The following is a 228,659-nucleotide window of genomic DNA, read 5'->3' as shown; positions in this document are numbered from 1 at the left end:
TGTATTTCTGTCATCTCTTGCCTTTGTAGTGTCTGCGATATTCAGATGCGATCGCCCTATTTTAAAAGGGGATATCTTGTGAAGAAAGTAACAGATTAACCACAATTTAGCATAACAGTTACATTTAAGATCACAGCGTTTTGATAATCCTGGCGGGATTGCCCCCAACCACGCAGTTTGCCGGAACGCTTTTCGTGACCACCGCGCCTGAGGCCACAACCACGTTATCACCCAACGTTACGCCAGGGTTTATCACTGCGCGTCCACCTATCCAGACGTTGTTGCCAATAGTCACGGGTTTGCCGAGCTCCATGCCACTGTTTCGCTCGGTGGCATCCAGCGGGTGGGTGGCGGTATAAATATGGACTCCTGGGGCTAACATGCAGTTGTCGCCAATATGGATCGGGCAGACGTCGAGCATAACGCAGTCGAAGTTGGCGTAAAATTCTTTACCGAGATAAATGTTATAGCCGTAATCACAACGAAAAGAGGGTTCAATGTAAGCCCCTTCGCTCTGGCCCAACAGCTCATGCAGGATAGCTTGTCGCGCATTTTTTTCATCGGGAGCGGTGAGATTGTAGCGATGGGTCAACTGACGAGCGCGTAGTCGGTCGTGGCGCAATGTTTCATCCGCCGGGCGATAAAGTTCACCGGCGATCATTTTTTGCTTTTCATTACTCATTACGAATTTCCTGTGTACTGGAGGTCATTTCAACACAGTAAAACGCAATGCAAACAAGGGGAACGTTCCCATTTCTTCGTTGTGATCGTAGTCACGTGATTTGATTTAAATAACCATTGTAAATACGAAAATGGTCAGCCAGACAAATGTACCGCTATACCTGACTTAACCCGTGAGCAATTAGCGAATGAATTTCCAAACAGAAGTTGGAATCTTGTCGTAGAGCTTATTCATGGTCAATTCAGCAAGGCGGTGATCTGCTGCTGAGTAAAATACAGCCAGTTCGTTGTCGGACAATTCATATTTATTTTTTTCAATAACGCGCTCAAGTGTGTCAATTGTCTGACAACGTCGCAGGCGCATCAAATAATCAGTTTTAGTTAATGGTTTATCGGACATAAATCTTACCTATGATTGTAATAATTTTTAACAAGACAAACTAACAGGATTAGCCCTGGTGGCATTGACAAAACAGCGAAACAGTCGATTACCTGACTTCCGCCATTTCTGCAGATCCTGCGTATTAATACCATAACTGCTGAACAACATAAAAGTGTCATCCAGGTATTCATCTATCTGCGCGACCAGCTTATTGTCCTCATTGTACTTAATTTTATAATTAAGTGCGAAGGTTGCAATATGCTCTATCAGTTCATTGAGCTGCAAGCTGGTGGCAGAGGTAGGGTCATTAACCCAGCCATGGTTACTTTGTTCAAGGTTTGCAAGACAGTCATGATACAGGGTTTCGCAGAGAAATTTAAGCTGCGCGATATCATGTCTTTTGGGTGAGTATTCATCCATAACGCATCCCCTTCTTCGTGGCTTAAACTAACCGAACACCTTCGGGATGGATACAACAGACTACCTGGAACTTGCCCGCGACTCCTGATGATTTAACTATAATCTAGTCTAAAAAAGATTTCATCGTCATATCACGAAAAATTACAATTATGCAAACTTATGATGTCAGGTCATTTTTACATTTTAACAGATAAATGCGGTTATTCGGAATCGGACAATTTCTTTATTCTTCGGGCAATCATCGAGTTATCTTGATTAGGTTTAGCAACGAAAGGTAACAATCGACAATGTGAACCGCTTACCAAGAATAATCTTAATATTTATTAAAGTAAATAAGAACTCTCAATGATTTTTAAGAATAGCCTTTAAGGCTACAGGGATTATATCGCTTATTTACCCTGGAGAAAATAAACGAAATAGCAATAAGTGATTTTTATGATTTTTCCAGAAAAAAGGCCGCTTGCGCGGCCTTATCTTTAGAGATCTATCAATGATGGTCTACTGAGTGGCTATGCTCAAGATCTTCACTTTTGCGGCTAAAGCGGCGGCGTACCACCACAAAGAACACCGGAACAAAGAAGATAGCCAACACGGTTGCCGTCACCATCCCGCCCATTACGCCAGTACCAACGGCGTTCTGCGCGCCGGAGCCTGCGCCGGAGCTGATAACCAGCGGCATTACGCCCAGAATAAAGGCCAGCGATGTCATCAGGATCGGACGTAAACGCATGCGGACCGCATCCAGCGTCGCCTCTATCAGACCTTTACCCTCTTTATCCATCAAGTCTTTGGCGAATTCGACGATAAGTATCGCGTTCTTCGCCGACAACCCAATGGTTGTGAGCAGGCCTACCTGGAAGTAAACGTCGTTGGTCAGGCCGCGGAACGTTGCCGCCAGCAATGCACCGATAACACCTAACGGTACCACCAGCATGACGGAGAACGGAATTGACCAGCTCTCGTACAATGCCGCCAGACACAGGAATACGACAATCAGTGAAATGGCATACAGAGCAGGGGCCTGGTTGCCGGACAGTCGTTCCTGGTAGGACATACCGGTCCAGTCATAGCCGATACCGGATGGCAGTTTGCTGGCCAGTTCCTCCATCATTGCCATGGCTTCACCGGTACTTTTACCCGGTGCGGCCTGGCCTAAGATTTCCATGGAAGGCAGACCGTTATAGCGTTCCAGACGTGGTGAACCATATTCCCAACGTGAGGTAGAGAAGGCGGAGAACGGTACCATCTGTCCATCGCTGCCGCGGACATACCAGTTTCCAATATCTTCCGGCAACATACGGTATTTCGCTTCAGACATGATGTAAACTTTCTTCACACGACCACGGTCGATGAAGTCATTTACGTAGCTTCCGCCCCATGCTGCACCCAGCGTTGTATTAATATCACTAATGGATACACCCAGAGCCTGCGCTTTTTCCTGATCGATATCGATCTTGAACTGCGGCGTGTCTTCCAGACCGTTAGGACGTACGCCGACTAACAGATCAGGATGTTTCGCAACTTCACCAAACAGCTGGTTACGCGCCTGAGTTAGCTTCTCATGACCTAAACCTGCCTGGTCAATCAGCTGGAAGTCGAAACCGGTCGCGGTCCCTAACTCCACAATCGCTGGCAGGTTAAAAGCAAAGACCATCGCGTCTTTAATCTGCGAGAATGCGCCCATCGCACGTTGAGTAATTGCCTCAACCTTGTTCTCCTCGCCTGGACGTTCACTCCAGTCTTTCAGAGACACGAATGCGATACCGGTGTTCTGACCACGTCCTGCAAAACCGAAGCCGTTAACGGCAAACACCGATTCAACGTTCGCTTTTTCTTTGGTCAGATAGTAATCCGTCATTTCGTCCAGCACCTTCTGGGTACGCTCTTGCGTTGCACCCGCTGGCAACTGAGCCATTGACAGGAATACCCCCTGGTCTTCATCCGGCAGGAACGAGCTTGGCAGACGAACGAACAGATAGGCCATACCCACGACGATGATCAGATACAGCGCCAGATAACGACCGGTGCTGCGCAGAATTCCGCCCACGCTGTCGGTGTAATGGTGCGTGCTCTTATCGAACATGCGGTTAAACCAGCCGAAGAAACCTTTTTTGCCTTCTCCGTGATCGCCTTTAGCAACCGGTTTGAGCATGGTCGCACACAGGGCAGGGGTCAGAATCAATGCCACCAGGACTGATAACGCCATCGCCGAAACAATGGTGATGGAGAACTGACGGTAAATTGCACCGGTAGACCCCCCGAAGAAGGCCATCGGAATAAATACCGCTGACAGCACCATGGCGATACCAACCAGTGCGCCCTGAATCTGGCCCATCGATTTACGCGTTGCTTCCTTCGGTGGTAGCCCTTCCTCAGCCATTACACGTTCAACGTTCTCGACCACAACGATGGCGTCATCCACCAACAGGCCGATGGCGAGCACCATCCCGAACATCGTCAGCGTGTTTATTGAGAAGCCGAAAATCGCAAGGACGGCAAACGTACCCAATAGCACCACCGGCACGGCGATAGTCGGAATCAGCGTCGCGCGGAAGTTCTGCAGGAACAGATACATTACCAGGAACACGAGGATGATGGCTTCCGCCAGCGTTTTCACTACTTCGTGAATAGAGATTTTCACGAACGGCGTGGTGTCATACGGGTAAACGATCTTCAGACCTGACGGGAAGAACGGTTCCATCTTCTTCAGTTCATCGCGGATAGCGTTTGCAGTGTCCAGGGCGTTAGCGCCTGTCGCCAGCTTGATACCCAGACCGGATGCCGGTTTACCGTTGAACTTCGCAATGATGTCGTAGTTCTCGCCACCCAGTTCGACTTTCGCTACGTCACGCAGACGCACCTGGGAACCGTCCTGATTCACTTTCAGCAGAATTTTGCTGAACTCATCGGCGGAGGTTAGACGGGTTTGCGCGATGATCGAAGCGTTAAGCTGCTGGCCTTTCACCGGCGGCGTACCGCCTAACTGACCGGCTGCAACCTGGGCGTTCTGCGCTTTGATGGCGCTGATCACATCAACCGGCGTCAGCTGGAAGTTATTCAGTTTGTTCGGATCCATCCAGATGCGCATCGCGTACTGGGAACCGAACAGCTGAACATCACCCACACCTGAAGTACGGCTGATGGCGTCCTTCATGTTGGCGCCCACGTAGTCGGAAATATCCTCCTGCGTCATGGTGCCGTTGGTGTTGATAACGCCGACAACCATCAGGAAGCTACTGGATGATTTCTCAACGCTCACACCCTGTTGTTGTACTTCCTGAGGCAGAAGCGGCATTGCCAGCTGCAGTTTGTTCTGCACCTGTACCTGCGCGATATCCGCATCAGTACCAGACTGAAAGGTAAGCGTGATCTGCACGGTACCCGTGGAGTCACTGTTTGAGGACATGTACATCAGGTTATCGATACCGTTCATATTCTGTTCGATAACCTGCGTAACAGTATCCTGTACTGTTTTGGCATCAGCGCCAGGGTAGGTCGCGGAGATCGTCACTGCTGGCGGTGCAATAGTCGGATATTGCGCTACCGGCAATTTGAGGATCGCGAGCCCCCCTGCCAACATGATGATAATGGCGATCACCCACGCAAATATTGGGCGATCGATAAAGAAATTAGGCATGTCTTAACGGCTCCTGTTTAAGTTAAGACTTGGACTGTTCAGGCTGGCTACCGCTTGCAGCTTGCTGGTTGTTTTCAGCGGTGATTTCCTGCGCTTTTACCTGCGCGCCAGGACGTACTTTTTGCAGCCCAGTGACAATCACGCGGTCGCCCGGTTTAAGTCCATCAGTGACTAACCATTTGTCGCCAATCGCTTGTGCGGCGACAATTTGACGGGTTTCAACTTTGTTGTCTGCACCGATAACCAATGCACTGGCATCGCCACGCGGTGTGCGGGTAACGCCTTGCTGTGGAACCAGTAATGCAGTTGGGTTAGTCCCTTCTTCCAGACGAGCACGGACGAACATACCCGGCAGTAAGGTGTGATCCGGGTTAGGGAAGATTGCGCGTAACGTAATCGACCCGGTGGTTTGATCTACCGTGACATCAGAAAATTCCAGCGTACCGGACTGCGGGAATTTAATGCCGTCATTGGTCACCAGTTCGACTTTCGCTTTACCGTTTTCTTGCTTCAGCGTGCCGTTGACCAACTCTTGTTTCAGGCGCAGGAAATCGTTGCTTGACTGCGTCACGTCCACATAGATGGGATCCAACTGCTGAACGGTTGCCAGTGCGGTTGCCTGACCGTTTTGCACCAGAGCGCCTTCAGTAACGGATGATTTACCAATGCGGCCGCTGATCGGCGACGTCACTTTGGTATAAGCCAGATTGATGCGTGCAGTTTCTACCGCGGCTTTCGCGGCGACAACGGAGGCGTTCGCCTGCTGTGCGTCTGCCAGTGCACTATCGTAATCCTGTTGACTGATGTACTTAGTACCCAACAGTTTCTGATAACGTTTGACCGTCAGTTGAGCGATATTTGCTGCGGCTTGTGCTTTTGCCAGATCGCCTTTTGCGCTTTCATAAGCGGCCTGGTAAGTAGCAGGATCAATCTGATAGAGAGATACACCCGCTTCGATGTCACCACCTTCCGTGAAATTACGCTTCAGGATAATACCGCTAACCTGAGGACGAACTTCTGCAATGCGATACGCACTGGTGCGACCCGGGAGTTCGGTTGTTATCTGTAGAGGTTCAGTTTTGAGCGTAACAACTCCAACCTCTGGCATCTGCTGGCCCCCTTGTTGGGCCTGTTTGTCGTCACATCCTGTTAGCGCTAAGCTGCCTGAGAGCATCAGAACGACTGCCAGAGGCGTTAACCCTCTGTTTTTGTTCATATGTAAACCTCGAGTGTCCGATTTCAAATTGATCAATGGCTGAAAGCCCATAAACCCATTGCTGCGTTTATATTATCGTCGTGCTATGGTACATACATTCACAAATGTATGTAAATCTAACGCCTGTAAATTCACTGACCTATGGCACGAAAAACCAAACAACAAGCACAGGAAACTCGACAGCACATTCTCGATGTCGCTCTGCGTTTGTTTTCGCAACAAGGGGTATCATCCACCTCGCTTGCGGAGATCGCAGCAGCCGCTGGTGTCACGCGCGGCGCGATCTATTGGCATTTCAAAAACAAATCGGATTTATTCAGTGAAATCTGGGAGCTAGCAAAACCTAACATTGATGAGTTAGAGACTGAGTATCAGGCAAAATTCCCCGACGATCCACTATCAGTATTAAGAGAAATTTTAATTTACGTTCTTGAAGCTACCGTGACAGAAGAACGCCGACGTTTATTGTTGGAAATTATATTCCACAAATGCGAATTTGTCGGGGAAATGGCCTCAGTTCAGCTAGCTCAACGCAGTCTGTGTATTGAAAATTACGACCGTATCGAACAAACATTGCGGCACTGCATGAACGCCAACATGCTGCCGGAAAATCTGAACACGCGTCGCGTGGCGGTGCTGCTGCGTAGTTATGTTACCGGAATTATCGAGAACTGGTTATTTGCCCCTGAATCTTTTGATCTGAAAAAAGAGGCTCGGGAATACGTCGCCGTGCTGCTTGAGATGTGTCTTCTCTGCCCAACCTTGCGGGTTAATGTAACGGAAACCTGTTAACTCTCTGGGTCTGTCCCAGGAATTCTCCAGGTCATTTTGCCTCCTGCTATTCTGCCGGTCACAGCCGTGATATTCTTGCCGCTTGACTATTTTCGGTCACTTTTCCGGTTCAGAAACCTTCATTCTCATGACTATGTTGCAGCTCTATAAACGTTCACAGCATCTTATTGCTATTACCATTCTTTTCTTCATTCTTTTGCTATCCTGCCAGTCATCTGCATTTGCGCGGGCGCAACAGAGTGGTGAACTGCCGACGAAAGCGGATATTCAGAGCCAGTTAGACACGCTGAATAAACAAAAAGATCTCTCCGCACAGGATAAGCTGGTTCAACAGGATCTCATCGATACCATTGCCACGCTGGATAAAATCGATCGTGTGAAGGATGAAACCGTACAGCTTCGGCAAAAAGTTGCCCAGGCGCCGGAGAAAATGCGTCAGGCGACGGATGCGCTAAATTCGCTTAGCGATGTCGATAATGACGATGAAACGCGAAAAACGCTGAGTACGCTCTCCTTACGACAGCTTGAGTCGCGCGTGTCGCAGGTCCTGGATGACCTGCAAAGCTCGCAAAACGATCTGGCCGCTTACAACAGCCAATTGGTATCGCTGCAGACACAGCCAGAGCGTGTACAAAATGCGATGTACACCGCGTCGCAACAGATGCAGCAAATCCGCAATCGACTCGATGGCACCACTGTGGGAGAGGCGGCTTTACGCCCCAGCCAGCAGGTGCTGCTGCAGGCGCAGCAAGCATTGCTGAACGCGCAGATCGACCAGCAGCGTAAGAGCCTCGAAGGGAATACCGTTTTGCAGGATACCCTGCAAAAACAACGCGATTATGTGACGGCGCACAGTAACCGCCTTGAACACCAGCTCCAGCTCCTGCAAGAGGCGGTGAACAGCAAACGACTGACGTTAACCGAAAAGACGGCACAGGAAGCGGTAACGCCGGACGAAGCCGAGCGTATTCAGTCCAATCCGTTAGTGAAGCAGGAACTTGATGTTAACCATCAGCTCAGCCAGCGCCTGATTGCCGCGACTGAAAACGGCAACAGCCTGATGCAGCAAAATATCAAGGTCAAAAACTGGCTTGACCGCGCGCTGCAATCCGAACGCAACATTAAAGAGCAGATCGCCGTTCTGAAAGGCAGTCTGCTGCTGTCGCGCATTTTATATCAGCAACAACAAACGCTGCCGTCGGCGGATGAGCTTGCCGATATGACCAACCGGATCGCCGATTTGCGTCTGGAGCAGTTCGAAGTTAACCAGCAGCGCGATACGTTGTTCCAGAATGATGCGTTTGTCGCCAAACTGGAAGAAGGGCACAGCAACGACGTTAACCCTGAAGTCCATGATGCCCTGCTGCAGGTCGTGGATATGCGTCGTGAACTGTTGGATCAGCTAAATAAGCAGCTGGGCAACCAGTTGATGATGGCGATTAATCTGCAAATCAACCAGCAGCAGTTAATGAGCGTGTCGAAAAACCTGAAAGAGATCCTCACGCAGCAAATCTTCTGGGTTAACAGTAACCGTCCGATGGACTGGGACTGGATCAAAGCCTTCCCGCAAACCCTAAAAGACCAGTTTAAGTCGATGAAAATCACGGTGAACTGGGAAAAAGCCTGGCCCGCCGTATTTATTGCGTTCCTGGCAGGGCTGCCGCTGCTGCTTATCGCCGGGTTAATCCGTTGGCGTTTGAAGTGGCTGAAGGATTATCAGGCAAAATTAGCCGCCGCGGTGGGGAACCTGCGCAATGACAGTCAGCTTAATACGCCAAAAGCGATTCTGATCGATCTCATCAGAGCCTTGCCGGCGTGTCTGATTATCCTCGCGGTGGGTCTGATTCTGCTGACTATGCAACTGAATATTAGCGACCTGCTGTGGGCGTTCAGTAAGAAGATGACCATCTTCTGGCTGGTGTTTGGTCTGTGCTGGAAGGTGCTGGAAAAAGATGGCGTGGCGATACGTCATTTTGGCATGCCAGCGAAGCAGACCAGCCACTGGCGTCGCCAGATTGTGCGTATTAGCCTTGCGCTGTTGCCGCTTAACTTCTGGTCGGTCATTGCTGAGCTGTCGCCGCTTAATTTGATGGACGATGTGCTTGGCCAGGTGGTCATTTTCCTCAACCTGCTGCTGATCGCCTTCCTGGTATGGCCAATGTGCCGCGAAAGCTGGCGTGACAAAGAGTCGCATGGTCTGCGTCTGGTCACTATTACCGTGCTGTCTATTATTCCGATTGCATTAATGGTGCTGACGGCGACAGGGTATTTCTACACCACGCTGCGCCTGGCGGGCCGCTGGATTGAAACGGTCTATCTGGTTATCCTCTGGAATCTGCTGTACCAGACGGTACTGCGAGGGTTGAGCGTAGCGGCTCGCCGTATCGCCTGGCGTCGTGCGTTAGCGCGTCGTCAGAACCTGGTGAAAGAAGGGGCCGAAGGCGCAGAGCCGCAGGAAGAACCGACTATTGCGCTGGAGCAGGTTAACCAGCAAACGCTGCGTATAACCATGCTGGTGATGGTTGCCCTGTTTGGTGTTCTGTTCTGGGCCATTTGGTCTGATTTGATCACCGTGTTCAGCTATCTCGACAGCATAACGCTCTGGCATTACAACGGCACCGAAGCGGGTGCGGCAGTGGTGAAAGACGTCACCATGGGCAGCCTGTTGTTTGCGATTATTGCGTCAATGGTCGCGTGGGCGCTGATCCGCAACTTACCCGGCCTGCTGGAAGTGCTGGTGCTCTCGCGACTGAAGATGCGCCAGGGGGCTTCTTATGCGATCACCACGATCCTGAATTATGCCATCATCGCCATCGGTGCGATGACGGTCTTCGGATCGCTCGGCGTCTCGTGGGATAAGCTACAGTGGCTGGCCGCTGCTCTCTCGGTTGGTCTTGGTTTCGGCTTACAGGAGATTTTCGGGAACTTTGTTTCCGGTCTGATTATTCTGTTTGAACGCCCGGTACGCATCGGCGATACCGTGACCATCGGTACGTTCTCCGGAACGGTCAGCAAGATCCGTATCCGTGCCACCACCATTACTGACTTCGATCGTAAAGAGGTGATTATCCCGAACAAAGCATTCGTGACGGAGCGTTTGATCAACTGGTCGCTCTCCGATACCACCACGCGTCTGGTGATCCGCATTGGCGTGGCCTATGGTTCGGATCTGGACAAAGTGAAGAAGGTGCTGTTGCAGGCGGCGACAGAACACCCGAAAGTGATGCACGATCCGGAGCCTGCAGTGTTCTTTACCGCCTTCGGCGCCAGCACGCTGGATCATGAGCTGCGTTTATACGTGCGTGAATTGCGCGATCGTAGCCACACGGTTGATGAACTTAACCGGGCGGTCGATCGTTTGTGTCGTGAAAATGACATTGATATCGCCTTTAACCAGCTCGAAGTTCATCTGCATAACGCGAAAGGTGACACCGTGACCGAGGTTAAGCGTGACATCATTAAAGGTGACGATCCGACGCCTTCGGTAGGTTAACAGAAATAATCATCAGGCCTGCGAGCTTCGATTCATTCGTAGGCCTGATAAGTGCAACGCCATCAGGTTTTCAGTTACCGCTCTTTTTTAGATAAAGAGAGCAGTTTCTTCTCGTAATCCTGCTTCACAATCTCCAGTGCTTTCAGAACTGTTTCAGGCTCCATCTGATTCTCTTCAAGCAGGACAATCAAATCGACGGCCAGTTTGACTTCATCTGGGGCGTTCTCTAATGACATAAATTCTCCGGGGATTAGCGGGTTAAACGCGCCAGCACATTATCTATTCTTGCCAGTGCATGACGACAGCGTGCCAGTCGTGCCTCGAATGCCTCTACTTCGCGATGCAGTTTTTGCTGTTCTTCAAAGCCCGTAACCTGTGCCAGGCGTTCTTTACGTTCACGCGTCATTTCAACCAGGCGGCGCTCAAACTCCTGGTGTTGAACTCGCTTACGCTGCCAGCGCGCCAGGCCAGGAGAGGCGCTGTCCCACTCCCGGAGCGACCAACTGGCGGTTTCACGTGAAATCGCCTCTAACTGTGAGGCAAGGTGTTCCGTAAGCCAGGTAATTTGTGGTAGTTGTTGCTGTTCAACTGCGCGACGTAGAGCAGTGAGATTATCATCAGCTTCATCCAGACAGGCCTGTAGCAACGTGCTGCGGGTGTGAAACAGATGCCTGTCAAAGCGGGCGCTAAGCGTGGCATGGTGTGCCAGTGGGGCACAACGCTGCCGCAAGCGGTTAAGCTGGTTTTCGAGCGTCTGAAGCAGCATGACGGTTTTTACGACAACACTCCGATGAAAATGAGAACTGTTATGATAAAGTAGCGATTCTCTGTGTTAAGTATTCATATTATGCAACGCATTATTCTAATCGTCATAGGCTGGATAGCGGTAGTGTTAGGAACGCTGGGCGTTGTATTGCCTCTGTTGCCGACAACGCCGTTTATCTTGCTGGCCGCCTGGTGTTTTGCTCGCTCGTCGCCGCGTTTTCACGACTGGTTGCTGTACCGTTCGTGGTTCGGCGGGTATCTGCGCCACTGGCAAAAACACCGCGCGATGCCGCCGGGAGCAAAGCCGCGCGCTATTTTGTTGATCCTGGTAACGTTTAGTATTTCACTGTGGCTGGTCAATATGATGTGGGTACGCGGCCTGCTGCTGGTTATTCTCGCCTGTTTACTGATTTTTATGTGGCGGATCCCGGTGATTGATGAAAAACAACAAAAGCAGTAAAGCGCAATAAACGCTGTTGCAATTGTCTCTCACAGCCAGTAAATTCGACCGTTTTCGAGCACAGGCGCAGGTGGTCAAAGGTTAAGCAAATATAACCTTGGCTCTTATACAGACACAAAATCATTCAAGATACGTCGAGGATGAAGTGTATAGTGCGCCGTGAAGTAATACTGTATTAATCAGGCACAAACTTATGACCGCGACTGCACAGCAGCTTGAGTTTCTCAAAAATAGCATCAAAAGCATCCACGATTACCCAAAACCGGGCATTCTTTTTCGTGATGTCACCAGTTTACTGGAAGACCCGAAAGCCTACGCCCTCAGTATTGAATTGCTGGTTGAACGCTACAAAAATGCGGGTATCACTAAAGTGGTTGGTACCGAAGCGCGTGGCTTCCTGTTTGGCGCGCCGGTAGCGTTGGGTCTGGGCGTTGGTTTTGTTCCGGTACGTAAACCCCGTAAGCTTCCGCGTGAAGTTATTGCTGAGAGCTATGAGCTGGAATACGGCACCGATCAACTGGAAATCCACGTTGATGCCATCAAACCAGGCGATAAAGTCCTGGTTGTGGACGACCTGCTGGCAACCGGCGGCACGATTGAAGCGACCGTGAAACTGATCCGCCGTCTGGGTGGTGAAGTGACCGATGCTGCATTTATCATTAACCTGTTTGATCTGGGCGGCGAGCAGCGTCTGGAAAAGCAGGGGCTGACCTGTTATAGCCTGGTTCCATTCCCGGGCCACTAATTTCGGGCTATCTTATCTCGGCAGATTAATACCGAGACACACAACCTCGCCGTCGCTGCGAGGTTGTGTTAGCATTATCTCCCTGTGAATCCACCCTCCAGCCTTTCAGAGCCTGCCAATGAGTTATCAGGTCTTAGCCCGAAAATGGCGCCCACAAACCTTTGCTGACGTCGTCGGCCAGGAACATGTGCTGACGGCACTGGCGAACGGCTTGTCGTTAGGGCGTATTCATCATGCTTATTTATTTTCCGGCACCCGTGGCGTCGGGAAAACGTCAATCGCCCGTTTGCTGGCGAAGGGATTAAACTGTGAAACCGGCATCACCGCTACGCCGTGCGGCGTGTGCGATAACTGCCGTGAAATCGAGCAGGGGCGCTTTGTCGATCTGATTGAAATCGACGCCGCCTCACGCACCAAAGTCGAAGACACCCGTGACCTGCTGGATAACGTCCAGTACGCGCCAGCGCGAGGTCGCTTTAAGGTCTATTTGATCGACGAAGTGCACATGCTGTCGCGCCACAGTTTTAACGCCTTGCTGAAAACGCTCGAAGAGCCGCCCGCGCACGTTAAGTTCCTGCTGGCGACTACCGATCCGCAGAAGCTGCCGGTGACTATCCTGTCGCGCTGTCTGCAATTCCATCTTAAAGCGTTGGATGTCGAACAGATTCGCCATCAGCTTGAGCATATCCTCAAAGAAGAGCATATCGCCCATGAGCCACGTGCGTTGCAACTGCTGGCTCGCGCCGCGGACGGCAGCCTGCGCGATGCGCTGAGCCTGACCGATCAAGCGATCGCCAGCGGCGATGGTCAGGTCTCGACCGACGCGGTCAGCACCATGCTTGGTACGCTGGACGACGACCAGGCGCTTTCGCTGGTTGAAGCGGTTGTGGCTGCGGACGGCGAACGCGTTATGACGCTGGTGAACGATGCCGCCGCGCGCGGTATTGAATGGGAAGCGCTACTGGTTGAAATGTCGGCTCTGCTGCATCGTATTGCCATGGTTCAGCTTTCACCTGCCGCACTCGGCAGCGATATGGCCGCTATTGAACAGCGTATGCGCGAACTGGCGCGAATCGTCCCGCCAACCGATGTGCAGCTTTACTACCAGACCCTGTTAATCGGGCGCAAAGAACTGCCGTATGCGCCGGACAGGCGAATGGGCGTTGAAATGACGCTGCTACGTGCGCTGGCTTTTCATCCGCGCATGCCGCTCCCGGAGCCTGAAGCCCCACGACACTCGTTTGCCCCGGTCGCACCCACTGCGGTGATGAACCCGACGCAGGTGCCGCAGCAGCCTGCGGCAGCGCAACAGCAACAGAATGTGCCGCTCTCCGATGCTACCAGCCAGGTGCTGGCGGCACGCAGCCAGCTGCAACGCGCTCAGGGAGCAACCAAACCAAAAAAGAGTGAACCGGCAGCCGCTTCCCGCGCGCGGCCGGTGAATAATGCTGCGCTGGAAAGACTGGCTTCGGTGTCGGAACGTGTTCAGGCGCGTCCAGCGGTCTCTGCACTGGAAAAAGCGCCAGCGAAGAAAGAAGCGTATCGCTGGAAAGCGACCAATCCTGTTGCAGAAGTCAAAGAAGTCGTCGCTACGCCGAAAGCGCTGAAAAAAGCGCTTGAGCATGAAAAAACGCCAGAACTGGCGGCAAAGCTGGCGGCTGAGGCCATCGAACGCGACCCGTGGGCCGCACAGGTAAGCCAGCTCTCGCTGCCTAAACTGGTGGAGCAGGTGGCGCTTAATGCCTGGAAAGAAGAGAATGGCAACGTGGTTTGCCTGCACCTGCGTTCCACGCAGCGACACCTTAACTCCAGCGGCGCGCAGCAAAAACTGGCCGAAGCATTGAGTTCCTTAACAGGGTCAACGGTTGAATTGACCATCGTTGAAGATGATAATCCAGCGGTGCGCACGCCGCTGGAGTGGCGTCAGGCAATTTATGAAGAGAAACTCGCGCAGGCGCGTGAGTCGATTATTGCGGATAATAACATTCAGACGCTGCGTCGTTTTTTCGATGCGGACCTGGACGAAGAGAGTATTCGCCCCATTTGATCGTCAGCCATTACGGTTTGACGGTCGTCATCCCTTAACGTGATTGAGAGAGAAGCCTATGTTTGGTAAAGGCGGTCTGGGTAACCTGATGAAACAGGCCCAGCAGATGCAAGAAAAAATGCAGCAGATGCAGGAAGAAGTCGCCAAGCTGGAAGTGACCGGCGAATCTGGCGCGGGTCTGGTAAAAGTAACCATCAACGGCGCGCATAACTGCCGTCGTGTGGAGATCGATCCAAGCCTGCTGGAAGACGACAAAGAGATGCTGGAAGACTTGGTTGCTGCGGCATTCAACGACGCCGCGCGCCGTATTGAAGAGACGCAGAAAGAGAAGATGGCCTCTGTTTCCTCCGGAATGCAGCTGCCGCCTGGCTTTAAGATGCCGTTCTGATGCAAACCAGCCCGCTGTTAACTCAGCTTATGGAAGCGCTGCGCTGTCTGCCGGGCGTTGGCCCGAAGTCTGCGCAGCGCATGGCGTTCACGCTGCTTCAGCGCGATCGCAGCGGCGGGATGCGTCTGGCGCAGGCGTTAACGAAGGCGATGTCGGAAATCGGCCACTGTGCCGATTGCCGCACATTCACAGAACAGGACGTCTGCAACATCTGCTCGAACCCGCGTCGCCAGGAAAATGGTCAGATTTGCGTGGTGGAGAGTCCGGCGGACATCTACGCCATTGAGCAAACCGGGCAATTTTCCGGACGTTACTTCGTGCTGATGGGACACCTGTCACCGCTGGACGGTATTGGCCCTGATGATATCGGGCTGGATCGTCTTGAGCAGCGGCTGGCATCTGAGCAAATCAGCGAACTGATCCTGGCGACCAATCCCACGGTCGAAGGAGAGGCGACCGCCAACTATATTGCTGAGCTTTGCATGCAATATGACGTTGAAGCCAGCCGTATCGCCCATGGCGTTCCGGTTGGTGGCGAGCTGGAAATGGTTGATGGCACCACGCTGTCGCACTCTCTGGCAGGACGACACAAGATTAAATTCTGAACAAACGGAGGCCGCGACGGCGGCTTCCGCTTGAAATCCTTCCCGCTTGTCCCCATTTCACCCTCAACCTGTTTTTACCATTGAAAATGGCATTGTTGAGGTAGACCTACATGAAAGGACAAGAAACTCGTGGTTTTCAGTCAGAAGTAAAACAGCTTCTGCACCTGATGATCCATTCTCTGTATTCCAATAAAGAAATCTTCCTGCGTGAGCTTATCTCTAACGCCTCGGATGCGGCAGACAAGCTGCGTTTTCGCGCACTGTCTAACCCGGACCTGTATGAAGGTGACGGTGAGCTGCGTGTGCGTGTTTCCTTCGATAAAGATAAGCGTACGTTGACCATTGCCGATAACGGCGTGGGGATGAACCGCGATGACGTTATCGATCATCTGGGGACCATTGCGAAATCCGGTACTAAATCTTTCCTTGAATCCATGGGATCCGATCAGGCGAAAGACAGCCAGTTGATCGGCCAGTTCGGGGTTGGCTTCTACTCTGCGTTCATCGTGGCGGATAAAGTCACCGTGCGTACCCGCGCAGCGGGCGATAAACCGGAAAATGGTGTGTTCTGGGAATCTGCGGGTGAAGGTGAGTACACCGTTGCCGACATCACCAAAGACGATCGCGGCACCGAAATCACGCTGCATCTGCGCGAAGGCGAAGACGAGTTCCTTGATGACTGGCGCGTACGTTCCATCATCAGCAAATATTCCGACCATATCGCGCTGCCGGTAGAGATCGAAAAATCCGAAGAGAAAGACGGCGAGACCGTGGTTTCCTGGGAAAAGATCAACAAGGCGCAGGCGCTGTGGACCCGTAACAAGTCGGAAATCAAAGACGACGAGTACAACGAATTCTACAAACATATCGCGCACGACTTCACTGATCCGCTGACCTGGAGTCATAACCGTGTGGAAGGTAAGCAGGAGTACACCAGCCTGCTGTACATCCCGTCTCAGGCTCCGTGGGATATGTGGAACCGCGATCACAAGCATGGTCTGAAACTGTACGTTCAGCGCGTGTTCATTATGGACGACGCCGAGCAGTTTATGCCGAATTACCTGCGCTTTGTGCGTGGCCTGATAGATTCTAACGATCTGCCGCTGAACGTTTCTCGTGAGATCCTGCAGGACAGCACCGTCACCCGTAACCTGCGTAGCGCGCTGACCAAACGCGTACTGCAGATGCTGGAAAAACTGGCGAAAGACGACGCAGAAAAATACCAGACCTTCTGGAAACAGTTCGGCCTGGTGCTGAAAGAAGGCCCGGCGGAAGACAACGCTAACCAGGAAACGATCGCTAAGCTGATGCGCTTCGCGTCCACGCACACTGACTCCTCCGCACAAACCGTGTCGCTGGAAGACTACGTGTCGCGTATGAAAGAAGGGCAGGAGAAAATCTACTACATCACCGCAGACAGCTATGCGGCGGCGAAGAGCAGCCCGCACCTGGAACTGTTGCGTAAGAAAGGCATCGAAGTGCTGCTGCTTTCTGACCGTATCGATGAGTGGATGATGAACTACCTGACCGAGTTCGACGGTAAGGCATTCCAGTCCGTAGCCAAAGCTGACGAGTCCATCGACAAGCTGGCGGATGACGTTGACGAATCGGCAAAAGAAGCGGAAAAAGCGCTGACGCCGTTCGTTGAGCGCGTGAAAACCCTGCTGGGCGATCGCGTAAAAGAAGTGCGTCTGACTCACCGTCTGACCGACACGCCGGCCATCGTTACCACCGATGCGGACGAAATGAGCACCCAGATGGCGAAACTGTTCGCTGCTGCCGGCCAGGCCGTACCGGAAGTGAAATATATCTTTGAACTCAACCCGGACCACGTGCTGGTCAAACGCACGGCGGATACCCAGGACGAAGCACAGTTCAAAGAGTGGGTTGAACTGCTGCTGGATCAGGCGCTGTTTGCTGAACGCGGCACGCTGGAAGATCCAAACCAGTTCATTCGTCGTATGAACCAGTTGCTGGTGTCCTGATAGCCGTAAGGTAATGCCGGATGATGCTAACGCGTGTCCGGCTTACACCATCTCGTCGATCCCTGGCCGGATACGGTGTTTACACCGCGATCCGGCATTTTCTCTCCTCATTTTTAATTTTCCCACCGTTAACCGTTTCAGCGTCGGGCGTCTTCCTTGAGCCAATTGCGTGATGGTGGTATCGTTTAGCGCTTTTTAAAAAATATCGACAACCTTTAAGGGGATTTTCGTAATGCGTATCATTCTGCTTGGCGCTCCGGGCGCGGGTAAAGGAACTCAGGCTCAGTTCATCATGGAGAAGTATGGTATTCCGCAAATCTCCACCGGTGATATGCTGCGTGCTGCCGTGAAATCTGGCTCCGAGCTGGGCAAACAAGCGAAAGACATCATGGACGCCGGTAAGCTGGTGACTGATGAGCTGGTGATCGCGCTGGTAAAAGAGCGTATTGCTCAGGAAGACTGCCGTAATGGTTTCCTGCTTGATGGCTTCCCGCGTACTATTCCGCAGGCTGATGCCATGAAAGAAGCAGGCATCAACGTGGACTACGTTCTTGAATTCGACGTTCCGGACGAGCTGATCGTTGACCGTATCGTGGGTCGTCGCGTACACGCTGCTTCTGGCCGCGTTTACCACATCAAATTCAACCCGCCTAAGGTTGAAGGCAAAGACGACGTGACCGGCGAAGAGCTGACCACCCGTAAAGACGATCAGGAAGAGACCGTACGTAAGCGCCTGGTGGAATACCATCAGATGACCGCTCCGCTGATCGGCTACTACTCTAAAGAAGCGCAGGCGGGTAACACCAAATACGCGAAAGTTGACGGCACCCAGGCTGTGGCTGACGTTCGCGCAGCGCTGGAAAAAATCCTCGGTTAAGTTTTAGCGCAGTCAATGCCGGATGGCGGTGTCAACACCTTATCCGGCCTACGATTTTATGTAGGCCTGATAAGCACAGCGCCATCAGGCAAATTCTCGTCTTACCTTTCACAGCAATTAGTTCTTCTTTATCGCTTTTCCGCTACAATTATCAACAATTTGAATCGATAAGAGGCGGTAATGCGTCAGACGAAAACCGGTATCCTGCTGGCAAACCTCGGCACTCCCGATGCCCCAACCCCCGAAGCCGTTAAGCGCTACTTGCGCCAGTTTTTAAGCGATCAACGCGTAGTCGATACGTCACCTGCGCTGTGGTGGCCGCTGCTGCGTGGTGTGATTTTGCCGCTGCGTGCACCACGCGTGGCAAAGCTGTACCAGTCAATCTGGATGGAAGACGGTTCCCCGCTGATGGTCTACAGCAAGGCGCAACAGCAGGCGCTGGCACAACGTCTGCCACATACGCCTGTCGCGCTGGGGATGAGCTACGGTTCACCGTCGCTTGAAAGCGCGGTCGATGAACTGCTGGCAAGCGGAGTTGAACACATGGTGGTGTTACCGCTGTACCCGCAATATTCCTGTTCTACCGTGGCGGCAGTCTGGGATGAACTGGCGCGAATCTTAGCGCGTAAACGCAGTATTCCTGGTATCTCATTTATTCGTGATTACGCCGATGACAGCAGCTACATTGATGCGCTGGCCAAGAGCGCCCGTGATTCATTTGCTCAACATGGTGAACCCGATTTGCTGCTGCTTTCCTACCACGGCATTCCGCAGCGCTACGCCGATGAAGGCGATGACTACCCGCAGCGTTGTCGCGATACGACTCGTGAGCTGGTTTCAGCGCTTGGCTTGCCGCCGGAAAAAGTGATGATGACCTTCCAGTCTCGCTTTGGCCGTGAACCGTGGTTGACGCCATATACCGATGAAACGTTAAAAATGCTGGCGGAGAAAGGGACCCGACATATCCAGGTCATGTGTCCGGGCTTCGCGGCTGATTGTCTCGAAACGCTGGAAGAGATAGCGGTGCAAAACCGGGAGATTTTCCTTGAGGCAGGCGGTAAGCAATATGAGTATATTCCGGCGCTGAATGCCACACCGGAACATATCGAAATGATGGTTAAACTGACCGCAGCCTACCGTTAAAGCTGCGCTCTGAAGTAACGTGCGCCCTCCCGCAACGCATCGTCGGCGGTTTTCATCATCCGCGAATAGTGCAGGAAGGCGTGCAACGTGCCGGGGTACATTTTGTACTGGCAGGGCTGCTGATGCGCCTGTAGCGTCTGGAACAATAAGCGGCTATCGTCAATCAGCGGATCAAACTCCGCACCGGCGATAAAGCACGGCGGTACGTCGCGCGTCAGGTCGTTATTAAACAGGCAATAGTACGGTGATTCACGATCGTCGGCGCTACGCAGGTACGCGTTTTCGTACATCTGCAGATCCTCGCGGGTTAAACCATCCCAGGCGCCGCCCATTAGCCGTCGGCTCAGTGAATCCTGCAGGCCGTAAAGCCCATACCACAACAGCACGCCAGCCACTTTGCCGCAGGCAATTTGTTTATCCCGCAACCACAACGCGCTGGCAAGCGCCAGCATGGCCCCGGCGGAATCGCCCGCAAAACCAATATGATTCACATTAAGGGAATAATCGCCAGCGTGCTGATAAAAGTACTGACACACGGCGACAATCTCTTCGATGGCTTGCGGGTAGCGGGCCTCTGGCGCAAGCGAATAGTCGATGCCAATTATCGTGCACTGCGTATAGCGCGCCAGTAAACGCATAATGCGATCGTGGGTATCCAGATTACCGAGAATAAAACCGCCGCCGTGCAGGTAATATAGCGTCGCCTGGCTATGGGGCTGCGGAGCGTAAATTCGTGTGGCAACGGGGCCGCATGCGGTGGAAATAACACATTCTCGGGTATTCATCTGTGGGGCATCGGCATTCCACAACTGCCGTTCATGAATGTAGTGTTTACGCTGGGCCACGAAGTCATCGGCAGCGGGCCACGGCGGCAAATCTTCGCGATGAAAATTCACTACACTTTTCATTTCATCCGAAATGTTGTCGAGTACGGGGATCTTGTTTTCCGGCTTCATAAAGCGCTCCTTGTGAAGGTGAGTTATTGTAGAAATTCATCCCGGATAAACTGCGATCTCACCGTCCGATATTGAAACTCAGCGCCGCATCGCATGCGCAGCGGGGAATGTGCTACCATGCATCGCTCAGCTAACCACCCGTAAAATCGACCATGAAATTTCCCGGTAAACGTAAATCCAAACACTATTTTCCCGTCAGCGCGCGCGATCCGTTGCTGCAACAAATTCAGCCAGAAAATGAAACCAGCGCAGCCTGGGTGGTGGGTATTGACCAGACGCTGGTGGATATTGAAGCCAAAGTTGATGATAACTTTGTAAAACGTTATGGATTAAGCGCCGGGCACTCTCTGGTGATTGCAGATGATGTCGCTGAAGCGCTCTACCAGGAACTGGTACGTGAAAATTTGATCACCCATCAGTTTGCGGGCGGTACTATCGGTAATACGATGCACAACTACTCCGTGCTGGCGGATGACCGCTCGGTGCTGCTGGGTGTGATGTGCAGCAATATCGAGATTGGCAGCTATGCGTATCGCTATTTATGCAATACCTCCAGTCGTACCGATCTGAACTACCTGCAGGGCGTAGATGGACCGATTGGTCGCTGCTTTACGCTGATTGGCGAGTCCGGTGAGCGTACCTTTGCAATCAGCCCTGGGCATATGAACAAGCTGCGGGCGGATAGCATCCCTGAATCGGTGATTGCCGGCGCGTCCGCGCTGGTGCTGACGTCCTATCTGGTGCGCTGCGAGCCGGGCGAGCCAATGCCGGAAGCGACCATGAAGGCGATCGAATTTGCTAAAAAACACAATGTACCGGTGGTACTGACGCTGGGCACTAAATTTGTCATTGCCGATAATCCGCAGTGGTGGCAGGCATTCCTGAAAGAGCATGTCTCAATTCTGGCGATGAATGAAGAAGAGGCCGAAGCGCTGACCGGCGAAAACGATCCGCTGCTGGCGTCCGACAAGGCGCTGGATTGGGTGGATCTGGTGCTGTGCACAGCGGGTCCGGCGGGTCTTTATATGGCGGGCTTTACGGAAGAAGAAGTCAAACGTAAAACCCAGCATCCGCTGCTGCCTGGGGCCATTGCCGAATTCAACCAGTACGAGTTTAGCCGCGCCATGCGCCATAAAGATTGTACTAATCCGCTGCGTGTGTATTCGCACATCGCGCCGTATATGGGCGGCCCAGAGAAGATCATGAATACCAACGGCGCTGGCGACGGCGCGCTGGCGGCATTACTGCATGATATTACCGCTAACAGCTATCACCGCAGCAACGTGCCTAACTCCAGCAAGCACAAGTTCACCTGGCTGACCTATTCGTCGTTAGCCCAGGTGTGTAAATATGCGAATCGCGTGAGTTATCAGGTGCTGAACCAGCATTCCCCGCGCCTGACGCGCGGTTTGCCGGAACGCGAAGATAGCCTCGAAGAGTCGTACTGGGATCGTTAAATCATGCACATGCCGGATAAGCGATAGCGTCATCCGGCAACGACATCAGCCAGTAACGACCACCTCACCTGCAGGCGGCGTTTCAATCAGCTCCAGCATGGTACGGGCGATTTCACGCTCACCCATGACGACCTGATTGGCGCCGCGTTCGGTAATGTATTCCACCTCGTCGTCATAATGCGCGCGGGCGATAATCTCAATCGACGGGCTCTTCTCGCGTGCTGAAGCGACAATTTCACCTGCTTCATAGCCATTGGGAATAGTCAGCAGCAGCCAGCGTGCGCAATCCAGATGCGCCAGATTCATAATTTCTTCGTTGGCGGCATTTCCCAGCACCGCGCGGATCCCGCGCTCGCGCAGTTCATCCACTCGGGTGCGTGAGGTTTCGATAACTACCAGCGGGATCCCCGCAGCCATCAATTTCTCGCCCAGCAGGCTACCGACGCGCCCAAAGCCAACCAGCAGGGCGTGATTGCAGATATCCACCGGAATTTGCTTCTCTTCTTCAATAGCCTCTTCCAGCGTCTGTTCTTCCAGCGTTTCTGTTTTGGCGAGATATTTTTCTAACACCGCGAACAGCACCGGGTTAAGCATGATGGACAGGATCGCCCCCGCCAGCACCAGATTCTGTCCGGCCTGCGGCAGCAGATTTAACGCCATGCCCAGACCCGCCAGGATAAAAGCAAATTCACCAATCTGCGCCAGGCTGGTGGCAATGGTGAGCGCTGTGCGTTGGGAGTGACCAAACAGGCGCACCAGGAAATAGGCGGCAAGGGATTTACCAAAGATGATAATCGCCAGCGTGCCCAGCACCGCCAGCGGCTGCTGAATCAGAATCATGGGATCAAAGAGCATCCCGACGGAAACAAAGAACAGTACGGCGAACGCATCGCGCAGCGGCAGGGTGTCATGCGCCGCACGGTGACTCAGTTCAGATTCGTTCAGCACCATGCCGGCGAAGAATGCCCCCAGTGCAAAGGAGACATCGAACAGCTCCACTGCGCCAAATGCGATACCTAATGCGAGGGCGAGGACTGATAGGGTAAACAGTTCGCGTGAGCCGGTTGCGGCGCTGCGGGCCATAATCCACGGTACCAGGCGGCGACCGACCAGCATCATAATTGCGATAAACGCCACTACCTTACCGATGGTAATGCCCATATCTACGGCCAGCGAGGCAAAGCCGACATCTTCTTTTTCCAGCATTCCAGCGACGGCTGGCAGGAGAACCAGCGTCAGCACCATCATCAGGTCTTCGACAATCAGCCAGCCAATGGCGATTTGCCCGCGCTGACTGTCAATGAGCTGCCTTTCTTCAAGCGCACGCAATAGCACCACGGTACTGGCGGTTGAAAGACACAGACCAAACACGATCCCTACCATCAGCGACCAGCCCATCACCGCTGAAAGCGCCATGCCCAGCAGCGTTGCCACCGCTATCTGGGCAATCGCGCCGGGAATGGCGATAGACTTTACCGCCATCAAATCCTTCAGCGAAAAGTGCAGCCCCACGCCGAACATCAGCAGGATTACGCCAAGCTCGGCCAGTTCAGGCGCTAGCTTGGTATCAGCAACAAAACCAGGTGTAAATGGACCGGCCAGAACGCCCGCTAACAGATATCCCACCAGAGGAGAAATACGTAGTTTATTGGCAATCATGCCTAATATAAAAGCGAGCACAAGGCCGCCGACAATGGTGGTGATAAGCGGGGTGGCGTGATGCATTCCGTCTCCTTTGGTTGCTGTGATAATCCTGAAAACTCAAACGACGAGTAATAGTTTATGACAATTTTGATGTTTTTGTTTGTGAATAATTATTGAATTTTGATGAAAATAGGATTTTAGACGTAAAAAAGCACGGATCGGAAAAGTACAGCGGTATGTGAGAGGCAAAGGCTGATGGCTACTGTAAGTCTGACGGCCAAAATTTACTTTTGGCCGTCAGGAAATCACGCTTTATGTCGGTTATCAGGTAAGAATATGGTCAGTATCCCCAGTAGTGGCAGGAAAGCACATATTTTGTAGACCAAATCGATGCTGGTATGGTCGGCAATCAGCCCTAACACCGCGGCTCCCAAGCCGCCCATGCCGAAGGCAAAACCGAAAAATAGCCCAGAAACCATGCCGATACGGCCAGGAAGCAGCTCCTGCGCGTAGACCAGAATGGCAGAAAACGCCGATGCGAGGATAAAACCAATGATCACGGTTAAAATCCCGGTCCATTCCAGCGTTGCGTAGGGTAAAAAGAGGGTAAAGGGTGCTACACCGAGGATAGAGCCCCAAATAACATATTTTCTGCCAATTTTATCGCCCAATGGTCCACCAATCACCGTCCCGGCTGCGACGGCAAACAGGAAGGCAAACAGGTGAAACTGGGCATTTTGTACCGATAATCCGAATTTTTGCATCAGATAAAAGGTGTAATAGCTGCTGATGCTCGCCATATAGAAGTATTTGGAGAAAATCAGCACCAACAGGATGCTTACCGCCAACACCACTTTATTCCGTGGTAACGGATTCACGATGGCGACTTTCGGTTTTCCTTTACTCATCCGGTGCTGCGCGGCATACCAACGGCTGATTTGCGCCAGAACGACAATCGCTAATAACGCAGCCAGCACAAACCAGGCCACATTACCCTTACCATATGGCGCGATGATGACAGCCGCCAGTAACGGTCCCAGAGAGCTACCGAAGTTGCCGCCAACCTGGAAAATTGACTGGGCAAGACCGTGACGACCGCCGGAGGCCATTCGCGCCACGCGGGATGATTCCGGGTGAAATACCGAAGAGCCGGTACCAACCAGCGCTGCGGCGAGCAGGACCATATGGAAACTGCCGGCCATGGCCAGCAAAACAAGCCCACTCAGCGTGAAGCACATCCCAATGGGCAGCGACCACGGCATTGGGTATTTATCCGTCCAGTAACCCACAACCGGTTGCAGCAGTGAGGAAGCAAGCTGGAAGGTCAGGGTAATCATCCCTATCTGCATAAACGTCAGCGAGAACTCTGACTGCAATAGCGGATAAATCGCCAGGATCAGCGACTGGATCATATCGTTTAGCAGATGGGAGAGGCTGATTGCCCCTAAAATGCCAAATGAGGTGCGTGCTTTAGCAACCGACGCTGACGCGCCAGCCACTGGCTGGGTTGGTTCACTTATTGCCATAGAAAGTCACTTCTGTTTGGGTTGCGATTATGAGGGTAATCTAATTTGTTATTATTACCTGACTAACATACCTGCGGAAGGTGTTTGAAGGAAGTCTCATTTCTGAAAACATTTTCGGCTATTATTTTCAGTAGCTGTAATTTTATGCCCGAACTAATTCGACTTACAGGCAGGCGGCAAACGCGAGAGTCCCAGGAGCTTATTGCATAAGCGACAGGGGGAAGTGAGCGCAGCCAACGCACATGTAATTTGAAGGATAACGGGTATGGCGGTTGATATTGAGTCAGGGAGTGAAATATGAAGTTTTTAAAACGGGGCGTGGCGCTGGCGTTATTAGCCGCATTTGCGCTGGCAGGTCAACCTGCACAGGCGTACGAAAAAGATAAAACCTACAAAATTACCATTCTGCATACCAACGATCATCACGGTCACTTCTGGCGCAGCGAATACGGTGAATACGGGCTGGCGGCACAAAAAACGCTGGTGGACGGTATTCGTAAAGAGGTGGCTGAGGAAGGAGGCAGTGTACTGCTGCTTTCCGGTGGCGACATTAATACCGGCGTACCGGAGTCTGATCTGCAGGATGCGGAACCTGATTTTCGCGGAATGAACCTGATTGGCTATGATGCGATGGCGGTCGGAAACCACGAGTTTGATAATCCGCTTAGCGTATTGCGCCAGCAGGAAAAATGGTCCAAATTCCCGTTTCTCTCGGCCAATATCTATCAGAAAAGCACCGGCGAGCGTTTGTTTAAGCCGTGGGCCATCTTTAAGCGTCAGGATTTAAAAATTGCCGTACTCGGTTTGACCACTGACGATACGGCGAAAATTGGCAACCCAGAGTTCTTTACCGATATTGAGTTCCGTAAACCTGCTGATGAAGCCAAACTGGTTATCCAGGAACTGAATATGGGGGAAAAGCCGGACATCATTATTGCGACCACCCATATGGGACATTATGACAATGGCAATCACGGCTCGAACGCGCCTGGCGACGTAGAAATGGCGCGCAGCCTGCCGGCGGGATCGCTGGCAATGATTGTGGGTGGTCACTCGCAGGATCCGGTATGTATGGCCGCGGAAAACAAGAAGCAGTTTGATTACGTACCGGGTACGCCGTGTGCGCCAGACAAGCAAAACGGGATCTGGATTGTGCAGGCGCATGAGTGGGGGAAATACGTGGGGCGGGCGGACTTTGAGTTCCGCAATGGCGAAATGAAAATGGTTAACTACCAGCTCATCCCCGTCAACCTGAAGAAAAAAGTGACCTGGGACAACGGTAAAAGTGAGCGCGTACTCTACACCCCGGAAATTGCAGAAAATCAGCAAATGCTTTCTCTGCTGACGCCGTTCCAGAATAAAGGTAAAGCGCAGCTCGACGTGAAAATTGGTAGCGTCAATGCGCGCCTCGAAGGCGACCGTAGCAAAGTCCGTTTCGTACAGACCAACATGGGGCATTTACTGCTGGCTGCGCAAATGGCGCGAACCAGCGCTGATTTTGGCGTGATGAGCGGCGGCGGTATCCGTGACTCCATCGAAGGCGGTGATATCACCTATAAGAGCGTGCTGAAGGTGCAGCCGTTCGGTAACATCGTGGTGTACGCCGACATGAGTGGGAAAGAGGTGATTGACTATCTGACCGCCGTGGCACAAATGAAGCCGGATTCCGGGGCCTATCCGCAGTTTGCCAACGTCAGCTTCGTGGCGAAAGACGGCAAACTTAACGATTTGAAAATTAAAGGCGAACCCGTTGATCCAGCCAAAACCTATCGCATGGCAACGCTGAGCTTCAATGCCACCGGCGGCGATGGCTATCCGCGAATTGATAACAAGCCTGGCTATGTGAATACCGGGTTTATTGATGCGGAGGTGCTGAAAGAGTACGTACAGAAGAACTCACCGCTCGATGCTGGTGCGTATGAGCCGAAGGGCGAGGTAAGCTGGCAGTAACAGGGCAATTTAGGGCATCATTTTATCCGCTCCTCCGGGCCGCCCTTCATGGCGGCCCAATAATCCTACTTATTACCTCTATGCTCCGGTTCTTGCGCGCTGGCCGAGTCCAAACTGTCTTCACCAATCACGCCCTGTAATCGCAGTAGGCGCAATCGCCGTATCACCGGGCAAAAGACAATTAATCACGGCGTGCGATATCGGCGAATTTCGCATCCAGAATTTTCGCCAAATCGCCTGCTGCCAGTTCAATATCCAGCCCGCGTTTGCCGCCGGACACATAAATGGTGTCAAACGTCTGGGCGGGAGCGTCGATGAGCGTCGGCAATCTTTTTTTCTGTCCCAGCGGGCTGATGCCGCCAATCAGATACCCGGTGGTTCGCTGCGCGATCATCGGATCGGCCATATCGACCTTTTTGGCTCCCAACGCCCTGGCGACTTTTTTGAGATCCAGTTGACCGGCTACCGGCGTAACGGCAACCGCCAGGTGCTTCATATCGCCATTCACGGCAACCAGTAGCGTTTTGTAGACCTGGTCCGCATTCAGACCTAACTTGCGTACCACTTCGTCACCAAAGTTCGTCTCGGACGGATCGTGATCGTAGGTGTGGATCTGGAAAGAAATTTTGTTTTTTTCGAGTAATTTAACGGCGGGTGTCATAGCAATTTTCCTGGCCCAGACAAAATACGACACAAGCATACGCCTGATGTCTGTCTAAAAAATAGTACCATCTTGCGCAATAGTGTTGGCAGGATGATGACTTTGAGCGACAATCGAACTACACCGATGCTTTAAGCGTCGGGATCATAATAATGATGAAATTCCTCTTTGACGGGCCAATAGCAATATTGGCCATTTTTTTACCGTAACATCTCCGGCAAATTTCCTTCTCCATACAAATGCAGCGCGCCAACGGCTACAACATAGTGACCGGCAGGCATCGCCCTGAGTCGATCGCGCCAGGCCGCATTACGCTGATGCATTAAAACGTCATACAGCGACTGGCTAAAAGTATTGGGTAGAGTGAGTTCGCTATTGCGTGGCGGCGTTTTAAGCCACCAGCCCATCATCTGTTGTAGCAGTCTGGCATTGGTATGCCAGTGCGTCAGGGTATCGTCCAGCAGAGCCAGTCCGTTATCGGGTAACTGACATAACAGCTCGATTTGGCTGGATGCGCCTTCCAGCTCGATTATGGGTTTATGCACCTGTTTTGCCGCATTCAGAAGTTGGTAATCAATGCCGTATTCTGCCCGCAACCCCAACTGCTGCGCCTGCGTTGCCTGCAAGACCATGGCGATTTGCCACAGCGGCTGGGTAGACAGCAGGGAAGAGGAAATACCCAGCTCGTCGGAGACTTTGTGCAGATTATCTAGCAGCTCTGGGCTGATGCGCTCTTCCAGTGCGGCAAAGGTCGGAAGGTTGGCAAACGGCGCGTCGTCGCCGGAAACATTGGCTTCGACAATGAGCGCATCGGCACGCTGGAGCTTTTTGAGTAATTTGGCAGGCAGAGGCGCCATATCGCGGCTGCCCATGTGAATACTGCCAATCAGATGAAAATGGCGGTTTCCGGGCAAGGAGATGTCGATGGCAGGCCAGGTATAGTGGTTGCCGCGTAGCGCGGTGAAAAATGATTTTACCCGGTACAACAGATCCATACGGCCTCCCTAAGTAGACTTCCATGCTAGCGCGTGGTCCTGGAAGGTGCAAATACACTTCATCATTCGCTCAGCCTCTTTATTGGCAGCGTGCAAAAACCCCAGTCACATAGTTGGCTATGCTCCTGGGGTTTTTATACTTGCCGCCTTGAGGCAACGCGAATGATTTGGGGCCCCGTTCAGAGCGACATCCGGTAAAGGCTTACTCTTTAGGTTTGAAGCGCAGCAGTCGGTTAGCGTTGCTCACCACGGTAATGGAGGAGAGCGCCATCGCCGCCCCGGCAACGACCGGGTTGAGCAGTGTTCCGGTGAACGGCCACAAAATCCCGGCGGCAACGGGGATACCGATGCTGTTATAGATAAACGCGCCGAGCAGGTTCTGCTTCATATTGCGCAGCGTTGCCCGGGAGATAGACAGCGCATCTGCAACGCCCATCAGGCTATGGCGCATCAGCGTAATCGCGGCGGTATCAATCGCCACATCGCTGCCGCCACCCATGGCAATCCCTACGTCAGCCTGAGCCAGCGCAGGCGCATCGTTGATACCGTCACCGACCATGGCAACCTGACGCCCCTGGCTCTGCAGACGTTTAATCGCCTCGGCTTTACCGTCCGGCAGAACGCCAGCAATCACCTCATCAATACCCGCCTCTTTGGCAATGGCGTTGGCGGTCGTTGGGTTGTCGCCGGTGAGCATCACCAGACGATACCCGGCGCGGTGCAGACGCTGGAGTGCTGCCACGCTGTCGCTACGCAGAGGATCACGTACCGCTAACAGCGCTGCCGCTTTACCGTCAATCGCTAACAGTACCGGGGTTGAGCCTTGGGAAGCCTGAGCGGTGATTTCAGCCTCCATTTCAGTGGTATCTACCTGCTGTTCATTGAGCAGCGCCTGGTTTCCCAGCAGCAGCGAATGACCTTCCGTTTCGCCACTGACGCCTAAACCGCGCAGCGTACGGAAACCGTTGACCTGCGGCAGCGTGACATCACCTGCTTTGTCCAGAATCGCCCTGGCTAACGGGTGGCTGGAACCCTGTTCAAGGGCCGCTGCCAGACGAATTGCCAGCGCTTCGTCGGTATTGGCAAACGTTTTGATGGCGACAACCTGTGGTTTGCCTTCAGTTAGCGTCCCGGTTTTATCAAACACGATGGTATCGAGCGTGCTGGCGCGCTGCAGCGCATCGGCATCACGTACCAGCACCCCAAATTCAGCGGCACGCCCAACGCCGGAAATAATCGACATCGGCGTTGCCAGACCCAGCGCACAAGGGCAGGCAATAATCAGGACGGTGGTGGCGATTACCAGCGTATAGACAATCTGCGGCGCCGGTCCAAAGAAATACCAGATAGCCGCACTGACCAGCGCAATGGCGACCACGACCGGAACGAACACCGAGGAGATGCGGTCGGCCAGTTTGCCAATTTCCGGTTTGCTGCTTTGCGCCTGGCGCACCATACGAATAATGCGCGACAGCGTGGTGTGACTGCCAACAGCGCTGGCGCGGAACAGCACGCTACCGTCCTGTACGACCGTACCGGCGTGGACGCTATCGCCTGCACCTTTTTGCTGTGGAATCGGCTCACCGGTCAGCATGGCCTCATCCAGCCAGGCTTCACCCTGAGTGATTTCGCCATCAACCGGAACGCGGTCGCCGGTGGTCAGGCGCAGTAACATTCCAGCCTGCACCTCTGCCAGCGGCACGTTCTTTTCACCTTCGTCAGTGACGACCCGCGCGGTCGGCGGCGTCAGATCGAGCAGTTTTTCCAGTGCTTTAGACGAGCGTTGGCGAGCCCGCGCTTCCAGCATGTGTCCGAGGTTAATCAGACCGATAATCATTGCACTGGCCTCATAATAGAGGTGTCGTGCCTCCATCGGGAACCATTGTGGCCAGAGGTTGACGCTCATGGAATAGAGCCATGCCACCCCCGTACCCAGCGCCACCAGCGTATCCATGGTCGCGGTGCCGTTCATCAGGCTTTTCCACGCATTGCGGTAAAAGTGACCGCCCGCGAAAACCATCACGGCAAGCGTTGCCAGACCAATCATCAGCCACAGGCTGCGGTTGTCGTCGCTCACCATCATGTTGTCGCCAATCATGCCCCATACCATGACCGGGATACCCAGGAGCAGCGCGACGGCTGCCTGCCAGCGAAAACGTTTCATGGTTGCCACGGCGGTTTCTTGCTGACGCTCGCGACGCTTAGCATCATCTTCAATCGCTTCTGCGCCGTAGCCCGCTTTTTCAACCGCCTGTACTAAATCTGCGGCGGAGGCACTGCCCATTACCAGCGCAGTGCGTTCCGCCAGGTTTACCCGTGCCTGCGTGACGCCCGGTACACTTTGCAATGCATTTTGTACGCGGGTCACACAACTGGCGCAGCTCATGCCGTTTAACAGCAACTGTTGGCTGTCATCATCAGCCGTAGCTGCCGGAAGCTCGGAAGGGACCGCTGCCAGTGCTTCCGACGGGATTGATGACTCCGTCAGCGGTTTAGCCTTTGGGTGGCTTAACTCCGCGCCGTAACCGGCTTGTTTAATGGTTTCAATCAGCGCTTCTACGCTGGCGCTCCCGGTAACATGCGCTTCTGTCACGGTGACATCCGCTTGCTCAACGTCCGGACGTTGTTCCAGACTTTCTTTAACGCGTTTTACGCAGTGACCACAGGACAGGCCGTCCAGGGTTAGATCGATTGTTTGAGACATAACCAACTCCTTTTTTGCAGGATTAACTGACTGTGATAAAGGTTAAACCTTACAGCAAGGGGAAGGTCAAGGGCGTTTTTAGAAAAGGTGAAAAAAGGGTGTAAAGGGAGAAAAACGGGAACGCCACGTCAGGGGTTCCCGGTCTGTTATTGATTGAGGACGATAATCGGCGTTCGATGCTCCGGTTCATTTATGACCGTGAGATCGGCACCGTACAGCGCGTTCAGCGACCGTTGCTTCAGAACATCCTGCGGATATCCGTTATCAACTATCCTGCCGCGTTCCATCAATACCACACGGTCGGCATAGCGCGCCGCGAGGTTGAGATCGTGCAGGACGCAGCAGACGTTAAACTGTCGTTCACGCACCAGACGACGTAGCAGACGAAAAAGGTGCTGCTGGTGGTGAATATCCAGCGCGGAGGTGGGTTCATCCAGAAACAACCATTTCGGCCCAGGCTCGGGCTCCCAAAGCTGAACCAGCAGGCGCGCCAGCTGTACCCGTTGTTGTTCTCCTCCCGAGAGATGCCGGTAATCGCGTGCGGCCAGCGTCTGGCAATCACACAATGCCATGATGTACTCCGTTTCATCGCCCGTGTTGCGCGTACGATACGGATGTCTGCCCATGCGAATGACCTCCTGAACGCTAAACGGGAAGGCCATATGACTATTCTGACGCATCACGGCACGGGTTTTTGCCAGCTCGGTGATTGACCACTTGTCCAGCGGCTTGCCAAACATGCTACAACGCCCACTGTGGGGCTGCAGATATCCCGTAAGCTGGCGTAGCAGCGTCGACTTCCCGGCTCCGTTCGGGCCAAGAATCGCGATGATCTCTCCATCAGGTAGCGTCAGGGAAACGTCGTCGGTCAGTCGTCTTCCCTGAATGTGGTAGACCAGATTTTCAGCGACGATCATGACACCCTCCGGCTACGCAGTATTAACCACAGGAAATACGGTCCACCGATCAGGCTGGTTAACAGGCCAACGGGCATTTCGGCTGGCTGAACAAGTGTGCGGGCCAACGTGTCGGCAATCAGAAGTAAACAGGCACCGGCCAGCGTAGAGCAGGGAATCAACCAGCGATGATCGGCGCCGGTCGTCATTCTGATCAGATGTGGGATCACCAGGCCAATAAAACCAATTACGCCGCTGACGGAAACCGCAGCGCCAACCAGGAGCGAACTGAGCAACAGTAACTGCTGCCGCTTACGTTTGACGTTTACGCCGAGGTAATGCGCCTCTTCATCACCCAACTGCAGTAAATTAAGCGTTCCCGCCATGCAGACGGTGACAACAATGGCTGGAAGAATAAACGTGCTGGCAACCAACAGCGTTGGCCACTGGGCCTGGCCGAGATTTCCCATCATCCACAATGTAAGTTGACGTAGCTGCTGCTCGTCGCCCACATAGCTCAGTACGCCAATAGCCGAACCGCACAGGGCATTGATAGCGATACCGGCTAACAGCAGTTGCATCATTCCACCGTGGTTATGACGCTGGCTTATCAGGAAAATAATCGTGCAGACCACCATGCTGCCAGCGACGGCAAAAATCATCTGCTCATACAGCACCAGCACTACGGGGAACGAAAATGGGATAACTATCGCGATGCCGACCATCAGCGCGGAGCCGCTGCTGACGCCAAGCAGGCCAGGATCGGCCATCGGATTGCGAAAAAGTCCCTGCATGATGACCCCTGCCGTCGCCAGCGCAGCACCGACCAGAACGGCCAGCAGCACGCGAGGCAGGCGGATGTTTAACCAGATATCACGATATTCGTCGTTGAACAGAGCGCTGAAGCTAATGTTCAGCGCCCCCTGGCTGGCACCGAAGAGCATCAGAGCAACCAGCAAAAGAGAAAGACCCGTCAGGATGCTGACGGAAGAAAGCGAGTCCTTAAGCACGTAACGCTCCATAACGTCTTTGCGGCGCGGAGTTCCCGCGCCGTGAGGGGTTTACGCGGGTTTCAGTCCCGGCTCAACCAAACTGTAAATCTGGTTATTAAGTGCTGGCGCAGTGGCCAGTTCGTGAATATGCTTCGCAACATCTGCACGCATTACAAAGCCGTGACACTCCTGAGCCTGTATTCGTTGCGCCTGGCCGGTGGCTGCACCGTTCAGCAAACCGCCGGGGCGGAGAATGGCGTAGTCCAGTCGACTGGTTTGTAGCCAGCTTTCAGCCAACGATTTTTCCCGTACAGCCTGACCAAATGCGGCCTTTGCGCGTGAAGAAAGAAAAGGCCAACTGTCACCGCAGCCGAGTGAGGTCACCAGAATCATGCGCTTGATCTCCGCTTTTTCTGCTTCATCAATGACGGTTCTGTGCGCCAGATAATCCTGGGCGCCGCCCATGGAGGAGATCACCGTGGCATGTTGACCCGCTGCGCGACAGGCACAGGCGGTGACCTGACTATCGCAGGCGTCGCCGATGAAGACCTGCACACCTTTTTCCTGCAACCCAGCAGCGACCTGTGCGTTGCGAACGACGGCAATCACCGGACGTTGTTCCGCCAGTGCGAGTTCAAGCGTTTTCGCTCCGACGCCGCTACCACCCGCACCAAAAATGAGCCATGGAGCCATCAGGCATGTTCCTTTAAAGATGAAGACAACGCGTGAAAGGCGCTGACCTGTTCGGCCAGTAGCTGTCGATGTTCATCCCGACCGAGGAAAATTTTGAACATCGCGCTACCCGCCTGGTTAAAGAAGAGAATGGACGCGGTGTCCATTCCCATAAATTTGCGTTCAATCAGGGCAATATGCGTACAGTTTTCTGCCTTGATATGACCGGTCATGCCTTTTTTGCCGCGCAGGTTGAAGTAGCCATGACGGTGGAATCCGGAAGGTAATTCACCGGTGAATTCCAGAATGACATCAGCAGTATGGACCAGGGTGGTGACTTTGCCCCATTCGCTGACGGTTTCCCAGACAGTATCAAATTGATCGCCGGAAACCAGCGTCGGGGAGGGGAGGTTTTTCACCACCTCCAGCAGCGTGGTGTTGTACTGGGCAGCGATAGCTTCCAGCGTACCGTCCGGTTCAGTTTTCAAAAAATCCTGTAAAGAGACATGGCTCATAATTCACTCCTGGTATGGTTGTTCTACCGCAATGCGCGGCGCGTTAAGTGCCTGAATAAGTTCATCAAGAGACTGCAAAATATTGCTTGCCCAAAAACGCCCTTCATTGGTCAGGCGCACGCAGGTGCTGGCATCTCGCGTCAGTCCTGCGTGATGCCATTGGGTCAGTAGCGGGGTTAGTTTTTGTGCATGAGGCGTCAGTTCATCCAGCGGAACGCGGGCAGTTTCAATGCCCGCCTGGAGAGTGTGTCGCCACTGGAAACCACGCTCGGCGGTACGCATCATCATCATTAGCGGTTTTTTCCCGGCGGCGATAGATTCATGCCATGTTGTCAGATTGCGCTCGACCATCCAGGAATAGCCATTGACTGATCCCCCGGCGCCTGAGCCGAATGCCAGACAGTCCGCTCCCTGTTTAATCAGCAGGTTGTACAGATTGCGTTCACGCGTGGTACGCGCCCAGTGGCTGTTGCTGATGCAGCGCCAGCCTGCGCTGTCCATGAAATCGCAACCCTGAAGATAGAGATCGCGACGTTCGGCGGGAGAGGGAACGGTTGTGCGCCCGGTTTCAACTGCTTTGCCAAGCGGTGTATTGGGGATCAGGTTCAGCGCATAAAGATCTACGCCGTCGAGGCCGATGTCACGGGCAATCGCCAGATCGTCGCCCCACAGTTTTGCATCTTGTCCTGGCAGACCAAACAACAGATCGCATACCACGGCGGCACGATCCCGTTTTACCAGCCCCTGCATAAAGGCAATTGCGGTCGGGCCGTCTGAGGTGCGCGCCATTTTCTTGCGGATCCGGCTGTTAAAAGATTGAATACCGATCGAAAACCGATTGGCGCCAGCGTCAAGGCAGGCATCAATTCGCGCATCGTCAAAATTGAGCACTCGTCCCTCAATGGTAATTTCGCAGTCCGGTGCCAGCGGTAACTTTTCACGCAGCGCGGTGATGATTCTGCCCAGATCCCGTGCTGACAGCGCGGAAGGCGTACCGCCGCCAAAATAGACGGCGTGAATTGGGGCTGACTGATGTAATGCGCTATCGGCTTCCATCTCGATTTCGCGCAACAGCGCGTTGGTGTAGCGGGCGCAGTGATCTTCTTCGAACCGGTTTTGATAAAAACCACAGAAAGTACAATGCGTTGCACAAAAAGGGATATGCAAGTACACCAGCCGTTTACGCGGCGGGGTAGGCTGGCTGATAACATCCTGCCAGGTTTGTGACAATAGCTCTTTGGCAATCGGGATCGCCCCGCGCCATGGCATTGTGGCGCGGCGATCCTTAAAGGGCTGACTTCCCTCAAGCGCAAAATGCGCGGTGAGATCCAGCGAGTGTTCAGTTTTCATTCTTTTTTATAAATCCAGTTAGTGAGGCCAGAATTGCTGGTGCAGGGCTTCAACCGCATCGGCGACGCGAGGCCCCATTCCCAGAATCAGCGCCTGGTCTACCGCCACAATGCGCTGATTTTTCCAGGCCGCAGTGTGGGTAATACCGGCAATCGCGCTCAGACGAGCCAGATCGCCATCCACCATTTGCGACGTCACCACGATCACCTCCGGGTTGGCGGCGATCAGCGACTCTGCGCTGTAACTTTTATACTGCGCGTGGGTGGCGACATTTTGTGCGCCCGCAAGGGTCATAATGGCATCGGCAACGCTGCCCTTGCCGGCGACCTGCGGCGCGCTGCCGCCAGCGGAGAGAATGAACATGGCTTTGACCGGCGCATTTTTCGCCGCCACGCTGTGCTGAACACGATCCAGACGTTGATGCAGGCGATTGACCAGCGCTTCACCTTGTTCAGGAATGCGCAGCGTTTGAGCCAGCTCCCGAATGTTGGCGTACATCTGCTCGACGGTGGCCGGTACGCGCGGCAATGTAACGACGTTAACTTTCTGCGCCCGGAGCTGATCCAAAACGATTTGAGGGCCTGCATCCTGCCAGGTGATAAAGCTGTCCGGGTGCAGCGATAAAATGCCCTCGCTGCTTAACTGCTTCCAGTAGCCGATATGCGGGAGCGCGGCAGTTTCAGGTGGGTACGAGGTGGTTTCATCGACGCCAACCACCCGGTTGCCGACGCCCATGGCGTAAATCAGTTCGCTAAGCGAACCGCCCGCCACCACCAGGCGGTCAGCGGACTGGGCGCTGAAAACACAGGCGAGGCTCAGTAAGCCAATCATGAGTTTTTTCATCGTCAGAAATTCCACGCAAAGCCAACAGCGGCATTGAAACCAGCGTCTGGGATAGATTCATGCGCGGTTCTGTAACGCTTGTCGGTCAGGTTGTTGAGCGCGAGGTTGACCTGATACTGGTCCTGCGGACCAAACTCGGTGTTGAATGCGAGGTTAAGCGTGGCCCAGCCTGGATAGTTTATTTCCGTGGTGCCGGTATTATCTTTGGCGCGGGACGCCGCGCGAATAAAGACATCGGACGTCACGTTAGCGACATTCATCAACCAGGTATGTTTCAGGCCAACGCGCCCGGTCAGCGTGGGTTCGCCGGTATCCCAGGTTTTTATGGTGTTGCCTTCGTATTGACGGCGAATGAGATTACCGCTCAGGTAGGGGGAAACCGCCCAGCCGTTGTATTCTGCGGTTAATTCCATGCCCCAGGTTTTGGCACGATCGATGTTGTCGTAGTAGTAATAGCCGCCGCGGGAAGAGGTGGTGTTGCCGTTGCAAACGGGTTGGCCTGAACAGGCCAGACTGGCGATATAGTCTTTGGCTTCGGAGTAATAAATGGCGCCGTCAATCAGCCACATATTCCCTTTATACCGCGCGCCCAACTCATAGTTATTTGAGTGTTCCGCCTTCAGGTTTGGGTTGCCGTAGGTAACGCTGCCGCCGGCGGATGTCTGCATGAACAATTGAGTAAGCGTGGGGAAGACATAGCCCTGGGCGTATGCAGCCCGAAGTTCAAGATCTTCAAAGCCGGAATAGCGCAGGCTGGTCGAGGTCACCAGTTCATCATCGTGAACGGAATTTCCCCCGGTGGATTGCCAGGTGGTGCCGCTGCTTTGGATAGTTTGCGTATCGTTGCGATTGAGTTTCGAAGACAGCCAGTACTGACGTGCGCCCACGGTCCACGTCCAGTCATCGGCAAAGCGCCAGTCGTTTTGCGCGAACAGTGAGGTGTTGCTTTGTTCTGCTTCGTTATATGACAGGGTACGGGTTTGCGTATCGAAGAAGCCGGTAGCCGCGGTCTGGCGTGTACTGCCGTCCGTGTCCTGTTTTATTTTGTCATGCTGATACTGGGTGCCAATCACCAGCGTGTTGTTAGCTGGAAGGGAGATATTGCCCTGCAGCGTTACACCCTGGGTATATTGTTTGTCGTTGGTATTGGTTTGATTGCTTACCGTCAGCGCTTTAATCATCGGGCTGGGGATAATCTGGGTCGTTTTGACCCGGTTTTCAAATTTGCGCTCTATTGTCTGGGTGTATGCGTCAAAATGGATGTTCCTCAGGTAATCCCCGTCGGCCGCGTAGTCGTAGAAAAGACCGATTTTCTCGCGTTCCAGCTTAGGAATTTTGACGCTAAAGTCGTCGAACTGACCTTCGGGATCGTCAAACCAGGTTTGAGTGGATAGCTTATAACGGTCGAGTGAGAGCCCAATTTTGTGGCGATCGAGGTTGTAGCCAAGCCACACTCCCTGACCGTTATTACGGAAGTTGGTGTCGGGCAATCTTCCGTCAGGTGTATCGCGATCCCCCTGGTCGGAATAGCTGCCATTGATGCGGTAGTCAAAGTTACCGATGCTTCCCCAGGCTGCCGCTGACTCTTCCCATCCTGCCGTTGCGGAGTTATAAACAGCCTTAACGCTACCACCCAAAGGCTTATCGCCGCCTTTTTTGGTAATAAAGTTCACGACGCCGCCAATTGCCTGCGAACCATAGAGGACAGAATAAGGGCCTTTGACCACTTCAATACGTTCCAGCGCGGATTCGTCAATCAGTAAACCGGCTCCGTAGTTTTGTCCGGCACGTTGGTAGCTGACGACCTGGCCGTCTATCAAAATCAGCACCCGCGAAGAAGCTTCGCCACGGATACGAATTTGTTTCCGACCTGCGAGAGCGTTATCGGTAACTTCGACGCCGGGGATATCTTGTAAATCATCAGCAAGAGAAACGCTGGTGGAGTTTTGTAGCGTCTGGCGATCGATAACCTGAATGGTTGCCGGGCTATCCCAGAGACTACTTTCTGTGCGGTTAGCCGTAACGATCACCGTATCTTCGTCGGACGTTGAACCGTGTGTTGGAGAGGTCGCTGCAAAAGTAGCGCCGGACATGCATAATGTCAGGGCTGAAAGAATAAATGGCCTTTGGTTAATCCGTGGCAACATAAGAGAACCTTTATTGAATGTAAATGATCATCATTATCATTCGCGTTTGTATATAAAATTGTTTCCCTTTGTTCAAGATGAAAGGTGCAGAACCGATACATCTTTTGATTTGAGTCAATTTTGCGTGGTCAATAAATGCTGAAATGTGATCTGAATCGGATATAACGATGTGAATTAAAAGGATTTGTGCATCGCTGTGATGGTGGAAAATGCGCGGGGTTCTTGGGTAAAGGATTACGGCAATGTGGGCTATAATGTGGCTCAGTACCAACAAGATCAGCGGGGGAAATGTGAATATTAGCGATGTTGCGAAAAAAACCGGTTTAACCAGCAAAGCGATACGCTTTTACGAAGAAAAGGGGTTAGTGACGCCGCCGCTGCGTAGCGAAAATGGCTATCGCACATACAACCAACAGCATCTGAATGAGCTTACGCTGTTACGACAGGCACGACAGGTTGGTTTTAACCTGGAAGAGTGCGGCGAGTTGGTGAACCTGTTTAACGATCCGGCGCGTCACAGCGCAGATGTGAAAAAGCGTACGTTAGAAAAGGTGGCGGACATTGAGCGCCATATCAGCGAGCTGCAGGCTATGCGCTTGCATTTGTTGGCGCTGGCGGAGAGTTGCCCTGGCGATGACAGCGCCGAATGCCCGATTATTGATAATCTCTCCGGCTGCTGCCACCATAAAGCGAAGGCTTAACGGAGTGGCGGATTAAGCATAAACACCACCGTGCCACGGTACCACGGTGATTTCTCAAGCTGCGCTTCAGCCTGCGGGTCCCGGCTACCGTTTTGTACGAGCCCCAGCTTAAATGGAATGCGCAGACGACTGAGGGCGGGCAGATACGCCTGATAATTCGGTACCGTGTGACGTCCCTGATAGCTCTGGACCACCAGTTCATCGACCGCCAGCGCGTTCAGCGTGGCGACGTCGCCCGTTTTTGCCCAATCCAGTAGTCCGGTTACGCCAAGTGCAAACTCGGTCGGTAGCCGTTGGCGTAACTGCTGCAGAAAGTAGGCGTAATCGGCAAGCTGATGGGTCGCCGCGTCAAAATCAACCTGCAGGCCGATGACGTGATTCCCGGCCGCCTGCCAGCGTTGCATCAAGCGTATGATGCGCGCCGGGATCTCCTCCGGTACGTCGAGTGTGGTAAAGCGCACGGTCAACCAGATAGAGGGGAAAGTCAGGCGATTAACCGGCAGTCCTAGACGCTGGAACACCACGTTACCTGAACGTACCAGGACTTCGCCCTGATGCAGATAGACTGTTTGTGCGTTTTTCAGCTCGTCACTGGCCTTCACTCCGGACCATAGCCAGAAGGCCGGATGTTCACGGGCGGCGACGATTTCCGCCGCCTGCGCCTGGCCGAGTAGCAGCGCAGTTACCAGTAGTATTTGAGTTTTTGCGCCCACGGACTTCCCGGATACTGCGTTTTCAGTTGGGTGAACCAGCCTTTACGCTGTAGTTTATCTACTTCCTCACCGCCGCACTCGTTAGAGCCTGACGGCGCATAGCACATGATGGCGCGATACAGCGCAAAGCTCTTATCTTCAACCTCTGCTTTTGGCGATGTGATCACCTGCTGGTAGTAGCTTTGTCTGTCGAACTGGCCGAACGGTTTCTTGCGCGAGATTGCTGATTCAAGCACATCGTTGCCGGAACTGTTTTTCCATAAATCAACGTGGGTTTGCGTAGTGCGGAAAAATTCGCCTAAGCAGTTCAGGGCGTGGGCATCATGTGCTTGTTTGCTCAGAACCGTTACCGTTTCATTGAGGCTGCGACAGGTATAACCGCTCTCGGCAGAGTCGCCGTTCCAGTCGAAAATACTCAGATTAACGTCATCAAACGCTTCGCCAATGACCGGCGGCGTAATGGCGCTGGCCAGTTTTCTGTCATTCAGCCAGTCGTCAAAGCGATGCTCAGTGAGATCCCGCACCAGCAGCGTATGCAGGGCGATGGTACGCTCTTCGTTATTAGGACCGTGGACGGCTTGCTGGCGCAGTAGTTCAGGCGTGGCCTGGGTTTTCAGCACCTGCGAGCGAAAGCGCAGGTTGGTTACTGCGCTTTCTGGGGCGAAAATTGCCGCCACGTCGCCGCTATAAACCAGCGTCGCGGCTAGCTTAGCCTGCACATACTGCTGCTGTTCGTTGTCTTGGCTGAGCTTCAGCAATGTCTGCCAGAAATCACGTGCCGTGGTCCATTTCTGCTGGCCCATCAGCGCTTCGCCGTACAGCACCTGTTCGCTGAAGGCCAGCGTATCGTGGGCCGGAAGTTTCTGCGCCGGGGTAACTGCCGAAATAATCGCCGCGTAGTTGCCCGTTGCCAGCCACAGATTCAGCTGCAGATCGCGCCATAGCGGCAGTTTTTGGCTCTGCTCAAACACCGGTTTGCTGGCGTCAAGCTGGGCCTGCGTCAGCGTTGGTTTGTTGTTGTTATTCAGGCGCAACGCGCGCAGCAGTTCGATATAGCTGACAAGCGGCGCATCGGGGAAAGCCTCCACCACGGACTGTTCGTAGAACGCCATGCCGTAGACATTATCGTATTCGATGACGATCTCACGCAGTTGCTGTGCGTCAGCCGATTGCTGAAGCGTCTGCTCATACAACCCCGCCAATTGCGGCCACGCCTGTAAATACCAGTTGATACGACGCAGCATACCGTGCGAGGAAGCGGCGTACAGGCCTTGTGGGTAGTGTTGCAGATAGGCTTGCGCCAGCGTCTGAGCCTGAGAAGCGTCCTCGCGGTTAATTTTTGCGATATCAAAATCGCCGTACTCGCCCACGCTGTTCTGGCTGCTTTTGTTCAACGCCGCACGTATCAGCATGTATTGCGCGGTCTCAGCCAGCCACGGACGATCGCTTTTGGCTAGCTGAGCGAAATCCTGTTCGGCGCTGGCATAATCACCGGCATAAAAACTGGCGGCCGCTGCCAGATAGCTTTTGTAGGACTGAGCTGGAGAATCTGCCGGGAGAGTGGCAAGCGATGACTCAATCTGCTCGCGGGTTGCCCCGGATAACAGTCCTGTACGCGCCTGGGCCAGGGCCTGACGCTGATTTGCCGTTAACGTTGAGTCGGCCAGCAGTGCGGCAAAAAACGCGCTGACGCTCGCGGTATTATTCGAAACATGACGGTTCTCAAGCTCAGCGTCGTTGACGTTTATTTCGTCTGCGCTAATGTTCAGTTCGGCTATCTGTCGGGACAGGGTGCTGTCTTCGGCAGATACCTGCGCTGCGGCTGGCTGTGGGGCAATGTCATCCCACTGCGGATGATACGCAAAATAGAAATCGCGGGAGCGGGTGATGTCCGCAGGCATCGACTGCACCGGCAGAGCAAATGATTTCTCCTGGCTCAGCAGCCGCAGCAGGTTATCGCGGCTGTCGTTTTCCGGGTTGAAGGTGGGCGTGCCTTTCAGCAGGCAGCTGTCGTCGCTCCATTTGCAGTCTTCCATATCGAAAGAGGCGAATACCTGCGGGGCGGCGACCAATAATGAGCAAAGGGCAAAGGCAAGGGGTGTCTTCCTGACCATAGTCTTATTTCCTGTCTTTTTAGTGTGATACCGCTGTAATAATCAGGGTAATTCCCTCAACGGCAATAACTTCAACCTGCGTTCCGGCGCTCAAATCGTCGCGGGCGCTGACGGGCCATGAGCTGTCGCCGACGCGCATATGTCCGCGGCCATTGACCAGGGCGGTTTCCAGAATAAATCGACGGCCAACCAACTGTTGCCCGCGCTGGTTAAGATGGCTGTCGGCGGGTTTCTGATCTTGTACACGCCTTGCCAGCCACTTCCACCACAGCCAGGCCGCCAGCAGGGTGAGTACGGCGAACATCGCCCCCTGCCACGCCCAGTCAAGCGGGATAAGCCACACCACCAGGCCGGTAATCACCGCCGCCACGCCGCTCCACAGCAGATAGCCGTTACCGCCCAGCATCTCGGCGGCGAGTAGCAGACCGCCGAGGCTGAGCCAGAAGATGTGCGGGTGCACCAGAATCATCGCTATCATGATTTTTTCCGTTCGCTGGCGCTGTCTTTCACCAGTTCGGCTATCCCGGCAATGGACCCCATCAGGCTGCTGGCATCCAGCGGCATCATCACCACTTTGCTGTTATTCGACGAACCGATGTGCTGCAGCGCTTCGGTGTATTTCTGCGCCACGAAGTAGTTCACGGCCTGAATATCCCCGGCGGCAATGGCCTCCGAAACCATCTGCGTCGCGCGGGCCTCGGCTTCTGCGGAACGTTCACGCGCTTCAGCCTGTAAAAATGCCGACTGGCGTTCACCTTCCGCTTTGAGGATTTTCGACTGCTTCTCACCTTCGGCCTTGACGATTTCTGCCTGACGGATCCCTTCCGCTTCAAGAATATAGGCGCGCTTGGTGCGTTCGGCTTTCATCTGCGCGTTCATGGCGTCGATAAGTTCTGCTGGGGGACGCACATCGCGGATTTCAATACGGGTGATTTTAATGCCCCAGGGATTCGTGGCCTCATCAACGATATGCAGCAGGCGCGTGTTGATGTTGTCGCGCTGGGAGAGCATTTCATCGAGTTCCATCGAGCCGAGAACGGTACGAATGTTGGTCATGGTCAGGTTGATGATCGCCAGTTCCAGGTTGCTGACCTCATAAGCCGCTTTTGGCGCGTCGATCACCTGAATAAAGCAGACGGCATCGATCGCGACGTTGGCGTTGTCTTTGGAGATGACTTCCTGAGAGGGGATATCAAGCACCTGTTCCATCATGTTGATCTTACGACCGATGCGGTCCATGAACGGTACAACAAGGTTTAGACCCGGTTGCAGGGTTTTGGTGTAACGGCCAAAACGCTCGACCGTCCACTGATATCCCTGCGGGACGATTTTGACGCCAGCACCGACGATGACCAGCGCGACAAAAATGAGAATAGGAATAAAAATGAGCATTGATGAAACCTCCTGTTGTGTTGTCCTTTACTGCCTCATTAGTCAAATTATACCCGATTTATCAGGGTGGGCTCCCCTATAATAAATTACAGGGATAGACTGTCTGCACGAAAGAGGTAAAAAAGGGATTGGTAATGGACGAAAGCAGCATTCTGCTTCAGTTAAAAAATGTCGCATGGCAGGCAGGGGCGACGCAGGTTCTCAATAACATCTGTTTTAATCTCCGGGCCGGAGAATTTAAGCTGATTACCGGCCAGTCTGGTTGCGGTAAAAGTACGTTACTCAAGATAGTGGCGTCATTAATTAGCCCGACTGCCGGTGAAATTCTCTTTGAGGGCAAGGAGATAAACACTCTTAAGCCTGAAACATATCGCCAGCAGGTCTCTTATTGTGCGCAAACGCCCGCGTTGTTTGGTGACACCGTTTACGACAACCTCATTTTCCCCTGGCAAATCCGCGATAAACGTCCGGAGCCGGATGTGTTTCTTGCCGATCTGGCCCGTTTTGAGCTACCCGAAACGATCCTCAAAAAAAACATCAATGAGCTGTCTGGCGGCGAAAAGCAACGCGTCTCGTTAATTCGTAATTTACAGTTTCTGCCAAAAATCCTGCTGCTTGATGAAATTACCAGCGCGCTGGATGAAGCCAATAAACGGAATGTGAACGAATTAATTCACCACTATGTTCGCGATAAGAATATTGCTGTGCTGTGGGTGACGCACGACAAAGATGAAATTAATCATGCGGATAATGTCATAACCCTTCAACCGCACGCCGGGGAAATGCAGGAAGTAAGCAATGAACGAGCATAATATTACCAATGAATCACTGGCGTTAGCGATGATGCTGGTGGTGGTCGCGATACTGATCAGCAACAAAGAAAAACTGGCGCTGGAAAAAGATATTCTCTGGAGCGTTTGCCGGGCGGTGGTTCAGCTTATTATCGTTGGTTATGTGCTGAAATATATTTTCGGCGTTAACCACAGCATTCTGACCTTATTGATGGTGCTATTTATCTGTTTCAACGCGGCCTATAACGCGCAAAAGCGCAGTAAATATATTGATAAAGCTTTTCTCTCGTCATTTATCGCCATCACGGCGGGGGCGGGGTTAACGCTGGCGGTGCTGGTTCTGTCAGGCTCTATCGAGTTTACCCCAATGCAGGTGATCCCAATTTCCGGCATGATTGCAGGCAATGCGATGGTTGCGGTAGGGCTGTGTTACAACAATCTGGGGCAGCGGTTTAACAGCGAACAGCAGCAAATTCAGGAAAAACTCAGCCTCGGTGCGACGCCGAAAGTGGCCTCCGCGCCGCTGATTCGCGACAGTATTCGCGCTTCGCTGATCCCGACGATCGATTCAGCGAAGACCGTGGGACTGGTGAGTTTACCGGGGATGATGTCCGGGTTGATCTTTGCAGGTATTGATCCGGTAAAAGCGATTAAGTATCAGATTATGGTGACGTTTATGCTGCTTTCGACCGCCAGTCTGTCAACCATTATCGCCTGCTACCTGACCTATCGGAAGTTCTATAATTCACGTCACCAACTGGTGGTGACGCATTTGAAAAAAACCTAATGGAGTACCGGATGGCGCGGGCCTACGGGGAGATTGTAGGCCCGATTAGCGCAAGCGCCATCAGGCAAATGCAGCGGATTAGTACAACAGCGCGTACAGCTGGCGGCGGTATTTCGAGGCCAGCGCATCGCCGGTGCCCAGTGCGGCAAGGATCTCCTGGAAGGTTTTACGCGCCTGACCGTCGGCTGCAGTGAGATCTTTCTTCAGGTGACTGAACAGCAATTCCAGCGATTCCTCGTTACGTCCAACCTGGTGTAACTGAATGGCCAGTTGAGTTGCCAGCGCCGCATCCTGTGGATTGCTGGCGACCTGCTGCTGCAACTGTTGGATTTCAGGCGTATCAGCCGCCTGCTTCAGCAGTTCGATCTGTGCCACCAGGCCCTGATAACGGGTGTCCTGATCCTGCAACGGGATAGTTTTCAGCACCGCTTCGGCTTCGTCTGGACGGTTCAGGGCGATTTGCGTTTCCGCCAGCAGCAGGCCAATTTCGCTGCTCTGATTGGAGATCTGCCAGGCTTCTTTCAGCAGCGGCAGCGCATCAGCGTGATTGCCGGCTTCGATGAACTCGATCGCCTGGCGCGCTTTCAACTCTTCTTCGCTCGGTAACACTTTCTCCAGCAGCGCGCGAATAACTTCTTCCGGCTGCGGGCCCTGGAATCCATCTACCGGCTGACCGTTCTGGAACAGATAAACCGTGGGGATCGCGCGCAGACCAAACTGGGAGGCGATCATCTGCTCGGCGTCGCAGTCTAACTTGGCGAGAATAAACTGACCGTTGTACTGAGCAACAAGGCTCTCCAGTACCGGCGTTAATTGCAGACAATGCTGGCTGCGCTCAGACCAAAAATAGAACAGGACCGGCGTGGTCATCGACTGTTCAAGGGTCTGCTGGAGGTTCGATTCGTTAATGTTAACAATATTCTGTGTGGACATGGAGTTACTCTCTTTTGTCGATTTCTTGTTACATGGGGGCTGACGCGCGTGCTTCAACTCAACCGTGTAAAATTTTGTCCATTATGCGGCCTGGCAACAGGCGCTTCAGTAGCATAACTGCCCAGGTCACCAGCGTAACCGGATAACGCAGCTTTGGTTTGTCGCTCTCAAACGCATGACGCACTTTGGCGACAACCGCTTGTGGCCCCAGCGTAAAACGCGCGGCAATTCCGGGGTTTTCCACGGGAGCATCGCTCTGGGTCTGGTTGACGTTTTCGGTAAAGCGGGTGCGAATAGGGCCAGGCTCAATCAGGCTGACCTTAATCCCGCTGTGGCGCAGCTCCATACGCAGCGCGTCGGACCAGGCTTCCAGCGCATATTTGCTGGCGGCATAGGCCCCGCGCCCCGGCGTTGAGATCAATCCCATTACCGACGAGGTCATCACAATTCGTCCTTCGCCGTGGGGTAGCATGGCGGGTAACAGGCGCATGGTAAGCTGATGTGCGCCAAAGAAGTTGGCGGAAAACTGCTGTTCCATCTGCTCGCGGCTGATGGTGGGCAGTGGGCCATAGACGCCGTATCCGGCGTTGTTAAAGATCCCATACAAACGATTATCGGTCAGGGCGATCACCTCATCAGCCGCGCGATCTACGCTCTCGGGTGAATCCAGATCCAGCAATATGCCGGTGAATCCCATGCTGTTCATACGCGCCACATCGTCAGGTTTGCGACAGCCCGCCAGAATTTGAAAACCCTGGCGCTTTAGCTCAAGCGCGCTTTCCAGACCGATTCCGCTGGAACATCCTGTTATTAAGACCGATTTTTGCATAACTTTACCTGTCAGGATCTCCGTTGTTTTACGAGTCGTGATTTACTAGAGGAGTGAGATGTTGCGCCATCCAGTCGGCAATAAACGGCTGGGCGTCACGGTTAGGATGAATACCATCATCCTGCATCCACTGGGGTTTCAGATAAACCTCTTCCATAAAAAAGGGCAGCAGAGGTATATCAAACTCTTTGGCGAGTTTTGGATAAATCGCGCTAAAGCTTTCATTATAACGGCGACCGTAGTTTGCCGGCAGACGAATTTGCATCAGCAGCGGTTCGGCATTTGCTGCTTTCACATCCTGCAGAATCGTGCGCAGGGTTTGTTCGGTTTGCGCAGGCGAAAAACCGCGCAGACCGTCGTTGCCGCCAAGTTCGACCAGCACCCAGCGCGGCTGGTGCTGCTTCAGTAGTGCAGGCAGACGGGCCAGCCCCTGCTGCGAGGTGTCGCCGCTAATACTGGCATTCACCACCGGCGTTTTGGTTTGCCATTTATCATTAAGTAGCGCAGGCCACGCGGCGCTGGCGGACATACGGTATCCGGCGCTCAGGCTGTCACCCAGAATTAATAACGTGTCCGCTGCGGCGGCGCGGAAAGTTAACAGGACCAGGAACAGGAAAGGCCAATGCCAGCGGAAAACATTGTTGAAGTTCATCATCTTAAGAAATCCGTCGGTCAGGGTGATCATGAGCTATCCATCCTTACCGGAGTTGAACTGGTTGTCAAACGCGCCGAGACCATTGCGCTGATTGGCGAGTCGGGTTCAGGAAAATCCACACTGCTGGCGATCCTCGCCGGGCTGGACGATGGCACCAGCGGTGAAGTCAGCCTGGTGGGGCAGGCGCTGCACACCATGGATGAAGAAGCCCGGGCACAGCTGCGGGCGCGACACGTGGGTTTTGTCTTTCAGTCATTCATGTTAATTCCGACCCTTAACGCGCTGGAAAACGTCGAGTTGCCCGCGTTGTTGCGCGGCGAAAACAGCGGAAAAAGTCGCGACGGGGCAAAAACGTTGCTGGAGCAACTGGGGCTGGGAAAACGTCTTGATCATCTTCCGGCCCAGCTTTCCGGCGGGGAGCAGCAGCGCGTGGCGCTGGCGCGGGCGTTTAACGGTCGCCCTGACGTGCTGTTTGCCGATGAACCGACGGGCAATCTGGACCGCCAGACCGGAGACAAAATCGCCGACCTGCTGTTTTCTCTGAACCGGGAACATGGCACCACCCTGATTCTGGTGACCCATGATTCTCAACTGGCGGCGCGTTGCGATCGGCGTTTACGCCTGGTGAACGGACAGTTGCAGGAGGAGGCATGATTGCACGCTGGTTCTGGCGCGAATGGCGCTCGCCTTCATTACTGATTGTCTGGCTGGCGCTGAGCCTGGCCGTGGCCTGCGTGCTGGCGCTGGGCAATATCAGCGATCGTATGGAAAAAGGGTTGAGCCAGCAAAGCCGTGAGTTTATGGCGGGAGATCGGTCGCTGCAAAGTTCGCGTACCGTGCCGAAAGCGTGGATTGACGAGGCGCGACAGCGTGGCCTGAAAGTGGGCGAACAACTGACCTTTGCCACTATGACCTTTGCCCGGGATACGCCGCAGTTGGCGAACGTCAAAGCGGTGGATGATGTGTATCCGATGTATGGCACGTTGCAAACCAATCCGCCGGGACTGAAACCTCAGCCTGGCTCGGTGCTGCTGGCTCCGCGTCTGATGGCGTTGCTGAACTTAAAAATCGGTGATTCCATCGACGTGGGTGATGCCACGCTGCGCATCGCCGGGGAAGTGGTGCAGGAGCCGGACGCCGGTTTTAATCCGTTCCAGATAGCGCCGCGCCTGATGATGAACATGGCGGATGTCGAAAAAACGGCGGCGGTCCAGCCGGGGAGCCGGGTGACCTGGCGCTATAAATTTGGCGGGACACCGCAGCAACTGGAAGCCTATGAAAAATGGCTGCTCCCGCAGTTAAAGCCTGAACAGCGCTGGTATGGGCTGGAGCAGGATGAAGGGGCGCTGGGGAAATCACTGGAGCGTTCGCAACAGTTCCTGCTGCTGTCGGCGCTGCTAACCCTGCTGCTGGCGGTCGCTGCGGTTGCCGTGGCGATGAGCCATTACTGCCGCAGTCGTTACGATCTGGTGGCTATTCTGAAAACCCTTGGCGCGGGCAGAGCACAGTTGCGCAGGCTAATTGTTGGTCAATGGCTGATGGTGCTGGCGCTGTCTGGCGTGACCGGAGGGGTATTCGGGCTGTTGTTTGAACGCGTGCTGGTGGTATTACTTAAGCCGGTACTGCCCGGCGAACTGCCGCCTGCCAGTCCCTGGCCGTGGCTATGGGCATTAGGCACCATGACGGTCATTTCTCTGCTGGTGGGGTTACGCCCTTACCGTTTGCTGCTGGCGACTCAGCCACTGCGGGTACTGCGCCGTGACGTGGTGGCAAACGTCTGGCCGCTGAAGTTTTATTTGCCGGTGGTATTGATAGTCGTGATTGCCCTGCTCGCCGGACTGATGGGCGGAAGCCCGCTGCTGTGGGCCGTGCTGGCCGGAGCGGTAGTGCTGGCGCTTTTGTGCGGGGTGCTCGGCTGGATGCTGCTCAACGTGCTGCGTGGCCTGACGCTCACCTCGCTGCCGCTGCGTTTAGCGGTCAGTCGGCTGTTGCGCCAGCCGTGGTCAACGCTCAGTCAGCTGTCGGCATTTTCGCTTTCCTTTATGTTGCTGGCGCTGCTGCTGGTATTGCGTGGCGACCTGCTCGACCGCTGGCAGCAGCAAATGCCGCCGGAAAGCCCGAACTATTTTCTCATCAACATTGCCACCGAACAGGTGGTTCCACTCAAGGCTTTCCTGGCTGAGCATCAGGTGATCCCGGAATCGTTCTATCCGATTGTGCGGGCGCGTCTGACGGCGATCAATGAGAAGCCGACCGAAGGCAATCACGATGAGGCGCTGAACCGTGAGCTTAATCTGACCTGGCAGGATACCCGACCGGATCATAACCCGATCGTTGCCGGAAGCTGGCCGCCAAAAGCGGGCGAAGTCTCGATGGAAGAGGGGCTGGCGAAACGGCTGAACGTCAAGCTTGGCGATCGGGTGACCTTTATGGGCGATACCCAGGATTTCAGCGCCACGGTCAGCAGTCTGCGCAAAGTGGACTGGGAAAGCCTGCGCCCCAACTTCTTCTTTATCTTTCCCTCCGGCGCGCTGGACGCTCAGCCGCAAAGCTGGTTAACCAGCTTTCGCTGGGAGAACGGCAACGGCATGCTGACGCAGCTTAACCGCGAATTCCCGACTATCAGCCTGCTGGATATTGGTGCAATCCTCAAACAGGTGAGCCAGGTGCTGGAGCAGGTGAGCCGGGCACTGGAGGTGATGGTGGTGCTGGTTACCGCTTGCGGTATGTTGCTGCTATTGGCGCAGGTCCAGGTCGGAATGCGTCAGCGTCATCAGGAACTGGTGGTCTGGCGCACGCTGGGCGCGGGTAAGAAGCTATTGCGTACCACGCTATGGTGCGAGTTCGCCATGCTCGGAATGGTCGCCGGACTGGTGGCTGCCATCGGAGCGGAAACCGCACTGGCGGTGCTGCAAACCCGAGTGTTTGATTTTCCGTGGGAGCCAGACTGGCGACTGTGGGTCGTGTTGCCGCTTTGTGGGGCATTGTTGCTCTCGCTATGCGGCGGATGGCTCGGTTCACGTCTGCTAAAAGGCAAAGCGCTGTTCCGTCAATTCAGTAGTTAATTCATATTCGTGATGATTACGCACCGGTTTTTTTAATCGGTGCGTTTTTTTATCTATGTAGCACAAATTGATAACTCATTGATATTTAACAGCACAGAACAATAAAAACCCGACAACACGAGTGTATTAATAAACGTTAATATTTGTATGCTGAATAATTGGCAGGCTATCTATCAAGGTACAAATAATGACTATAAAAAAAACGGCGCTGGCGGTATCGATCGGCGCAGCAGTGGCATTAACGACGTTCGCCTCCCAGGCGGAAATCACGGTCCTGAAACAAGATCCACAGGCGGGCAACCCGCTGAGCCGTCTTAACTTCACCGTCGGCGGGAGTATTCGTCCGCAGTTCCAGAATATGGCCGGTGACGATGGTAAGAATGGCTACAAACGTAATGGCTTCGACGGCGGGACGCGTTTCCGCTTCGCCGCTGATTACTATCTGTTTGATGACATCAGCTGGGTGAGTTATTACGAGCTGGGCGTAAACTTCCCGGCAATGTTCAACTGGGATAATCACTATGCTAACGGCGCCAACGATACCACGCGTCGTATGTTGTACACCGGTCTGAAGAGCGCGACCTGGGGTACGCTGACCTTCGGTCAACAGAACAGCATTTACTATGATGTGGTTGGTGCGAAAACGGATATCTGGGACTACGATATGATCGGTCAGGCACCAGGTAACGGTATCAATGGCGACTATGACGGTTCCTATCGTACGCGTAAGTCACTGAAGTATAAGAAAACGGTTGGCGATGTTGATCTCTACGCATCTTATCTGTTCAGCGATGATTACAACCCGAACAACGGTCTGCGCTACAAGCGTAAAGGCGGTGGCTCGCTGGGTGTGGATTATCACATCACCGATGACCTGACCTGGGGTACGGCGTGGAACTACACCCGCGCGGAAATGCGTGGCGACACCAGCAAAACCTACGATCAAAACATCGTCGGTACCGCGCTGAGCTGGAAACCGGACAACTGGACCTTCTCGATGGGCGGCGGTTGGTATCAAAACTTCATGACCACCAAAAAAGTCTCCGTTAACGATTACTTTGCCGGTGATGCCTGGGGTCTGGAATACTTCGCGGGTTACACCTTCCCTGTTGGTCAGTATGCGCTGAAATCCGTTCAACCCTACGTTATGGGCGACCGTATTGAATACGTGAATGGTCGTAACTACCTGCGTACCGACAATGGTGTGGGTATCAGCTTCCAGCTGGACTACGGTTTCCGTGTGGATTACGAACACGTCTTCACCTCCAGCACCGACAATCTGGGTGATATGAACCTGGTTCGTCTGCGTTACGATTTCTAAGTCAATTTCCCTGCCAAAACCGGATAACCAGAAGGTTATCCGGTTTTTTACTATCCTTTGCTGAAAAACACATTAGTACCTTCAACGTACATTCAACGACATATCCCGCAACATCATGAAATAATTTCAAGGACAGCAGGTTGTGATCTGTGTCATGTTAACAATCAGCCTGTTAACAGGCCAACAAGAACAACGCCGCAAGAACGGCGTGAGACATGACACCACAACGTTAAAATGGAGAAATTATGGGATTGCGTCAGAGTTTACGCGTCGCGACCGGAGCGCTGTTACTGGCCTGTGGATTACAACTTGCTCATGCGAACAGTGACCCGCATACCATCGTGTTTGGCGTCGCACCTGGTCCGTACGGCGATATGGTGAAACAGGCCATTGCCCCTACGCTGAAAGAGAAAGGCTATAAGGTAGTGGTGCGCGAATTCAGCGACTACGTGCAGCCGAACATGGCGCTTTCCAACGGCAGTATTGATGCCAACTTGTTCCAGCACTCGCTCTACTTTGACAAATTCACCGCTGATAAAGGACTGAAGCTGAGCAAGCTGATTGTGGTCCCGACGGCCGGGATGGGTTTTTACTCACATAAAATCAAAAGCCTGGATGAGTTAAAAAAAGGGGATGTGATCACGCTTTCCAATGATCCAACCAATCTGGCTCGCGGTCTGCGTTTCCTGCAGTCTATTGGCCTTATTACCATCAAAGACACTATCGATCCGACTAAAGCCTCTGAGCGCGATATCGCCAGCAACCCGAAAGGGCTGGTGTTTAAACCGCTGGAAGCGGCACAACTGCCGCGTACCCTGGACGGTGTGACCGGCGCGCTGGTCAACGGTAACTTTGCCGTGGCGGCGAAACTGGATCTCGCCAGCGCCATCAAGCAAGAGCATCTTGATGAAAATCTAAAAAATATCATAGTGGTACGCAGTGAAGATGCGGATAAACCGTTCGCGAAAGATATTGTGGCGGCGGTGAAATCTCCGGCGTATCGCGCGGTGATCGACGATCCGCAAAATATCTACAGCGCCTTCCAGAAACCGGAATGGATGTCGGCAGCCCAATAATCGCTGCGCACAAGGTTAACAGGGGCAGCGGCGACTGCCCTTTTCGCATTTCTGAGGTGGCTATGATTGAGATAGAAAAGGTTTGCGTGGATTTTAGCGCAGGCCGTGGACCATCAACCCGGGCGGTTGATGACGTCAGCTTGCGCATAGGCGCAGGCGAGATATTTGGCATTGTCGGGACCAGCGGCGCGGGGAAAAGTACGCTGCTGCGCACCCTGAACGCCTTAACGCGACCAAGCCTGGGAAGCGTAAAGGTTAACGGCGTAGAAATTTCCGCGCTGGAAGGGGCGCAACTACGTAAAGCCCGTCAGCGTATTGGGATAATTTTTCAGCATTTTAATCTGATGCATACCCGTACCGTGGCGCAAAACGTCGCTTTCAGCCTGAAGGCTGCCGGATGGGAGCGCAGTAAAATTGGCCCACGCGTCAGCGAAATCCTGACGCTGGTGGGGCTGTCTGACAAGGCAAACCGCTTTCCTGTGCAGCTCAGCGGCGGGCAAAAGCAGCGCGTTGGTATTGCCCGTGCGATTGCCAATCACCCCGATGTGCTGCTGTGTGATGAACCGACCTCTGCGCTGGATCTGGAAACATCGGCCACTATTCTGGCATTGCTTAAGCAGATCAACCAACAGCTGGGGATCACGATCGTGCTGATCACTCACGAGATGAACGTGATCAAATCGATTTGCGATCGTGTGGCGGTGATGTCCGGCGGCAAGGTGGTGGAGTCCGGTGAGGTGTTTGACGTTTTTGCTCACCCGCAGCACGCTTTCACGCAGCAACTGGTGTCGCATACCCTCAATCTGACGCTACCCGAACGGTTGCGCCAGCATTTGCCTGGCCAGTTGCTGAAAATTCTGTTCATCGGCGATTCGGCGGAACAGCCAGTGTTGTCAGAAGTCGCGGTTAAATTTGGTGTGGCGGTGAACATTCTGCACGGCAAAATTGAATATATCGGCGAGCGTGCGCTGGGGATTCTGGTGGTGCAACTGACCGCGCCGCATAACCCTTCTGCGGTGGATGTCGCCGTGGAACATATTCGTCAACGCACGGCACAGGTGGAGGTGATTCGTGGATGATTTATTGCCTGATTTGACGCTGGCGTTTAATGAAACCTTTCAGATGCTAAGTATCTCTACGGTGCTGGCGATTATTGGCGGTCTGCCGCTCGGTTTTCTTATTTTCGTCACCGACCGGCATTTATTCTGGCAAAACCGTTTTGTGTATCTGCTCAGCTCCGTGCTGGTGAATATCATCCGTTCGGTGCCGTTTGTGATCCTGCTGGTGCTGCTGCTGCCGCTCACCCAGTTTTTACTCGGAAATACCATTGGGCCGATTGCGGCCTCGGTCCCGCTCTCGGTGGCGGCAATCGCTTTTTATGCCCGTCTGGTCGACAGCGCACTGCGCGAAGTCGATAAAGGCATTATTGAAGCGGCGGAAGCCTTTGGCGCCAGCCCGATGCGCATCATCTGCACCGTTCTGTTACCTGAAGCGAGCGCGGGTCTGCTGCGTGGGTTGACGATAACGCTGGTGAGTCTGATCGGTTACTCCGCGATGGCCGGAATCGTTGGTGGCGGTGGGGTAGGCGACCTGGCGATTCGCTTTGGTTATTACCGCTATGAAACCCAGGTCATGATCGTCACCGTGGTGGCGCTGATTATTCTGGTGCAGGTCGTTCAGGTGCTGGGCGACTGGCTGGCGAAACGCGCGGATAAGCGCGACAGACACTGATCACTGTGCGTTAAGCCAGTCGGCAACGTCCTGCCATGTGCCGCGAAAGACGACTTTCGCGGCTTTCTTTTCCAGTTGATAACGATACATCGGGTCGTAATACTCGTTGAGCAACGGCACCAGCCAGCCCATATGGGCGTCGGTACTGCCCGTCGCTTGCTGTTCGCGCAGAGCCACGTCGAGCAGGGCCGTCAGCTCGGCAAAACGTTGTAAACCCAGACGGCGGCGAATAGCAAACAGGCCGTGGTGCAGATACTCGCTATACTCCTGCCAGCCCTGACTCTCGCCATAAGCATGGGTAAAATCGTGGTGCATCCGCACGAAATACTCTTCACGCAGTCGCTCCAGACGACGCTCAAAAGGATCGTCCACCACTGCAATAGATGCCTGGGTCATGCGTTCACGCAGGCACTCAGGAAGATGATTAGCCCCGATCATGCGGCCTTCATCTTCCAGTACCCACAGACGCAGATCCTGACGGCTGTCGGTTCTGAGCATTTCGACCGCCAGCAGGTTTTCAAAACTCGCCTGACTCAGCTGCGGTTCAACGGTGCGACCAAACGAGGAACCGCGATGGTGCGCCAGACCTTCGAGATCCACGCCGTTCGGCTGCTGTTGCACCAGCTGCGTTTTACCGTTCCCGGTACAGCCGCCAATTAAGACGATCGGCTTTTGCACTAACTCTTCAGTCAGTTGAATCGCCGCCTGACGCAGGGCTTTGTAGCCGCCGTGTATCAGCGGGTAGTCAATCCCGGACTCGTGCAGCCACTGTTGCACAATGTGCGAACGCTGACCGCCGCGCGCGCAGCATAAATAACCCGCAGGATTTTGACGACAGGCATCCAGCCAGGCCTTCATACGTTGTTGGCGAGTCTCGCCGCAGACCAATTGATGGCCGAGCGTGAGGGCTGCCTCGGGTCCCTGACGTTTATAACAGGTACCCACGGCGGCACGTTCGTCATCGTTCATTAGGGGAAGGTTGATTGCGCCCGGCATTGCGCCTTGCAGAAATTCGACGGGGGCGCGTACATCGATTATAGGCGTACCAGCGAGCAAAATTGCGCGATAGTCCGTTCCATCGTTCATGTGTGATCCTGAAAATACAAAAACAGCAATGGAGGGGATTTTACGCGCCAGAGGAGGGGCCGGGGAAGGATAAAATCAAATCCCCGGCATTAATGGCTTATTTCAGCGTTGACTGCACCCAGATAATACCGCTGGCATATTCCGGCGGCAGCAGGGGGATAAGCGCTTCCAGCGTCGCACTAAGACGCGCGGTATCGCTGTCGCTCAGGTTCAGGTGTCCCACTTTACGCCCTTCACGCACCTCTTTGTCATACCAGTGCAGATGCACCAGCGGCAGCTTCAGCCAGTCATAGTTCAGGTCGCTACCAATCAGATTTACCATCACCGAAGGAGTGTTCACTACCGGCGTGGGTAACGGCAGGTTGGTAATGGCGCGCAGGTGCAGCTCAAACTGGCTGATGCTGGCACCGTTTTGCGTCCAGTGCCCGCTGTTGTGCACGCGTGGAGCCAGTTCGTTAATCAGCAGACCTTCCGGGGTGATGAAACATTCCATCGCCATCACGCCGACATAGCCCAGCTCCTGCATGATGGCAGAGAGCATCGCTTCGGCCTGTTTCTGCTGTTTGGCGTTAGCCTGCGGGAAGACCACGCTGGTGCGCAGAATGCCGTCCTGGTGCAGGTTATGGGTCAGCGGATAGAAGACGGTGCTACCGTCGTGCGCACGAGCGCCAACCAATGAGACTTCACCAGAGAAGTTGATTCCCTGCTCAACGATGCACTCGCCGTAGCAGTCGTCCGGCAGTTGTTCGGTTTCATTTGCGCGCAAACGCCACTGCCCACGACCGTCGTAACCGCCGACGCGACGTTTCACGATCGCCAGCTCACCGAGTTTGTCGAATACTGCAGGCCATTCGCTTTTATCCGCCAGCAACTGCCACGGCGCAGTTGCCAGGCCGAGCTTGTCAAAAAGCTGCTTTTGCGTCAGACGGTCGGCAATAATCGGGAAAACGTCGCGGTTGACAAATGCCGGGTGGCGCGCGAGCTCGCGGGTGAGCGCCGTTTCCGGCCAGCGCTCAATCTCAGCGGTGATCACGCTTTGCTGAAAAGGGACCGCTGCTGGTTCGGCATCCAGCCCGACGGGCCAGACCGCAATGCCCAGCGGCTCACCGGCCTGGCGCAGCATGCGCCCTAGCTGACCGTTACCGAGTACGCAGACCTGCTTCATGCCGCACCTCGCGGGTCCGGATTCTCCAGCACCTCGTCGGTTTGTGCTTTGCGCCAGTCGTTCAGACGCTGGTGTAATGCTTTGTCGTGTGTTGCCAGAATTTGTGCTGCCAGCAGGGCCGCATTTGCCGCGCCCGCTTTGCCGATAGCCAGCGTTCCGACCGGAATACCGCGCGGCATCTGTACGATGGAGTAAAGGCTATCTACGCCGCTCAGCGCCGCGCTTTGCACCGGGACGCCTAAAACAGGCACCAGCGTTTTCGCCGCAATCATGCCTGGCAGATGTGCAGCGCCACCAGCACCGGCAATAATCACCTGATAGCCGTTCTCTTCTGCGCTTTCGGCGAAGCTAAACAGTTTGTCAGGGGTGCGGTGGGCGGAGACGACTTCAACATGATGCGGCACGTTCAGAATTTCGAAGATTTCGGCGGCGAACTGCATGGTAGCCCAGTCGCTTTTGGACCCCATCACGATGGCGACACGCGCCGGGTTATTGCGGGAAGACATGCGTCTGAAAACTCCTGTGATGCACTACACTCGACTTTTGAGGCCACAGAGAATAGCATAATTCGCCGTCAAGGAAAACGATTGCGCGCTTTACACTTCACCCTTCAGGCAGCCTCTGTAGCTGGCTGCATCTCAACGAGTTTTGTGTAAAGAGGAACTGGATATCTGCGGAATTAAAACGGAAATGCGATCAGTTCAACGTCATCTGGCGTGGCTTTGATCATCGACCCTTCGGTGTGCCATGCGCCTAATACCACGCGGAAAGCGGGTTGCTCATTGGCCGTAAGCTCGTGGACTGCCGGGCGGTGGGTGTGGCCGTGAATTAACCACTGGACCTGATGCTTTTCCATCTCGGTGATGACGGCCTGCGGATTCACATCCATGATCGCCAGTGACTTGCTGCTGTTGGCCGCTTTGCTGTTGGCGCGCATTTTCGCGGCGATACGTTGGCGAACGAACAGAGGTAAGGAGAGGAACAGCTTCTGTAGCCAGGGTTGATGTACTTTGGCGCGAAACGCCTGATAGCCTGCATCGTCGGTACACAAAGTGTCGCCATGCATGATCAATACCTTGCGGCCATACAGGTTGAGTACTTTTTTCTCAGGCAGCAAGCTCATGCCGCTTTCACGGGCAAAACGTTTGCCGAGCAGAAAATCTCGATTGCCGTGAATAAAAAAGCAGGGAACGCCGGAATCAACCAGTGATTTTATCGCCGCGGCTATTTCATGATGCAGTGGGGTTGGGTCGTCGTCGCCAATCCAGGCTTCAAACAGGTCGCCGAGAATGTACAGTGCATCAGCTTTTCGCGCATCACCGGCTAAAAAACGCAGAAAACCGGCGGTGATCGCCGGTTCTTCTGTGCAGAGGTGAAGATCTGCAATAAACAGTGTCGTCACGATTACTCGCTGACGGTCACGTTTTCGATGATGACGTCTTCTTTTGGCACATCCTGGTGCATACCGCTGCGACCAGTGGAAACGCCTTTGATTTTATCAACCACGTCCATGCCTTCAACAACTTCGGCAAACACGCAATAACCCCAACCCTGCATGCTTTCGCCGGAGAAGTTCAGGAAGTCGTTGTCTGCAACGTTGATGAAGAACTGTGCGGTTGCGGAGTGCGGAGCCTGAGTACGCGCCATCGCCAGCGTACCACGGGTGTTTTTCAGACCGTTGTTCGCTTCGTTTTTGATCGCTTCTTTCGTGGCTTTTTGCTTCATGCCCGGTTCGAAACCGCCGCCCTGGATCATGAAACCGTTAATAACACGGTGGAAAATGGTGTTGTTGTAAAAACCTTCGCGGCAGTAGTCCAGGAAGTTTTTAACTGTTTCAGGCGCTTTATCATCAAACGTTTTGATTACGATATCGCCGTGATTAGTGTGGAAAGTAACCATTTTTGCATCCTGTTCCGATAGATTGGTGCTTCGACCCCGTGAAGGGTCAGAGTTAGGGGTGTGTTATAGCATAACCGCAAGCTGCGATCACCTCGCAAAGTGTGCTGCTTCCGGTCTAAATTATGGGTATTATACAGACTTTACTATCCACACACGTCTACACGGAATCTTCGATGTTAAAAATCTTTAATACACTGACGCGCCAAAAAGAGGAATTCAAACCTATTCATGCCGGGGAAGTCGGCATGTACGTGTGTGGTATTACCGTTTACGATCTCTGTCATATTGGCCACGGACGTACCTTCGTTTCTTTCGACGTTGTCGCGCGCTATTTGCGCTTCCTCGGCTATAAGCTGAAATATGTGCGCAACATTACCGATATTGATGACAAAATCATCAAGCGCGCGAATGAAAACGGTGAGAGCTTTGTGGCGTTGGTCGACAGAATGATCGCGGAAATGCATAGCGATTTCGACGCACTGAATATTCTGCGCCCGGATCTGGAGCCGCGCGCTACGCACCATATCGCTGAGATCATTGAAATCACTGAACAGCTGATTGCCAAAGGTCACGCTTATGTCGCTGATAACGGCGACGTGATGTTCGACGTGCCGACTGACCCGAACTATGGTCAGCTGTCACGCCAGGATCTGGATCAGCTGCAGGCGGGCGCACGCGTTGATGTGGTTGATGTGAAGCGCAACCCGATGGACTTCGTGCTGTGGAAAATGTCCAAAGAAGGCGAGCCGAGCTGGCCGTCTCCATGGGGCGCGGGTCGTCCTGGCTGGCACATCGAATGTTCGGCGATGAACTGCAAACAGTTGGGCAACCATTTTGATATTCATGGAGGTGGTTCGGATCTGATGTTCCCGCACCATGAAAACGAAATCGCTCAATCTACCTGTGCGCATGACGGTGAATACGTTAATTACTGGATGCACTCCGGAATGGTGATGGTTGACCGGGAGAAAATGTCCAAATCGTTGGGCAACTTCTTTACCGTGCGTGACGTGCTGAAATACTACGACGCCGAAACCATTCGCTACTTCCTGATGTCTGGTCATTACCGTAGCCAGTTAAACTACAGCGAAGAGAACCTGAAGCAGGCGCGCTCTGCACTGGAGCGTCTGTATACCGCGCTGCGCGGCACCGATAAGTCCGTTGCCCCAGCCGGTGGCGAAGCCTTTGAAGCACGCTTCATTGAAGCGATGGACGATGACTTCAATACGCCGGAAGCCTACTCCGTGCTGTTTGATATGGCGCGTGAGGTTAACCGCCTGAAGGGTGAAGATATGGCGGCGGCTAACGGTATGGCTTCGCATCTGCGTAAGCTTTCCAGCGTGCTGGGCCTGCTGGAACAGGAGCCCGAAGCATTCCTGCAAAGCGGTGCGCAGGCGGATGACGGTGAAGTTGCTGAAATTGAAGCGTTAATCCAGCAGCGTCTGGATGCCCGTAAAGCCAAAGACTGGGCGGCAGCTGACGCCGCGCGTGACCGTCTCAATGAGATGGGTATCGTGCTGGAAGATGGCCCGCAGGGCACTACCTGGCGCCGTAAGTAATGATATTGATTGCCGGATGGCGGCTCGCGCCCTGTCCGGCAATCAATGTACGAATGTCGGTCGGATAAGACGCTTGTCGTATCCGGCAAATTAATATTTCCGATACCACCACAGCACACCCATCATCATAACTCCCGGTAGCCATACCCATATCAACTCCGAAATTATCACCTGGTGCCCGTATGGTGTGGCGTAGCGTGATAGCGCAAACGGGGCGACTTTAATCACCTGCCACGGTGCAAAGAAGCGTTCATCCGACCACGGCCACAGCCAGCCGACGCCTTTGCCGCCAGTGGTGACCGAATCCAACAGGCTGTGCGACAGCAGTGAAACCGTCAGGAATAGCCAGCAGCGAATTAAGCCTGCCTTAAACCATCGTCGACCCATCCATACGCAGAGCAGCGGCACTACGAAGGCGAACAGCAGCGAATGGGTAAAACCGCGGTGACCAAACACGTTGCCGTAGGCGACGCCAAGCTTAAACGACAGTACGTCGGTATCCGGCAACATAGCCAGAATGACGCCAGTAAACAGTAATTGCGGGGGGATGACTTTACGCCCGAGACCTAATCCTAAACAGAGTGGAACGGCAGCGTGGGTAACGATTGTTGGCATGATGATCGCTTCGTGTGGAAAAACAACATGCTAACAGTTCACTGTGAAGTGGTGATGAAGTCATTATCTGAAAAGGAGAGAGGAAGTGGCCGGACAGGGGTTAACCTCATCCGGCACCTGGGATCACGCCACGACGTTAATGCTGTGGCCTTCAAAGCTGACGGTCTGTCCGGCAACGATTTTGCAGCGTTTACGCGTTTCTACAGCACCATCGACCTTCACTAACCCTTCGCCAATAGCAATTTTTGCCTGGGCGCCGCTTTCGCTCCAGCCTTCCAGCTTCAGTAAATCGCAGAGTTCAACGTGTGGGTGTTTACCCAGTGAAAATGTGGCCATCTTAAACGTCCTTTACATCATGATATTCAACACACGCCTGCAGCGTGTTTTCGATAAGTGTGGCGACCGTCATTGGGCCTACGCCGCCGGGTACCGGCGTGATGTATGACGCGCGTGCGGCAGCATCTTCAAAGACCACATCGCCAACAACCTTACCATTCTCCAGACGGTTGATGCCGACATCAATCACAATCGCACCTTCTTTTATCCACTCGCCGGGAATAAAGCCAGGTTTGCCGACGGCAACAATCAGCAGGTCTGCATGCTCTACATGGCGACGCAGATCTTTGGTGAACCGGTGGGTGACGGTGGTGGTGCAGCCAGCCAGCAGCAGCTCCATGCTCATCGGGCGGCCAACAATATTCGACGCGCCAATAACGACCGCATTCAGACCGTAGGTGTCGATATTGTAACGCTCAAGCAGAGTCACAATACCGCGCGGAGTACACGGGCGCAGGCGCGGCGCACGCTGGCACAGGCGACCAACGTTATACGGGTGGAAACCGTCAACGTCTTTATCCGGCGCAATACGCTCGAGAACTTTAACGTTGTCGATACCCGCAGGTAACGGCAGCTGGACCAGAATACCGTCGATGGTGGTATCTGCATTGAGCGTATCGATCAGCTCGAGCAGCTCCGCCTCGCTGGTGGTTTCAGGCAGGTCATAGGAGCGGGAGACAAACCCCACCTCGTCACAGGCTTTGCGTTTACTCGCGACATAAATCTGCGAAGCCGGGTTGCTACCTACCAGCACAACAGCCAGGCCTGGGGCGCGTAATCCAGCCGCTAAACGCGCCTGAACTTTTTGAGCAACCTCAGAGCGCACCTGCTGCGCAATCGTTTTACCGTCAATAATCTTTGCTGCCATCAGAGAGAGGATTCCGTCTGTTACGTTAAATCGAAGGGGATGCCGCTATTTTGTCAGAAGCGGGACGTGCTGTCAGTTTTCGTTTGCATTTTTACGTGTGCCAGGGGGTGTCACGATCTGCGAATGGGGTCAGGACAGAGGCATAAGCCTTACGGATAATTAATGAGCATGCTAATTAAAATTAACGTGAATGAAACAACTCATCACCCTGGTATTTTCAGGGGTAATGCGCCATAAACCAGTCTGTTACGGTTAATTATGAGGGATTTTACCTCATTCCCACACAGATTTTTCCTAGGTCCCATTAAGAATTAGCCAGGGTCATTAAAAGGATTTGCAGGTATTTTTCATTAATTGAAATGTTTAATTTATCGCTGTGACGAATAGTCATATTCGCGAGGAATAATTAGTGAATCAAATACTCAGGAGAGTTGGGGTAAAAGGTTAGCTAATTCTCATGCGATATATATCTTTACAGGATGCAGAGATAATTAGCCTGACATTTAATGTCGATAATGATTCAAACGGATCCCGCAGGATGCTGGAGCCGGATGTGTGTAATTCAAGGGAAATCCATGAAACGTAAATTAATGACCTCTTCTGTTATTGCCAGCCTGATGTTAGTCGCCGGTGCAGCGGTTGCAGCCGATCCGGTAAGCGTTAGCGGCGGTACTGTGCATTTTGAAGGTGAACTGGTCAATGCAGCCTGTGCAGTCAGTACTCAGTCATCCGATCAGGTTGTGACGTTAGGCCAGTATCGTACTGCCAGTTTTGCCGCAGTGGGTGACACTACAGCACAAATTCCGTTCTCTATCGTGCTGAACGACTGTGACCCGAACGTTGCCGCAACTGCAGCCGTTGCTTTCTCTGGCCAGTCCGATAATACCAATAACAACCTGCTGGCCGTCTCTTCTGCAGACAACGGTACCACTGCGGGCGGTGTTGGGATTGAAATTCTGGACAATACGTCCACCGCGCTGAAGCCGGATGGCGCAACCTTCTCTACCGCTCAGGCGCTGGTAGAAGGGACCAACACCCTGCGTTTCTCTGCGCGTTACAAAGCCACTGCCGCAAGCGCAACGCCGGGTCAGGCAAATGCCGACGCGACGTTCATCATGAAGTACGAATAAGCCGTTTTGATTTGCGCAAGGATGACGTTCGCCTCAATGGATGAGGCAATATCCGGGGATGATGAAGGATGCGGCAGATGATAGGGAAAGGCGTGGCGCTGGCGGGAATGCTGTGCGTAATGCCTGTGCTTTCACATACGGTAATACTGGAAAGTGGCCGCGTTCACTTACGGGGGCAGCTCGTCAACGGCGCCTGTACGGTCGCCACTGACAGTCAGGATATGCGGGTGCAAATGGGGCAGTATCGCACCAATGCTTTCTCTGGGACGGGAAGCTTCGCCTCTACCAGCGTACCGTTTTCACTGCGCTTAACGTCGTGCAGCTCCGATGTTTATGACCATGTTGGGATTGCGTTTGCGGGCGTGACGCCAGCGGAAGATCCGCAGGTTTTTCTTGCCAGCGGTGATGCGTCTGCGGCTTCGGGGATTGGTCTGGCGTTATTTGACGAGCGCCAACGGCAAATTATACCGAATGCCCTGACGCTTCATTATGCGCCGATTATAACGCAAGAGATGACGTTTCATTTCACTGCCCGCTATCGGGCTGTCTCGGAAAATATAACGCCGGGAACGCTTCGCTCAGACGTGTGGTTTACGTTGGTTTATCCCTGATTTATTTCCCAACGATAATCGCGGTAATGACTCCAACTTACTGATAGTGTTTTATGTTCAGATAATGCCCGATGACCTTGTCATGCAGCTCCACCGATTTTGAGAACGACAGTGACTTCCGTCCCAGCCTTGCCAGATGTTGTCTCAGATTCAGGTTATGTCGCTCAATGCGCTGAGTGTAACGCTTGCTGATTACGTGCAGCTTTCCCTTCAGGCGGGATTCATACAGCGGCCAGCCATCCGTCATCCATACCACGACCTCAAAGGCCGACAGCAGGCTCAGAAGACGCTCCAGTGTGGCCAGAGTGCGTTCACCGAAGACGTGCGCCACAACCGTCCTCCGTATCCTGTCATACGCGTAAAACAGCCAGCGCTGACGTGATTTAGCACCGACGTAGCCCCACTGTTCGTCCATTTCCGCGCAGACGATGACGTCACTGCCCGGCTGTATGCGCGAGGTTACCGACTGCGGCCTGAGTTTTTTAAGTGACGTAAAATCGTGTTGAGGCCAACGCCCATAATGCGGGCGGTTGCCCGGCATCCAACGCCATTCATGGCCATATCAATGATTTTCTGGTGCGTACCGGGTTGAGAAGCGGTGTAAGTGAACTGCAGTTGCCATGTTTTACGGCAGTGAGAGCAGAGATAGCGCTGATGTCCGGCAGTGCTTTTGCCGTTACGCACCACCCCGTCAGTAGCTGAACAGGAGGGACAGCTGATAGAAACAGAAGCCACTGGAGCACCTCAAAAACACCATCATACACTAAATCAGTAAGTTGGCAGCATCACCGATAATCGCATCAAAGGTATTTTTAGCTATGTTTAATTATCTAAAATCAGGTTTTATCCTTTTACTGGCCTTATTTTCTGCTGCCAGTGTTCAGGCTGCCGGAGGCATTGCATTAGGCGCCACTCGCGTTATTTATCCGGCCGATGCCAAACAAACGTCCCTGTCTATTAGCAATAGCGATACCAAAGAACGTTACCTGGTTAATTCATGGATTGAGAATAGCGCAGGTGCTAAAGAAAAATCGTTTGTGGTTACGCCTCCGCTGTTTGTCAGTGAACCCAAAAGCGAAAACACGCTGCGTATCATCTATGCCGGTGAACCGTTGCCCAAAGACCGTGAGTCGCTGTTCTGGATGAACGTAAAAGCCATTCCGTCAGTCAATAAAAACAGCCTTGAGGGCAAAAACGTTCTGCAACTGGCGATTCTGTCACGCATCAAACTTTTCGTTCGTCCGAATAATCTGCCGCAAATCCCGGAAGATGCGCCCGGGATGCTGACGTTTGCTCGTTCCGGCAACCACCTGAAAATCAACAATCCGTCAGCGTACTACGTCACGTTGGTCAATCTCAATGTGGGGAAAACGAAGGTCGATAACGTGATGGTTGCGCCGAAAAGCGATGCGCAGGTCCTGCTACCCACGGGCGTTCAGGGCAACGTTACGTTCCAGACGGTCAATGATTATGGCGCTGTAACCCCGGCCAAAACGGTAAGTGTGCGTTGAGATAACGATGAATAAGACAACGTATTTTCCTGGCCTGTTACCGGGGGTTACGCCACCGCTGGCGGGGGTGGCGTTGTCCACGCTGGCGGCGCTCTTTCCCTCTCTAAGCTATGGGGAAAGCTATTTTAATCCGGCCTTTTTATCTGCGGATACGGCAACCGTGGCGGATTTATCACGTTTTGAAAAAGGCAATCACCAGCCTGAAGGCGTTTATCGCGTGGATATCTGGCGCAACGATGAGTTTGTTGCCACTCAGGATATTCGTTTTACTACCAGTGCGGCAAAAGCCGGGGAGAAGTCCGGTGGGTTGATGCCGTGCTTTGGACTCGACTGGGTGAAGCGCCTTGGCGTCAATATCGCCGCGTTTCCGGCACTCAGTAAGGATCCGAACGATACCTGTATCAATCTACCTGAGGCGATTCCCGGCAGCGAGATTGCGTTTGATTTTTCTACCCTGCGCTTAAACGTCAGCCTGCCACAGGCGTCAATGTTAAACAGCGCGCGCGGCTATATTCCACCGGAAGAGTGGGATGAAGGGATCCCGGCCGCGCTGGTTAACTACAGCTTTACCGGCAGCCGCGGCAGTGATACTGACAGTTACTTCCTCAGTATGCTCAGTGGTCTGAACTATGGCCCCTGGCGGTTGAGAAACAACGGTGCGTGGAGCTACTCCAAGGGCGACGGATACCACTCACAAAGCTGGAAAAACATCGGTACATGGCTTCAGCGCGCAATTATCCCGCTGAAGGGCGAACTGGTGATGGGCGACAGCAACACTGGCAACGACGTTTTTGACAGCGTCGGGTTTCGCGGTGCGCGGCTCTATTCCTCAGACAGTATGTATCCCGACAGCTTACAGGGCTACGCGCCTACCGTGCGCGGCATTGCGCGTACCGCAGCGAAACTGACCATTCGTCAGAATGGCTATGTGATTTATCAAAGCTATGTTTCACCCGGCGCTTTCTCGATAACCGATCTCAACCCAACGTCATCCAGCGGTGATCTTGAGGTCACGGTGGATGAGAAGGACGGCAGTCAGCAACGCTATACGGTGCCGTACTCCACCGTTCCCTTATTACAACGAGAAGGGCGTTTTAAATATGACGTTGTCGCCGGGGATTTTCGCAGCGGCAATAGCCAGCAATCTTCACCGTTCTTTTTTCAGGGAACATTAATTGCCGGGTTACCAGAGGGCTATACCGCATACGGTGGTACGCAGTTGGCCTCTCGTTACACCGCGGTGGTTTTAGGCACCGGTCGAAACCTGGGGGACTGGGGGGCGGTTTCTGTCGATCTCACCCATGCGCGCAGCCAACTGGCGGATGACAGTACGCACCAGGGGCAGTCGCTACGTTTCTTGTATGCGAAATCGCTGAACAATTTTGGCACTAACTTCCAGCTGTTGGGGTATCGCTACTCAACGCGTGGCTTCTATACCCTCGACGATGTGGCGTATCGCAGTATGGAAGGCTATGAGTACGAATACGACAGTGAGGGCAATCGCCACGACGTGCCCAATGTGACGAGTTATCACAACCTGAGCTACAGCAAAAAGGGCCGTTTCCAGATCAACATTTCGCAGAATCTGGGGGATTACGGATCGCTGTATATCTCGGGTAGTCAGCAGACGTACTGGAATACTTCAGACACCAATACCTGGTATCAACTAGGCTATGCCAGCGGCTGGCAGGGGATTAGCTATTCACTCTCCTGGTCGTGGAATGAATCGGTTGGCATCTCCGACACCGACCGTATTCTGGCGTTCAATATGTCAGTACCGTTCAGCCTGCTGAGCGGACGGCGTTACTCGCGTGATAACGCCCTCGATCGCACCTACGCCACCTTTAATGCCAACCGTAATAGCAACGGACAGAACAGCTGGCAGAGCGGGATCGGCGGTACGTTGCTGGATGGGCGCAATCTGAGCTACAGCGTGAATCAGGGGCACAGCAGCACCAATGGCTATAGCGGAAATGCCAGCGCCAACTGGCAGGCGGCCTACGGTACGCTGGGCGTGGGTTACAACTACGACCGTGACCAGCATGACTACAACTGGCAGCTCTCCGGCGGCGTAGTGGGGCATGCGGACGGCATTACGCTCAGTCAGCCTCTGGGCGATACCAACGTGCTGATTAAAGCGCCGGGTGCGCAGGGTGTACGGATAGAGAACCAGACCGGCGTTCAAACCGACTGGCGCGGATACGCGGTGATGCCATATGCCACCGTCTATCGCTATAACCGCGTCGCGTTAGACACCAATTCCATGAACAACAATACCGATGTGGAGAATAACGTCAGTAGCGTAGTGCCAACGCAAGGGGCGCTGGTGCGGGCGGCGTTTGATACACGAATCGGTGTGCGGGCGCTGATTACCGCCAAACATGCCGGTAAACCAGTGCCGTTTGGCTCCGTCGTGCGTGAAAACACCAGCGGCGTGACCAGCATGGTGGGTGAAGACGGGCAAATCTACCTGAGCGGCTTGCCGCTAAAAGGCGAGTTGTTGATCCAATGGGGGGAAGGCGCAAACGCGCGCTGCGTGGCGCGCTATGCCTTGCCAGAGGAGAGCCTGAAACAAGCGGTAACGCTCACGAACGTGACGTGCGAATCTCCGTCAGCACGACAGGAATAATACGATGAAACGACAAACGGGTTTGTTACTGGGAAGCGCTTTACTGCTGATGGCCCATTCGTCCTGGGCGACGGTCTGCCAAAACTCGAATGGCACGCCAACGGATGTTTTTTACGATCTGTCGAATGTCTTCAACAGTAGTAACAACCAGCCGGGACAGGTGGTGACGTTACCGGAAAAATCTGGCTGGATTGGCGTGAATGCCACCTGTCCGGCCGGGACAACGGTAAATTACACCTATCGAAGCTATGTCACTGAACTTCCGGTTCAAAGTACCGAAGGCGGCTTCCAGTATCTGAAGCTCAATGACTACCTGCTGGGGGCCATGAGCATAACCGATAGTTATGCCGGGTTATTTTATCCCCCGCGTAATTACATTCGCATGGGGACTCACCCAAACGTACCTAAGCAGCAGCCTTTTGGCGTGATGGATTCAAAGCTGGTGTTTAAGCTCAAAGTAATCCGCCCGTTTATTAACATGGTGCCGATTCCGCGGCAGACGATGTTCAGCGTCTATGTCACGACCAGTACCGGAGATGCGCTAAGTGTGCCGGTTTATACCATCAGCTACAGCGGCAAGGTGGAGGTTCCACAAAACTGCGAAGTAAACGCCGGGCAGATTGTCGAGTTTGATTTTGGTGATATTGGCGCATCGCTGTTTAGCAAGGCAGGAGCGGGAAACCGGCCTGAAGGCATCAATCCGCAGACCAAAACGGTAGCGATAAAATGCACCAACGTCGCTGCACAGGCCTACTTAACCATGCGTGTAGAGGCCGAGAAAGCCACCGGGCAAATGATGGTATCTGACAATCCCGATTTAGGTTTTATTGTCGCCGACAGCAGCGGTAAACCGCTGACGCCCAATAATCTGTCCAGCACTATCCCGTTTCAACTGGATGATAACGCCGCGGCGAGCGTGGGTATTCGAACATGGCCGGTTAGCGTAACGGGCAATAAGCCTACCGAAGGACCTTTCACAGCCCGTGGCTATCTGCGAGTGGATTATGACTAACAAGCAAACGCCAGCCGCAGGGAAACGCCTGGCAATGGTGTGCCTGCTGACATTCAGCTCGTTGTGCCATGCCGCTTCGTCGCTGGGGGAAATCAATATTGAACTGCGCGGAAACGTGGTGGACTTTACCTGCGCGGTAATTGCCAGCGACAGCAATAAGTCCGTGGAGCTAGGCACCTGGCCGACCAAGCAGCTTCAGACCAGCGGAGATACCACTCAACCGGTCGCGTTTACGCTGAAGCTAGAAGGCTGCCCGCCGGGTTCCGCTTCGATAACGTTTTCCGGAACTCCGGCCCCGGGCACGACGTTGCTGGCGCTTGATGACGCAGTGATGGCGCAAAAGGTGGCGATCGAACTGCACGACAGCGACCGTACGCGATTGCCGCTCGAGCAGGCCAGTCAGACGGTGGGGATTGATGAGAACGGCAATGCCACGCTGACCTTTTTCGCAAACTATATCGCGTTAGCTGCTGGGGTTCAGCCTGGCATTGCCAGGGCTGATGCCACGTTCATGATTAACTATAACTAATCAATGCGCTAACAAAACACTCCCGAACGAAATCTCGCCGGGAGTGTTATTACATTAATTCATGCATTTTTGCGTAATCGATCAGCTCAACGATGGTGTGCAACCCGAGCTTGGAGTAGATATTAGCCTTGTGAGCGCTAATCGTTTTATTGCTGAGTAACAACTGCTCAGCAATTTCCTTATTGGATAGCCCGTTTGCCAGATAACGCAAAACGGTAACTTCACGGTTAGAGAGCGGCATGTCATGTAAGACGCCTTTTTGTGCATTTATATTGTTAATGAAATTAAGGGTATCCGAAGGAAAAAAGGAATATCCCGATAAAATCATTTTTACCGCATTGTAGATATCATTGAGATCCTTTCGTTTACTGACAAACCCATTTGCACCGGCCCGGATAGCACGCCCGGCATAAAACGACTCGGATTTTGAGGACAGAAACAGTACCCGAGTTTTCTCCTGCAATGACTTTATTCTTTTGAGTAATGTAAACCCATCAGAACCAGGCAGTTCAATATCCAGGATGACAAGATCGACCGGGTACGTGCGCAGATGTTCTATTGCCGTACGGCTGTCATCGGTTTTCAACACTACCTGAATATTACTGTTTTTCTCGAGTAGTACTTCTATCGACATTCTGACAATAGGGTGTTCGTCCACAATGATAACGGATGCTGGTTTCATTGTTGTATGCCTCAAACTGTTTGCGTATCTTGCGAATTTGATAAAACATCAGGCGTTATAATATTGTCAAATAGCCAAGAATTGTTCTGAGGGAGAGCCGAATAAATATTATTTTATCCTTGTTTATTCGGTTGTTCTTCTGCAGGGTGATGCTGCCAACTTACTGATTTAGTGTATGATGGTGTTTTTGAGGTGCTCCAGTGGCTTCTGTTTCTATCAGCTGTCCCTCCTGTTCAGCTACTGACGGGGTGGTGCGTAACGGCAAAAGCACTGCCGGACATCAGCGCTATCTCTGCTCTCACTGCCGTAAAACATGGCAACTGCAGTTCACTTACACCGCTTCTCAACCCGGTACGCACCAGAAAATCATTGATATGGCCATGAATGGCGTTGGATGCCGGGCAACCGCCCGCATTATGGGCGTTGGCCTCAACACGATTTTACGTCACTTAAAAAACTCAGGCCGCAGTCGGTAACCTCGCGCATACAGCCGGGCAGTGACGTCATCGTCTGCGCGGAAATGGACGAACAGTGGGGCTACGTCGGTGCTAAATCACGTCAGCGCTGGCTGTTTTACGCGTATGACAGGATACGGAGGACGGTTGTGGCGCACGTCTTCGGTGAACGCACTCTGGCCACACTGGAGCGTCTTCTGAGCCTGCTGTCGGCCTTTGAGGTCGTGGTATGGATGACGGATGGCTGGCCGCTGTATGAATCCCGCCTGAAGGGAAAGCTGCACGTAATCAGCAAGCGTTACACTCAGCGCATTGAGCGACATAACCTGAATCTGAGACAACATCTGGCAAGGCTGGGACGGAAGTCACTGTCGTTCTCAAAATCGGTGGAGCTGCATGACAAGGTCATCGGGCATTATCTGAACATAAAACACTATCAGTAAGTTGGAGTCATTACCCTTCTGCAGAACAATGAATTTGTGGAAAATCCATTTCACACCGGGAAAACTAACAATTAATCAGGAAACTGTGGGGATTATACCTGCTCTGCTCATTCGGAAAAGACTTACAACATCCTGGTTGTTAATGTCAGTTAGGATATTCTGAAAGATCCAGATGTGTTAATGACTATTGGTATTATTTATCTGTGGTTCGAATTATGGCAGATTGAAAATTTTTTTTAAACAGTAAAAACGACACAATAAACCAATTGTTTAGGTTTTGTTAAGGCTGCAATAGGACTATTTTTTATTGAAATGCACAGGATCAGTAAGGTTAAGTGTGAGTGTGCCTCCAGGCATAATACCAGGAATAGTTGTAAATATTAAATATTTGTAAAAATTAGATCTTTTTTCTTATTCAATAATAAGTAATTTCCTAAAAAATCTTATAGCACAATGAGTTATGGTGTTAAATTAAATGGGGAGAGGTAACGTTGAGACGGTGTATCAGATGCAAAAAACGCTGCCTGCTGGGTAATCCAAGGCGCGTAATCAACTGGTTCAGGCGATAGATGATGCGGTGGTAGGGTTGTTCCTGTAACAATGCAATCTTTTTTAAGGAGTTACCCTGCAATAGTAAGGTAATCAGCTCCCAGTCGAGCTGATTTATACGCCTGGAATGAATATAGTTAAGAACCGGAGATAATAAGGCATGGCGCATCTCGGGGAGGCGCAAATTGCGTGGCAAGATATAAAATGGACCGGACAGTGAAATAAATGTAGTGAGGTCTTCATCGCGACTGGAAAGCATTATGAAGATTTGGATGTCATTATGCTTCTTAATTAGCTGGCGCAGGCTTTCAAGTATATCGAAATAAGGGGTTGTTAAGCTTTCAATGTCAATCACTAACTGGCTAATTACCGGCTCTTGCATGCTGAGCAAGGTCGATTCAACGCTCTGGAAGATCGCCGTGCGAGTACCTGAGAATAAATGTCGACTCAGCGCATAGGCCAGATAGTAGTCTGTCGTAATTATCGCCTGAGATATAGTGCCGTCCGGTAAGGTGTATTCGAGTTTTTGTGCCAGATACTCGATCCGGTCAAATACCTGTGAGGTACAGTGGGGAAATTGCCAGCTACAGTTAGCGTTTCGTATACGGCGATAGCGGTCCCGGCGTTTTGCACTGTGCATCCTTTTCCATTCCATTTCTGTTGCGGCAGGTCTGGATAAATTGCTGACTACAGGAATCCCTGAACCAAACTTTTGTCAGCGCAAAGGTGAGTTGACTTGTGCCGTTGGGTTTCAGTGCTTCAACAATCATCAGACTGGCAATTGCGTACTCCATCAGAATAATCTGCCGGAAGTTTTCTGATGTCTTACTCAATGCCCAAAAGATCGTTTTATCCAGTTCAACCTCTCTCTGAGATTAGATAAAATATTACCGGGTGTGTCTTTCTGTTGCCCCGGAAATAGTATGACCGGATTATTCTCGCAGCCTGAAGCCAGGTACAGTAGGAGCCGATGCTTAATCCATGATGAGATATTTCTCAATAAAAATTAGGCAGAGATACCCCGTCTAATTTTGCAGAAAGTTCAGATGTGCGCGGATGTATCTTAAGAATTGCTGATCGTTTTTCACATGCAGCTTTTTCATAATGCTGCGGCGGGTCGCTTTGGCCTGGATATCACTGACTGAGAGCAGATGAGCCGTTTCGGCTAACGTATACCCGCTGGCGAGAAACATTAAGAACTGGCGTTCTTCGATAGAAAAGTTGCGGGTGGTGCAGTAATGGCAGATAGTCGCGGGCACGCTAGTGCGCAGTGCGCGTTTTTGCAGGATGAGGACCAGTTTTTTGGTTATCTCGTCTACGTCATCTTCCCTATAAATCAGTGGCAACATGTACAGGCAGGGGCGGAACATCAGCTTATCTTTGTCGTTTTTGCTACAGATGACCACCCGGTGTTGGCGCCTGGTGTGGACAGGAACCATGTAACAATCGGCGCTGAGCCAATCTTCATCCAGTGAGATAAACGCGATTTCAGCGCGATCGATATCTTCGACAGGTAAAAAGCTAATCTCCTGATGCCACTGATTTGCCAGATGGGAGATGATGATTTTCAGTCCATGTTCGAAGTGACTGTTTTCTTCCTTGATGGCGATACTTAACATTAAAGAGTTCCTGACCACTGGAGAGGGGATAAAGGAATGTTAAGCAAAATCATAAATATTCTAAATACATGTATCCCTAAATCTGACGTTTTGCGGGCTGAGTTGTTACCAGGTGATTTCCTGGATACCTTTGAACGAGCAGAAAAAATCAACATTCGTACACTTCGCCAGCAACCGAAACAAAAGGCATTGACTCAGCAAGCGCTGACCGTATAATTCACGCGTTTCATCTGCATGAAGTAATCACTTCGCAATGCGCCCTTAGCTCAGTTGGATAGAGCAACGGCCTTCTAAGCCGTAGGTCGTAGGTTCGAATCCTACAGGGCGTACCATCTTCACTTCTACTGACCTCTCTCAAAGTCTACTAAATCCAGATACAGCAAGACATACAGCAGGATTTCATTATCCCAACGTCTAGTACCATCTATTGAAATCTACGCTCATATGGGGGTACATTCGGGGGTATATATAGGTTCAATGAAGTGAGATACCCCCAATATGAAGCTAACAGCCCGCCAGGTAAGCACTGCAAAGCCAACAGATAAACCATATAAACTGTCTGATGGTGGTGGTTTGTATCTGCTCGTTAACCCGAACGGTTCCAGGTACTGGCGCATGAAATACCGCTATGCAGGTAAAGAGAAGCTGCTATCCATTGGTGTTTATCCTGATGTGACGCTTGCTGAAGCCAGAGATAAACGTACGGAAGCCAAGCGTGTACTTGCAGCAGGTGACGATCCCTCTGAAGTTAAACAAGCCGCCAGAGAAGCGAAGAATCTAGCAATTAATAACAGCTTCGAGCTTTTGGCGCTTGAATGGCATGAGCATAAGAAGCCGAACTGGTCTTCCGGGTATGCTGAGGACATTCTTGAATATCTACGAAAGGATATATTCCCGTATGTCGGAAAGAAGGCCATTACCGAAATTAAGCCGATGGACATGCTGTCAGTGTTGCGCAAAATGGAAGAACGAGGAGTACTGGATAAGCTCAAGAAAACCCGTCAGGCATGTCGGCAGATTTTCACTTACGCGATAATTACTGGCAGAGCAGAGGTAAACCCTGTAACCGATCTGGCCGGCGCACTAAAATCACCCAAGCAAAATCACTTCCCGCACCTACTCCCCGTCGAACTTGGTCCATTTATTCACGCAGTGAATGCCTACAGTGGTAGTAAAGTGACACGCATTGCGACATTACTGCTTATGTACACCAGTGTCAGGACCATTGAACTCCGCGCCTCAGAGTGGGCTGAATTCGACCTGGACAATGACTTATGGCAGATCCCCAAGGAACGCATGAAGATGCGCCGTCCTCACCTTGTACCACTTTCTAGACAGGTTAAATCTCACCTGTTGGAGCTAAAAGAGATAACCGGCTGGGGTAAGTATGTCTTCCCTGGCCGCAACGATGCTCATAAACCAATGAGTGAGGCCAGCATTAACCAGGTGATTAAACGTATAGGTTATGGCGGAAAGGCTACTGGCCATGGTTTCAGACACACGATGAGCACCGTTTTGCATGAGGAAGGATTTGACTCTGCATGGATAGAAACTCAACTGGCGCACGCTGACAGAAATACTATCAGGGGCACCTACAATCATGCTCAGTACCTTGACGGTCGGCGAGAGATGCTTCAGTGGTACGCTGACTATCTGGATGAACTGGCGGGTAAGGCTGCTGGGTAAACTGTTTATTCACGTGTAAGAGAAAAGTATTCGTTCCACTTGTTCCAGTTGTTCCATATGTATATTTATAAAGATAACTAACTGTTTTTATTAATATACATTCTCTTTGGCTGGAACAACTCTGGAACAACTTTTAGTGGTTTTGGTACAACTATCTAGTGAGGGGATATTCATATTTTGTGATTAGAAAAGTGCTGGACATGTAGACAGTAGTGATTTATATTTGCCACTAGTAGACGTTTGGTGCTCTTTAAAGATATTGGTTCTCTCTTACAAAAGGGAGATTGTGCGCCCTTGTGCATTGTTCTTTAATAATATTGCGTCTGTGAGAAACACAGATCGTGCCCTGAGAAAGGGCATCACCATCAAGTCATTTTTCTTATATATCTGTATGCCTGCGTGGCTGACAAAGCAAAAGTCGCTAAAGCATCACTGCTCTTTTCACAATGGCATTCCTGCCTACGTCGCTGAAAAGCGAATGCTCTTTAAAAAATGAAGCCTCAGAAGCTGAGGATAAAGCAACATAACTTGTTATGCTTGCTATGAAAATATTTAACAACCCCTATCTAATACTACTAACTACACGTGCTTGCATGATGTGGTTTTAGACATATTCACAAATCGGAACCATAAATAGAAACCTGTCACCTGGTGACTAGGTTCTTTTGTTGTGTCCGAATCATAGGAAAATAACATGGTTAAACACTATAAATTCATTCGTCTTTCTGAGGTACTGATTAGCAGGCTACAGTAAAGCGTGGATTTACCGACTGCTCAAAGAAAACAGCTTTCCACAATCTGTAAAAATTGATGCTTTTTCAATGGTGTTTATTGAAAGTGAGGTTGGTGAATGGATTAATCAGAGACTCTCTGAGTCACGTCAAGCCATGGTATTATAACAGTACTTGATTATTTCCTGTATACGCCTTCATTTTACTAGTTATGCATACAGTCAGATCTAGACATGTTTACGCCAGTAGACGATAATTCTGTTGTTTTCACAGCATCACCAAGATCAAGATTGAGAATTAAGAATTAACGCCTGAGGGCAAATCAAAGGGAGAGGAAGTGCATGTCGTTTTTTGGGGTTATCAATCGTGAACGCAAGGATATCGTTCCACTCAAAACATTCGTGCTTGAACTCTCAAAGCAGGAACAATGCTCCCCCCAAGAAATTTCGGCTATTATTCTAAGGGAATACAGAAAAGAGTTTCCAGAGTATGAGCCTTTTGATTTTTATTATCATGATTTAGTTAATTCATTTGTTAAAGTTGGAAAACACCACTGTATAGGATTGCTTGGACACTGCTCCTCTGTCGATGGATTTGATGAGGTTGAGCTATTTTGCCCGGTCGAGAATAGAATTACCGGATTAATGGATATGAGAGAAATAATAATTAAGGCACCAGAAATGGCTATGTTCCTTATGGATGTGGGTGTTGGCATGCCTGATTGTATTAAACATGTTCGCAAAGATGTAATGGATGCTTATAGCAGGAAGAATGCCATCCAATACACACGCCCACCAGAACCTTATAAACAAGATGAACAACCTGAATGGTCTAAATTCCGCGGTCGTGATACAGCTTTGACTTTAATCTCAGGGCTGTCGATGGCTCTATGTAAAGGTCACGCTAATTGCACGATAAACGGGAGACCAAATAAATCAGCTATAGCTAACGTGGCGACAAATAGTTTAATTGATGCTGGTTTTTTGTCCGAAACAGTGAGCGATCGCCAAATCAGAACCCTTCTTGCCTCCGCTTTGAAACACGCTGATTTCCAAGATACCGACAAATAGTTCTATTCAAAAACTACCAGCGGAACAAGCAATGCCTCTTTGATGAGTGAATGAGGCTTCCATTTTGCCGTATTTTCATTTTTACGCTTCCAAAATTATTTATTGAAACTTCCAAAATCACCATTGCAGAGTATGTGACTTCCAAAACAAATCATCTTAGAGTTTTTCTCTGGCGTTCGGCTTCCAAAACATAGAGTGTTCACTTCCAATTATTTTTCTAAATAATTCTCCAACTTCCAACATGTTGTCGATTTCCGTGATGTAATTTGTCATATGCACCGCAACAGACACTACGAGGTAAACATGTCGCAATCCTTTATCCGCCTATCAGAAGTTCAGCGCCGCACTGGCTACAGCAAAGCTTGGATCTATCGACTTATGGGGCAGGGTAAATTCCCTTCCTCTGTCAAAATTGGCTCTCGCTCAATTGCCTTTGTCGAAAGTGAAGTTGATGACTGGATTAACCAGCGCATCGAAGAATCGCGCAAGGAGGTGGTTTAATCAATCTTGAACACCCTATGTGCATTTGTTGCGTGTCGTTGCGTTCGCATCTGTTTATGATCCGATTGTCGCGACAGTTACCAACTAATTAACGACAGGTAAATAGCCATGAATAAATTAAATGTCCTCTACGGGCAGGGACTCGCTCAATCTGAAATCGGTCAGGCAGCTATTTCTGCACCTACTATGAGCAGTCTTGAAATGGTCGATTACATCAATGCAAATCGTAAAGCAAAAGCTAAATCGGAAGGGTTGACCTTTCCCTGCAAGAAATATCGCAAGCTCGAACACCGAAGCTTCATGAAGAAGGTGCCCAAAGTTCTCGGGGATGCAGCTGCAAAATTTTTTGCAACTGATACCTATATCAACGGTACCGGCGGTGTTGTGGAGAGGGATATTTGCAATTTTCCTAAGCGTGAAGCCTGCCTCATGGCAATGAGCTACAGCTACGAGCTGCAAGCGCAAATCTTCGATTACATGACAGAACTCGAGCATAACATTAACGGTGATCTCGTCTATACCATTCAGCAAATGGAAAATATCGTGTCATCTGCTCGAAAAGCATCTGATGAGGATTCGTCTGATGCTGGACGCCGATTACGCCAACGGCAGGATGATTTGCCTTTACTCGATAAGGCCGAAAAATTGGTGAAGGATTTTCGCCAGTTTTCGTTTGAGCTGATTGGTGGCGGGAAAGTCGAGGTATCTGAATGAGCGGCTTAACTATTGGCGCATCCCGTGTTCACAAAGAAAAAGGCAACGCTGCGAACGTTGCCTTTGAAAACCAGATCAATCACTGGACTGGATCATCTTTTGATTTTTTACGCTGTCGGCGTTTGATTTCACCTTTTGCTGCAGTAACTAAAAAACCAGCTGTACTCTCGCCTTCCTCCTTGAGTGATTCTATATCTTCCATCACTTCATGGGGGATTCGTACGGTGGTCATTTGTGATTTTCCGTTCTTTGCACCTGTTGCCATTACTGACGCTCCTTGTGGTTGGTGTATGTCAGTATACGCAAAAAAAAGATTAAAAAAAGACTTGCGGTGTATTTCACCTTGGGGTAGCCTTTCTTTCATGGGTGAAATACACCTTGAAGTATTCGAAGCCCAACTCGGACGGCAATCCGGTTGGGCCTCTAACCACAACGTTAGTTGGAGTAACATTATGGCATGTTCACATGATACCCAAACTCGCCCGGAATTCACATACCTGTTTCTGGGAACTCCGTCAGATAAAACCAACACCACGCCTGTTGTCCTGCGTGCTGAAGCCAACAATGAGCAACAGGCCCGCTCACATTTCCCCGGCTGGAATCTGGTATTCGCTGCGCAGATCCGCACTAAGGCTCCATGTCGCCTCCAGTTGATGGAAGGTGGTGATCACTTCTCCTGGATTTTCGAACAGCGTTTTGACGCCTGCACATCTGGTGTTCAGGAGGTGGCGCATGTCTGAACTCACCAAAACGGATGCGCTTATCGAAATTGAGGCACTTGCGCGTGCGGCTCAGTTCCTGACTGATACACCAGCACGCATTGAACTGGCAGGGATCCTTATGTCGCAGATTGAGAAAACCGCGAAAAAAGCGCAGGAGGCCGGGAATGAGTGACATCCTCAAAATCATTGGTCAGCACGTTCAGCTTGAGCGTCAGGGCAAAAACTATGTTGGGCTTTGTCCATTCCATCACGAGAGAACGCCATCATTCACGGTCGATCCTGCTACTCAGACATTCCGTTGCCTGGGCTGTGGTGCCCACGGTGATGTGGAAGAGTTTGCGAAGCTGATGCTGGTGAAAGGGCTGAATACTGTCACGACTGTGAACCTTCACGTTTCACCCGGTTTCACAGGGCGCGTGGTGGTTCAGCTCAAAGAAGGCCGTCATGTGTGCGATTACCCGCTGGTTAATGGGGAGCATGTTGCAACGCTGCCATCGTTCCTCGAAATGGCCTGTCGGGCTGGCTGGTCTGTCACACCTGAACAAGGGGTATGCAATGCGCAACGTTAAAGTCGGGGTTGGCCTTGATGCTTTGCATAAGATTCAGGCGCTTGCATCTGCCGCGGGATTTCTCACCTCCAGTGCGGACGAAGAGCAGTTGTGCCTTGAACTTATCGAGCTGATTGAAAAGATCGCCCGTGAAGCTGTGGAGGCTGACAATGGATAAGCCACATATTTACCGTACTGATAAGGATGTGTTGACCAACCTGCAACGCTCTCTGGATCTGATGAATTGTGCTACTCGCATTCTCGGTTCTGGGGAGAAGAATCTTCAGATGTACGTGATATCACTTGTGGATGTTGCAACCCATCTGACGCAACAGTCAACGAACGCACTGGATCTTGGTGAGCAGGCGGGAAATGAACACGAGGTGTGCAATGGCTGATAAAACTGAATTAATGGCTGGCTTTAGCGCGGATGAAACTTCCGGCGAAATTGATTCGGATACGCTGCTGGAAATGGTGAACGAAACCCGCGTTGAATGCGGTGAAAAACCGATTCGCAATAATGTCTTTATCGATCGCATTAAGGATGAACTGGTTGGGGAGTTTTACAAAACTTTTGTAAAACCTCAGGGCAGTAAGGGTGGACGCCCGTCTGAGGGGATCATCATGCAGATAAAGCAGGCTCTCCGCGTAGCTGCCCGTGAGTCAAAGGCGGTGCGCCGTGGACTGGTCGACAAGCTTGAAGCGCGTTATCAGCCTGCGCCCGTGCAGCGCGAACTGTCCACCATGGAAATTCTCCAGATTGCGATGGCGTCAGAGCAGGGGCGCCTGGCAGAAAAAGCTCGTGCTGACGAAGCCGAGCGCACCAAAGCCGAAATCGGCAGCCGCCGGGAAGCAACAGCGATGGCAACTGCATCTGCTGCCGTGCGTAAATCGAAACAACTGGCAGAACGCCTGGGCGAATCAGGGAAGCATGCCACGGTGAAAGCCGTGAAAAGTGTCACTGATATTGAGTATGGCTGGCGTCCACTTAAAAAGTGGTGTCAGGAGAACGGGCTGGAACCCCATAAAGTGCCGGACGCGCAGTTTGGCTTTGTTAAATCATGGCCGCGTGAGGCATGGGTGGCTGTGTATGGTGTTGATCTCATCGATTTCTGGGGAGAGCCGGTATGAGAAATATCGAACAGTTACTGACACGCTGTGATTTAGATAAAGAGGACGATGAAACCCTGTCCTGTATTCGCATGCATTCCGAAGGTGCATATGAAGGGATTATGTCCGGGCTGGGTTCTGTCGGCAATATCCTGTTCTGGGCCTGTGATAATAAAGAATACACAGGTGAAATGGCTAAAGAGGATTTGCGTAATCTGGGCGAAATGATGATGTATTTGCCGGGTATTGCTTCTGCTCTGAAATTTAATGCAGATGAAGCGGATTTCAGTATTCGTGAACGCAGGCAAAATATCGAGAAATAACTCCAGCATAGCGACATAAATTTAATCCGGAAAATAACGGCCATCAGGTCGGGGAATCACTCATCCTGATGGCAGGAGAACAGTAGTTATGAAAACGTCAAATAACTCTCTTGAATTAAACCGAAAACATATTGCCGATGCCTTTATTCATTATTGCCGGTTGCGTAATAACGGTTCGGCAGTACTTAACCTGATGGTGAAAAGACAGGTCGTAGCTCTCGATAATCTGACAGAGTCAGCCATCAGCAGTTGCCTCATCAATAGTATCGAACTCCAGTGCCTGCGTAAGTTTGGCAGTGATAAAGGACTACAGATGCTGAACGACACTTACGCTGGGATGTTGACGAAAGACTGCAGTCGCCTCACATCTGAAGGTGTTGAGTTTATGAATGAGGTTATGAAAGAGGCAGTGACTGCCGCACTGGATAATCCGAAAGATAATAGCTTTGGACTGGAGATTTATCATGCGTAAAACACAAAGTAATTATTTCTCTGGTGAAAACAGTCAGACAGAAAAATATATTCTGATGAGCCGTCTGGAAGCCGAGAAAAACGTAGTCCTTTATTTCCATCGCCAGCAGAGCGGAGGCAATACTGCCGTCCCGGAAACTGATATTCAGAAACTCGACAGCGGAGAGTATGACACGGATTTAGTGAATGGACTGCGTCTGGTTGCCTCCCTCTGGCACGGTATGCACGCCGGGGATTTTATTTTGAGTAATGAGCAGAATCTGATGCTCTGGCGCTGGGTGGTGGCCGCCGTATTTGTCTGTGAAATGTTTGATACCAACGGAACCGTCGAAGTGAAGAATGAACGGGGAGACTTGGAGGAAGTCGGTAATGACTCCAACTTACTGATAGTGTTTTATGTTCAGATAATGCCCGATGACCTTGTCATGCAGCTCCACCGATTTTGAGAACGACAGTGACTTCCGTCCCAGCCTTGCCAGATGTTGTCTCAGATTCAGGTTATGTCGCTCAATGCGCTGAGTGTAACGCTTGCTGATTACGTGCAGCTTTCCCTTCAGGCGGGATTCATACAGCGGCCAGCCATCCGTCATCCATACCACGACCTCAAAGGCCGACAGCAGGCTCAGAAGACGCTCCAGTGTGGCCAGAGTGCGTTCACCGAAGACGTGCGCCACAACCGTCCTCCGTATCCTGTCATACGCGTAAAACAGCCAGCGCTGACGTGATTTAGCACCGACGTAGCCCCACTGTTCGTCCATTTCCGCGCAGACGATGACGTCACTGCCCGGCTGTATGCGCGAGGTTACCGACTGCGGCCTGAGTTTTTTAAGTGACGTAAAATCGTGTTGAGGCCAACGCCCATAATGCGGGCGGTTGCCCGGCATCCAACGCCATTCATGGCCATATCAATGATTTTCTGGTGCGTACCGGGTTGAGAAGCGGTGTAAGTGAACTGCAGTTGCCATGTTTTACGGCAGTGAGAGCAGAGATAGCGCTGATGTCCGGCAGTGCTTTTGCCGTTACGCACCACCCCGTCAGTAGCTGAACAGGAGGGACAGCTGATAGAAACAGAAGCCACTGGAGCACCTCAAAAACACCATCATACACTAAATCAGTAAGTTGGCAGCATCACCGGATTTCACGCATGCCTAGCCAGGGATAAATTGATTCACCCAAAAAAATAGCCTTAGACATAACGATCTCCTTGAAATTTTGGTGCAGGCGGTCGCCTCTTTTTTTAGTCTAAAAAAAGAGTTTCTTGCGACGCATGAAATGTTAATTAAATCTCGTATGACGTTCTTTGGTGTGAACGCATCCTTATTTATTGCAGATTCAACAGATATTTTCTGTATTAATTTGAATCATTAACTATTCTTAAAGTAGATATTACACTTTGTTAAAATTTAAGATAAATCGTTTATTTCAGCTCTGAGTAAATGATTGATAGATTTCGCTTATGGATCACGCGAATAATGTTTCAGCCATTTCTATAAAGACAGGGTATTCCTATTTATACTGGAGGGGATTTATATGAAAAATCTTATATTTCAAACAGATAACCATTCTTCTTAATGGGACTATTGGCAGGTAGGAGAATTCTTAATCAAGGCCAGGATAAAGAGAGAGGGAGAGCGGTGGGAGAGAGAAATATTGTCTTATTTGCAGTTATCGACCTAAAATTCGAGCATTTAAGGTGATAACTCTGACCTATCTTAATAACTAAGCATTTTGTGCTATTTTTATCATTTGGTGCTTAATCTTCAAACCTCCCTTGAAGATGTTGTATTTTCTGCTTGCTATCGCTGATAGCGCTTACCCCGCCAACAGCTCCTGCTCAACCTGTTGCACCTGTTGTTCCAGCGTATTGCGGATTTCCGTAAGCGCCCGTTGTTGATCGGAGAAGTAAGCCTCTTTATCCGTCACGGAGGTGGCAAGGCGCCAGGCGTTCTCAGCTTCCAGTTCGGTAATCTCTTTGAGCAGAGCGTTAATTTGTTCTCTGAGCTGCTGTATTTTGCTGCGTAAATGCTGCAGATCGTTCAATCGGTCACTCGCCATCATCGGTTCGAGGCCGCTTTGCAATTGAGTCAGTAGCGCCCGAACGGCAGCAAGGTCGGCATTTTGGCGCGCCTGGTTAAGCTGCACCATCATCTGATGCGCTTTCTCTTTCAGATCGTCCGCCACCACGTCCGGATGACAAAGACGGCTGGCCTGACGCCACAGGCGTTTTAACTCATTACGCTCTTCAGAAGAAAGCCGTTGGTCACGGCTAAAACGATGTTGCGCATCCTGCTGCTGCTCCTGATATTCATCATATTCATGGCTGGCTTCTTCCTGTGCCTGACGGGCTGCGCTGTCGTCCTGGCGAGAAAAGTCGTTTTCCAGCTCACGAATCTCCGCCAGCAGGGCGGTAATAAGCTCCGTTTGTTGCTGAATTCGTTGACGTGTTTCCACCGATTCGTGCGAATCTGAATTCTGGTTCATCCAGAGCTGCTTAAGCCTGGCCAGTTGATCAACAGCCTGGGAAATATAGTGCTGGCAGGATTGATAGTCTTGTTCCCGGCGTTTTCGCTCCGCTTCCTGTTTGCGCTGGGCGCTGGCGGCGAGCTGTTTACGCAACTCGAGGATCCGGCTCATCAGCGGCCCAAGGCGAAGATGATACAGATCGTTGAAATCATCGAGGATTTGAATGCGCGTGTTGCGCTTATCGATCAGGTCACGCAGCTGTGTTTCGAGCGCTTTTAGTTCCAGTTTACTGGCGGCAATGGCAGGATCCTGCCACGTTGAGACTGCCCGTTGAGATTGCAGCCAGGCCGTGATTTCACGTAGGGCATCACTAAAGCGCCGTGCTTCGAGCGCCTGAACGATGACGCCTGGCAAGACTGACATAGGCTCATTTTTCAGATGATCTACCTGCTGGAAAATAATCTCCTCATCTTCCAGTTCAATAGCGCTTTTGACGATTTCCAGTCGTTTGATGATCTTATTCATGACAGTCGTTGCCTGGCCTGGCTCAAAAACGAGTGGCTGAAACACAGCGGGTTCACCCGTTTGAAAATGTTAGAAAAACAGTAAAGCGCATTCTGTGGCCTGCGATGCCTTTTCGTCCAGAATAATTCACTGTAATTATGAACAAACGCAATGCCACGGGCACAGCGGGTCCTTATTGCGCCTTGCGACAACCAGGTTGAAATGTTAAAAGAAGCCCCTTCAATAAAAACGACACAGGGGAAGGGCGTGAAAAACGCGTCAACTGCATCTGACACCAGCGTGTCTGATGCCGCGTCAACGAATGAGCCGACGCTTCAGAGGGGGTTGCAAAACCGCCATATTCAATTAATTGCGCTGGGCGGCGCAATTGGTACCGGCCTGTTTTTGGGCATTGGCCCGGCTATTCAGATGGCGGGACCTGCGGTGTTACTGGGTTACGGTGTTGCCGGGATCATCGCTTTTTTGATTATGCGTCAACTGGGCGAAATGGTGGTGGAAGAACCCGTTTCCGGATCGTTTGCCCATTTTGCCTATAAATACTGGGGACCGTTCGCGGGATTTCTGTCCGGCTGGAACTACTGGGTGATGTTTGTGCTGGTTGGCATGGCGGAACTGACCGCGGCTGGGATCTACATGCAGTACTGGCTGCCCGATGTCCCGACCTGGATTTGGGCCGCGGCATTCTTCGTGATCATCAACGCGGTTAACCTGGTCAACGTACGTCTGTATGGCGAAACGGAATTCTGGTTTGCGCTGATTAAAGTGCTGGCCATTATCGGCATGATTGGTTTTGGCGTGTGGATGCTGTTTTCCGGTCACGGCGGGGAACATGCAAGCATTGATAACCTGTGGCGTTACAACGGCTTTTTTGCCACCGGCTGGAACGGGTTGATCCTGTCGCTGGCGGTGATTATGTTCTCCTTTGGCGGACTTGAGCTTATCGGGATTACTGCCGCAGAAGCGCAGGATCCGCAGAAAAGCATTCCAAAGGCGGTAAACCAGGTGGTGTACCGTATTCTGCTGTTTTACATCGGTTCTCTGGTGGTGCTGCTGGCGCTGTACCCGTGGGTGGAAGTGAAATCCAACAGCAGCCCGTTTGTGATGATCTTCCATAATCTTGATAGCAACGTGGTGGCTTCAGCGCTGAACTTTGTCATTCTGGTGGCTTCGCTGTCGGTATATAACAGTGGCGTCTACTCTAACAGCCGTATGCTGTTTGGTCTCTCTGTCCAGGGGAACGCGCCGAAGTTCTTAACCCGCGTCAGCCGTCGCGGCGTACCAGTGAATTCACTGATCCTCTCCGGTGCTATTACGTCTCTGGTCGTACTGATCAACTATGTCCTGCCGCAAAAGGCCTTTAGTCTGCTGATGGCGCTGGTTGTGGCGACGCTGCTGTTGAACTGGATTATGATCTGCCTGGCCCATCTGCGATTCCGGGCGGCGATGCGTCGTAAGGGACGTGAGACGCAGTTCAAAGCGCTGCTGTACCCGGCAGGGAACTACCTGTGTATTGCTTTCCTTGGCATGATTCTGGTGCTGATGTGTACGATGGACGATATGCGCCTGTCAGCTATCCTCCTGCCGGTGTGGATCCTGTTCCTGTTCGTTGCCTTCAAACTGCTGTGTCGTAAGTCCCGCTAAGTGTCTACCGATCCCATCGTCAGGATGGGATCGGATCTTCTCTCAATGTTTATCGTGACCGCTCTCGCAATTTTGCCTTTGCTGGCAGGATCTTTATTTTGTAATCGATTACTTTTCTATTGAATCTATTTTGTAATCGATTACTTTTTAAAGGTGAGGCAAAAAATGGTGTCAACAACCGAAAGTAGTGGAAAACAGAACGTACAGTACCGGCTGCTGGTACCCCGGCTGTCGCTAATGATGTTCTTACAGTTCTTTATCTGGGGAAGTTGGTCCGTCACGCTGGGGCTGGTGATGAGCCAGCACAACATGTCGCTGCTGATTGGCGATGCGTTTTCAGCCGGGCCCATTGCTTCTATTCTGTCGCCGTTCGTCTTAGGGATGCTGGTAGACCGCTTCTTTGCCTCGCAAAAGGTGATGGCGGTGATGCACCTTGCAGGCGCGGCGATCCTCTGGTTTGTTCCGCAGGCATTGGTGGCGCAAAACGGTGCGCTGTTGATTGGTCTGCTGTTTGGCTACACGTTGTGCTACATGCCAACGCTGGCGCTTACCAACAACATTGCTTTTCATAGCCTGTCGGATAAAGACAAAACTTTCCCGGTGGTGCGGGTGTTTGGCACCATTGGCTGGATTGTCGCGGGGATTTTTATCGGCGTAACCGGAATCTCGGATACTACCGGAATCTTTACGCTGGCGGCGGTTATTTCTGTGATTCTGGCGCTCTACAGCCTGACGTTGCCCAACACGCCAGCACCGGCGAAAGGACTGTCGGTAAAAGTGCGCGATCTGTTTTGTGCGGATGCTTTCGCCTTACTCAAGGTTCGTCACTTTTTTGTCTTCTCGCTCTGCGCGACCCTTATTTCTGTACCGTTGGGAACCTATTACGCATATACCGCGTCGTTTCTTGCTGATGCGGGCGTTAGCGATGTCAGTACGGCGATGTCGTTTGGTCAGATGTCTGAAATTTTCTTCATGCTGGTGATCCCGTTCCTGTTCAGGCGTCTGGGCGTGAAATACATGTTGTTAATCGGGATGTGCGCCTGGTTTGTGCGCTACGCATTCTTTGCCCTCGGCATCAGCGAAGAGGGCCGATTCCTGCTGTATCTCGGCATTCTGCTGCACGGCGTGTGCTACGACTTCTTCTTCGTGGTCGGCTTTATTTACACCGATCGTATCGCCGAGGAGAAAGTAAAAGGTCAGGCGCAAAGCATGATCGTTATGTTTACCTATGGGATCGGTATGCTGCTTGGTTCGCAAATTTCAGGCGCACTTTACAACCGTCTGGTGGCGGGGCAAACGGTGCCTCAGGCGTGGACCACATTCTGGTGGATCCCGGCAGTGGCTGCCGCAGTGATTGCCGTGATTTTCCTTTTCTCTTTCAAGTATGACGACAAAGAGCAGGCGTAATTTTCAGGAGGGGTTATGAAAACCATCAAGGGGCCTGGCATTTTTCTGGCGCAATTTATCGGGGATCGTCCCCCATTTAACACCCTGGAAGGCGTGGCAAAATGGGCGGCGGAGCTGGGCTATAAGGCATTACAAATCCCGTGTAATCACAAGTCTTTGTTTGATGTCGAACAAGCAGCCATAAGTCAGGCCTATTGTGATGATATTCGTGGGATGCTGGCCGGGCATGGGCTGGTGATTAGCGAACTATCTACCCATCTTGAAGGCCAACTGGTTGCCGTCCATCCGGCTTACGATGACGCTTTTGACGGATTTGCTCCGCTATCTGTACGCGCTAATCCGCAGGCCAGGCAGGCGTGGGCCATCGAAACCCTCCACCAGGCCGCTGCGGCTTCGCAAAGGCTGGGGCTGACGGCGCATGCTACGTTTTCTGGTTCGCTCGCCTGGCCCTTCTTTTATCCGTGGCCACCGCATAACCGTCAGCGCTTTGAAGAGGCCTTTCTGGAGCTAGCGCGCCGCTGGAGACCCATTCTCGATCGCTTTGATCATCATGGGGTGGATGTTTGCTTTGAGATCCATCCCGGTGAAGATCTGCACGATGGCGTAACGTTCGAGCGCTTTCTGGCGCTGGTTAATCATCATCCTCGCTGCAACATTCTCTATGACCCGAGCCATCTGTTATTGCAGCAGATGGATTACCTTGGGTTTATCGATGTTTACCACTCGCGCATTAAAGCGTTTCACGTCAAGGACGCTGAGTACCATGCCAGTAGCCGCAGTGGTGTCTATGGCGGTTATCAGCCGTGGCTCGATCGCGCTGGGCGTTTCCGTTCCCTGGGGGACGGTCAGGTCGATTTCAAAACCATCTTCAGCAAGCTCACACAATATGATTTCCCTGGCTGGGCGGTACTGGAATGGGAGTGTTGCCTGAAAGACGCGCAAACCGGGGCGCGTGAGGGGAGCGATTTTATACGCCGCCACATTATTCCGGTTTCTTCACGCGCATTTGATGATTTCGCCGCTGGCGATGAGGTACGCAAATGATACAGGTTGGCATTATTGGCAGCGGTTTTATTGGGCCTGCACATATCGAGGCGTTGCGTCGACTCGGCGGTGTGAACGTGGTGGCGCTCTGTGATAGCTCGCTGGCGGTTGCCCAGGAACGTGCAGATGCTCTTCATATTCCTCAGGCGTACGGCAGCGTTGAGGCGCTGCTGGCGCATCCCGGACTGCAGGTGGTGCATAACTGTACGCCGAATCATCTGCATGCCGACATCAACCGGCAGATTTTACGCGCGGGTCTGCACGTGTTTTCAGAAAAGCCGCTGTGTATGACGCCTGATGAGGCTCGTGAACTGGAAACGCTGGCGGAGCAGGTAGGAGTGGTGCACGGCGTGAGCTTTGTCTATCGTCAGTTTGCGATGGTACAACAGGCTGCCAGCATGGTCAGGCGCGGTAGCGTGGGGCGTCTGTTTGCCGTCCAGGGGAGTTATTTGCAGGACTGGATGCTGCTGGAAACTGACTACAACTGGCGGGTCGATGCCAAACAAGGCGGCAACTCACGGGCGGTTGCGGATATCGGTTCCCACTGGTGTGACACGGTGCAATTCGTCACTGGAAAACGTATTGTCGAGGTGATGGCCGATCTGGCTATCGTCTGGCCGGTACGAAAAGCCAGCATCGCCGGTAACGCTACGTTTGGCCAGCAAACGGCTGACCTGCAATTTGAGGATAAAGCGGTGACGACGGAAGATTGTGGATCGGTGCTGGTACGTTTTGACGATGGTAGCAAAGGCTGCTTTAGCGTTTCACAGGTGAGTGCCGGGCGCAAGAATCACCTGAGCTTTGAAATTAACGGTAGCCAGAGTTCACTGCACTGGGATCAGGAAACGCCGCAACAGCTTTGGGTCGGGCACCGTCAGCAGGCGAACCAGATCCTGACCGATGACCCAGGATTGATGAATGCGGATGTTGCTGCCAGTGCGCACTTTCCGGGTGGGCATATTGAGGGCTGGCCGGATGCGTTCAAGAATATGATGCAGCAGTTCTATCAGGCGGTGCAGGCAGGCAAAATGCCCGCGACGGCTGAGCGTCGATTTGCGTCATTTTCTGATGGTGCGGATGTGATGTATATCATTGATGCGATTATAAAAAGCCATCAGCAGCAGCGCTGGGTATCAGTGCAGCGCTAAACACGCACCCGGTTCGCCGGGCAGTGATTTTATGGTAGCCTCAACGTAAAGCCTAAACCGCAGGACTTGTCGTCGTTATGTCTATTCAAAAAATCGCCCAGCTTGCCGGTGTGTCGGTGGCGACGGTATCGCGTGTGCTGAATCACAGTGATACCGTCAAAGCCAAAAATCGCGAGCGCGTGCTACAGGCTATTAAAGAAAGCAATTATCAGCCCAACCTGCTGGCTCGTCAGCTGCGTACGGCACGCAGTTCGATGATTCTGGTGATGGTTTCCAACATTGCCAACCCTTTTTGTGCAGAGGTTGTTAAAGGCATTGAAGAAGAGGCGGAAAAGAATGGCTATCGCATTTTGCTGTGTAATTCCGGCTCGGATACCGCCCGCTCAAAATCGGCGCTAAAGCTGCTGTCGGGGAAAATCGTTGATGGCATTATCACCATGGATGCATTCTCAAAATTACCGGAACTGACCACGCTGATTGGCGACGCTCCCTGGGTTCAGTGCGCGGAATATGCTGATAAAGGCGCGGTTTCCTGCGTAGGGATTAACGATGTTGACGCTGCGCAGTCGGTAATATCTCACCTGGTGGAAAAGGGCTATCGACGCATTGCGCTAATCAATCATGATCTGAGTTATAAATACGCCCGGTTGCGCGAACGTGGCTATAAAGCGGCGCTGCATGCGCTGTCGCTTGAGTATCAGGCCGTAGAATACGCCAGCGAATTAAGTTCCAGCGCAGGAATTGCGGCGATGAAAACATTGCTTGCCGCAGAGGTGAAACCCGACGCGGTGTTTGCCGTATCGGACACGCTGGCCGCTGGCGCGATGCGTGCTATTCTCAATGCCGGATTACAGATCCCGCAGGATATCGCCGTCGTGGGATTCGACGGTACGGAACTGGCAGAAATGGTTTCCCCACAGCTTTCGACCATTGAGCAGCCCTCGCGGGATATAGGCCGCAAAGCGGTAGGATTGCTGCTGAATAAAATAGAAAATCCTGACGCGCAGACGGAAAGGGTGATGATGGACTGGCGCTATATTTCACGCGCCAGTACCTGAGCGTTAGCGTTGAAACGCGCCTGACAGCGCGCGAATATCATTTCCGGTGGGTGACTGATGAATGCGCAAGCCAAATTCTTCGATTACGGCGAATATATGGTCGAAAATATCAGCCTGAATACTTTCATATTCCAGCCAGACCACCGTATTGGTAAAGGCATAAATTTCGATCGGTAAGCCGTGATCGTCTGGCGCAAGCTGGCGCACCATTAACGTCATATCTTTGCGAATCCGCGGATGATGACGCAAATATTCGTTCAGATAGGCGCGGAAGGTGCCAATATTCGTCATCCGACGGTGGTTTAATACCGATTCAGGCGCATCTAACTGCTGATTCCACTCGTCAATTTCCTGATGGCGCGTGGTCAAATACGGTTTCAGCAGGTGCGCTTTATGCAGCCGCTGACGCTCATCCTCATCAAGAAAATGAATGCTGGTAGCATCAATGCTGATGCTGCGTTTAATGCGTCGCCCACCGGAAGCCGACATCCCACTCCAGTTTTTAAATGAGTCCGATACCAGTGACCAGGTTGGGATAGTGGTGATGGTGTTATCCCAGTTGCGCACTTTTACGGTGGTTAAGCCAATATCAATCACCGCGCCATCTGCGCCGTATTTAGGCATTTCCAGCCAGTCACCCAACTTCAACATATCGTTGGCTGAAAGCTGTATTCCGGCCACCAGCCCGAGGATCGGATCTTTAAACACCAGCATTAACACGGCGGCCATGGCACCCAGACCGCTTATCAATATTGCCGGTGACTGACCAATCAGCAGGGAAATCATCAATATTCCGACGACAATAGCGCTGATGAGCTTGATGCCCTGAAATATGCCTTTTAGCGGCAATTGCGATGCGGCAGGGAATTTTTGCGACAGATTGAGAATGACGTCCAGCAGGGAAAACAAGGACAACAGGGCGTACATCATGATCCACAGCTGTGCGCAGGTTACTAATATTTCTGCTGCTTCACTGCCTTTCTGTAACCAGAGTGCGGCCTGTATATTGACAATGATACCCTGCAGGGTGAATGCCAGCCGGTGAAATAACTTGTTCTGCGTGATGATTTGTAGCCACAGGCGGGAGCTGGCGTTGGCGCGCTTTTCAAATGCGCGTAATACCACCCAGTGCAAAATAACGTGAACAATAATGGCGGTGATAAAAATAATGCCAAAAATCATTACCAGTGAGGTGGTGTGATTTATTTCAATGCCGAGTTCTTCTACCTGAGATATCAATTCCTGCATAACGTCTCCTTAATAAACAGCGGTCTATGATGACCGCTGTGTAGAGCTTATGCAAATGCGGGGATTAAACTTCCGTCAGTGTTGTTTCCAGCGGCAGACGAGATTTTGGCAGCGCGGCGTTGAAATCTTCTACGCTGTGATGACCCACCGGGACCACAACTACGCTGGTGAAACCTTTTTCTTTCAGGCCAAATTCTGCATCCATCACCGCCGCATCGAAGCCTTCGATCGGCACCGCATCCAGACCCATCGCCGCCACGCCCAGCAGGAAGTTACCGACGTTCAGATACACCTGTTTTGCCATCCAGTGGTTGTCATCTTTCAGCTCTTTGCGATGCATGTCGGCAAAGAAGGTGCGGCCTTTGTGGTTTGCGGCTTTGGCTTCAGGGGTGGCGAAACGGCCATCGCGCTCTTCTTGATCCACCACGCGCTCCAGCCAGGCATCGTCCATCGCCGTTTTGGCGCAGAACACCACGACGTGGGAAGCATCCAGCATTTTACGTTCGTTGAATACAAAGCCGCCGGCTGCGGATTTCGCTACGCGCGCTTTACCTTCGTCAGTGCTGGCAACGATAAAGTGCCACGGCTGAGAGTTGGTGCTGGACGGACTAAACTGCAGCAGCGTTTTTAATTTTTCGGCCTGCTCAGCGGTCAGTTTTTTATTCGGATCGAATGCCTTAGTGGAGTAACGTTTTAAGGCGACAGAAACAATATCCATAACTACTCCTGGTGATTTTTCATACCCTGCGGGTGCGTTTTGTTTCAGTAGGGTACAGGGTTAGCAAGAAAAAGATAAGACAGGAAAATGCAAAAACACTTATCGGAGTTAACGATAAATCAACCTGGACGCAGGCGTTTTTGATCCCGCTTCGCCAGGCCGTCTACGACGCGATGCCATGAATCATTTACCAACTCCGTCAGTAATGACTCGGTAATGTCGTCGCCTGGGTAGACCGATATCCAGTGCTTTTTATTCATGTGATAGCCGGGTTCAATGCTGGGGTAGATCTGCTGGTTTAACAGTGACTTTTGCGGATCGGCTTTCAGGTTAACCAGCGGGCGTCCGCGAAGCTCTGAGACCAGCATAAAAATTTTGCCGCCGACTTTGAAGACATCGTATTCCGGGCCGAATGGCCAGCAGTGCTCGGTAAAAGGCAGTTCGAGCGCAAGGCGCTTTGCACAGGCATGTAAGGTCTGGCCGTCCATTATTTTTCCTCACGGGTGAGTGCGCGCCACATCGCCTCAAATCCCATCGAAATATATTCTTTTGCGCGAGCCGCGTCGCGGGCGGCGAACTCCATGGTGGTCTCTGCCAGAGAAAGAAACAGCGCGTCGCCAAAGGCGCGATACTCGTCAGACATAAACTCAGGTCGTACGGATCGATGACAAAGATCGCGCAGTTCCGGGAACATATCGTCAGCCTGCTGTTCCGTTTCTTTGCTGATTTTCTCGCTGACGGCCAACTGGCGAATCGTGCGATGCCCGCAGGTATGGTTCAGGCCCCAGCTAATGTAGCTGTTCCAGATGTAGTGGGTCATGGTTTTGGCATCGGTCACCGATCGATCCAAATTTGCCATCATCGACTGACAAAGGTCTTGCTTCAAAAAGAGGTAAAGCTCGTTGATCAAATCATCTTTGGTCGCGAAATAGCGAAACAACGTCCCCTCCGCAACCCCTGCATTGCGGGCTATCACGGCGGTAGATGCCGCAATGCCTGATTGTGCAAATGCTGTGGTTGCAGCTTCCAGTAATGCCAGTTTTTTGTCTTCACTCTTCGGACGAGCCACTACACTTTACCCTTAAGTCTGTAAAAAACATGATTGAATCACGGCCTTTGCAGCACCGCAACGGCGAATGTCAAAGATTGAAAATCATCTTGACGGCGAACTTTCGATTTCTATAATGAGTGCTTACTCACTCATAATCAAGAGTCAGTCGCGCAAACCAGCGGAAAGGGGCGCGTTTAAGGTCAGGATATGAAGCGTCTCACAGTTTGTGTGGTTGTTATTATGCTAATTGCCGCAGCTGCAAGTTTACCGTTTGTACTTAATGCCGGGTTTGGTCAGGCCCCGCAAGGGGCACAACTGAGTTTGGTTGAACAGTCACCTCACTATCGTGATGGACAGTTTCATAACCAGGTGCCGACACCGGGCTATACCGGTAACAAAGGCATGCTGGCGGCCTGGTGGGAATTTCTGGTCGCTAAGCGTGATAATGCGCGCCCGGCGCAGCCGTTACCGCTGGTGGCAACCGATCTCGCTGGACTTTCGCCACAGCAGGATACTCTGGTCTGGCTGGGCCACTCCTCATGGTATTTGCAGCTGGCGGGTCAACGTATCCTGATTGATCCGGTATTTAGCAATTATGCCGCACCGTTTTCATTCCTGAACAAAGCCTTTGCCGGGGATTATCCGTGGACTGCGCAGACGATGCCGGAGATCGATCTGCTCATTATCTCGCACGATCACTATGACCATCTGGATCTCGCCACTATCAAGGCGTTAATGCCGAAAATTAAGCGAGTGATTACGCCGCTCGGCGTAGGGTCGCATCTGCGTTACTGGGGGATGCGCAGCGAGATAATCGAAGAGCGGGACTGGAATCAGTCCGTCAGAGTGACGGATTCGCTGATCGTTCATGTGCTGCCTGCTCGTCATTTTTCGGGGCGCGGTATCAAGCGCAACCAGACGCTATGGGCGAGCTTCATGTTCGAAACGCCGGAGCAGAACGTTTATTACAGCGGAGATTCCGGCTATGGACCGCATTTTAAAGCCATCGGTGAGCAGTTTGGCTCGGTTGATTTGGCGATTATGGAGAACGGTCAATATGACCAGGACTGGAAGTTTATTCACATGATGCCTGAAGAGACGGCGCAGGCTGCGGCCGATCTGCATGCGAAAGCCGTGTTGCCAGGGCATGCCGGCCGTTTCGTTCTGGCGAAACATACCTGGGATGATCCCTACAAACGACTGGCGCTTGCCAGCCTTCGTCAGGATTACCGACTACTGACGCCAATGCTGGGTGAACCGGTAATACTGTCCGAACCGGACCAACCGTTTACGGCCTGGTGGCAACAGGCGACTCAATGAATACAGGGGAGAGCATGATGACGATTTCTGCTCAGGTCATTGATACGATTGTTGAATGGATTGATGATAATTTGAATCAGCCATTGCGCATTGATGATATTGCACGCCATGCGGGATATTCCAAATGGCACCTGCAGCGTCTTTTTATGCAGTACAAAGGTGAAAGCCTCGGGCGCTACATCCGCGAGCGTAAGCTGCTATTGGCGGCGCGCGATCTACGCGATACCGACCAGAAAGTGTATGACATCTGTTTGAAATACGGATTCGATTCGCAGCAGACCTTTACGCGAATTTTCACCCGTACGTTCAGCCAGCCGCCGGGCGCGTATCGCAAAGAAAATCATAGCCGAACGCATTAACGGCAAAGGGTTCTCGCGGGTCTAATCCGCCAGCGAGAACCAGCGCCGCCAGATAAAACGCAGTACAAAATATTCAATCACCCCCAGCAGTAAAAACCACAGACAAAACAGCAAAGTATAAAATTGGTTGAGATCCATCAGATGAAAGGTGGCGACGAGTTTTTGCGCCAGCACAATTCCCAGTGAGGGGGCGGGCAGCAGCAGGCAAGACAAAAAAGCCAGCAGCAGGATCCCTGCGGCGGTCATCAGTGATTCAAGCGGGTGTTTCATGGCATTGTTAAACTTGAGTTAAAAAGCCATTGTCCGGGATCTCTGTGGGCAACGCAAACGCCACGCTTACCGCCCGGCCCAAATCTCACAATGTTTTTTCACCAGACCACTCAGAGATCCGCCGTCGGCGACGAAATCACGCATGCTCTGCGCTTCATCATGACCATTTTTAACTTGCAGGCGTAAGGATTCGATCGCGCTGGTCGCGCCTACTTTGTCCGCAGAAGCGGCGACATTCTCCAGTAGCCGTAGCGTGTCATCTGACAGGCGGTGCCCATCGCCGGTATTGACGTCGGTGATGATTCCCGCCATGCCAAAGCGGCAGGCCTGAAAACGGTTAAATTTATACAGCAGGTAATCACGCTCCTGGTGCTTGAATGGCCGTTTAGTGAGCAACCAGTGGGCGGTAGCCTGAATAAGTCCCGCCATATTGACTGCGTGTTCAAGGGTTAGCGGAGTGTCCATGACGCGAACCTCTACGGTACCAAAGTGCGGGCTGGGGCGGATATCCCAGTGTAAATCTTTAATGCTATCAATCATGCTGGTGTAAGCCAGTCGACGAAATAACCCCTCGAATTCCTGCCAGTTATTCACCCACGGCATCGGGCCATTATCGGGAAATCCAGAGAAAATATTCAGCCGCGCGCAGGCAAACCGCGTGTCGGACGTTTGCATATAAGGTGAGGCGGCAGAGAGCGCAATAAAATGGGGAACAAATCGCGACAGGCCGTGCAGGAGGTAAATAGCATCATCGCCGTTTACACAGCCGATATGCACATGTTGGCCGAATACCGTCGCCTGCTGAATAAGATAGCCAAAATTTTCCAGGTTGCGCCGATAGCGTTCGTCATCGCAGACTTCCTGACGTTGCCATTTTTGAAATGGATGCGTACCGCCGCCACAGATGGCGAGGTGATGCTCGGCAGCAACCCGCGAGATTATCTGCTGCATGGCGGATAATTCAGCACTCGCCTGGTCGATATTGCGACAAACCCCGGTCGCCATCTCCAGCATACTTTCAGTGATATCGTGCTTTACTTCTCCGGCGGTGAGCTGCGGCTTTACGGCGTCAATCAGTCGGGAAGAGTCCTGGCTCAGGTCGTAGCCCGGAGGATTGACCACCTGCATTTCCAGTTCAATACCTAACGTAAAAGGGTCAGAAACATGAAAATCGGGTAGGGACATAGTGTTCTCTTCAGCGTTGATTTTTAATCAGTATAGACGCGTCATCTTGCAAGCTGCATATAGAAGGGCCGCTGATTTTCTGTTCGTTGTCAGAAATCCCCCCGCGATGCTTTGAAGGCGAAATGGCCGGTGTTATAACTATTTTTTACTTCGCAACAGGGGTTGAATCGTGCCGGAAATTAATCTTTATGGACAGACCGTCGGCGATATTGTGCCTGACTGGAATGGTGCCGCCGTACTGCCGCGGGAAGAACTTGCAGGGCAATATTGTCGACTGGTTCCCCTGGATGCCGACAGCCATGCCGCCGATCTGTTTGATGCTTACGCGCAGGCGCCAGACGATCGCGACTGGACCTGGCTTGCAAGTTCTCGTCCCACGAGCGTTGAGGCCACAGCTTGCTGGGTAGAGGGCAAATCCACGGATGCATCTCTGGTTCCCTATGCTGTCATTGAACAGCGTTCCGGTCGTGCGGTGGGACTGGTGTGCTTTATGGCGATCGAACGGGAGCATGGTTCGGTTGAAATTGGTCATGTAACCTGGTCACCGCGCATGAAAAATACGGTACTCGGCACCGAAAGCATCTGGCTGTTGCTGCGCCAGGCGTTTGCGTTGGGCTATCGTCGCGTGGAGTGGAAATGTGACTCTCTGAACACGGCTTCCCGTCGGGCGGCGGAGCGCCTTGGGTTTATCTTCGAAGGACGTTTTCGCCAGAAGATTGTGCGCAAGGGGCGTAATCGCGACAGCGACTGGTTATCGATGATTGATAGTGAATGGCCCCAGTGCGACGCTGTTTTGCAGCGCTGGCTGGCTGCCGACAACTTCGATGAAAAAGGGCAGCAACGCCGATCGCTGGCGGCGTGTCAGCAACAGTAGCTCGCTTTTGAAGAATTAACAGTGCGCCCACAGTCAGTTATGGCTGCGGGCGCATTTATCATTAGCGTTGATTTATTAACGGGTTTGCCAACGGGTGCGTTCGACGGCTCCTTGCCATTCATGCCAGCGTTTTTGCAATCTCCCATGGCGCGCCATGTTTGGCTGGAACGATACGTGATCGGGCAGATAATCTCGCAACTGGCTGGTAGATGCACCCTGCAGCTTCTTGCGTGCCAGCAATCCGGCACCGATAGCGGAAAGTTCAGGGATATCGCTGCGCATCACCGGACAGCCCAATAAATCGGCTTGATACTGCATTAGCCAGTCATTTTTTGTTGGCCCGCCATCAACCATTAACGCGCTGAGTCGAAAACCGTTGTGCTGACGCATCGCTAAAACAACATCGGCAATCTGATAGGTAATCGACTCCAGTGCCGCACGTACCAGATGTGCGCGTTTCACTCCGCGGCTGAGACCGTGAATCAACCCCCGGGCATCTTCATCCCACCAGGGCGCGCCCAGCCCAGTAAGTGCCGGAACAAAATAGACGCCCAGCGTGGAGTCAACCGTGGCGGGCAGCGTATTGAGCTCATGAAGCAGTTGCTCTTCCGGTAATTCGCTTAGACCTGTGCTATCGGCCATCCATGCGACGGCATCTCCCGTATGCGGAATATTACCTTCCAGTCCGTAGACCAGGGTGTCACCGTCATGCCAGGCTATGGTCGTTGCCAGCGCGCTCACCTCGGACTGCGCCGAGAATACGGGTGCCATAACGGAAGATCCGGTGCCATAGGTCGCTTTGACGCAGCCTTCCATACCCAGCCCATGGGCAAAAAGCGCAGCATGAGAGTCGCCAATCATCGCCAGAATAGGGATTCCATCAGGTATCCTCTCCAGACCTTTTGTTACGCCAAAATGGTGGCTGGAAGGGCAAACTTCGGGCAACGCCTGCTGCGGAATACCGAATAGAGCCAACATCTCGTTATCCCATTGTCCGCTGTTGAGATTGAGCAACTGCGTGCGTGAAGCGTTGGAGATATCGCAACGAAATTCCTCGCCGTGCGTTAAGTTCCACAGTAACCAGCTATCGATGGTCCCGAGACATATTTCCCCTTGCTGTGCGAGCGTCATACCGTTGGGAACTGACTCCAGCAGCCAGCGCATTTTAGAGGCGGAAAAGAGTGGGGCAACGGGTAATCCGGTGATGGATTTTATGTACGCCTCGTGCCCCTGTTCACGTAATGCACGGCAAAAATCGGCCGTGCGCGAACATTGCCAGGTGATAGCAGGGCCGAGAGGGCGACCGCTGGCACGATACCAGCCTATCGCCGTTTCACGTTGATTGCTGATCGCCAGCGCTGCGACGCGTTGTGCGCCGACGCAGGTAATGGCTTGTGCCACAACATCCAGTGATGCGTCCAGAAGTGCATCACCTGACTGCTCAACCCAGCCTTCACGGGGCGTGTGGATCGCCAGCGCGCGGGAGAACTTCGCGACCACGTTTCCCTGACCATCCAGCGCTACGGCTTTGGCATTGGTGGTGCCTTCATCAAGCGCAATAATAATGTCTTTTTGTGCTGACATTGTTTTCTCCAGCCCTTCGGTTTCCCTGAGTATTAGCGATGGAAAAAGGTATCCACCCCGAGATAGCGGGTGAAAGCTTCATGCAGTACCTCTGCGCTGGCGGAATGGTTCATTGCCACGTGATGCTCAAAGCCATTACGACAAATCCAGGCCAGTAGATTCTCCAGATGAGGTACCTGGATTACCGCTCGGCAGCCGACAGTGTCCAGCGGATCGTCAACCGATAGCCCTTCGCCGACGTAGGCTTTGATTTCGCCGGTTAAATCGTCGGTACTCAGGCGGAAGTAGGTCAAGGCACCGCTTTTCATACGACCGTGAACTGCACCGCAGGTGTTCTCTTTACCGACGGTGGTACCGATGATATCCGCCGTCCCCATCTTCGGGCTGTCCAGACTGGCTGATGCGAAATTACCGCAGTGAAAAAGAACGCATTTATCACGATCGTCGCCGAAATTATTATTCCAGTCGGCAATGGATGCTGGACTTAAGTTGCTGCTGGCGAGGGCGTACATTGACAACGCGCCCATCACATCCACTTCGCAGGCACTGGGCATTAACTGCCCGGACATCACGCTCATGATTGAGCACACGTTGATGCCTAAATTTTCCTGCAGCGAGGTCCAGCACTGGATGGCAGTCGTATCAATATCATTAGCGATGACCCATTCGCTGATAACGACAAACAGTTTTGCCATGGTGACCAGTTTGTCGGCTGGAATGGCGCTGGCGTCGGCGTTATCCATCAACAGGCGGCGTTTTTCATCCACCCGGATATCGTCGTCGCGCAGTCGTTTGATGCGGGTAAAGACTTCAGACAGATCCAGTGTTTCGACGGCAATACCCAGTCTTTCGAGCAATTTTTCGCTGTAGCGGACGGTGTTAAACCCGGCTGGACGTGCGCCGATAGCGCCGACGCGAACTCCGCGCATGCTGGCGACCACGCGACAGATTTGTTCGAAACGTTTCAGGTCTTGTGCAAACACCTCGCCTGACAGGTCGCAGACATGCTGGGTGGTTAGCGTAAACGGAATACCGTACTGGCGCATGTTATTGCACAGGGAGATCTTGCCGCAGAAGCTGTCACGGCGAGTGGCAAGCCCCATTTTATCCAAGTTGTCTTCCTGCGCCTGGATCAGAACCGGGACATCTAAACCGGAAAGTCGCAGCGTTTCCGCTATCGCTTTTTCATCGCCAAAGTTCGGCAGTAGTACCACCACACCGTGGATCTTGTCGCGGTGAGCGCGGAAAAGTTCAGCACAAACTTTCGCATCCTGACGGGTTTCAACACCGCCGAGTTCTGTCTGCGTTTCGTTGAGCATTATGGTGTTAATGCCCAGCCGCTCAAAGAGCACGCTGGCTTGTTCGCGGGCTTCAGCAACCAGATAGCTCGGGAAAAATCCCCGATTGCCAATAATCACCGCCATGGTCAACTGATGAGGAATTCGTGACATCGCTTTCTCCAGTAAGTGTTCTGTTGTTATTGTTTTATCGTGTTGCCAGCAACAGTGCGGTGGCGTTTTTCACGACACCCGCCGCGTCAATTTCATGGTGCGCGCGCGTTGCTGCACGATCGGCTGCGATTGCATATTGGCCATCGGCAATCCCCAATCTACGCAGTGGAATAGCACAGCCAGCTTCTGCCAGCACTTCAGCCACCAGACTTCCCACGCCGCCATTAATGTTATGTTCTTCCACGCTAACCACTGCCTTGCAGTGGGTTAAAGCTGCCAGTAACTGTTGGGTATTGCAGGGACGAATTGACGGTACACTGATTACGCTGGCGTCAATACCCGCCTGTTCCAGCACTGTGGCAGCCTCGACAATTTCATGCACAGTTGAGCCCATTGCCACCAGTGCGACATCTTTTCCTTTGCGCAAAATATCGATATTACCCGGCGCGAACTGGTAGTTTTCGTCGTGTAATTCGGGTAAGGCTTTGCCATCCAGGCGAATATAAACCGGACCTATGTGGCTTAAGGCGTAATCGAGAATCTGTCGGCATTCCACCGGACAGGACGGGGCGTAAATCTCAATATTGCCAAAACCGCGTAGCACGGAAATATCATCAATGCTGTGGTGCGTACTGGCGAGCGGTCCGTAGCTGGCCCCTGCGTTCAGGCCAATCAACTTCACGTTGGTATTGTTGTAGCAAATGTCGACTTTAATTTGCTCATTGGCCCGTGAAATCAAGAAGGGCGCAGCGTTACAGGTGACGGCGATTTTACCGCCCAGCGCCAGTCCGGCAGCAGCACCGACCAACGTCTGTTCGGCAATACCCACGTTGACCAGACGATCGGGAAATTCCTTCATAAATGGGGCGATTTTTGCTGTTGATGTTGAGTCAGCCACCACTGGCACAACATCCATTCCACGTTTGACCGCAGCAATTAACGTGTTCACCATGACGGTGGCGAGGTGTTCGCTATTACGCATCTTTCAGTTCCTCCAGCGCCAGTTCAACTTCTTCTCCTTTTGGCACGCGATGGTGCCATTCCGGGCGGCCCTGGATAAAAGAGATCCCGGCTCCTTTGGTGGTGTGTGCAATGACGACATATGGCTTGCCTTCAGGGGGTAATCCTTCCAGCGTGCGTACCACATCACTCATATCGTTCCCGCGACACTCTGTGACTTGCATACCGAAGGCTCGCCATTTTTCATCCAGCGGATCGGTGTTCATGATCTCTTTGGTTGATCCGGCAAGCTGGAGGTTATTTTTGTCGTTGATGATAATCAGGTTATCCAGTTTATAGTGGGCAGCGACCAGTGCTGCTTCCCAGTTGCTGCCTTCGGCCAGTTCACCATCACCGGTGACGACAAACACCCGGCGTTTGCTGTTGCTGCGTTTAGCCGCCAGCGCAATCCCTACTGCAACCGGCAGACCGTGACCTAGAGCTCCGGTATTCAATTCAATTCCTGGCGTTTTATGTTTTACCGGATGCCCCGGCAGATGCGAATCGGCGTGTTGATAGGTCGCCAGCCAGTCCACAGGAATAAAACCGGCTTCTGCCAAGACACAGTAGTAACCGCCCACAGCGTGACCTTTTGACTGGATGTAGATATCGCGCTCGTCGCTCTCTTTAATCTCCGGGGAGCAATTCAGGATGCGAAAATAGAGTGCTGTCAGCAGTTCAACCTGCGACAGGTCTGCGCCAGTGTGCCCGCCAGCCGGGCTTTCAGCATTCAACACGATAATGCGGCGACGCACGGCACGTGCTTTCTTTTCTAGCTCTGGTATTGAGAGCGAAAACGGATTCATAAGACACCTCTTGAATGTTTAATCTTAAACGAATAAATATTCCGTGTGAGTGCAGTAGTGCAACTGTCTCTCTACCCACTACGTAATCTGCAGATAAAACAGTCAGTCGTTATTGGTTAGAATAAATATTCACTACTGATTTATTATTCACGATTAAAGATATGCCTTGTCTGGCGGTTTGTCTACGGCTTGTGCCACCAAATTTTGGAGAAAAGAGAAAAGGATCACACTAACGTGATAACTGGAAAGGTACTGATGACTTGTTATCTATTCAGGTATGAATAAAAATAACAGGCAGTTTATCAGGGGGAATGCCATGTCAAAGCAGGATGAACAGCGGTTGCTGGTTAAGATTGCCACGCTTTACTACGCCGAAAATAAAAAACAGTCTGAAATCGCCACGCTGCTGCATTTGTCGCAGTCCTTTGTCTCCCGTGCTTTAACGCGTTGTCAGAAAGAAGGGCTGGTGAAAATCACCGTCGTACAGCCGACCAATATCTTTGTGGCGCTGGAAAAAGCCATTGAAGAGCAGTTTGGTATTCGTCAGGCGATTGTCGTGGATGTCGGTGACAACCCCAGCAATACGCAAATTAAGCATGCTATTGGCAGTGCGGCGGCGCATTACGTTGAAACCCGCCTGCGAGCCGAGGACTTGGTTGGAATTTCCTCCTGGAGTAGCACCATTCGCTGTATGGTCGATGAGATGCACCCGCAAAATATCCGTGCGGCGGGGGTGATCCAACTGCTGGGCGGCGTAGGGCCGAATGGTAACGTGCAGGCCACGATTCTTACGCAACAGTTGGCAGCGCACCTTGGCTGTCCGGCCTGGCTGCTGCCTTCACAAAGTATTGAGCATTCGGTTGAAGAGCGTACACGGTTGGTTAACAGCCCTGACGTTGCCGCGGTGGTTGAAAAGTTTGCTGAAGTGGATGTGGCAATTGTCGGTATTGGCGAACTGGAGCCTTCTCAATTGCTGAAAAACTCAGGCAACTACTACAACGAAGAAATGTTGCGACTGCTCGCCGAGCGCGGCGCAGTAGGCGATATCTGTCTGCATTATTACGATGCAGCAGGTAACCCGGTACTCAGCCATGAGGAAGACCCGGTCATCGGAATGGAGCTTTCGCAGATTCGGGAGTGTAACCACGTGATTGCTTTGGCTGGTGGTGTGGAAAAACAGAATGCGATACGCGGGGCATTGCAGGGGAATTATATTGACGTATTGATCACCGACTACCCGACAGCCCGCAGTCTGGTGAAAGGGTGATGTCACGGTGAGTTAAACAATTGACAGCCCCAGGAGGCCCCTGGAGCTGTCTGGTTGTGCATATCAGACTTTTCAGAGGGGATTACTGACTTTCCATCGCCGCCTTTTGTGCTACCACCGCGGCTTTTTGCTGCATCCGGTTTTGCATCTGGTCGATGATGACCGCGACGATAATCACGATACCTTTAATCACCATTTGCCAGAACTCGCTGACGCCCATCATCACCAGACCATCGGCCAGAAAACCGATAACGAAAGCGCCAATCAGCGTGCCTAAAATCGTGCCCCGTCCACCGGCCAGTGACGTACCGCCGAGAACCACTGCGGCAATGGCGTTCATCTCAAATGCCGTACCGTTGGCCGGATGACTGGCGGAAAGCTGTGCCGAGACCACAATTCCAGCAATCGCGGCACACAGTCCGGATAGGGTATACACCCAGATTTTCACCTGTTTTACTTTTACCCCTGACAGCTCAGCAGCGCGCTCGTTATCCCCGATGGCGTAAACGTGGCGACCAAAGGGTAGACGACGAGCGACGTAAGCAATGACCAGTGCCAGCACAATCATCATCCAGATGGCCCACGGAATCCCAAACAGTGTACCGGCACCAATCTCATCAAAACCGGTATTGCCGAGCTGCGGATTGCCGGAAAGCCCGGGAAAGGTTTGCCCATCGGAGGTCAGCATCGCCGCCCCGCGCAAAACGTACATGGTTCCGAGCGTACAAATAAACGGTGCGACGTTATAGTGGGTGATGATCCAACCATTCGCCGCGCCAATCAGCCCACCAATCAACAAGACGACAGGCACAATCACCCAGACGCTGGGGAAAATTGCGATGCCGAACATTGGCAATACAATGCCTTTAGTGATTAGCCATCCTGCGACCATGCCGCACAGCCCAAGCGTAGCGCCAATTGAGAGATCAATCCCGGCGGTAATAATGACAAACGTGATCCCCAGCGCCAGAAAGGCGTTAATGGCGATATGCTTGATCATAATGACCATGCTGCCGCCAGAGAGAAATCCCGGTACGGTGAAGGCAAAGAACCCGACGATTAAAAACAGTGCAATAAAAGTGCGCAGTTTTAGGATTAGTAGCAGGATATTTTCCCGAGAGAAGGCGACTGTGGAGCGAGGCGCGATGGTGGCGGATTGTAGTGTTTTCATATCAGAACCCCTGAGCACTTGCGGTTACCAGCGCCGATTCTTCGGCACGATCGCGGGCGATATCGGCAGTTAGCTTGCCGCCGGACATCACCAGAATGCGGTCAGAAACCGCCATAATTTCTTTTAAATCTGAGGTGGAAAAGACCACAGCAATACCTTGCTGGGAAAGCTGGACCATCATGCGGAACACATCGGCTTTCGCCCCGACATCGATGCCGCGTGTGGGTTCGTCAAGAAAGAGAATTTTGGGATTGGTGAGCAGAGAGCGACCAATCACCACTTTTTGCTGGTTCCCTCCGCTCAGCGCCTGAATTTCAACCTCTGGCGAGGAGACTTTTATCGACAGATTGCCAATTGTGCTGGCGACCACGGCCTCTTCATCTTTGCGGGCAATGGCAAAACCACGTTGCAGACGCCGCCAAAGGCTGGCAATGGTCAGATTGGTGGCGACGGATGAAATGGGGAAAATCCCCGTGCGCTTGCGATCCTCCGGCACCAGACTCATTCCCATACGGATGCGATCGGCGGTGGTTAAGCGCTGCGGGACCGGTTTGCTGTCGAGCCACAGTTTTCCGAGGTAGTTGCGCTCAGTACCTAACAAGCACTCGAACAATTCGGTTCGCCCAGCCCCCATAAGTCCATAGATACCGACAATTTCACCGGCATGAACGTTAAAGGTGACGTCATTGACGACTGCGCTGCCAGCGGTATTCACGCAGGTGATATGTTCAGCTTCCAGAACCGGAGCTCCAAACGTGCGGCCGGGTTCGAGAAAGTTGCTTACCGGATCACTGCCCAGCATCTCGCGCACAATCCACGGGACATCGATGTCGATAACCTTGGCTTCGGCTTGAAATTTACCATCGCGTAAAATAGTGATCACATCGCCAATTGCCATCAATTCTTCGAGACGATGGGAGATATAGATTATCGACACACCCTGGCGAGTAAGTTCACGGATCACGCGAAACAGAATCTCGACTTCAGTTTTACTGAGCGCTGAGGTGGGTTCATCAAGAATCAGGATATCTGCATCTTCAGCCAGTGCTTTGGCGATTTCGACCAGCTGTTGCTGCCCTACTTTGAGATTGCCAACCAGGTCGCGCGGTGATATCGGCTGATCGAGCCGGGTTAATAATTCCGCGGTGCGTTTCTCTTGCTCGGCCTCATTGATGGGGGCCACGCCTTTTTGAATCTCCCGACCGAGGAAAATGTTTTCCGCGACGGTGAGGTTCTCAAACAGGTTTAACTCCTGATGCACCATACCAATTCCATGTGCCGCAGCATCCCGGGTGCTGGCAAAGCGCACGGGATTTCCATTGAGCGACATCTCACCGCTACTGGGTTGCTGAACGCCAGCGAGGATCTTCATCAACGTCGATTTCCCCGCACCATTCTCACCAATAATCACATTCACCTTGCCACGCCAGACCTGATAATCGACGCTGTCCAGCGCAATTGTGCCGGGAAACAGCATTGAAATGGCATGCGTGCGCAGGATGATGTCATCCGCTGAGGTATTGCGCATTAGTGAGCCTCCTGTTCCAGCGTCAGTGCTGCTGCGTTTTCCGCTTTTCCAGCATTCAACGTCACGGCGAACAGCACCGTGGCAGTCTTCCCTTGCCAGCTAGTGTCAACGGCGGGTAACTGTTTCGCCGCTTCACGGTTATAAGCCCGTGACAGTTGGGCAAACTGAACCTGGTTAGTAAAATCTTCAAACTTGAAACCACTGGCATCGCGAATAGCATTGCCACGCATTACCGGGCCAATCTGAATCGTGACGGGCATATCATTGACCCTCACCACGATGGTGTGCTCTCGCCCATTGGTGGTGTCGACGCTATCAATCTGGCTGGTCAGGCGTACAAACACGCTTTCGGGAGCGGGTGAGGGGGCCTTCAGGCGAGTGGTCAGCGCTGAAGCATCCAGAACATGTTGCTGTGCCGCTTCCAGGACGCGGGATTGCCAGGTTTGTTGCGCGATCTGATCGGGAGTCTGGTTGTCGAAACTGGCTTTGGCCTGAGGATCGGCCGGGATAATTGGTTTGCCGTTTTCGTCGAGGTCAACTACCGTACAGGCCGTCAGCAACAGGGTGGCGCATCCAACCAGCGCGGCACCCCATTGTGTTAACGACATAGTGCCTCCGCTTAGTGGCTCAGGTTGAACTTGTTCAGCTTGCTGGCATTGGTTTCGTCAATCAGCACGCAATCCATGAGCTGTTTTTCTTCTTTCTGGGCTTTGCCGTTTTTCAGATAGTAATCCGCCTGCTCAACAGCCATTTGTGCCTGCTGCCAGCCGGGCTGCAGTACTGTCGCTTTAATATTGCTTTTATTAATGATTGAATCGCGGGTGTAGTCGCTGCCATCAAAACCGACCACGATGACATTATTTTTCCCCGCCGCTTTTAGTGCGGCTTCTGCACCCAGCGCCATAGTGTCGTTACCTGAGATCACGCCTACGATATCTGGGTTGGTTTGCAAAATGGCTTCCATTCGGGTAAAGGCTTCGGTTTGGCTCCAGTTTGCCGTCTGCTGGGCTACCATTTTCATGTCCGGATAGTCATCGAGTACATCGTGATACCCCTGCGAGCGTACATGGGCGTTGGTGTCGGATTGACGTCCCAACAGTTCAACGTACTTCCCTTTTCCGTCCAGTAACCTGGCGAACTTCTCTGCGCCGAGCTGTGCGCCTTGATAGTTATTCGACACGATTTGCGCCACCGCGATACCGGTTTTATTGATTTCGCGATCGATCAGAAAAGCAGCTACACCCGCTGCTTTGGCTTTTTCCAGCGGCCCTACGGTGGCATCTGCACCCGCATTATCGAGAATGATCGCTTTTGCTTTACGAGCAATAGCAGTCTCAATCAGTTGGTTTTGTTTATTGACGTCATCATCATGAGAGGCAACCAGCGTGGCGTATCCCAGCTCTTTTGCTTTGGCGACTGCACCGTCGGCTTCGGCTTTAAAAAACGGGTTATCGTGAGAAGGGGTAATAATCGCAATCAGTCCGTTGTCGGCAGCATACAGCGAACCCGATGTGGTAAGGATCGAGGCCAGTAATACGGATTTAATCAAGGTCTTGTTCATCTCTTTCTCCACTTTGAATATTTATTCAAATATGATTTATTATTCAAGTTAACGATAAGTCGAGATAATCGAACTGTCTACGATTTGCGCAGCTAATTTCTTAAAAAGAGAAAAGGATCACGATCCTGATGGTGAGGATGGAAATAGCGTCACGATATTTTTATCACGCTGAAACCAATGAACGTGAACTTCTTGATTGCCGAGGTTTGCCGAAAATGACGGCATGATTTGTAATGTTAATTGCTGAGTCGTGAGTGCGGTGATTTTTGCGCTGGTGAAACCTGGTAGCCCCGATGCCTGATTGGAAAACGCCTTATACAGGCTCTCCTTTGCGCTGAATACCAGGGTTAAGGCGAGCGGAAAGGGCAGGCAGGTATGCTGCAAAATCTGATGTTCGTGGTTATCAATAATACTATCAGCCAGCTCAACTGCGGTTTGTGGTGTAAAAATAGCTTCTATATCCAGCCCAATGGGATGCGTTGATACGACCGCCAGCGCCGTTGTTGCGCTATGGCTGATGCTGCCAAACAGATCCTGCGGCCACAATGGTTGGCGTTGCACACCGATGCCGGGCACGGTTTTGTGGCCAAATTCACGCAGTGCGTGGACTGCGGCAATGCGCCCCGCTAAGTGCTCAGCTTTACGCTTACGCCCACTGAAGTGGAGCTGAGTGTGGTGGGGAAGCCAGAGCAGGTCGTGCTCATGGAAAGTGTCGGGATCAAATTCGACAATGTGCAGCGTATGATCTGCGAAAGGGAGCTGGATGTGCGTTGTGTGCATGATTTCTTACGGTTTCCCTCTCCCCGCAGCGAGGAGAGGGAAAAACGTTATCAGAAGTGTGTGTTAACGCTCATGAACCACGTCCGGCCCGGTTCGTTATAGGTGTATGCGCCAGCGCCCGCCATGTAATAGCCAGTTTTGTTGTCGCTGGTGGTTTGGGCATTACCTTCACGCCACAGACGTTTGTCGAAGACGTTATCCACGCCGCCGGTCAGGCTGACGTTTTTCGTCACATCCCAGGTCGCACTCAGGCCGACAATGCTGTACGGACTCACTTCCTGGGCTGAACTGCCAGTCACCGGTTTCCCCTGGTAATCGTATTTTTTCGGCTGCTGTTTGCCGTACCAGGTGAAGGTGGATTGCAATGACAGATCTTCGCGTGCCTGCCAGCTCAGGGTTGAGTTCAGCGTGTATTCAGGAATAATCGACAGGCGTTCGCCGGTCTCTTTATTCTTACTTTGCAGCATGTAGGTAATGTTGTTGGTCCAGGTTACGGTCTCGCTAACCGGCACGTTCAACGTCCCTTCCAGACCTTCCACCACCGCTTTAGGCACGTTTTCCCACTGATAGATATCGGTGTAGGTTGTTGTTGTTTTACCTGTGGTCGGGTTTTGCTGGGTAATCGATGTTCTGCTTAACGGTACGGTTCCTGCTTCAATCTTGTTGCGATAATCGTTGCGGAACCAGGTTACTCCGGCCAGCCAGCCATCACGTTTGAACTCCAGACCAATCTCTTTGTTGATACTGGTTTCGGCCTTCAGATCATCGTTGCCCATCATGTAGCAACCAATACCGGTCGCTGAGCCGGTGGCGTAGCAACCCTGACCTTTACTGTACAGAATGTAGTTCGGGTTGAGCTGATACAGGCTTGGCGCTTTATAGGCGCGCGCAATCCCCATCTTCAGGGTGAAGTCATCGCCCAGACCTTGGGAAAGGTTCAGGGACGGACTCCAGTTATCGCCCACAATGCTGTGATGATCGAAACGCAAACCTGGCGTCAGCATGGTGCTGTCGGTCAGTTCCATATTGTTTTCAGCAAACAGAGAGAAAATCTCTGCGTCTGAGTACGGGCTGCGGTTGGTGCTGCTGGACCCAGGAATATTACCGCCCATAAAGGTCTGAGTATTGGAACTCATGTCCTTCATGCGCTGCTGGTTCCATTCGGTACCGAGCGTCAGATTTTGGTTAACAAACAGGTCGAATGGAATGCTAATTTCGCTGTGCAGGGTGACATCCGCCAGGTCAGTGTCGGTAAAATGATTACTGTTAAATAGCCCTTCAAGACCTCCTGCCAGACCTTCACCCAAACGGGAGTTGCGGGTATGTTCGTATTGCGCCCAGTTACTGGTGGTAATGCCATTGTCCCAGCCGCCGTTCCACGTCAGCGCATAGTTCTGACGGTACATACGGTTGGTTTCTTTACCGTAGTATTTTTTTACCAGTCCGTTGGTTTTGTTATCGTTGTTGGTGTTCTGGGTGTCGCCAGCGTATAGATTGCCCTGGCGGCTGTAGCCGGCTTCAAACTCCAGCGATTGCATTGGCGCAAAATCCCACCGCAGTTGGCCGTTGATATCTTTGTTTTTTACCCCTTCACGACCCGCTGGCATGGTATCTGCGTAGTCGCCCGTACGTGCAGACTGGTGACCATCGTTAATATCCCACGCGTCGGCCTGGGTTTTATCGAGATTACCGTACAAACGGAAGCTGAAATCCCCGCCCAGCGGACCGTTCAGGCTAAAGTTGGTGCGTTTGGTTGAACCTTCGTCTTTATGTTCCGGGGCGTTGAAATAGGTATCCCAGGAGCCGTGCCATTCGTTGCTGCCTTTTTTGGTGATGATATTCACCACGCCGCCAGCCGCACCGTTGCCATAGCGTGCCGCGGCAGGACCGCGCAGCACTTCAATACGTTCGATCATTTCTGGTGGCACCCAGGCAGTATCGCCGCGGGTATCACGCTCGCCGCGCCAGCCCTGACGCACAGAGTTACGGCTGGTTACCGGTTTGCCGTCGATCAGAATCAGGGTGTTTTCCGGCCCCATGCCGCGAATATCGATTTGGCGGTTGTTGCCGCGTTGACCGCTGGTTGAGTTACCGGTCAGGTTGACGCCTGGCATGGTACGGATGATTTCCGACACATCGCGAGCGGGAGGATTCTTACGAATTTCATCAGCGGTAATGGTTGAAACGCCCGGTGCCTGCAGGTTCTGCTGGGCGGCGGTAACCACGATGGTGTCTTCATGAGAGACAGCGGCGCTATCGGTTTGATCTTCTGCCATCGCTGGCAGGGCTACCCCGTAAATCCCTAAATTGACCAATAAGGCCAGTGAATGAATCTTGTTGTTCATTGTATGTCCTGCTGTTCTTTTAGCCACGAGTACCAATGTGCCGTGGTGCGGCATTTGGTCTGATGTCGCCCGCATCCGCGTAAACCCTCCATTCCAGAAAAAGTACGCAGCGCCAGGCCGGTTTATAAGTGGTGAAAAACTGTGCGCGCTTCCCACAGCGCGACAATACGCTATTGCAAATGCAAATAGTTATCAATAATATTATCAATATATTTCACGCTAGATCATAAAATTTGACAATAAACATGGGGTTATGGCGGTGACGACGTTAAAGATGGGAAGCGAGGCGTGGTGGCAGTCAAAAAAAGGCCCGGAGTGGGAGCGTGAAGACAACGGAAATTATCGGGTAACCTTCTGGTGGCGCGACCCGCAGGGAACGGAAAAAGAGTCAGCCATTCACCGCGTATGGGTCTATATCACCGGCGTCACCGACCACCATCAAAATGCCACCCCGCAGTCGATGCAACGCATTGACGGAACAAATGTTTGGTGCTGGAGTGTTTCCCTCAGCGCCAACTGGCGCGGCAGTTACTGTTTTATCCCAACAGAACGAAATGATATTTTTGCCGCGCAGACGCCGGGCGAAGCGCCTGACCGAACCGTGCTGCGTGAAGGCTGGCGGCAATTGTTGCCGCAGGCCATTGCCGATCCCCTCAATCCGCAGAGCTGGCAGGGCGGTCGTGGTCATGCGGTGTCTGCGCTGGAAATGCCTGATGCACCCGTACAACCGGGATGGGATCGACCTGAAAACCCCGACTCGCCCGCAGTTTGCCTGCAATGGCGTAGCGCCAGACTCGGCAATACACGCCGCGTGTGGGTGTTTACCACTGGTGAAGCTCAGCCGGAAGCGCGTCCGCTGGCTATCCTGCTGGACGGACAGTTTTGGGCACAGAGTATGCCGGTCTGGCCTGCGCTGACTTCACTCACCCATCGCGGACACCTCCCGCCCGCCGTTTATCTCCTGATTGATACCATCGACACGGCTCACCGCAGCCGCGAACTGCCGTGTAATGCGGATTTTTGGTTGGCAGTACAGCAGGAGTTATTGCCGCTGGTGAAGACCACGACCGCGTTCAGTGACGACCCGCAGCGTACCGTCGTCGCCGGGCAAAGTTTTGGCGGGCTGTCATCGCTGTATGCCGGGCTTAACTGGCCCGCGCGCTTTGGCTGCGTGCTCAGCCAGTCGGGCTCTTATTGGTGGCCGCATCGCGGTGGTCATCAGGATGGGGCGATCGTTGAGCAACTGAAGAGCGGAAAGATAAGCGCCCAGGGGCTGCGTATTGTCCTGGAAGCCGGGATCCGCGAGCCCATTATTTATCGCGCAAATCAGGCGCTATATGCCCAGTTACCCTCTGCACCACAGTCTATTTTCTGGCGTCAGGTTGATGGTGGACACGATGCGCTTTGCTGGCGCGGCGGACTGATGCAAGGGCTGATCACGCTCTGGCAACCGCTTACCGACACGATTTAACCGGACGATGTTCCACGACAGGAGTTGAGTATGGAATTCAGTAACCCCTTCGATAATCCGCAGGGCCAGTTTTACATTCTGCAAAATCCCCAACGTCAGTTTAGCCTTTGGCCGCAGCAATGCTCACTTCCTGCTGGCTGGACGGTCGCGTGCGAACCCCAATCACAGGAAGCCTGCCAGCAATGGCTGGATGCAAACTGGACCACGTTGGCGCCAGCGAACTACGTCGATGTGCAGGAGGCTCCATGACTCAACGTTTACCGTTAGTTGCGGCTCAGCCGGGGATCTGGATGGCGGAAAAACTCTCCACATTGCCCTCAGCGTGGAGCGTGGCGCACTACGTAGAATTAACCGGCGAACTGGACGCACCGTTGCTGGCGAAAGCGGTAGTGGCGGGTCTGGAGCAGGCCGATACCCTACGGATGCGGTTTAGCGAAGATAACGGCGAGGTCTGGCAATGGGTAGACTCTGCGCTTGCCTTTGCGCCACCAGAAATTATCGATCTGCGCGAAAAATCCGATCCGCATGCGGCAGCGCGCGCCTTGATGCAGGCAGACCTGCAGCAGGACATCCGTGCTGATGGCACTAAGCCGCTGGTTTTTCACCTGCTCATTCAGGTGGGAGAAAAGCGTTGGTATTGGTATCAGCGTTACCATCATCTGCTGATTGATGGCTTCAGTTTCCCTGCCATTACCCGCCAGATAGCCGCAATTTACCGCGCATGGCTGCATGGCGAGCCCACGCCGGAATCACCTTTTACGCCATTTTCTGAGGTGGTGGAAGAGTATCAACAGTATCGGCAAAGCGATGCCTGGCAACGCGACGGCGCCTTCTGGACCGAGCAGCGAAAGCAACTCCCACCTCCTGCTTCGCTGTCTAACAAACCCCTGCCAGGGCGGTCGGCCAGCGCGGATATTATTCGTCTGAAGTTAACCGCGCCTGAAGGGGAGTTTCGCCGGCTTGCGGCACGTATGCCAGACGTTCAGCGTGCGGATCTGGCCCTTGCGCTGGTGGCGCTGTGGCTCGGACGTTTATGCAGCCGAATGGAATATGCCGCCGGGTTTATCTTTATGCGGCGTATGGGCTCGGCGGCGCTCACGTCCACCGGACCGGTTTTAAACGTCCTGCCATTTGGCGTGCAGTTGAATGCGGCAGAAAGCTTGCCTGCACTTGCCCAACGACTGGCCGCACAGTTGAAGAAAATGCGCCGACATCAGCGATATGATGCTGAGCAAATTGTTCGCGACAGCGGGCGCGCAGCCGGTGCCGAACCGCTGTTTGGCCCGGTACTGAACGTGAAAATATTCGACTATCAACTGAATATTCCTGGCGTTCAGGCGCAAACCCATACGTTGGCGACAGGTCCGGTGAACGATCTGGAGCTGGCGCTGTTCCCGGATGAAAACGGCGGGCTGAGTATTGAAATCCTGGCCAATAAACAGCGCTACGATGCCGCGACGCTGGCGCAACATGCATCACGTTTAACCGCGCTTATCGCGCAGTTTGCCGACAATCCGTCGCTATGCTGCGGCGATGCCGGGATGCTGTTGCCGACAGAACATGAGCGGCTGGCGAAGATTAACGACACGACCGTGGCGATTCCGTCCACCACGCTGAGCGCGCTGGTGGCACAGCAGGCCGATAAAACGCCGGATGCCCCGGCGCTGGCTGATGCCCGCTATCAGTTTAGCTATCGTGAAATGCGCCAACAGGTTGTGGCGCTGGCGCGCCGCCTGCGCGAGCGTGGCGTACAGCCTGGTGACAGCGTTGCCGTGGCATTACCGCGTTCCGTGTTCCTCACGCTGGCGCTGCACGGTATTGTTGAGGCGGGAGCCGCCTGGCTGCCATTGGATACCGGATACCCGGACGATCGCCTGCGGATGATGCTCGAAGACGCGAAGCCAAAATTGTTGATCGCGACCGAAGAGCAACTGGCGCGCTTTAGCGATATTCCGGAGCTGGAAAGTCTGTGCTACAACGCGCCGCTGCCAGAAGAGGATGCTGCACCGCTGGCGCTATCTCAACCTAATCATACGGCCTATATTATTTTTACTTCCGGTTCTACCGGCAGACCAAAAGGGGTGATGGTTGGGCAAACAGCCATCGTTAACCGTTTGCTGTGGATGCAAAATCACTATCCTCTGACCGCGGATGATGTGGTGGCGCAAAAAACGCCGTGCAGTTTTGACGTCTCGGTATGGGAGTTTTTCTGGCCGTTTATTGCCGGGGCAAAACTGGTCATGGCAGAACCTGAAGCGCACCGCGATCCGCTGGCGATGCAGCAGTTCTTTGCGCAGTCAGGGGTGACGACCACGCACTTTGTTCCCTCTATGCTGGCCGCTTTTGTTGCTTCACTGACGCCGGAAACCGCGCGGGAGAGCTGTGCCTCGCTGAAACGGGTATTCTGCAGCGGCGAAGCCTTACCTGCAGATTTATGCCGCGAATGGGAACAGTTGACTCATGCGCCACTGCACAATTTATACGGGCCAACGGAAGCGGCGGTCGATGTGAGCTGGTATCCGGCCTGGGGGGACGATCTCGCTGCCGTAACGGGCAATAGCGTGCCGATTGGCTATCCGGTATGGAATACCGGTTTACGGATCCTGGACGCCATGATGCGCCCGGTGCCCTTTGGCGTGGCAGGTGATCTCTATCTGACGGGGATCCAACTGGCGCAAGGATACCTGGGGCGAGCGGATCTAACCGCGAGCCGCTTTATCGCCGATCCATTTAACCCTGGTGAACGCATGTACCGTACCGGGGATGTGGCGCGCTGGCTGGAGAATGGCGCAGTGGAATACCTCGGGCGCAGCGATGACCAGCTTAAAATTCGCGGACAGCGCATTGAGCTCGGTGAGATTGATCGGGTGATGCAGCAGCTGCCAGATGTCGAACATGCCGTAGCCCACGCCTGCGTATTCAACCAGGCGGCGGCGACAGGCGGCGATGCACGACAGTTGGTGGGGTATCTGGTGTCGCAATCGGGGTTACCGCTAGATACGTCTGCATTGCGGGAAACTCTGCGTGAAAAACTGCCTGCGCATATGGTGCCGACGGTATTGTTGCAACTGGCGGAGCTGCCGCTGAGTGCAAACGGTAAACTGGATCGTAAAGCGCTGCCGATGCCGCAGTTGACGTCGCGTACGTCAGGACGTGCGCCGCGAGCAGGGACTGAAACCGCCATCGCGCAGTCTTTTGCGGCTTTGCTGGATTGCGAGGTTAATGACGTAGAGGCTGACTTCTTTGCGCTTGGCGGACATTCGCTGCTGGCGATGAAACTGGCAGCGCAGTTGAGCCAGATTTTTGAGCGTCAGGTAACGCCTGGGCAAATAATGGTGGCTTCTACTGTTGAACAACTGAGTGCACTGCTGGAGAGCAATGATGATGAAAAGTCGCAGCGTCTGGGATTCGAGACGCTGCTGCCGCTGCGTGAAAGTCATGGCCCAACGCTGTTTTGCTTCCATCCGGCGTCGGGTTTCGCCTGGCAGTTTAGCGTGCTGTCGCGTTACCTCAGTCCGCAGTGGTCGATTATTGGCATTCAGTCGCCGCGACCGGATGGCCCTATGCAGACGGCGGAAAACCTTGATGCGGTATGCGAACATCACCTGGCAACGCTGCTCAGCCAGCAGCCTCATGGTCCCTATTATTTATTAGGCTACTCGCTGGGGGGGACGTTGGCGCAGGGAATCGCCGCACGCTTACATGCCAGAGGAGAGACAGTTGCATTCCTGGGGTTGCTGGATACCTGGCCTCCGGAAACGCAAAACTGGCAGGAAAAGGAGGCCAATGGGTTGGATCCCGCGGTACTGGCCGAGATCGAGCGTGAACGTGAAGCGTTTCTGGCAGCGCAGCAGGGGAATGCGTCAGAGGCCTTATTTAATGCTATCGAAGGCAACTACGCCGATGCGGTTCGCCTGCTCACCACGGCACACAGCGTGCCGTTTGCTGGTCACGCCACGCTGTTCGTTGCTGAGCGCACTTTAGTGCCGGGTGTCAGTCCTGAACGCAGTTGGTCACCGTGGATATCCAGTCTGGATGTATATCGTCAGGACTGCGCGCATGTCGATATCATAACCCCTGAAGCGTTTGAGAAGATTGGGCCTGTCATGCGTGACCTGCTCCAAAATATCCAATAAACGTCATCGGGTCAGCGTGTTAAACGCTGACCCGTGTAGTCATCTCTATAGAGATGACTGGGTATGAATTTTCGGTGTACGCCCAAGCGGCACCACTAACGGCGTTCCGGCAACCGGATCGTCGATAATCATACAGCGCAGACCATAGATTTTTTCAATAAGCTGCGCGGTGACGATCTCCTTCGGCGCACCCTCGGCAACAATTTTTCCGTCACGCAGCGCAATCAGATGTGTCGCATAGCGACACGCCTGATTAAGATCGTGCAGAACGGCGGCCAGCGTATACCCTTTCTCCCGGTTTAGCTCACTCAGCAGCTCCAGCAGATCGATCTGATGGCTGATATCCAGCCAGGTGGTAGGTTCGTCGAGCAGCATAATCGACGTTTCCTGCGCCAGCACCATCGCAATCCATGCGCGCTGGCGTTGTCCACCGGAAAGGGTATCCACACTTTGTGACGCAAGATGAGTGATTCCCGTCGCCTGCATTGCGTTTGAGACCGCGATTTCATCCTCATTTCGCCAGCGAGTAAACAATGGCTGGTGCGGGTAGCGCCCACGGGCAACCAGCTCCTGTACCGTAATATCACCCGGCGTGGTGGCGTTCTGCGCCAACAAACCTATTCTGCGAGCAACCTCTTTGCTGGCATAGTGCTGGATATGCTCGCCGTCGAGCCAGACCTTACCGTGCGCGGGCGTCATCAGACGACTAAGCGTGCGCAGTAGCGTTGATTTTCCGCAGCCGTTTGGCCCGATAATTGCGGTGAAGTGACCGTCTGGAATCGACACATTGAGGTTTTCCGCTACGGTAAATTTGCCATAACCCAGTGTTAACTGGTCGCCACGCAAACGGGCTACTGATTCGATCATTTTTTGCGGGACTCCTGAATTAACAAGACGATAAGATAAATACCGCCGAGGCTTACGGTGACAACGCCCACCGGAAGCTGATAAGGCATAAACAGCTGTTGGGCGCATAAATCCGCCATCAACAGCAGCAACGCGCCACACAGCGCCGACAGGGTTAATCCCCAGCGCGATGTGCCGCTAATCCGCCGCGCGATATGTGGGGCGACAAGGGCAATGAACGAGATAGGGCCAGCCAGCGCGGTGGCTGCAGCGGTCAGTACAACCGCAACCAGCATCATCATCAGACGTGAGCGCTCTACGCTGACGCCAAGCGCACAGGCGCTGTCATCACCCATTTCCAGTAAACGCATCCGGCGCACCAGCAGCGTGGCGCACACCAGCATAAGGATAATCAGTGGGGCAGAAGGCCAGGTTTTGGCCCAGGTCAGGCCATTGAGCGATCCGGCGTTCCACAGTCCGGCGGTCAGCGCGGTTTCTAATGATGCCTTCAGCAGTAGCCAAGTGTTGAACGCAACCAGCATGGCGCGTATGCCGATCCCAATAATAATCAGCCGGAAGGTGTCGATACCATTGCGCCAGGCGAGCGCCCAGACCACCAGAGACGTCAGGACCCCGCCAACCATGGCCGCAAGCGCGATAGCGGTGAGATGCTGTCCGAACAGCACCATTGCCACCAGCACACCGCTCCAGGCACCGGTATTGAAACCCATCACATCCGGGCTGCCCAGCGGGTTGCGCATCAGCGACTGGAATATTGCACCGCTCACGCCGAGCGCCGCGCCAATCAATAGCGCCATCAGCACGCGCGGCAAACGCCATTCGGTCACCACCAGCGTAATACTGCGCGGCGCATCGCCAAGCAGGGCGGCAATAATTTGCTGGGTTTCCAGCGTCACGACGCCGCTACGCAGGCTCCATAAGCCAACGGCGAGACAACCTACAACCAGCAGCAGGCTGCTGACTATCAGGCGGCGGGAGAGGTGCATCATGCGCCACCCCCGCGCGGTTTCCGGCGTACCAGAAAGATAAGCACCGGCGCGCCGATAAATGCGCTGACCACTGAAACGCGCAGTTCGCCGGGGACAATCAGGCGACCGATGATATCGGCAATTAACAACAGAGAGGGGGTTGCCAGCAGAGTAACGGGCAGCGACCAACGGTGATCTGCCCCCACCAGCCAGCGCGCCATATGCGGCATCATCAGGCCGATAAAGGCGATAGGGCCAACAATCGCGGTCGCACTGCCGCACAGTACGGTAATCACCAACAGGCCAATAAACTGCGTGCGAGCGACTTTGCTGCCAAGCGCGGTGGCGGTGTCGCTCCCGAGGCTCAGGCTATTCAGAGCACGGCTAAGGAACAACGCGATAGCCGCGGCAATCAGTACCGGCACCAGGACGACCTTCAGCGTTTGCAGGCTGCGGATATCCAATGAACCGGCCTGCCAGAAACGCAACTGATCGTAGACATCCGGGTTGAGCAGGGCGATTCCGGTGGATAATCCTTCCAGCACCGCGCCCAGCGCAACGCCCGCCAGCGTCAGACGCACCGGGCTTAACTGCCCGCCGCCCTGGCTGCCGGTAAATGCCACTATAAGCGACGCGGCCAGCGCCCCGGAAAAGGCCATCAACAGTTGTTCTTGCGCAGAGGAAAAGCCGAACAGCGCGGCTCCCAGCACAATAGCGAAGCTGGCACCGGAGTTAACGCCCAGAATGCCGGGATCGGCGAGAGGGTTACGCGTGAGCGTTTGCATTAATGCACCAGCCAGACCCAGCGCCCCACCGGCGAGAAGCCCCGCCAGCGTGCGCGGCAGTCGCGCGTCCAGCACGATGGTGCAATCAGCGCTTTGACAACTGCTGGTAAGTGCATCCAGCACCACGGAGGCAGGTAGCGACTTGGCGCCAATAACCAGACTTAATACCGTGGTGAGAACAAGTAATAACAATAGTCCGGGCACGGCGAAGGCACGTGTCGCGGAAACAGAGCATGACATATCAACTTCCCTGATAATGATAGTAATTATCGTTATCGATCTTATTTGGATATGTTAGCATGTGCAGCCATCGAATGGATATTGAAAAAGTACCTGGTAAGGCTCTGTAATGAATCGACAATCCTGGCTGCTCAATCTCAGCCTGTTAAAGACCCACCCTGCATTTCGCGCCGTCTTCCTCGCCCGTTTTATTTCCATTGTCTCTCTGGGGCTACTCGGCGTGGCGGTTCCGGTACAGATCCAGATGATGACCCAGTCGACCTGGCAGGTAGGTTTGTCAGTGACGTTGACCGGCAGCGCAATGTTTATTGGTCTGATGGTGGGCGGGGTGCTGGCCGACCGCTATGAGCGTAAAAAAGTGATCCTGTTGGCTCGTGGAACCTGCGGAATCGGCTTTATTGGTCTGTGTCTGAATGCGCTGCTGCCCGAACCGTCGTTACTGGCGATTTATTTGCTTGGCTTATGGGACGGTTTTTTTGCCTCGCTGGGCGTGACCGCGTTGCTGGCGGCAACACCGGCGCTGGTTGGGCGGGAGAATTTGATGCAGGCCGGGGCGATTACCATGTTGACGGTACGTCTGGGTTCGGTTATTTCGCCGATGCTTGGCGGGGTATTGCTCGCTACCGGCGGCGTGGCCTGGAACTACGGTCTGGCGGCCGCGGGCACTTTCATTACCTTGCTGCCGTTGCTGAGCCTTCCCGCGCTGCCGCCTCCGCCGCAGCCGCGCGAGCATCCGCTAAAATCGCTGCTGGCAGCATTTCGCTTTCTGCTTGCCAGCCCGCTGATTGGCGGCATTGCGCTGCTTGGCGGTCTGTTGACTATGGCGAGCGCCGTGCGCGTGTTGTATCCCGCGTTGGCGATTAACTGGCAAATGTCGAGTGCGCAAATAGGTCTGCTGTATGCGGCCATTCCTCTTGGCGCGGCGGTGGGCGCGTTGACCAGCGGGCAACTGGCGCACAGCGTGCGTCCGGGACTGATCATGCTGGTATCGACCGTGGCTTCGTTCCTGGCTATCGGTCTGTTTGGGTTGATGCCGGTCTGGGAGCTTGGCGTTGTCTGCCTGGCGCTGTTCGGCTGGCTGAGTGCGGTCAGCTCTTTGTTGCAGTACACCCTGTTACAGTCGCAGACGCCAGAAGCGATGCTCGGGCGAATTAACGGTTTGTGGACTGCGCAGAACGTTACAGGAGATGCGATCGGCGCGGCGCTGTTAGGGGGGTTGGGGGCGATGATGACACCGGTTGCTTCAGCAAGCGTAAGTGGGTTTGGGCTGGTGATTGTCGGTCTGCTACTGCTGCTGTTACTGGGAGAAGTGCGCCGATTCCGACAAATGCCTGTGAATGCCGGATAGCGTTGTCCTCTACGGTTTGTAGGCCGGATAAGGCGTTAGCCGTATCCGGCGCTGGCGATTAAAAGAGAGCTGACAGACGTTGCAGCAGCAGGGTCGCGCTGTAGTAGTCGAGACGGAAGGTTTCCGTACCCAGGGCGTAAACACGTTTATTCTGCACGGCAGGCAGATGCGCCAGCAGCGGATTAGCATAAATGGCGTCGGCATCTTTGTTGTCGCCAGCGAACAGGAACAGCGCTTCGCCGTTCAGGCCAGCCGCCAGGTTCTCACCGCCAAGCTGGATGATATCGTGGCGTTTGCCCTGACTCTGGCTGGTGTGCAATCCGGCAGGCAGCGGTGCCAGGGTGAAACCTAACTGCTCCATCAGCTTGCCCTGCGCCGACTCAGGCGTCCACAGGTTGGCGCTGTGCGCTGCAGCGGTGTATACCAGCGCGCTGACCGGTTGCGGCGGTAGGGTAATACGCTGCTTGACCGCCTGCAGTTGCTTATCAAACTCGGCAATACGCGCAGCCGCCTGTTGCTCCTGACCGGTAATTTCACCTAACTGCGTCAGCAGCGCCTGCCAGCTTTTGTCGTCGTAATTAATGATTAGCGTTGGCGCAATGGTGGACAACTGATCGTATAGCGCGAGGGCTGAATCTCCCCCGGTGGCGCTGATTAGAATCAGATCCGGCATTTGCGCCGCCACGGCCTCAGCGCTCGGTTCGCCGATATACAGGCGGCTCAGTTTGCGCGCTTTTGCCACTTCGCTCCACTGGCGTAAAAAGCCCTGTGCATCGCCGATGCGATTGTTCGGCGTAGTGGCGCCGCTGGCGATGACCGGGGCATCAATTGCCAGCAGCGAGCCGGTGAGGGTGACGCTGGTGGAGACAATTCGCTGCGGCTTATGTTCCAGCGTATGCGTACCACGACTGTCGGTAACCTGACGTGGCCAGTCGGCGGCATAACCTGAAGAAATTCCTGAAATAGACAAACCTGCCAGTAAGAGCACGGTGCGGCAAAAAGAGGGGAGACTCACGAATCAGCATCCTGTTATCAGTATAAGTAATGCTTCTCATTTTCATTGTTAGTGGACAAGGATGCAAGCCAAAGTCGCACATTGTGCTGCCACAAGAGTTGACATACCGCCGCTTTGCTTTTAGGTTAGCGACCGAAAATATAAATGATAATCATTATTAGAGCTTTTATCATTTTTGGAGGATGATATGGAAACGTCACTGGCCGAGGAAAAAACGCAGACTATGCCGACGCTCGCTCCCGACAGTTTTTTCTTTATGTCGCCGTACCGTAGTTTTACGACGTCAGGATGCTTCGCCCGCTATGCGGAACCGGCAATTGATGGCGATTCGCCAGACAGCCCTTTCCAACAAAAAATGCATGCACTGTTTGCTGATGCCAAAGCGCAGGGTATCGCTAACCCAATCATGGTCGGGGCGATTCCTTTTGACACCCGCCAGCCGTCATCGCTGTTTATTCCCCAGTCGTGGCAGACGTTCTCCCGAACGGCGAAGCAGCAATCATCTCGTTACTTTAACGCGCATCAGTCGCTGAACGTTGTTGAACGTAAATCGATCCCAGAACAGAACTTCTTTGAAGATATGGTCGCTCGCGCGGCTGCGCTGACGGCAACCCCGGAAGTCGACAAAGTGGTGTTGTCACGCCTGATCGATATCACCGCTGATGCCAATATTGACAGCGGGGCGCTGCTGGAGCGCCTGGTGGCGCAAAATCCGGCGAGCTACAACTTTCACGTTCCCCTTGAAGACGGTGGCGTATTGATTGGCGCCAGTCCGGAACTGCTGTTACGCAAAGAAGGCGATCGTTTCAGCTCATTACCGCTGGCAGGCTCGGCACGTCGTCAACCGGACGATGTGCTGGACCGTGAGGCGGGCATCCGCCTGCTGGCGTCCGAAAAGGATCGCCATGAGCACGAACTGGTGACGCAGGCCATGAAAAATGTCCTGCGCGATCGAAGCCGTGAACTGCAACTCCCTTCTTCTCCGCAACTGGTCACCACGCCTACGCTCTGGCACCTCGGCACGCCGTTTGAGGGTAAAGCCAACGCGCAAGAAAACGCCCTGACGCTCGCGTGCCTGCTGCATCCGACGCCTGCGCTGAGCGGTTTCCCGCATCAGGTTGCGCGCAAACTTATCGCCGAGCTGGAGCCGTTCGATCGCGAACTGTTCGGTGGCATTGTCGGCTGGTGTGATGCCCAAGGCAACGGCGAATGGGTGGTGACGATCCGTTGTGCGAAGCTGCTGCGTAATCAGGTACGTTTCTTTGCCGGTGCCGGGATTGTTCCGGCCTCGTCTCCGGTTGCGGAATGGCGTGAAACGGGAGCCAAACTCTCCACGATGTTGAATGTTTTTGGACTGCATTAAGAGCCTTATTGACCAGGCCTCTAAGGAGCGATAATGAGTATTCCTTTCACCCGTTGGCCGGAGGAGTTTGCCCGCCGCTATCGTGAAAAAGGTTACTGGCAGGATTTGCCGCTGACCGACATTCTTACCCGTCACGCCGACAGCGACCATACGGCGGTGATCGATGGCGAACGCCATCTGAGCTATCGCCAACTGAATCAGGCCACTGACAATCTCGCCTGCAGCCTGCGCCGTCAGGGGATCAAACCCGGTGAAACCGCGCTGGTACAACTGGGCAACGTGGCTGAGTTGTATATCACTTTCTTTGCGCTGCTCAAGCTGGGCGTAGCCCCGGTGCTGGCATTATTCAGCCATCAGCGAAACGAACTTAACGCCTATGCCAAACAGATCGAACCTGCGCTGCTGATTGCCGATCGTCAGCATGCGTTGTTTAGCGGGGACGATTTTCTTAACGCTTTTGTGGCTGAACACAATTCAGTGCGCGTGGTGCAACTGCGCAATGACGAAGGCGAACACAATCTGCAAACGGCGATAAGCCAGCCTGCGACTGATTTTTCCGCCACGCCATCGCCTGCTGATGAGGTGGCCTATTTCCAGCTTTCAGGCGGGACTACCGGGACGCCAAAGCTGATTCCTCGTACCCATAACGATTACTACTACAGCGTGCGTCGCAGCAATGAGATTTGCCGCTTCACCGGGGAAACGCGTTATTTATGCGCGATCCCGGCGGCGCATAACTACGCGATGAGTTCGCCTGGCGCGTTGGGGGTATTCCTGGCTGGCGGCACCGTCGTGCTGGCGGCTGACCCGAGCGCCACCCTGTGCTTCCCTCTGATTGAACAGCATCAGGTTAACGTCACGGCGCTGGTGCCGCCAGCGGTGAGCCTGTGGTTGCAGGCAATTGCGGAGTGGGGGAGCAATGCGCAATTGGCTTCGCTGACGCTGCTACAGGTCGGTGGGGCACGGCTTTCCGCCTCGCTTGCGGCGCGTATTCCGGCGGAGATTGGCTGCCAGCTGCAGCAGGTCTTCGGCATGGCGGAAGGGCTGGTGAACTACACCCGTCTGGACGACAGTCCTGAACGCATCATCAATACCCAGGGCCGCCCGATGTGTCCCGATGATGAAGTCTGGGTAGCAGACGCTGACGGCAACCCTTTAGCCCAGGGAGAAACCGGGCGTCTGATGACGCGTGGCCCATACACCTTCCGCGGCTACTTCAAAAGTCCTGAGCACAATGCCAGCGCCTTTGACGCCAACGGTTTTTACTGCTCCGGCGATCTGATCGCCATCGATCGAGATGGCTACATCACCGTCCAGGGACGTGAGAAGGATCAGATCAACCGCGGTGGAGAGAAGATCGCTGCAGAAGAGATTGAAAACCTGCTGCTGCGCCACCCGATGGTGATCCATGCCGCGCTGGTCAGTATGGATGACGAACTGATGGGCGAGAAAAGCTGTGCCTGGTTGGTGGTAAAAGAGCCGCTGCGAGCGGTGCAGGTGCGTCGTTTTCTACGCGAACAGGGCGTAGCGGAATTTAAATTACCTGACCGCGTTGAGTGCGTTGAGTCGTTACCGCTGACTCCGGTTGGGAAAGTAGATAAAAAACAATTACGTCAGTGGCTGGCATCACGTTCACTGGCCTGAAGGAGAATAAGAGATGGCAATTCCTAAACTGCAGGCTTATGCGCTACCCACGGCGCTTGATGTTCCGGTGAACAAAGTGGACTGGGCGTTTGACCCCGAACGCGCCGCGCTGCTGATCCACGACATGCAGGACTATTTTATCGGCTTTTGGGGCGATAACTGCCCGATGATGGAGCAGGTCGTCGCTAACATCGCCGCACTGCGTCAGTACTGCAAAGAGCATAACATTCCGGTGTATTACACCGCTCAGCCGAAAGAACAGAGTGATGAAGACCGCGCTCTGCTCAATGATATGTGGGGACCGGGACTGACGCGTTCGCCGGAACAGCAGAAAATCGTAGAGGCGCTGGCGCCGGATGAAGCGGATACCATTCTGGTGAAATGGCGTTACAGCGCATTTCATCGCTCGCCGCTGGAACAGATGCTTAAGGAGACCGGACGTAATCAACTGATCATTACCGGCGTGTATGCGCATATTGGCTGTATGACCACCGCAACGGACGCCTTTATGCGCGACATCAAGCCGTTTATGGTTGCCGATGCGTTGGCAGACTTTAGCCGTGACGAACATCTGATGTCGCTGAAATACGTGGCGGGACGCTCCGGGCGTGTGGTGATGACTCAGGAATTATTACCGACGCCGGTACCGGCCAGCAAAGATGCGTTACGCAGCATTATTCTGCCGCTGCTCGATGAGTCCGAAGAGCCGATGGATGACGAAAACCTGATCGACTACGGACTGGATTCCGTGCGCATGATGGCGCTGGCGGCGCGCTGGCGTAAGGTTCATGGTGATATTGACTTCGTGATGCTGGCGAAAAACCCGACCATTGACGCCTGGTGGACGCTGCTCTCTCGCGAGGTGAAGTAATGTCTGGATTTGACTTCGCAGGGAAAACCGTCTGGGTAACCGGCGCGGGAAAAGGGATTGGCTACACCACGGCGCTGGCGTTTGTGAAAGCGGGTGCTGAGGTGACAGGATTCGATCGTGAATTTTCTCAGAATAACTACCCGTTTGCCACCGAAGTGCTGGATGTGGCGAATGCTGAACAGGTGGCTGAGGTGTGTCAGCGCGTCCTGCAAACGCGCGAGCGGTTGGATGTGTTGGTCAATGCGGCGGGTATTTTGCGTATGGGGGCCACCGATGCGCTGAGCATTGAGGAGTGGCAGCAGACGTTTGCGGTTAACGTTGGTGGGGCGTTCAATCTGTTTCAGCAGACGATGGCGCAGTTTCGTCGCCAGCAGGGCGGGGCAATCGTGACCGTCGCGTCGGATGCGGCGCACACGCCGCGTATCGGTATGAGCGCATACGGTGCGTCAAAAGCCGCGCTGAAAAACCTGGCACTGACCGTCGGACTTGAACTGGCAGGCAGCGGTGTGCGTTGCAATGTGGTTTCGCCAGGCTCGACCGACACCGACATGCAGCGTACGTTGTGGGTCAGCGATGACGCGGAGCAACAGCGCATTCGTGGGTTTGGCGAGCAGTTTAAGCTCGGCATTCCACTGGGGAAAATCGCTCGTCCACAGGAAATCGCTAACACTATTTTATTCCTCGCTTCCGATCTGGCGAGCCACATTACGCTTCAGGATATCGTGGTGGACGGCGGCTCCACGCTGGGGGCATGACGATGATCTGGAAACGTCATTTAACGCTGGATGAACTGAATGCCACCAGTCAGAACACGATGGTGGCGCATTTAGGCATGGTCTATACCCGACTGGGGGATGATGTGCTGGAAGCCGAAATGCCGGTGGATAGCCGGACGCATCAGCCGTTTGGTCTGCTGCACGGCGGCGCGTCGGCGGCCCTGGCGGAAACATTGGGTTCGATGGCGGGTTATCTGATGACTCGCGACGGACAGTGTGTGGTGGGTACGGAACTGAACGCCACGCACCATCGGGCGGTTGCGCAGGGGAAAGTGCGCGGCGTTTGCCAGCCGTTGCACCTCGGGCGTCAGAGTCAAAGCTGGGAAATCGTCATCTTTGATGAGCAGGGACGACGCTGTTGCACCTGTCGTTTAGGCACTGCGGTGATGGGGTGAGTCGCCCGACAAAGTAAAATGAAATTGCAGGGTTAACGGCTAAATGAAGTGATCCAGTTAACAATGCAATGTAAATACTCAGTGATACTTCGGGTTTACATGGTTGTCAGGTTGTTAAATTCAGAAAAGATGTTATAGAAACAAAATGTAACATCTCTCTGACCAGGACAACGGAAAACCAAGTATGAATAAATCAGGGAAGTACCTCGTCTGGACAGTGCTCTCCGTTATGGGAGCATTTGCCCTCGGCTATATCGCATTAAATCGTGGCGAACAGATCAACGCGTTGTGGATAGTCGTGGCGTCGGTCTGTGTCTACCTTATCGCTTACCGTTTCTACGGCCTGTACATCGCGAAAAATGTACTGGCGCTGGACCCGACGCGTATGACGCCTGCCGTGCGTCATAACGATGGTCTGGACTATGTTCCTACCGATAAAAAAGTGCTGTTTGGCCACCATTTCGCGGCGATTGCTGGAGCGGGTCCATTAGTTGGACCGGTGCTGGCGGCGCAAATGGGCTATCTGCCGGGTATGATCTGGCTGCTTGCCGGGGTGGTACTGGCGGGGGCGGTGCAGGACTTTATGGTGCTGTTTGTTTCTACCCGTCGCGATGGGCGTTCCCTTGGCGAACTGGTGAAAGAAGAGATGGGCCCAACGGCGGGCGTCATTGCGCTGGTGGCCTGTTTTATGATCATGGTGATTATCCTCGCGGTACTGGCGATGATCGTCGTGAAAGCGCTGACCCACAGCCCGTGGGGAACCTACACCGTCGCCTTTACTATCCCGCTGGCGATCTTCATGGGGATTTACCTGCGTTATCTGCGCCCGGGCCGCATTGGTGAAGTGTCGGTCATCGGTCTGGTATTCCTGGTGTTTGCTATTATTTCCGGCGGCTGGGTGGCTGAAAGCCCGACCTGGGCACCGTACTTTGACTTTACCGGCGTACAGTTGACCTGGATGCTGGTGGGATACGGCTTTGTCGCCGCCGTACTGCCGGTGTGGCTGCTGCTGGCGCCGCGTGATTATCTCTCTACCTTCCTGAAAATCGGTACCATTGTTGGTCTGGCGGTAGGGATTCTGATCATGCGTCCGACGCTGACCATGCCTGCGCTGACCAAGTTTGTTGACGGTACAGGCCCGGTCTGGAGCGGTAACCTGTTCCCGTTCCTGTTTATTACCATCGCCTGCGGTGCGGTCTCTGGTTTCCACGCGCTGATTGCCTCCGGCACCACGCCGAAGATGCTGGCGAATGAAGGTCAGGCCTGTTTTATTGGCTACGGCGGGATGCTGATGGAATCCTTTGTCGCCATTATGGCGCTGGTGGCGGCCTGCGTTATCGACCCGGGCGTCTATTTTGCGATGAACAGCCCGATGGCTGTACTGGCACCTGCCGGAACCACCGATGTGGTTGCGTCAGCGGCACAGGTTGTGAGCAGTTGGGGCTTTGTTATCACGCCTGATACGCTGCATCAGATTGCGAACGATGTCGGCGAACAATCCATTATCTCCCGCGCAGGCGGTGCGCCGACGCTGGCGGTGGGCATGGCGTATATTCTGCATGGTGCGCTGGGTGGCATGATGGATGTGGCGTTCTGGTATCACTTCGCCATTCTGTTTGAAGCCCTGTTTATTCTGACGGCGGTAGACGCCGGTACCCGTGCCGCACGCTTTATGCTGCAGGATCTGCTGGGCGTGGTGTCACCGGGTCTGAAACGTACCGATTCGCTGCCTGCGAACCTGCTGGCAACGGCGCTGTGTGTGCTGGCCTGGGGTTACTTCTTGCACCAGGGCGTGGTGGATCCATTGGGTGGTATTAATACCCTGTGGCCACTGTTTGGTATCGCCAACCAGATGCTGGCCGGTATGGCGTTGATGCTTTGCGCGGTGGTGCTGTTCAAGATGAAACGTCAGCGCTACGCGTGGGTGGCGCTGGTGCCAACGGCCTGGCTGCTGATTTGTACCCTGACCGCCGGCTGGCAGAAAGCGTTTAGCCCGGATGCGAAAATTGGCTTCCTCGCCATCGCTAACAAGTTCCAGGCGATGATCGACAGCGGTAATATTCCGGCGCAGTACACTCAGTCGCAGCTGACGCAGTTGGTGTTTAACAACCGCCTGGATGCGGGTCTCACTATCTTCTTCATGGTAGTCGTTGTGGTGCTGGGTCTGTTCTCCATCAAAACTGCACTGGCAGCACTGAAAGAGGACAAACCTACGTCGAAAGAAACGCCATACGAACCGATGCCTGAGAATGTCGAAGAGATCGTGGCGCAGGCGAAAGGCGCGCACTAATATTCTCTTAACCAACGAGCCCTCTCCTGAATGGGGAGGGCGTTTGTTCGACAGGGAAACACTATGTTTGAAACGCTCTCTAAAGCCGGGAAGTATTTGGGTCAAACCGCCCGATTAATGATAGGTGTGCCGGATTACGACAACTATGTTGAGCATATGCGCGTCACGCATCCGGACCTGACGCCAATGACCTACGAAGAATTTTTCCGCGAACGCCAGGATGCGCGCTACGGGGGGAAAGGCGGCGCACGCTGCTGTTAATGCTCTTCATCATTCAAGCTGCAGGTGTGTTCACCCTGGTCACTTACCTTTGTAAGCTCCAGGGTTTCGCTGCGTTGCCGCCATCAGGCATCTCACACCATAATCACACCGTAAACGATTCTACTTTTTCGAAGGCTGCGCGCAGCGTCTGTGGCGTTAACGTTACCGGCAGCGCATGAATGGACTCCACCGGGCGCAGGGTGTGCGCAATCACGTTGTCGATTTCAGCCCGGTTGTTGATGTCTACTTCCAGTTGAGCCAACCGGGTTGGCAGGTTGAAGCGCTGGTAGGCGGTAATTAACTGCGCCAGCACATCATCTTGTCCCAGCAGCGCGCTCTGCACCAGTATGCCGTACGCCACTTTGGTGCCATGCAAAAACTTCTCGGTCTGCGGGAGCACGGTCAGGCCATTATGTACCGAATGCGCTGCCGCCACGCGGGTGTAGCGCTCACCCAGACCGCCGACCATGCCGCCTCCGGCAATAATTGCATCCACCACATCGCAAAATGTGCGGCTTAACGTGCCTTGTTGCTTATCGACCAGCGCCTGTTCGCTGCTTTCCAACAGGACGTCGCGGATCGTCTGCGCAGCATGGATACCCAAACGCACGGTCAGAGGCAGGTTTTCCGGCTCAGGCGCGAGCACGACGGCCTCGTACCATTTCGCCAGCGTGTCGCCGATCCCCGCCAGTAAGTATTCTTCAGGCGCATTGAGAACGATCTCTGGCTCGACCAGCACGAGGAAATTGGCGTCAGCGAAAATTTCGAAATGCAGCGCCTGGCCTGCATCGTTGTACCAGACGGAGAGCGGTGTCCATGCGGCGCAGGTCGCTGCGATAGTAGGAATACCGACAAAAGGCAGACCCAGACGACGAGCCAGCGCTTTGGCCGTGTCGAGCAATGTCCCGCCGCCCACACCAATCACCACGCTGCGATTCTCTCCTGACTCTTTTGCCAGTTGAGTAACATCGGTTTCGCTGCAATGTCCCGTAAACAGCAGGTGCCTGGCATCGGCAAGATGAAATGCCTCAGGCAGATAAGGGCGGGCCGCGTCGATGGCGCGTTCACCGTAAACCCAGACGGCGCGTGAGAGTTGCTCTGCGGTGAAAAAATCGTTGAGTCTTGACAGGCTGCCGGGATGGGAAAAATAGTTGGCCGGGCCGGTGACGACGCGAATCTCGGTATTACTCATGTTGTGTTGTCCTTTTGGCTGTCCTGTCAATGCAGGTTATTTTTATATAGACGTCTGAACGTCTTGATTGCCAAATACTAGCATCGTGCTATAGTGGCTTCAACCACAACATCACACGCTGGGATAACAATAATGAGTAATAACCCGCTGATTCCGCAAAGCAAACTGCCTAATCTTGGCACCACTATCTTCACGCAAATGAGCGCGCTGGCGCAGCAGCATCAGGCCATTAACCTCTCGCAGGGATTTCCTGATTTTGACGGGCCACTCTTTTTGCAGGAACGTCTGGCGTATCACGTCGCGCATGGCGCAAACCAGTATGCGCCGATGACGGGCGTACAGCCGTTGCGCGAAGCCATTGCGGATAAAACCGCGCAGTTGTACGGCTACAAACCTGATGCGAATAGTGAAGTGACCGTGACGGCGGGGGCCACAGAAGCGCTGTTCGCCGCTATTACGGCGCTGGTGCGTCCTGGCGATGAGGTGATTTGTTTTGACCCGAGCTACGACAGCTATGCGCCCGCGGTCGAATTATCCGGCGGCGTAGTTAAACGTATCGCGCTGCAACCGCCGTCTTTTCGCGTCGACTGGCAGGAATTTAGCGCTGTACTCAGCGAACGTACCCGACTGGTGATCCTTAACACGCCGCACAACCCTTCCGCCACCGTATGGCATCACGCCGATTTTGATGCCCTGTGGCAGGCAATTAAAGAACGCGAGATCTTTGTCATCAGCGACGAAGTTTATGAGCACATTTGCTTCGCCGGACAAGGACATGCCAGCGTGCTGGCGCATTCACAGCTGCGCGAACGCGCCGTTGCCGTTTCATCGTTTGGGAAGACCTACCATATGACCGGCTGGAAAGTCGGCTACTGCATTGCGCCTGCCGCCATTAGCGCTGAATTACGCAAGGTACACCAGTATCTGACGTTCTCAGTGAATACGCCGGCTCAGTTGGCGCTGGCGGATATGCTGCGGGAGGATCCAACACACTATCGTGAGTTGCCAGCCTTTTATCAGAAAAAACGCGATGTGTTGGTGAACGCGCTGCGTGACAGCCGACTGGAAATTTTGCCGTGTGAAGGCACCTATTTTCTGCTGGTCGATTACAGTGCCGTCTCCACGCTTAACGACGTTGAGTTTTGCCAGTGGCTGACCAAAGAAGTGGGCGTTGCCGCGATCCCGTTGTCGGTTTTCTGCGCCGATCCTTTCCCGCATAAGCTGATTCGCCTATGTTTTGCCAAGCAAGAATCGACGCTGCTGGCGGCAGCCGAACGTCTGGTTGCGCTGTAGTTATTTTACTGTCCAGGCTTTGGAGAAGCGACGGTCGGCAAATAACTCTTGCAGACCGTTAATTTGTTTCAGACGTAAAACCTCATCGTCGTCCATACCTAACTCTTTACTGATTTTCTCTTCGCTCCATCCCAGTAGCGATAATTCACGAACGATTTCCGACATGGCATGAATTTTATGCCGCCCACGGGCACGGTTATGACGAATTGTCGCTGCCATGCGTTCATGGCGTTCACGCTGTAAACAGGTGACCGGCAGGTAGCCATGCAGGCGTGATTTCAGCGACGGTTTGCTTTTTCCTAGCTCATGACGGTGGAAACCATCGACAATTTCGTACTCTTCCGCCGTGGAGTGAACCACCACGATGGGCTGCGTGAATCCGTCTGCTTCGAGGGATTTCTGCAGCAGTTTTTTCTCCGGAGGCGCAACGTTATTAGGGTTATAGTCATTGGGTGATATATGCTCATTTTTAATCCATAGTACACAATCTACTGGCTCTTCGCGAAAAGGGCTGACGCTGTGGATAGCCATTCTGAATTGGTTGATTGCTTCAATTCGCTCTTCTTCTGACAGCCCAGAAAGAAAACCAGTGAGTTCTTGAGTTAGTCGGTGTTGCATAAGATTCCCCATTGCTGGCGTTTTATTTTCATGCGTTCATTATAACGTTGGTAGTTTTTGGGTTTTGTGGGGCTGAATGACAGCGCCCGGCACCAGTAGTCGTTATTCAGCAGGACTTTACAGATACGCCGCCACGACGGAATATCCGCTGAGCCAATATCTTTTTCCTGAGTTTGCGGGATATTGTCCATGCCCTTTTTCTTATACCACTGCAAATAGATGGCGATTTTATTGCGATAATGCTCAGCGGTCTTTTCCGGCATGCTATTGAGTAGCAGCATGGCGTATTCCTGCCAGTTTAAATGTTCGGGTTTTAATATTTTGCGGTGCCCGTAAAAATGGTTGTCCTGACCGGCATAAATTCCGCCACTTTTTACACCGCTGACACGGGCACACATGGCTGCCCAGCGCTCGGGTTCAATGACGTGATATAGCCATAATCCCTGACGCTGTTCCGGGCCAAAGGGCTCACAAATACGCATGTAACGTGTTGGGACACCGGCCTGATACATGAGATTGTATAAGGGATTGCACGACATTCTGGTTTTTGCGAACCAGGTCCAGATATCGGCAGTTTTCCAGTCATAAATCGGGTAAATATACCAGGTATGCCCGCCGGGGGCGCTGGTGGTCCAGGGTTTATCATCGGCAAAGCGCTGCTTTTGCGAATTGGCAATGGCGACAAAACGATTATATGACTCATCGGCGCGGATCCCGACCATCATGCCGGCTGGACGTTTCTCTGAATACCAGTCAGCGAACTCGCGAACAAATTGTTCAAAGGTCATGCCGGGTTGATAGAAGGAGAAATACTCTGGATCGGTTATGGCATCCGTGGGAGGCTGGCGAACCCACGGAGTACCTGGTTCCCAACACTGCCATTCTGGCTGAAATTGAGAGAGGGAATTCTGGGTGGTGAGCGGTAAAGCCACCCAATAAAAGCGCTCGATGACATCAGAATAACGTGCACGAAGCGCCTCAACATAATCAATAGTGCAGGAAAACTGGGCTTCCCAGTCGATAAATAGTACATCAATTTTTTTATGCAGTTGGCGTGCAAGCATAGCTGTCAGATGTAACATCAGTCCTGAATCTTTCCCGCCGGAGAAAGAGACACAAACCCGAGGCAGAGTTTCCAGCGCCCAGGTTATGCGCTCCAGAGCGGCGTCCAGCACGTTTTGAGCAAGCGGGATTTTATAAATAGACATATTAAGCTCATATCAGAATTATTATTCAAAACAATAACAAATGCTGACAATAAGATATGCTAATTTTTTTCAGGTGCAACGTTTTAATACATTCATGGTTGTTTTGAATTGCCTTTATTCATAAAAATATAAAATGAATAGCTAAAGCTCTATTTGTTAGTCCTCTGGTCATTTTTATCATTTATTTTATTAATTAAATTAACGAAGCCAGTATTGTTGAGTGATGCTCTGTTATACATCAAAAATAAATTTATTTTTGGTAAGGGGATATCGATACAGATCTCTTTTAAATTAAATGAGCCGGTATATTGTTCGTAAACATCCCTTGGTAGCAGACCTATGATATCTGTGTTTGAAATAATATTAATGATCGTTATTAATGAGTCGCTGCGGAAACCAATATCTCGATTAGCCAGCAAGGCGCTGGTTTTTTGCCAGTATTCTTTAACGCCAGGGTCTTCAGAGATAAGTTGCGTGAACTGTTCTTTTAATATTGTTTCAAGCGTGCTTTCTCCATTAATTCTTGGATGGTTTTTGTTGCAAACTAATATTGTTTCAGCAGTTTTAAATGGTGAGCATATTATCGAGCGATTACTCACTGGGGCGGTAGCAATGACTAAATCTGCTTTTCTGTAAGCCAACAGATTTTCCGTACTTTCAGCAGTGATGAGTATGTTATGGTGCTCAATTTCGACATGTGAGTCTTCTCTGAGAAAATGAATAACTTCCTCGATGTTGATAATGGTTGGCAGTTGTGGACAGTAAATAATGAATTTTTTCTTCAGACTGGAGTTATTCATGATGTTTATTGTCTGCTCCAGACTGTTGAGGTTTTTCTCAAGATGATGATGGAGGTTAATCCCCATAATCGTTGGCGTTAGGCCTTTTCCGGAGCGGATAAACAGTGGGTCATTAAATTGTGTGCGTAGCCGTTGCAGTGACTGGCTAACGGCAGAGGGGGTAATATACAAAGTTTCAGCAGCTTTAGTGATACTCAAATGTTGATAAATACACTCAAAGATAACCAACAGATTGAGATCGAACTTTTTGAGGTCATAGAGGTTAGCCATGCATACCTTCCTGTGATGGTCATGTTTTGAAAGATTTAATTTTGAAATATTTTAAGTTGTGATTATTCTTGTGATTTATGTTTGTGTGCTTAATGAATTATTAATCTAAACTAAAATAGCACATATTGCATAATTTTGAGCGAAAAAGTTAATTTAAATGAGTGATTGACATGAAAATGATAACAACCACTCATTTTGTTACTTTTATTTATTACCCATGATAATGTTTAATTTCTCCTTATCCGGTAAGCCGACTTCCTGTTGTAACGTATCGTCTTTACTCATGTAATAGATAGCCGGCGTGACGTTGGCGCCTAAATCATCCATCAACTTTTGATTGATATTCAATACCTTCATCTGCTCCGGTGAAATGGAGGTCGGGATTTCTAGCTTCATATTCCCACCAGATGCCTCATAGTCATGCCAGGTCTTGGCCGGATCTTTTGCGGCCAGAATCGCAGCGGCGGTAGCCGGGCTTTCGGGTTTAATTACGCCAACCAGTATTGTGCGCAACTGAACTTTACCTGAGTCTACCCACGGGCGAGCCTTTTGCCAGAACTGTTTGCAATAGGGACAGAAGGGATCGGCAAACACATAGACAATGACTGGAGCCTCTTTTTTCCCGTCCAGAATCCAGGATGTTTTTTCCATTCGCTGCCACATTTCGCGTCCGGCAGGGGCGTAGATCTCTTTTTCTATCAGCGTATTACTGAGGTTTTCACCTTTTTCGTTATACATATAACCGGAAATGGCGTGTTTGCCGTCAGGCGTAACATAGATAGTAACGCCCATATCCTGGTATTTTCCCAGGTAGCCCTTCATTCCACCCGGCGCGTCGAAGGGTTTGAGAATAGTAATGCCCTGTTTCTCAATAGCTTTAACGGGGGCAGGAAGTTCTTCGGCGTGCACCACGGCAGGAAGAAGAGTTAAGAGTAAGGTACGTTTAAACATTGATTTTCCTTATAAAATCAGAAGGAAAGGGGACTAAGTTGCAAAACCTATCGCAGCCATAGGTAAGATCGACCGTCTGTCGATTGCCCTTTCTTGAGTGGGGTGATGTAATCCCAATCGCTGTTACGACCTTTGTTAAGGTAATGTAGAGCGCAACACATAGCCAGCCCTGCTGGCACTGACGTTACCTGCGGGTAGCTCGGGTAATGAGGCTCCCTGCAAAGGGGGCCTTTTTTACTTTTATCTTTAGGTTCACAACATGAGTTTGAGTGGGTTGTTAGTTAACGCTTATTGATTTGATAAAGGAAACGCATTAGCCCTGCGAAGAGATTTTCGTTAACTTATCTCTCAACGAAAACACGGAGGAAGTACAGATGTCTTTGATTAATACCAAAATTAAACCTTTCAAAAACCAGGCGTTCAAAAACGGTGAGTTCATCGAAGTAACCGAGAAAGATACCGAAGGTCGCTGGAGCGTCTTCTTCTTCTACCCGGCTGACTTTACTTTCGTTTGCCCGACCGAGCTGGGTGATGTGGCTGACCACTACGAAGAACTGCAGAAACTGGGCGTAGATGTCTATTCCGTATCTACTGACACCCACTTCACCCACAAAGCATGGCACAGCAGCTCTGACACCATCGCGAAAATCAAATACGCGATGATCGGCGACCCGACTGGCGCCCTGACCCGTAACTTCGACAACATGCGTGAAGATGAAGGTCTGGCTGACCGCGCAACCTTCGTTGTAGACCCGCAGGGTATCATCCAGGCAATCGAAGTTACCGCTGAAGGTATCGGCCGTGATGCGTCTGACCTGCTGCGTAAAATTAAAGCCGCACAGTACGTTGCCTCTCACCCAGGTGAAGTTTGCCCGGCGAAATGGAAAGAAGGCGAAGCGACCCTGGCTCCATCCTTAGATCTGGTCGGTAAGATTTAAGTCGCATAGTTTGTTGGCCGGATAAACGCAGTGCATCCGGCCATTCCACAGGCGCAAGTTTGCGCCTGTTTCATTCCAGCACCATGACGCAAGTTGCATTAATGCAGTCCCGCAAAGTCGGCTTGCATGATGATGTTTTCAGAGAGGGAAGAAGAATGCTCGACACAAATATGAAAACCCAGCTCAAGGCTTATCTTGAGAAACTGACCAAACCTGTTGAGCTGATTGCTACGCTGGATGACAGCGCTAAATCGGCAGAAATCAAGGAGCTGCTGACTGAAATTGCTGAACTGTCAGAAAAAGTCACCTTTAAAGAAGACAATACTCTGGCGGTACGTAAGCCATCGTTCCTGATCACCAATCCAGGTTCTCACCAGGGGCCGCGCTTTGCCGGTTCTCCGCTGGGCCATGAGTTTACCTCCCTGGTGCTGGCGCTGCTGTGGACCGGTGGTCATCCGTCAAAAGAGGCGCAGGCGTTGCTGGAGCAGATCCGCGATCTCGACGGTGATTTTGAGTTTGAAACCTATTATTCGCTTTCCTGTCATAACTGTCCGGACGTGGTACAGGCGCTGAACCTGATGTCGGTACTGAATCCACGCATCAAGCATACGGCGATTGACGGCGGTACATTCCAGAACGAAATTACCGATCGCAACGTGATGGGCGTTCCGGCGGTGTATATGAACGGCAAAGAGTTCGGTCAGGGGCGTATGACGCTGACTGAGATCGTGGCGAAAGTAGATAGCGGCGCAGAAAAACGTGCGGCACAAGAGCTGAACAAACGTGATGCTTATGACGTGCTGATTGTCGGTTCCGGTCCTGCGGGGGCGGCAGCGGCAGTGTACTCTGCACGTAAAGGTATTCGCACCGGTCTGATGGGCGAACGTTTTGGCGGTCAGGTTCTTGATACCGTTGATATTGAAAACTACATCTCGGTACCGAAAACCGAAGGCCAGAAACTGGCGGGCGCGCTGAAAGCACACGTTGATGACTATGATGTTGATGTGATCGACAGCCAGAGCGCAAGTAAACTGGTTCCGGCGGCGCAGGAAGGCGGTTTACATCAGATTGAAACGGCATCCGGCGCGGTGCTCAAAGCACGCAGCATTATCATTGCCACCGGTGCGAAATGGCGCAACATGAACGTTCCGGGCGAAGAGCAGTATCGCACCAAAGGCGTAACCTACTGCCCGCACTGCGATGGCCCGCTGTTTAAAGGCAAGCGCGTTGCGGTGATTGGTGGCGGCAACTCCGGTGTTGAAGCTGCTATTGATCTGGCAGGCATTGTTGAACATGTGACGTTGCTGGAGTTCGCACCTGAAATGAAGGCTGATCAGGTGCTGCAGAATAAGCTTCGCAGTCTGAAAAACGTCGATATTATTCTGAATGCGCAAACGACAGAAGTGAAAGGCGATGGCAGCAAAGTCACCGGCCTGGAGTATCGCGACCGCGTGAGTGGCGACGTTCACAGTGTGGAACTGGCGGGTATCTTTGTACAGATAGGTCTGCTGCCAAACACCAACTGGCTGGAAGGTGCCGTCGAGCGTAATCGCATGGGTGAAATCATCATCGATGCCAAGTGCGAAACCAGCGTGAAGGGGGTTTTCGCCGCTGGTGACTGCACCACCGTACCATATAAGCAGATCATCATCGCGACCGGTGAAGGCGCGAAGGCCTCATTGAGTTCGTTTGATTATCTGATTCGCACGACAGTAGCATAAAAAAGTAAGACTCACCTGCAATGCCAAAACCGTCAGCCATCCGCTGGCGGTTTTTTATTTCCACGCTTTCAGATTGTCAATTCTTGAAATAATAAACCGTGTAACACATTCATTTAATGAGTCTGACCATTAGTTTCATCAAAGAAAGATGAGGCGTTTTCTTTATTATATCAACCTGCATTACGTTTTCATTGTCACCCCTGTCAGGCGTTAACCTGGCAGGGGTTTTCTTTAGCAAATTAGAGACTATTAACGTACAACCAGCACTGGCAGAGTAGCGTGGCGAACAACGCTGGAAGCGTTTGAGCCAAGCAGATGAGTGCTGATTGATGGGTTGCGCGATCCAATGACGACCACATCCGCATTCAACTCTTCACCCAACTCGTTGACGACGTCACGTACGCTGCCAAAGCGGACGTGTTGTTTAATACGGGAAGGATCGATGCTGAAGTGACCGACCATCGTTTGCAGACGAGTTTCCGCTTCGTGTTGTAGATGCTCTTCAAAACGACGGACATCGGCTGCAAAGCGGTGCAGGCTTAAGCTTGCTGAGCCTGGCAGCACATGCAGCAGATGAATAACCCCGTTTTCCTGTGCCAGAAATTCTGCATGGCGAATAGCCTTATCGCTCAGTTCCATTTCGAATACATCAACAGGCATTATGATTGTGTTGTACATAAACATTCTCCTTGTCATTACATGAACACATATCAGCATAGTATTAAAAATGATTCTGTCAGTCACGACACAGATTTATGTTTTGCGAACAGGAGATAAGGTGAGGGTCAGGAGTTGGGGCTAACCGGAAAGAGGATGCGGATGCATCCCCTGTAAGATAAAGCGAGTGGCTTTGATAAGACAGAGTTAGCGCAGGTAGTCGCCCGCAGCTTCAGGTTGGTACTCAAGCTCAATGACTTCGAGGTGTGTTGAGGTCCCGCCTGGTAGTTCCCAGTGAATGGTGTCGCCAACGCGCAGGCCCAGAAGTGCAGCGCCAACAGGTGCCATTACCGAAAGCTGTGTGCTGCTGTCAGTCATATTGGCCGGATACACCAGGGTACGCACACGGACTTCGCCATCACTCAGATTGCGGAATTTCACGCGGCTGTTCATGGTCACGACATCGTGCGGCATGGTTTCTGGTGAACACATTTGGGCACGATCCAGCTCGGCGTTCAGGGCGTCGGCAATCGGTAAACCAGCAAACGCAGGTTGCTCCAACAGGCGGTCAATGCGTTCCGCATCGAGGTCGTTAATGATGATAGTTGGTCTGGACATTTGTTACTCCATGTCGTCGATACTGCGGGTGCGCAGGTAAATAATCCCAAAAGAAAACCCTCACCGTCAGGCGGCAAGGGTTTAGCTTTTATGATGATACTGAGACTTACCCCTGGTTTGAAGTGATTTAGTTCACATTCAGGCAAATCATCAATATTGTTGCGTATGGTGTGATTTTAGCCGAAAAACGCGATCGTTCTCCAATTTGCATTATGCTTTTTAAGCGCTCGCTGCGGGCGCGTCAAACAACTCAGTGTTCCGCGACAGGAGATCTCATGAGCCAGTACGACAAACTTACCTTGAAAGACGGCAGCTATTTGCATTTTAAAGATTGGGGAAGTGGGCAGCCTATCGTCTTTAGCCATGGCTGGCCGCTGACGGCAGATGCGTTTGAGGATCAGATGCTGTTCCTCGGGTCGAAAGGATTTCGTGTGATCGCCCATGACAGGCGTGGGCATGGGCGCTCAGCCCAACCCTGGGATGGTCACAATATGGATCAGTATGCTGACGATCTGGCTGAACTTACCGCGCATCTCAATCTTAAAGATGCCGTACATGTCGGACACTCTACCGGGGGCGGGGAAGTGGCGAGGTACATTGGACGCCATGGAACGCAGCGGGTAGCCAAAGCGGTGTTAATCGGCGCGGTGACGCCCATAATGATCAAGACCGACTTTAACCCAAATGGTGTGCCGAAAGAGGTGTTTGATGGCATCCGTGAGGGAGTGATAAACGATCGCGCTGCCTTCTTCTATGAACTGACAGCTGCATTCTATGGCTACAACCGCCCGGACGTAAATGCGTCGAAAGCCGTTCGTGAAAGCTTTGTTGAACAGGGCTTACAAGGTTCCATCAAAGCGTTGTACGACTGTATTCACGCGTTTTCAGAAACTGACCTGCGTGAGGATCTCAAAAAGATGACTATCCCGACGCTGGTGATCCATGGTGATGACGATCAGATTGTCCCGTTTGAAACCTGCGGAAAGGTTGCGGCGGAAATACTGCCGGACGCGCAGTTGAAGGTGTATGTTGGCGGTTCGCATGGCATTTGCACTACCCATAAACAACAGATCAACGGCGATCTGCTCAACTTTATTCAATCGTAATCTTTAGCGGATTGTTCTACGCTGATCTTCTTTTTCCAGGGAGATGAGCGAAGCATAATTTGTGCTGCGCTGATGTTAACTTCAACAGAGAACGCTATGTATTTCTATCAACCATCACAAGGACACGGCTTACCGCATGACCCGCTGAATGCCATCATTGGACCGCGCCCTATTGGCTGGATTGCCTCCCGCGACAGCGACGGTCGGCATAACCTTGCACCGTACAGTTTCTTTAACTGCTTTAATTATCATCCGCCGATTATCGGTTTCGCCAGTAGCGGCTGGAAAGATAGCGTGCAGAATATTATCGACACCGGTGAGTTTGTCTGGAATCTGACGACTCTTGAGCTGGCCAGCGCGATGAACGAAACGTCAGCCAGCTTGCCTCACGGCGAGGATGAGTTTTTTGCCGCCGGGCTTAGCAAAGCAGATAGTCGGATAGTCAGCGTGCCGCGCGTGGCGCAAAGCCCGGTCAATTTTGAGTGTCGCTTATCGCAAAGTCTGCAACTGACCACCGCTGATGGTTCGCCTGTTGAAACCTGGCTGGTGCTGGGAGAAGTGGTGGGTATCCATATTGATGAAACGCTACTGGAAGGCGGCATCTACCAGACGGCGAAAGCAAAACCGGTACTGCGTGCGGGCGGGCCAACGGCGTATTATTCGATCAGTGAAACACACCGCTTTGATTTAATTCGCCCGGATGCCCGTTCAAAACGCTAACCATATGGACCGACGCCAGCTTGCCGCGCCGGTCGTTATTTTCAGTATCCCACTTTGTCGATAATAAACTTTTTACCGCAGTTACCCGGATGCGGTTGCGGTAAGAATGACTGTGCGGATAACGTCTGGTTAATGGTGTCGGCTTTCAGGGACAACTGGATTTCTGTGAGATAGGCCGGATTGCCGTGGCAGCTTAGCTTCACGGCTTTGACGTTCTCTCTGCCCCAGCTTTTAGCGACGGCGGCGTCAAATGCGCTGCGGCTGACGGTTTTGCCGTAGTTTTCCGCGAGGAATTTGCCAGCCTCGCTGTTCTTAACCTCATTATTCATCCGTACCATCGTGCCGAAGTATGCGTCGGGATCAAAACCGAAACAGGCGCCATGTTTGGCATATTCGTAACGTTCCAGACAGGATCTCCCGCCGGCACCGGGCATTACGGCACTGAGTTTTGCCGCGCTTTCCAGTGACAGGCCCGTGTCGGGAGCCGCGCATTTACGGCTGGCGCGCGCTTCAGGCAGGTTGGGGATAGGGCGAGTCGCGCAGCCAAAGCGCATCCAGCGGCGGTTGTCTACTCCACGGGCGGCGATGGATTTTGGCAGGCTGGGCCATAAACCGTGAACGGTCAGGAAATCTGCTTTGTCCGCGCTCTCTTTTTGCAGACGACATTCGTCGGGCTCTTGACGATTTCTCTCGTGTTGGCTCTGACAAAATCCGGTTTGCCAGGAGAGGGCCAGCACGTAGCTGTCAAAATCAGCGTACTGTTTTGCCTGAAGTTCATCGGCCTGAGCCGCAGAAACTGGGAGCAGAAGTGCTGCCAGCAGCGAAGAATAACGCCATGTTGATGTCATGATGATTTCGGATACTTATATAAATTCTGAATATCATCTATTTAATCATAAAAAATGCCAGTCAGGTTTAGCTGACTGGCATCATTTTCATCAGGCGGGAACCCGAATGATTAGCTCCACATTGCCAGAATCGGCCAGCCGACCAGCAGAAGCATAGAGATGTAGATAACGCCGAAGATAGCACCCAGACGCCAGTAGTCTTTGGACTTCACATAACCGCAGCCGTAAATAATAACGCCAGGGCCAGTTGCATACGGAGTCAGACAGCCCATGATACCGATGGACAGTACCAGCAGGATACACAGGTGTTCCATCGGAACGCCCGGGATGCCTTTGCCGACGGCCAGAATAACCGGCAGCATGGTGGCGGTGTGTGCGGAAAGGCTGGCAAACAGGTAGTGAGCAAAATAGAACACCAGCACCAGAACGATCACGGTCGCGTTAGGCGAGAAGCCTTCCAGGTGCGAGCTCATCGTGTTGGCGAACCAGTCGATGAAGCCTGAACGGGTTAAACCATTCGCCATAACGACCAGCGTGGCGAGGTTAACCAGGGTGTTCCATGCGCTGTTATAACGGGTGATGTCTTTCCACGGGACAACGTGCAGCGCCAGCATCAGCGAGACTGCCAGCAGACCCACAGCGGTCGCATCAATCAGTTTACCGCCAAAGACCCACAGACCCAGGCTGAGCAGAACCAGACCGATCAGGGTCAGCTCTTTACGCGTCAGTTTACCCATGGTTTTCAGTTCATCACCAGCCCACGCGGCAACTTCAGCACTGTGAGTAACTTCTGGCTTGTAAAGAACATAGGACAGCCACGGAGCAACGATCAGCAAAATAATACCAACCGGCAGGAAGCTGAGGAACCATTGCAACCAGCTGATTTGAATACCGGCAATTTTATTGACGAATTCCAGACCCAGCACGTTAGGTGCAGCACCGGTAACGAACATAGAGGAGCTCAGGCTGGTACTGATTACCATCATCCACATCAGATATCCGCCGATACGGCGCGCGGACGGATCGTTCGGGAATGATTTAAACAGCGGCGGCAGGTTTTTGATAACCGGGAATACGGTACCACCGGTACGCGCGGTGTTGGACGGTGTAAACGGCGCCAGCAGAATGTCGATGATGACAATCGCGTAGCCCAGCGTCAGGGTGCGCTTACCCATGAATTTTACCAGGAACAGCGCGATACGACGACCCAGACCGGTGACTTCATAGCCCAGCGCGAAGATAAACGCGCCAAACACCAACCACACGGTAGTGCTGGAGAAGCCTGCCAGACCCCATTTCAGCGCTTGCTTACCCGCTTTAAACGCCGGGTCGGCCAGCTCTGAAGCATCAAACAGCAGATAGTTGCTGCCGATGACACAGATCGTTACGGCGATAAAGCTTATCGCTGTTGCCGGGATTGGCTCCAGGATCATCCCGACAATCATTGCCACGAAAACGGCAAAATAGTGCCAGGCCTGCGGGGGCATTCCATCAGGGACAGGGATAAGAAACATGACGCCCATTACGACCAATGGGGCCAGTAATTTCCATATTTTATCTTTTGCTAAAGACATGTGTGTGATTCTCCGGAAAGGATCTTTAATTGTGATAATGATGAACTTGTGAAATCTGAGCTAAGAACCAGGTGACGATCAGCAGATCGGCGCAGCCTCCTGGGCTGAGGTTGCGTTCAATGCACTGTTGGTCGAACTGGCGCAGGTATTCGAGATCGGCAGGGGTGCGAATCCCCCCTTGCTGCAATAGAGTTGTGGCCTGCTGCTGTAGCCAGCGCAGACCTTCTGCGCCGCCACGTGAAGCCACGTTGGTGTCGCCATTGATAGACATCAGCAGCAATAACGTGTCGAGTAGCGCCAGTTCAGGATCGCGGCCCTGAGCCAGCAGTGCGCGGTAGTGCGGCAGGGCATGCTGGATGACTAGCGGGTATCCCGCTTCGGCTTCGCCCCGTGCGCCGGTTAATCCCAGTTGCTGATAAAGACGTTGGCCAGCCGTGAGTTGTTGATTGTTCTGGCGCAGTTCGCGCTCGGTCAGGCCACGGCAAAATGTTGCTGCCGTTGAGCAAAGGGTTTCAGCGGTAACAGTCAGTTGGAGCTGGTGCAGGCGGCCAATGGCGGCACACAGCAGCCCCAGTGAAAAGATGCTCCCTTTATGGGTGTTTACCCCCTCGGTGGCGCGAAACATATCGGCTTCGCAGGCCATACCCAGTGGGCGCAGTCCTTTCAACACATCTTCGGGCGACAGCTGTGCGCTAAACGCCCCATATTCAATAAAACGCGGCAGCCAGGCCTGAATTGCTTCAGCGCTGCGATGAAAATCTTCCAGCGCCATATCTTTATGTGCGCCGTTGTTAATACGATCCACCAGACCCGGTTTGGGCGACAGGTTGACTTCAGTCAACATGGCCCGCCACGCAAGCGTTGCGTAAGCGTCAGGCAGATCCAGAGGAAGGACTGCGTTATTGGTTGATGTTGCGGGAATCGGCATCATGCAGCAGTGCCTCCATCTGAGAGAGTAAGTCGGAAAGCGCGTGGGTTTTACCCCGCGCGCATTCGGCAGCGCTTTGCTCGCACAGCAGACAGCGGCGGGCAGGGAGTGCGAAATGACGTCGGGACAGAATTTCCCCATCAGGGGTCAGGACATCGATGTCCCATAACCGTCCCAGCGGATGTGAATGCTCAAGTTCAATCGTGGCGAGCTTGAGATCGTGGGCCGGGGCCTCAATAGACAAAAGACCTTCCGGACCGCTGGCAGAAACCAGCGCCGTTTGCTCCCTGATAATCCAGGTGGATTTTTCCGCCAGCGCGAGCAGGGCGGTTACGCCGTGATTAAAGATGCGACGGGTTAATGCGCTGTCTTTAATCGGACCCGGTACGACCACGGTAAATGAGACCAGTGGCGCGTGATGACGCGTCAGCCAGGCATGTTGCCTTGCTTGTCTCTCATCCCGGCTGGCGAGCAGCTCGGGAATCGAAACCGCGTGTTGGGTGGCGTGTTCAGGGAGCAGGCGCATGGCTTATTCCTTCACCTGATGCACAACGTCAATCACCGAGCCATCGCGGTAACGCACAACGGCAATCACGCGGTCGGTGAATTCGATAGCGCGTGGCTGACCGGTGAGCTGCTGTGCACGTTCGCGCAGCCATTCAATGGACACCACTTTCATACCGGCTTCTTTCAGACGTTCAGCCAGTTCCGGACGCGCAGGGTTAACGGCGATACCGTGGTCAGTGACCAGGATGTCTACGCTGGAGCCCGGGGTTACGCAGGTCAGGACGTTATCAACCAGCGTCGGGATGCGTCCGCGAACCAGCGGAGCGACAATGATGGAAAGCGCAGCGGCAACCGCAGTATCGCAGTGACCGCCGGATGCGCCGCGCAGTACGCCGTCAGAACCGGTCAGTACGTTAACGTTGAAGCTGGTATCAACTTCCAGCGCACTCAGCACCACGACGTCCAGACGATCGACGGAGGCGCCTTTTGAGCCCCAGTTGGCATACTGGTTGGCACTGATCTCAATGTGGTTTGGATTGCGGGCCAGCGACTCAGCCGCGTTACGGTCAAAGCTCTGTACGTCCAGCAGTTTGCGAATCAGGCCTTTTTCGTGCAGGTCAACGATGGTAGCGGTGATGCCGCCCAGCGCGAAGTCAGCACGGATATCGCGGCTGCGCATCTTGTCTTCCAGGAAACGAGTAACGGCCAGAGAAGCGCCGCCGGTTCCTGTCTGCAGTGAGAAGCCTTCATTGAAGTAACCGGAGTTAGCAATGACGTCTGCCGCGCTACGGGCGATTAACAGTTCACGCGGGTTGGTGGTCATGCGTGTCGCATCAGCACCGATTTTGTCCGCATCGCCGACCTGATCGATCTGTACAATCAGATCCACTTGATCCTGCGTAATGCTGGCCGGGTTATGCGGATAGGTCAGCAGCTGTTCAGTCAGCAGGACAACCTGTTTTGCATTTTCGGCATCGACGCGGGCATAGCCCAGTGAACCACAGCACGCTTTACCGGTATAGCCGTTAGCGTTACCAAACTGGTCACAGGACGGTACGCCGAGGAATGCCACATCAATGCTGAGTTCGCCACTTTGCACCAGGTGTACACGGCCGCCATGGGAGTGGACCTGCACAGGCTCGGCCAGCAGGCCACGGGAGATCTCTTCCGCCAGCGGGCCACGCAGCCCGGAGGTGTAAATACGGCTGACCACGCCCTGACGGATGTGCTCAACCAGCGGAGCATGGCAGTCGCTCAGGGAGCTGGAGGCCAGCGTCAGATTTTTAAAGCCCATTCTGGCGATGGCGTCCATCACCAGGTTAATCGTCAGATCGCCACCGCGAAAAGCGTGGTGGAAAGAGATAGTCATGCCATCCTGTAAACCTGAACGACGAATGGCGTTTTCCAGGTTAGCGCACAGCTTCTTGTCGCGCGGTTTTTGCGCCTGTAATTCTACTTTTGCGGTGCTCTGATAAGCGGAAAGCTCACTTTCTGCATGACGGCTCCAGGTCGCCACGCGATCCTGGCGTTGAGACTGTTCGATTTTCTGCGTCATTTTTTTGCCTTATTCTTCGCGAATGCCGGAAAGTTCTGCACGGGAGATAACCAGAAGGGCGCGCTCGATAACCGGGCTGTCGACCATTTTGCCGTTCAGGGAAACTACGCCACGGCCTTCGCGAGCGGCGGCTTCAGCGGCTTCCACGACCAGGCGCGCGTGAGCCAGCTCTTTGCGTGTCGGCGCGTACAGGTTGTGCAGGAGCTCGATCTGGCGCGGGTTGATGAGCGACTTACCGTCAAAACCCAGTTGCTTGATGTGTGCGGCTTCATGCAGGAAACCCGCTTCGTTGTTGGCATCGGAATAAACGGTGTCGAACGCCTGAATGCCGGCAGAGCGTGCCGCCTGCAAAATAGAGCAGCGGGCAAACAGCAGTTCAGTCCCTTCCGGAGAGCGCTCAGTACGCAGGTTACGCACATAATCTTCCGCACCCAGTGCAATACCGATCAGGCGCTCGGAAGCGTGGGCAATTTCTACCGCGCGGGTAATGCCTAACGGCGATTCGATGGCAGCTAACAGACCGGTACTGCCGGGCTCACGGCCACAGGCTTTCTCGATACGCAGGATTTCGCTTTCGATGTCGATGACGTCCTGCGCGGTATCGGTCTTCGGTAAACGCACGATGTCAGCGCCGCCGCGTACCACGGCTTCGAGATCGTTAATGCCCCATTCGGAGTCGAGGGCGTTTACGCGCACGATAGTTTCAACGTCGTGATACAGCGGATGCTGCAGCGCGTGGTACACCATACGGCGAGCAGTATCTTTCTCGCGCAGCGCGACGGAGTCTTCCAGGTCGAACATCAGCGCATCTGCCGGATAGATGAACGAGTTGCTGACCATGGCGGCATTGGCGCCCGGTACGAACAGCATGCTGCGGCGGGTACGGGGTTTACGTTGCTGCAAAGATTCACTAATCACTGGCAATCCTCCCATGGCAGTGCAGGAATACCGCCAGCGCGGGCCAGTAGTGCTTCCAGTCGCGCACGTAAAATGCAGTCCAGTGCGCCTTTATCATCAACATTTAATTGCACGCCGCGTACGTTGTAGCGGGACAGAACGTCCAGAATGGTGGCCCGGATGGCATCACCGAACTGCTTTTCGACGCTACTGTTAACCTGCAGGTCAATATCCTGCGAATCGAGTGGGGCGATGCGAATCATCACATCACCGGACTCGAGTGTGCCTGCGACGGCTGCCTGGTTTATTTTCATTTTTCACCTGTTGCTAATGCGGGGGTATTTTGGCGGACTGCCGCACCCGATGAGGCCCGCTCAACCATGCTTTGCAGATAGTGCAGCGTGGCGTCAGGGACCAGGGATGCGATAGCCGTGAGATCTTTTTTAACCAGCAGCTTGCGCACCCAGGAGGCGGAAATCGGCATCTCCTGGAAGCACAGCCGCTCAATTTCCACCAGTTCAATCGGTGGGGCGGGAAGCGTTGGGGTCTCCAGCCAGTAGCGCATATCGTTGTTGTACTGGGAGGTGACGGTGCAATACGGCTCGGTACCGACGAAGCGGTGCGTGACGCCAAGAGCCGGGGCCAGATACTGGCGGAAGATTTTCAGGTCTATTTCGGTATAGCAGTGGTTAATAACGCTCTGCTCTTTGATGAAGTAGCACGGGAATGTGGCGCGGGAAATGATGTATTCCGAACCGCGATGAACGGTTAAACGTGGAATGTCTTTTGTCCCTTTAAGCACCAGATCCAGTCGGTCTTCATACGGAAAACGCGAGGTATCTTCTTTCACCAAAAACAGATGCAGCCAGTCACATTGCGCGGCTGCTTGTTGGATCAGAAAACGATGTCCGTTGGTGAAGGGGTTGGCGTTCATGACGATACAACCAATTTTTTTCCCTTCATGGCGCTGTTTCGCCAGTGATTCAGCGTAGCGTTTCAGACGTGTGGTGCTGTTTTCCATCAGCACCATAATGCCGGGAACGCTGGTCAGCGTAGAAAAACCGCACTGCTTAAACAGCGACTCGTACTCGGTTTTGGTATAGATGAAGAGGTGAGTACAGTGGCGCTCATAGGCGAGGTTGATTAACTCGGTCGCCAGCGTCAGCGCTAAGCCTTCACCCCTTACGGATTCGCAGATGGCGACGCACTTTATGATATTGCCGGCAATGCCACCGCAGGCAATCAGGCGGTCATCACGGGTGACGGTGATAAATACTTCGACAGTTGTATCAACGCTCAAATCATTCTCTTTCAGAAATTGCGCGATAGCCGCCATCTTTTTATTTTCTGAGCGTTTAACTTGCGTGAATATATTATTACCGAACATAGTGAATAGAGCCCCGATGCTATATTTGTTACTGGGTTTCTGTTTTTGTTGCTCTGTTTAGCAACCTGATAACTTCTTGTTTGCAATTGAAGGGAATGTTTTTTTATTACGGAGTATTTCTTTTTTTCCCTGCTGCATACATCGTAAGGAGTATTTTGGAGGTAATTTTTGATTTATTTCACAATAAGTTAGAAGGTTTTAATGTGTTTTATGGTTTTAAGTTTTTTAATTAATTTAACTCCGAAATAGCGTGTGGTTTTAATTTGTTTAATTGATTTAAGGTGGGGAATCTGCAACGATCCTGTTTTATACCGCGACTTGCAAATAAAACATTTTTATTACAACTACAATGAGAAATAAGTTTCGGGTATCGTCGCTGAGGAAGAAATATGGCAGAGCAGAAAAATAAAACACGGTTTCCTTTTTTTCGCAGTCTGGCGTTTCCATTGCGTATCTTTCTGCTTATTTTGGTCGTTTCTGTTTTTATTATCGCCGCGTTAGCACAATACTTTACCGCCAGTTTTGAAGATTATCTGGCAACGCATGTCCGCGATATGGCGATGAACCAGGCCAAAATCATCGCCTCTAACGACAGTATCATCGCGGCGGTGAAGCATCGTGATTACAAGCGTCTGGCGACCATTGCCGACAAACTGCAGAGCGGGACTGACTTCGACTATGTGGTGATCGGGGATACCAACTCTGTCCGCCTTTACCACCCAAATCCGGAAAAAATTGGCTACCCGATGCAGTTCACCAAACCCGGCGCGCTGGAAAGAGGGGAAAGTTACTTTATTACCGGCAAAGGGTCGATTGGGATGGCGATGCGCGCCAAAACGCCCATCTTTGATGACGATGGCAAAATCATTGGCGTGGTCTCAATTGGCTATCTGATCAGTAAGATCGATAGCTGGCGATCGGACTTTTTACTCCCAATGGCAGGGGTGTTTATCCTGCTGTTGCTGGTACTTATGCTGCTCTCCTGGTTATTTGCCGCCCATATTCGCCGGCAGATGTTGGGGATGGAGCCTAAGCAAATCGCGCGGGTAGTGCGTCAGCAGGAAGCGCTATTCAGCTCGGTATATGAAGGTTTGATCGCCGTGGACCCTGATGGGTATATCACCGCAATAAACCGCAGCGCGAGGAAAATGCTGGGGCTGTCTTCGCCTGGACGAAAGTGGCTTGGAAAACCGGTTAGTGAGGTGGTTCAGCCGACTGACTTTTTCACCCAGCAGATTGCGGAAAAACGACAGGACGCGATGGTGAACTTTAATGGCCTGAGCGTTATCGCTAACCGTGAGGCGATTCGCTCCGGCGATGAACTGCTTGGGGCAATCATCAGTTTTCGTAGTAAAGATGAAATTGCTACTCTTAATGCGCAATTAACGCAGATCAAACAGTATGTAGAGAGCCTGAGAACGCTGCGTCATGAACACCTTAACTGGATGTCGACCATTAATGGCCTGCTGCAAATGAAAGAGTATGACCGGGTGCTGGCAATGGTGCAGGGGGAGTCGCAGGCGCAACAGCAACTGATTGACAGCCTGCGCGGCGCGTTTGCCGATCGTCAGGTAGCCGGTCTGTTGTTTGGCAAGGTGCAGCGTGCGTGTGAACTGGGCCTCACTATGACTATCGTTCCTGGCAGTCAACTGCATCAACTCCCTGAGGGGCTGGATAGCACAGAGTTTGCAGCAATTGTTGGCAATCTGCTTGATAATGCATTTGAAGCGAGCTTGCGCACCCAGCAAGGCAACAAGATCGTCGAACTCTATTTGAGCGATGAAGGGGATGACGTGATCATCGAAGTTGCCGATCAGGGATGCGGTGTACCGGAAGCATTGCGTGAAAAAATATTTGAACAGGGTGTGAGCACCCGTACCGATGAACCAGGTGAACATGGCATCGGTTTGTATCTGATTGCAAGTTATGTGAGGCGCTGTAACGGGGTGATTACACTCGAAGATAACTCCCCCTGCGGCACCTTATTTTCTTTATTTCTTCCGAAAGTGAAAAAAAATAATGACGGAACCATTAACGCTATTGATCGTTGAGGATGAAACGCTACTGGCGGAAATGCATGCTGAATATATCCGCCATATACCCGGCTTCAGCCAGATTTGGCTGGCGGGTAATCTTGCGCAAGCGAGGATGATGATTGAGCGTTTTAAGCCCGGTTTGATTCTGCTCGATAACTACTTGCCGGACGGCAAGGGAATTACGTTGTTGCATGAGCTAACCCAGACGCGTTATCCGGGGGGCGTGGTGTTTACCACGGCGGCCAGCGACATGGAAACGGTCTCCGAGGCCGTGCGCAGCGGCGCGTTTGATTATCTGGTCAAACCCATTGCCTACGAGCGCCTGGGACAGACGCTGACGCGTTATCAACAGCGCAGACGCATGTTGGCCGGTAATGACAGCGCCAGTCAAAAGCAGATTGATGAAATGTTTAATGCTTATGCGCGCGGCGAACCGAAAGGCGATTTGCCGACCGGAATTGATGCGTTAACGCTGAATGCGGTGTTGAAATTATTTGCCGATCCGACGGTACATCATACTGCGGAAACGATCGCCCAGGCGCTCACTATCAGCCGTACCACCTCCAGGCGCTACCTGGAGTACTGTGCCAGCCGTCATTTGATTATTGCGGAGATTATTCACGGTAAGGTGGGGAGGCCGCAGCGTATTTATCACGGCGGCTAATTCACGTCATCCTTGAAGCTGCCTCTTTGTGGGCGGCGTGAAGAAACCCCAGTCACATAATTATCTATGGTACTGGGGATGTCTTCACTTGCCGCCTTGATGCAGCTTAAATGATTTTGCGTATCAAGGTCAGATGCTGACAGTTATCGTTAACCGCCAATCAGGGCGGACGTCGCCGGCACCATCACTTCAGTTGCGATAATCACAACCAGCAGTCCAACCAGTACCGGAACCGAGGTACGTTTCACTACTTCGAACGGAGAGATCTTTGCCATCCCTGCGACAGCGACAACCACACCGGAGACCGGAGAGATTGTGCGTCCAAGGTTTGATGCCTGCAGCATCGGGATAGCAAGGTAAGCCGGGTTAATGCCAGAAGAGTGCGCCAGTTTCGGGATCATCTCAACGAAGGCATAGAACGGTGCGTTACCGGACCCCGTGGTCATTGCCGCCAGCATAGTCAGGATCACCAGTACCAGCATCAGAATAATGCTCGCGGAGCCAAACGAGGTGGCGATAGAAATCAGACTCTGAATAAAGCCGATTGTGCTCAGACCCTGGGCAAAAACGCCCGCCGCGACTAACAGCATCACCACGTTAGCAAAGGCATCCGCCATACCACGGTAGGCGACTTCCAGACCCGAGAAAACCTTCTGGGTGTTGAATCCTCGTACGAACTCCAGTACAGCAGCGATGAGCATGCACAGCACCAGAATCGTAATGATATGCAGCTGTGGGCCCCATTTTCCATCGAAAATCAGGACGCCAACGATCGGGGTAAATGGCAAGATGGCGTAAAACGACGGGGCGGTAGTGGTAATTTCAGCCACATCTAACATTTCATGAGAAATGTTCTCTTTTTTATCCAGATAACGCTGCCAGAAAAAGTGGGCAATCGCCATAGCAATGATGGCGGCAATGGAAATTGGCAGCGTGGTTTTAAACGCGAAATCGATCAGCGGCATTTCCGCGGCTTTTGCAGCCAGCACTACATCACCGGATGTTGGCGAAAGAATAATAGCGGCTGGGGAGGCGCAAATGGCCGCTGCGGCGCCACGGCTAATCCCAACGTTAACCATGACCGGGAACAATGTCGCCATCAGCAATACGCCCAGACCGGTTGCTGAAGAGACCGCCAGGGACATCAGGCAGGCGACAAAATAGGCGGCAATCATAAGCAGATAAGGTGAATTGATATACTGCAGCGGCTTAGAGGCCAGCTTAACCACCATATCATTCGCGCCAATATGCGTCATGTAGGCGGCAAAACCACACAGCATCATAATCATCATGCCGAGATCGCCGCCACGGCTCATCAGCAAAATTTTAATATATTCAACAATGTCTGTTGCCGTATAGCCCGTTGTTGCTGCGCTAGACGGCAAAACTTTATGGCCCATCAACGCACTGATAATCAGCAAAACCAGACCGCCGACAAACAGTACGCCTGTCGCGGAATAACCTTTAATGATGTAGCGCGCTACACCCACAATAACCACAACCCCAATAAGGAGTTCAATAAATGTCAACATTGTTTCCCCTGTCGCATTGCTGCCCAGAAAGTTAAAAAACTAAAAAAAGTAAAAAGTGGTGACAGAATGTGCCTAATAAACCGATAACTCTTGCTGATTGAAATCAATAAAAATACGGATTCAAGCGATGGCTAAGCCGTTTTTTCAGCATCGCGATTAAAAAAAGAATATCACAATAAAAAACTGTGAAGCGCAGCGTTGGTGTGTGTGTTTTGTGGTGATATTGATGCTTTATTGTTAATTTATTGTGATGTTATTTAACTCTCGCCGCAGGAAAGCACAATTTATTGGCAATAAAGAGAAAATAGTTCCTATGAAATGGCTCAGTAAATAAAGGGGTAGGTTATAGGCTGAGGAATATTCTGATTTTTTATTTGCGCATTTTTGTTAAGCTGACATTAAGGTTGGGTTTGCTAAAATTAATAATAAATCCCAGGATGGTAATTAAGTTGTGATTTTCGCTAAACGATATTTTCTCATTTTTTCATTTATTTTTATTCAGTTAGCTTTCACTTCCCAGGCTGCTGCTGAAGATAAAGGCTGGTTTGCTACTTTTAAAGATAATGTCAGTGAAACCTGGCAGCAGCCGGAACATTATGATCTGTATGTACCTGCTATTACCTGGCATGCGCGTTTTGCCTACGATAAAGAAAAAACGGATCGCTACAATGAACGGCCGTGGGGTGCAGGATTTGGTCAATCCCGTTGGGATGATAAAGGTAACTGGCACGGACTTTATATCATGGCGTTTAAGGATTCCTACAATAAATGGGAACCCATTGGCGGCTATGGCTGGGAAAAAACCTGGCGACCGCTGGCTGATGAAAACTTCCATACAGGTCTCGGCTTTACCGCCGGTTTCACCGCGCGTGATAACTGGAACTACATTCCGGTACCGGTGCTGTTACCTCTGGCATCAATTGGTTATGGCCCGGCAACGTTTCAGATGACCTACATTCCTGGAACGTATAACAACGGCAACGTCTACTTTGCGTGGATGCGGTTCCAGTTTTGATGGACTACCTGTATTGTCAGGTAGTTTATTGGAAAGTCTTTTAAAAACATAGTGATAGGAAGTTTAACTGAAAAATAACGCGACATTTATCACTTTTTGATAAAGTTCGACTGGACAAAGTGCACCACAATTGTTGTACTGATACCCGACACAGCATTTGTGTCTATTTTTCATGTAAAGGTAATTTTGATGTCTAAGATTAAAGGTAACGTTAAGTGGTTTAATGAGTCCAAAGGATTCGGTTTCATTACTCCGGAAGATGGCAGCAAAGATGTGTTCGTACACTTCTCTGCAATCCAGACCAATGGTTTTAAAACTCTGGCTGAAGGTCAGCGTGTAGAGTTCGAAATCACTAACGGTGCCAAAGGCCCTTCTGCTGCAAACGTAATCGCTCTGTAAGCATACGACAGCAAGCATTCAAAACCCGCTTAATTGCGGGTTTTTTTCGCTTCAATGTGCGGGAGAAGCAGATACCAACCAGAATGCCAGGGCGGTCATCGCGAATGATCCCAACAGATTAACCAGTACATTCACCATAGCCCAACCAAAGCGTCCTTCCTGCAGTAAAAACACTACCTCAGCAGAGAAAGTGGAAAACGTTGTCAGTCCCCCGCAAAAGCCTGTAGTAATCAGCACCTTCCACATTGGGTCAATATTTGTCATGCGATTAAACCATGCCAGACCCATACCAATGATAAATGCGCCAAGTAAGTTTGCAGCCAGCGTACCGAATGGAATGGCCTGATGCAGCGGGTTAAACCGCATACTCAACATCCATCTTGCTACGCTACCTGTGCCACCACCGATAAAAACTGCTAAAAGGAGTTGTAACACTGCGTAATCCTGCTATTTGATTGTATAGAGGGTGAGTGTAACGCTGAATAATTGTTGTTGGCGAGCTTAACAAAGTTTTCTGGAGGGAATATGTTCGTTGCAGCAGGGCAATTTGCCGTGGGACCTTCATGGGAAAAAAATGCAGAAACCTGCGCCTTACTGATGTCTCAGGCTGCAGGAGAGGGGGCGTCGCTACTGGTATTACCGGAGGCATTGCTGGCGCGTGACGATTTAGACCCTGACCTGTCAGTGAAATCAGCTCAGCTTTTGGAAGGTGGGTTTCTTACGCGTTTGTTGCGAGAAAGCGCACAAAATGAGATGACGACAATCCTGACGATTCATGTTCCCTCTGTGCCTGGCCGGGCATTTAACATGCTGGTGGCGCTACGGGCTGGTCGGGTAGTGGCCCATTACGCTAAATTACATCTCTATGACGCCTTTTCGATTCAGGAGTCACGTAATGTCGATGCAGGGGACGCCATAGCGCCGCTGCTGGACGTAGGCGGATCAAAAGTAGGGCTAATGACCTGCTATGACCTGCGCTTCCCTGAGCTGGCGCTGGCGCACGCGTTGCAGGGGGCTGAGATTCTCGTTTTACCTGCGGCTTGGGTGCGGGGATCGTTAAAAGAGCATCATTGGGCCACGCTTTTGGCGGCAAGAGCGCTGGATGCCACGTGTTATCTGGTTGCGGCTGGAGAATGCGGCAACAAGAATATCGGCCAAAGCCGGGTCATCGATCCCTTTGGCGTGACTATTGCGGCGGCGGCTGAAACGCCCGCGCTCATTATGGCCGAGGTTTCCGCCGAGCGGGTCAGGCAGGTCAGGGCACAACTTCCGGTGTTAAGTAACCGACGCTTTGCGCCACCGCAATTATTATGACGTTTTTTTAAACAAGGCTTGATTCACCTTGTTACAGATTGCTATTGTGTGCGCGCGTCGAAAGGCCGTTAATATTCTCAGGTTAATATGGCGCTTTATGTAGCCTGGTTTAAGTCAAGAAGGTATCTATGGGTGAGATTAGTATTACCAAACTGCTGGTGGTTGCCGCACTGGTTGTTCTGCTGTTTGGTACCAAGAAGTTACGTACTCTGGGTGGAGACCTGGGGACGGCAATCAAGGGCTTCAAGAAAGCAATGAACGACGATAATGCCGATGCCAAGAAAGAGGCTGATGGTAGCGTTCAGGCTGAGAAGCTTTCTCATAAAGAGTAATACTGCAAACTCTGCATGAAAAAAACCGGCGATTTGCCGGTTTTTTATTGCTGATATGTAAGTGAGTATTACACGATTACTTCACTTCCAGCCCTTTGGCCTGCATGTCAGCATGGTATGAAGAGCGCACGAATGGACCGCAAGCAGCGTGGGTAAAGCCCATAGCCATGGCTTCTGCTTTCATCTCATCGAACTCATCCGGGCTTACATAGCGTTGAACCGGGAGGTGATGGCGGCTTGGCTGTAAATACTGCCCCAGCGTCAGCATGGTCACGCCATGGCTGCGCAGGTCGCGCATGACCTCAATGATTTCAGCATTAGTTTCACCCAGACCCACCATCAGACCCGATTTGGTCGGAATCTCCGGGTGCGCTTCCTTGAAGCGTTCCAGAAGCTTCAGCGACCAGTAGTAGTCAGCCCCAGGGCGTACATTACGATAAATACGCGGTACGTTTTCGAGGTTGTGGTTAAACACGTCCGGCGGCGTGGCTGTGAGGATATCCAGCGCGCGATCCATACGGCCACGGAAGTCAGGCACCAGCGTTTCGATTTTAATCGACGGGCTTTTCTCACGAATCGCGGTGATGCAGTCAGCAAAGTGCTGAGCGCCGCCGTCACGCAGATCGTCGCGGTCAACGGAGGTAATCACGACATAGCGCAGCGCCATGTCCGCAATCGTCTGAGCCAGTTTTAACGGCTCGTTGGCGTCAGGAGCAACCGGACGGCCATGGGCAACGTCACAGAATGGGCAACGGCGAGTACAGATTGCGCCGAGGATCATAAAGGTTGCTGTTCCGTGATTGAAACATTCAGCCAGGTTAGGGCAGGAAGCTTCTTCGCAGACAGAGTGCAGGCCATTTTTGCGCATTGCCGCTTTGATGCCCTGGATGCGAGTGGAGTCCGCTGGCAGTTTTATTTTCATCCATTCCGGTTTACGCAGCAGGGCTTCACGCTCTGTTGCCACATTTTTTACCGGGATAAGAGCCATCTTATCGGCATCGCGGTATTTAACACCGCGTTCCATCACAATGGGTTTACTCATAGCTTGCGTGTTCCAGTTGCGAATTACGAAGGAAAGCGTTTCAATTCAAGGGAATGTTGCATTTATCAACTATTTTTGAATTAGTGATACGCAGTATATCATTGAAACGGGCCAGAAAGCAGCCTGACAGGCTGGCAAAATGTAAAATAGTTGTTGTTTTGTGCCATTTGCCACAACATATGCCGTGGCAAACTATGACCGTATTTTCAGTCCGCAATGTACTCGTGCGGTGGGTTACCCAACAGCGCGAAGATGTTGGCCAGCAGGCGGGGGCGAATGCTCTCGGTCGTGGCCGTGCTATCCCACTGCGATACTTTCGCCATCTCCATCCCGGCATAACCACAAGGATTGATACGCAGGAAAGGCGACAAGTCCATATCCACGTTGAGCGCTAAGCCGTGAAATGAACATCCTTTACGGATACGTAATCCCAAAGAGCAGATTTTCTTCTCACCCACGTATACGCCAGGCGCATCGGCTCGCGGGTGGGCGTCAATGCCTATTTCCGCAAGGGTATTCACGACGGTTTGCTCCAGCAGCGTAACTAGTTCGCGAACGCCAAGTTTACGACGCTTCAGGTTCAACAGCACATACATGACTTGTTGGCCTGGCCCGTGGTAGGTCACCTGACCGCCACGATCGCTCTGGATCACCGGAATATATCCCGGCATCAATACGTGCTCAGCTTTACCTGCCTGACCCTGGGTGAAGACAGGATAATGCTCTACCAGCCAGATTTCATCATGACTGTTTTCATCACGGGTATCGGTAAATTCATGCATGGCCAGAGAGACTGGCTCGTAAGGTTGAAGACCGAGCTGGCGGACCAGAATTTTATCCTGATACAAAACGGCATCTCCGTAGAGAATGTTAAAGAGGGGAAAAGTATATCACAGGGGGGAGGGGTTACCCGAGCGGGGATGCAGCGGGTAACCGACAGGTTTTTACAGCACCATGCGTACGATATCGATATTGCCTAATTCTTCGTACAGCGTTTCAACCTGCTCAATGTGTGTAGCAGTGATGGTGATTGAGACCGAGTGGTAGTTGCCTTTGCTGCTCGGTTTTACCGTCGGAGAGTAATCACCTGGCGCATGGCGCTGTACCACTTCAACCACCTGATCAACCAGCTCAGGCAACGCCTGCCCCATTACTTTGTAAGTAAATGGAGTAGGGAATTCAAGCAGTTCGTTAAGTTTGGTTTTCATGTCAGCTCCGGCGTTACATCAAAAAATAATAACTCCCACTGCGCGTGGGAGTTATCTGGATACCTAGTATATGGGGACGTAAATCACACTTTCAAGTGTTCGATTTTTAGCCAAACCAGTGATGGAACATTAATTTAATGTAATCAATGATTTTCCCAAAGAAGTTGCCTTCAGGGATTTCCTGCAGCACCACCAGCGGACGCTGTTCAATGGTTTTGCCATCTAACTGGAAGTTGATAGTGCCGACAACCTGGTTTTTCTGCAGCGGGGCGTGCAGTTCAGTGGTGTTCAACACATAGCTGGCTTTCAGGTCTTTCATGCGGCCGCGCGGAATGGTCAGGTAGACGTCTTTATCAACGCCTAACGACGCACGATCGGTGTTACCAAACCAGGCAGGTTCTGAGGCAAATTCTTTACCCACTTTCAACGGGTTCACGGTTTCGAAGAAACGGAAGCCCCAGGTCAGCAGTTTTTTACTTTCGGTTTCTCGGCCTTTATAGGTGCGACCACCCATAACGGCGGAGATCAGACGCATCTGGCCTTCGGTTGCGGATGCAACGAGGTTATAGCCAGCCTTATCGGTGTGACCGGTTTTGATACCGTCGACATTCAGGCTGTTATCCCACAGCAGGCCGTTGCGGTTTAACTGACGAATGCCGTTAAAGGTGAACTCTTTTTCTTTATAGATAGAGTATTCGTTAGGCACGTCGCGAATCAGAGCCTGACCAATCATCGCCATGTCGCGAGCCGAGCTGTACTGACCGTCAGCATCGAGACCATGAACGGTCTGGAAGTGGGTGTTTTTCAGGCCCAGCGCATTCACATAGCTGTTCATCAGGCCGACGAAAGCATCCTGGCTACCGGCTGCGAAGTCTGCCATCGCCACGCACGCGTCGTTTCCGGATTGCAGGTTAATACCACGGATCAGCTGAGAAACAGGAACCTGCATGCCTGGCTTGAGGAACATCAGCGATGAACCTTTGAAGACCGGGTTGCCCGTAGCCCATGCGTCATTGCCGACGGTGACCAGATCGGTTTCTTTGAATTTCCCGGCTTTCATCGCCTGGCCGATGACGTAGCTGGTCATCATTTTGGTCAGACTGGCGGGGTCGCGGCGAGTGTCTGCGTTCTGTTCTGCCAGAACTTTACCTGAATTGTAATCAATCAGGATATACGACTCCGCATCGATCTGCGGAACACCCGGGATCATGGTTTTAATATTCAGGTCATCGGCATGGGCAGCAGAGAGAGAGGCTGCGCAGAGAGCCGCGGTGAGCGCCATACGCTGCACGAAACGAGCGGAAAAAGTGGTCTTCATGGTCTGAACTACGACGTCCGTGATGAAATTAAAAAAAGTGCCCTACTATAGCAAATGCATAACTGGCAGGCATCTGACTTTCCGCGTGACTTTGTTAATGTCATTTACAGAAACTGACAGTTCAGATACCTGATTTACGTTATTACACGCCGGTGATGAAGGACTGTAATTGCGCCTCGGATTGAAGACGCTGCTGCAATGTGGAGGCTTCAGCTTTGCTGGCAAACGGCCCCATCTGGATACGCCAGACTGCGCCGTTTTGTACCACCCGGCCAGGAACGCCAAACTGCTGGCTTAAACGCTTTTGATACTGCTGCGCGCGCGACTGCTCGCTGACGGCGCCAACCTGAACCACATAGCGTCCGTTGGCAGTTGCCGCAGGCGCAGGGGCTGTGACGGCTGCTGGTGTTGTTGCCGGCGCGGTTGACGTGACCGGTGCGGTGGTTGTCGATTGCGGCACCGGAGTCGGCTCGCTGCTTTCCAGCACGCCTGATGCGAGCGTGGTTGGCGCACCGAGGAATCCACTGCTGTTTACTGGCGCACCGGTTGGATCATCGCTTTTCAGCGTGGAATTGCTGATCGGACGAATATCGCCTTGCGGCTGACCTGCATCCGATGGCGAAGGCATGCTTCCCATATTGCCGCCACCGCTTAAATCAGGACGCGCAGGCAAGGCATAAGTTTGTTTCGCGACCGTGGTACAAGCCATACCCGGTCCGGACAATGAACCATCCGGGGCGACGATGATTGGGTCGATACGCACTTTAGTGTTGTTGGAGGTGTTCAGACGATCGGCTGCGGCGCGCGAAAGTGAAATCACGCGATCGTTGCCATAAGGCCCGCGATCGTTAATGCGCACGACGATCATCCTGCCGTTCGCCAGATTGGTAATTCTGGCATAGCTGGGGACTGGCAGCGTCGGATGCGCAGCGGTCAGCTGCATCGGATCGAACGCTTCGTCAGACGCGGTTAAGTTGCTTCCTGGTTCCGCATCATAGATAGCGGCAAGTCCGGCCTGGCTAAAGCGGGAGGGATCCTGCACGATTTTGTAGCTTTTACCATCACGCTGGTAGTCCTGATTCGCCGTTGGGTTCAGGGGTTCAAAGCGCGGATCGGCCCCGCTGATTTCAACAATCGGACCATTACACACCGCAGGCTGCGGCGCGACAGCAACCTGTTGCTGACCATCATCACTCGAACACGCCGCGAGCATTCCTGCTGCGATGCAGATACCAAGCCACTGCTTACGCATTGCGTACCCCTTACACGCTTTTCGACAACATTTTTCTATGGGTGTGGATCGACATAACAATCCCGAACCCGGCCATCAGCACGATAAGTGCCGAGCCTCCGTAACTGACCAGTGGGAGTGGAACCCCAACCACGGGCAGAATACCGCTCACCATACCAATATTTACGAAGACATAAACGAATAATATCAACATTAAGCCACCCGCCATGACGCGACCAAAGGTGGTTTGCGCGCGGGCAGCGATCCATAATCCGCGCATAATCAGCAAAATGTAGAGCGTCAACAGAATCAAGATCCCCACCAGACCCAGCTCTTCCGCTAAGACAGCAAAGATAAAGTCGGTGTGGCGTTCGGGTAAAAACTCAAGCTGCGATTGTGTACCATGCAGCCAGCCTTTGCCGCGTAACCCGCCGGAGCCAATAGCAATTTTAGACTGAATTATGTGATAACCCGCGCCCAGCGGATCGGTTTCCGGGTCGAGCAGCATCATGACGCGCTGACGCTGGTAATCATGCATCAAGAAGAACCACAGTATCGGGATAAACGCCGCGACCAGAACCACCGCAACGCCGATTAAGCGCCAGCTCAAACCAGAAAGGAACAAGACAAACAGACCGGAAAGGGCGACCAGAATTGAAGTGCCGAGGTCTGGTTGGGCGGCGACCAGCAGCGTGGGCATAAAAATCAGCACCAGCGCAATGGCGGTATTTTTTAGCGATGGTGGGCAAACGTCACGGTTAATAAAGCGCGCAACCATCAGCGGCACGGCGATTTTGGCAATTTCAGAAGGCTGAAAACGCACGATACCCAAATCCAGCCAGCGCTGCGCACCTTTGGAAATGGCGCCGAAGGCGTCTACCGCCACCAACAGAATGATGCAAAAGATATAGAGATAGGGCGCCCAGCCCTCATACACCCGGGGGGGAATTTGCGCCATCACTACCATGATGACCAGGCCCATTGCGATCTGGCCGACTTTGCGCTCCATCATGCCAATATCCTGGCCGCTGGCGCTCCAGATGACCAGTGAGCTGTAAACCAGAAGAGCCAGCAAAATAAGCAACATTGTGGGATCGATGTGGATTTTGTCCCAGAATGTTTTTTTGTTCGGATTATCCGTCACGATTATTGGTCCTCCGCTGCTGCAACCGCTGGGTTTTCCGCAGGCAGATTGGTGTTGTTGTCGCCCAACATAATATGGTCAAGGATCTGGCGCATAATGGTACCCACTGCCGGACCCGCACCGCCGTTTTCAAGGATCATGGCGACAGCGACCTGGGGTTTATCATAGGGGGCGAAGGCCGTCATCAGCTTGTGGTCACGTAAACGCTCGGCGATCTTATGCGCGTTATAGGTTTCATTAGCTTTCAGGCCAAAGACCTGCGCGGTACCGGATTTCGCCGCAATTTTGTAAGGCGCGCCAGCAAAATACTTATGTGCAGTTCCGTTAGGGCGGTTCGCAACACCGTACATACCGTCTTTCGCGATTTCCCAGTAACCAGAATGAATATCGCCAACGGGCGGTTCGTGCGGCTGTACCCACGGCACCTGCTTGCCGTTTTCTGCCGTGCTCATCAACAGATGCGGGACTTTTATCAAACCGTCGTTGATAAGGATCATCAGCGCTTTACTCATCTGGATTGGGGTTGCTGTCCAGTAACCCTGGCCGATGCCGACGGGAATGGTATCACCCTGATACCATGGCTTTTTAAACCGTTTTTGCTTCCACTCGCGGGTTGGCATATTGCCGGAGCGTTCTTCGGCAAGATCGATGCCCGTATATTTGCCGTAGCCAAATTTGCTCATCCACTCTGAAAGCCGGTCAATCCCCATATCATAGGCGATTTGATAGAAAAACGTATCCGCGGACTCTTCCAGAGAGCGGGTGATATTCAGATGGCCGTGCCCCCACTTTTTCCAGTCGCGGTAACGTTTTTCAGAGCCCGGTAGCTGCCACCAGCCCGGATCGAACAGGCCGGTATTGCGGGTGATGACACCTGCGCTTAACGCAGAAACCGCAACGTAAGGTTTAACCGTCGAAGCAGGGGGGTAAACACCCTGTGTGGCGCGGTTAACCAAGGGGGTGTTCGGGTCATTGAGCAACCCGGAATAATCTTTACTGGAGATACCATCCACGAACAGATTCGGGTCATAGCTCGGCATAGATACCAGCGCCAGAACGCCACCGGTACGCGGGTCGGTAACCACCACGGCGGCACGGCTGCCCGCCAGCAGCGTTTCAATATACTGCTGGAGTTTCAAATCAAGGGTGAGATAGATATCGTGCCCGGCCTGCGGCGCCACTTCTTTCAGCTGGCGAATGACGCGGCCGCGGTTGTTCACTTCAACTTCTTCATACCCGGTTTGGCCGTGAAGCACGTCCTCATAATAGCGTTCAATACCCAGCTTGCCGATGTCATGCGTTGCCGCGTAGTTAGCCAGTTTGCCGTCTTTGTCCAGGCGGTCTACGTCTTTATCGTTGATCTTCGATACGTAGCCAATTACGTGGGTCAGCGCAGAGCCGTATGGGTAATAGCGGCGTTTATAGCCTTTAACTTCGACCCCAGGAAAGCGATATTGATTCACGGCAAAGCGTGCGACCTGAACTTCAGTCAGGTTGGTTTTTACCGGAATTGAGGTGAAACGGTGTGAACGGGCGCGCTCTTTTTTAAAGGCAGCAATATCGTCGTCCGTCAGGTCTACGACGTTACGCAGCGCGTCGAGGGTATCCTGAATGTTGTCTACCTTTTCCGGCATCATTTCTATCTGATAAATGGTGCGGTTAAGGGCGAGAGGAATTCCGTTGCGGTCATAAATGATGCCGCGACTCGGCGCGATAGGCACCAGTTTGATGCGGTTTTCGTTCGAACGGGTCTGATAATCAGTGAAGCGAACGATTTGCAGATTATAAAGGTTGGCGATCAGCACGCCGGTTAGCAGCAAAATCCCCAAAAAAGCGACCAGCGCCCGGCGCACAAACAGCGCGGACTCAGCCGAATAGTCGCGAAAAGAATTCTGTAGTTTCATCCGCTGCTTAATCTACTCAAGAATCAATGATCACTCACGGTGATAAGGATGGTTGGTGGTAATGCTCCACGCCCTGTACAGACTCTCCGCGACCAGAACCCGAACAAGAGGGTGTGGAAGGGTTAATGCAGAGAGTGACCAGCTTTGTTCCGCTGCCGCTTTACAGGCAGGAGAGAGACCTTCAGGCCCGCCAATTAACAGGCTGACGTCACGACCGTCCAGTTTCCAGCGCTCCAGTTCGGTCGCCAGCTGCGGCGTGTCCCAGGGTTTACCCGGGATATCAAGGGTGACGATGCGGTTTTTGCCTGCGGCAGCCAGCATCTGCTCACCCTCTTTGTCGAGAATGCGTTTAATGTCCGCGTTCTTGCCGCGCTTTCCTGCCGGGATTTCGATCAGCTCAAAGGGCATATCTTTCGGAAACCGACGGAGATACTCGGTAAATCCGGTTTGTACCCAGTCAGGCATTTTCGTACCCACAGCGACAAGTTGCAGCTTCACGCATTAACTCCAGAGTTTTTCCAGTTCATACAGGCGACGACTCTCTTCCTGCATCACGTGGACAATCACATCGCCGAGGTCAACGACGATCCAGTCAGCGACATTCTCGCCTTCCACGCCGAGCGGCAGCAGGCCAGCAGTGCGGGACTCCTGAACCACGTGGTCTGCAATAGACATAACGTGACGGCTGGATGTACCGGTGCAGATAATCATGCAATCAGTGATGCTGGATTTGCCCTGAACGTCTAAGGCGATGATGTCTTGACCTTTCAGGTCATCAATTTTGTCGATTACAAAATCCTGGAGTGCTTTACCCTGCAAGTGTTCCCCCTGGGTGAAAAGAGTTAAAAACGTCCGTTAGTATACCTGAACCAGAGGCGATATCGGGACAAATGTCTCCGAATGCGCTTGTGAAGTGCGCTATCATCCCACCCCACGCTACAGAATGCATCGCCATTTTTGTAAAACAATTTCTGCAAAGCTCTGAAGGGCGGGAAAAGTCAGGCTGCGGAGAATAACAGCCTGTCATGGGGTGTCAATGGGAGAGAGGCCCTTCGGCATAAAAAACAGCGCTTTCACTCCCCGTCGCGCCATACGGCCTGGCTGTTAAGCACTTTCAGAACCGCAAAATCGTCACAAAAATCAATTGCGCTCCAGCAGCCTTGTTCGACGCGGAAATGCCACATTGCCGCAGCGGGCATGGACAGCAGACGGGCGATCAACACGCTCAGCACGCCTTGATGACTCACCACCAGCAGATTTTGGCACGCTTTATAATCAGCAAGCTGGGCAATGAAACGTTCCACTCGCTGGGAAAACGCCTGAAAACCTTCGCCATTGGTGGGCGTCGCATTCTGCCAGTCGTTACACCACACGGCGTAATTTTCGGCGTCTTCGCGCGCCAGATCGCGATGGTGACGCATTTCCCAGTCACCAAAAAACATCTCATTAAGCTCAGGCATGTTGCGCACAGGAACTTCACGTTCTGCCAGAATCAACTGCGTTGTATGGCGGGCGCGTTCCAGTTCGCTGCACAGAACGTTGTCGACAGGGACATTGCGTAACAGCGTACCCAGCGTTTGCGCCTGAGCGATCCCCCGTTCCGTTAGCGGTGTGGGGGCGTGGCCGCTATATAAACCAGCGACATTGGCTTCGGTTTCGCCATGACGTACTAACCAGAGTCTCATGTTTTCCTCGTGAGGCTATTCGCACAAAATATGATGTTTGCCCTGATTGCGCAGTGATTTTTCACTAAAATACCCTTTTTTACGTGGAGCGGCACGATGTCTTTATTGAAGAGCGCACATGGCGGTAACACCCGAGAAGCCGCCGAATTGTTGGGCATCTTGCCTGAGCAGTTGCTGGATTTTAGCGCGAATATTAACCCGCTGGGTATGCCAGTAAGTTTAAAACGGGCGATTATCGACAATCTGGACTGCACGGAGCGTTACCCGGATATCGATTACGCGCAACTGCATGCCGCGCTGGCGGAGCATCATCAAATTCCGACGTCGTGGATCCTGGCCGGGAACGGTGAAACCGAATCCATTTTTACCCTGGTGCATGGCCTGAAGCCACGCCACGCGATGATCGTGACGCCCGGATTTGCGGAATATCGTCGGGCGCTGCAATGGGGAGACTGTACGATCCATGAGTTTGCGCTGTGCGAAGACGATGGTTGGCAGCTTACCGATGCGATCCTCGATGCGTTAACGCCTGAGCTGGACTGCCTGTTTCTCTGTACGCCCAATAATCCCACCGGGTTGTTGCCCGAAACCCGCCTGCTGCGTGAAATTGCCACGCGTTGTGAGTCGCTGGGGATCGCCCTGATCCTTGATGAAGCGTTTATCGATTTTATTGCCGGGGAGTCGGGGTTTATCCCGTTACTGCACGAGAACCCGCATATTTGGGTGCTACGTTCGCTCACCAAGTTCTATGCGATCCCGGGATTGCGTCTGGGGTATCTGGTCAACAGTAACGAACAGGCCGTTGCAAAGATGCGCAACCAACAAATGCCGTGGTCAATTAATGCGTTTGCTGCCCTGGCAGGCGAGATTATCTTACGCGATAGCGCGTATCAGCGGGCGACGTGGAAATGGCTGGAACAAGAGGGGGAGCGGTTTGATCAACAACTGCAAGATCTGCCCGGCCTGACGGCGTATCCCGGCCGGGCAAATTATCGTTTATTACGCTGCGATCGTGCGGATATTGATCTGCAACTTGCGTTGCTGAAACAGCATGTCTTGATTCGCAGTTGCGCCAATTATCCGGGGCTGGATGCACGCTATTATCGGGTAGCCGTTCGCAGCCAGGAAGAGAATAACCACCTGCTGACGGCCTTACGCAAGGCGCTTAGCGGTACAGTCCCTGTTGATTGATATAGTCAAGCACCGCGTCTGGCATCAGGTCGTCGCACGGCTCGCCCTTTTCCAGGCGCTCACGGATGAGCGTGGCGGAGATGTTAAACCACGGCGTTTCGGCCAGGTAAATCTTCCCGCAAGGCAGGTTGTGCAGGTCATCTGCTGAATGGGTCAGATGATCCTCCAGCCATTGCTGGTGTTTTTCCTGCGCCATTTCGAGTGGATAGCCCGGACGTCGGCACACGATGAGGTGGGTATTACCCAGAATCGTGTGGTAGTCATGCCAGGAAGGGAAGGTAAGCAGCGAATCCTGACCAATGATAAACGCTAACGGCACGTTTGGGCCTTGCTCCTCGCGCCACTCTTTTAGCGTTTGCGCGGTGTAGGAGGCGGTATCGCGTTTCAGTTCGCGTTCATCCAGGGAAAATAGCGGTTTATCAGCAATGGCCAGTTCAACCATACGCTTACGTTGCTCACCGGACGCTTCGGGCTGCGCACGATGTGGCGGCACGTTATTGGGCATGATGATGACCCGGGAAAGGCCAATCAGATTCGCCAGAATTTCAACCGGTTTAAGATGACCGTAATGCACCGGATCAAAGGTGCCACCGAACAAAGCCTGTAATGATTTCATATCAACCATCAATAAAAACATCGGCCAGCGATTTATGACAGAGCAAAAGGGAAAGCCCCTCAAGTTCCGCCCACACTGACTGACCATAGTCTTGTTTAAGCGTAATTTCCGTACGCGTTAAAAGCGTAACAGCCTGACGCAGTTGCGCCGGGTTCAGCCGGTTTAAGGCATCTCCCATCATGCCCCGGCGATTTTGCCACACCCGGTGTTTATCAAACAACGTGCGCAAAGGCGTATGGGCCGACTGCCGTTTTAAGTTAACCAGCAACAGCAACTCACGCTGGATCGTACGCAGCAAAATAACCGGCTCGCTACCTTCCAGGCGTAGCTGCTGCAGAATGTGCAGCGCGCGTTTGCTTTTACCCATTAGCAGCGCATCTACCCAGTGGAATGGGGTAAAGTGCGCGGCATCGTTAACCGCTTTCTCTACGCGAGGCAGCGTTAGTTTGCCGTCAGGCCAAAGCAACGCTAATCGTTCCAGCGCTTGCGCCAGTGCTAACAAATTACCTTCATAGCAATAGCACAACAGCTGATTGGCTGCGTCATCCAGTTGCAGGTTGTTAAGTTTCGCCCTGGCGGCAACCCAGCGAGGAAGCTGTGCTTGTTCCGGCGTCTGGCAGCTTACCTGAACCGCGTTATTTGCAAGCCCCGTATACCATGCGGCGTTTTCCTGTGCCCTGGTGAGTTTGTTGCCGCGAACTATCAGCAGCAGATCGTCATGTAACAGAGTGACGAGTGACGCGAGCTGTTCATTAATGGCGGCATTAGGGCCATTTTCAGGCAACTGCAGAAGCAGGGTTTGACGGCTGGCAAACAGGCTCATCGCCTGGCAGAGTGAAAAAATCTCTCCCCAGTCGGTGCTGTTGTCCAGAGTGAAGGCGTGGTGTTCTTCGAATCCTTGCGTTGCGGCAGCCTGACGGATGGCATCCTGGCTTTCCTGCAATAAGAGGGGATCGTTGCCCAAGAGTAAATACGCCGCGCGCAGCCCTTCATTGAGCTGTGCGCGGAGTTGTTCAGGGTACAACTTGAGCATCAGTTACCCAGCGTGGTGGAGACACGCGCCGGAGATGACGCAGGCGCTGCGGTTTTATTCACCGCAGGCTCAGCATCAGCATTGGATGACTGAGTATCGGCCAGATGTACGCTTGGCAGCTTACGAATCAACTGTTCAGCCGCTTTGTCATACATCTCTTTGATGATCATGTCCTGCTCGTTATCTTTCGCCAGTGCAGCCTGTGGGTTGTCAAAGAACGAACGATAAACTTTGGCGCTGATTGGGTAAATATCATGACCTGGAATCAGCACAGTAGCACTTACGGACATCACCATCTGGTATTCAGCCGTTTGACCGTTCTGGAATACCGATGCCGTATCCTGCGAAAGGCTGACCGCACCCAGACGTAAGGACGTCACATCTTTACGCATAGTACCGTCTTCAAGCAGCGTAACGCCGTTCAGACGCAGCTGATTACGCACCGCGCGGCTTAACGGGCCGTTCGGATCGCCAGAGTTCAGGATCATGGTTTTCATTGAGGGTGGAACCTGCGTAGTACTACGCAGATGCCAACCACACCCGGCGGTGACAAGCACCGCCAGCGATAACAACAATGTTGTCAGAAGTCGCACGCTTCCTCCCGCGCTTAGCCAACGACCAGATTGAGGAGTTTACCCGGTACATAAATCACTTTACGTACGGTAACGCCATCAAGATATTTTGCCACCAGATGCTCCTGGCCAGCACGTTCACGAACCTGCTCTTCAGTGGCGTTTACCGGAACGGTGATTTTGCCACGTACTTTGCCGTTTACCTGAACCACAACCAGCGTTGAGTCTTCAACCATTGCTGCTTCGTCCGCCACCGGCCACGGCGCGTTGTCGATATCGCCTTCGCCTTTCAGCGCCTGCCACAGGGTGAAGCAAACGTGTGGGGTGAACGGGTTGAGCATGCGTACAACAGCCAGCAACGCTTCCTGCATCAGGGCTCTGTCCTGCTCGTCTGCCTGCGGTGCTTTCGCCAGCTTGTTCATCAGCTCCATAATCGCCGCAATCGCGGTGTTAAAGGTCTGACGACGACCGATATCATCGGTGACTTTAGCAATGGTTTTATGCACGTCGCGACGCAGCGCTTTTTGATCTTCGCTCAACACATTAACGTTCAGGGCAGCAAAATCTCCCTGGGACGTATGTTCGTAAACCAGTTTCCAGACACGTTTCAGGAAGCGGTTCGCCCCTTCAACGCCGGATTCTTGCCATTCCAGCGTCATATCAGCCGGAGAAGCGAACATCATGAACAGACGTACGGTGTCGGCGCCGTAGCGTTCAACCATGACCTGCGGGTCGATACCGTTATTTTTCGACTTGGACATCTTGCTCATGCCGGTATACACCAGTTCATGACCTTCTGCGTCCTTAGCCTTGACGATACGACCTTTTTCGTCACGCTCAACGATGGCATCAACCGGAGAAACCCAGTTACGTTCGCCGTTGGCGCCAACGTAGTAGAACGCATCGGCCAGAACCATCCCCTGACACAGCAGCTGTTTAGCTGGTTCATCAGAGTTGACCATGCCTGCGTCGCGCATCAGTTTGTGGAAGAAGCGGAAGTAGAGCAGGTGCATGATGGCGTGTTCAATACCGCCAATGTAGATATCAACCGGCAGCCAGTAGTTCGCCGCGTCGGAATCCAGCATACCTTCCTGATACTGCGGGCAGGTGTAGCGCGCGTAGTACCAGGACGACTCCATAAAGGTATCGAAGGTGTCAGTTTCGCGCAGCGCAGGCATACCGTTAACGGTGGTTTTCGCCCACTCCGGATCGGCTTTGATTGGGCTGGTAATGCCGTCCATGACTACGTCTTCCGGCAAAATAACCGGCAGTTGGTCTTCTGGCGTTGGCAGGACGGTACCGTCTTCCAGCGTCACCATCGGAATCGGCGCGCCCCAGTAACGCTGACGGGAAACACCCCAGTCACGCAGACGATAGTTAACTTTACGCTCACCCACGCCTTTAGCTACCAGCTTGTCAGCAATAGCGTTGAAGGCCGCTTCGAAGTCGAGGCCGTCAAACTCACCGGAGTTAAACAGCACGCCTTTTTCGGTCAGCGCTTGTTCAGACAGATCCGGCTCTGCGCCTTCAGCAGTCAGAATTACCGGCTTGATGGTCAGGCCATATTTGGTCGCAAATTCGTAATCGCGCTGATCGTGACCCGGAACGGCCATAACTGCGCCTGTACCGTATTCCATCAGCACGAAGTTTGCCGCCCAAACCGGGATCTCTTCGCCAGTCAGCGGGTGAACGGCTTTGAAACCAGTGTCGACGCCTTTCTTCTCCATGGTCGCCATTTCGGCTTCAGCAACCTTGGTGTTGCGGCATTCGTCAATGAAGGCAGCCAGTTCTGGGTTATTTTCAGCGGCTTTCTGCGCCAGCGGATGACCTGCAGCAACGGCCAGGTAGGTCGCACCCATAAAGGTGTCCGGGCGTGTGGTGTAGACGGTCAGCGTGTTGTCGTAACCGTTCACATCGAAGGTGATTTCCACGCCTTCAGAGCGGCCAATCCAGTTGCGCTGCATCGTTTTCACGGTGTCAGGCCAGTGATCCAGATTATCCAGGTCGCGCAGCAGTTCGTCAGCGTAAGCGGTGATTTTGATGAACCACTGCGGGATCTCTTTACGCTCAACTTTGGTATCGCAACGCCAGCAGCAGCCGTCGATAACCTGTTCGTTCGCCAGTACGGTCTGGTCGTTCGGGCACCAGTTAACGGCAGACGTTTTCTTGTACACCAGCCCTTTTTTGTACAGCTCGGTGAAGAACTTCTGTTCCCAGCGGTAGTATTCCGGGGTGCAGGTCGCCAGCTCACGGCTCCAGTCGTAACCGAAACCCAGCATTTTGAGCTGGTTTTTCATGTATGCAATGTTGTCATACGTCCACGGTGCCGGGGCGGTGTTGTTTTTAACCGCAGCGCCTTCGGCAGGCAGGCCGAACGCATCCCAGCCAATTGGCTGAAGTACGTTTTTGCCCAGCATACGCTGATAGCGAGCGATCACGTCACCGATGGTGTAGTTACGTACGTGGCCCATGTGTAGTCGACCAGAAGGATAGGGAAGCATAGACAGGCAGTAATACTTCTCTTTGCTCTCGTCTTCGGTAACTTCAAATGTGCGCTTCTCATCCCAGTGAAGCTGTACTTTGGATTCTATCTCTTCCGGGCGGTATTGCTCTTGCATGGCAGCCAGTGGTCCTGTTTTCAATACAGCTACAAACGTAGCTCTAGATGTGGTGTTTTAGATCCGCATAGCATAGCCCAAACGCCCGCGCCAAAACAGCCTTTCGCGCATTCAACGTTGAATTCCCGTAAGGATAATTCTTGCACGAATTTACACACTCTGTGGACAGTCTTGCAAAGCGTAGCGTAAATAACGTCTATTATTATAGACAGTTAACGACCCAGGAGGCGAAGCGATGAACAAGGTTGCTCAATATTACCGTGAACTGGTGGCTTCACTGAGTGAACGCCTGCGTAATGGCGAACGCGATATTGATGCGTTGGTGGAACAGGCGCGTCAGCGCGTTATGCAGACCGGGGAGTTAACGCGCACCGAGGTGGAAGAGCTCACCCGGGCCGTCAGACGCGACCTGGAAGAGTTTGCTCTGAGCTATGAAGAAAGCCTCGATGAGGAGACCGACAGCGTCTTTATGCGGGTTATCAAAGAGAGTATCTGGCAGGAACTGGCCGATATTACCGATAAAACGCAGCTCGAATGGCGCGAAGTGTTCCAGGACCTCAGCCATCACGGGGTTTATCACAGCGGCGAGGTGGTCGGGTTGGGCAACCTGGTGTGCGAGAAGTGCCACTTCCATTTAGCGGTGTACACTCCTGATGTGCTGCCGCTATGCCCGAAATGCGGACACGATCAGTTCCAGCGTCGACCGTTTGAGCCGTGATTTTCACCTGAGAGCCGCTAACGCGGCTCTGTGAGGTATTGCGAATGTGTTACGCCACAACGCGTTGATTCCAGGCATCCGTATAGATGATATTTCCATCGCAATGCTTCCATGTGATGCTTTCATAGCGTAGCAGAATGGTTTCAAGATGTGTCCCGGTTGAAGCTCCAGGATAAAGATCTGCGGTAATGGATGTGATTTTCACATTGTTTAGAATGATATTAAAATACTCCTTTTCCATTCCAGCTTCGGTGAGCGTGTACATTTTTATCGTTGCGCATTTAAGTGTCGCTCCTTCGCTTTGAGCCTTATATAGCAGGGGAGTTACACGATCAAATTCTTTCTGAAATTGGATTGGAGCATGAATGCGCGTACCAGTTAGCCGCCCTGTATTACCATCTGTTGGAATATTTACATTATGGGTAAGGGATTTTATTTCTATAGCACCTACTCGATCAGAGACCAGAGACGAACCTACAAGCGGGGAACCATTAGTATCAACTAACCAAAGGTAAGCTGGATTAGACATTATAAATTCCTTTTATGGATTGGCTTAATAAATATATAATATTGGGTTATTTAAATTTTTCGAATTTTTCTGTAATGAACGGATAAAACCAAAAAATAACAATAATACTGATTAGCATTAGCTCCCACCAGTATTCAGGAAATAAATATAACCAGAGTACGGCAAAAAAAATCAAGATTGCTGGGAGTACAAGGTTATAGAGTACAACTGATATTAGACTCTTAAACATCGAATCTTTCCATGATTTCGTCGGCAAGCTGATCGAGGTTAGAATAGATACCAGCATGAACTTTCTGAATTATTTCTGAAAGAGCTGGCTCAACGAAGTAATAGAGCATCTCCAGCTTTGCTTGGTAAAGAATCCAATAATAACTTGGATCTATTGCTTTCAGTGCCCGGGCTGCCATAGCTGCTTTTTGCTGAAACCCATAGACCTGCAGAAGATAAACGCCAACTGGCATTTTACCAGCCAGTTTTTGCGCAACGGCTTTTGACAGAAACTCTGACTGTGCAATAGCTTCCGCCATAGCTGAGGCTACAGCAAACCGCGTACCACTTGCCACTGTTATACGAGCAGCAAGGTTTGCTGCGTTGCGAACCATCTTTTGGGCAGATCCTTCTTTGTTACCTTCTTTAACATCTTTGCTCACGGTCAGGAAATATAAATACAGCATATATGTAATAACATCACGGTATCTGAATATAGACATGATGGAATAAACAGTCCTTATCTCTTCAGATTTCAATTCCTGACATACATCATTATATCTGGGGATTAAACAGCTCGAATACCAGCTAGCTCTTTCTATTCCTGAATAAATATCAGAGGCGATACCTTTTGCGGCCTGTATCGTATTTGTGAATCCATTCTCAATATATATGGATAACTGCCTGTCATTCTGAAATCTTACCCTGAGATAATCTGAAGCATTCATTCAATGTTCCTCTGATTTGTTGTGCCGGATGTTGCATGATACATTAATCTGCTGGGGGATTTATTCAGTATTACCTGACAAATTAATGAAGTAACGCAGTATTCACGTTCGCTATTAGCTAACAGTAAAATCGCTATGATTCAACATAGCGATCTTACTCAATGATAAATTTCAGGCGTAAAATTTCAGACGCTCCGCTAGCAAATCGACAAACCCCTGGCGATCCACGTCCACCATCACGGTGGCGTTTGGCTTATTGCCGCTCAGGAAGTAGTAGTCAACCACGGTCATTCCCTGGGTGTATTTGCCCTGAGTTTCCACACCAACCCAGCGTTCAACGGTGGTAAACAGTTCAGGTTTCAGCAGCCAGGCAATGGTGCATGGATCGTGCAGCGGCGCGCCAATGAATCCCCATTTTTCATCTTTGTGATATTCAAAGAAGAAGTCGAGTAGTTCAGCAACGATTGTCGAAATGGGATTGCCGATAGCGCGGAACCGTTCGGTATCTTCACGATGTATTTGCGCTTTATGCGTGACATCTAGTCCAGCCATCACCACCGGAATGCCCGACTGGAACACGATCTCAGCGGCTTCTGGATCCACGAAGATGTTGAACTCGGCGGCGGGCGTCCAGTTTCCGAGGCCCATTGCACCACCCATGATCACGATACGGGCGATTTTGGGGTGCAGTTCAGGATGGCTATTCAGTAGCAATGCCACGTTAGTTTGCGGCCCGGTGGAGACAATCGTCACCGGTTCCTGACTGTTACGCAGGGTTTTCGCCATCAATTCCACGGCAGTACAGTCCTGTGGAGCAAAAGCGGGTTCAGGCAGCGCCGGGCCATCAAGCCCGCTCTCACCGTGGACGTTATCGGCAATTATCAGGTCGCGCATCAGCGGTTTGACTGCGCCACCGGCCACTGGGATATCCGTGCGGTTGAGCAACGTTAACATACGCAATACGTTACGCAGTGTTTTGTCGGGGGTCTGGTTACCGGCAGAGGAGGTTATCGCTTTCACATCCAGTTCAGGTGAAGCGAGGGCGAGAACAATTGCGATAGCGTCGTCATGACCTGGATCGCAATCAAACAGGATAGGAAGTGCCATTGTTGCTCCTTGTAAGTGGGACTTTGTGACAAGGTTAACGCTGGGCTGTGCCTGTTTCGAGAAGTGAAGAGATAAATCGTGAGGTGGCGCGCACATGGAGGTGCGCGCCAGCAAAATTAGTGCAGGATTTTCGCGAGGAAGTCTTTGGCACGGTCTGATTTTGGATTAGCGAAGAACTCTTCTTTCGGTGAGTCTTCAACAATCTTCCCTTCATCCATGAAGATCACCCGGTTCGCCACTTTACGCGCAAAGCCCATTTCGTGGGTAACCACCATCATGGTCATCCCTTCATTGGCCAGTTCAACCATGACGTCCAGTACTTCGTTGATCATTTCTGGGTCGAGTGCTGATGTCGGTTCGTCAAACAGCATAGCGATAGGATCCATGCACAGCGCCCGGGCGATGGCGACACGCTGTTGCTGGCCCCCGGAGAGCTGAGCTGGAAACTTCTCGGCATGCGCTGACAGACCAACGCGTTCCAGTAACTTTTGCGCTTTGTCGCGGGCCGGCTTTTTATCGCGTTTAAGCACTTTTACCTGCGCCAGAGTCAGGTTCTCAATAATCGACAGATGCGGGAACAGTTCAAAGTGCTGGAACACCATGCCAACGCGAGAGCGCAGTTTGGCCAGATCGGTCTTTTTATCATTCACCACGGTACCATCAACGGTGATGACGCCCTGTTGTACCGGCTCCAGCCCGTTCACCGTTTTGATAAGCGTTGATTTACCTGAACCTGACGGGCCGCAGACCACCACCACTTCACCTTTTTTCACTTCCGTGGAGCAGTCGGTCAGCACCTGAAAGTGACCATACCATTTAGAAACATTTTTCAGGGTAATCATTAAACTGTCCTTTTCTTCAAATAGCTGACCAACAACGATGCGCTCAGACTGAATACAAAATAAACGGCGCCAGCAAACAGGATCATTTCAACCTGCGTGCCGTCACGCTCGCCAATGGTGGAGGCGGTACGGAAGAAGTCTGCCAGACTCAATACATAGACCAGCGAGGTATCCTGGAAGAGTACGATGCCCTGGGTAAGCAGCAGCGGCACCATCGCGCGAAATGCCTGCGGCAGAATGATGAGCTTCATCGACTGCCAATGGGTCATCCCCAGCGCCAGCGCGGCACTGGACTGCCCGCGAGAAATACTCTGGATACCGGCGCGGATAATCTCGGAATAGTACGCGGCTTCAAACATCGAAAATGCGACCATCGCTGAGATCAGGCGAATATCGGTTTTTGGCGACAGACCCAGCACGTTTTGCAGGAAGCCGGGCACAATCAGGTAGAACCACAGCAGCACCATCACCAGCGGAATGGAGCGGAATACGTTGACGTAGCCCTTCGCAAACCAGGCAATTGGCGCGAAGCTGGACAGACGCATTACCGCAAGGATGGTCCCCCAGACGATACCAATGACGACTGCCGTGACGGTGATTTTCAGCGTGATGATCAGCCCATCCAGCAGATACGGCAGGGAAGGGACGATAGAACTCCAGTCAAATTCGTACATTATTTGCCTCCCAAATTGCCAGGCAGGCGGATTTTGCGTTCGACGAGATTCATCACCAGCATGATGATGGCGTTAATCAGTACGTAGGCCAGAGTGATGGCCGTAAACGATTCCCATGCGTGGGCGGAGTAATCCAGTAGTTTTCCCGCTTGCGCAGCCATATCGACCAGGCCGATAGTGGAGGCGATCGCGGAGTTCTTTACCAGGTTCATCATCTCCGAGGTCATTGGCGGAACAATCACGCGGTAAGCGTTTGGCAGCAGAACATAGCGGTAGGCCTGCGGCAACGTCAGCCCCATCGCCAGCGCGGCATTTTTCTGCCCGCGAGGCAGAGACTGAATAGCGGCACGAACCTGTTCGCAGACGCGCGCAGCGGTAAACAGCCCCAGACAAAGCATGGATGAGAGGAAGAACTGAATGTTGGGATCCAGTTCTGACTTAAACCACATCCCGATGTTTTCCGGCAGCAGTTCAGGAATGACCAGATACCAGGTAAAAAACTGGACAATGAGCGGAACGTTACGAAACAGCTCGACGTACAGCGTTCCGATCCCGGAAAGGAAACGATTTGGTACGGTACGTAAGATGCCGAATAAAGAGCCGATGAGGAAAGCGATAACCCAGGCGGTGATAGATAACGCGACAGTGACCTGGAAACCACTCCAGAGCCAGCCGAGATAGGTGGTGTTGCCGAACGGGGCTTGTTGTAAAAAAATACCCCAGTTCCAGTCTATAGACATAAATCTACTCCAGAAAAAAAAGGGTAGCAGCGCTACCCCCGAAGATTGTTATTCAGCGTTTTGCGGTTTTCAGGCCTGATGGGGAACGACCATCAGGCTTATAGTCTGTCCGTGCTGAGTAGCAATCGAGAGGGAGGGGAAGCCTCCCTGATTACACTTCATCCTTCAAGATATCTCGTTGTTGGCTGCCTTTATTCATCCCGGTTACTTACTCATGTAAGCGCCCGGGAATTCGCTCAGTTGCCGCCTCGATATAACTTGAAAGGTTTTGTGTACTCTTCTAATTAATTAGTTAAGCGCTTTATCATTCGGTTCTTTGAACAGGGCTTTCATCTCGTCTGACAGTTCGAAATTCATGTTCAGGTTCTTCGGTGGAATTGGATTTTTAAACCACTTATCAAACCATTTCTCAGCTTCGCCTGAGGTCTGCGCCTTGGCGATAGTGTCATCCATCAGCTTTTTGAACTGAGGGTCATCTTTACGCAGCATGCAGCCGTAAGCTTCCTGAGACTGTGGCTTGCCGACGATCTCCCAGTTGTCTGGTTTCTTCGCCTTCGCGCGCTCGCCAGCCAGCAGGGCGTCATCCATCATAAAGGCAACGGCACGGCCGCTTTCCAGAGTACGGAAAGAGTCACCGTGGTCTTTCGCGCTGATGATGCGCATATCCATTTTTTGTTCTTCATTCAGCTTGTGCAGCAGCACCTCTGAGGTGGTACCCGAAGTCACGACTACGGCTTTACCTTTCAGATCGGCGAAATCTTTGACGTCGCCGCCTTTTTTCGCCAGCAGACGAGTACCAACAACGAAAATGGTGTCAGAGAAAGCCGCTTGTTTTTGGCGCTCGACGTTGTTGGTGGTGGAGCCACATTCAAAGTCGAAGGTGCCGTTTTGCAGCAGCGGGATACGGTTTTGTGAAGTAATCGGGATCAGTTTCACCTGCAGGTCAGGCTTGTTCAGCTTTTTCTTCACGGCTTCAACGATCGCGTTGGAGTAATCCTGTGAATAACCGACCACTTTTTGCTGGTTATCGTAGTAAGAAAACGGTACCGATGATTCACGGTGGCCGACCACAATCACGCCGTTTTTGGCGATCTTGTCCAGCGTGCTGCCTGCCGCTGGTGCTGCGTCTTCTGCGTGCGCCAGACCGGCGGACATTCCCATGACCAGCATGGCAGTGGCGAGCTTACGTAATTGCATATCCAACTCCTTTATCGTCTGCGCCAGGGACGCATTGATACCCATTGTGATGTTGTTATTGTTTGCTACTAAAACGTGCAGTCTTGTATATGTTTGTTAACATTTAGTTTGGATGAATGTAAAGAATTTGCTGTTTTATTGTTTATTTTTGCGAGGTGCGCCGCACCATTTGGGGGCAAAAATATCTTGTTGCACTTTTCAGGTGCTACCGGCGCTCAACGTTGGTGCGACTAGGTTGCACATTCAGCCAAAACTGCATTTGTCTTGTAGAACAAAGCAATAGACGTGCCAGAATGGGGAGCGGGAAATGTTTTGTGGGCCGGATAAGCGAAACGTTATCCGGCCGGGGAAGGAAGGTTACTTACGACGCTGGCGCAGGCTCATTACCACCGCACCAAAGCCAAACAGCGCGGTAAGCAGCCAGAGCGGCCAGTTACCGGTACGGGCATAAGGGGTTAAGCCCGTCGTTGGCGTCACGCTGGTGGTCAGGACCTGGCGGGTAAACTGCGGGATCATCGCCTGAATCTCACCCTGTGGACCAATCACCGCCGTAATACCGTTGTTGGTGCTACGCAGCAGAGGGCGCGCCAGCTCGAGGGAACGCATACGCGCCATCTGGAAGTGCTGCCACGGGCCGATGGATTTACCAAACCAGGCATCGTTGGAAATCGTCAGCAGGTAGTCCGTATCCGGGCGGAAATTATCCCGTACCTGTTCGCCAAGAATGATTTCATAGCAGATGGCAGCCGTCAGCTTAAAGCCGTGCGCATGCAGCTGTGGCTGCACATAAGGCCCCCGGCTGAAAGACGACATTGGCAGGTCAAAGAACGGCGCTAACGGGCGTAGGATCGATTCCAACGGGACGAATTCGCCAAACGGTACCAGATGGTTTTTGTTGTAGCGGTTGCTGGAGTCGTAACTGTACGGGCTGTCTTTACCCAGCGTGATGATGGTGTTGTAGGTGTCGTAACGATTCTGCTTGTTCAGACGTGCGTCAACGATACCGGTAATCAGCGTGCTGTTTTTCGATCTCAGCAGGTCATCCATCATGCCCAGAAAACGCTGCTGATTAATTTCCAGGTCCGGAATAGCGGATTCTGGCCAGATGATTAGCTGTGATTTGCCCATCTCAGGCTGGGTGGCGTCGAGATAAATCTTCAGGGTGTTGAGTAACTGACCTTCATCCCATTTGAGCGACTGCGCAATGTCACCCTGCACCATCGAGACCTGAGTGGTTTTTTCCGGCTCAAGCGTGTACCACTGGATATAGCGCAGCGGAAAGGGCAGAGCAAAGAGCACTAGCGCGGCAATCAGCGGCTTCCAGTGACTCGTCACCAGCGCCAGCGCCAGCAGGCCGCTAACCACCATCAGCAGGAAGTTAATCGCCTCAACGCCCATTACCGGAGCCAGCCCTTTTAACGGACCGTCGATCTGACTGTAGCCGAACTGTAGCCACGGGAAGCCGGTCAGTACCCAGCCGCGCAGGAATTCGGTTATTTGCCAGACGACTGGCGCGGCAATCGCCACGCGTATCCAGGTGGTTTTCGGCCACAGACGCGCCAACACGCCGGCAAACAGGCCGGTGTAGAGGGAAAGGTATGCGGCAAGCAGAACCACGAGGAACACATTAATGGGGCCTGGCATACCGCCAAACTGCGCGATGCTGACGTAAACCCAGTTGATGCCGGAGCCAAACAGCCCCAATCCCCAGAAGTAGCCGATTGCGGCAGACTGGAGCGGACGGCGATTGAAGGTAAGAGCCTGCAGGCCCATCAGCGAAACGATCGCAGCGGGCCAGATGTCATACGGAGAGAAAGCCAGCGTCCCGCAGGCACCGAATAATAACGCCAGCAGCAGGCGAATGCGCTGGCGTTCAATTAATGGGGCAAATGCCATGTAGTCTTAGATCCAGTTTCGGGTTTATTCGTCCAGTTTGGGCTGGGGTGAGTCGTCCGGAATTCTGACATGAACCTGAATAATACGACGGCTGTCGGCCATTGCCACTTTGAACTGGTAACCATCAATGTCGATAGTCTCTCCGCGCGCGGGCAGATGACCAAAGGCCTGCATGACCAGCCCGCCGATGGTATCTACTTCTTCGTCGCTAAAATGGGTACCGAAAGCGTCGTTGAAGTCTTCAATCGGCGCCAGAGCGCGAATGGTCCAGGTGTGGCGACTGAGCTGACGGAAATCGATATCGTCTTCTTCGTCGTACTCATCTTCAATTTCACCCACGATCAGTTCAAGGATGTCCTCAATGGTCACCAGACCTGAGACACCGCCGAATTCGTCGATGACGATAGCCATATGATAACGCTGGGAGCGGAACTCTTTCAGCATGCGGTCAACTCGCTTGCTTTCAGGTACGACAACCGCCTGGCGTAACACTTTCTCCATGCTGAAGGCTTCGGCATCGCTGCGCATAAACGGCAGCAGATCTTTGGCCATCAGAATCCCTTCAATGTGATCTTTGTCTTCGCTGATCACCGGGAAACGCGAGTGGGCAGACTCGATAATGACATCGAGACATTCGTCCAGGGTCTGGTTGCGTTTCAGGGTAATCATCTGAGAGCGAGGGATCATGATGTCGCGCACGCGTTGGTCCGCAATATCCATCACCCCTTCGAGCATATCGCGCGTATCTTCATCGATAAGGTCGTTTTGCCCGGAATCACGGATCAGCTCCAACAGTTCGTCGCGGTTTTTTGGTTCACCGTGGAAAAGTTGGCTCAGTAACAGGGAGAAAAATCCCTTTTTGCTGTTTAAGGTGTCACTACTGTGTGAATTGTCGTCGCTCATGGCGTCGTATGGGTTCTCATGTTAGTTAATACAAAGCTCGTCATGCGTATATTCAGCTGTTGACGGCATGTCTCTTCATCGTACTTCAAACCAGGTAAGCCGGATAAGGCGCAATACCTGATGGCGGCTGCGCCTTATCAGGCTTACAAGATTTCGAAATGCTTATTCTTTCTCGGCAATGTACGGATCCTCATAGCCCAGAGCAAGCATAATCTCTGTTTCGAGGGATTCCATCTCTTCCGCTTCATCGTCTTCGATGTGGTCGTAACCGAGTAAATGCAGGCTACCGTGCACCACCATGTGCGCCCAGTGGGCCTCAAGCGGTTTGCCTTGTTCCTGCGCTTCTTTCTCGACTACCTGACGGCAGATGATCAAATCGCCCAGCAGCGGCATTTCAATGCCCGGCGGGGCTTCAAACGGGAAAGAGAGTACGTTGGTTGATTTATCTTTCCCGCGATAGGTCAGGTTCAGCTCGTGGCTTTCCGCGTCATCGACCAGACGAATGGTAACTTCAGACTCTTCCTGAAACTGTGGGATCACCGCATCCAGCCAACCTTGAAACTGACTTTCTGTTGGTAAACCGGATTCGTCTTCACATGCCAGCTGTAAATCGAGAATAACCTGACTCATTTTTGTTCCTGCTCCTGAGCTTCGCGTTTGCGTTCTGCAGCCAGCTCGGCTTTGCGTTTCTGTTCTGCTTCTTCCCAGGCTTCATACGCCGTGACGATACGGGCGACCACCGGGTGGCGAACCACGTCTTCGCTATGGAAGAAATTAAAACTAATTTCGTCGACTTCAGCCAGCACTTCAATGGCATGACGCAGACCGGATTTGGTGCTTCGCGGCAGGTCAATCTGGGTGATATCGCCGGTGATAACCGCTTTGGAGTTAAAGCCGATACGGGTCAGGAACATTTTCATCTGTTCGATGGTGGTGTTCTGGCTCTCATCAAGAATGATGAACGCATCGTTTAATGTACGACCGCGCATGTAGGCCAGCGGCGCAACTTCAATGACGTTACGCTCAATCAGCTTTTCGACCTTCTCAAACCCGAGCATTTCGAACAGTGCGTCATACAGCGGTCGTAAGTAGGGATCGACTTTCTGGCTGAGGTCACCCGGCAGGAAGCCGAGTTTTTCGCCCGCTTCCACTGCCGGACGGGTCAGCAGAATTCGACGGATCTCCTGACGCTCAAGCGCATCGACCGCAGCGGCAACCGCAAGATACGTTTTACCTGTACCCGCAGGGCCAACGCCAAAGGTGATGTCGTGGTCGAGGATATTCGCAATGTATTGTGCCTGGTTCGGCGTACGCGGCTTAATTACCCCGCGCTTGGTTTTGATGTTCACCGCTTTGCCAAATTCCGGCACGCTGTCTGCGCTTTGCTCAAGCACTCGCGCTTCTTTAATTGCCAGATGAATTTGTTCAGGCTCAATGTCCTGCGTCTGACCACGCATTGGGGCAGTATCGACGTACAGGCTACGTAAAATATCTGCCGCCGCGGTGACGCAAATTGGGCGACCGGTCAGCTTAAAGTGGTTATCACGGCGGTTAATTTCGATGCCGAGGCGACGTTCCAGCTGCTTGATGTTGTCATCAAATGGGCCGCAAAGGCTCAACAGGCGGGCATTGTCTGCGGGTTCAAGGGTGATTTCGCGAGTGTCTATGTTCAAACTGTTCCTCTTTTGCATGTCTTGCCGGACGCTGAACATTTACCGGCATCTAAGGAAATTATTCACGCCATGGGGGAAAGGCGCAAGCATTGCGATAAATATGGGGATGATGAGGTAGATTACAAGGCCCGCCGGGGCAGCGAGCCCAGAAGAGTAAGCCCGATAAGCGTAGCGCCATCGGGCATTTAAGATTAAGGCTGATAAATACCGACGCCCAGATCGTTTTCTTTGCGGGTACGCGCAATAACTGACTCAGGGGATTCAGCGATGCGCAGACCCATTTCGTCTTCGGTGCGCACCACTTTACCGCGCAGGGAGTTCGTCCAGACATCGGTAATTTCTACATCCACGAACTTACCGACCATTTCCGGGTTGCCTTCAAAGTTCACCACTCGGTTATTTTCGGTACGGCCAGACAGTTCCATGATGCTTTTACGCGATGTGCCTTCAACCAGAATGCGCTGGGTCGTGCCGACCATGCGACGGCTCCAGGCCATAGCTTGCTGGTTAATACGCTCTTGCAGAATATACAGGCGCTGTTTTTTCTCTTCTTCCGGCACGTCGTCAACCATATCGGCGGCAGGGGTGCCAGGACGCGCAGAGAAGATAAAGCTGTAGCTCATGTCAAAATTGACGTCTGCAATCAACTTCATGGTCTGCTCGAAATCCTGCGTGGTTTCGCCTGGGAAGCCAACGATGAAGTCGGAGCTAATCTGGATATCCGGACGCGCTGCGCGCAGTTTGCGGATGATCGCTTTATATTCCAGCGCGGTATGGGTGCGTCCCATCAGGTTCAGTACGCGATCTGAACCGCTCTGTACCGGCAGGTGCAGGAAGCTCACCAGTTCTGGCGTGTCACGATACACTTCAATGATATCATCGGTGAATTCGATCGGATGGCTGGTGGTGAAGCGGATACGGTCAATGCCATCGATCGCCGCGACCAGCCGCAGCAGATCGGCAAAAGATCCGATCGTGCCGTCGTAGTTCTCACCGCGCCAGGCGTTCACGTTTTGTCCCAGCAGGTTCACTTCACGCACGCCTTGCGCCGCAAGCTGGGCGATTTCAAACAGGATGTCGTCCGCCGGACGGCTCACTTCCTCACCGCGGGTGTATGGCACCACGCAGTAAGTACAATATTTATTACAACCTTCCATGATTGACACGAAAGCGCTTGGACCTTCAGCACGCGGTTCCGGTAGGCGGTCGAATTTTTCGATCTCCGGGAAACTGATATCAACCACCGGGCTACGGGTGGTACTTCCACGCACTTTGTTAATCATTTCCGGCAGACGATGCAGGGTTTGCGGCCCAAAAATAATATCGACATAGTGCGCGCGTTGGCGAATATGGTCGCCTTCCTGAGACGCAACACAGCCACCGACACCGATGATCAGCTTGGGGTTTTTCTCTTTTAACAGCTTCCAGCGGCCCAACTGATGGAAGACTTTTTCCTGAGCCTTCTCACGGATAGAGCAGGTATTCAGCAGCAGCACATCCGCTTCTTCGGCCACGTCGGTCAGTTGATACCCATGGGTGGCATCCAGCAGATCGGCCATCTTCGATGAATCGTATTCGTTCATCTGACAGCCCCAGGTTTTAATATGGAGTTTTTTGGTCATCGACTTGCTCTTGCGAAATTGTGGCTGAAATGCAGGGCGCATAGTGTACTGCTTTGGCGCGGTTGTGACCAGTATGACGGATGTCAGCCTCAAGGGGTAAAAAATCCTGTAAACTTACACAATACATGTAACAGGATAATTGACCATGACAAATCAACCAACGGAAATTGCCATTGTCGGCGGGGGGATGGTCGGCGGCGCGCTGGCGCTAGGACTGGCGCAGCATGGATTTACGGTAACGGTCATTGAACATGCCGTTCCCGCGCCGTTTGTGGCTGACGGACAGCCTGATGTCAGAATTTCGGCCATCAGCTCCGCCTCCGTGTCGTTACTGAAAGGGCTGGGCGTCTGGGATACGGTTCAGGGGATGCGCAGCCATCCTTACCGTCGTCTGGAAACGTGGGAATGGGAAAATGCCCATGTGATGTTTGATGCCGCCGAGCTTAAGCTGCCCTTGCTGGGCTATATGGTGGAAAACACGGTCCTGCAACAGGCGCTCTGGCAGGCTCTGGACGTTCACCCCAAAGTCACGCTGCGCGTGCCTGCGTCGCTGATCTCTCTGCATCAACATAACGATCGGCATGAGCTTGAGCTGGCTGGTGGCGAAAAAATCAGCGCGAAGCTGGTCATCGGCGCCGATGGCGCAAATTCTCAGGTGCGGAAAATGGCCGGGATTGGTATCCATGCCTGGCAATATGCGCAGTCCTGTATGTTGATAACCGTACAATGCGAGAATTCTCCGGGAGACAGCACCTGGCAGCAATTCACCCCTGACGGTCCGCGCGCATTTTTACCGCTGTTTGATAACTGGGCCTCGCTGGTGTGGTACGACTCACCGGCGCGTATCCGTCAGTTGCAAGGTTTGAATATGTCGCAACTGCAGGCGGAGATCGCCAAACATTTCCCATCGCGACTCGGTAACGTTACGCCTGTGGCAGCGGGGGCATTCCCGCTAACGCGCCGTCACGCGCTGCAATATGTGCAGCCAGGACTGGCGCTGGTGGGTGACGCCGCGCATACCATTCATCCGCTGGCGGGGCAGGGCGTTAATTTGGGGTTCCGTGATGTGGATGCGCTGATTGACGAGCTGGTGAATGCGCGCAGCTACGGTGAGTCCTGGGCAAGTCAGCCGGTGCTGAAGCGCTATCAGAACCGTCGCATGACTGACAATTTCATCATGCAAAGCGGCATGGATCTGTTCTACGCAGGATTTAGCAACAACCTGCAGCCGCTGCGTATCATGCGTAATCTTGGGCTAATGGCCGCAGAGCGCGCCGGCGTGCTGAAACGCCAGGCACTCAAGTACGCGTTAGGATTGTAATTCAGACAGGCCTACAGAGAACGTTGTAGGCCTGGTAAGCGTAGTGCCATCAGATAATAAATGCAGAAAAGCAAAAAGCTCGCCGAAGCGAGCTTTTTTAATATGGCTGGGGTACGAGGATTCGAACCTCGGAATGCTGGTATCAGAAACCAGAGCCTTACCGCTTGGCGATACCCCAACGGGTGCATCCACAGAATGGACGACTTTTTGAAATTGGCTGGGGTACGAGGATTCGAACCTCGGAATGCTGGTATCAGAAACCAGAGCCTTACCGCTTGGCGATACCCCAACAATTTTTTGGATTTACCGAACGAGTCGATACGTCCTTAATATGGTGGCTACGACGGGATTCGAACCTGTGACCCCATCATTATGAGTGATGTGCTCTAACCAGCTGAGCTACGTAGCCAGATATTATCATATTCTTCGATGGCTGGGGTACCTGGATTCGAACCAGGGAATGCCGGTATCAAAAACCGGTGCCTTACCGCTTGGCGATACCCCAATGACCGTTGCGGTGAACCGCTACATCGAAGAAAAAATGGCTGGGGTACCTGGATTCGAACCAGGGAATGCCGGTATCAAAAACCGGTGCCTTACCGCTTGGCGATACCCCATCCGTGCAACGCTTACGGGTGAATGGTGCGGGAGGCGAGACTTGAACTCGCACACCTTGCGGCGCCAGAACCTAAATCTGGTGCGTCTACCAATTTCGCCACTCCCGCAAAAAAGATGGTGGCTACGACGGGATTCGAACCTGTGACCCCATCATTATGAGTGATGTGCTCTAACCAGCTGAGCTACGTAGCCATCTTTTTTTCGCGTAACCTTATCGGCGTTGCGGGGCGCATTATGCGTATTGAGCCTTGAAGCGTCAACCCCTTTTTCATTGAAAATAGCTGGAATGTGACTGTTTGGTTAGGTTGCGAACAGCATGACGCAATATTCGGCAATTATTAGTTATTAATTGTTTTTTTGCACAGAAAACAGACATAAAAAAGAGCCCCGCAGGGCCCTTTTCTAAGGATTAACTTATTTATAAGCGGACTGATGTACGCCAACCGCACGACCAGAAGGATCGTTCATGGTTTTAAACGCCTCATCCCATTCGATTGCTTTGGCAGAAGAACAGGCAACAGACGGCCCGCCAGGTACACATTCCGCAGCGCTCGCAACCGGGAACAGCTCTTCGAAAATCTCACGGTACAAATACGCTTCTTTAGAAGATGGCGTGTTGTAAGGGAAACGGAAGCTGGCGGTTTCCAGTTGTTGGTCAGAAACTTGCTCAGCGGCCACCTCTTTCAGGGTATCAATCCAGCTGTAACCGACACCATCGGAGAACTGCTCTTTCTGACGCCATGCAACGCTTGCTGGCAGGTAGGATTCAAAACATTCGCGCAGAACATGTTTTTCCATTTTGCCGTTGCCGCACATTTTGTCCTGCGGGTTGATGCGCATCGCCACATCAAGGAATTTCTTATCCAGGAAGGGCACGCGAGCTTCCACTCCCCAGGCCGACATAGCTTTGTTGGCGCGGGCACAGTCGAACATATGCAGCGCCTGCAGCTTACGCACGGTCTCTTCGTGCAGCTCTTTTGCATCTGGTGCTTTGTGGAAATAGAGATAGCCGCCAAATACTTCGTCAGAACCTTCGCCCGACAGCACCATTTTAATGCCCATAGCTTTAATTTTACGCGACATTAAGTACATCGGGGTCGAGGCGCGAATCGTCGTAACATCGTAAGTTTCGATGTGATAAATCACGTCGCGGATAGCATCCAAACCTTCCTGCACGGTGAAGTGGATCTCATGGTGTACAGTACCCAGATGGTTCGCCACCTCTTGCGCGGCTTTCAGGTCCGGAGCGCCTTCCAGGCCTACGGCGAAGGAGTGCAACTGCGGCCACCAGGCTTCGCTACGCTCCTGATCTTCAACACGACGCGCGGCGTATTTTTTGGTGATTGCGGAAATGACGGATGAATCCAGACCGCCGGACAGCAATACACCATAAGGAACATCTGACATCAGGTGGCTTTTCACTGCATCTTCCAGTGCCTGACGCAACTCGTTTTTATCGGTAACGTTGTCTTTTACCGCATCGTATTCAAACCAGTCGCGCTGATAGTACTGACGAATTTCGCCGTCTTTACTCCATAAATAGCTACCGGCCGGGAATTCTTTGATCGTGCGACACACGGGAACCAGGGCTTTCATTTCAGACGCAACGTAGAAGTTACCGTGCTCGTCGTAACCCATATACAGCGGGATGATCCCGATATGATCGCGACCGATCAGATAAGCGTCCTGCTCGCTGTCGTACAGAGCAAAAGCAAACATGCCTTGCAGGTCATCCAGAAACTCTGGGCCTTTTTCCTGATACAGCGCAAGGATAACTTCGCAGTCGGAACCGGTCTGGAACTGATAGCGATCGCCGTATTCAGCGCGCAGTGCCTGATGGTTATAAATTTCACCGTTAACCGCCAGGATATGCGTTTTCTTCACGTTGTACAGTGGCTGAGCACCGGCGTTGACGTCGACGATGGACAGACGTTCGTGCGCCAGAATGGCGTTATCACTGGCGTAAATACCCGACCAGTCCGGGCCGCGATGGCGCATCAGACGAGACAATTCCAGGGCTTTTTTACGCAGTTCAACTGCGTCAGTTTTAATATCGAATACGCCAAAAATAGAACACATAACCTTCTCCGTTAACCTGTTGCGTGATGCTTTTTATGTTTGCTTGATAAAGAAAATGCCGCAAAGCTGGAGAGGGCGCAAGTGAATTACGGGTCAGAAAATAAAAAACGCAATGGTCATTGTGGATTGGTGAAAAAAGATTACAGAATAGACGGGTTTATTAATGAATCGATAATTTTATGGCGGTTTTATTAAATGGAAGGATTTCTTCTGGCCGGATATGACGCGGGGGCGTCTTATCCGGCTTACGCATCAAATCACATCAATTTCCGCAACGGACGGGTAAATCCAGCTTGGTCTGAACGGCATGCTGTCAATGTCGTCGAGCGTCGAAACGCCAGACAATACCAGGATGGTTTCGAGACCCGCCTGGAAGCCCGCCAGAATATCGGTACGCAGGTTGTCGCCAACGATAACGGTCTCTTCCGAATGCGCCTGCATTTTGTTGAGCGCCGCGCGAATAATCCACGGGCTGGGTTTGCCCACATAAAACGGCTTGCGGCCAGAGATTTTTTCGATACCGGCGCACAGCGCACCGCAGGCAGGATAAAAACCGCGTCCGTGAGTATCCGGGTTTGTGGCGATGAAACGCGCACCGTTGGCCACAAAATATGCCGCTTTATGCATCATGTCCCAGTTATAGGATCGCGTCTCGCCAACAATCACAAAATCGGGGTTCACGTCAGTAATAGTAAACCCGGCTTTATACAGCTCGTGAATTAACGCACCTTCACCTACCACGTAGGCCTTTTTCCCTTCCTGGCGGCGAAGAAAATCAGCGGTAGCCATGGCGGAAGTATAAAAGACGCTATCAGGGACATTCACACCCGCGGTGGCGAAGCGGTTTGCCAAATCCTGTCCGGTCTGTGAAGGATAGTTAGTCAGCAAAACTAACGGCAGGCCTTTTTCCAGGATCCCAGTCAGAAATTCTGCCGCACCCGGTACGGCAACATTGTCGTGCATCAGCACGCCGTCGATATCACAAATTACATTCTTAATGGCCATGGACAATCCGACATCAAAAAAAGAAGGCATTACTATACACAAAATACACTAAATCATTCGAGTTGCATCAAGGCGGCACAAGTCTGAGAACCCCGGGAGCTTACTGAAGTAAGTGACTGGGGTGAGCAGATGCAGCTAACGCAGAGGCTGCTTGGTATTAGCTTTCCAGCAAACGTTGCAGCAATGTACCGTTGAGCATCGCACGCTTCACCAGCGCAAAGGCGCCAATGGCTGAGCGGTGATCCAGCGTGGAACGAACCACCGGTAAATTGTGGCGAAACGCTTTCAACGCCTGCGTGTTGATACAGCTTTCTATAGCAGGCAGCAGCACTTTGTCAGCCTCGGTAATCTCGCCCGCAATGACGATTTTTTGTGGGTTAAACAGGTTGATGGCGATGGCGATGGTTTTACCCAGGTGACGACCAACGTGCTCAATGACTTCTGATGCCAGGTTATCGCCTTTATTAGCCGCCTTACAGATGGCTTTAATGCCGCAATCATCCAGCGTGAGTCGGCTTGGATAACCCTGTTTCAATAAGTTCTGCACGCGGTGTTCAATAGAGGCATTGGCGGCAATTGTTTCCAGACAGCCGAAATTACCGCAGTGACAGCGCTCACCCAGCGGCTCTACCTGAATATGGCCAATCTCACCCACGTTGCCATTGCGACCAATAAAAATTCGGCCATTGGAGATGATTCCCGCCCCGGTTCCGCGGTGAACACGCACCAAAATGGAGTCTTCGCAATCCTGGCTTGCCCCGAAATAGTGCTCGGCCAGCGCCAGACTGCGAATATCGTGACCGACAAAGCAGGTGACCTTAAAGCGTTTTTCGAGTGCTTCGACCAGCCCCCAGTTTTCGACCTGAATGTGCGGCATATAGCGGATGACGCCGCTTTCAGGATCAACCAGGCCTGGCAGAATGACGGAAATCGCAACCAGCTCGCGGATTTTCCGCTGGCAGTTCTCAATAAAGGTGGCAATGGTGTTGAGCAGCGCATACTCCAGCGTTTCCTGGGTGCGCTCCGGGAGGGGATAATGCTCTTCAGCGACCACTTTACTGCTCATATCATAGAGCGTGAGCGTAGTATCGTGGCGGCCCAGGCGTACGCCAATCGCGTGGAAATTGCGGGTTTCGGTGACGATAGAGATAGCGCGGCGGCCCCCGGTAGAGGCCTGCTGATCGACTTCTTTGATCAGCCCGCGTTCAATCAATTGACGCGTAATTTTCGTTACGCTGGCGGGGGCAAGCTGGCTTTGCTCGGCAATTTGAATTCGCGAGATTGGCCCATGCTGGTCAATCAGGCGATAAACCGCCGCGCTGTTAAGCTGTTTTACGAGATCAACATTACCTATTTGAGCTTGTCCGCCTGGTGTCATTCTTTCTCTTACTCAGTAACGACCTCGTTGCCATTAACGATGGTCTTGATAATTTTAAAGTCGTGCGTGAACGCAGTCAGGTTGGCTACTTTGCCTGGCGCGATGCTGCCGAGTTGTTTGTCGACGCCAATGGCGCGAGCAGGGTAGAGCGTTGCCATACGTAAGACTTCGTCGAGAGCGATATTCGCATGTTCGACCAGATTGCGTACGCCTTCAATCATGGTTAATGATGAGCCGCTCAGTGTACCGTTCTCATCAACGCACAATCCATTACGGTAGTATATTGTTTTACCAGCGAAAATGAACTGTTCAATGTTTGCACCTGCTGGTGCGGTTGCGTCGGTGACCAGGCACAGCTTGTCGCCTTTCAGGCGTTTGGCATTACGAATGTTAACGTAATCAACGTGGAGGCCATCGGCGATGATACCGCAGTAGATATCGGCTTCATCAAGAATAGCGCCCGCCAGACCTGGTTCGCGACCGGTAATGTACGGCATCGCGTTGAACAGATGCGTCGCAAAGGTGATACCTGCGCGGAACCCGATTTTTGCTTCTTTTACCGTTGCATTTGAGTGACCCGCAGAAACCACAATACCCGCATTCACCAGCTTGGTAATGACCTCTACCGGGACCATTTCTGGCGCCAGCGTTACTTTGGTGATCACATCGGCATTATTGCACAGGAAATCAACCAGCGCAGCGTCCGGTTGACGGACAAATCCCGGATTATGGGTGCCTTTTTTCACCAGATTCAGCCACGGACCTTCCAGATGAAGTCCTAGTGCCTGATTTGGGTGTTTCGCCAGGTATTCACGCATGACGCGAACGCCTTGTTTCATCAGGTCATCGCTGGTGGTGATAAGCGTTGGCAGGTAGCTGGTGCAGCCAGATTTTTCATTGGCTTTCTGCATGATTTCCAGCGTTTCAACGGTCACGGCTTCTGCCGTATCGTTAAACTGTACGCCGCCGCAGCCGTTTAGCTGTACATCGATAAAACCGGGGGAAACAATGGCCCCATTCAGTGAGCGCTGTTCAATTCCTGACGGTAACTCAGCCAGTGGGCAAACGCTGTCAATCAGGCCATTGGCGACAACAATCGCATGGTCATCAAGAATTTCGTGACCGGTAAAAATCCGGCCCTGGGTTAAAGCATACATTCCGACCCCCGATTTCAAAAAATGCCGCCCTGCAACTTATCGACAGGGCGGAGATATCAATTACAGACCTTTAATATTTTCCGCTTCTAACTCGTTAAAGTATTTCAGCGTCTTCACTTTCAGTTCCATGGTGGAAGGCTCATCGCAGACCACAACGGCTTTCGGATGCAGCTGCAGACAGCTGATGGTCCACATATGGTTAACGTTGCCTTCAACGGCGGCTTGCAGCGCCTGCGCTTTCTGGTGGCCCAGTACCAGGATCATCACTTCTTCAGCATCCAGCAGGGTGCCCACGCCAACGGTCAGCGCATATTTAGGCACCTGGCTGACGTCGCCGTCAAAGAAGCGTGAGTTCGCAACACGCGTGTCGTGAGTCAGCGTTTTGATGCGGGTACGGGAAGCCAAAGAAGAGGCTGGTTCGTTGAACGCGATGTGACCATCGTTGCCTACGCCGCCCATAAACAGGTGGATTTTACCGTAAGAACGGATTTTCTCTTCATACTGACGGCATTCTGCATCAATATCCGGTGCGTTACCATTGAGGAGGTTGATGTTTTCTGCTGGAATATCAACGTGATCAAAGAAGTTGCGATGCATGAAGCTATGGTAGCTTTCCGGATGCTCTTTCGGCAGGCCAACATATTCGTCCATATTGAACGTTACAACATGCTTGAAGCTTACCTGGCCCGCTTTGTGCATTTCAACCAATGCTTTGTAGGCTGTCAGCGGAGTACCGCCAGTCGGCAGGCCCAAAACGAACGGACGATCAGCCGTTGGTTTGAACGCGTTAATACGGTTAACGATATGGCGAGCAGCCCATTTGCCGACTTGTTCAGCGGTATTCAGGGGGATCAGTCTCATTCTTCACCTCAAAAGTAAATGTAAGCAATTGGCGGATTGAGTCTCTGTGCAGTATTAAGCGTAACCTGGTTTTGCATCGGTAAGGATCAATCCGTTTCGATTTTTTGAATGATAAAATAAGTTTTCGTAGTTAGCCAGTGGAAGGGAGGGTTAATAACGATATTTGGTGACTGGAATCACAAAAAACACGCATTTAATTTGCGATACGAATTAAATTTTCACACACTCTGAATGTAGATGAATGGTTAATATTGTTGTTCCAGAATCTTGCTGTCAGGAATGGTCGCACAATAAAAATATGGCTTCAAAGAAGCCTAATCGGGGTCTCGTAGGGGGAATAAAATGAATATTTTAGGTTTTTTCCAGCGGCTGGGTAGGGCGTTACAGCTCCCCATCGCTGTGCTGCCAGTCGCGGCACTGCTGCTGCGATTCGGCCAACCAGATTTACTTAACGTACCCTTCATCGCGCAAGCGGGTGGGGCCATCTTTGATAACCTGGCGTTAATTTTCGCTATCGGTGTGGCTTCCAGCTGGTCAAAAGACAGCGCGGGTGCTGCAGCGCTGGCGGGTGCGGTTGGTTATTTCATATTGACCAAAGCAATGGTTACCATTAACCCGGCCATCAACATGGGCGTGCTGGCAGGTATCATCACTGGTCTGGTCGGCGGTGCGGTATATAACCGTTGGTCTGGTATCAAACTACCTGACTTCCTGAGCTTCTTTGGCGGCAAACGCTTCGTGCCGATCGCCACTGGCTTCTTCTGTCTGGTGCTGGCTGCTATCTTCGGCTACGTGTGGCCGCCGGTGCAGAACGCCATCCATGCGGGAGGTGAGTGGATCGTAGGCGCTGGCGCGCTGGGTTCCGGTATCTTTGGTTTCATCAACCGTCTGCTGATCCCAACCGGTCTGCATCAGGTGCTGAACACCATCGCCTGGTTCCAGATTGGTGAATTCACTAACGCTGCAGGTACCGTATTCCACGGTGACATCAACCGCTTCTACGCGGGTGACGGCACTGCGGGTATGTTCATGTCTGGTTTCTTCCCGATCATGATGTTTGGTCTGCCGGGTGCGGCGCTGGCAATGTACTTCGCCGCTCCGAAAGCACGTCGTCCGATGGTTGGCGGTATGCTGTTGTCCGTTGCGATCACCGCGTTCCTGACCGGTGTTACCGAGCCGCTGGAATTCCTGTTCATGTTCCTGGCGCCATTGCTGTACCTCCTGCACGCACTGTTAACGGGTATCAGCCTGTTCGTTGCAACACTGCTGGGGATCCACGCGGGCTTCTCCTTCTCCGCAGGGGCTATCGACTACGTGTTGATGTACAACCTGCCGGCGGCGAGTCAGAACGTCTGGATGCTGGTCGTGATGGGCTTGGTGTTCTTCGTCATTTACTTTGTGTTGTTCAGCGCGGTTATTCGTATGTTTAACCTGAAAACGCCGGGCCGTGAAGATAAAGAAGACGATATCGTTACTGAAGAAGCGAACAGCAACACTGAAGAAGGTCTGGCTCAACTGGCAACCAACTACATTGCAGCAGTTGGCGGTACCGATAACCTGAAAGCGATTGATGCCTGTATCACTCGTCTGCGTCTGACCGTTGCCGACTCCGGTCGCGTAAATGATGCGATGTGTAAACGTTTAGGCGCATCTGGAGTGGTTAAGCTGAACAAGCAAACTATCCAGGTCATCGTGGGTGCGAAGGCCGAATCTATCGGCGACGAAATGAAGAAAGTTGTCGCGCGTGGCCCGGTGGCTGCAGCGTCTGGTGAAAGTGCGCCAGCAGCAGCGGCTCCGGTTGCTAAACCGCAAGCTGTAGCGAACGCTGTAACCGTTGAAACTTTAGTTTCTCCGATTACCGGTGACGTGGTTGCGCTGGAGCAGGTACCTGATGAAGCCTTCGCCAGCAAAGCTGTAGGCGACGGTGTGGCGGTGAAGCCAACGGATAAAATCGTGGTTGCTCCGGCTGCCGGCACCATCGTGAAAATCTTCAACACTAACCATGCGTTCTGTCTGGAAACCGTTAAAGGCGCGGAAATCGTGGTCCACATGGGCATCGATACAGTAGCGCTGGAAGGTAAAGGCTTTAAGCGTCTGGTTGAAGAAGGTACGGAAGTGACTGCAGGTCAACCGATTCTGGAAATGGATCTGGAGTTCCTGAACGCTAACGCACGTTCCATGATTAGCCCGGTTGTGTGCAGCAACAGCGATGATTTCGGTGCTCTGGTCATTAAAGCCGAAGGTCATGTGGTTGCTGGTCAAACACCACTGTATGAGATTAAAGGTAAATAACTGCTCCTGAGTAAAGTGAGTTAAGTGCCTTAAGCGGCGGGGTATATTCCTCCGCCGCTTTTTTTTGCAGCAAATACCCTCATATATCCTGTTGAAACACCTTTTTTGTGCAACTAATAGTTGTCTCCTGACGTCGCTTATAAGATCATGTTCCGTTATACGTTGTTTACGCTTTGAGGAATCCACGATGAGTGAGGCTGAAGCCCGCCCGAGTAACTTTATTCGTCAGATCATCGATGAAGATCTGGCCAGTGGTAAGCACACCACTATCCATACACGTTTTCCGCCGGAGCCAAATGGCTATCTGCACATTGGCCACGCGAAATCCATTTGTCTGAACTTTGGCATTGCGCAAGATTACCAGGGCCAGTGCAACCTGCGTTTTGATGATACGAACCCGGTTAAAGAAGATATCGAGTACGTTGAGTCGATTAAAAACGACGTTGAATGGTTAGGTTTCCACTGGACTGGCGATATTCGCTACTCTTCGGATTACTTCGATCAGCTTCACGCCTATGCGGTAGAGCTTATTAATAAAGGCCTGGCGTACGTTGATGAACTGTCAGCGGAGGAGATCCGCGAATACCGCGGCACTCTGACGCAGCCAGGTAAAAACAGCCCGTTCCGCGATCGTAGCGTCGAAGAGAACCTGGCACTGTTCGAAAAAATGCGTACCGGTGGTTTTGAAGAAGGTAAAGCCTGCCTGCGCGCGAAAATCGATATGGCTTCGCCGTTTATCGTGATGCGCGATCCGGTGCTGTACCGTATTAAGTTCGCCGAACACCACCAGACCGGCAACAAGTGGTGCATCTACCCGATGTACGATTTTACCCACTGCATCAGCGATGCGCTGGAAGGCATTACGCATTCACTGTGTACGCTGGAGTTCCAGGATAACCGTCGTTTGTACGACTGGGTGCTGGACAACATCACCATTCCGGTTCACCCGCGCCAGTACGAATTCTCGCGCCTGAATCTGGAATACACCGTGATGTCCAAACGCAAGCTGAACCTGCTGGTGACCGACAAGCACGTTGAAGGCTGGGACGATCCGCGTATGCCGACGATTTCTGGCCTGCGTCGTCGTGGTTATACTGCTGCCGCTATTCGTGAGTTCTGCAAACGCATTGGCGTGACCAAGCAGGATAACACCATTGAGATCGCTTCTCTGGAGTCCTGCATTCGCGAAGATCTGAACGAAAACGCCCCGCGCGCGATGGCAGTTATCGATCCGGTGAAACTGGTTATCGAAAACTACCCGCAGGGCGAAAGTGAGTTGGTTACCATGCCTAACCATCCGAACAAACCGGAAATGGGCAGCCGTGAAGTGCCGTTTAGCGGTGAAATTTGGATCGATCGCGCAGACTTCCGCGAAGAAGCGAACAAGCAGTACAAGCGTCTGGTGATGGGCAAAGAAGTACGTCTGCGCAATGCTTACGTGATCAAGGCTGAACGTGTAGAGAAAGATGCAGAAGGGAATATCACCACCATTTTCTGCACCTACGATGCCGACACCCTGAGCAAAGATCCGGCTGATGGCCGTAAAGTAAAAGGTGTTATTCACTGGGTGAGCGCGTCCCATGCGCTGCCGATTGAAATCCGTTTGTACGATCGTCTGTTTAGCGTGCCAAACCCAGGTGCGGCGGAAGACTTCCTGTCCGTTATCAACCCGGAATCGCTGGTCATTAAGCAGGGCTACGGTGAGCCGTCACTGCAGGCTGCGATTGCAGGTAAAGCGTTCCAGTTTGAGCGTGAAGGCTACTTCTGCCTGGACAGCCGCTATGCAACGGCTGACAAGCTGGTATTTAACCGTACTGTAGGTCTGCGCGATACGTGGGCTAAAGTCGGCGGGTAATTCCTGCCACACTGCCTCAAACGCCGCCAACGCGACGTTTGAGGCGGATTTTTCTGTTTTATTTATGCTGCATTAACGCCTGAACCCGCTGCTGGCTGCGTTCCAGCACCACCGATGTCTCCTGCTTACCCACCGTCGCCTGATTGACCATTTCACTGAGGATCATGGAGCCGGTAATATCCCCCATCCGCGTAAAGTTCTTCTCGCCGACCGATCCAAAGACCTGCATATTCGGGTACTGGGCAATCAGCTGTTCAGGGAGAGTTCCAAAGACTTTGACGGCAGGGTTGTCCTTCCAGTTGACGTTTTGCGCGGCGGCCTTCGTCACTGGCAGCATCGCCCCCGGCGACATCAATACCCAGTCAGCCGCGTTCTGCGCCTGTCCCATAAAGCTGACAAATTTTTCGGCGGCTTTCGTTTCTGCCTCAGTCTGACCGGCTGTGAGCGTTAATGATGTGATAACGCCAAATACGGCAGGTGATTTTTCGCTCGGCACGACAAAGCCTAAATCCGCCAGTGAACCATCCTGATAAATCGCTGGCAGGATATAGGTCGAATAGACCGCCATCGGCGCGGTGCCGTTCATAAAGGCGTCTTTGATCTCTGTTACGTTGTTCGAGCCAGGCATGGTATAGCGGGCCAGTTCGCGATAATAGTTCAGCGAGGCCTGCATTTCCGCTGAGTTAACCGTGATGTCGCCGTTTGCGTTGAACACATTGGCACCGTTTGAAAGTGCGAACTGAGAGAAGGTTTGTTCGCTCATGACGCTTTCAGCCGTCGGCAGCGCGATGCCATATTTTTTACTGGTGCTGTCGGTCAGCCTGCGTGCCGCGTCCAGCAGTAGCGTCCAGTTTTTGGGTTCGTCGATTCCCGCTTTAGCCAGTACCGATTTCCGATACCAGACTCCCTGCAGCCAGGCGCTGATCGGCACGCCGGTATAGGCTGTTCCGTCTTCGGTTCGAACAATGCGCAGCACGCCGTCGTAGAAGGCGCTTTCGCCTTGCCTGTCGATCAGCGTTTTCACCGCTTTGTGGTCGATAAGCTGCTCTTTATCCATGACTTTGGCATAGTCATGGCTGACCTCGACGACCTCCGGCAGTGATCCTGAGCGGGCAAGGGTAATGATTTTGGTATTATAGGCATCCTCTTCGACGGGAACCTGCTTCACAATAATATCCGGATTCTCTTGCTGAAAGCGGTTGATGATCCCGGCAATGACGGTCTGGCGCTCCTGCTCAACGGCGGAGTGCATAAATTCGATGGTCACCTGCTGCGGTTTATCCTCACAGCCTGAAAGCAAAACGGCGGTTATCAGCGCCAGCATTGTTTTTGGTATGTTCATTTTTAATCCTTTGTTGTCGTCCATTTCCGTTAATTAACAACTGGCACTGATATGGATAGCGTCCGTCGACAGCGCACCTGCACAAATCAGTAAACCGATCCCGCCATCCATCAAGGCTTCGTGTTCAGCGTCCTCCACGTGCAGCGTTTTACCGTCAACGGTCGCGGAGATAATCTGCCCGTTGACGCTGATATCGAACGACACAGGGCGCTCGTACACGTCGGACAAAGCCGCTTCTGCCAGAATTTTGGTGCTGGTGTCGCGCACGCGGACGATTTGGAATTTTCCGTCGCGCAGGATGCGCGCGGCGTAATAGCGCCTCATCCCCTGCACCCGAAAAGCCAGACCGCCGTACTCCCCTGAATGCAGCGTAATGTCACTCTGAACGCGGTAGTTATCCCACTGCCGCGTTCCGTGAATAATCAATCCCTCGTCGTACTCTTTGGAGATGCGAAAGCTGGTGGGATAGTGGCGTGAAAAGAGATCCACGCCGTTTACCCAGGCTCGCCACCAAAAATTAGTTTCCCCTGTGGGTTTACGCAGGGTCAGCTCAGGTGCGCCGTCCCAGCGCATACTGTCGATGAGCAGGCGACCGCGGGCAACGCGGGCATCTGTGCTGATTGTTACGCCAATCTCGCCGATCGGTTGGCCCTGGCAGTCCGGGAGATCCAACGCCAGCGTTAGCGATTCACCCGGGGCTATGCTCTGCGCGTCGCCGTACTGGGGCGTCAGCTGATTGTTGTCATCATAAACCCGGTAGCAGAGCCGCACGTTTAACGCGGATGTGTTATCTGGTGGCGCAATCAGGGTGGCCTGAAGACGCTGGCCTGGGTAGATAAGTGGGGTAGCCATTAAATCGTAGCTGCGCATTTCCACGATTTCAGGCGGGGTAAAGGTTTGCGTGGTCACGCTGGCATGAAGTCCGGGCGCAAGATGGCGATAGTGCAGACTCAACATCTGCCGCCCCAGGTGCGCCTCATTCTTAACCTCAACCGCGGCCGCATTTTCTTCATTAAGCCAGCGGAAACCCTGCACGCTGCCCGGTAGTGAGAAATGGTACTGCGCGCCGGATTTTTTGGCTTCAGGGCGCGGCAGACCGGCAATCTGGTGTCCCAGCCCGACCAGGTAATCGGTGATCCGCACGGCGTTGTTTATGGAGAACCCCCCGTCGGCTGAGGAGATCAGCATTCTGTCCGCCAGCGGCCCGCGCCAGTCCGGGCCTGCGTCAATACCCTGGAGTCCCAGCATAATGCCGGACAGACAGCCGACATTCCCCGCATTGCAGTCAGTGTCCCATCCTGACGTATTGACAATGCACTGGGCCTGCTGGAAGTCGTCCGGCGCGTAAAGGATCGCCATAATCATCAGCGCATGATTAGGGATGATGTGACAATTGCTGGGATATTTGTGATAGCCATAGTTGTCGTCGATTCGCTGGCGGGTCGTCTGCCAGTCGTTATCTTCCCGTCGCCAGCGACGGATATCGCCAACCAGCTGGGCTATTTGCGACTCTGCCGGGATCACGGATAGTCCGACGTCAATAAGCTGTTCGATCTCCTGGCAGATAAAGGCCTGTGATTCCATCGCCGCCCAGAGCATAGCGGCATACACCGCTTCACCGTCATGGCTCACGCTGGCGGCATTTTTGGCAAGTTCTGCCGCCAGACGGGGTTGTCCCGGTGCGACAAGCGCCCAGCTATCAATAAAGATTTGTGCGCCAATCTGTTCGGCAATCGTTTTCCCGTTGGTCGCAATGGCTCCGCTTAGCGGAGCCGGAATGCCTTTTTTGAGATTCAGCCAGGCGGTGTGTTCCGTCGAATTACCGTTGCCGCCCCACCAGAGAATGGTGCGTTTATCAATGATGTAATTAAGCCAGCAGTGACCCATCTGTTCCGCGCTCAGATCCGGCGGCAGGGCATAATCTTCCAGTGCGCGGATAAAGGTAAAGGTTCCGGCGACATCATCGTCGGTGACAACCAGCGGACGGTTAAATTTTTCGTGGACGTAATACTGGATCGGCCCCAGCTCCTGCATAATTTTTTCGTAGGTCCACCCTTCGAAAGGGCGGCCAAGGTAGACGCCGATTAATTTCCCTAACACCCCTGCATAAACGCGCGACTCATAATCTGAAGGCAAATCCATCTGTTTGATCCTTGTGTGGTGTTTTATCAGCCGTTCAGGCGGATTCTCTTTTTACCAGGCCCCAGGGCATTTCTGTGGTGCTGCCCTGGAGCGGTACGGTGATATCGGTTTGCGCCAGGAGGAGGGCGGCCGCTTTTTGCCCAAGCTGCTCCGGGTACTGGGCGATAGTGGTCAGGGAAGGGGTCACCAGCCCGGCGGCGGGAATATCATCGAACCCCATCACCGCAAGCTGCTCCGGGATCGTGATGCCTTTCTCCCTTGCGGCACGCATCACGCCGATAGCCATTAAATCGTTGGCGGCGAAAATCGCATCCGGGAGCGTGCCGTCATTAATCAGCTGCATCGCGATCTGATAGCCGCTCTGTTCGTTAAAACCTGGCAGAATTTTGATGCGCGGAAGGCGGCCAGCCTGGGTCATCGCCTGGCGATATCCTTCCACTCTGGCAGGCTCAGGACCGCCAGCGCTGGCGATCATCGTGATATTTCGGTGCCCCTGTGCCAGCAGATATTCGACGGCGCTGCGCGCGGCAGCGGCGTTGTCGATATAAACATTATGCAGCGGTAGCGGGCCGTTTTTTTTCATTCTGGCTTCAATACGTGCAATCGGGATCCCTGCCTGAAGATACGGGGCAAAATCTTTCATCCCGACGTTAAAAAATGTCCCCACCACGGCGTCGACCCGCCCCTGCGCTGACCAGCGCAAAAAATGCAGCTCTCTTTCCCGTAATCCATCGGTGCTGGCCACGATCGCATCGTAGTGATACCTATCCGTCACCGACTGAACGCCACGGACGAGTGAGGCATAAAAAGGGTTGGCGATATCCGGCACGATGCAGGCGATCGACATGGTTTTATTGGTTTTCAGCGCTTGTGCAAAACGGTTCGGTATATATCCCAGCTGATTAGCCGCTTGCTCAACCCGGCTCACTGTCTCCTGTGGGTAGGTGTGATTTCCTTTGGTGAGTACCACGGATACCACTGCCTGTGAAACGCCAGCCAGGGCCGCAACGTCTTTCTGCGTGATGCGTTTTGTCATTTATTTATCAACTTATACGTATAACCTGCATCTTTGAATAATGGGACACCCGGTAGCTGTCAATAAAAACCTTATAAAGTGAGTGTATTTGTGTGGAAAATCCGAGGACGGTCACATCAACGACGGAGAGTGAATTCAGGAGCTCGAACGTTCTGTTTGCAGAGCGAATTAATGACGTTCGAGAATTAATTTGTTTTGCGAATGCAAAGATAATTATTAAGGGTTGAATTATATATATAATAATAAAATTGAAGATATCTATATGTATATAAAGTGTTTTTTCTTGTTTTTGTGACTTTTTTTACTCCCAAAGCAAAATGTAACAGAAAACAAGAAAATATGTGCGGTTGCTCATACTATTACATACTCCTTACAGAAAGAGATTGATAATTCGCGTCGCGAAAAATAGTCTATTCATTGTAGTCACTGAGGTTTTCTCAGCGCTACTTTTTTAATTTTTGTTTTTTCGCTGTCCGCTTTTGTCGACAGCATTTTATACCCAATGGATTTCGAGTTGCATCAAGGCGGAGACGCAGCGCGTGCGCTGTCCCCGAAGGGGCGAGGCCAAAGGCCGAGTAAAGCCAACACCGATGCAGCTTGAAAAACGAAGGGTTATACGTCAAAGAGGATTAACATATGCGTACGTTTAGTGGCAAACGTAGTACGCTGGCGCTGGCTATCGCCGGTATCACAGCAATGTCGGGTTTCGTTGTCGCTCCCCAGGTACACGCCGAAGGATTTATTGATGACTCAACCTTAACCGGCGGCATCTATTACTGGCAGCGTGAGCGTGACCGTAAAGATGTGACCGATCACGACAAATACAAAACCAACCTTTCTCACTCCACCTGGAACGCTAACCTCGACTTCCAGTCCGGTTATGCGGCTGATATGTTTGGTATTGATATCGCAGCATTTACCGCTATTGAAATGAACGAAAGTAGCGAAAGCGGCCATCCAAACGAAATTGCATTCTCGTCAAAAAATAAAGGCTATGATGAAGATTACTCCGGCGATAAGAGCGGAATTAGCCTTTATAAAGCAGCAGCCAAATTTAAATTCGGCCCAACCTGGGCGCGCGCCGGTTACATTCAACCAACCGGACAGACTCTGTTGGCTCCGCACTGGAGCTTTATGCCAGGTACCTATCAGGGTGCTGAAGCCGGAGCCAACTTCGACTATGGTGATGCTGGTGCACTGAGCTTCTCCTATATGTGGGCCAACGAATATAAAGCACCATGGCACACTGAAGTCGATAAATTCTATCAGGCTGATAAAAAGACCAGCGTAGATTATCTGCACTCAATCGGCGCGAAATATGACTTCAAAAATAACCTGTTGCTGGAAGCCGCATTTGGTCAGTCTGAAGGCTACGTCGATCAGTACTTTGCAAAAGCCAGCTATAAATTCGATTTAGGCGGTAACCCGTTTACCACCAGCTACCAGTTCTACGGCGCGCGCGACAAAGTTGATGATCGCACCGTGAACGATATTTATGACGGTACGGCCTGGCTGCAGGCGCTGACCTTTGGCTACAAAGTGGCGGAAGTGGTTGACCTGCGTCTGGAAGGGACCTGGGTTAAAGCGGACGGGCAGCAGGGGTACTTCCTGCAGCGTATGACCCCGACCTACGCCTCATCAAACGGTCGCCTGGATATCTGGTGGGATAACCGTTCCGACTTCAACGCCAACGGCGAAAAGGCTGTCTTCTTCGGCGCAATGTATGACCTGAAGAACTGGAATTTGCCGGGCTGGGCAGTGGGCGCGTCCTACGTTTACGCATGGGATGCCAAGCCATCAACCTGGCAGATCAATCCGGATGCGTACTACGACAAAAACCGGACTATCGAAGAATCTTCTTACAGCCTGGATGCGGTCTATACCCTGCAAGAGGGGCGTGCGAAGGGCACCATGTTTAAACTGCACTTCACCCAGTACGACAACCATTCAGACATTCCGAGCTGGGGCGGTGGTTACGGCAACATCTTCCAGGATGAGCGCGACGTGAAATTCATCGTTATTGCTCCGTTCACCATCTTCTAATGCCAACAGCGGCAGGCCGGGCGCCTGCCGCATCGTTGAGGAAAGTGCTATGAAAAAACTGATACTCATCGCTGTTATGGCATCCGGGCTGGTGGCTTGCGCGCAATCCCCGGCACCAAAAGAAGACAGCCGTCTGAAAGAAGCCTACAGCGCGTGCATTACTACCGCGCAAGGATCGCCGGAGAAAATCGAAGCCTGCCAAAGCGTGTTGAATGTGCTGAAGAAAGAAAAGCAGCATCAGCAGTTTGCCAATGAAGAAAGCGTACGCGTACTTGATTATCAGCAATGCATCCAGGCTACGCGCACGGGTAATGGTCAGTCCGTTAATGCTGATTGCGACAAGGTCTGGCAGGAAATTCGTAGCAAGAATACTGCGCAGTAAATCGAAAAATGAAACAGACAACGGGCGGAGAGTTTTCCGCCCGTTTGCATTTCAGGGTTTATATTCCACCGGTTGATAATTACGACTCAGCCGGACAAACAGCATTGCCGTGGCGGCGAGCCCGCAAAGTGCCGCACACATCAGCCACCACCCCGGTGAGCTTTTATCCCCGGTTAGCTGGACCAGCGCTGTGGATATGACTGGCGTAAGGCCGCCAAAAATCGCCGTGGCAAGACTGAATGCCAGTGAAAAACCCACCGTACGCACATAGACAGGCATCACCTCAGTGAGTGCGGCGACCATTGCCCCGTTGTACATACCAAAAAAGAACGAGAACCAAAGCAGAACCAGCGTCATGCGCGTGAAATCTGGCGCGGCGGTGAGCCAGTGCATAACCGGCCAGGTGGTGATCAGTGCAAGGATGGTAATCCCCATCAACACCGGACGACGACCAATTCGGTCAGAAATCGCCCCGCCAATCGGCAGCCAGATAAAATTAGAAATACCGACCAGCATGGTGACGATCAGGCTGTCGCGAGCGCTCAGGTGAAGTACAGCCCTACCGTAGGTCGGTGTGTAAACGGTAATAAAGTAAAACGTCGTTGTGGTCATCGCCACCAGCAGCGTACCCGCAGCGATGAGACGCCAGTTTTTGATGATGGTAGTAAAAATTTCCCTGGTGTCGGGACGGTGCGTACGTTGTAAAAAGGCGTCTGTTTCCTGAAGCGAGCGGCGGAGCACGAAGATCAAAGGAATAATCATGCAACCAATAAAGAATGGAATACGCCAGCCCCATTCAGAGATCTCATCGTGTCCCAGGGTGGCGTTCAGGCCGTAACCAATCAGAGCCGCCACCACAATGGCGACCTGTTGACTGGCGGACTGCCAACTGGTGTAGAAGCCTTTATTGCCAGGGGTGGCGATTTCAGAAAGATAAACCGAGACGCCGCCCAGCTCCACCCCTGCAGAAAAGCCCTGTAATAATCGACCGAGTAATACCAGGACAGGGGCCAGCAGACCAATACTGTGATAACCGGGTACCAGGGCAATCAGCAGGGTACCGCAGCCCATAATCGCCAGCGTCACCATCAGTCCTTTACGGCGACCAATTCTGTCGATGTAAGCACCCAGCACTATTGCGCCAACAGGCCGCATTAAGAAACCTGAACCAAACACGGCGAAAGTTAACATTAGCCCGGCAAATTCACTCTCTGCAGGAAAGAAGGTCTTTGCGATATAGGTGGCGTAAAAACCGAACAGAAAAAAGTCAAACTGTTCGAGGAAATTACCGCTGGTTACCCGCAGTATTGCGCCGAAAGTTCCGGCGCGCGATGGTTGTTGTGTCATTGGGTTTGCTCCACTGTCTTATCATAATATTTATAGAGGTAAGAGATTGCGGGTTAGTCGCCTGCGACCCCCGCCTGTTTGCCGCGCCGTTTCTCAATCGCCCACTTGAGTAAGGCTGCGCAGCGGTAAAATCCGTGGGCAAATTTTCCATAAGGAATGGTCAGAAAGAGCGCCATGACCACGCCGAGGTGAATGGCGAGCAAAATAGCCATCCAGGAGGTGTCTCTTCCCGCCAGCAGCGCTAAACCGGTCAGACTGGTCAGGAGCAGCAGCAAAATAAAACCGCGATCCATCGGTTTTTGCCGTGCGTCGCCATGCAGCGGTGAGCGCTTAAAATTGAGCCATAGTAAGCCAGCTGGGCCGACAACCAGGCCAATGCCGCCCAACGTGCCCAGCATTACCGGAACGCTGAAGAACGGATAGGGCGCTTCTATACCTGCAAAGTAGTGATAGCCCGTTGCCACCACGGTGGCGGCAAAGCAGAGCATAAAACCGTAGAAGGTGAAGTGATGGAAACGGCGGCGCATCAGGGTGAAGGCATCATCTGCTTCGTTACAACCTTTGCCATGCCCACCATCGAGATACTTCAGCGTCAGCGCATTGTGTGAGGCTTCAGCAATTTCGGCGGAACGCGGCACACCCGGAGAGATTTCGCGCCAGAAGCGCAGAACGCCCGCCATCAGCAGACCTATCGCCAGAATAAATACCGAACCAAACATCCATGCGAACAGGTTATGCGGGAAAATCTGATAAAAATCCCCGGCTAACGGAGGAGGGAATAACGAGCCCTTTAAACTCATGGCGAGGAGTAAAAACAGGATCAGACCGAAAACCAGTGCCAGCGTCACGGTGATGCCTGCGCGACGATAAAGCGCGCCAAAGGCGGCGGGTTGCGCGTAGTGCTGATAGGTTTCGAGCCGCACTTCCGCCATCGCCTTCGGTACGTTGATGGCAAATTCATGAGGTGGGGCGTACTGACACGCGTGCAGGCAGGCGCCGCAGTTATGGCACAAGTTAGCCAGATAATTGATATCCGCTTTACCGAATTCCAGGCGCTGAGTCATTGCCGGGAACACGGCGCAAAAACCTTCACAATAGCGGCAGGCGTTACAGACCTGCATCACACGTTCAACTTCTGCTTCCGGCTCGGTGATAATTTGTGCTTCGATGATCAGTTTCTCAAGCTGCTTCATGACGTGCCTCCTTACGTGCTGCCAGCGCGGCTTCTTTTCCGGCAATGCGGCCAAAGGTTGTCCCGATCGACATGCCCACGCCAGCGGTGTAACCCTTGCCCAACACGTTGCCCGCCATCATCTCTCCGGCGACGAACAGGTTGCGGCTTGGCTGCCCGGCAAAGTGTACGGCAGCGCGTTCGTTCACTTTTAACCCAAGATAGGTGAAGGTGATCCCTGGCCGCAGGGCATAGCCGTAGTAAGGTGGCTGGTCCAGCGGTCGCGCCCAGTGTGTTTTCGCGGGGGTTAACTTCTTCGTCGTGCAGTTGTCCAGGACGGTATGGTCGAACTGACCTGGCTGGCAGGCGTTGTTGTACGCCGTCACGGTGTGGGTAAAGCGTTCGGTATCCAGCCCCAACTGATGCGCCAACTCCGCCAGCGTATTCGCCTGTGCGCCGGGGAATACCGGTGGCATAAAGTGGCCGATGGCTTTACTGTCGATAATGGAATAGCCAATCTGTCCTGGCTGTTGGGCGACCAGGCGTCCCCAAATGGCGTAGCGTTTGGGCCAGAAATCTTCGCCTTCATCATAAAAACGTTCTGCGTCACGGTTGACTACAATGCCGAGTGAAACGCAGTCCACGCGGGTGCAAATCCCGCCATCATATAATGGCGCTCTGGCATCAATGGCGACGCAGTGTGACTGGGAGGGGGCGCCGATGATGTCCGCCCCGGCATCCATCATAAATTTAAGCAGTACGCCCTGATTAAAGCGCGTGCCGCGAATCAGGAAGTTATCCGCAGGCCACTCGCCGCGGGCGTTCTCTCCCCAGGCTTCGCGCAGCCATTCGCGGTTTGACTCAAATCCGCCAGCGGCAAGCACGCAGGACTTAGCGGTTATGCGCTCTTCGCCTGCCAGCGCTGCCACAAACTCACCGTTATGCAGTTCAAGCGCCTGCACTGGTGTGTTATAGCGGATTTGCACGCCTAACTTTTCTGCGCTGCGATAATAGGCATTCACGAGGGCTTTCCCGCCCCCCATAAAAAAGGCGTTGGTTCGCGCTACGTGTAAAGCGCCGGAGAGAGGAGGTTGAAAATTAACGCCGTGTTGGCGCATCCAGTCGCGGCATTGTGAAGAGGTGCGGATCACCAGACGCGCCAGGGCTTCGTTAGTATTTCCCTCGGTGACGCGCCGTAAATCCTGCCAGAACTCCTCTTCAGGATAGCTTTCCACCAGCACATCCTGCGGCGCGTCATGCATACAGCGCAGATTACGCGTGTGTTGAGAATTTCCCCCGCGCCATTCCCGTGGAGCCGCTTCGAGCAGGAGTACCGAAGCTCCTTGCTCCCGGGCGGTTAGGGCAGCACATAACGCGGCATTGCCACCGCCAATCACCAGAACATCAACCATCGTATACTCCATTACCATTTAACTAATTGTTAAATTTGTAATTGAAATGTATACGCACAGCTTGTGCGGGCGCTATGACGAAGTGCTAAAGAGGGCTTTAGTTATTGTAAAGGATGGCGCCTGGCCAGCTTCCTGCTTCCACCAGTTGATGCATCACTTTTGTTAACACCACGCGGGCGGCGAGGCCCGCGGGGGTTAGCTCATCGTCCGAGAGGCTGACCAGAAAGTTGGGGCGACTCAGTATTGGATTATGGACGCCGATCACTCTTAGCGTCTCTTTATCGAGATGGGAAATCGCCGCGCCGGGCTGGAGAGTAGCGCCGATTCCACTGCGAACGGCGCGCATTAGCAGCGCCAGACCATCAATTTCTGTGGCGATCTCAATGCGCAGCGCGTGTTCCTGACAAATTGCTTCCAGCCTGCCGCGCAGACCGTGGCCTGGGCTGGGCATTATCAATGGGATACTTGCCAACTGGGCTGGCGCAATATTGTCATCGGCAATATCGGCCAGTAAGGCATGAGTCCCAATCAAAAACAGGCGCTCTTCGAGAATCGGTCTGGCGCTCCAGCGCAGGATCTTTTCTTTCTGAAATACCACGGCCAGATCAATCTGGCGGGTATTAATCATCCGTTCCAGGTTGCCAGAGAGGCTTTCCACCACATGCAGGCGGACATCACTATAGCTTTCCCGCATGGCGTTAATAAAAGGCATGCCGAGAACGGAAGCGGTACTGGGGGCCATACCGACGCTGACGTGCCCGGAAAGCCGGGACTCTCGCGCGGCGAGGATTGCATCGTCTGCGTGGCGGAGCGCCAGTTGCGCCTGGGAGTAAAAAGCCAGTCCGGCGCTGGTGGGCGTCACGCCACGCGAGGTGCGCTGCAGCAGGCGAATAGCGAGTTCGTTTTCCAGGCGGGACATTTGCTGGCTGAGTGCCGAAACCCCAAAATTGAGATCGAGCGCCGCGCTACCCATGCTGCCGGTTTCTACAATGCGAACAAAATAGCGTAGCTGGCGAAGTTCCATTTCGACTCTCCGGGAAGGGACTATTGATTTTACATTAAAGCAACACAGGAGTGGAGGGAAGGGGAAAAGGGGTGATAACGCCCATAAAAAAAGCCAACCGAATGGTTGGCTTTTCAGAAAGCATCACATTATTTACCGTCGTGAGCATGCTCATCTTCGCGGCAATCGCCTTCGGCGCAGTGACCGTAAAGATAGAGGCTATGGTTGGTTAAACGAATACCATGTTTAGCCGCAATCTCACGCTGGCGCGCCTCGATGGAATCATCGCTGAACTCGACCACTTTGCCGCAGTCGAGGCAGATGAGGTGATCGTGATGATGCTGTTGAGTCAGTTCGAAGACGGATTTACCACCTTCAAAATTATGGCGGGTCACGATACCGGCATCATCAAACTGGTTCAGCACGCGATACACGGTCGCCAGACCAATTTCTTCACCCATATCGATCAGACGTTTGTATAAGTCTTCCGCACTGACGTGATGGTTATCCGGTTCCTGAAGAACTTCCAGAATTTTTAAACGAGGAAGCGTTACTTTCAGGCCAGCCTTCTTTAATGCGGTATTGTTGTCAGTCATGCGGAATCTGTCCTGTAGCTAAACGATTCACTTCATTAACAGAAGTGACAGAAATTGCACTTGAGATAATGCGATTCATTATAGAACTGCCATGGCTAAATGAAAACTGCAAGTCTCTGGCATATATTGTTAATCAAAACGTGGTATCGCCGACAAACACACTGTGCAATACCCGATTGGCATCCGGCCATTGTACAGGGTCAGACGAAAAAGTTACAAATTTGTAGCAATTATTTTGATTGGTTTTATCTATTGATGTGGCGCAGATGGAAATCTGCGCCACACAAAATCAGGCATTGATGATTTCGTCGAGGTGCAGCTCCTCAGAGATCTGCTTAACCCATTTTTCTACGCGTTCGGCGGTCAATTCAGGCTGGCGATCTTCATCAATGGCCAGACCCACAAAGTGGTCGTCGTCAGCCAGGCCTTTGGACGCTTCAAAGTGATAACCCGCCGTTGGCCAGTGACCAACGATGGTTGCGCCGCGCGGTTCGATGATGTCGCGAATTGTACCCAACGCATCGCAGAAATATTCTGCGTAATCTTCCTGGTCGCCACAGCCGAACAATGCAACCAGTTTGCCGTTAAAATCAATGTCTTCGAGGGTAGGGAAGAAATCGTCCCAGTCACACTGCGCTTCACCGTAGTACCAGGTTGGAATGCCGAGCAGCAAAATGTCATACCCTTCGAGGTCTTCTTTGCTGCTTTTTGCAATGTCATGTACATCGGCAACGTCTTTACCAAGCTGTTTTTGAATCATTTTTGCGATGTTTTCGGTGTTACCGGTGTCGCTGCCGAAAAAGATGCCAGTGATTGCCATGAGTAAAATAACCTCTTGAAACTTATTGAAATGGTGGTGGCGCATTGCCCACGGATAAGGGCAATCATAGCAGAACAGTCAGGCATGCGGAAACAGCAAACACGCAGGACTGCACTCTGTGCTACACGATTTATGATTTAGAGCAGAAATTCAGACTAAGCCTGACCGCGCAATGCGCTGAGTTGGTTCATCAGCATCTCTTCGATGAGTTCACTGCGACTCATGTTGCGCGCCTCGGCCAGCTCGTTCAGAGCGTCAACAGCATCAGCGTTCAGTTTCAGTTCGACACGCTTAAGCCCGCGAACTTTATCGCGTTTAAGCTGATTACGTTTGTTAATACGTAACTGTTCATCACGCGAGAGCGGATTAGTTTTGGGTCGTCCCGGGCGACGCTCCTGCGCGAACAGATCTAATGTCGTACGGTCCGTTTGTTCTTTGGCCATGATCTTGGTGACTTCGGGGAAACAATCAGCCAGGCGTCTGCCCGGATGGATAGCCCGCCATAATACATCAGCAGGGGAGACACGCCAACGCCCACGCGCGTAATCACGCGCAGACGCTGAGTTTTTAATCAGTTAGCCTGCTCGCTCAGATAACGACGGATGGCGCGCAGTACCGCCTCCGGTTTTTCGGCATGCACCCAATGGCCCGCGCCTGCAATAACGTGCGCCCGAGCCTGCGGGAATTGCGCCAGCAGCTGTTCGCGATACGCTTCGGTTACATAAGGTGAGTTGCCTCCGGGGATAAACAGCGCCGGGTGTTCCCACGCCGGGATGGTCTCCCAGCCGACAATATGAGGATATTGCTCCCACAGCACGGGAACATTAAAGCGCCATTCGCCGTCCACGAAGGATTTGAGCAGAAACTGGATCACGCCTTCCTCTTGCAGATGCTGGCGCATGACGCTCGCCGCCTGCTGACGCGAAGAGGACTGCGCGTCAGTTACTGCGTTAATGGCAGCAAAAATCTCATCGTGACGGCGAACATGATAGTCAACGGGAGCAATGTCGATGGCTACCAACCGTTCGACCCGTTCCGGGGCCAACGCGGTTAACGCCATGACGGCTTTGCCCCCCATCGAGTGACCAATAAAGATCGCTTTTTCGATCTGTTGATCGTCCAGCGTATCCAGCAGATCTTGCGCCATGGCCGGATAATTCATCTCAGGTGAACGCGGGGAGAGGCCATGATTTCGCATATCAACCTGGATGATATCGTGATCGGCCACCAGATCGCGCGCCAGGATCCCCAGGTTATCCAGACTGCCAAACAGGCCGTGCACCAGGACGATGGGAGAATTATTGTGCAGCTTTTGCGCAGATTGCGCTCGGATATTCAATTTCATGGCAAAGTTCTTTTTTTCACACTCACGGGTTAGGGTATCATGTTGACCATTCTGCCACATGGCTGCAACAACTACGGTTACTCTGAGTTTTGCCAGCCACCAGGCTTGACGCTATCCGCTGTTGGGATTTGCCTTTACACTACGCGTGTTGACCCCAACAACTTGTATTCAGCTAAACACTGCACTGGATTAAGATGAAAACGATTGAAGTTGATGATGAACTCTATAGCTATATTGCCAGCCACACCAAGCATATCGGCGAGAGCGCATCCGACATTTTACGGCGTATGTTGAAGTTTTCCGCCGCATCACAGCCTGTCACTCCGGTAGTAAAAGAAGTCCGCGCTGTGCAAGCTGTCGTGGAAGCGAAGCCGGTTAACCCCGTAAAAGATAAAGTGCGCGCGATGCGTGAACTGCTGCTGTCCGACGAATATGCGGAGCAGAAGAAAGCAGTAAATCGCTTTATGCTGGTGCTGTCTACACTCTATTCACTGGATCAAAACGCGTTCGCCGAAGCAACGGAATCGTTGCATGGTCGTACGCGCGTTTATTTTGCAGCAGATGAACAGACGCTGCTGAAAAATGGTAATCAAACCAAACCGAAACACGTGCCAGGCACGCCGTACTGGGTGATCACCAATACCAATACCGGCCGTAAATGCAGCATGGTTGAGCACATCATGCAGTCAATGCAATTCCCTGCGGAATTGATTGAAAAGGTTTGCGGAACAATTTAATCCTTGCATTAGAAGGACCAGGCAATGGCAATCCACAACCGTGCAGGTCAACCTGCGCAACAGAGTGATTTGATTAACGTCGCCCAACTGACGGCACAGTACTATGTACTGAAACCAACAGCAGGGAACGCTGAGCACGCCGTCAAGTTCGGTACGTCCGGACATCGCGGCAGCGCAGGTCGTCATAGTTTTAACGAGCCGCATATTCTGGCTATCGCTCAGGCGATTGCTGAAGAACGTGCGAAAAACGGGATCACTGGCCCGTGCTACGTGGGCAAGGATACCCACGCGCTGTCTGAACCGGCTTTTATCTCTGTACTGGAAGTGCTGGCAGCGAACGGCGTGGACGTCATCGTGCAGGAAAATAACGGCTTTACGCCAACCCCTGCCGTGTCGAATGCTATCCTGGTCCACAACAAAAAAGGCGGCCCGCTGGCTGACGGCATTGTGATCACGCCATCCCACAACCCGCCGGAAGATGGTGGCATTAAATACAACCCGCCAAACGGTGGTCCGGCAGATACTAACGTCACCAAAGTGGTGGAAGACAGGGCTAACGCTCTGCTGGCTGATGGTCTGCAAGGCGTGAAGCGTATGTCGCTGGACGCTGCGCTGGCATCTGGTCATGTAAAAGAGCAGGACCTGGTTCAGCCGTTTGTTGAAGGACTGGCCGACATCGTCGACATGGCGGCGATCCAGAAAGCGGGCCTGACGCTGGGCGTCGATCCGCTTGGCGGTTCCGGTATCGAATACTGGAAGCGTATTGCCAAGCACTACAACCTGAACCTGACTATCGTTAACGATCACGTTGATCAGACTTTCCGCTTTATGCATCTCGACAAAGATGGCGCAATCCGTATGGACTGCTCCTCCGAGTGCGCGATGGCGGGACTGTTGGCGCTGCGTGACAAGTTCGATCTGGCCTTTGCCAACGATCCGGACTACGACCGTCACGGTATCGTCACCCCGGCGGGCCTGATGAATCCGAACCACTACCTGGCGGTGGCGATCAACTACCTGTTCCAGCATCGTCCGCAGTGGGGCAAAGACGTTGCCGTTGGTAAGACGCTGGTCTCTTCGGCGATGATTGACCGCGTAGTGAATGATTTAGGGCGTAAACTGGTCGAAGTTCCGGTTGGCTTTAAGTGGTTCGTTGACGGTCTGTTTGACGGCAGCTTTGGCTTTGGTGGTGAAGAGAGCGCGGGCGCTTCTTTCCTGCGTTTTGACGGTACACCGTGGTCAACCGACAAAGACGGCATCATCATGTGCCTGCTGGCGGCAGAAATTACCGCAGTGACTGGTAAGAATCCGCAAGAGCACTACAACGAACTGGCTGCCCGCTTCGGCGCGCCAAGCTACAACCGACTGCAGGCAAGCGCGACCTCCGCGCAGAAAGCGGCGCTGTCTAAGCTGTCTCCGGAAATGGTGAGTGCCAGCACGCTGGCGGGCGACCCGATCACGGCACGTCTGACGGCGGCACCGGGTAACGGTGCTTCTATCGGCGGTCTGAAGGTGATGACTGACAACGGCTGGTTTGCTGCGCGTCCGTCAGGTACTGAAGACGCTTATAAAATCTACTGCGAGAGCTTCCTTGGTGAAGAACATCGCAAGCAGATCGAAAAAGAAGCTGTTGAGATTGTCAGCGAAGTGCTGAAAAACGCGTAAGTCTTGTTTGTACTGACGCGTTTTGTAGGCCCGGTAAGCGTTAGCGCTACCGGGCTTTTTTATGCCAGGATTTAACTATGCTTATTTTTCAGTTCAAAACGCGGTGATACCAGGCCATACAGCGTCCAGCCGAGGAAGGTCACGATAGAACCATAAAGCATTGCTTCTTCGCCAGAGGAGTAGAGCGCATAGAAGCTGTACAATGCGCCAACAAACGCCACGAAGTTTGCCGGTTTCGCTTTCGACGACGGAACATTCGCCATTTTTTGAATAATTACCAGCGCGGCCATCGACAGAATATACGGAATGATGTTCGTTACCACCGCCAGGTTGACCAGCACGTTGAACTGACTGTTCAGTGACGGGCTGATAGTCATCAGCGATAAACCACTCTGGATGATCACGATAGCCAGCATCCCCTGTACCGGCGCGTCTACTTTGGTCACGCGAGAGAAGATTTTAGGGAAGTAACCCCCATCAGCCGACGATTTGAATACCTGAGCGATAGTGAACTGCCAGCCCAGCAGTGAACCGCAGCAGGACATCACCATCAGCGCCATGATCACCTTACCGACTTCCGGGGTGAACATTTGTGCGAAGGCTAAACCGAACGGTGCTGTAGAGTTAGCCAGATCCATATTCGGCACAATCCCGGCTATCACGTTGGTGGAGATGATGTAAATCACCGCCGCGCCCAGCGTACCGCCCAATACGGCGATGGGCACGTTGCGTTCCGGATTGTCTACCACTTCAGCGTTGGCGCAGGCCGATTCCAGACCCAGAAAAGCCCACAAGGTCATCGCAATGGAAGAGCCGACAGCCGTGAAGAACGGGACGTGGTGTGGATTCCAGGAGTTAGCGTACAGCGTCGGACTGAACCAGAACCAGCCGATGATACACAGACCGACAACCGGAATAATGACGCCCCAAACGGTGATGCTGCTGATCTGCCCGGTAATGCGCGCCCCGCCAAAGTTAGCCACGGTACAGATCCACAGTACACCAATGGTTGCCAGGCCAATCTGCACCGGTGTCAGTGTGGCGCCAAACAGCTCGGTACCGTAGCCAACGGCGGAGATGGCGATAGCCACGTTGGCGATTAACAGCGAAACGCCATAAGTGTAGTTCGCCATAAAGTTACCGGATTTGCCAAAGGCGTATTCAGCGTAACCACCCATACCACCGGATTTACGGCTGAACATACCGCATTTTGCGAAGGCCCAGGCCAGCGCCATTGAACCGACAGCAGTCACCAGCCACGAGATGATCGAGATAGTACCGACTTCCGCAAGCTTGGTGGGCAACATGATGATTCCGGATCCCATCATATTAACCATGGTCAGGATAGTGAGCTGGACGACGCCCATTTTGTTGGATTTGGCTTTGCTCATAACATTTCCCCTTTCAACAGAGCGTGTTGCGCGCTTTGTTGCTTAATCACGTAGCACCACACCTGTTTACGACCGTCTTGTTCTTCGATGTAGACACCCTGGAGTTCAGGCGCAAAACCCGGTAGCAAATTGATTCCTTCTTCCAGTGCGCTGAAGTAACGTAATACTGAACCGCCCCAGATTTCACCCGGAACCACACACAGTACGCCCGGAGGATAAGGCAGCGCGCCTTCTGCCGCGATGCGACCTTCAGCGTCCGGCAGACGCACCAGTTCAACTTCACCACGCAGATATGCATAGTTGGCATCCTGGGGATTCATGCTGACGCGCGGGAAATGTGCCTTACGGAACATCTCTTTCTGGAGCTGCTTCACGTTGTGACGCGCATACAAATCGTGCATCTCCTGGCACAGCTGGCGCAGGGTGTAACCGGCGTAACGGGCTTCATGCTGCTTGTAGATCGAAGGCAGAACCTCGGCTAGCGGGGCATCGGCTTCCAGCAGTTTTTCGAAACGTACCAGCAGGGCGACAAGCTGCTGCAACTTCGCCATATCTTCTGCGGGGGTCAGCAGGAACAGGATGGAGTTGAGGTCGCATTTTTCGGGCACCACACCATTTTCGCGCAGGAAGTTAGCCAGAATGGTAGCCGGAACGCCGAAGGTATCGTATTCGCCGTTACGTGCATTAATACCCGGAGTGGTGAGCAGCAATTTGCATGGATCCACAAAGTACTGGTGTTCGGCATACCCTTCAAAAGCATGCCAGTGTTCACCGGGGACAAAATGGAAGAAACGCAGGTCGCTGGCGATTACAGCGGTGGGATAAGCCTGCCACGGTTTACCCTCTACTATCTCCGGCACGAACGGGCGGATATGGTGGCAGTTTTCCAGGATCAACTTACGAGTATCAATTCCGTTGACGACGCAGTCCATCCACATGTTGCGCCCGCTGACGCCTTCATGCATTTTGGCGTTGATGTCCAGTGCGGCAAAGAGCGGATAGAACGGGCTGGTGGAGGCGTGCATCATGAACGCGTTATTCATTCGTTTATGAGGCACGTAGCGAGACTGGCCTTTAATATGGCTGTCTTTTTTGTGGATCTGCGAAGTCTGAGAGAAGCCTGCCTGTTGTTTGTGCACTGACTGGGTGACCAGAATGCCGGGGTCATTTTCGTTAAGATCCAGCAACAGCGGAGAGCAATCGGCCATCATCGGAATAAACTGCTCATAGCCAACCCACGCGGAGTCAAACAGGATGTAGTCGCACAGATGACCGATCTTATCCACCACCTGACGGGCGTTATAGATTGTGCCGTCGTAGGTACCTAACTGAATCACGGCCAGACGGAACGGACGCTCATCTTTCGAACGTTGTGGCGCAACTTCACTCACCTGTTCACGTAGATAGCCTTCTTCAAAGCAGTGCGCGTCGATCCCGCCGATAAAGCCGTACGGGTTACGCGCGGTTTCCAGATATACCGGCGTTGCCCCGGCCTGCAATAACGCGCCGTGGTGGTTTGACTTGTGGTTGTTGCGGTCGAATAACACCAGATCGCCTGGGGTGAGCAATGCGTTAAGCACCACTTTGTTCGATGAGGAGGTCCCGTTCAGTACAAAGTAGGTCTTATCCGCGTTGAAAACTTTAGCTGCGTGCTGTTGTGCGATGCAGGGAGAGCCTTCGTGAATCAGCAGATCACCCATTGCGACATCGGCATTACACAAATCGGAGCGGAAAAGTGTTTCGCCGAAATATTCGACAAACTGATTACCCGCAGGATGGCGACGGAAAAACTCGCCCCCCTGATGACCAGGACAATCAAAGGCGCTGTTACCCTGATTGACATAGTCGACAAGCGCACGGAAGAACGGCGGACGTAACTGCGTTTCATAATGGCTGGCGGCGGTTTCTAACTGCCGGCCATAAAAGGCGGTACGGGCTTCATTACATTCGAATACACCTGAGATCCGCGGCAGATGTTCAGATGGAACACGTTCTTCATTTTCGGTGGCGATAAAAACAGGAATTCCATAGCCGGTGGCGTCAATTTCATCGAGTTTTCCACGTTCAATATCATTGATGGATAACACGATAGCAGCAACATCAATAAAATTACTTTCATCGATATTTACGCAAGAACGCTGCGTAGAAAAACAATCAGGACAGGAACGGCTTACGGCAATTTTTAATTCTGACATTTTCATCTCTTTATTTTTAGGTAATAGCAGGTCCTCAATTTCTCAAATGAGAAATTGATAACTCCGGAAAAAAAAGCAAAGTCATACCGCTGATAAATAAATCAGTAAATTGCTTTTTTGAAGATGCAATAAACCCTAACCGGTCCGGTCACAGGTAATACAGGGTTATGCAGGGAGAGCACTGCGGATACAGGCGTTAGCCTGCGATACAGAGAGTCAGGAAGACCTGTATACTTGAGTGCCCTTAGTCGGAAGACTAACGGGCATTAAAGAAATGAAAGTCGAAACTGTTGCGGTGGGCAAACATCATAATATGCGTTGTTCGCCTTATATGTGGCATTGTACGGCTATTATTTTCCATTTTAGTTACCTTTACTGGATAAGTGGAAGGTGCGGGTATTTTATCCAGGAAATGGCTATGAACTGTGAAGAAGATCAATAAAAAACGATCGTTTATAAAATATTTAGTCGCCATTTATGCATAGTGCGGGACAAGATGCTGTTTTGTTGTTTATATGTTATTTATTTGTATTTTATTATTTTTTTACAATATTCTACTGGCTGCATAATAAGTATTATGCAGTGGAGTGAGTAATGAAAAACATATTTATTAATTAATCAGAAAAAATGAATAAGAATTCACGGCATAAACCGATAGCCAATTCCGGTTTCGGTCAGAAAATGACGCGGACGGGCCGGGTCCTGTTCCAGCTTCTGGCGCAGGTGTCCCATATAAATACGTAGATAATGACTGTGTTCGACGGAGTTTGGTCCCCAAACCTGATTTAACAACTGGCGTTGCGTCAGTACCTTCCCGGCATTATTTAGCAGAACCGCTAACAGACGAAACTCAATCGGCGTCAAATGAATTTCCTCGTCACCACGGTGAACGAGGCGCGCGGCAATATCCACTTTGACGTTGGAAAAATGTACCACCGGTTCGGGAGACGCACCGCTGGCGTGGCGACGCAATGCCACGCGCAATCTCGCCTGTAGCTCGCCAATACCAAAGGGTTTACTGAGATAGTCATCGGCACCGGCATCCAGCGCAGCAATTTTATCGCTTTCCTCACTGCGGGCTGAAAGCACAATCACCGGAATCGCGCTCCATTGTCGCAGGTCGCGAATAAAATCAATGCCGTCGCCGTCCGGCAGGCCGAGATCGAGAATGATGAGATCGGGTTTTCGCGTGGCGGCTTCCAACAGACCACGTTGCAGCGTTTCCGCTTCATATACACGCAGGCCATCGGCTTCCAGCGCGGTGCGCAGAAAGCGGCGAATGGCATGTTCATCTTCAACAATCAGTACGTTCGTCACATATCCTCATGAAAATCTTCAAGTTCAGGGGGAATTTCCTGGGGCAGTGTAACACGAAAACAGGCTCCTCCTTGCGCGCGATTGTGGACCGAAATAGTACCGCCGTGCACGTCCACAATAGCCTGACAAATTGCCAGCCCCAGCCCAACGCCGGGCACCGATGACTCTTTATTTCCCCGGGAAAATTTGTCAAAAACGCGCTGTTCCATACCCGACGGAATACCCGGCCCATTATCCCAGACGTCCAGTTGCAGATGTGCGCCATCGACGCTGGCATTAATACCGATTTGCGCCTGTGGCCCCGCGTATTTGACGGCGTTTTCCAGCAGGTTAATCAGCACCCGTTCAAAGAGCGGACCATCGACGTGAATCAATGTTAACGGTTCAGGTAACGACAGATTTATTGGAGCAGATAGACCGGGCTCCAGCATCTGCAGGGCGCTGCCGACCACCTCTTCCAGCGTTAACCACTCCTTCTTAAGATTAAAGCCGCCAGACTGAATTCGCGCCATATCCAGCAGGTTATTAACCAGTCGGGTAGTATTCAGAACGTGCTGGCGAATCTCACTGGCCTGGCGCGCGTGCGGCGATCCCTCGCTGGCCAGATCCAGTGTTAAGATTTCCGCCTGACCGAACAACACCGTCAACGGCGTGCGCAAATCGTGGGACAGAGCAGCGAGCAGGGCGTTGCGAATGCTTTCGCGCTCGCTGGCAAACCGGGCCTGCTCTTCGCTGGCGGTCAGCGTCAGACGCTCCAGCGCACTGGCTACCAGTAGAGTGAAGGTTTCCAGCAGGCGTTGCTGTTCGGGGATCATAAGCTGGCGTAAATTTCCCGGTTCGACTACCAGCAGCCCATGCGTTTTATCGGCGCTTTTTAACGGTAAAATCTGATACGGCACGCCCGGTAACGTGTCGGTGCCTGCACCGGCCGGTTGCCCTTTGTCAAAGCTCCATTGGGCAATAGCGTCATCCCACGGCGTCATGCCCTGTTGATGGGTGAGCGGGGCCAGCTTGCCGTTCTCACCGGGCAGTAAAACCTGGCTGCGGGCCTGAAACGTTGAAGCGATAAACTGTTCACTGGTGGCGGCGATATCCGTCTGACTCCGACCGACGGCCAGCGCTTTCGACATCTCATACAAATGACGCGTACGCTGTTCACGATAACGCGCAACCCGCGCCTGATAACGCACCCCGGCGGTCAGATTACCAATAACCAGCCCTACCGTTAGCATTACGGCAAAGGTGAGCAGGTACTGAACGTCTGAAACGGCCAGCGTCCCGCGTGGGGCAATAAAGAAGAGATCGAAGCTGGCGACGTTAATAAAGGTTGCCAGCACTGACGGCCAGCGTCCGTAAAAGAGTGCGATAACCACCACACCCAATAAATAGATCATCACCAGGTTGGCGGCGTCAAAGGCCATTAGCCACTGCATGGCGATTAGCGTAATGATGGCGCACAGCGCAACGGCAACCACACAACCCTGAATTTGTACCCGCCATTTATCCTTAAAGGTGCGACTATCAGCCGTTTGCAGCACAGGGCGTGAAGGGGGCTCATCGAGCGCAACAATCATCAGGTCGAGATCCGGTGCGCGATGAGCGAGTTTGTCGGCAAAGGAATCGCTACGCCACCAGCGACGCGTAGTCGGACGCCCGAGCACAATTTTTCCCAGATTATGCTCACGGGCATAGTGGATGACCGCTTTGTCTTCGGCGGGGTCGGAAAGGGTGGCTGTTTCTGCGCCTAACTCCTGAGCCAGCCGCAGAGCGCTTAAAATTGCGCGGCGTTGTTTTTCGGGCAGTCGGTGCAGCGCTGGCGTTTCGACATACACCGCATGCCAGACGCTGCCGAGACGCGCCGCCAGACGTGCGGCGGCGCGTACCAGTTTTTCACTGCCGGTATTGTGCCCAATGCACAGTAAAATAGCGTCGCGGGTATGCCAGACTTTCTCCTCTCCCGGACGTCCTCGCCAGGCGCACATCTGATCGTCTACCCGATCAGCCGTGCGGCGCAGGGCAAGTTCACGTAGCGCGATCAGATTACCTTTGCGAAAGAAATGCTCAATTGCTCTTTCTGCCTGACCGGCGATATAAACCTTGCCTTCGTTCAGGCGCTGGCGCAAATCGTCGGGGGGGAGATCGACCAGCACCACATCGTCGGCGGCATCGAAAAAAGGGTCGGGTACGGTTTCACGAACCTGAATGCCGGTAACGCCGCTGACCACGTCATTGAGACTTTCCAGATGCTGCACGTTAACGGTAGTAAAGACATCAATCCCGGCTTCCAGCAGCTCTTCAATGTCCTGCCAGCGCTTAGGATGCCGTGAGCCTGGCGCATTACTGTGCGCCAGTTCATCCATCAAAATGAGCGCCGGACGGCGAGCCAGCGCCGCGTCAAGATCGAACTCATTGATATGGCGGCCGTGACGCGCTTGTCGCTTTAGCGGCAGGATGCTGAGGCCGTCCAACAGCGCGGCGGTCTCTTTGCGTCCATGGGTTTCCACCACGCCAATCAGCACATCTAACCCTTGTGCCCGCAGTCGCTGGGCCTCTGCCAGCATGGCCCAGGTTTTGCCGACGCCAGCACAGGCACCGAAGAAAATTTTCAGTTTTCCCCGGTGCGGGGCCGTGGTCTGCTCCAGCAGGCGATCGGGGTCGGGGCGTAAGGGTTCGTTATGCATGTCCTTTTTCTCAGTGCTTATCCAGCGCTAAATTAAGTTCCACCAGGTTCACCACCGGCTGACCAATAAAACTGACCAACGGCTTGTGCGTATATTGTGCAACCAACCGCGTAACCTCTTCAACGCTGAGGTTGCGAGCCTGCGCCACGCGGGGAATTTGCCAGGCCACCGCGGCTGGCGTCAGGTTGTTATCCAGCCCGCTGGAAGAAGCCGTTACCAGCTCTACCGGGACGGCAGGATTGGCCTGCGGGTTGGCGGCACGCAGTGCGGCAATCCGGCTTTGCAGCTGTTTATCCAGTTCCGGGTTGCTGGCTGCCAGATTACTGCCGCCTGAAGCCATTGGATTATAGGGCATTTCAGCTGTGGCAGACGGACGCCCCTGAAAATAACCGGCAGCGGTAAAATGTTGCCCGATGAGCTCTGAGCCGCGAACAACCTGACCTTCGCTAAGAAGCGAACCGTTAGCCTGGTGGGGAAACCACCACTGCCCCAGCGCGGTCGTCAGCAACGGGTAAGCCCCGCCGGTGATAAGCATCAGGAAAATCAATGTTGATAATGCAGGACGTAATCCACTCATCTGAAACCTCACACCAGACCCAGCAGGGTCAGCAGTAAATCAATCGCTTTGATACCGATAAACGGCACAACCAAACCGCCCAGACCATAGATCCACAAATTGCGGCGCAACATCGCGGATGCGGACAAAGGTTTGTAGCTCACGCCTTTTAGCGCCAGCGGGATCAGAAAGACGATAACCAGCGCGTTAAAGATAACCGCGCTGAGGATCGCCGAGTCTGGCGAATGCAGTCCCATCACGTTCAGCGCATTGAGCTGCGGATAGGTGGCGGCGAATGCGGCCGGGATAATAGCGAAATACTTCGCGACGTCGTTGGCAATACTGAAAGTGGTCAGCGAACCGCGCGTCATCAGCATTTGTTTACCAATGTGCACTACTTCAATCAGTTTGGTGGGGTTGGAGTCGAGATCCACCATGTTACCTGCTTCTTTCGCTGCCTGGGTTCCAGAGTTCATGGCGACCGCAACGTCGGCCTGCGCCAGGGCAGGAGCGTCATTGGTTCCGTCGCCGGTCATTGCCACCAGACGACCTTCCGCTTGATACTGACGAATCAGCGCCCGCTTGGCTTCCGGCGTGGCTTCAGCTAAGAAGTCATCCACTCCGGCCTCAGCGGCGATCGCGGCAGCGGTCAGGCGGTTATCGCCGGTGATCATCACCGTTTTAATCCCCATTTTGCGCAGTTGAGCAAAACGTTCTTTGATCCCGCCTTTCACAATATCTTTCAGCGCAATCACACCCAGTACGTGGGAGCCTTCGGCAACCACCAGCGGCGTTGCGCCAAGGCGAGCGACGCTTTCGACCTTCTGCTCCACATCGGCGGGAAAGTGGCCGCCGTTGGCTTCAACGTGCCGACGAATGGCATCGACCGACCCTTTGCGGATCATTCGGTTGTCGATGTTGATGCCGCTCATCCGGCTTTGGGCGGTAAACGGCACAAAGGTAGCGTGCAACGATTGCACGTCGCGAATACGCAGATTAAAGCGCTGTTTTGCCAGGATCACGATGCTGCGGCCTTCCGGCGTTTCATCGGCCAGCGATGAAAGCTGTGCGGCGTCGGCCAACGTTTTTTCGTCCACGCCGTGGGCGGGCAGAAAATCCGAAGCCTGACGGTTACCCAGCGTAATGGTGCCTGTTTTATCCAGCAGCAGTACGTCTACGTCACCTGCCGCCTCTACTGCACGTCCGCTGGTAGCGATGACATTCGCGCCCAGCATGCGGCTCATCCCGGCGACACCAATCGCTGAGAGCAGTCCGCCTATCGTTGTAGGGATCAAGCACACAAGCAAGGCAACCAGCACCGTGATGCTGACCGCACTACCACCCCAGGCGGAAAACGGCCATAGCGTGGCGGTCGCCAGCAAAAAGATAATGGTCAGGGCAATCAGCAGGATCGTCAGGGCGATTTCATTGGGCGTTTTACGCCGCTGCGCGCCTTCAACCATGGCGATCATCCGGTCGAGGAACGTTTCACCGGGGTTTACGCTGCATTCGATAACCAGCCAGTCGGAGAGGATGCGGGTCCCGCCGGTGACGGAAGCGAAATCGCCACCGGATTCACGAATCACAGGCGCAGATTCACCGGTAATGGCACTTTCATCTACTGATGCGCCACCTTCAATGACCTCGCCGTCACACGGGATAATATCGCCAGCTTCCACCAGCACGATATCCCCTTTCCGTAAATCATCGGCAGGAACGTGATCCATTGCCGCGCCGTATTTGGGTTCGCGAAGTTTACGGGCAAAGGCGGTTTTTTTGACTCCCTTTAGGCTGTTAGCCTGAGCTTTACTGCGACCTTCTGCCAGCGCCTCAGCGAAGTTGGCGAACAGAACGGTAATCCACAGCCACAGACTTATCGCGCCGGTAAACCACGGGCTGCCCTGCATATGACCTGTTGCCATCGCCACCGTTAACAGGGTTGTTAACAAACTGCCCAGCCAGACGATAAACATCACCGGGTTACGCCACTGGGTATGTGGGCTTAATTTTTTCACGGCGTCCATCAGCGCCTGTGCGACCAGAGAGGGTTCGAACAGCGCCAGTTGCTTGCGACTCATAGTAATGTGCTCCGCATCACTCAGTGTAATGACAGGTATTCTGCGACCGGGCCAAGCGCCAGGGCAGGAACAAAGGTGAGAGCGCCAACCAGTAACACCGTACCGATTAACAACCCGACAAACAGCGCGCCGTGGGTAGGTAGCGTGCCTGGGCTTGCTGGCTGGATCTTTTTACTGACCAGCGACCCGGCAATAGCCATCACGGGGATGATCACGCCGAAGCGACCGAAGAACATGCACAGGGCCAGCAGGCAGTTCCAGAACGGGCTATTGGCGCTTAATCCGGCAAAGGCGCTACCGTTGTTGTTCGAGGCTGACGACACGGCATACAGGACTTCACTAAAGCCGTGAGGACCTGGATTAAGCATGGCGCTGCGCCCGGCATCGCTCATCATGGCGATCGCTGTCCCGAGCAGGACCAGCGTAGGGGTGACCAGAATCGCCAGCGCGGTCATTTTCATTTCGCGCACGTCGATTTTCTTACCCAGATACTCCGGCGTACGGCCAATCATTAACCCGGCGATAAATACCGCCAGCAGCACGAACAGCAGCATGCCGTACAGACCTGAACCCACACCGCCGAAGACCACTTCACCAATCTGCATCAGCCACATAGGTACCATGCCGCCCAGTGCGGTAAAGGAGTCATGCATCGCATCGACAGCCCCGCAGGATGCTGCTGTGGTGACGACGGAAAAGAGACTCGTGGCCAGCACGCCAAAGCGGCTCTCCTTGCCCTCCATGTTGATATTGCTGTCGGCACCGAATGCCATCAGGTGCGGGTTGCCCTGAACTTCGGCCCACATCACGACGGCAACGCAGACTGCAAAAATCAGTGACATGGCCCACAGTAAGGTCCGCCCCTGACGACGATCGCCCACTACATCACCAAAGGCAAAACACAGCGCGGTGGGAATTAAGAAAATAGCCAGCATCTGTACCAGATTGGTTAGTGCGGTTGGGTTTTCAAACGGATGCGATGAGTTAGCGTTAAAGAATCCCCCTCCGTTAGTGCCGAGCATCTTAATCGCTTCCTGTGAGGCGACTGGCCCCATTGGCAGCAGCTGTTTCACCCCTTCAAGGGTGGTGATGGGCTGATAAGGCAATATGTTTTGCAACGTACCTTGCTGAATGAAGAACAGGGCAATGAGCAACGCAATAGGGACGAGGATCCACAGCGTAATGCGAACCAGATCGACCCAGGCGTTGCCCAGCGTGTTCATACTCTGGCGTGTGAAAGCGCGGGTCAGGGCAAAAATCACCGCAATTCCGGTCGCCGCAGACAGGAAATTCTGCACGGTCAACCCGGCCATCTGGCTGAAATAGCTTAAGGTGGTTTCGCCAGCATAGGATTGCCAGTTGGTATTAGTGACAAAACTCACCGCCGTGTTGAGCGCCAGATCCCACGAAAGCCCTGGCAGTTGCTGGGGATTTAGCGGCAGCAGGTTTTGCGCCATTAGCATCGAAAACAGGACCAGCAGGCCCAGCGCATTGAGAGCGAGGATAGCCAGCAGATACTGCCGCCAGTTCATCTCTTGCTGCGAGATGCCCAGACCGCGCCAGAGTAAATGCTCCGCGCCAACCAGGCCCGGCAGGGGCGTATTGTTGATCAGTCGAGCCAGCCCAAATCCCAACGGTCTGGCGATGACAAATAGCACCAGCAAGAAACTGGCAATGAGTAAAAATCCTTGGGCTGCCATCAGAACGCCTCCGCATTGATCAGGGCATAGACCAGGTAACCTAATAATAAAAAGACCAGCACAATGCCGGTTATCACGCCTGCACTCACAGTGCACCTCCAGTGGCATAAATGTGATAACCAGAGCGTAGGTTTTTGCTTGCAAAGATTTCGCAAAAATCAGCGGGTAGGGTGTAAAAAAAGTATAAAAATGGCAAAAACCATTATTTAACTAATGTTTAGTATTAATTTAACTTTTATGTAACTTAATTACGGTTTTAAGCTAAACGGAGCATCAATAGATAAAAATAAGTGGTCGGATGAGTAGCAAAATTACACACAAGGCGGTATTATTTTCATCAGTTAACCAAGTTTATTTTTCCGGTGCTATTCACCGAACAGATATATGGGAGAGGGTTATGGACTTTTATAAAGAATATCCAGCACACATTGTTTTCTTGCGCCGTACCTTTGCCGTAGTGGCGGGCGTGCTGGCGCTACCGGTCATGCTGTTCTGGAAAGACCGCGCTCGTTTTTACAGCTACCTGCACCGCGTCTGGTCTAAAACCAGTGATAAACCGGTGTGGATGGAGCAGGCTGAAAAAGCCACCTGCGATTTCTACTAAGTTATCGTTCTTGCTCAAGAAAACCGCTCACAGTAATGTGGCGGTTTTTTTTATGCGCCGACGTCTACACTTGTCGGTGTAATAGATAACGAGTGGCAATGATTAATTTATATCCGGGAGTATTATGACCACCCATCTGGTCTGGTTTCGACGTGATTTACGTCTGCATGACAACCTCGCGCTGGCGGCGGCTTGTCGGGATCGTACTGCGCAGGTCATCGCGCTATATATCTCTACTCCTGAGCAGTGGAAGGCGCATGAAATGGCCCCACGTCAGGCGGCATTTGTGAGTGCGCAGTTGAATGCGTTGCAGACGGCGCTGGCGGAAAAAGGCATCCCGCTTCTGTTTGATGAAGTTGCAGATTTTGCGACCAGCGTGGAAACCGTCAAAAACGTCTGCGCACAGCATAGCGTCAGCCGATTGTTTTATAACTATCAATACGAAATAAACGAACGTCAGCGTGATGTCGCCGTTGAGAAGGTACTACCCCATGTGGTGTGTGAAGGGTTTGACGACAGCGTGTTCTTGCCTCCGGGGGCGGTCATGACCGGCAATCACGAAATGTATAAAGTCTTTACACCGTTTAAAAATGCCTGGCTGAAGCGGATTAAAGAGGGTATTCCAGAATGCGTTAGCGCGCCGAAGGTGAGAGAAAGCGGCGCTCTTGACGCTCCGTTAACATCAATAACGCTGAGCTATCCGCAGCAAGATTTTGATGCGCAGCGGTTTGTGGCAGAAGAAAAACTGGCTATCGCGCAATTACGCCAGTTTTGCCAGCAGGCCGCGAGAGAATATGAGCAACAGCGTGATTTCCCCGCGGTTGACGGTACCAGTCGATTATCCGCGAGCCTGGCGACAGGGGGATTGTCGCCGCGCCAGTGCCTGAATCGACTGCTCGCGGAGCAGCCGCTGGCGCTTGAAGGAGGGGAAGGCAGCGTCTGGCTGAACGAACTTATCTGGCGTGAATTTTATCGTCATCTGATGACTTACCATCCGGCGCTGTGTCGGCATCAACCGTTTATCCGTTGGACCGATCGCGTGCAATGGCAGAATAATCCGGCACATTTGCAAGCCTGGCAAACAGGGAACACGGGATACCCGATTGTGGATGCGGCGATGCGTCAGCTCAACGCCACTGGCTGGATGCATAATCGATTACGCATGATTACGGCCAGTTTTTTAGTGAAAGATC

217 protein-coding genes, 8 tRNA genes, 1 pseudogene and 1 other annotated feature (2 of these 227 running past the window's edge) are annotated in these 228,659 nt (G+C 52.6%); of the genes and pseudogenes, 87 read left to right on the top strand and 139 right to left on the bottom strand.

Annotated elements, in window-relative coordinates; genetic code table 11:
* The 6 genes from HV302_RS18315 to acrA all read right to left on the bottom strand — a co-directional run.
* A protein-coding gene (locus tag HV302_RS18315; RefSeq protein ID WP_016152071.1) for a YlaC family protein crosses the window boundary here: on the bottom strand, positions 1–14 show its beginning. It extends 457 nt beyond the left edge of the window; the window shows 14 of its 471 coding nt (coding positions 1–14); its start codon is at positions 12–14; the stop codon falls past the left edge of the window.
* Positions 15–130: 116 nt separating this feature from the next.
* Positions 131–682, bottom strand: coding sequence for a maltose O-acetyltransferase (maa, locus tag HV302_RS18310; protein ID WP_016152072.1), 552 nt, complete (start codon positions 680–682; stop codon positions 131–133).
* A 180-nt stretch (positions 683–862) separates the two neighbouring features.
* Complete coding sequence (locus tag HV302_RS18305) at positions 863–1,081, bottom strand: HHA domain-containing protein (RefSeq protein WP_002892050.1); 219 nt, start codon at positions 1,079–1,081, stop codon at positions 863–865.
* A gap of 27 nt (positions 1,082–1,108) precedes the next feature.
* Complete coding sequence (gene tomB / locus HV302_RS18300; protein WP_019076175.1) at positions 1,109–1,483, bottom strand: Hha toxicity modulator TomB; 375 nt, start codon at positions 1,481–1,483, stop codon at positions 1,109–1,111.
* A 487-nt stretch (positions 1,484–1,970) separates the two neighbouring features.
* Complete coding sequence (acrB, locus tag HV302_RS18295; protein WP_016152073.1) at positions 1,971–5,120, bottom strand: efflux RND transporter permease AcrB; 3,150 nt, start codon at positions 5,118–5,120, stop codon at positions 1,971–1,973.
* Between the two features lie 22 nt (positions 5,121–5,142).
* Positions 5,143–6,336: a multidrug efflux RND transporter periplasmic adaptor subunit AcrA gene (gene acrA, locus HV302_RS18290; protein WP_181626389.1), complete on the bottom strand. Its 1,194-nt coding sequence runs from the start codon at positions 6,334–6,336 to the stop codon at positions 5,143–5,145.
* Positions 6,337–6,477: 141 nt separating this feature from the next.
* On the opposite strand from acrA, the gene acrR reads away from it, so the two are divergent.
* A complete protein-coding gene (gene acrR / locus HV302_RS18285) occupies positions 6,478–7,128 on the top strand; it encodes a multidrug efflux transporter transcriptional repressor AcrR (RefSeq protein ID WP_047416857.1) in 651 nt (216 codons plus the stop codon).
* 127 nt (positions 7,129–7,255) lie between these two features.
* Positions 7,256–10,621, top strand: a complete 3,366-nt coding sequence (gene mscK / locus HV302_RS18280) for a mechanosensitive channel MscK (protein ID WP_016152076.1) — start codon at positions 7,256–7,258, stop codon at positions 10,619–10,621.
* A 74-nt stretch (positions 10,622–10,695) separates the two neighbouring features.
* Here the strand turns inward: mscK and rsmS are convergent, their stop codons facing one another.
* Both rsmS and priC read right to left on the bottom strand, forming a co-directional pair.
* On the bottom strand, positions 10,696–10,857 hold the full coding sequence (gene rsmS / locus HV302_RS18275; protein WP_019076177.1) for a pleiotropic regulatory protein RsmS: 162 nt from the start codon (positions 10,855–10,857) through the stop codon (positions 10,696–10,698).
* Between the two features lie 14 nt (positions 10,858–10,871).
* Positions 10,872–11,387: a primosomal replication protein N'' gene (gene priC, locus HV302_RS18270; RefSeq protein ID WP_087121827.1), complete on the bottom strand. Its 516-nt coding sequence runs from the start codon at positions 11,385–11,387 to the stop codon at positions 10,872–10,874.
* 81 nt (positions 11,388–11,468) lie between these two features.
* On the opposite strand from priC, the gene HV302_RS18265 reads away from it, so the two are divergent.
* The 8 genes from HV302_RS18265 (at position 11,469) to hemH (ending at position 19,636) form a co-directional block, all read left to right on the top strand.
* Positions 11,469–11,846: a DUF454 family protein gene (locus tag HV302_RS18265; protein ID WP_181546133.1), complete on the top strand. Its 378-nt coding sequence runs from the start codon at positions 11,469–11,471 to the stop codon at positions 11,844–11,846.
* Positions 11,847–12,039: 193 nt separating this feature from the next.
* Complete coding sequence (gene apt / locus HV302_RS18260; protein WP_006685676.1) at positions 12,040–12,591, top strand: adenine phosphoribosyltransferase; 552 nt, start codon at positions 12,040–12,042, stop codon at positions 12,589–12,591.
* Positions 12,592–12,709: 118 nt separating this feature from the next.
* On the top strand, positions 12,710–14,638 hold the full coding sequence (gene dnaX / locus HV302_RS18255) for a DNA polymerase III subunit gamma/tau (RefSeq protein WP_181546131.1): 1,929 nt from the start codon (positions 12,710–12,712) through the stop codon (positions 14,636–14,638).
* Positions 13,971–14,035, top strand: a sequence feature (DnaX frameshifting element). It overlaps the preceding gene by 65 nt.
* Before the next feature lie 58 nt (positions 14,639–14,696).
* A complete protein-coding gene (locus HV302_RS18250; RefSeq protein ID WP_003021764.1) occupies positions 14,697–15,026 on the top strand; it encodes a YbaB/EbfC family nucleoid-associated protein in 330 nt (109 codons plus the stop codon).
* Complete coding sequence (gene recR, locus HV302_RS18245) at positions 15,026–15,631, top strand: recombination mediator RecR (protein ID WP_016152082.1); 606 nt, start codon at positions 15,026–15,028, stop codon at positions 15,629–15,631. The genes HV302_RS18250 and recR overlap by 1 nt, the downstream gene beginning before the upstream one ends.
* 110 nt (positions 15,632–15,741) lie before the next feature.
* A complete protein-coding gene (gene htpG, locus HV302_RS18240; protein ID WP_016152083.1) occupies positions 15,742–17,616 on the top strand; it encodes a molecular chaperone HtpG in 1,875 nt (624 codons plus the stop codon).
* Between the two features lie 232 nt (positions 17,617–17,848).
* Positions 17,849–18,493, top strand: a complete 645-nt coding sequence (gene adk / locus HV302_RS18235; protein WP_003021773.1) for an adenylate kinase — start codon at positions 17,849–17,851, stop codon at positions 18,491–18,493.
* A gap of 180 nt (positions 18,494–18,673) precedes the next feature.
* On the top strand, positions 18,674–19,636 hold the full coding sequence (hemH, locus tag HV302_RS18230; protein ID WP_049271278.1) for a ferrochelatase: 963 nt from the start codon (positions 18,674–18,676) through the stop codon (positions 19,634–19,636).
* Here the strand turns inward: hemH and aes are convergent.
* Positions 19,633–20,592 (bottom strand): acetyl esterase, encoded by a 960-nt coding sequence (gene aes, locus HV302_RS18225; protein WP_047501896.1) that lies wholly within the window; start codon positions 20,590–20,592, stop codon positions 19,633–19,635. The genes hemH and aes overlap by 4 nt on opposite strands.
* A 152-nt stretch (positions 20,593–20,744) precedes the next feature.
* On the opposite strand from aes, the gene gsk reads away from it, so the two are divergent.
* Positions 20,745–22,049 carry an inosine/guanosine kinase gene (gsk, locus tag HV302_RS18220; protein WP_016152086.1) on the top strand — a complete coding sequence of 435 codons (1,305 nt, stop codon included), beginning with the start codon at positions 20,745–20,747 and terminating at the stop codon, positions 22,047–22,049.
* 45 nt (positions 22,050–22,094) lie between these two features.
* On the opposite strand, the gene ybaL is transcribed toward gsk, so the two are convergent.
* Positions 22,095–23,774 carry a YbaL family putative K(+) efflux transporter gene (gene ybaL / locus HV302_RS18215; protein ID WP_047501892.1) on the bottom strand — a complete coding sequence of 560 codons (1,680 nt, stop codon included), beginning with the start codon at positions 23,772–23,774 and terminating at the stop codon, positions 22,095–22,097.
* Between the two features lie 224 nt (positions 23,775–23,998).
* Positions 23,999–25,219, bottom strand: coding sequence for a fosmidomycin MFS transporter (gene fsr / locus HV302_RS18210; protein ID WP_016155879.1), 1,221 nt, complete (start codon positions 25,217–25,219; stop codon positions 23,999–24,001).
* A 297-nt stretch (positions 25,220–25,516) separates the two neighbouring features.
* On the opposite strand from fsr, the gene ushA reads away from it, so the two are divergent.
* Positions 25,517–27,169, top strand: a complete 1,653-nt coding sequence (gene ushA / locus HV302_RS18205; RefSeq protein ID WP_181626388.1) for a bifunctional UDP-sugar hydrolase/5'-nucleotidase UshA — start codon at positions 25,517–25,519, stop codon at positions 27,167–27,169.
* Positions 27,170–27,350: 181 nt separating this feature from the next.
* On the opposite strand, the gene ybaK is transcribed toward ushA, so the two are convergent.
* From ybaK to HV302_RS18155, 10 genes are all read right to left on the bottom strand, one after another.
* Complete coding sequence (gene ybaK / locus HV302_RS18200) at positions 27,351–27,830, bottom strand: Cys-tRNA(Pro)/Cys-tRNA(Cys) deacylase YbaK (RefSeq protein ID WP_049042602.1); 480 nt, start codon at positions 27,828–27,830, stop codon at positions 27,351–27,353.
* A 200-nt stretch (positions 27,831–28,030) separates the two neighbouring features.
* On the bottom strand, positions 28,031–28,825 hold the full coding sequence (locus HV302_RS18195; protein WP_181626387.1) for a TraB/GumN family protein: 795 nt from the start codon (positions 28,823–28,825) through the stop codon (positions 28,031–28,033).
* A 202-nt stretch (positions 28,826–29,027) separates the two neighbouring features.
* A complete protein-coding gene (gene copA, locus HV302_RS18190) occupies positions 29,028–31,529 on the bottom strand; it encodes a copper-exporting P-type ATPase CopA (protein ID WP_181626386.1) in 2,502 nt (833 codons plus the stop codon).
* Positions 31,530–31,675: 146 nt separating this feature from the next.
* Positions 31,676–32,446, bottom strand: a complete 771-nt coding sequence (locus HV302_RS18185; protein WP_016152095.1) for a heme ABC transporter ATP-binding protein — start codon at positions 32,444–32,446, stop codon at positions 31,676–31,678.
* Positions 32,443–33,435, bottom strand: coding sequence for a FecCD family ABC transporter permease (locus HV302_RS18180; protein ID WP_220131618.1), 993 nt, complete (start codon positions 33,433–33,435; stop codon positions 32,443–32,445). Before HV302_RS18180 ends, HV302_RS18185 begins: the two co-directional genes overlap by 4 nt.
* A 51-nt stretch (positions 33,436–33,486) precedes the next feature.
* Positions 33,487–34,110, bottom strand: a complete 624-nt coding sequence (gene chuY, locus HV302_RS18175) for an anaerobilin reductase (protein WP_016152097.1) — start codon at positions 34,108–34,110, stop codon at positions 33,487–33,489.
* Complete coding sequence (gene hutX / locus HV302_RS18170; protein ID WP_016155886.1) at positions 34,110–34,604, bottom strand: heme utilization cystosolic carrier protein HutX; 495 nt, start codon at positions 34,602–34,604, stop codon at positions 34,110–34,112. The genes chuY and hutX overlap by 1 nt, the downstream gene beginning before the upstream one ends.
* Positions 34,605–34,607: 3 nt before the next feature.
* Positions 34,608–35,954 carry a heme anaerobic degradation radical SAM methyltransferase ChuW/HutW gene (gene hutW / locus HV302_RS18165; RefSeq protein WP_019076190.1) on the bottom strand — a complete coding sequence of 449 codons (1,347 nt, stop codon included), beginning with the start codon at positions 35,952–35,954 and terminating at the stop codon, positions 34,608–34,610.
* Between the two features lie 18 nt (positions 35,955–35,972).
* Positions 35,973–36,797 (bottom strand): heme/hemin ABC transporter substrate-binding protein, encoded by an 825-nt coding sequence (locus HV302_RS18160; RefSeq protein WP_016152100.1) that lies wholly within the window; start codon positions 36,795–36,797, stop codon positions 35,973–35,975.
* Positions 36,798–36,799: 2 nt separating this feature from the next.
* The gene (locus HV302_RS18155; protein WP_181626384.1) at positions 36,800–38,944 is read right to left on the bottom strand and encodes a TonB-dependent receptor plug domain-containing protein; all 2,145 of its coding nucleotides are present in this window, start codon (positions 38,942–38,944) and stop codon (positions 36,800–36,802) included.
* Between the two features lie 290 nt (positions 38,945–39,234).
* On the opposite strand from HV302_RS18155, the gene cueR reads away from it, so the two are divergent.
* Positions 39,235–39,645, top strand: a complete 411-nt coding sequence (gene cueR, locus HV302_RS18150) for a Cu(I)-responsive transcriptional regulator (protein ID WP_029139441.1) — start codon at positions 39,235–39,237, stop codon at positions 39,643–39,645.
* On the opposite strand, the gene HV302_RS18145 is transcribed toward cueR, so the two are convergent.
* Genes HV302_RS18145 through HV302_RS18130 form a run of 4 tightly spaced genes read right to left on the bottom strand, consistent with a single transcriptional unit; the run spans position 39,642 to position 43,864 of the window.
* Positions 39,642–40,358 (bottom strand): DUF3142 domain-containing protein, encoded by a 717-nt coding sequence (locus HV302_RS18145; RefSeq protein ID WP_047358025.1) that lies wholly within the window; start codon positions 40,356–40,358, stop codon positions 39,642–39,644. The two genes, cueR and HV302_RS18145, sit on opposite strands and share 4 nt — an antisense overlap.
* Entirely contained in the window at positions 40,328–42,472 is a 2,145-nt protein-coding gene (locus HV302_RS18140) for a hypothetical protein (RefSeq protein WP_181626383.1), read from the bottom strand. Before HV302_RS18140 ends, HV302_RS18145 begins: the two co-directional genes overlap by 31 nt.
* Positions 42,473–42,491: 19 nt before the next feature.
* A complete protein-coding gene (locus HV302_RS18135) occupies positions 42,492–42,950 on the bottom strand; it encodes an NfeD family protein (RefSeq protein WP_016152105.1) in 459 nt (152 codons plus the stop codon).
* Complete coding sequence (locus HV302_RS18130) at positions 42,947–43,864, bottom strand: SPFH domain-containing protein (protein ID WP_016152106.1); 918 nt, start codon at positions 43,862–43,864, stop codon at positions 42,947–42,949. The genes HV302_RS18135 and HV302_RS18130 overlap by 4 nt, the downstream gene beginning before the upstream one ends.
* A 134-nt stretch (positions 43,865–43,998) precedes the next feature.
* Between HV302_RS18130 and fetA the strand changes: the two genes are divergently transcribed.
* Complete coding sequence (gene fetA, locus HV302_RS18125) at positions 43,999–44,676, top strand: iron efflux ABC transporter ATP-binding subunit FetA (protein ID WP_181626382.1); 678 nt, start codon at positions 43,999–44,001, stop codon at positions 44,674–44,676.
* A complete protein-coding gene (fetB, locus tag HV302_RS18120) occupies positions 44,663–45,442 on the top strand; it encodes an iron efflux ABC transporter permease subunit FetB (protein ID WP_047358028.1) in 780 nt (259 codons plus the stop codon). The genes fetA and fetB overlap by 14 nt, the downstream gene beginning before the upstream one ends.
* A gap of 78 nt (positions 45,443–45,520) precedes the next feature.
* On the opposite strand, the gene HV302_RS18115 is transcribed toward fetB, so the two are convergent.
* Genes HV302_RS18115 through tesA form a run of 3 tightly spaced genes read right to left on the bottom strand, consistent with a single transcriptional unit; the run spans position 45,521 to position 47,859 of the window.
* A complete protein-coding gene (locus HV302_RS18115; protein WP_155574033.1) occupies positions 45,521–46,375 on the bottom strand; it encodes a co-chaperone YbbN in 855 nt (284 codons plus the stop codon).
* A 58-nt stretch (positions 46,376–46,433) separates the two neighbouring features.
* On the bottom strand, positions 46,434–47,204 hold the full coding sequence (locus HV302_RS18110; RefSeq protein WP_019076196.1) for an SDR family oxidoreductase: 771 nt from the start codon (positions 47,202–47,204) through the stop codon (positions 46,434–46,436).
* Positions 47,205–47,232: 28 nt separating this feature from the next.
* Positions 47,233–47,859: a multifunctional acyl-CoA thioesterase I/protease I/lysophospholipase L1 gene (gene tesA / locus HV302_RS18105; RefSeq protein ID WP_101700628.1), complete on the bottom strand. Its 627-nt coding sequence runs from the start codon at positions 47,857–47,859 to the stop codon at positions 47,233–47,235.
* Between tesA and ybbA the strand changes: the two genes are divergently transcribed.
* The 6 genes from ybbA to HV302_RS18075 all read left to right on the top strand — a co-directional run bounded on the left by ybbA (position 47,827) and on the right by HV302_RS18075 (position 55,052).
* Positions 47,827–48,513: a putative ABC transporter ATP-binding protein YbbA gene (ybbA, locus tag HV302_RS18100; RefSeq protein WP_016152113.1), complete on the top strand. Its 687-nt coding sequence runs from the start codon at positions 47,827–47,829 to the stop codon at positions 48,511–48,513. The two genes, tesA and ybbA, sit on opposite strands and share 33 nt — an antisense overlap.
* A complete protein-coding gene (gene ybbP, locus HV302_RS18095; protein ID WP_142417673.1) occupies positions 48,510–50,924 on the top strand; it encodes a putative ABC transporter permease subunit YbbP in 2,415 nt (804 codons plus the stop codon). The genes ybbA and ybbP overlap by 4 nt, the downstream gene beginning before the upstream one ends.
* A gap of 187 nt (positions 50,925–51,111) precedes the next feature.
* On the top strand, positions 51,112–52,245 hold the full coding sequence (locus tag HV302_RS18090) for a porin (RefSeq protein WP_016152115.1): 1,134 nt from the start codon (positions 51,112–51,114) through the stop codon (positions 52,243–52,245).
* A gap of 245 nt (positions 52,246–52,490) precedes the next feature.
* Positions 52,491–53,321 (top strand): MetQ/NlpA family ABC transporter substrate-binding protein, encoded by an 831-nt coding sequence (locus HV302_RS18085; RefSeq protein WP_181626381.1) that lies wholly within the window; start codon positions 52,491–52,493, stop codon positions 53,319–53,321.
* A 62-nt stretch (positions 53,322–53,383) separates the two neighbouring features.
* Complete coding sequence (sfbB, locus tag HV302_RS18080) at positions 53,384–54,400, top strand: virulence-associated ABC transporter ATP-binding protein SfbB (protein ID WP_181626380.1); 1,017 nt, start codon at positions 53,384–53,386, stop codon at positions 54,398–54,400.
* On the top strand, positions 54,393–55,052 hold the full coding sequence (locus HV302_RS18075; RefSeq protein ID WP_003831085.1) for a methionine ABC transporter permease: 660 nt from the start codon (positions 54,393–54,395) through the stop codon (positions 55,050–55,052). Before sfbB ends, HV302_RS18075 begins: the two co-directional genes overlap by 8 nt.
* Here HV302_RS18075 and mnmH read toward each other — a convergent pair whose 3' ends face one another.
* From mnmH to ppiB, 5 genes are all read right to left on the bottom strand, one after another.
* A complete protein-coding gene (mnmH, locus tag HV302_RS18070) occupies positions 55,053–56,138 on the bottom strand; it encodes a tRNA 2-selenouridine(34) synthase MnmH (protein WP_016152118.1) in 1,086 nt (361 codons plus the stop codon).
* A 97-nt stretch (positions 56,139–56,235) separates the two neighbouring features.
* Positions 56,236–57,303: a 5-(carboxyamino)imidazole ribonucleotide synthase gene (gene purK / locus HV302_RS18065; protein ID WP_181626379.1), complete on the bottom strand. Its 1,068-nt coding sequence runs from the start codon at positions 57,301–57,303 to the stop codon at positions 56,236–56,238.
* Positions 57,300–57,809 (bottom strand): 5-(carboxyamino)imidazole ribonucleotide mutase, encoded by a 510-nt coding sequence (purE, locus tag HV302_RS18060; protein ID WP_016152120.1) that lies wholly within the window; start codon positions 57,807–57,809, stop codon positions 57,300–57,302. Before purE ends, purK begins: the two co-directional genes overlap by 4 nt.
* A 173-nt stretch (positions 57,810–57,982) precedes the next feature.
* A complete protein-coding gene (gene lpxH, locus HV302_RS18055) occupies positions 57,983–58,705 on the bottom strand; it encodes a UDP-2,3-diacylglucosamine diphosphatase (protein WP_181626378.1) in 723 nt (240 codons plus the stop codon).
* A 2-nt stretch (positions 58,706–58,707) separates the two neighbouring features.
* Complete coding sequence (gene ppiB / locus HV302_RS18050; protein ID WP_003021875.1) at positions 58,708–59,202, bottom strand: peptidylprolyl isomerase B; 495 nt, start codon at positions 59,200–59,202, stop codon at positions 58,708–58,710.
* 173 nt (positions 59,203–59,375) lie between these two features.
* Between ppiB and cysS the strand changes: the two genes are divergently transcribed.
* Entirely contained in the window at positions 59,376–60,761 is a 1,386-nt protein-coding gene (gene cysS, locus HV302_RS18045; RefSeq protein WP_006685638.1) for a cysteine--tRNA ligase, read from the top strand.
* Between the two features lie 90 nt (positions 60,762–60,851).
* On the opposite strand, the gene HV302_RS18040 is transcribed toward cysS, so the two are convergent.
* The 3 genes from HV302_RS18040 to folD all read right to left on the bottom strand — a co-directional run bounded on the left by HV302_RS18040 (position 60,852) and on the right by folD (position 62,580).
* Positions 60,852–61,376, bottom strand: coding sequence for a metal-dependent hydrolase (locus HV302_RS18040; RefSeq protein WP_047358035.1), 525 nt, complete (start codon positions 61,374–61,376; stop codon positions 60,852–60,854).
* A 123-nt stretch (positions 61,377–61,499) separates the two neighbouring features.
* Positions 61,500–61,712, bottom strand: a complete 213-nt coding sequence (gene ybcJ, locus HV302_RS18035; protein ID WP_016152124.1) for a ribosome-associated protein YbcJ — start codon at positions 61,710–61,712, stop codon at positions 61,500–61,502.
* Position 61,713: 1 nt separating this feature from the next.
* The gene (gene folD / locus HV302_RS18030; RefSeq protein ID WP_003021887.1) at positions 61,714–62,580 is read right to left on the bottom strand and encodes a bifunctional methylenetetrahydrofolate dehydrogenase/methenyltetrahydrofolate cyclohydrolase FolD; all 867 of its coding nucleotides are present in this window, start codon (positions 62,578–62,580) and stop codon (positions 61,714–61,716) included.
* Between the two features lie 575 nt (positions 62,581–63,155).
* On the opposite strand from folD, the gene fimA reads away from it, so the two are divergent.
* Together fimA and fimI are read left to right on the top strand one after the other, a co-directional pair.
* Positions 63,156–63,710 (top strand): type 1 fimbrial major subunit FimA, encoded by a 555-nt coding sequence (fimA, locus tag HV302_RS18025; RefSeq protein ID WP_032931075.1) that lies wholly within the window; start codon positions 63,156–63,158, stop codon positions 63,708–63,710.
* Positions 63,711–63,787: 77 nt separating this feature from the next.
* On the top strand, positions 63,788–64,321 hold the full coding sequence (fimI, locus tag HV302_RS18020; RefSeq protein ID WP_181626377.1) for a type 1 fimbrial protein subunit FimI: 534 nt from the start codon (positions 63,788–63,790) through the stop codon (positions 64,319–64,321).
* Positions 64,322–64,358: 37 nt separating this feature from the next.
* Here the strand turns inward: fimI and HV302_RS18015 are convergent.
* Positions 64,359–65,056 (bottom strand): IS1 family transposase gene (locus HV302_RS18015; protein WP_223429336.1). Its coding sequence is split into 2 segments (ribosomal slippage): positions 64,359–64,807 and positions 64,807–65,056, totalling 699 coding nucleotides; the frame shifts between segments, so codons are not numbered across the junction.
* A gap of 83 nt (positions 65,057–65,139) precedes the next feature.
* On the opposite strand from HV302_RS18015, the gene fimC reads away from it, so the two are divergent.
* Genes fimC through sfmF form a run of 4 tightly spaced genes read left to right on the top strand, consistent with a single transcriptional unit; the run spans position 65,140 to position 70,002 of the window.
* A complete protein-coding gene (gene fimC / locus HV302_RS18010; protein WP_065554225.1) occupies positions 65,140–65,832 on the top strand; it encodes a type 1 fimbria chaperone FimC in 693 nt (230 codons plus the stop codon).
* A 7-nt stretch (positions 65,833–65,839) separates the two neighbouring features.
* The gene (locus HV302_RS18005; RefSeq protein WP_046276060.1) at positions 65,840–68,461 is read left to right on the top strand and encodes a fimbrial biogenesis usher protein; all 2,622 of its coding nucleotides are present in this window, start codon (positions 65,840–65,842) and stop codon (positions 68,459–68,461) included.
* Positions 68,462–68,465: 4 nt separating this feature from the next.
* On the top strand, positions 68,466–69,473 hold the full coding sequence (gene fimH, locus HV302_RS18000; protein ID WP_046276059.1) for a type 1 fimbria D-mannose specific adhesin FimH: 1,008 nt from the start codon (positions 68,466–68,468) through the stop codon (positions 69,471–69,473).
* Positions 69,466–70,002, top strand: a complete 537-nt coding sequence (gene sfmF, locus HV302_RS17995; RefSeq protein ID WP_046276058.1) for a fimbria assembly protein — start codon at positions 69,466–69,468, stop codon at positions 70,000–70,002. The genes fimH and sfmF overlap by 8 nt, the downstream gene beginning before the upstream one ends.
* A 49-nt stretch (positions 70,003–70,051) precedes the next feature.
* On the opposite strand, the gene fimZ is transcribed toward sfmF, so the two are convergent.
* The gene (gene fimZ, locus HV302_RS17990; protein ID WP_181626376.1) at positions 70,052–70,684 is read right to left on the bottom strand and encodes a fimbria biosynthesis transcriptional regulator FimZ; all 633 of its coding nucleotides are present in this window, start codon (positions 70,682–70,684) and stop codon (positions 70,052–70,054) included.
* 200 nt (positions 70,685–70,884) lie between these two features.
* Here fimZ and HV302_RS17985 point away from each other — a divergent pair.
* A protein-coding gene (locus HV302_RS17985; RefSeq protein WP_223429336.1) for an IS1 family transposase occupies positions 70,885–71,582 on the top strand; the annotation gives its coding sequence in 2 pieces (ribosomal slippage) (positions 70,885–71,134 and positions 71,134–71,582; 699 coding nt in all).
* Positions 71,583–72,048: 466 nt separating this feature from the next.
* Here HV302_RS17985 and fimY read toward each other — a convergent pair.
* Positions 72,049–72,771, bottom strand: coding sequence for a fimbria biosynthesis regulator FimY (gene fimY, locus HV302_RS17980; protein ID WP_053389936.1), 723 nt, complete (start codon positions 72,769–72,771; stop codon positions 72,049–72,051).
* Positions 72,772–73,156: 385 nt separating this feature from the next.
* Entirely contained in the window at positions 73,157–73,750 is a 594-nt protein-coding gene (fimW, locus tag HV302_RS17975; protein WP_016155913.1) for a fimbria biosynthesis transcriptional regulator FimW, read from the bottom strand.
* Positions 73,751–73,786: 36 nt separating this feature from the next.
* On the opposite strand from fimW, the gene HV302_RS17970 reads away from it, so the two are divergent.
* The 7 genes and pseudogenes from HV302_RS17970 to HV302_RS17940 all read left to right on the top strand — a co-directional run bounded on the left by HV302_RS17970 (position 73,787) and on the right by HV302_RS17940 (position 78,452).
* On the top strand, positions 73,787–73,966 hold the full coding sequence (locus HV302_RS17970; RefSeq protein WP_016152134.1) for a hypothetical protein: 180 nt from the start codon (positions 73,787–73,789) through the stop codon (positions 73,964–73,966).
* A gap of 39 nt (positions 73,967–74,005) precedes the next feature.
* Positions 74,006–74,082 (top strand) — tRNA-Arg (locus HV302_RS17965).
* 166 nt (positions 74,083–74,248) lie between these two features.
* Positions 74,249–75,436 carry a tyrosine-type recombinase/integrase gene (locus HV302_RS17960; protein ID WP_048219427.1) on the top strand — a complete coding sequence of 396 codons (1,188 nt, stop codon included), beginning with the start codon at positions 74,249–74,251 and terminating at the stop codon, positions 75,434–75,436.
* A gap of 694 nt (positions 75,437–76,130) precedes the next feature.
* Positions 76,131–76,335 (top strand): annotated as a pseudogene (locus HV302_RS17955) (helix-turn-helix transcriptional regulator).
* 173 nt (positions 76,336–76,508) lie between these two features.
* Positions 76,509–77,237 carry a hypothetical protein gene (locus tag HV302_RS17950; RefSeq protein WP_048219425.1) on the top strand — a complete coding sequence of 243 codons (729 nt, stop codon included), beginning with the start codon at positions 76,509–76,511 and terminating at the stop codon, positions 77,235–77,237.
* Between the two features lie 303 nt (positions 77,238–77,540).
* Positions 77,541–77,738 carry a helix-turn-helix transcriptional regulator gene (locus HV302_RS17945; protein ID WP_048219424.1) on the top strand — a complete coding sequence of 66 codons (198 nt, stop codon included), beginning with the start codon at positions 77,541–77,543 and terminating at the stop codon, positions 77,736–77,738.
* A gap of 108 nt (positions 77,739–77,846) precedes the next feature.
* Positions 77,847–78,452: a hypothetical protein gene (locus tag HV302_RS17940; protein ID WP_048219422.1), complete on the top strand. Its 606-nt coding sequence runs from the start codon at positions 77,847–77,849 to the stop codon at positions 78,450–78,452.
* Positions 78,453–78,531: 79 nt separating this feature from the next.
* On the opposite strand, the gene HV302_RS17935 is transcribed toward HV302_RS17940, so the two are convergent.
* Positions 78,532–78,717, bottom strand: a complete 186-nt coding sequence (locus HV302_RS17935; RefSeq protein ID WP_048219421.1) for a YlcI/YnfO family protein — start codon at positions 78,715–78,717, stop codon at positions 78,532–78,534.
* Positions 78,718–78,904: 187 nt separating this feature from the next.
* Between HV302_RS17935 and HV302_RS17930 the strand changes: the two genes are divergently transcribed.
* The 9 genes from HV302_RS17930 (at position 78,905) to HV302_RS17890 (ending at position 82,072) form a co-directional block, all read left to right on the top strand.
* Positions 78,905–79,192 (top strand): host cell division inhibitor Icd-like protein, encoded by a 288-nt coding sequence (locus HV302_RS17930; protein WP_162771972.1) that lies wholly within the window; start codon positions 78,905–78,907, stop codon positions 79,190–79,192.
* A complete protein-coding gene (locus tag HV302_RS17925) occupies positions 79,185–79,346 on the top strand; it encodes a hypothetical protein (protein WP_178317616.1) in 162 nt (53 codons plus the stop codon). Before HV302_RS17930 ends, HV302_RS17925 begins: the two co-directional genes overlap by 8 nt.
* Positions 79,339–79,743 (top strand): CHC2 zinc finger domain-containing protein, encoded by a 405-nt coding sequence (locus HV302_RS17920; protein ID WP_048219419.1) that lies wholly within the window; start codon positions 79,339–79,341, stop codon positions 79,741–79,743. The genes HV302_RS17925 and HV302_RS17920 overlap by 8 nt, the downstream gene beginning before the upstream one ends.
* Positions 79,730–79,900 (top strand): hypothetical protein, encoded by a 171-nt coding sequence (locus HV302_RS17915; RefSeq protein WP_178317615.1) that lies wholly within the window; start codon positions 79,730–79,732, stop codon positions 79,898–79,900. The genes HV302_RS17920 and HV302_RS17915 overlap by 14 nt, the downstream gene beginning before the upstream one ends.
* Positions 79,893–80,120 carry a hypothetical protein gene (locus HV302_RS17910; RefSeq protein ID WP_048219417.1) on the top strand — a complete coding sequence of 76 codons (228 nt, stop codon included), beginning with the start codon at positions 79,893–79,895 and terminating at the stop codon, positions 80,118–80,120. Before HV302_RS17915 ends, HV302_RS17910 begins: the two co-directional genes overlap by 8 nt.
* Positions 80,113–80,853, top strand: coding sequence for a hypothetical protein (locus HV302_RS28365; protein WP_048219415.1), 741 nt, complete (start codon positions 80,113–80,115; stop codon positions 80,851–80,853). Before HV302_RS17910 ends, HV302_RS28365 begins: the two co-directional genes overlap by 8 nt.
* On the top strand, positions 80,850–81,155 hold the full coding sequence (locus HV302_RS17900; protein WP_181626375.1) for a hypothetical protein: 306 nt from the start codon (positions 80,850–80,852) through the stop codon (positions 81,153–81,155). Before HV302_RS28365 ends, HV302_RS17900 begins: the two co-directional genes overlap by 4 nt.
* An 88-nt stretch (positions 81,156–81,243) precedes the next feature.
* Positions 81,244–81,627 carry a hypothetical protein gene (locus tag HV302_RS17895; protein WP_048219411.1) on the top strand — a complete coding sequence of 128 codons (384 nt, stop codon included), beginning with the start codon at positions 81,244–81,246 and terminating at the stop codon, positions 81,625–81,627.
* Positions 81,620–82,072, top strand: coding sequence for a hypothetical protein (locus HV302_RS17890; protein ID WP_181626374.1), 453 nt, complete (start codon positions 81,620–81,622; stop codon positions 82,070–82,072). The genes HV302_RS17895 and HV302_RS17890 overlap by 8 nt, the downstream gene beginning before the upstream one ends.
* On the opposite strand, the gene HV302_RS17885 is transcribed toward HV302_RS17890, so the two are convergent.
* Positions 82,007–82,704 (bottom strand): IS1 family transposase gene (locus tag HV302_RS17885; protein WP_223429336.1). Its coding sequence is split into 2 segments (ribosomal slippage): positions 82,007–82,455 and positions 82,455–82,704, totalling 699 coding nucleotides; the frame shifts between segments, so codons are not numbered across the junction. The two genes, HV302_RS17890 and HV302_RS17885, sit on opposite strands and share 66 nt — an antisense overlap.
* 734 nt (positions 82,705–83,438) lie before the next feature.
* Positions 83,439–84,614, bottom strand: coding sequence for a DNA repair protein (locus tag HV302_RS17880; protein ID WP_181626373.1), 1,176 nt, complete (start codon positions 84,612–84,614; stop codon positions 83,439–83,441).
* Between the two features lie 246 nt (positions 84,615–84,860).
* Here HV302_RS17880 and pheP point away from each other — a divergent pair, with 246 nt between their 5' ends.
* The 5 genes from pheP (at position 84,861) to HV302_RS17855 (ending at position 90,912) form a co-directional block, all read left to right on the top strand.
* Complete coding sequence (pheP, locus tag HV302_RS17875) at positions 84,861–86,255, top strand: phenylalanine transporter (protein WP_047415083.1); 1,395 nt, start codon at positions 84,861–84,863, stop codon at positions 86,253–86,255.
* Between the two features lie 165 nt (positions 86,256–86,420).
* On the top strand, positions 86,421–87,662 hold the full coding sequence (locus HV302_RS17870) for an MFS transporter (protein WP_181626372.1): 1,242 nt from the start codon (positions 86,421–86,423) through the stop codon (positions 87,660–87,662).
* Positions 87,663–87,677: 15 nt separating this feature from the next.
* Positions 87,678–88,706 carry a sugar phosphate isomerase/epimerase family protein gene (locus HV302_RS17865; protein ID WP_181626371.1) on the top strand — a complete coding sequence of 343 codons (1,029 nt, stop codon included), beginning with the start codon at positions 87,678–87,680 and terminating at the stop codon, positions 88,704–88,706.
* A complete protein-coding gene (locus HV302_RS17860) occupies positions 88,703–89,854 on the top strand; it encodes a Gfo/Idh/MocA family protein (RefSeq protein WP_181626370.1) in 1,152 nt (383 codons plus the stop codon). Before HV302_RS17865 ends, HV302_RS17860 begins: the two co-directional genes overlap by 4 nt.
* A 77-nt stretch (positions 89,855–89,931) precedes the next feature.
* Positions 89,932–90,912, top strand: coding sequence for a LacI family DNA-binding transcriptional regulator (locus HV302_RS17855; RefSeq protein ID WP_016152169.1), 981 nt, complete (start codon positions 89,932–89,934; stop codon positions 90,910–90,912).
* A 3-nt stretch (positions 90,913–90,915) separates the two neighbouring features.
* Here the strand turns inward: HV302_RS17855 and HV302_RS17850 are convergent, their stop codons facing one another.
* The 4 genes from HV302_RS17850 to HV302_RS17835 form a co-directional block, all read right to left on the bottom strand.
* Positions 90,916–92,160, bottom strand: coding sequence for a mechanosensitive ion channel family protein (locus HV302_RS17850; protein WP_016152170.1), 1,245 nt, complete (start codon positions 92,158–92,160; stop codon positions 90,916–90,918).
* 64 nt (positions 92,161–92,224) lie between these two features.
* Positions 92,225–92,878, bottom strand: a complete 654-nt coding sequence (gene nfsB / locus HV302_RS17845) for an oxygen-insensitive NAD(P)H nitroreductase (protein ID WP_016152171.1) — start codon at positions 92,876–92,878, stop codon at positions 92,225–92,227.
* Positions 92,879–92,997: 119 nt separating this feature from the next.
* Positions 92,998–93,366, bottom strand: a complete 369-nt coding sequence (locus HV302_RS17840; protein WP_016152172.1) for an MmcQ/YjbR family DNA-binding protein — start codon at positions 93,364–93,366, stop codon at positions 92,998–93,000.
* Positions 93,366–93,947: a TetR/AcrR family transcriptional regulator gene (locus HV302_RS17835; protein WP_016152173.1), complete on the bottom strand. Its 582-nt coding sequence runs from the start codon at positions 93,945–93,947 to the stop codon at positions 93,366–93,368. Before HV302_RS17835 ends, HV302_RS17840 begins: the two co-directional genes overlap by 1 nt.
* Before the next feature lie 189 nt (positions 93,948–94,136).
* On the opposite strand from HV302_RS17835, the gene HV302_RS17830 reads away from it, so the two are divergent.
* Together HV302_RS17830 and HV302_RS17825 are read left to right on the top strand one after the other, a co-directional pair.
* Positions 94,137–95,249, top strand: coding sequence for an MBL fold metallo-hydrolase (locus tag HV302_RS17830; RefSeq protein ID WP_181626369.1), 1,113 nt, complete (start codon positions 94,137–94,139; stop codon positions 95,247–95,249).
* A gap of 17 nt (positions 95,250–95,266) precedes the next feature.
* Positions 95,267–95,608 (top strand): RamA family antibiotic efflux transcriptional regulator, encoded by a 342-nt coding sequence (locus HV302_RS17825; RefSeq protein WP_003021996.1) that lies wholly within the window; start codon positions 95,267–95,269, stop codon positions 95,606–95,608.
* Between the two features lie 21 nt (positions 95,609–95,629).
* On the opposite strand, the gene HV302_RS17820 is transcribed toward HV302_RS17825, so the two are convergent.
* Complete coding sequence (locus tag HV302_RS17820) at positions 95,630–95,878, bottom strand: DUF1158 domain-containing protein (RefSeq protein ID WP_016152175.1); 249 nt, start codon at positions 95,876–95,878, stop codon at positions 95,630–95,632.
* 66 nt (positions 95,879–95,944) lie between these two features.
* The gene (locus HV302_RS17815) at positions 95,945–97,063 is read right to left on the bottom strand and encodes a YbdK family carboxylate-amine ligase (protein WP_181626368.1); all 1,119 of its coding nucleotides are present in this window, start codon (positions 97,061–97,063) and stop codon (positions 95,945–95,947) included.
* 169 nt (positions 97,064–97,232) lie between these two features.
* On the opposite strand from HV302_RS17815, the gene HV302_RS17810 reads away from it, so the two are divergent.
* Positions 97,233–97,937 (top strand): GNAT family N-acetyltransferase, encoded by a 705-nt coding sequence (locus HV302_RS17810; RefSeq protein ID WP_103765988.1) that lies wholly within the window; start codon positions 97,233–97,235, stop codon positions 97,935–97,937.
* 75 nt (positions 97,938–98,012) lie between these two features.
* On the opposite strand, the gene HV302_RS17805 is transcribed toward HV302_RS17810, so the two are convergent.
* Genes HV302_RS17805 through HV302_RS17790 form a run of 4 tightly spaced genes read right to left on the bottom strand, consistent with a single transcriptional unit; the run spans position 98,013 to position 102,777 of the window.
* Positions 98,013–99,521 (bottom strand): FGGY family carbohydrate kinase, encoded by a 1,509-nt coding sequence (locus HV302_RS17805; protein WP_047358062.1) that lies wholly within the window; start codon positions 99,519–99,521, stop codon positions 98,013–98,015.
* A 32-nt stretch (positions 99,522–99,553) separates the two neighbouring features.
* The gene (locus HV302_RS17800; protein ID WP_047358063.1) at positions 99,554–100,972 is read right to left on the bottom strand and encodes an L-fucose/L-arabinose isomerase family protein; all 1,419 of its coding nucleotides are present in this window, start codon (positions 100,970–100,972) and stop codon (positions 99,554–99,556) included.
* A 34-nt stretch (positions 100,973–101,006) separates the two neighbouring features.
* A complete protein-coding gene (locus HV302_RS17795; protein ID WP_137367282.1) occupies positions 101,007–101,954 on the bottom strand; it encodes a transketolase family protein in 948 nt (315 codons plus the stop codon).
* Positions 101,947–102,777, bottom strand: a complete 831-nt coding sequence (locus HV302_RS17790; protein WP_137379418.1) for a transketolase — start codon at positions 102,775–102,777, stop codon at positions 101,947–101,949. The genes HV302_RS17795 and HV302_RS17790 overlap by 8 nt, the downstream gene beginning before the upstream one ends.
* A gap of 316 nt (positions 102,778–103,093) precedes the next feature.
* On the opposite strand from HV302_RS17790, the gene HV302_RS17785 reads away from it, so the two are divergent.
* Positions 103,094–104,044: a sugar-binding transcriptional regulator gene (locus tag HV302_RS17785; protein WP_047358065.1), complete on the top strand. Its 951-nt coding sequence runs from the start codon at positions 103,094–103,096 to the stop codon at positions 104,042–104,044.
* A gap of 82 nt (positions 104,045–104,126) precedes the next feature.
* On the opposite strand, the gene HV302_RS17780 is transcribed toward HV302_RS17785, so the two are convergent.
* From HV302_RS17780 to HV302_RS17755, 6 genes are all read right to left on the bottom strand, one after another.
* Positions 104,127–105,215, bottom strand: a complete 1,089-nt coding sequence (locus HV302_RS17780) for an ABC transporter permease (protein ID WP_181598480.1) — start codon at positions 105,213–105,215, stop codon at positions 104,127–104,129.
* 1 nt (position 105,216) lies between these two features.
* On the bottom strand, positions 105,217–106,743 hold the full coding sequence (locus HV302_RS17775; protein ID WP_016152184.1) for a sugar ABC transporter ATP-binding protein: 1,527 nt from the start codon (positions 106,741–106,743) through the stop codon (positions 105,217–105,219).
* On the bottom strand, positions 106,743–107,351 hold the full coding sequence (locus HV302_RS17770) for a DUF2291 family protein (protein ID WP_016152185.1): 609 nt from the start codon (positions 107,349–107,351) through the stop codon (positions 106,743–106,745). The genes HV302_RS17775 and HV302_RS17770 overlap by 1 nt, the downstream gene beginning before the upstream one ends.
* An 11-nt stretch (positions 107,352–107,362) precedes the next feature.
* Positions 107,363–108,304 carry a D-ribose ABC transporter substrate-binding protein gene (locus HV302_RS17765; RefSeq protein ID WP_016152186.1) on the bottom strand — a complete coding sequence of 314 codons (942 nt, stop codon included), beginning with the start codon at positions 108,302–108,304 and terminating at the stop codon, positions 107,363–107,365.
* Between the two features lie 117 nt (positions 108,305–108,421).
* Positions 108,422–109,084: an enterobactin synthase subunit EntD gene (gene entD / locus HV302_RS17760; RefSeq protein WP_181626367.1), complete on the bottom strand. Its 663-nt coding sequence runs from the start codon at positions 109,082–109,084 to the stop codon at positions 108,422–108,424.
* A gap of 50 nt (positions 109,085–109,134) precedes the next feature.
* Positions 109,135–111,429, bottom strand: coding sequence for a TonB-dependent siderophore receptor (locus HV302_RS17755; RefSeq protein WP_181626366.1), 2,295 nt, complete (start codon positions 111,427–111,429; stop codon positions 109,135–109,137).
* A 253-nt stretch (positions 111,430–111,682) separates the two neighbouring features.
* Here HV302_RS17755 and fes point away from each other — a divergent pair, with 253 nt between their 5' ends.
* The 3 genes from fes to entF are packed head-to-tail and all read left to right on the top strand — an operon-like array spanning position 111,683 to position 117,036.
* Positions 111,683–112,900, top strand: a complete 1,218-nt coding sequence (fes, locus tag HV302_RS17750; protein WP_016152189.1) for an enterochelin esterase — start codon at positions 111,683–111,685, stop codon at positions 112,898–112,900.
* Positions 112,901–112,930: 30 nt separating this feature from the next.
* Positions 112,931–113,149 (top strand): MbtH family protein, encoded by a 219-nt coding sequence (locus HV302_RS17745; RefSeq protein WP_095715175.1) that lies wholly within the window; start codon positions 112,931–112,933, stop codon positions 113,147–113,149.
* The gene (gene entF / locus HV302_RS17740; RefSeq protein ID WP_181626365.1) at positions 113,146–117,036 is read left to right on the top strand and encodes an enterobactin non-ribosomal peptide synthetase EntF; all 3,891 of its coding nucleotides are present in this window, start codon (positions 113,146–113,148) and stop codon (positions 117,034–117,036) included. Before HV302_RS17745 ends, entF begins: the two co-directional genes overlap by 4 nt.
* A 45-nt stretch (positions 117,037–117,081) precedes the next feature.
* On the opposite strand, the gene fepC is transcribed toward entF, so the two are convergent.
* Genes fepC through fepD form a run of 3 tightly spaced genes read right to left on the bottom strand, consistent with a single transcriptional unit; the run spans position 117,082 to position 119,896 of the window.
* Positions 117,082–117,903 carry an iron-enterobactin ABC transporter ATP-binding protein gene (gene fepC, locus HV302_RS17735; RefSeq protein ID WP_016152192.1) on the bottom strand — a complete coding sequence of 274 codons (822 nt, stop codon included), beginning with the start codon at positions 117,901–117,903 and terminating at the stop codon, positions 117,082–117,084.
* Complete coding sequence (gene fepG, locus HV302_RS17730; RefSeq protein WP_016152193.1) at positions 117,900–118,892, bottom strand: iron-enterobactin ABC transporter permease; 993 nt, start codon at positions 118,890–118,892, stop codon at positions 117,900–117,902. The genes fepC and fepG overlap by 4 nt, the downstream gene beginning before the upstream one ends.
* Positions 118,889–119,896 carry a Fe(3+)-siderophore ABC transporter permease gene (gene fepD / locus HV302_RS17725; protein ID WP_095715177.1) on the bottom strand — a complete coding sequence of 336 codons (1,008 nt, stop codon included), beginning with the start codon at positions 119,894–119,896 and terminating at the stop codon, positions 118,889–118,891. Before fepD ends, fepG begins: the two co-directional genes overlap by 4 nt.
* A gap of 109 nt (positions 119,897–120,005) precedes the next feature.
* On the opposite strand from fepD, the gene entS reads away from it, so the two are divergent.
* Complete coding sequence (gene entS, locus HV302_RS17720) at positions 120,006–121,244, top strand: enterobactin transporter EntS (RefSeq protein ID WP_181626364.1); 1,239 nt, start codon at positions 120,006–120,008, stop codon at positions 121,242–121,244.
* A gap of 58 nt (positions 121,245–121,302) precedes the next feature.
* On the opposite strand, the gene fepB is transcribed toward entS, so the two are convergent.
* Positions 121,303–122,259: a Fe2+-enterobactin ABC transporter substrate-binding protein gene (fepB, locus tag HV302_RS17715; RefSeq protein WP_016155944.1), complete on the bottom strand. Its 957-nt coding sequence runs from the start codon at positions 122,257–122,259 to the stop codon at positions 121,303–121,305.
* Positions 122,260–122,446: 187 nt separating this feature from the next.
* Here fepB and entC point away from each other — a divergent pair, with 187 nt between their 5' ends.
* The 7 genes from entC to HV302_RS17680 all read left to right on the top strand — a co-directional run bounded on the left by entC (position 122,447) and on the right by HV302_RS17680 (position 129,859).
* Entirely contained in the window at positions 122,447–123,622 is a 1,176-nt protein-coding gene (gene entC / locus HV302_RS17710; RefSeq protein WP_016152197.1) for an isochorismate synthase EntC, read from the top strand.
* Positions 123,623–123,655: 33 nt separating this feature from the next.
* Entirely contained in the window at positions 123,656–125,266 is a 1,611-nt protein-coding gene (entE, locus tag HV302_RS17705) for a (2,3-dihydroxybenzoyl)adenylate synthase EntE (RefSeq protein ID WP_016155946.1), read from the top strand.
* A gap of 13 nt (positions 125,267–125,279) precedes the next feature.
* Positions 125,280–126,137 carry an isochorismatase gene (locus tag HV302_RS17700; protein WP_016152199.1) on the top strand — a complete coding sequence of 286 codons (858 nt, stop codon included), beginning with the start codon at positions 125,280–125,282 and terminating at the stop codon, positions 126,135–126,137.
* Positions 126,137–126,892 (top strand): 2,3-dihydro-2,3-dihydroxybenzoate dehydrogenase EntA, encoded by a 756-nt coding sequence (gene entA, locus HV302_RS17695; protein ID WP_016155947.1) that lies wholly within the window; start codon positions 126,137–126,139, stop codon positions 126,890–126,892. The genes HV302_RS17700 and entA overlap by 1 nt, the downstream gene beginning before the upstream one ends.
* Positions 126,893–126,894: 2 nt before the next feature.
* On the top strand, positions 126,895–127,308 hold the full coding sequence (gene entH / locus HV302_RS17690; RefSeq protein WP_029139447.1) for a proofreading thioesterase EntH: 414 nt from the start codon (positions 126,895–126,897) through the stop codon (positions 127,306–127,308).
* Between the two features lie 184 nt (positions 127,309–127,492).
* Complete coding sequence (gene cstA, locus HV302_RS17685) at positions 127,493–129,598, top strand: pyruvate/proton symporter CstA (RefSeq protein WP_016152202.1); 2,106 nt, start codon at positions 127,493–127,495, stop codon at positions 129,596–129,598.
* A gap of 63 nt (positions 129,599–129,661) precedes the next feature.
* Complete coding sequence (locus tag HV302_RS17680; protein WP_019076244.1) at positions 129,662–129,859, top strand: YbdD/YjiX family protein; 198 nt, start codon at positions 129,662–129,664, stop codon at positions 129,857–129,859.
* 103 nt (positions 129,860–129,962) lie between these two features.
* Here the strand turns inward: HV302_RS17680 and HV302_RS17675 are convergent, their stop codons facing one another.
* The gene (locus HV302_RS17675; RefSeq protein WP_016152204.1) at positions 129,963–131,051 is read right to left on the bottom strand and encodes an oxidoreductase; all 1,089 of its coding nucleotides are present in this window, start codon (positions 131,049–131,051) and stop codon (positions 129,963–129,965) included.
* A gap of 132 nt (positions 131,052–131,183) precedes the next feature.
* On the opposite strand from HV302_RS17675, the gene HV302_RS17670 reads away from it, so the two are divergent.
* Entirely contained in the window at positions 131,184–132,344 is a 1,161-nt protein-coding gene (locus HV302_RS17670; RefSeq protein WP_181626363.1) for a pyridoxal phosphate-dependent aminotransferase, read from the top strand.
* Here the strand turns inward: HV302_RS17670 and HV302_RS17665 are convergent, their stop codons facing one another.
* From HV302_RS17665 to dsbG, 4 genes are all read right to left on the bottom strand, one after another.
* Complete coding sequence (locus tag HV302_RS17665; protein WP_016155950.1) at positions 132,345–132,962, bottom strand: IbrB-like domain-containing protein; 618 nt, start codon at positions 132,960–132,962, stop codon at positions 132,345–132,347.
* Positions 132,947–134,170, bottom strand: coding sequence for a phosphoadenosine phosphosulfate reductase (locus tag HV302_RS17660; protein WP_016155951.1), 1,224 nt, complete (start codon positions 134,168–134,170; stop codon positions 132,947–132,949). Before HV302_RS17660 ends, HV302_RS17665 begins: the two co-directional genes overlap by 16 nt.
* Positions 134,171–134,319: 149 nt before the next feature.
* Entirely contained in the window at positions 134,320–135,240 is a 921-nt protein-coding gene (citR, locus tag HV302_RS17655; RefSeq protein WP_016155952.1) for a DNA-binding transcriptional repressor CitR, read from the bottom strand.
* 204 nt (positions 135,241–135,444) lie between these two features.
* On the bottom strand, positions 135,445–136,191 hold the full coding sequence (gene dsbG, locus HV302_RS17650) for a thiol:disulfide interchange protein DsbG (protein WP_016155953.1): 747 nt from the start codon (positions 136,189–136,191) through the stop codon (positions 135,445–135,447).
* A gap of 374 nt (positions 136,192–136,565) precedes the next feature.
* On the opposite strand from dsbG, the gene ahpC reads away from it, so the two are divergent.
* Positions 136,566–137,129, top strand: coding sequence for an alkyl hydroperoxide reductase subunit C (gene ahpC, locus HV302_RS17645; RefSeq protein WP_004859485.1), 564 nt, complete (start codon positions 136,566–136,568; stop codon positions 137,127–137,129).
* 155 nt (positions 137,130–137,284) lie between these two features.
* The gene (ahpF, locus tag HV302_RS17640; RefSeq protein WP_181626362.1) at positions 137,285–138,850 is read left to right on the top strand and encodes an alkyl hydroperoxide reductase subunit F; all 1,566 of its coding nucleotides are present in this window, start codon (positions 137,285–137,287) and stop codon (positions 138,848–138,850) included.
* Positions 138,851–139,099: 249 nt separating this feature from the next.
* Here ahpF and uspG read toward each other — a convergent pair whose 3' ends face one another.
* Both uspG and rnk read right to left on the bottom strand, forming a co-directional pair.
* Complete coding sequence (gene uspG / locus HV302_RS17635) at positions 139,100–139,528, bottom strand: universal stress protein UspG (protein ID WP_016152215.1); 429 nt, start codon at positions 139,526–139,528, stop codon at positions 139,100–139,102.
* Between the two features lie 186 nt (positions 139,529–139,714).
* Positions 139,715–140,125 carry a nucleoside diphosphate kinase regulator gene (gene rnk / locus HV302_RS17630; protein WP_005120853.1) on the bottom strand — a complete coding sequence of 137 codons (411 nt, stop codon included), beginning with the start codon at positions 140,123–140,125 and terminating at the stop codon, positions 139,715–139,717.
* Between the two features lie 275 nt (positions 140,126–140,400).
* On the opposite strand from rnk, the gene HV302_RS17625 reads away from it, so the two are divergent.
* Both HV302_RS17625 and HV302_RS17620 read left to right on the top strand, forming a co-directional pair.
* Positions 140,401–141,231, top strand: coding sequence for an alpha/beta fold hydrolase (locus HV302_RS17625; RefSeq protein ID WP_049040661.1), 831 nt, complete (start codon positions 140,401–140,403; stop codon positions 141,229–141,231).
* 96 nt (positions 141,232–141,327) lie between these two features.
* On the top strand, positions 141,328–141,951 hold the full coding sequence (locus HV302_RS17620; RefSeq protein WP_047359504.1) for a flavin reductase family protein: 624 nt from the start codon (positions 141,328–141,330) through the stop codon (positions 141,949–141,951).
* 41 nt (positions 141,952–141,992) lie between these two features.
* On the opposite strand, the gene rna is transcribed toward HV302_RS17620, so the two are convergent.
* The 8 genes from rna to citC all read right to left on the bottom strand — a co-directional run bounded on the left by rna (position 141,993) and on the right by citC (position 149,647).
* The gene (rna, locus tag HV302_RS17615) at positions 141,993–142,799 is read right to left on the bottom strand and encodes a ribonuclease I (protein ID WP_181626361.1); all 807 of its coding nucleotides are present in this window, start codon (positions 142,797–142,799) and stop codon (positions 141,993–141,995) included.
* Between the two features lie 110 nt (positions 142,800–142,909).
* Positions 142,910–144,373, bottom strand: a complete 1,464-nt coding sequence (citT, locus tag HV302_RS17610; RefSeq protein WP_016152219.1) for a citrate/succinate antiporter CitT — start codon at positions 144,371–144,373, stop codon at positions 142,910–142,912.
* Between the two features lie 25 nt (positions 144,374–144,398).
* The gene (gene citG / locus HV302_RS17605) at positions 144,399–145,304 is read right to left on the bottom strand and encodes a triphosphoribosyl-dephospho-CoA synthase CitG (RefSeq protein ID WP_181626360.1); all 906 of its coding nucleotides are present in this window, start codon (positions 145,302–145,304) and stop codon (positions 144,399–144,401) included.
* Positions 145,273–145,827 (bottom strand): citrate lyase holo-[acyl-carrier protein] synthase, encoded by a 555-nt coding sequence (gene citX, locus HV302_RS17600; RefSeq protein WP_153646825.1) that lies wholly within the window; start codon positions 145,825–145,827, stop codon positions 145,273–145,275. The genes citG and citX overlap by 32 nt, the downstream gene beginning before the upstream one ends.
* Positions 145,828–145,830: 3 nt before the next feature.
* Complete coding sequence (gene citF, locus HV302_RS17595; RefSeq protein WP_155574051.1) at positions 145,831–147,363, bottom strand: citrate lyase subunit alpha; 1,533 nt, start codon at positions 147,361–147,363, stop codon at positions 145,831–145,833.
* 9 nt (positions 147,364–147,372) lie between these two features.
* Positions 147,373–148,281: an aldolase/citrate lyase family protein gene (locus HV302_RS17590; protein ID WP_016152223.1), complete on the bottom strand. Its 909-nt coding sequence runs from the start codon at positions 148,279–148,281 to the stop codon at positions 147,373–147,375.
* A complete protein-coding gene (citD, locus tag HV302_RS17585; RefSeq protein ID WP_003831276.1) occupies positions 148,278–148,574 on the bottom strand; it encodes a citrate lyase acyl carrier protein in 297 nt (98 codons plus the stop codon). Before citD ends, HV302_RS17590 begins: the two co-directional genes overlap by 4 nt.
* Positions 148,571–149,647 (bottom strand): [citrate (pro-3S)-lyase] ligase, encoded by a 1,077-nt coding sequence (citC, locus tag HV302_RS17580; RefSeq protein ID WP_016152224.1) that lies wholly within the window; start codon positions 149,645–149,647, stop codon positions 148,571–148,573. The genes citD and citC overlap by 4 nt, the downstream gene beginning before the upstream one ends.
* 389 nt (positions 149,648–150,036) lie before the next feature.
* Between citC and dpiB the strand changes: the two genes are divergently transcribed.
* Both dpiB and dpiA read left to right on the top strand, forming a co-directional pair.
* A complete protein-coding gene (gene dpiB, locus HV302_RS17575) occupies positions 150,037–151,698 on the top strand; it encodes a sensor histidine kinase DpiB (RefSeq protein WP_181626359.1) in 1,662 nt (553 codons plus the stop codon).
* The gene (dpiA, locus tag HV302_RS17570; RefSeq protein ID WP_016152226.1) at positions 151,667–152,347 is read left to right on the top strand and encodes a two-component response regulator DpiA; all 681 of its coding nucleotides are present in this window, start codon (positions 151,667–151,669) and stop codon (positions 152,345–152,347) included. The genes dpiB and dpiA overlap by 32 nt, the downstream gene beginning before the upstream one ends.
* A 149-nt stretch (positions 152,348–152,496) precedes the next feature.
* Here the strand turns inward: dpiA and dcuC are convergent, their stop codons facing one another.
* A complete protein-coding gene (dcuC, locus tag HV302_RS17565; RefSeq protein WP_016152227.1) occupies positions 152,497–153,879 on the bottom strand; it encodes an anaerobic C4-dicarboxylate transporter DcuC in 1,383 nt (460 codons plus the stop codon).
* A gap of 451 nt (positions 153,880–154,330) precedes the next feature.
* On the opposite strand from dcuC, the gene pagP reads away from it, so the two are divergent.
* Positions 154,331–154,894 (top strand): lipid IV(A) palmitoyltransferase PagP, encoded by a 564-nt coding sequence (gene pagP / locus HV302_RS17560; protein ID WP_016155963.1) that lies wholly within the window; start codon positions 154,331–154,333, stop codon positions 154,892–154,894.
* A 189-nt stretch (positions 154,895–155,083) separates the two neighbouring features.
* Positions 155,084–155,293: a transcription antiterminator/RNA stability regulator CspE gene (gene cspE / locus HV302_RS17555; protein WP_000034825.1), complete on the top strand. Its 210-nt coding sequence runs from the start codon at positions 155,084–155,086 to the stop codon at positions 155,291–155,293.
* A gap of 51 nt (positions 155,294–155,344) precedes the next feature.
* Here cspE and crcB read toward each other — a convergent pair whose 3' ends face one another.
* Positions 155,345–155,728 (bottom strand): fluoride efflux transporter CrcB, encoded by a 384-nt coding sequence (gene crcB, locus HV302_RS17550; RefSeq protein WP_003831281.1) that lies wholly within the window; start codon positions 155,726–155,728, stop codon positions 155,345–155,347.
* A gap of 90 nt (positions 155,729–155,818) precedes the next feature.
* Between crcB and HV302_RS17545 the strand changes: the two genes are divergently transcribed.
* Both HV302_RS17545 and tatE read left to right on the top strand, forming a co-directional pair.
* On the top strand, positions 155,819–156,607 hold the full coding sequence (locus HV302_RS17545) for a deaminated glutathione amidase (protein WP_181626357.1): 789 nt from the start codon (positions 155,819–155,821) through the stop codon (positions 156,605–156,607).
* 128 nt (positions 156,608–156,735) lie between these two features.
* Positions 156,736–156,939: a twin-arginine translocase subunit TatE gene (tatE, locus tag HV302_RS17540; RefSeq protein ID WP_016152230.1), complete on the top strand. Its 204-nt coding sequence runs from the start codon at positions 156,736–156,738 to the stop codon at positions 156,937–156,939.
* A 76-nt stretch (positions 156,940–157,015) separates the two neighbouring features.
* On the opposite strand, the gene lipA is transcribed toward tatE, so the two are convergent.
* The 10 genes from lipA to HV302_RS17490 all read right to left on the bottom strand — a co-directional run bounded on the left by lipA (position 157,016) and on the right by HV302_RS17490 (position 166,471).
* Positions 157,016–157,981 (bottom strand): lipoyl synthase, encoded by a 966-nt coding sequence (gene lipA / locus HV302_RS17535; RefSeq protein WP_181626356.1) that lies wholly within the window; start codon positions 157,979–157,981, stop codon positions 157,016–157,018.
* A gap of 206 nt (positions 157,982–158,187) precedes the next feature.
* Positions 158,188–158,829: a lipoyl(octanoyl) transferase LipB gene (gene lipB, locus HV302_RS17530; RefSeq protein WP_181626355.1), complete on the bottom strand. Its 642-nt coding sequence runs from the start codon at positions 158,827–158,829 to the stop codon at positions 158,188–158,190.
* Between the two features lie 96 nt (positions 158,830–158,925).
* The gene (gene ybeD, locus HV302_RS17525; RefSeq protein WP_003022706.1) at positions 158,926–159,189 is read right to left on the bottom strand and encodes a DUF493 family protein YbeD; all 264 of its coding nucleotides are present in this window, start codon (positions 159,187–159,189) and stop codon (positions 158,926–158,928) included.
* A gap of 106 nt (positions 159,190–159,295) precedes the next feature.
* Positions 159,296–160,507 carry a D-alanyl-D-alanine carboxypeptidase DacA gene (gene dacA / locus HV302_RS17520; protein WP_003022711.1) on the bottom strand — a complete coding sequence of 404 codons (1,212 nt, stop codon included), beginning with the start codon at positions 160,505–160,507 and terminating at the stop codon, positions 159,296–159,298.
* A gap of 142 nt (positions 160,508–160,649) precedes the next feature.
* Positions 160,650–161,759 carry an endolytic peptidoglycan transglycosylase RlpA gene (rlpA, locus tag HV302_RS17515; RefSeq protein ID WP_181626354.1) on the bottom strand — a complete coding sequence of 370 codons (1,110 nt, stop codon included), beginning with the start codon at positions 161,757–161,759 and terminating at the stop codon, positions 160,650–160,652.
* A 10-nt stretch (positions 161,760–161,769) separates the two neighbouring features.
* On the bottom strand, positions 161,770–162,882 hold the full coding sequence (mrdB, locus tag HV302_RS17510) for a peptidoglycan glycosyltransferase MrdB (RefSeq protein ID WP_006685529.1): 1,113 nt from the start codon (positions 162,880–162,882) through the stop codon (positions 161,770–161,772).
* A 2-nt stretch (positions 162,883–162,884) separates the two neighbouring features.
* Complete coding sequence (gene mrdA / locus HV302_RS17505; protein ID WP_016152233.1) at positions 162,885–164,786, bottom strand: peptidoglycan DD-transpeptidase MrdA; 1,902 nt, start codon at positions 164,784–164,786, stop codon at positions 162,885–162,887.
* A gap of 30 nt (positions 164,787–164,816) precedes the next feature.
* Positions 164,817–165,284 carry a 23S rRNA (pseudouridine(1915)-N(3))-methyltransferase RlmH gene (rlmH, locus tag HV302_RS17500; protein ID WP_003022725.1) on the bottom strand — a complete coding sequence of 156 codons (468 nt, stop codon included), beginning with the start codon at positions 165,282–165,284 and terminating at the stop codon, positions 164,817–164,819.
* Positions 165,285–165,287: 3 nt separating this feature from the next.
* Entirely contained in the window at positions 165,288–165,605 is a 318-nt protein-coding gene (gene rsfS / locus HV302_RS17495) for a ribosome silencing factor (protein WP_003022728.1), read from the bottom strand.
* Positions 165,606–165,859: 254 nt separating this feature from the next.
* Positions 165,860–166,471, bottom strand: a complete 612-nt coding sequence (locus HV302_RS17490; RefSeq protein WP_181626353.1) for an adenosylcobalamin/alpha-ribazole phosphatase — start codon at positions 166,469–166,471, stop codon at positions 165,860–165,862.
* A 96-nt stretch (positions 166,472–166,567) separates the two neighbouring features.
* Here HV302_RS17490 and cobD point away from each other — a divergent pair, with 96 nt between their 5' ends.
* Positions 166,568–167,662: a threonine-phosphate decarboxylase CobD gene (cobD, locus tag HV302_RS17485; protein ID WP_181626352.1), complete on the top strand. Its 1,095-nt coding sequence runs from the start codon at positions 166,568–166,570 to the stop codon at positions 167,660–167,662.
* On the opposite strand, the gene nadD is transcribed toward cobD, so the two are convergent.
* Genes nadD through leuS form a run of 4 tightly spaced genes read right to left on the bottom strand, consistent with a single transcriptional unit; the run spans position 167,637 to position 172,501 of the window.
* Complete coding sequence (nadD, locus tag HV302_RS17480) at positions 167,637–168,278, bottom strand: nicotinate-nucleotide adenylyltransferase (protein WP_087121840.1); 642 nt, start codon at positions 168,276–168,278, stop codon at positions 167,637–167,639. The genes cobD and nadD overlap by 26 nt on opposite strands.
* A 1-nt stretch (position 168,279) precedes the next feature.
* The gene (holA, locus tag HV302_RS17475; RefSeq protein ID WP_019076260.1) at positions 168,280–169,311 is read right to left on the bottom strand and encodes a DNA polymerase III subunit delta; all 1,032 of its coding nucleotides are present in this window, start codon (positions 169,309–169,311) and stop codon (positions 168,280–168,282) included.
* Complete coding sequence (gene lptE, locus HV302_RS17470; protein WP_016152238.1) at positions 169,311–169,904, bottom strand: LPS assembly lipoprotein LptE; 594 nt, start codon at positions 169,902–169,904, stop codon at positions 169,311–169,313. The genes holA and lptE overlap by 1 nt, the downstream gene beginning before the upstream one ends.
* A gap of 14 nt (positions 169,905–169,918) precedes the next feature.
* Positions 169,919–172,501: a leucine--tRNA ligase gene (leuS, locus tag HV302_RS17465; protein ID WP_181626351.1), complete on the bottom strand. Its 2,583-nt coding sequence runs from the start codon at positions 172,499–172,501 to the stop codon at positions 169,919–169,921.
* A gap of 235 nt (positions 172,502–172,736) precedes the next feature.
* On the opposite strand from leuS, the gene HV302_RS17460 reads away from it, so the two are divergent.
* Positions 172,737–173,219 carry a zinc ribbon-containing protein gene (locus HV302_RS17460; protein WP_003022748.1) on the top strand — a complete coding sequence of 161 codons (483 nt, stop codon included), beginning with the start codon at positions 172,737–172,739 and terminating at the stop codon, positions 173,217–173,219.
* Between the two features lie 49 nt (positions 173,220–173,268).
* Here the strand turns inward: HV302_RS17460 and HV302_RS17455 are convergent, their stop codons facing one another.
* From HV302_RS17455 to miaB, 12 genes are all read right to left on the bottom strand, one after another.
* A complete protein-coding gene (locus tag HV302_RS17455) occupies positions 173,269–173,748 on the bottom strand; it encodes an Hcp family type VI secretion system effector (RefSeq protein WP_019076262.1) in 480 nt (159 codons plus the stop codon).
* A 221-nt stretch (positions 173,749–173,969) separates the two neighbouring features.
* Positions 173,970–174,683, bottom strand: coding sequence for a hypothetical protein (locus HV302_RS17450; RefSeq protein WP_137352681.1), 714 nt, complete (start codon positions 174,681–174,683; stop codon positions 173,970–173,972).
* Positions 174,684–174,854: 171 nt separating this feature from the next.
* A complete protein-coding gene (rihA, locus tag HV302_RS17445) occupies positions 174,855–175,790 on the bottom strand; it encodes a pyrimidine-specific ribonucleoside hydrolase RihA (RefSeq protein WP_047501740.1) in 936 nt (311 codons plus the stop codon).
* 116 nt (positions 175,791–175,906) lie between these two features.
* Positions 175,907–176,632, bottom strand: coding sequence for a glutamate/aspartate ABC transporter ATP-binding protein GltL (gene gltL / locus HV302_RS17440; RefSeq protein WP_003022754.1), 726 nt, complete (start codon positions 176,630–176,632; stop codon positions 175,907–175,909).
* Positions 176,632–177,306 (bottom strand): glutamate/aspartate ABC transporter permease GltK, encoded by a 675-nt coding sequence (gene gltK, locus HV302_RS17435; protein ID WP_003022757.1) that lies wholly within the window; start codon positions 177,304–177,306, stop codon positions 176,632–176,634. The genes gltL and gltK overlap by 1 nt, the downstream gene beginning before the upstream one ends.
* Entirely contained in the window at positions 177,306–178,046 is a 741-nt protein-coding gene (gene gltJ / locus HV302_RS17430) for a glutamate/aspartate ABC transporter permease GltJ (RefSeq protein WP_053388590.1), read from the bottom strand. The genes gltK and gltJ overlap by 1 nt, the downstream gene beginning before the upstream one ends.
* A gap of 288 nt (positions 178,047–178,334) precedes the next feature.
* The gene (gene gltI, locus HV302_RS17425; protein WP_016152242.1) at positions 178,335–179,243 is read right to left on the bottom strand and encodes a glutamate/aspartate ABC transporter substrate-binding protein GltI; all 909 of its coding nucleotides are present in this window, start codon (positions 179,241–179,243) and stop codon (positions 178,335–178,337) included.
* Positions 179,244–179,600: 357 nt separating this feature from the next.
* On the bottom strand, positions 179,601–181,139 hold the full coding sequence (lnt, locus tag HV302_RS17420) for an apolipoprotein N-acyltransferase (RefSeq protein WP_181626350.1): 1,539 nt from the start codon (positions 181,137–181,139) through the stop codon (positions 179,601–179,603).
* Between the two features lie 24 nt (positions 181,140–181,163).
* Positions 181,164–182,042, bottom strand: coding sequence for a CNNM family magnesium/cobalt transport protein CorC (corC, locus tag HV302_RS17415; protein WP_005121418.1), 879 nt, complete (start codon positions 182,040–182,042; stop codon positions 181,164–181,166).
* Between the two features lie 162 nt (positions 182,043–182,204).
* A complete protein-coding gene (gene ybeY, locus HV302_RS17410; RefSeq protein ID WP_003835559.1) occupies positions 182,205–182,672 on the bottom strand; it encodes an rRNA maturation RNase YbeY in 468 nt (155 codons plus the stop codon).
* Positions 182,669–183,715 carry a PhoH family protein gene (locus HV302_RS17405; RefSeq protein WP_019076268.1) on the bottom strand — a complete coding sequence of 349 codons (1,047 nt, stop codon included), beginning with the start codon at positions 183,713–183,715 and terminating at the stop codon, positions 182,669–182,671. The genes ybeY and HV302_RS17405 overlap by 4 nt, the downstream gene beginning before the upstream one ends.
* Positions 183,716–183,906: 191 nt before the next feature.
* Positions 183,907–185,337 carry a tRNA (N6-isopentenyl adenosine(37)-C2)-methylthiotransferase MiaB gene (gene miaB, locus HV302_RS17400; protein ID WP_016152245.1) on the bottom strand — a complete coding sequence of 477 codons (1,431 nt, stop codon included), beginning with the start codon at positions 185,335–185,337 and terminating at the stop codon, positions 183,907–183,909.
* Positions 185,338–185,482: 145 nt separating this feature from the next.
* Between miaB and ubiF the strand changes: the two genes are divergently transcribed.
* On the top strand, positions 185,483–186,658 hold the full coding sequence (ubiF, locus tag HV302_RS17395) for a 3-demethoxyubiquinol 3-hydroxylase (protein WP_181626349.1): 1,176 nt from the start codon (positions 185,483–185,485) through the stop codon (positions 186,656–186,658).
* 103 nt (positions 186,659–186,761) lie between these two features.
* On the opposite strand, the gene HV302_RS17390 is transcribed toward ubiF, so the two are convergent.
* The 12 genes from HV302_RS17390 to nagB form a co-directional block, all read right to left on the bottom strand.
* Positions 186,762–186,836 (bottom strand) — tRNA-Gln (locus HV302_RS17390).
* A gap of 36 nt (positions 186,837–186,872) precedes the next feature.
* Positions 186,873–186,947, bottom strand: a tRNA-Gln gene (locus HV302_RS17385).
* 43 nt (positions 186,948–186,990) lie between these two features.
* Positions 186,991–187,067: transfer RNA gene (locus HV302_RS17380), tRNA-Met, on the bottom strand.
* A gap of 21 nt (positions 187,068–187,088) precedes the next feature.
* A tRNA-Gln gene (locus tag HV302_RS17375) sits at positions 187,089–187,163 on the bottom strand.
* Positions 187,164–187,200: 37 nt separating this feature from the next.
* Positions 187,201–187,275 (bottom strand) — tRNA-Gln (locus tag HV302_RS17370).
* Between the two features lie 23 nt (positions 187,276–187,298).
* A tRNA-Leu gene (locus HV302_RS17365) sits at positions 187,299–187,383 on the bottom strand.
* 8 nt (positions 187,384–187,391) lie between these two features.
* Positions 187,392–187,468: transfer RNA gene (locus HV302_RS17360), tRNA-Met, on the bottom strand.
* Positions 187,469–187,690: 222 nt separating this feature from the next.
* On the bottom strand, positions 187,691–189,355 hold the full coding sequence (gene asnB / locus HV302_RS17355) for an asparagine synthase B (RefSeq protein WP_003835552.1): 1,665 nt from the start codon (positions 189,353–189,355) through the stop codon (positions 187,691–187,693).
* 252 nt (positions 189,356–189,607) lie between these two features.
* Entirely contained in the window at positions 189,608–190,360 is a 753-nt protein-coding gene (gene nagD / locus HV302_RS17350) for a ribonucleotide monophosphatase NagD (protein ID WP_005121413.1), read from the bottom strand.
* A gap of 157 nt (positions 190,361–190,517) precedes the next feature.
* Positions 190,518–191,738 carry a DNA-binding transcriptional regulator NagC gene (gene nagC / locus HV302_RS17345; protein WP_016152247.1) on the bottom strand — a complete coding sequence of 407 codons (1,221 nt, stop codon included), beginning with the start codon at positions 191,736–191,738 and terminating at the stop codon, positions 190,518–190,520.
* An 8-nt stretch (positions 191,739–191,746) separates the two neighbouring features.
* Entirely contained in the window at positions 191,747–192,895 is a 1,149-nt protein-coding gene (gene nagA, locus HV302_RS17340) for an N-acetylglucosamine-6-phosphate deacetylase (RefSeq protein ID WP_032931096.1), read from the bottom strand.
* Between the two features lie 60 nt (positions 192,896–192,955).
* A complete protein-coding gene (nagB, locus tag HV302_RS17335) occupies positions 192,956–193,756 on the bottom strand; it encodes a glucosamine-6-phosphate deaminase (RefSeq protein WP_003022803.1) in 801 nt (266 codons plus the stop codon).
* A 342-nt stretch (positions 193,757–194,098) separates the two neighbouring features.
* Between nagB and nagE the strand changes: the two genes are divergently transcribed.
* Both nagE and glnS read left to right on the top strand, forming a co-directional pair.
* Entirely contained in the window at positions 194,099–196,048 is a 1,950-nt protein-coding gene (gene nagE / locus HV302_RS17330; protein ID WP_181626348.1) for a PTS N-acetyl glucosamine transporter subunit IIABC, read from the top strand.
* A gap of 187 nt (positions 196,049–196,235) precedes the next feature.
* Positions 196,236–197,903, top strand: coding sequence for a glutamine--tRNA ligase (glnS, locus tag HV302_RS17325; protein WP_046274597.1), 1,668 nt, complete (start codon positions 196,236–196,238; stop codon positions 197,901–197,903).
* A 58-nt stretch (positions 197,904–197,961) separates the two neighbouring features.
* Here glnS and HV302_RS17320 read toward each other — a convergent pair whose 3' ends face one another.
* Genes HV302_RS17320 through HV302_RS17310 form a run of 3 tightly spaced genes read right to left on the bottom strand, consistent with a single transcriptional unit; the run spans position 197,962 to position 202,423 of the window.
* Positions 197,962–199,245, bottom strand: a complete 1,284-nt coding sequence (locus HV302_RS17320; protein WP_181626347.1) for an ABC transporter substrate-binding protein — start codon at positions 199,243–199,245, stop codon at positions 197,962–197,964.
* A 33-nt stretch (positions 199,246–199,278) separates the two neighbouring features.
* Complete coding sequence (locus HV302_RS17315) at positions 199,279–201,387, bottom strand: ADP-ribosylglycohydrolase family protein (protein WP_181626346.1); 2,109 nt, start codon at positions 201,385–201,387, stop codon at positions 199,279–199,281.
* 34 nt (positions 201,388–201,421) lie between these two features.
* On the bottom strand, positions 201,422–202,423 hold the full coding sequence (locus tag HV302_RS17310; RefSeq protein ID WP_181626345.1) for a LacI family DNA-binding transcriptional regulator: 1,002 nt from the start codon (positions 202,421–202,423) through the stop codon (positions 201,422–201,424).
* 636 nt (positions 202,424–203,059) lie between these two features.
* Here HV302_RS17310 and chiP point away from each other — a divergent pair.
* Together chiP and chiQ are read left to right on the top strand one after the other, a co-directional pair.
* Positions 203,060–204,466, top strand: a complete 1,407-nt coding sequence (gene chiP, locus HV302_RS17305) for a chitoporin ChiP (RefSeq protein ID WP_016152254.1) — start codon at positions 203,060–203,062, stop codon at positions 204,464–204,466.
* Positions 204,467–204,515: 49 nt separating this feature from the next.
* Positions 204,516–204,848 (top strand): ChiQ/YbfN family lipoprotein, encoded by a 333-nt coding sequence (gene chiQ / locus HV302_RS17300; RefSeq protein WP_016155980.1) that lies wholly within the window; start codon positions 204,516–204,518, stop codon positions 204,846–204,848.
* A gap of 51 nt (positions 204,849–204,899) precedes the next feature.
* On the opposite strand, the gene HV302_RS17295 is transcribed toward chiQ, so the two are convergent.
* The 9 genes from HV302_RS17295 to ybfF all read right to left on the bottom strand — a co-directional run bounded on the left by HV302_RS17295 (position 204,900) and on the right by ybfF (position 212,542).
* Complete coding sequence (locus HV302_RS17295) at positions 204,900–206,195, bottom strand: MFS transporter (protein ID WP_047501723.1); 1,296 nt, start codon at positions 206,193–206,195, stop codon at positions 204,900–204,902.
* Positions 206,196–206,248: 53 nt separating this feature from the next.
* Entirely contained in the window at positions 206,249–207,388 is a 1,140-nt protein-coding gene (gene tcuB, locus HV302_RS17290) for a tricarballylate utilization 4Fe-4S protein TcuB (RefSeq protein ID WP_181626344.1), read from the bottom strand.
* Positions 207,375–208,778 carry an FAD-dependent tricarballylate dehydrogenase TcuA gene (tcuA, locus tag HV302_RS17285; protein ID WP_181626343.1) on the bottom strand — a complete coding sequence of 468 codons (1,404 nt, stop codon included), beginning with the start codon at positions 208,776–208,778 and terminating at the stop codon, positions 207,375–207,377. The genes tcuB and tcuA overlap by 14 nt, the downstream gene beginning before the upstream one ends.
* A gap of 97 nt (positions 208,779–208,875) precedes the next feature.
* Positions 208,876–209,802 carry a tricarballylate utilization LysR family transcriptional regulator TcuR gene (gene tcuR, locus HV302_RS17280; protein ID WP_181626342.1) on the bottom strand — a complete coding sequence of 309 codons (927 nt, stop codon included), beginning with the start codon at positions 209,800–209,802 and terminating at the stop codon, positions 208,876–208,878.
* Between the two features lie 128 nt (positions 209,803–209,930).
* Positions 209,931–210,377, bottom strand: a complete 447-nt coding sequence (gene fur / locus HV302_RS17275; protein ID WP_003022836.1) for a ferric iron uptake transcriptional regulator — start codon at positions 210,375–210,377, stop codon at positions 209,931–209,933.
* Positions 210,370–210,456, bottom strand: a complete 87-nt coding sequence (locus HV302_RS17270) for a ryhB-regulated fur leader peptide (protein WP_049259739.1) — start codon at positions 210,454–210,456, stop codon at positions 210,370–210,372. Before HV302_RS17270 ends, fur begins: the two co-directional genes overlap by 8 nt.
* Positions 210,457–210,666: 210 nt before the next feature.
* Complete coding sequence (fldA, locus tag HV302_RS17265; protein WP_003022839.1) at positions 210,667–211,197, bottom strand: flavodoxin FldA; 531 nt, start codon at positions 211,195–211,197, stop codon at positions 210,667–210,669.
* A gap of 155 nt (positions 211,198–211,352) precedes the next feature.
* Positions 211,353–211,640 (bottom strand): LexA regulated protein, encoded by a 288-nt coding sequence (gene ybfE / locus HV302_RS17260; protein ID WP_003022842.1) that lies wholly within the window; start codon positions 211,638–211,640, stop codon positions 211,353–211,355.
* A gap of 128 nt (positions 211,641–211,768) precedes the next feature.
* A complete protein-coding gene (gene ybfF, locus HV302_RS17255) occupies positions 211,769–212,542 on the bottom strand; it encodes an esterase (protein WP_181626341.1) in 774 nt (257 codons plus the stop codon).
* A 194-nt stretch (positions 212,543–212,736) separates the two neighbouring features.
* Between ybfF and seqA the strand changes: the two genes are divergently transcribed.
* Both seqA and pgm read left to right on the top strand, forming a co-directional pair.
* Entirely contained in the window at positions 212,737–213,279 is a 543-nt protein-coding gene (gene seqA, locus HV302_RS17250; protein ID WP_016152261.1) for a replication initiation negative regulator SeqA, read from the top strand.
* Positions 213,280–213,303: 24 nt separating this feature from the next.
* Positions 213,304–214,944, top strand: coding sequence for a phosphoglucomutase (alpha-D-glucose-1,6-bisphosphate-dependent) (pgm, locus tag HV302_RS17245; protein ID WP_016152262.1), 1,641 nt, complete (start codon positions 213,304–213,306; stop codon positions 214,942–214,944).
* 71 nt (positions 214,945–215,015) lie between these two features.
* Here the strand turns inward: pgm and potE are convergent, their stop codons facing one another.
* The 9 genes from potE to kdpF all read right to left on the bottom strand — a co-directional run bounded on the left by potE (position 215,016) and on the right by kdpF (position 226,951).
* The gene (gene potE, locus HV302_RS17240; protein WP_016155987.1) at positions 215,016–216,335 is read right to left on the bottom strand and encodes a putrescine-ornithine antiporter; all 1,320 of its coding nucleotides are present in this window, start codon (positions 216,333–216,335) and stop codon (positions 215,016–215,018) included.
* A complete protein-coding gene (gene speF, locus HV302_RS17235; protein WP_181626340.1) occupies positions 216,332–218,530 on the bottom strand; it encodes an ornithine decarboxylase SpeF in 2,199 nt (732 codons plus the stop codon). Before speF ends, potE begins: the two co-directional genes overlap by 4 nt.
* 256 nt (positions 218,531–218,786) lie before the next feature.
* Positions 218,787–218,891 carry a leader peptide SpeFL gene (speFL, locus tag HV302_RS17230; RefSeq protein WP_114149115.1) on the bottom strand — a complete coding sequence of 35 codons (105 nt, stop codon included), beginning with the start codon at positions 218,889–218,891 and terminating at the stop codon, positions 218,787–218,789.
* A gap of 278 nt (positions 218,892–219,169) precedes the next feature.
* On the bottom strand, positions 219,170–219,847 hold the full coding sequence (gene kdpE, locus HV302_RS17225) for a two-component system response regulator KdpE (protein WP_181626339.1): 678 nt from the start codon (positions 219,845–219,847) through the stop codon (positions 219,170–219,172).
* Positions 219,844–222,528 (bottom strand): two-component system sensor histidine kinase KdpD, encoded by a 2,685-nt coding sequence (gene kdpD, locus HV302_RS17220; protein ID WP_181626338.1) that lies wholly within the window; start codon positions 222,526–222,528, stop codon positions 219,844–219,846. Before kdpD ends, kdpE begins: the two co-directional genes overlap by 4 nt.
* 10 nt (positions 222,529–222,538) lie before the next feature.
* Positions 222,539–223,105 (bottom strand): potassium-transporting ATPase subunit KdpC, encoded by a 567-nt coding sequence (gene kdpC / locus HV302_RS17215; protein WP_047497716.1) that lies wholly within the window; start codon positions 223,103–223,105, stop codon positions 222,539–222,541.
* 8 nt (positions 223,106–223,113) lie between these two features.
* Positions 223,114–225,162: a potassium-transporting ATPase subunit KdpB gene (gene kdpB / locus HV302_RS17210; protein WP_181626337.1), complete on the bottom strand. Its 2,049-nt coding sequence runs from the start codon at positions 225,160–225,162 to the stop codon at positions 223,114–223,116.
* Between the two features lie 20 nt (positions 225,163–225,182).
* Positions 225,183–226,862: a potassium-transporting ATPase subunit KdpA gene (kdpA, locus tag HV302_RS17205; RefSeq protein WP_046274707.1), complete on the bottom strand. Its 1,680-nt coding sequence runs from the start codon at positions 226,860–226,862 to the stop codon at positions 225,183–225,185.
* A complete protein-coding gene (gene kdpF, locus HV302_RS17200) occupies positions 226,862–226,951 on the bottom strand; it encodes a K(+)-transporting ATPase subunit F (RefSeq protein ID WP_001670793.1) in 90 nt (29 codons plus the stop codon). Before kdpF ends, kdpA begins: the two co-directional genes overlap by 1 nt.
* Before the next feature lie 308 nt (positions 226,952–227,259).
* Here kdpF and HV302_RS17195 point away from each other — a divergent pair, with 308 nt between their 5' ends.
* Positions 227,260–227,466 carry a YbfA family protein gene (locus tag HV302_RS17195; protein ID WP_003022870.1) on the top strand — a complete coding sequence of 69 codons (207 nt, stop codon included), beginning with the start codon at positions 227,260–227,262 and terminating at the stop codon, positions 227,464–227,466.
* A 124-nt stretch (positions 227,467–227,590) separates the two neighbouring features.
* Positions 227,591–228,659, top strand: partial view of a deoxyribodipyrimidine photo-lyase gene (gene phrB / locus HV302_RS17190; protein WP_181626336.1) — the 5' portion only. The gene runs 350 nt beyond the window's last position; the window shows 1,069 of its 1,419 coding nt (coding positions 1–1,069); the start codon lies at positions 227,591–227,593; its stop codon lies off the right edge, out of view.

The sequence above is a fragment of the Citrobacter sp. RHBSTW-00859 genome (assembly GCF_013729795.1).
Taxonomy (GTDB): domain Bacteria; phylum Pseudomonadota; class Gammaproteobacteria; order Enterobacterales; family Enterobacteriaceae; genus Citrobacter; species Citrobacter braakii.
The sequence above is the reverse complement of the archived record's forward strand: the minus strand, read 5'-3'. Positions and strand labels throughout refer to the sequence as shown.

What these genes read in the sequence shown, in the direction of transcription:
- maa (WP_016152072.1), bottom strand. Translation starts at nt 682, where the DNA reads ATGAGTAATGAAAAGCAAAAAATGATCGCCGGTGAACTTTATCGCCCG.
- HV302_RS18305 (WP_002892050.1), bottom strand. Translation starts at nt 1,081, where the DNA reads ATGTCCGATAAACCATTAACTAAAACTGATTATTTGATGCGCCTGCGA.
- tomB (WP_019076175.1), bottom strand. Translation starts at nt 1,483, where the DNA reads ATGGATGAATACTCACCCAAAAGACATGATATCGCGCAGCTTAAATTT.
- acrB (WP_016152073.1), bottom strand. Translation starts at nt 5,120, where the DNA reads ATGCCTAATTTCTTTATCGATCGCCCAATATTTGCGTGGGTGATCGCC.
- acrA (WP_181626389.1), bottom strand. Translation starts at nt 6,336, where the DNA reads ATGAACAAAAACAGAGGGTTAACGCCTCTGGCAGTCGTTCTGATGCTC.
- acrR (WP_047416857.1), top strand. Translation starts at nt 6,478, where the DNA reads ATGGCACGAAAAACCAAACAACAAGCACAGGAAACTCGACAGCACATT.
- mscK (WP_016152076.1), top strand. Translation starts at nt 7,256, where the DNA reads ATGACTATGTTGCAGCTCTATAAACGTTCACAGCATCTTATTGCTATT.
- rsmS (WP_019076177.1), bottom strand. Translation starts at nt 10,857, where the DNA reads ATGTCATTAGAGAACGCCCCAGATGAAGTCAAACTGGCCGTCGATTTG.
- priC (WP_087121827.1), bottom strand. Translation starts at nt 11,387, where the DNA reads ATGCTGCTTCAGACGCTCGAAAACCAGCTTAACCGCTTGCGGCAGCGT.
- HV302_RS18265 (WP_181546133.1), top strand. Translation starts at nt 11,469, where the DNA reads ATGCAACGCATTATTCTAATCGTCATAGGCTGGATAGCGGTAGTGTTA.
- apt (WP_006685676.1), top strand. Translation starts at nt 12,040, where the DNA reads ATGACCGCGACTGCACAGCAGCTTGAGTTTCTCAAAAATAGCATCAAA.
- dnaX (WP_181546131.1), top strand. Translation starts at nt 12,710, where the DNA reads ATGAGTTATCAGGTCTTAGCCCGAAAATGGCGCCCACAAACCTTTGCT.
- HV302_RS18250 (WP_003021764.1), top strand. Translation starts at nt 14,697, where the DNA reads ATGTTTGGTAAAGGCGGTCTGGGTAACCTGATGAAACAGGCCCAGCAG.
- recR (WP_016152082.1), top strand. Translation starts at nt 15,026, where the DNA reads ATGCAAACCAGCCCGCTGTTAACTCAGCTTATGGAAGCGCTGCGCTGT.
- htpG (WP_016152083.1), top strand. Translation starts at nt 15,742, where the DNA reads ATGAAAGGACAAGAAACTCGTGGTTTTCAGTCAGAAGTAAAACAGCTT.
- adk (WP_003021773.1), top strand. Translation starts at nt 17,849, where the DNA reads ATGCGTATCATTCTGCTTGGCGCTCCGGGCGCGGGTAAAGGAACTCAG.
- hemH (WP_049271278.1), top strand. Translation starts at nt 18,674, where the DNA reads ATGCGTCAGACGAAAACCGGTATCCTGCTGGCAAACCTCGGCACTCCC.
- aes (WP_047501896.1), bottom strand. Translation starts at nt 20,592, where the DNA reads ATGAAGCCGGAAAACAAGATCCCCGTACTCGACAACATTTCGGATGAA.
- gsk (WP_016152086.1), top strand. Translation starts at nt 20,745, where the DNA reads ATGAAATTTCCCGGTAAACGTAAATCCAAACACTATTTTCCCGTCAGC.
- ybaL (WP_047501892.1), bottom strand. Translation starts at nt 23,774, where the DNA reads ATGCATCACGCCACCCCGCTTATCACCACCATTGTCGGCGGCCTTGTG.
- fsr (WP_016155879.1), bottom strand. Translation starts at nt 25,219, where the DNA reads ATGGCAATAAGTGAACCAACCCAGCCAGTGGCTGGCGCGTCAGCGTCG.
- ushA (WP_181626388.1), top strand. Translation starts at nt 25,517, where the DNA reads ATGAAGTTTTTAAAACGGGGCGTGGCGCTGGCGTTATTAGCCGCATTT.
- ybaK (WP_049042602.1), bottom strand. Translation starts at nt 27,830, where the DNA reads ATGACACCCGCCGTTAAATTACTCGAAAAAAACAAAATTTCTTTCCAG.
- HV302_RS18195 (WP_181626387.1), bottom strand. Translation starts at nt 28,825, where the DNA reads ATGGATCTGTTGTACCGGGTAAAATCATTTTTCACCGCGCTACGCGGC.
- copA (WP_181626386.1), bottom strand. Translation starts at nt 31,529, where the DNA reads ATGTCTCAAACAATCGATCTAACCCTGGACGGCCTGTCCTGTGGTCAC.
- HV302_RS18185 (WP_016152095.1), bottom strand. Translation starts at nt 32,446, where the DNA reads ATGATCGTCGCTGAAAATCTGGTCTACCACATTCAGGGAAGACGACTG.
- chuY (WP_016152097.1), bottom strand. Translation starts at nt 34,110, where the DNA reads ATGGCTCCATGGCTCATTTTTGGTGCGGGTGGTAGCGGCGTCGGAGCG.
- hutX (WP_016155886.1), bottom strand. Translation starts at nt 34,604, where the DNA reads ATGAGCCATGTCTCTTTACAGGATTTTTTGAAAACTGAACCGGACGGT.
- hutW (WP_019076190.1), bottom strand. Translation starts at nt 35,954, where the DNA reads ATGAAAACTGAACACTCGCTGGATCTCACCGCGCATTTTGCGCTTGAG.
- HV302_RS18160 (WP_016152100.1), bottom strand. Translation starts at nt 36,797, where the DNA reads ATGAAAAAACTCATGATTGGCTTACTGAGCCTCGCCTGTGTTTTCAGC.
- HV302_RS18155 (WP_181626384.1), bottom strand. Translation starts at nt 38,944, where the DNA reads ATGTTGCCACGGATTAACCAAAGGCCATTTATTCTTTCAGCCCTGACA.
- HV302_RS18140 (WP_181626383.1), bottom strand. Translation starts at nt 42,472, where the DNA reads ATGGTCAGGAAGACACCCCTTGCCTTTGCCCTTTGCTCATTATTGGTC.
- HV302_RS18135 (WP_016152105.1), bottom strand. Translation starts at nt 42,950, where the DNA reads ATGATAGCGATGATTCTGGTGCACCCGCACATCTTCTGGCTCAGCCTC.
- HV302_RS18130 (WP_016152106.1), bottom strand. Translation starts at nt 43,864, where the DNA reads ATGCTCATTTTTATTCCTATTCTCATTTTTGTCGCGCTGGTCATCGTC.
- fetA (WP_181626382.1), top strand. Translation starts at nt 43,999, where the DNA reads ATGGACGAAAGCAGCATTCTGCTTCAGTTAAAAAATGTCGCATGGCAG.
- fetB (WP_047358028.1), top strand. Translation starts at nt 44,663, where the DNA reads ATGAACGAGCATAATATTACCAATGAATCACTGGCGTTAGCGATGATG.
- HV302_RS18115 (WP_155574033.1), bottom strand. Translation starts at nt 46,375, where the DNA reads ATGTCCACACAGAATATTGTTAACATTAACGAATCGAACCTCCAGCAG.
- HV302_RS18110 (WP_019076196.1), bottom strand. Translation starts at nt 47,204, where the DNA reads ATGCAAAAATCGGTCTTAATAACAGGATGTTCCAGCGGAATCGGTCTG.
- ybbA (WP_016152113.1), top strand. Translation starts at nt 47,827, where the DNA reads ATGCCAGCGGAAAACATTGTTGAAGTTCATCATCTTAAGAAATCCGTC.
- tesA (WP_101700628.1), bottom strand. Translation starts at nt 47,859, where the DNA reads ATGATGAACTTCAACAATGTTTTCCGCTGGCATTGGCCTTTCCTGTTC.
- ybbP (WP_142417673.1), top strand. Translation starts at nt 48,510, where the DNA reads ATGATTGCACGCTGGTTCTGGCGCGAATGGCGCTCGCCTTCATTACTG.
- HV302_RS18090 (WP_016152115.1), top strand. Translation starts at nt 51,112, where the DNA reads ATGACTATAAAAAAAACGGCGCTGGCGGTATCGATCGGCGCAGCAGTG.
- HV302_RS18085 (WP_181626381.1), top strand. Translation starts at nt 52,491, where the DNA reads ATGGGATTGCGTCAGAGTTTACGCGTCGCGACCGGAGCGCTGTTACTG.
- sfbB (WP_181626380.1), top strand. Translation starts at nt 53,384, where the DNA reads ATGATTGAGATAGAAAAGGTTTGCGTGGATTTTAGCGCAGGCCGTGGA.
- mnmH (WP_016152118.1), bottom strand. Translation starts at nt 56,138, where the DNA reads ATGAACGATGGAACGGACTATCGCGCAATTTTGCTCGCTGGTACGCCT.
- purK (WP_181626379.1), bottom strand. Translation starts at nt 57,303, where the DNA reads ATGAAGCAGGTCTGCGTACTCGGTAACGGTCAGCTAGGGCGCATGCTG.
- purE (WP_016152120.1), bottom strand. Translation starts at nt 57,809, where the DNA reads ATGTCTTCCCGCAATAACCCGGCGCGTGTCGCCATCGTGATGGGGTCC.
- ppiB (WP_003021875.1), bottom strand. Translation starts at nt 59,202, where the DNA reads ATGGTTACTTTCCACACTAATCACGGCGATATCGTAATCAAAACGTTT.
- cysS (WP_006685638.1), top strand. Translation starts at nt 59,376, where the DNA reads ATGTTAAAAATCTTTAATACACTGACGCGCCAAAAAGAGGAATTCAAA.
- HV302_RS18040 (WP_047358035.1), bottom strand. Translation starts at nt 61,376, where the DNA reads ATGCCAACAATCGTTACCCACGCTGCCGTTCCACTCTGTTTAGGATTA.
- ybcJ (WP_016152124.1), bottom strand. Translation starts at nt 61,712, where the DNA reads ATGGCCACATTTTCACTGGGTAAACACCCACACGTTGAACTCTGCGAT.
- folD (WP_003021887.1), bottom strand. Translation starts at nt 62,580, where the DNA reads ATGGCAGCAAAGATTATTGACGGTAAAACGATTGCGCAGCAGGTGCGC.
- fimA (WP_032931075.1), top strand. Translation starts at nt 63,156, where the DNA reads ATGAAACGTAAATTAATGACCTCTTCTGTTATTGCCAGCCTGATGTTA.
- fimI (WP_181626377.1), top strand. Translation starts at nt 63,788, where the DNA reads ATGATAGGGAAAGGCGTGGCGCTGGCGGGAATGCTGTGCGTAATGCCT.
- fimC (WP_065554225.1), top strand. Translation starts at nt 65,140, where the DNA reads ATGTTTAATTATCTAAAATCAGGTTTTATCCTTTTACTGGCCTTATTT.
- HV302_RS18005 (WP_046276060.1), top strand. Translation starts at nt 65,840, where the DNA reads ATGAATAAGACAACGTATTTTCCTGGCCTGTTACCGGGGGTTACGCCA.
- fimH (WP_046276059.1), top strand. Translation starts at nt 68,466, where the DNA reads ATGAAACGACAAACGGGTTTGTTACTGGGAAGCGCTTTACTGCTGATG.
- sfmF (WP_046276058.1), top strand. Translation starts at nt 69,466, where the DNA reads ATGACTAACAAGCAAACGCCAGCCGCAGGGAAACGCCTGGCAATGGTG.
- fimZ (WP_181626376.1), bottom strand. Translation starts at nt 70,684, where the DNA reads ATGAAACCAGCATCCGTTATCATTGTGGACGAACACCCTATTGTCAGA.
- fimY (WP_053389936.1), bottom strand. Translation starts at nt 72,771, where the DNA reads ATGCACAGTGCAAAACGCCGGGACCGCTATCGCCGTATACGAAACGCT.
- fimW (WP_016155913.1), bottom strand. Translation starts at nt 73,750, where the DNA reads ATGTTAAGTATCGCCATCAAGGAAGAAAACAGTCACTTCGAACATGGA.
- HV302_RS17970 (WP_016152134.1), top strand. Translation starts at nt 73,787, where the DNA reads ATGTTAAGCAAAATCATAAATATTCTAAATACATGTATCCCTAAATCT.
- HV302_RS17960 (WP_048219427.1), top strand. Translation starts at nt 74,249, where the DNA reads ATGAAGCTAACAGCCCGCCAGGTAAGCACTGCAAAGCCAACAGATAAA.
- HV302_RS17950 (WP_048219425.1), top strand. Translation starts at nt 76,509, where the DNA reads ATGTCGTTTTTTGGGGTTATCAATCGTGAACGCAAGGATATCGTTCCA.
- HV302_RS17945 (WP_048219424.1), top strand. Translation starts at nt 77,541, where the DNA reads ATGTCGCAATCCTTTATCCGCCTATCAGAAGTTCAGCGCCGCACTGGC.
- HV302_RS17940 (WP_048219422.1), top strand. Translation starts at nt 77,847, where the DNA reads ATGAATAAATTAAATGTCCTCTACGGGCAGGGACTCGCTCAATCTGAA.
- HV302_RS17935 (WP_048219421.1), bottom strand. Translation starts at nt 78,717, where the DNA reads ATGGCAACAGGTGCAAAGAACGGAAAATCACAAATGACCACCGTACGA.
- HV302_RS17930 (WP_162771972.1), top strand. Translation starts at nt 78,905, where the DNA reads ATGGCATGTTCACATGATACCCAAACTCGCCCGGAATTCACATACCTG.
- HV302_RS17925 (WP_178317616.1), top strand. Translation starts at nt 79,185, where the DNA reads ATGTCTGAACTCACCAAAACGGATGCGCTTATCGAAATTGAGGCACTT.
- HV302_RS17920 (WP_048219419.1), top strand. Translation starts at nt 79,339, where the DNA reads ATGAGTGACATCCTCAAAATCATTGGTCAGCACGTTCAGCTTGAGCGT.
- HV302_RS17915 (WP_178317615.1), top strand. Translation starts at nt 79,730, where the DNA reads ATGCGCAACGTTAAAGTCGGGGTTGGCCTTGATGCTTTGCATAAGATT.
- HV302_RS17910 (WP_048219417.1), top strand. Translation starts at nt 79,893, where the DNA reads ATGGATAAGCCACATATTTACCGTACTGATAAGGATGTGTTGACCAAC.
- HV302_RS28365 (WP_048219415.1), top strand. Translation starts at nt 80,113, where the DNA reads ATGGCTGATAAAACTGAATTAATGGCTGGCTTTAGCGCGGATGAAACT.
- HV302_RS17900 (WP_181626375.1), top strand. Translation starts at nt 80,850, where the DNA reads ATGAGAAATATCGAACAGTTACTGACACGCTGTGATTTAGATAAAGAG.
- HV302_RS17895 (WP_048219411.1), top strand. Translation starts at nt 81,244, where the DNA reads ATGAAAACGTCAAATAACTCTCTTGAATTAAACCGAAAACATATTGCC.
- HV302_RS17890 (WP_181626374.1), top strand. Translation starts at nt 81,620, where the DNA reads ATGCGTAAAACACAAAGTAATTATTTCTCTGGTGAAAACAGTCAGACA.
- HV302_RS17880 (WP_181626373.1), bottom strand. Translation starts at nt 84,614, where the DNA reads ATGAATAAGATCATCAAACGACTGGAAATCGTCAAAAGCGCTATTGAA.
- HV302_RS17870 (WP_181626372.1), top strand. Translation starts at nt 86,421, where the DNA reads ATGGTGTCAACAACCGAAAGTAGTGGAAAACAGAACGTACAGTACCGG.
- HV302_RS17865 (WP_181626371.1), top strand. Translation starts at nt 87,678, where the DNA reads ATGAAAACCATCAAGGGGCCTGGCATTTTTCTGGCGCAATTTATCGGG.
- HV302_RS17860 (WP_181626370.1), top strand. Translation starts at nt 88,703, where the DNA reads ATGATACAGGTTGGCATTATTGGCAGCGGTTTTATTGGGCCTGCACAT.
- HV302_RS17855 (WP_016152169.1), top strand. Translation starts at nt 89,932, where the DNA reads ATGTCTATTCAAAAAATCGCCCAGCTTGCCGGTGTGTCGGTGGCGACG.
- HV302_RS17850 (WP_016152170.1), bottom strand. Translation starts at nt 92,160, where the DNA reads ATGCAGGAATTGATATCTCAGGTAGAAGAACTCGGCATTGAAATAAAT.
- nfsB (WP_016152171.1), bottom strand. Translation starts at nt 92,878, where the DNA reads ATGGATATTGTTTCTGTCGCCTTAAAACGTTACTCCACTAAGGCATTC.
- HV302_RS17840 (WP_016152172.1), bottom strand. Translation starts at nt 93,366, where the DNA reads ATGGACGGCCAGACCTTACATGCCTGTGCAAAGCGCCTTGCGCTCGAA.
- HV302_RS17830 (WP_181626369.1), top strand. Translation starts at nt 94,137, where the DNA reads ATGAAGCGTCTCACAGTTTGTGTGGTTGTTATTATGCTAATTGCCGCA.
- HV302_RS17825 (WP_003021996.1), top strand. Translation starts at nt 95,267, where the DNA reads ATGACGATTTCTGCTCAGGTCATTGATACGATTGTTGAATGGATTGAT.
- HV302_RS17820 (WP_016152175.1), bottom strand. Translation starts at nt 95,878, where the DNA reads ATGAAACACCCGCTTGAATCACTGATGACCGCCGCAGGGATCCTGCTG.
- HV302_RS17815 (WP_181626368.1), bottom strand. Translation starts at nt 97,063, where the DNA reads ATGTCCCTACCCGATTTTCATGTTTCTGACCCTTTTACGTTAGGTATT.
- HV302_RS17805 (WP_047358062.1), bottom strand. Translation starts at nt 99,521, where the DNA reads ATGTCAGCACAAAAAGACATTATTATTGCGCTTGATGAAGGCACCACC.
- HV302_RS17800 (WP_047358063.1), bottom strand. Translation starts at nt 100,972, where the DNA reads ATGTCACGAATTCCTCATCAGTTGACCATGGCGGTGATTATTGGCAAT.
- HV302_RS17795 (WP_137367282.1), bottom strand. Translation starts at nt 101,954, where the DNA reads ATGCGTAATAGCGAACACCTCGCCACCGTCATGGTGAACACGTTAATT.
- HV302_RS17790 (WP_137379418.1), bottom strand. Translation starts at nt 102,777, where the DNA reads ATGAATCCGTTTTCGCTCTCAATACCAGAGCTAGAAAAGAAAGCACGT.
- HV302_RS17785 (WP_047358065.1), top strand. Translation starts at nt 103,094, where the DNA reads ATGTCAAAGCAGGATGAACAGCGGTTGCTGGTTAAGATTGCCACGCTT.
- HV302_RS17780 (WP_181598480.1), bottom strand. Translation starts at nt 105,215, where the DNA reads ATGAAAACACTACAATCCGCCACCATCGCGCCTCGCTCCACAGTCGCC.
- HV302_RS17775 (WP_016152184.1), bottom strand. Translation starts at nt 106,743, where the DNA reads ATGCGCAATACCTCAGCGGATGACATCATCCTGCGCACGCATGCCATT.
- HV302_RS17770 (WP_016152185.1), bottom strand. Translation starts at nt 107,351, where the DNA reads ATGTCGTTAACACAATGGGGTGCCGCGCTGGTTGGATGCGCCACCCTG.
- HV302_RS17765 (WP_016152186.1), bottom strand. Translation starts at nt 108,304, where the DNA reads ATGAACAAGACCTTGATTAAATCCGTATTACTGGCCTCGATCCTTACC.
- entD (WP_181626367.1), bottom strand. Translation starts at nt 109,084, where the DNA reads ATGCACACAACGCACATCCAGCTCCCTTTCGCAGATCATACGCTGCAC.
- HV302_RS17755 (WP_181626366.1), bottom strand. Translation starts at nt 111,429, where the DNA reads ATGAACAACAAGATTCATTCACTGGCCTTATTGGTCAATTTAGGGATT.
- fes (WP_016152189.1), top strand. Translation starts at nt 111,683, where the DNA reads ATGGCGGTGACGACGTTAAAGATGGGAAGCGAGGCGTGGTGGCAGTCA.
- HV302_RS17745 (WP_095715175.1), top strand. Translation starts at nt 112,931, where the DNA reads ATGGAATTCAGTAACCCCTTCGATAATCCGCAGGGCCAGTTTTACATT.
- entF (WP_181626365.1), top strand. Translation starts at nt 113,146, where the DNA reads ATGACTCAACGTTTACCGTTAGTTGCGGCTCAGCCGGGGATCTGGATG.
- fepC (WP_016152192.1), bottom strand. Translation starts at nt 117,903, where the DNA reads ATGATCGAATCAGTAGCCCGTTTGCGTGGCGACCAGTTAACACTGGGT.
- fepG (WP_016152193.1), bottom strand. Translation starts at nt 118,892, where the DNA reads ATGATGCACCTCTCCCGCCGCCTGATAGTCAGCAGCCTGCTGCTGGTT.
- fepD (WP_095715177.1), bottom strand. Translation starts at nt 119,896, where the DNA reads ATGTCATGCTCTGTTTCCGCGACACGTGCCTTCGCCGTGCCCGGACTA.
- entS (WP_181626364.1), top strand. Translation starts at nt 120,006, where the DNA reads ATGAATCGACAATCCTGGCTGCTCAATCTCAGCCTGTTAAAGACCCAC.
- entC (WP_016152197.1), top strand. Translation starts at nt 122,447, where the DNA reads ATGGAAACGTCACTGGCCGAGGAAAAAACGCAGACTATGCCGACGCTC.
- entE (WP_016155946.1), top strand. Translation starts at nt 123,656, where the DNA reads ATGAGTATTCCTTTCACCCGTTGGCCGGAGGAGTTTGCCCGCCGCTAT.
- HV302_RS17700 (WP_016152199.1), top strand. Translation starts at nt 125,280, where the DNA reads ATGGCAATTCCTAAACTGCAGGCTTATGCGCTACCCACGGCGCTTGAT.
- entA (WP_016155947.1), top strand. Translation starts at nt 126,137, where the DNA reads ATGTCTGGATTTGACTTCGCAGGGAAAACCGTCTGGGTAACCGGCGCG.
- entH (WP_029139447.1), top strand. Translation starts at nt 126,895, where the DNA reads ATGATCTGGAAACGTCATTTAACGCTGGATGAACTGAATGCCACCAGT.
- cstA (WP_016152202.1), top strand. Translation starts at nt 127,493, where the DNA reads ATGAATAAATCAGGGAAGTACCTCGTCTGGACAGTGCTCTCCGTTATG.
- HV302_RS17680 (WP_019076244.1), top strand. Translation starts at nt 129,662, where the DNA reads ATGTTTGAAACGCTCTCTAAAGCCGGGAAGTATTTGGGTCAAACCGCC.
- HV302_RS17675 (WP_016152204.1), bottom strand. Translation starts at nt 131,051, where the DNA reads ATGAGTAATACCGAGATTCGCGTCGTCACCGGCCCGGCCAACTATTTT.
- HV302_RS17670 (WP_181626363.1), top strand. Translation starts at nt 131,184, where the DNA reads ATGAGTAATAACCCGCTGATTCCGCAAAGCAAACTGCCTAATCTTGGC.
- HV302_RS17665 (WP_016155950.1), bottom strand. Translation starts at nt 132,962, where the DNA reads ATGCAACACCGACTAACTCAAGAACTCACTGGTTTTCTTTCTGGGCTG.
- HV302_RS17660 (WP_016155951.1), bottom strand. Translation starts at nt 134,170, where the DNA reads ATGTCTATTTATAAAATCCCGCTTGCTCAAAACGTGCTGGACGCCGCT.
- citR (WP_016155952.1), bottom strand. Translation starts at nt 135,240, where the DNA reads ATGGCTAACCTCTATGACCTCAAAAAGTTCGATCTCAATCTGTTGGTT.
- dsbG (WP_016155953.1), bottom strand. Translation starts at nt 136,191, where the DNA reads ATGTTTAAACGTACCTTACTCTTAACTCTTCTTCCTGCCGTGGTGCAC.
- ahpC (WP_004859485.1), top strand. Translation starts at nt 136,566, where the DNA reads ATGTCTTTGATTAATACCAAAATTAAACCTTTCAAAAACCAGGCGTTC.
- ahpF (WP_181626362.1), top strand. Translation starts at nt 137,285, where the DNA reads ATGCTCGACACAAATATGAAAACCCAGCTCAAGGCTTATCTTGAGAAA.
- uspG (WP_016152215.1), bottom strand. Translation starts at nt 139,528, where the DNA reads ATGTACAACACAATCATAATGCCTGTTGATGTATTCGAAATGGAACTG.
- rnk (WP_005120853.1), bottom strand. Translation starts at nt 140,125, where the DNA reads ATGTCCAGACCAACTATCATCATTAACGACCTCGATGCGGAACGCATT.
- HV302_RS17625 (WP_049040661.1), top strand. Translation starts at nt 140,401, where the DNA reads ATGAGCCAGTACGACAAACTTACCTTGAAAGACGGCAGCTATTTGCAT.
- HV302_RS17620 (WP_047359504.1), top strand. Translation starts at nt 141,328, where the DNA reads ATGTATTTCTATCAACCATCACAAGGACACGGCTTACCGCATGACCCG.
- rna (WP_181626361.1), bottom strand. Translation starts at nt 142,799, where the DNA reads ATGACATCAACATGGCGTTATTCTTCGCTGCTGGCAGCACTTCTGCTC.
- citT (WP_016152219.1), bottom strand. Translation starts at nt 144,373, where the DNA reads ATGTCTTTAGCAAAAGATAAAATATGGAAATTACTGGCCCCATTGGTC.
- citG (WP_181626360.1), bottom strand. Translation starts at nt 145,304, where the DNA reads ATGATGCCGATTCCCGCAACATCAACCAATAACGCAGTCCTTCCTCTG.
- citX (WP_153646825.1), bottom strand. Translation starts at nt 145,827, where the DNA reads ATGCGCCTGCTCCCTGAACACGCCACCCAACACGCGGTTTCGATTCCC.
- citF (WP_155574051.1), bottom strand. Translation starts at nt 147,363, where the DNA reads ATGACGCAGAAAATCGAACAGTCTCAACGCCAGGATCGCGTGGCGACC.
- citD (WP_003831276.1), bottom strand. Translation starts at nt 148,574, where the DNA reads ATGAAAATAAACCAGGCAGCCGTCGCAGGCACACTCGAGTCCGGTGAT.
- citC (WP_016152224.1), bottom strand. Translation starts at nt 149,647, where the DNA reads ATGTTCGGTAATAATATATTCACGCAAGTTAAACGCTCAGAAAATAAA.
- dpiB (WP_181626359.1), top strand. Translation starts at nt 150,037, where the DNA reads ATGGCAGAGCAGAAAAATAAAACACGGTTTCCTTTTTTTCGCAGTCTG.
- dpiA (WP_016152226.1), top strand. Translation starts at nt 151,667, where the DNA reads ATGACGGAACCATTAACGCTATTGATCGTTGAGGATGAAACGCTACTG.
- dcuC (WP_016152227.1), bottom strand. Translation starts at nt 153,879, where the DNA reads ATGTTGACATTTATTGAACTCCTTATTGGGGTTGTGGTTATTGTGGGT.
- cspE (WP_000034825.1), top strand. Translation starts at nt 155,084, where the DNA reads ATGTCTAAGATTAAAGGTAACGTTAAGTGGTTTAATGAGTCCAAAGGA.
- HV302_RS17545 (WP_181626357.1), top strand. Translation starts at nt 155,819, where the DNA reads ATGTTCGTTGCAGCAGGGCAATTTGCCGTGGGACCTTCATGGGAAAAA.
- tatE (WP_016152230.1), top strand. Translation starts at nt 156,736, where the DNA reads ATGGGTGAGATTAGTATTACCAAACTGCTGGTGGTTGCCGCACTGGTT.
- lipA (WP_181626356.1), bottom strand. Translation starts at nt 157,981, where the DNA reads ATGAGTAAACCCATTGTGATGGAACGCGGTGTTAAATACCGCGATGCC.
- ybeD (WP_003022706.1), bottom strand. Translation starts at nt 159,189, where the DNA reads ATGAAAACCAAACTTAACGAACTGCTTGAATTCCCTACTCCATTTACT.
- dacA (WP_003022711.1), bottom strand. Translation starts at nt 160,507, where the DNA reads ATGAAGACCACTTTTTCCGCTCGTTTCGTGCAGCGTATGGCGCTCACC.
- rlpA (WP_181626354.1), bottom strand. Translation starts at nt 161,759, where the DNA reads ATGCGTAAGCAGTGGCTTGGTATCTGCATCGCAGCAGGAATGCTCGCG.
- mrdA (WP_016152233.1), bottom strand. Translation starts at nt 164,786, where the DNA reads ATGAAACTACAGAATTCTTTTCGCGACTATTCGGCTGAGTCCGCGCTG.
- HV302_RS17490 (WP_181626353.1), bottom strand. Translation starts at nt 166,471, where the DNA reads ATGAGACTCTGGTTAGTACGTCATGGCGAAACCGAAGCCAATGTCGCT.
- cobD (WP_181626352.1), top strand. Translation starts at nt 166,568, where the DNA reads ATGTCTTTATTGAAGAGCGCACATGGCGGTAACACCCGAGAAGCCGCC.
- nadD (WP_087121840.1), bottom strand. Translation starts at nt 168,278, where the DNA reads ATGAAATCATTACAGGCTTTGTTCGGTGGCACCTTTGATCCGGTGCAT.
- holA (WP_019076260.1), bottom strand. Translation starts at nt 169,311, where the DNA reads ATGCTCAAGTTGTACCCTGAACAACTCCGCGCACAGCTCAATGAAGGG.
- leuS (WP_181626351.1), bottom strand. Translation starts at nt 172,501, where the DNA reads ATGCAAGAGCAATACCGCCCGGAAGAGATAGAATCCAAAGTACAGCTT.
- HV302_RS17460 (WP_003022748.1), top strand. Translation starts at nt 172,737, where the DNA reads ATGAACAAGGTTGCTCAATATTACCGTGAACTGGTGGCTTCACTGAGT.
- HV302_RS17455 (WP_019076262.1), bottom strand. Translation starts at nt 173,748, where the DNA reads ATGTCTAATCCAGCTTACCTTTGGTTAGTTGATACTAATGGTTCCCCG.
- HV302_RS17450 (WP_137352681.1), bottom strand. Translation starts at nt 174,683, where the DNA reads ATGAATGCTTCAGATTATCTCAGGGTAAGATTTCAGAATGACAGGCAG.
- rihA (WP_047501740.1), bottom strand. Translation starts at nt 175,790, where the DNA reads ATGGCACTTCCTATCCTGTTTGATTGCGATCCAGGTCATGACGACGCT.
- gltL (WP_003022754.1), bottom strand. Translation starts at nt 176,632, where the DNA reads ATGATTACCCTGAAAAATGTTTCTAAATGGTATGGTCACTTTCAGGTG.
- gltK (WP_003022757.1), bottom strand. Translation starts at nt 177,306, where the DNA reads ATGTACGAATTTGACTGGAGTTCTATCGTCCCTTCCCTGCCGTATCTG.
- gltJ (WP_053388590.1), bottom strand. Translation starts at nt 178,046, where the DNA reads ATGTCTATAGACTGGAACTGGGGTATTTTTTTACAACAAGCCCCGTTC.
- gltI (WP_016152242.1), bottom strand. Translation starts at nt 179,243, where the DNA reads ATGCAATTACGTAAGCTCGCCACTGCCATGCTGGTCATGGGAATGTCC.
- lnt (WP_181626350.1), bottom strand. Translation starts at nt 181,139, where the DNA reads ATGGCATTTGCCCCATTAATTGAACGCCAGCGCATTCGCCTGCTGCTG.
- corC (WP_005121418.1), bottom strand. Translation starts at nt 182,042, where the DNA reads ATGAGCGACGACAATTCACACAGTAGTGACACCTTAAACAGCAAAAAG.
- ybeY (WP_003835559.1), bottom strand. Translation starts at nt 182,672, where the DNA reads ATGAGTCAGGTTATTCTCGATTTACAGCTGGCATGTGAAGACGAATCC.
- miaB (WP_016152245.1), bottom strand. Translation starts at nt 185,337, where the DNA reads ATGACCAAAAAACTCCATATTAAAACCTGGGGCTGTCAGATGAACGAA.
- ubiF (WP_181626349.1), top strand. Translation starts at nt 185,483, where the DNA reads ATGACAAATCAACCAACGGAAATTGCCATTGTCGGCGGGGGGATGGTC.
- asnB (WP_003835552.1), bottom strand. Translation starts at nt 189,355, where the DNA reads ATGTGTTCTATTTTTGGCGTATTCGATATTAAAACTGACGCAGTTGAA.
- nagD (WP_005121413.1), bottom strand. Translation starts at nt 190,360, where the DNA reads ATGGCCATTAAGAATGTAATTTGTGATATCGACGGCGTGCTGATGCAC.
- nagC (WP_016152247.1), bottom strand. Translation starts at nt 191,738, where the DNA reads ATGACACCAGGCGGACAAGCTCAAATAGGTAATGTTGATCTCGTAAAA.
- nagA (WP_032931096.1), bottom strand. Translation starts at nt 192,895, where the DNA reads ATGTATGCTTTAACCCAGGGCCGGATTTTTACCGGTCACGAAATTCTT.
- nagB (WP_003022803.1), bottom strand. Translation starts at nt 193,756, where the DNA reads ATGAGACTGATCCCCCTGAATACCGCTGAACAAGTCGGCAAATGGGCT.
- nagE (WP_181626348.1), top strand. Translation starts at nt 194,099, where the DNA reads ATGAATATTTTAGGTTTTTTCCAGCGGCTGGGTAGGGCGTTACAGCTC.
- glnS (WP_046274597.1), top strand. Translation starts at nt 196,236, where the DNA reads ATGAGTGAGGCTGAAGCCCGCCCGAGTAACTTTATTCGTCAGATCATC.
- HV302_RS17320 (WP_181626347.1), bottom strand. Translation starts at nt 199,245, where the DNA reads ATGAACATACCAAAAACAATGCTGGCGCTGATAACCGCCGTTTTGCTT.
- HV302_RS17315 (WP_181626346.1), bottom strand. Translation starts at nt 201,387, where the DNA reads ATGGATTTGCCTTCAGATTATGAGTCGCGCGTTTATGCAGGGGTGTTA.
- HV302_RS17310 (WP_181626345.1), bottom strand. Translation starts at nt 202,423, where the DNA reads ATGACAAAACGCATCACGCAGAAAGACGTTGCGGCCCTGGCTGGCGTT.
- chiP (WP_016152254.1), top strand. Translation starts at nt 203,060, where the DNA reads ATGCGTACGTTTAGTGGCAAACGTAGTACGCTGGCGCTGGCTATCGCC.
- chiQ (WP_016155980.1), top strand. Translation starts at nt 204,516, where the DNA reads ATGAAAAAACTGATACTCATCGCTGTTATGGCATCCGGGCTGGTGGCT.
- HV302_RS17295 (WP_047501723.1), bottom strand. Translation starts at nt 206,195, where the DNA reads ATGACACAACAACCATCGCGCGCCGGAACTTTCGGCGCAATACTGCGG.
- tcuB (WP_181626344.1), bottom strand. Translation starts at nt 207,388, where the DNA reads ATGAAGCAGCTTGAGAAACTGATCATCGAAGCACAAATTATCACCGAG.
- tcuA (WP_181626343.1), bottom strand. Translation starts at nt 208,778, where the DNA reads ATGGTTGATGTTCTGGTGATTGGCGGTGGCAATGCCGCGTTATGTGCT.
- tcuR (WP_181626342.1), bottom strand. Translation starts at nt 209,802, where the DNA reads ATGGAACTTCGCCAGCTACGCTATTTTGTTCGCATTGTAGAAACCGGC.
- fur (WP_003022836.1), bottom strand. Translation starts at nt 210,377, where the DNA reads ATGACTGACAACAATACCGCATTAAAGAAGGCTGGCCTGAAAGTAACG.
- HV302_RS17270 (WP_049259739.1), bottom strand. Translation starts at nt 210,456, where the DNA reads ATGAATCGCATTATCTCAAGTGCAATTTCTGTCACTTCTGTTAATGAA.
- fldA (WP_003022839.1), bottom strand. Translation starts at nt 211,197, where the DNA reads ATGGCAATCACTGGCATCTTTTTCGGCAGCGACACCGGTAACACCGAA.
- ybfE (WP_003022842.1), bottom strand. Translation starts at nt 211,640, where the DNA reads ATGGCCAAAGAACAAACGGACCGTACGACATTAGATCTGTTCGCGCAG.
- ybfF (WP_181626341.1), bottom strand. Translation starts at nt 212,542, where the DNA reads ATGAAATTGAATATCCGAGCGCAATCTGCGCAAAAGCTGCACAATAAT.
- seqA (WP_016152261.1), top strand. Translation starts at nt 212,737, where the DNA reads ATGAAAACGATTGAAGTTGATGATGAACTCTATAGCTATATTGCCAGC.
- pgm (WP_016152262.1), top strand. Translation starts at nt 213,304, where the DNA reads ATGGCAATCCACAACCGTGCAGGTCAACCTGCGCAACAGAGTGATTTG.
- potE (WP_016155987.1), bottom strand. Translation starts at nt 216,335, where the DNA reads ATGAGCAAAGCCAAATCCAACAAAATGGGCGTCGTCCAGCTCACTATC.
- speF (WP_181626340.1), bottom strand. Translation starts at nt 218,530, where the DNA reads ATGTCAGAATTAAAAATTGCCGTAAGCCGTTCCTGTCCTGATTGTTTT.
- speFL (WP_114149115.1), bottom strand. Translation starts at nt 218,891, where the DNA reads ATGGAAAATAATAGCCGTACAATGCCACATATAAGGCGAACAACGCAT.
- kdpD (WP_181626338.1), bottom strand. Translation starts at nt 222,528, where the DNA reads ATGCATAACGAACCCTTACGCCCCGACCCCGATCGCCTGCTGGAGCAG.
- kdpC (WP_047497716.1), bottom strand. Translation starts at nt 223,105, where the DNA reads ATGAGTGGATTACGTCCTGCATTATCAACATTGATTTTCCTGATGCTT.
- kdpB (WP_181626337.1), bottom strand. Translation starts at nt 225,162, where the DNA reads ATGAGTCGCAAGCAACTGGCGCTGTTCGAACCCTCTCTGGTCGCACAG.
- kdpA (WP_046274707.1), bottom strand. Translation starts at nt 226,862, where the DNA reads ATGGCAGCCCAAGGATTTTTACTCATTGCCAGTTTCTTGCTGGTGCTA.
- HV302_RS17195 (WP_003022870.1), top strand. Translation starts at nt 227,260, where the DNA reads ATGGACTTTTATAAAGAATATCCAGCACACATTGTTTTCTTGCGCCGT.